The 230,686-nt window shown below is 42.9% G+C and carries 204 protein-coding genes, 1 tRNA gene, 1 other RNA gene and 2 pseudogenes (2 of these 208 running past the window's edge); 97 read left to right on the top strand and 111 right to left on the bottom strand.

Going from position 1 to position 230,686, the window contains the following annotated elements:
• Positions 1-3,012, bottom strand: partial view of a SusC/RagA family TonB-linked outer membrane protein gene (locus tag DEO27_RS08100; protein ID WP_112570331.1) — the 5' portion only. The gene continues 105 nt to the left of window position 1, outside the view; the window shows 3,012 of its 3,117 coding nt (coding positions 1-3,012); the start codon lies at positions 3,010-3,012; its stop codon lies off the left edge, out of view.
• Positions 3,013-3,754: 742 nt separating this feature from the next.
• Here DEO27_RS08100 and DEO27_RS08095 point away from each other — a divergent pair.
• Entirely contained in the window at positions 3,755-4,372 is a 618-nt protein-coding gene (locus tag DEO27_RS08095) for a hypothetical protein (RefSeq protein WP_112570329.1), read from the top strand.
• A gap of 212 nt (positions 4,373-4,584) precedes the next feature.
• On the opposite strand, the gene DEO27_RS08090 is transcribed toward DEO27_RS08095, so the two are convergent.
• The 10 genes from DEO27_RS08090 to DEO27_RS08050 form a co-directional block, all read right to left on the bottom strand.
• Positions 4,585-4,971 carry a hypothetical protein gene (locus tag DEO27_RS08090; RefSeq protein WP_112570327.1) on the bottom strand — a complete coding sequence of 129 codons (387 nt, stop codon included), beginning with the start codon at positions 4,969-4,971 and terminating at the stop codon, positions 4,585-4,587.
• A 15-nt stretch (positions 4,972-4,986) separates the two neighbouring features.
• The gene (locus DEO27_RS08085) at positions 4,987-5,493 is read right to left on the bottom strand and encodes a cupin domain-containing protein (RefSeq protein WP_112570325.1); all 507 of its coding nucleotides are present in this window, start codon (positions 5,491-5,493) and stop codon (positions 4,987-4,989) included.
• An 8-nt stretch (positions 5,494-5,501) separates the two neighbouring features.
• On the bottom strand, positions 5,502-6,167 hold the full coding sequence (locus DEO27_RS08080) for a flavodoxin family protein (RefSeq protein ID WP_112570323.1): 666 nt from the start codon (positions 6,165-6,167) through the stop codon (positions 5,502-5,504).
• A gap of 73 nt (positions 6,168-6,240) precedes the next feature.
• Positions 6,241-7,239 carry an SDR family oxidoreductase gene (locus tag DEO27_RS08075; RefSeq protein ID WP_112570321.1) on the bottom strand — a complete coding sequence of 333 codons (999 nt, stop codon included), beginning with the start codon at positions 7,237-7,239 and terminating at the stop codon, positions 6,241-6,243.
• Position 7,240: 1 nt separating this feature from the next.
• A complete protein-coding gene (locus tag DEO27_RS31370) occupies positions 7,241-7,417 on the bottom strand; it encodes a DUF6496 domain-containing protein (protein WP_190295350.1) in 177 nt (58 codons plus the stop codon).
• 84 nt (positions 7,418-7,501) lie between these two features.
• Complete coding sequence (locus DEO27_RS08070; protein WP_112570319.1) at positions 7,502-7,951, bottom strand: ferritin-like domain-containing protein; 450 nt, start codon at positions 7,949-7,951, stop codon at positions 7,502-7,504.
• 88 nt (positions 7,952-8,039) lie between these two features.
• A complete protein-coding gene (locus DEO27_RS08065; protein WP_112570317.1) occupies positions 8,040-8,771 on the bottom strand; it encodes a DUF72 domain-containing protein in 732 nt (243 codons plus the stop codon).
• On the bottom strand, positions 8,768-9,049 hold the full coding sequence (locus DEO27_RS08060; RefSeq protein WP_112570315.1) for a DUF3175 domain-containing protein: 282 nt from the start codon (positions 9,047-9,049) through the stop codon (positions 8,768-8,770). Before DEO27_RS08060 ends, DEO27_RS08065 begins: the two co-directional genes overlap by 4 nt.
• A gap of 29 nt (positions 9,050-9,078) precedes the next feature.
• The gene (locus DEO27_RS08055; protein ID WP_112570313.1) at positions 9,079-9,933 is read right to left on the bottom strand and encodes an SDR family oxidoreductase; all 855 of its coding nucleotides are present in this window, start codon (positions 9,931-9,933) and stop codon (positions 9,079-9,081) included.
• Positions 9,934-9,988: 55 nt separating this feature from the next.
• Positions 9,989-10,480 (bottom strand): DUF421 domain-containing protein, encoded by a 492-nt coding sequence (locus DEO27_RS08050; protein ID WP_112570311.1) that lies wholly within the window; start codon positions 10,478-10,480, stop codon positions 9,989-9,991.
• 252 nt (positions 10,481-10,732) lie between these two features.
• On the opposite strand from DEO27_RS08050, the gene DEO27_RS08045 reads away from it, so the two are divergent.
• Positions 10,733-14,209, top strand: a complete 3,477-nt coding sequence (locus tag DEO27_RS08045; RefSeq protein WP_112570309.1) for a PAS domain S-box protein — start codon at positions 10,733-10,735, stop codon at positions 14,207-14,209.
• A gap of 401 nt (positions 14,210-14,610) precedes the next feature.
• Here the strand turns inward: DEO27_RS08045 and DEO27_RS08040 are convergent, their stop codons facing one another.
• The 12 genes and pseudogenes from DEO27_RS08040 to DEO27_RS07990 all read right to left on the bottom strand — a co-directional run bounded on the left by DEO27_RS08040 (position 14,611) and on the right by DEO27_RS07990 (position 24,801).
• On the bottom strand, positions 14,611-15,162 hold the full coding sequence (locus DEO27_RS08040) for a hypothetical protein (protein ID WP_146750021.1): 552 nt from the start codon (positions 15,160-15,162) through the stop codon (positions 14,611-14,613).
• 63 nt (positions 15,163-15,225) lie between these two features.
• Positions 15,226-15,783, bottom strand: coding sequence for a DUF1543 domain-containing protein (locus tag DEO27_RS08035; protein ID WP_112570305.1), 558 nt, complete (start codon positions 15,781-15,783; stop codon positions 15,226-15,228).
• Entirely contained in the window at positions 15,780-17,453 is a 1,674-nt protein-coding gene (locus DEO27_RS08030) for an FAD/NAD(P)-binding protein (RefSeq protein ID WP_112570303.1), read from the bottom strand. Before DEO27_RS08030 ends, DEO27_RS08035 begins: the two co-directional genes overlap by 4 nt.
• Positions 17,454-17,537: 84 nt before the next feature.
• Positions 17,538-18,002 (bottom strand): DUF1003 domain-containing protein, encoded by a 465-nt coding sequence (locus tag DEO27_RS08025; protein ID WP_190295349.1) that lies wholly within the window; start codon positions 18,000-18,002, stop codon positions 17,538-17,540.
• 35 nt (positions 18,003-18,037) lie between these two features.
• Positions 18,038-19,852, bottom strand: coding sequence for an alpha-amylase family glycosyl hydrolase (locus tag DEO27_RS08020; protein ID WP_112570299.1), 1,815 nt, complete (start codon positions 19,850-19,852; stop codon positions 18,038-18,040).
• Between the two features lie 125 nt (positions 19,853-19,977).
• Entirely contained in the window at positions 19,978-20,445 is a 468-nt protein-coding gene (locus DEO27_RS08015) for a low affinity iron permease family protein (protein WP_112570297.1), read from the bottom strand.
• Positions 20,446-20,529: 84 nt separating this feature from the next.
• The gene (locus DEO27_RS08010) at positions 20,530-21,006 is read right to left on the bottom strand and encodes an ankyrin repeat domain-containing protein (protein ID WP_112570295.1); all 477 of its coding nucleotides are present in this window, start codon (positions 21,004-21,006) and stop codon (positions 20,530-20,532) included.
• Position 21,007: 1 nt separating this feature from the next.
• Positions 21,008-23,164 carry a catalase gene (locus tag DEO27_RS08005; protein WP_112570293.1) on the bottom strand — a complete coding sequence of 719 codons (2,157 nt, stop codon included), beginning with the start codon at positions 23,162-23,164 and terminating at the stop codon, positions 21,008-21,010.
• Between the two features lie 541 nt (positions 23,165-23,705).
• Complete coding sequence (locus tag DEO27_RS08000; protein ID WP_262714176.1) at positions 23,706-24,143, bottom strand: 2'-5' RNA ligase family protein; 438 nt, start codon at positions 24,141-24,143, stop codon at positions 23,706-23,708.
• 47 nt (positions 24,144-24,190) lie between these two features.
• Positions 24,191-24,274: a DUF2256 domain-containing protein gene (locus DEO27_RS31845; RefSeq protein ID WP_262714175.1), complete on the bottom strand. Its 84-nt coding sequence runs from the start codon at positions 24,272-24,274 to the stop codon at positions 24,191-24,193.
• A gap of 16 nt (positions 24,275-24,290) precedes the next feature.
• A pseudogene (locus DEO27_RS31840) lies at positions 24,291-24,335 on the bottom strand (hypothetical protein); the annotation flags it as partial.
• Entirely contained in the window at positions 24,322-24,801 is a 480-nt protein-coding gene (locus DEO27_RS07990; RefSeq protein WP_112570289.1) for a DUF4385 domain-containing protein, read from the bottom strand. The gene DEO27_RS07990 and the pseudogene DEO27_RS31840, both read right to left, overlap by 14 nt.
• A 235-nt stretch (positions 24,802-25,036) precedes the next feature.
• Here DEO27_RS07990 and DEO27_RS07985 point away from each other — a divergent pair, with 235 nt between their 5' ends.
• Positions 25,037-25,375 (top strand): helix-turn-helix domain-containing protein, encoded by a 339-nt coding sequence (locus tag DEO27_RS07985; RefSeq protein WP_112570288.1) that lies wholly within the window; start codon positions 25,037-25,039, stop codon positions 25,373-25,375.
• A gap of 169 nt (positions 25,376-25,544) precedes the next feature.
• Here DEO27_RS07985 and DEO27_RS07980 read toward each other — a convergent pair whose 3' ends face one another.
• The 4 genes from DEO27_RS07980 to DEO27_RS07965 form a co-directional block, all read right to left on the bottom strand.
• Positions 25,545-26,153, bottom strand: coding sequence for an SOS response-associated peptidase family protein (locus tag DEO27_RS07980; RefSeq protein ID WP_112570286.1), 609 nt, complete (start codon positions 26,151-26,153; stop codon positions 25,545-25,547).
• Between the two features lie 141 nt (positions 26,154-26,294).
• Positions 26,295-26,729 carry a hypothetical protein gene (locus tag DEO27_RS07975; RefSeq protein ID WP_112570284.1) on the bottom strand — a complete coding sequence of 145 codons (435 nt, stop codon included), beginning with the start codon at positions 26,727-26,729 and terminating at the stop codon, positions 26,295-26,297.
• Between the two features lie 7 nt (positions 26,730-26,736).
• The gene (locus DEO27_RS07970) at positions 26,737-27,990 is read right to left on the bottom strand and encodes a Y-family DNA polymerase (RefSeq protein ID WP_112570282.1); all 1,254 of its coding nucleotides are present in this window, start codon (positions 27,988-27,990) and stop codon (positions 26,737-26,739) included.
• Positions 27,974-28,408, bottom strand: coding sequence for a LexA family protein (locus DEO27_RS07965; protein ID WP_112570280.1), 435 nt, complete (start codon positions 28,406-28,408; stop codon positions 27,974-27,976). Before DEO27_RS07965 ends, DEO27_RS07970 begins: the two co-directional genes overlap by 17 nt.
• A 97-nt stretch (positions 28,409-28,505) precedes the next feature.
• Between DEO27_RS07965 and DEO27_RS07960 the strand changes: the two genes are divergently transcribed.
• The 3 genes from DEO27_RS07960 to DEO27_RS07950 are packed head-to-tail and all read left to right on the top strand — an operon-like array spanning position 28,506 to position 29,710.
• Positions 28,506-28,880: a hypothetical protein gene (locus tag DEO27_RS07960; RefSeq protein WP_112570278.1), complete on the top strand. Its 375-nt coding sequence runs from the start codon at positions 28,506-28,508 to the stop codon at positions 28,878-28,880.
• Positions 28,840-29,448 (top strand): alpha-ketoglutarate-dependent dioxygenase AlkB family protein, encoded by a 609-nt coding sequence (locus DEO27_RS07955; protein WP_112570276.1) that lies wholly within the window; start codon positions 28,840-28,842, stop codon positions 29,446-29,448. Before DEO27_RS07960 ends, DEO27_RS07955 begins: the two co-directional genes overlap by 41 nt.
• 10 nt (positions 29,449-29,458) lie before the next feature.
• Positions 29,459-29,710, top strand: a complete 252-nt coding sequence (locus tag DEO27_RS07950) for a hypothetical protein (protein WP_112570274.1) — start codon at positions 29,459-29,461, stop codon at positions 29,708-29,710.
• Here DEO27_RS07950 and DEO27_RS07945 read toward each other — a convergent pair.
• Positions 29,691-30,026: a hypothetical protein gene (locus DEO27_RS07945; protein ID WP_146750020.1), complete on the bottom strand. Its 336-nt coding sequence runs from the start codon at positions 30,024-30,026 to the stop codon at positions 29,691-29,693. The genes DEO27_RS07950 and DEO27_RS07945 overlap by 20 nt on opposite strands.
• 131 nt (positions 30,027-30,157) lie before the next feature.
• Between DEO27_RS07945 and DEO27_RS07940 the strand changes: the two genes are divergently transcribed.
• From DEO27_RS07940 to DEO27_RS07910, 7 genes and pseudogenes are all read left to right on the top strand, one after another.
• The gene (locus DEO27_RS07940; protein ID WP_112570270.1) at positions 30,158-30,424 is read left to right on the top strand and encodes a hypothetical protein; all 267 of its coding nucleotides are present in this window, start codon (positions 30,158-30,160) and stop codon (positions 30,422-30,424) included.
• A gap of 14 nt (positions 30,425-30,438) precedes the next feature.
• The gene (locus DEO27_RS07935) at positions 30,439-30,711 is read left to right on the top strand and encodes a hypothetical protein (protein ID WP_112570268.1); all 273 of its coding nucleotides are present in this window, start codon (positions 30,439-30,441) and stop codon (positions 30,709-30,711) included.
• Positions 30,708-31,478, top strand: a complete 771-nt coding sequence (locus tag DEO27_RS07930; protein ID WP_112570266.1) for a Ku protein — start codon at positions 30,708-30,710, stop codon at positions 31,476-31,478. The genes DEO27_RS07935 and DEO27_RS07930 overlap by 4 nt, the downstream gene beginning before the upstream one ends.
• 1 nt (position 31,479) lies before the next feature.
• Positions 31,480-31,905: a hypothetical protein gene (locus tag DEO27_RS07925; protein WP_112570264.1), complete on the top strand. Its 426-nt coding sequence runs from the start codon at positions 31,480-31,482 to the stop codon at positions 31,903-31,905.
• Between the two features lie 4 nt (positions 31,906-31,909).
• Positions 31,910-32,035, top strand: a pseudogene (locus DEO27_RS07920) (endonuclease/exonuclease/phosphatase family protein); the annotation flags it as partial.
• A 100-nt stretch (positions 32,036-32,135) separates the two neighbouring features.
• Positions 32,136-33,044, top strand: coding sequence for a MerR family transcriptional regulator (locus tag DEO27_RS07915; RefSeq protein WP_112570262.1), 909 nt, complete (start codon positions 32,136-32,138; stop codon positions 33,042-33,044).
• A complete protein-coding gene (locus DEO27_RS07910; RefSeq protein WP_112570261.1) occupies positions 33,041-33,877 on the top strand; it encodes a phytoene/squalene synthase family protein in 837 nt (278 codons plus the stop codon). Before DEO27_RS07915 ends, DEO27_RS07910 begins: the two co-directional genes overlap by 4 nt.
• Here DEO27_RS07910 and DEO27_RS07905 read toward each other — a convergent pair.
• Complete coding sequence (locus tag DEO27_RS07905; protein WP_112570259.1) at positions 33,874-34,611, bottom strand: siderophore-interacting protein; 738 nt, start codon at positions 34,609-34,611, stop codon at positions 33,874-33,876. The genes DEO27_RS07910 and DEO27_RS07905 overlap by 4 nt on opposite strands.
• 196 nt (positions 34,612-34,807) lie before the next feature.
• Entirely contained in the window at positions 34,808-35,029 is a 222-nt protein-coding gene (locus DEO27_RS07900) for a hypothetical protein (RefSeq protein WP_112570257.1), read from the bottom strand.
• A gap of 115 nt (positions 35,030-35,144) precedes the next feature.
• On the opposite strand from DEO27_RS07900, the gene DEO27_RS07895 reads away from it, so the two are divergent.
• Both DEO27_RS07895 and DEO27_RS07890 read left to right on the top strand, forming a co-directional pair.
• A complete protein-coding gene (locus DEO27_RS07895; RefSeq protein WP_112570255.1) occupies positions 35,145-35,546 on the top strand; it encodes a DUF5655 domain-containing protein in 402 nt (133 codons plus the stop codon).
• A 134-nt stretch (positions 35,547-35,680) separates the two neighbouring features.
• Entirely contained in the window at positions 35,681-36,352 is a 672-nt protein-coding gene (locus tag DEO27_RS07890) for a DUF1579 family protein (protein ID WP_112570253.1), read from the top strand.
• 37 nt (positions 36,353-36,389) lie between these two features.
• Here the strand turns inward: DEO27_RS07890 and DEO27_RS07885 are convergent, their stop codons facing one another.
• Positions 36,390-36,716 carry a TraR/DksA family transcriptional regulator gene (locus DEO27_RS07885; RefSeq protein WP_410505371.1) on the bottom strand — a complete coding sequence of 109 codons (327 nt, stop codon included), beginning with the start codon at positions 36,714-36,716 and terminating at the stop codon, positions 36,390-36,392.
• 452 nt (positions 36,717-37,168) lie between these two features.
• Between DEO27_RS07885 and DEO27_RS07880 the strand changes: the two genes are divergently transcribed.
• Positions 37,169-37,552 (top strand): PleD family two-component system response regulator, encoded by a 384-nt coding sequence (locus tag DEO27_RS07880; RefSeq protein WP_112570249.1) that lies wholly within the window; start codon positions 37,169-37,171, stop codon positions 37,550-37,552.
• A gap of 146 nt (positions 37,553-37,698) precedes the next feature.
• Here the strand turns inward: DEO27_RS07880 and DEO27_RS07875 are convergent, their stop codons facing one another.
• The 3 genes from DEO27_RS07875 to DEO27_RS07870 form a co-directional block, all read right to left on the bottom strand.
• Entirely contained in the window at positions 37,699-38,016 is a 318-nt protein-coding gene (locus tag DEO27_RS07875) for a hypothetical protein (RefSeq protein ID WP_146750019.1), read from the bottom strand.
• Entirely contained in the window at positions 38,013-38,150 is a 138-nt protein-coding gene (locus DEO27_RS31365) for a hypothetical protein (protein WP_190295347.1), read from the bottom strand. The genes DEO27_RS07875 and DEO27_RS31365 overlap by 4 nt, the downstream gene beginning before the upstream one ends.
• Before the next feature lie 136 nt (positions 38,151-38,286).
• Positions 38,287-38,481: a cold-shock protein gene (locus DEO27_RS07870; protein ID WP_091211783.1), complete on the bottom strand. Its 195-nt coding sequence runs from the start codon at positions 38,479-38,481 to the stop codon at positions 38,287-38,289.
• Between the two features lie 207 nt (positions 38,482-38,688).
• Between DEO27_RS07870 and DEO27_RS07865 the strand changes: the two genes are divergently transcribed.
• Positions 38,689-39,339 carry an alpha/beta fold hydrolase gene (locus DEO27_RS07865; RefSeq protein WP_223818188.1) on the top strand — a complete coding sequence of 217 codons (651 nt, stop codon included), beginning with the start codon at positions 38,689-38,691 and terminating at the stop codon, positions 39,337-39,339.
• Positions 39,340-39,394: 55 nt separating this feature from the next.
• Here DEO27_RS07865 and DEO27_RS07860 read toward each other — a convergent pair whose 3' ends face one another.
• From DEO27_RS07860 to DEO27_RS07845, 4 genes are all read right to left on the bottom strand, one after another.
• Positions 39,395-40,702 carry a paraquat-inducible protein A gene (locus DEO27_RS07860; protein ID WP_112570245.1) on the bottom strand — a complete coding sequence of 436 codons (1,308 nt, stop codon included), beginning with the start codon at positions 40,700-40,702 and terminating at the stop codon, positions 39,395-39,397.
• Positions 40,689-41,990, bottom strand: a complete 1,302-nt coding sequence (locus DEO27_RS07855) for a paraquat-inducible protein A (RefSeq protein ID WP_223818187.1) — start codon at positions 41,988-41,990, stop codon at positions 40,689-40,691. The genes DEO27_RS07860 and DEO27_RS07855 overlap by 14 nt, the downstream gene beginning before the upstream one ends.
• A 590-nt stretch (positions 41,991-42,580) precedes the next feature.
• On the bottom strand, positions 42,581-43,156 hold the full coding sequence (locus DEO27_RS07850; RefSeq protein ID WP_112570243.1) for a sensor histidine kinase: 576 nt from the start codon (positions 43,154-43,156) through the stop codon (positions 42,581-42,583).
• Positions 43,081-43,341, bottom strand: coding sequence for a histidine kinase dimerization/phospho-acceptor domain-containing protein (locus DEO27_RS07845; RefSeq protein ID WP_112570241.1), 261 nt, complete (start codon positions 43,339-43,341; stop codon positions 43,081-43,083). The genes DEO27_RS07850 and DEO27_RS07845 overlap by 76 nt, the downstream gene beginning before the upstream one ends.
• Positions 43,342-44,204: 863 nt before the next feature.
• On the opposite strand from DEO27_RS07845, the gene DEO27_RS07835 reads away from it, so the two are divergent.
• The gene (locus DEO27_RS07835; protein WP_112570660.1) at positions 44,205-45,776 is read left to right on the top strand and encodes a recombinase family protein; all 1,572 of its coding nucleotides are present in this window, start codon (positions 44,205-44,207) and stop codon (positions 45,774-45,776) included.
• Here the strand turns inward: DEO27_RS07835 and DEO27_RS07830 are convergent.
• The 4 genes from DEO27_RS07830 to DEO27_RS07815 form a co-directional block, all read right to left on the bottom strand.
• Positions 45,730-45,809, bottom strand: a tRNA-Leu gene (locus DEO27_RS07830). The two genes, DEO27_RS07835 and DEO27_RS07830, sit on opposite strands and share 47 nt — an antisense overlap.
• A 20-nt stretch (positions 45,810-45,829) precedes the next feature.
• Complete coding sequence (gene hscB / locus DEO27_RS07825) at positions 45,830-46,354, bottom strand: Fe-S protein assembly co-chaperone HscB (protein ID WP_112570237.1); 525 nt, start codon at positions 46,352-46,354, stop codon at positions 45,830-45,832.
• Between the two features lie 68 nt (positions 46,355-46,422).
• Positions 46,423-46,611 (bottom strand): hypothetical protein, encoded by a 189-nt coding sequence (locus DEO27_RS07820; RefSeq protein WP_112570235.1) that lies wholly within the window; start codon positions 46,609-46,611, stop codon positions 46,423-46,425.
• Positions 46,612-47,179: 568 nt separating this feature from the next.
• Complete coding sequence (locus tag DEO27_RS07815) at positions 47,180-48,811, bottom strand: carboxylesterase/lipase family protein (protein WP_112570231.1); 1,632 nt, start codon at positions 48,809-48,811, stop codon at positions 47,180-47,182.
• A gap of 146 nt (positions 48,812-48,957) precedes the next feature.
• Here DEO27_RS07815 and DEO27_RS07810 point away from each other — a divergent pair, with 146 nt between their 5' ends.
• The 16 genes from DEO27_RS07810 to DEO27_RS07740 all read left to right on the top strand — a co-directional run bounded on the left by DEO27_RS07810 (position 48,958) and on the right by DEO27_RS07740 (position 65,924).
• The gene (locus DEO27_RS07810; RefSeq protein ID WP_112570229.1) at positions 48,958-49,707 is read left to right on the top strand and encodes an NUDIX hydrolase; all 750 of its coding nucleotides are present in this window, start codon (positions 48,958-48,960) and stop codon (positions 49,705-49,707) included.
• A gap of 136 nt (positions 49,708-49,843) precedes the next feature.
• On the top strand, positions 49,844-50,281 hold the full coding sequence (locus tag DEO27_RS07805) for a VOC family protein (RefSeq protein ID WP_112570227.1): 438 nt from the start codon (positions 49,844-49,846) through the stop codon (positions 50,279-50,281).
• 91 nt (positions 50,282-50,372) lie between these two features.
• Positions 50,373-50,594, top strand: a complete 222-nt coding sequence (locus DEO27_RS07800) for a hypothetical protein (RefSeq protein WP_112570225.1) — start codon at positions 50,373-50,375, stop codon at positions 50,592-50,594.
• A gap of 65 nt (positions 50,595-50,659) precedes the next feature.
• Positions 50,660-51,043: a VOC family protein gene (locus DEO27_RS07795; RefSeq protein ID WP_112570223.1), complete on the top strand. Its 384-nt coding sequence runs from the start codon at positions 50,660-50,662 to the stop codon at positions 51,041-51,043.
• Between the two features lie 426 nt (positions 51,044-51,469).
• On the top strand, positions 51,470-51,856 hold the full coding sequence (locus tag DEO27_RS07790; RefSeq protein WP_112570221.1) for a PleD family two-component system response regulator: 387 nt from the start codon (positions 51,470-51,472) through the stop codon (positions 51,854-51,856).
• The gene (locus DEO27_RS07785; protein WP_112570219.1) at positions 51,837-52,925 is read left to right on the top strand and encodes a sugar transferase; all 1,089 of its coding nucleotides are present in this window, start codon (positions 51,837-51,839) and stop codon (positions 52,923-52,925) included. The genes DEO27_RS07790 and DEO27_RS07785 overlap by 20 nt, the downstream gene beginning before the upstream one ends.
• Positions 52,926-52,929: 4 nt before the next feature.
• A complete protein-coding gene (locus tag DEO27_RS07780; RefSeq protein WP_112570217.1) occupies positions 52,930-53,613 on the top strand; it encodes a TolC family protein in 684 nt (227 codons plus the stop codon).
• Positions 53,614-53,616: 3 nt separating this feature from the next.
• A complete protein-coding gene (locus tag DEO27_RS07775) occupies positions 53,617-55,782 on the top strand; it encodes an exopolysaccharide transport family protein (protein ID WP_112570215.1) in 2,166 nt (721 codons plus the stop codon).
• Between the two features lie 47 nt (positions 55,783-55,829).
• Entirely contained in the window at positions 55,830-55,967 is a 138-nt protein-coding gene (locus DEO27_RS31360) for a hypothetical protein (RefSeq protein WP_162996890.1), read from the top strand.
• 29 nt (positions 55,968-55,996) lie between these two features.
• Positions 55,997-57,508: an O-antigen ligase family protein gene (locus DEO27_RS07770; RefSeq protein ID WP_112570213.1), complete on the top strand. Its 1,512-nt coding sequence runs from the start codon at positions 55,997-55,999 to the stop codon at positions 57,506-57,508.
• A 4-nt stretch (positions 57,509-57,512) separates the two neighbouring features.
• Positions 57,513-58,127, top strand: coding sequence for an acyltransferase (locus tag DEO27_RS31925; RefSeq protein ID WP_112570211.1), 615 nt, complete (start codon positions 57,513-57,515; stop codon positions 58,125-58,127).
• 10 nt (positions 58,128-58,137) lie between these two features.
• Positions 58,138-59,481 carry a lipopolysaccharide biosynthesis protein gene (locus tag DEO27_RS07760; RefSeq protein WP_112570209.1) on the top strand — a complete coding sequence of 448 codons (1,344 nt, stop codon included), beginning with the start codon at positions 58,138-58,140 and terminating at the stop codon, positions 59,479-59,481.
• 12 nt (positions 59,482-59,493) lie between these two features.
• Entirely contained in the window at positions 59,494-60,711 is a 1,218-nt protein-coding gene (locus DEO27_RS07755; protein ID WP_112570207.1) for a glycosyltransferase, read from the top strand.
• A 63-nt stretch (positions 60,712-60,774) separates the two neighbouring features.
• Positions 60,775-61,992: a glycosyltransferase gene (locus tag DEO27_RS07750; protein WP_112570206.1), complete on the top strand. Its 1,218-nt coding sequence runs from the start codon at positions 60,775-60,777 to the stop codon at positions 61,990-61,992.
• Between the two features lie 55 nt (positions 61,993-62,047).
• Positions 62,048-64,699 (top strand): non-ribosomal peptide synthetase, encoded by a 2,652-nt coding sequence (locus DEO27_RS07745; protein ID WP_112570204.1) that lies wholly within the window; start codon positions 62,048-62,050, stop codon positions 64,697-64,699.
• Between the two features lie 79 nt (positions 64,700-64,778).
• Complete coding sequence (locus DEO27_RS07740) at positions 64,779-65,924, top strand: acyltransferase family protein (RefSeq protein WP_112570202.1); 1,146 nt, start codon at positions 64,779-64,781, stop codon at positions 65,922-65,924.
• A gap of 3 nt (positions 65,925-65,927) precedes the next feature.
• Here the strand turns inward: DEO27_RS07740 and DEO27_RS07735 are convergent, their stop codons facing one another.
• From DEO27_RS07735 to DEO27_RS07720, 4 genes are read right to left on the bottom strand one after another with little or no spacing between them, the layout of a single operon-like run.
• Positions 65,928-66,479 (bottom strand): hypothetical protein, encoded by a 552-nt coding sequence (locus DEO27_RS07735; protein ID WP_112570200.1) that lies wholly within the window; start codon positions 66,477-66,479, stop codon positions 65,928-65,930.
• A gap of 14 nt (positions 66,480-66,493) precedes the next feature.
• Complete coding sequence (locus tag DEO27_RS07730; RefSeq protein WP_112570198.1) at positions 66,494-66,829, bottom strand: STAS domain-containing protein; 336 nt, start codon at positions 66,827-66,829, stop codon at positions 66,494-66,496.
• Positions 66,830-67,969, bottom strand: a complete 1,140-nt coding sequence (locus DEO27_RS07725; RefSeq protein ID WP_223818186.1) for a fused response regulator/phosphatase — start codon at positions 67,967-67,969, stop codon at positions 66,830-66,832.
• An 11-nt stretch (positions 67,970-67,980) separates the two neighbouring features.
• Positions 67,981-68,481, bottom strand: coding sequence for a hypothetical protein (locus tag DEO27_RS07720; protein WP_112570194.1), 501 nt, complete (start codon positions 68,479-68,481; stop codon positions 67,981-67,983).
• Between the two features lie 78 nt (positions 68,482-68,559).
• Here DEO27_RS07720 and DEO27_RS07715 point away from each other — a divergent pair, with 78 nt between their 5' ends.
• The 5 genes from DEO27_RS07715 (at position 68,560) to DEO27_RS07695 (ending at position 82,313) form a co-directional block, all read left to right on the top strand.
• On the top strand, positions 68,560-69,483 hold the full coding sequence (locus DEO27_RS07715) for a glycosyltransferase family 2 protein (RefSeq protein WP_112570192.1): 924 nt from the start codon (positions 68,560-68,562) through the stop codon (positions 69,481-69,483).
• A complete protein-coding gene (locus tag DEO27_RS07710) occupies positions 69,480-70,655 on the top strand; it encodes a glycosyltransferase family 2 protein (RefSeq protein ID WP_112570190.1) in 1,176 nt (391 codons plus the stop codon). The genes DEO27_RS07715 and DEO27_RS07710 overlap by 4 nt, the downstream gene beginning before the upstream one ends.
• 197 nt (positions 70,656-70,852) lie before the next feature.
• Entirely contained in the window at positions 70,853-77,542 is a 6,690-nt protein-coding gene (locus tag DEO27_RS07705; RefSeq protein ID WP_112570188.1) for a polyketide synthase, read from the top strand.
• A gap of 1 nt (position 77,543) precedes the next feature.
• Positions 77,544-81,563, top strand: coding sequence for a non-ribosomal peptide synthetase (locus DEO27_RS07700; protein WP_112570186.1), 4,020 nt, complete (start codon positions 77,544-77,546; stop codon positions 81,561-81,563).
• Positions 81,564-81,566: 3 nt separating this feature from the next.
• Entirely contained in the window at positions 81,567-82,313 is a 747-nt protein-coding gene (locus DEO27_RS07695) for a 4'-phosphopantetheinyl transferase family protein (RefSeq protein ID WP_112570184.1), read from the top strand.
• Here the strand turns inward: DEO27_RS07695 and DEO27_RS07690 are convergent.
• Positions 82,300-83,025 (bottom strand): glycosyltransferase family 2 protein, encoded by a 726-nt coding sequence (locus tag DEO27_RS07690; RefSeq protein WP_112570182.1) that lies wholly within the window; start codon positions 83,023-83,025, stop codon positions 82,300-82,302. The genes DEO27_RS07695 and DEO27_RS07690 overlap by 14 nt on opposite strands.
• A 184-nt stretch (positions 83,026-83,209) precedes the next feature.
• Here DEO27_RS07690 and pbpC point away from each other — a divergent pair, with 184 nt between their 5' ends.
• The 10 genes from pbpC to DEO27_RS07640 all read left to right on the top strand — a co-directional run bounded on the left by pbpC (position 83,210) and on the right by DEO27_RS07640 (position 96,386).
• The gene (gene pbpC, locus DEO27_RS07685; RefSeq protein WP_317132980.1) at positions 83,210-85,498 is read left to right on the top strand and encodes a penicillin-binding protein 1C; all 2,289 of its coding nucleotides are present in this window, start codon (positions 83,210-83,212) and stop codon (positions 85,496-85,498) included.
• A 76-nt stretch (positions 85,499-85,574) separates the two neighbouring features.
• Entirely contained in the window at positions 85,575-86,144 is a 570-nt protein-coding gene (locus DEO27_RS07680; RefSeq protein WP_112570178.1) for a hypothetical protein, read from the top strand.
• Positions 86,145-86,322: 178 nt separating this feature from the next.
• Positions 86,323-86,901: an RNA polymerase sigma factor gene (locus DEO27_RS07675; RefSeq protein WP_112570176.1), complete on the top strand. Its 579-nt coding sequence runs from the start codon at positions 86,323-86,325 to the stop codon at positions 86,899-86,901.
• The gene (locus DEO27_RS07670; protein ID WP_112570174.1) at positions 86,898-88,538 is read left to right on the top strand and encodes an outer membrane beta-barrel protein; all 1,641 of its coding nucleotides are present in this window, start codon (positions 86,898-86,900) and stop codon (positions 88,536-88,538) included. The genes DEO27_RS07675 and DEO27_RS07670 overlap by 4 nt, the downstream gene beginning before the upstream one ends.
• A gap of 93 nt (positions 88,539-88,631) precedes the next feature.
• Positions 88,632-89,339: a 3'-5' exonuclease gene (locus tag DEO27_RS07665; RefSeq protein WP_112570172.1), complete on the top strand. Its 708-nt coding sequence runs from the start codon at positions 88,632-88,634 to the stop codon at positions 89,337-89,339.
• Positions 89,339-91,036: an ABC transporter ATP-binding protein gene (locus DEO27_RS07660; RefSeq protein ID WP_112570170.1), complete on the top strand. Its 1,698-nt coding sequence runs from the start codon at positions 89,339-89,341 to the stop codon at positions 91,034-91,036. Before DEO27_RS07665 ends, DEO27_RS07660 begins: the two co-directional genes overlap by 1 nt.
• Before the next feature lie 78 nt (positions 91,037-91,114).
• On the top strand, positions 91,115-93,253 hold the full coding sequence (rnr, locus tag DEO27_RS07655; RefSeq protein ID WP_112570168.1) for a ribonuclease R: 2,139 nt from the start codon (positions 91,115-91,117) through the stop codon (positions 93,251-93,253).
• Positions 93,254-93,348: 95 nt separating this feature from the next.
• Positions 93,349-94,323 carry a polyprenyl synthetase family protein gene (locus DEO27_RS07650; protein WP_112570166.1) on the top strand — a complete coding sequence of 325 codons (975 nt, stop codon included), beginning with the start codon at positions 93,349-93,351 and terminating at the stop codon, positions 94,321-94,323.
• 13 nt (positions 94,324-94,336) lie between these two features.
• Positions 94,337-94,726, top strand: a complete 390-nt coding sequence (locus tag DEO27_RS07645) for an energy transducer TonB (protein WP_112570164.1) — start codon at positions 94,337-94,339, stop codon at positions 94,724-94,726.
• Positions 94,727-94,790: 64 nt separating this feature from the next.
• Positions 94,791-96,386 (top strand): M1 family metallopeptidase, encoded by a 1,596-nt coding sequence (locus tag DEO27_RS07640; RefSeq protein WP_112570162.1) that lies wholly within the window; start codon positions 94,791-94,793, stop codon positions 96,384-96,386.
• Between the two features lie 319 nt (positions 96,387-96,705).
• Here DEO27_RS07640 and rpmA read toward each other — a convergent pair whose 3' ends face one another.
• From rpmA to DEO27_RS07620, 4 genes are all read right to left on the bottom strand, one after another.
• Complete coding sequence (gene rpmA / locus DEO27_RS07635) at positions 96,706-97,125, bottom strand: 50S ribosomal protein L27 (RefSeq protein ID WP_112570160.1); 420 nt, start codon at positions 97,123-97,125, stop codon at positions 96,706-96,708.
• Between the two features lie 49 nt (positions 97,126-97,174).
• Positions 97,175-97,483, bottom strand: a complete 309-nt coding sequence (gene rplU / locus DEO27_RS07630; protein ID WP_090467954.1) for a 50S ribosomal protein L21 — start codon at positions 97,481-97,483, stop codon at positions 97,175-97,177.
• Positions 97,484-97,558: 75 nt separating this feature from the next.
• A complete protein-coding gene (locus DEO27_RS07625; protein ID WP_223818185.1) occupies positions 97,559-98,032 on the bottom strand; it encodes a hypothetical protein in 474 nt (157 codons plus the stop codon).
• A gap of 446 nt (positions 98,033-98,478) precedes the next feature.
• Entirely contained in the window at positions 98,479-99,870 is a 1,392-nt protein-coding gene (locus tag DEO27_RS07620; RefSeq protein ID WP_112570156.1) for a dicarboxylate/amino acid:cation symporter, read from the bottom strand.
• A gap of 166 nt (positions 99,871-100,036) precedes the next feature.
• Here DEO27_RS07620 and DEO27_RS07615 point away from each other — a divergent pair, with 166 nt between their 5' ends.
• Genes DEO27_RS07615 through DEO27_RS07605 form a run of 3 tightly spaced genes read left to right on the top strand, consistent with a single transcriptional unit; the run spans position 100,037 to position 101,680 of the window.
• Positions 100,037-100,564 (top strand): hypothetical protein, encoded by a 528-nt coding sequence (locus DEO27_RS07615; RefSeq protein ID WP_112570154.1) that lies wholly within the window; start codon positions 100,037-100,039, stop codon positions 100,562-100,564.
• Between the two features lie 41 nt (positions 100,565-100,605).
• A complete protein-coding gene (locus DEO27_RS07610) occupies positions 100,606-101,103 on the top strand; it encodes an RNA polymerase sigma factor (protein ID WP_112570152.1) in 498 nt (165 codons plus the stop codon).
• Positions 101,090-101,680 carry a hypothetical protein gene (locus DEO27_RS07605; protein ID WP_112570150.1) on the top strand — a complete coding sequence of 197 codons (591 nt, stop codon included), beginning with the start codon at positions 101,090-101,092 and terminating at the stop codon, positions 101,678-101,680. Before DEO27_RS07610 ends, DEO27_RS07605 begins: the two co-directional genes overlap by 14 nt.
• A 59-nt stretch (positions 101,681-101,739) precedes the next feature.
• Here DEO27_RS07605 and DEO27_RS07600 read toward each other — a convergent pair whose 3' ends face one another.
• The 4 genes from DEO27_RS07600 to dinB all read right to left on the bottom strand — a co-directional run bounded on the left by DEO27_RS07600 (position 101,740) and on the right by dinB (position 106,368).
• Positions 101,740-102,438 carry a LytR/AlgR family response regulator transcription factor gene (locus DEO27_RS07600; protein WP_112570148.1) on the bottom strand — a complete coding sequence of 233 codons (699 nt, stop codon included), beginning with the start codon at positions 102,436-102,438 and terminating at the stop codon, positions 101,740-101,742.
• 3 nt (positions 102,439-102,441) lie between these two features.
• Positions 102,442-103,485, bottom strand: a complete 1,044-nt coding sequence (locus DEO27_RS07595; protein ID WP_112570146.1) for a sensor histidine kinase — start codon at positions 103,483-103,485, stop codon at positions 102,442-102,444.
• An 18-nt stretch (positions 103,486-103,503) separates the two neighbouring features.
• Entirely contained in the window at positions 103,504-104,718 is a 1,215-nt protein-coding gene (locus DEO27_RS07590; RefSeq protein WP_112570658.1) for an acyltransferase family protein, read from the bottom strand.
• Between the two features lie 465 nt (positions 104,719-105,183).
• Positions 105,184-106,368, bottom strand: coding sequence for a DNA polymerase IV (dinB, locus tag DEO27_RS07585; RefSeq protein ID WP_112570144.1), 1,185 nt, complete (start codon positions 106,366-106,368; stop codon positions 105,184-105,186).
• Positions 106,369-106,443: 75 nt separating this feature from the next.
• Here dinB and DEO27_RS07580 point away from each other — a divergent pair, with 75 nt between their 5' ends.
• The 12 genes from DEO27_RS07580 (at position 106,444) to DEO27_RS07525 (ending at position 115,911) form a co-directional block, all read left to right on the top strand.
• A complete protein-coding gene (locus tag DEO27_RS07580) occupies positions 106,444-107,064 on the top strand; it encodes a 2'-5' RNA ligase family protein (protein WP_112570142.1) in 621 nt (206 codons plus the stop codon).
• A 12-nt stretch (positions 107,065-107,076) separates the two neighbouring features.
• Positions 107,077-107,706 carry a hypothetical protein gene (locus DEO27_RS07575; protein WP_112570140.1) on the top strand — a complete coding sequence of 210 codons (630 nt, stop codon included), beginning with the start codon at positions 107,077-107,079 and terminating at the stop codon, positions 107,704-107,706.
• Positions 107,707-107,750: 44 nt separating this feature from the next.
• An RNA gene (ffs, locus tag DEO27_RS07570) (signal recognition particle sRNA small type) lies at positions 107,751-107,849 on the top strand.
• Positions 107,850-107,933: 84 nt separating this feature from the next.
• Positions 107,934-108,890: a YpdA family putative bacillithiol disulfide reductase gene (locus tag DEO27_RS07565; protein WP_112570138.1), complete on the top strand. Its 957-nt coding sequence runs from the start codon at positions 107,934-107,936 to the stop codon at positions 108,888-108,890.
• Positions 108,891-109,324: 434 nt separating this feature from the next.
• Complete coding sequence (locus DEO27_RS07560; RefSeq protein WP_112571573.1) at positions 109,325-109,969, top strand: GNAT family N-acetyltransferase; 645 nt, start codon at positions 109,325-109,327, stop codon at positions 109,967-109,969.
• Between the two features lie 49 nt (positions 109,970-110,018).
• Complete coding sequence (locus DEO27_RS07555) at positions 110,019-110,381, top strand: four helix bundle protein (protein ID WP_112571575.1); 363 nt, start codon at positions 110,019-110,021, stop codon at positions 110,379-110,381.
• Between the two features lie 58 nt (positions 110,382-110,439).
• Entirely contained in the window at positions 110,440-111,633 is a 1,194-nt protein-coding gene (argG, locus tag DEO27_RS07550) for an argininosuccinate synthase (protein WP_112571577.1), read from the top strand.
• Entirely contained in the window at positions 111,617-112,000 is a 384-nt protein-coding gene (locus tag DEO27_RS07545; protein WP_112571579.1) for a cupin domain-containing protein, read from the top strand. The genes argG and DEO27_RS07545 overlap by 17 nt, the downstream gene beginning before the upstream one ends.
• Before the next feature lie 125 nt (positions 112,001-112,125).
• On the top strand, positions 112,126-113,055 hold the full coding sequence (argC, locus tag DEO27_RS07540) for an N-acetyl-gamma-glutamyl-phosphate reductase (RefSeq protein WP_262714174.1): 930 nt from the start codon (positions 112,126-112,128) through the stop codon (positions 113,053-113,055).
• A 68-nt stretch (positions 113,056-113,123) separates the two neighbouring features.
• A complete protein-coding gene (locus DEO27_RS07535) occupies positions 113,124-114,251 on the top strand; it encodes an aspartate aminotransferase family protein (protein WP_112571583.1) in 1,128 nt (375 codons plus the stop codon).
• A gap of 21 nt (positions 114,252-114,272) precedes the next feature.
• Entirely contained in the window at positions 114,273-115,220 is a 948-nt protein-coding gene (locus DEO27_RS07530) for an N-acetylornithine carbamoyltransferase (RefSeq protein WP_112571585.1), read from the top strand.
• 82 nt (positions 115,221-115,302) lie between these two features.
• The gene (locus DEO27_RS07525) at positions 115,303-115,911 is read left to right on the top strand and encodes an FMN-binding negative transcriptional regulator (RefSeq protein WP_112571587.1); all 609 of its coding nucleotides are present in this window, start codon (positions 115,303-115,305) and stop codon (positions 115,909-115,911) included.
• Positions 115,912-115,914: 3 nt separating this feature from the next.
• On the opposite strand, the gene DEO27_RS07520 is transcribed toward DEO27_RS07525, so the two are convergent.
• Together DEO27_RS07520 and DEO27_RS07515 are read right to left on the bottom strand one after the other, a co-directional pair.
• Positions 115,915-117,162: a cation:proton antiporter gene (locus DEO27_RS07520; RefSeq protein ID WP_112571589.1), complete on the bottom strand. Its 1,248-nt coding sequence runs from the start codon at positions 117,160-117,162 to the stop codon at positions 115,915-115,917.
• A 42-nt stretch (positions 117,163-117,204) separates the two neighbouring features.
• A complete protein-coding gene (locus DEO27_RS07515) occupies positions 117,205-118,503 on the bottom strand; it encodes an NAD(P)/FAD-dependent oxidoreductase (protein WP_112571591.1) in 1,299 nt (432 codons plus the stop codon).
• Between the two features lie 204 nt (positions 118,504-118,707).
• Between DEO27_RS07515 and argB the strand changes: the two genes are divergently transcribed.
• The 6 genes from argB (at position 118,708) to DEO27_RS07485 (ending at position 129,244) form a co-directional block, all read left to right on the top strand.
• Positions 118,708-119,553, top strand: coding sequence for an acetylglutamate kinase (gene argB / locus DEO27_RS07510; protein WP_112571593.1), 846 nt, complete (start codon positions 118,708-118,710; stop codon positions 119,551-119,553).
• On the top strand, positions 119,550-120,368 hold the full coding sequence (gene proC / locus DEO27_RS07505) for a pyrroline-5-carboxylate reductase (protein ID WP_112571595.1): 819 nt from the start codon (positions 119,550-119,552) through the stop codon (positions 120,366-120,368). The genes argB and proC overlap by 4 nt, the downstream gene beginning before the upstream one ends.
• Positions 120,369-120,564: 196 nt before the next feature.
• Positions 120,565-121,941: an aspartate kinase gene (locus DEO27_RS07500; protein WP_112571597.1), complete on the top strand. Its 1,377-nt coding sequence runs from the start codon at positions 120,565-120,567 to the stop codon at positions 121,939-121,941.
• Positions 121,942-122,041: 100 nt separating this feature from the next.
• On the top strand, positions 122,042-123,382 hold the full coding sequence (locus DEO27_RS07495) for an SWIM zinc finger family protein (RefSeq protein WP_112571599.1): 1,341 nt from the start codon (positions 122,042-122,044) through the stop codon (positions 123,380-123,382).
• A gap of 12 nt (positions 123,383-123,394) precedes the next feature.
• A complete protein-coding gene (locus DEO27_RS07490) occupies positions 123,395-126,316 on the top strand; it encodes a DUF6493 family protein (protein ID WP_112571601.1) in 2,922 nt (973 codons plus the stop codon).
• Between the two features lie 117 nt (positions 126,317-126,433).
• Positions 126,434-129,244 carry a prolyl oligopeptidase family serine peptidase gene (locus DEO27_RS07485; RefSeq protein ID WP_112571603.1) on the top strand — a complete coding sequence of 937 codons (2,811 nt, stop codon included), beginning with the start codon at positions 126,434-126,436 and terminating at the stop codon, positions 129,242-129,244.
• Positions 129,245-129,369: 125 nt separating this feature from the next.
• Here the strand turns inward: DEO27_RS07485 and priA are convergent, their stop codons facing one another.
• Both priA and DEO27_RS07475 read right to left on the bottom strand, forming a co-directional pair.
• Positions 129,370-131,859, bottom strand: coding sequence for a primosomal protein N' (gene priA, locus DEO27_RS07480; protein ID WP_112571605.1), 2,490 nt, complete (start codon positions 131,857-131,859; stop codon positions 129,370-129,372).
• Positions 131,860-131,864: 5 nt separating this feature from the next.
• Positions 131,865-132,254 carry a DUF423 domain-containing protein gene (locus tag DEO27_RS07475; protein ID WP_112571607.1) on the bottom strand — a complete coding sequence of 130 codons (390 nt, stop codon included), beginning with the start codon at positions 132,252-132,254 and terminating at the stop codon, positions 131,865-131,867.
• Between the two features lie 86 nt (positions 132,255-132,340).
• Here DEO27_RS07475 and DEO27_RS07470 point away from each other — a divergent pair, with 86 nt between their 5' ends.
• Positions 132,341-133,930: a hypothetical protein gene (locus DEO27_RS07470; protein ID WP_112571609.1), complete on the top strand. Its 1,590-nt coding sequence runs from the start codon at positions 132,341-132,343 to the stop codon at positions 133,928-133,930.
• 136 nt (positions 133,931-134,066) lie between these two features.
• Complete coding sequence (locus tag DEO27_RS07465) at positions 134,067-135,518, top strand: DUF5723 family protein (protein ID WP_146750038.1); 1,452 nt, start codon at positions 134,067-134,069, stop codon at positions 135,516-135,518.
• On the opposite strand, the gene tsaB is transcribed toward DEO27_RS07465, so the two are convergent.
• The 5 genes from tsaB to DEO27_RS07440 all read right to left on the bottom strand — a co-directional run bounded on the left by tsaB (position 135,515) and on the right by DEO27_RS07440 (position 137,973).
• A complete protein-coding gene (gene tsaB, locus DEO27_RS07460; protein ID WP_112571613.1) occupies positions 135,515-136,207 on the bottom strand; it encodes a tRNA (adenosine(37)-N6)-threonylcarbamoyltransferase complex dimerization subunit type 1 TsaB in 693 nt (230 codons plus the stop codon). The two genes, DEO27_RS07465 and tsaB, sit on opposite strands and share 4 nt — an antisense overlap.
• 9 nt (positions 136,208-136,216) lie before the next feature.
• Positions 136,217-136,459, bottom strand: a complete 243-nt coding sequence (yidD, locus tag DEO27_RS07455) for a membrane protein insertion efficiency factor YidD (RefSeq protein WP_112571615.1) — start codon at positions 136,457-136,459, stop codon at positions 136,217-136,219.
• A gap of 12 nt (positions 136,460-136,471) precedes the next feature.
• Positions 136,472-136,885 (bottom strand): ribonuclease P protein component, encoded by a 414-nt coding sequence (gene rnpA, locus DEO27_RS07450; RefSeq protein ID WP_317132979.1) that lies wholly within the window; start codon positions 136,883-136,885, stop codon positions 136,472-136,474.
• Between the two features lie 68 nt (positions 136,886-136,953).
• A complete protein-coding gene (gene rpmH / locus DEO27_RS07445) occupies positions 136,954-137,112 on the bottom strand; it encodes a 50S ribosomal protein L34 (protein ID WP_083878950.1) in 159 nt (52 codons plus the stop codon).
• A 285-nt stretch (positions 137,113-137,397) separates the two neighbouring features.
• On the bottom strand, positions 137,398-137,973 hold the full coding sequence (locus DEO27_RS07440) for an ankyrin repeat domain-containing protein (protein WP_112571617.1): 576 nt from the start codon (positions 137,971-137,973) through the stop codon (positions 137,398-137,400).
• Positions 137,974-138,344: 371 nt separating this feature from the next.
• On the opposite strand from DEO27_RS07440, the gene DEO27_RS07435 reads away from it, so the two are divergent.
• Positions 138,345-139,223, top strand: a complete 879-nt coding sequence (locus tag DEO27_RS07435; protein ID WP_112571619.1) for a ChaN family lipoprotein — start codon at positions 138,345-138,347, stop codon at positions 139,221-139,223.
• A gap of 107 nt (positions 139,224-139,330) precedes the next feature.
• On the opposite strand, the gene mscL is transcribed toward DEO27_RS07435, so the two are convergent.
• The gene (gene mscL, locus DEO27_RS07430) at positions 139,331-139,735 is read right to left on the bottom strand and encodes a large-conductance mechanosensitive channel protein MscL (protein WP_112571621.1); all 405 of its coding nucleotides are present in this window, start codon (positions 139,733-139,735) and stop codon (positions 139,331-139,333) included.
• Between the two features lie 176 nt (positions 139,736-139,911).
• Between mscL and rpoN the strand changes: the two genes are divergently transcribed.
• Positions 139,912-141,387, top strand: coding sequence for an RNA polymerase factor sigma-54 (gene rpoN, locus DEO27_RS07425; RefSeq protein WP_112571623.1), 1,476 nt, complete (start codon positions 139,912-139,914; stop codon positions 141,385-141,387).
• A gap of 174 nt (positions 141,388-141,561) precedes the next feature.
• On the opposite strand, the gene DEO27_RS07420 is transcribed toward rpoN, so the two are convergent.
• Positions 141,562-142,698, bottom strand: a complete 1,137-nt coding sequence (locus DEO27_RS07420) for a cysteine desulfurase family protein (protein ID WP_112571625.1) — start codon at positions 142,696-142,698, stop codon at positions 141,562-141,564.
• A 123-nt stretch (positions 142,699-142,821) separates the two neighbouring features.
• Positions 142,822-144,213: a phosphoglucosamine mutase gene (gene glmM / locus DEO27_RS07415; protein WP_112571627.1), complete on the bottom strand. Its 1,392-nt coding sequence runs from the start codon at positions 144,211-144,213 to the stop codon at positions 142,822-142,824.
• Between the two features lie 253 nt (positions 144,214-144,466).
• On the opposite strand from glmM, the gene DEO27_RS07410 reads away from it, so the two are divergent.
• Complete coding sequence (locus DEO27_RS07410; protein WP_112571629.1) at positions 144,467-145,030, top strand: phosphatase PAP2 family protein; 564 nt, start codon at positions 144,467-144,469, stop codon at positions 145,028-145,030.
• Complete coding sequence (locus DEO27_RS07405) at positions 145,030-145,746, top strand: ZIP family metal transporter (protein WP_112571631.1); 717 nt, start codon at positions 145,030-145,032, stop codon at positions 145,744-145,746. The genes DEO27_RS07410 and DEO27_RS07405 overlap by 1 nt, the downstream gene beginning before the upstream one ends.
• A 407-nt stretch (positions 145,747-146,153) precedes the next feature.
• Here DEO27_RS07405 and DEO27_RS07400 read toward each other — a convergent pair whose 3' ends face one another.
• The 6 genes from DEO27_RS07400 to DEO27_RS07375 form a co-directional block, all read right to left on the bottom strand.
• On the bottom strand, positions 146,154-148,415 hold the full coding sequence (locus DEO27_RS07400) for a glycoside hydrolase family 3 N-terminal domain-containing protein (protein WP_112571633.1): 2,262 nt from the start codon (positions 148,413-148,415) through the stop codon (positions 146,154-146,156).
• 188 nt (positions 148,416-148,603) lie between these two features.
• Complete coding sequence (locus tag DEO27_RS07395; protein WP_112571635.1) at positions 148,604-149,863, bottom strand: glycoside hydrolase family 71/99-like protein; 1,260 nt, start codon at positions 149,861-149,863, stop codon at positions 148,604-148,606.
• Positions 149,864-149,902: 39 nt separating this feature from the next.
• Positions 149,903-152,161, bottom strand: coding sequence for a GH92 family glycosyl hydrolase (locus DEO27_RS07390; protein ID WP_112572259.1), 2,259 nt, complete (start codon positions 152,159-152,161; stop codon positions 149,903-149,905).
• A gap of 196 nt (positions 152,162-152,357) precedes the next feature.
• Positions 152,358-154,922, bottom strand: a complete 2,565-nt coding sequence (locus DEO27_RS07385; RefSeq protein WP_146750039.1) for a galactose oxidase — start codon at positions 154,920-154,922, stop codon at positions 152,358-152,360.
• 218 nt (positions 154,923-155,140) lie between these two features.
• Positions 155,141-156,535 carry a GDSL-type esterase/lipase family protein gene (locus DEO27_RS07380; RefSeq protein WP_112571639.1) on the bottom strand — a complete coding sequence of 465 codons (1,395 nt, stop codon included), beginning with the start codon at positions 156,533-156,535 and terminating at the stop codon, positions 155,141-155,143.
• 4 nt (positions 156,536-156,539) lie between these two features.
• A complete protein-coding gene (locus DEO27_RS07375) occupies positions 156,540-158,681 on the bottom strand; it encodes a DUF5703 domain-containing protein (RefSeq protein WP_112571641.1) in 2,142 nt (713 codons plus the stop codon).
• 162 nt (positions 158,682-158,843) lie between these two features.
• Here DEO27_RS07375 and DEO27_RS07370 point away from each other — a divergent pair, with 162 nt between their 5' ends.
• On the top strand, positions 158,844-159,617 hold the full coding sequence (locus tag DEO27_RS07370) for a helix-turn-helix domain-containing protein (protein WP_112571643.1): 774 nt from the start codon (positions 158,844-158,846) through the stop codon (positions 159,615-159,617).
• Between the two features lie 66 nt (positions 159,618-159,683).
• On the top strand, positions 159,684-159,998 hold the full coding sequence (locus tag DEO27_RS07365) for an antibiotic biosynthesis monooxygenase (protein WP_112571645.1): 315 nt from the start codon (positions 159,684-159,686) through the stop codon (positions 159,996-159,998).
• Here DEO27_RS07365 and DEO27_RS07360 read toward each other — a convergent pair.
• Positions 159,988-162,798 (bottom strand): carboxypeptidase-like regulatory domain-containing protein, encoded by a 2,811-nt coding sequence (locus DEO27_RS07360; RefSeq protein ID WP_112571647.1) that lies wholly within the window; start codon positions 162,796-162,798, stop codon positions 159,988-159,990. The genes DEO27_RS07365 and DEO27_RS07360 overlap by 11 nt on opposite strands.
• Before the next feature lie 203 nt (positions 162,799-163,001).
• Between DEO27_RS07360 and DEO27_RS07355 the strand changes: the two genes are divergently transcribed.
• Positions 163,002-164,447 (top strand): arginine deiminase family protein, encoded by a 1,446-nt coding sequence (locus DEO27_RS07355; RefSeq protein WP_112571649.1) that lies wholly within the window; start codon positions 163,002-163,004, stop codon positions 164,445-164,447.
• A 96-nt stretch (positions 164,448-164,543) separates the two neighbouring features.
• Positions 164,544-165,461: a citrulline utilization hydrolase CtlX gene (gene ctlX, locus DEO27_RS07350; protein ID WP_112571651.1), complete on the top strand. Its 918-nt coding sequence runs from the start codon at positions 164,544-164,546 to the stop codon at positions 165,459-165,461.
• Positions 165,462-165,785: 324 nt separating this feature from the next.
• Here ctlX and DEO27_RS07345 read toward each other — a convergent pair whose 3' ends face one another.
• The 7 genes from DEO27_RS07345 to DEO27_RS07315 form a co-directional block, all read right to left on the bottom strand.
• On the bottom strand, positions 165,786-166,307 hold the full coding sequence (locus DEO27_RS07345) for a tetratricopeptide repeat protein (RefSeq protein ID WP_112571653.1): 522 nt from the start codon (positions 166,305-166,307) through the stop codon (positions 165,786-165,788).
• Between the two features lie 348 nt (positions 166,308-166,655).
• Positions 166,656-166,901 (bottom strand): hypothetical protein, encoded by a 246-nt coding sequence (locus tag DEO27_RS07340; RefSeq protein ID WP_121810428.1) that lies wholly within the window; start codon positions 166,899-166,901, stop codon positions 166,656-166,658.
• A 34-nt stretch (positions 166,902-166,935) separates the two neighbouring features.
• Positions 166,936-167,685, bottom strand: a complete 750-nt coding sequence (locus DEO27_RS07335) for an ABC transporter ATP-binding protein (protein WP_112571657.1) — start codon at positions 167,683-167,685, stop codon at positions 166,936-166,938.
• Complete coding sequence (locus tag DEO27_RS07330) at positions 167,682-168,551, bottom strand: ABC transporter permease (protein ID WP_112571659.1); 870 nt, start codon at positions 168,549-168,551, stop codon at positions 167,682-167,684. The genes DEO27_RS07335 and DEO27_RS07330 overlap by 4 nt, the downstream gene beginning before the upstream one ends.
• Positions 168,552-169,526: an ABC transporter substrate-binding protein gene (locus tag DEO27_RS07325; RefSeq protein ID WP_112571661.1), complete on the bottom strand. Its 975-nt coding sequence runs from the start codon at positions 169,524-169,526 to the stop codon at positions 168,552-168,554.
• A gap of 154 nt (positions 169,527-169,680) precedes the next feature.
• Entirely contained in the window at positions 169,681-170,325 is a 645-nt protein-coding gene (locus DEO27_RS07320; protein ID WP_112571662.1) for an HAD family hydrolase, read from the bottom strand.
• A gap of 82 nt (positions 170,326-170,407) precedes the next feature.
• Positions 170,408-171,481, bottom strand: a complete 1,074-nt coding sequence (locus tag DEO27_RS07315) for a hypothetical protein (RefSeq protein WP_112571664.1) — start codon at positions 171,479-171,481, stop codon at positions 170,408-170,410.
• Positions 171,482-171,875: 394 nt separating this feature from the next.
• Here DEO27_RS07315 and DEO27_RS07310 point away from each other — a divergent pair, with 394 nt between their 5' ends.
• Positions 171,876-172,160 carry a hypothetical protein gene (locus DEO27_RS07310; RefSeq protein WP_112571666.1) on the top strand — a complete coding sequence of 95 codons (285 nt, stop codon included), beginning with the start codon at positions 171,876-171,878 and terminating at the stop codon, positions 172,158-172,160.
• Positions 172,161-172,263: 103 nt separating this feature from the next.
• Here the strand turns inward: DEO27_RS07310 and DEO27_RS31355 are convergent, their stop codons facing one another.
• From DEO27_RS31355 to DEO27_RS07290, 5 genes are all read right to left on the bottom strand, one after another.
• Positions 172,264-172,416, bottom strand: a complete 153-nt coding sequence (locus DEO27_RS31355) for a hypothetical protein (RefSeq protein WP_158603985.1) — start codon at positions 172,414-172,416, stop codon at positions 172,264-172,266.
• Between the two features lie 165 nt (positions 172,417-172,581).
• Complete coding sequence (locus tag DEO27_RS07305) at positions 172,582-172,989, bottom strand: DUF983 domain-containing protein (RefSeq protein ID WP_112571668.1); 408 nt, start codon at positions 172,987-172,989, stop codon at positions 172,582-172,584.
• Positions 172,990-172,993: 4 nt separating this feature from the next.
• Entirely contained in the window at positions 172,994-173,878 is an 885-nt protein-coding gene (locus DEO27_RS07300; RefSeq protein ID WP_112571670.1) for an AraC family transcriptional regulator, read from the bottom strand.
• A gap of 92 nt (positions 173,879-173,970) precedes the next feature.
• Positions 173,971-175,728 (bottom strand): ATP-binding protein, encoded by a 1,758-nt coding sequence (locus DEO27_RS07295; protein ID WP_112571672.1) that lies wholly within the window; start codon positions 175,726-175,728, stop codon positions 173,971-173,973.
• A gap of 269 nt (positions 175,729-175,997) precedes the next feature.
• Entirely contained in the window at positions 175,998-176,948 is a 951-nt protein-coding gene (locus tag DEO27_RS07290; protein ID WP_112571674.1) for an aldo/keto reductase, read from the bottom strand.
• A gap of 151 nt (positions 176,949-177,099) precedes the next feature.
• Between DEO27_RS07290 and hscA the strand changes: the two genes are divergently transcribed.
• Genes hscA through DEO27_RS07275 form a run of 3 tightly spaced genes read left to right on the top strand, consistent with a single transcriptional unit; the run spans position 177,100 to position 180,733 of the window.
• Entirely contained in the window at positions 177,100-178,956 is a 1,857-nt protein-coding gene (gene hscA / locus DEO27_RS07285) for a Fe-S protein assembly chaperone HscA (protein ID WP_112571676.1), read from the top strand.
• A 37-nt stretch (positions 178,957-178,993) separates the two neighbouring features.
• The gene (locus DEO27_RS07280; protein ID WP_112571678.1) at positions 178,994-179,986 is read left to right on the top strand and encodes a hypothetical protein; all 993 of its coding nucleotides are present in this window, start codon (positions 178,994-178,996) and stop codon (positions 179,984-179,986) included.
• A 57-nt stretch (positions 179,987-180,043) separates the two neighbouring features.
• Positions 180,044-180,733: a hypothetical protein gene (locus DEO27_RS07275; protein ID WP_112571680.1), complete on the top strand. Its 690-nt coding sequence runs from the start codon at positions 180,044-180,046 to the stop codon at positions 180,731-180,733.
• 57 nt (positions 180,734-180,790) lie between these two features.
• Here DEO27_RS07275 and DEO27_RS07270 read toward each other — a convergent pair whose 3' ends face one another.
• Complete coding sequence (locus DEO27_RS07270) at positions 180,791-181,078, bottom strand: hypothetical protein (RefSeq protein ID WP_112571682.1); 288 nt, start codon at positions 181,076-181,078, stop codon at positions 180,791-180,793.
• Positions 181,079-181,190: 112 nt separating this feature from the next.
• Between DEO27_RS07270 and DEO27_RS07265 the strand changes: the two genes are divergently transcribed.
• Positions 181,191-182,333, top strand: a complete 1,143-nt coding sequence (locus tag DEO27_RS07265) for a tetratricopeptide repeat protein (protein ID WP_112571684.1) — start codon at positions 181,191-181,193, stop codon at positions 182,331-182,333.
• On the opposite strand, the gene DEO27_RS07260 is transcribed toward DEO27_RS07265, so the two are convergent.
• Together DEO27_RS07260 and DEO27_RS07255 are read right to left on the bottom strand one after the other, a co-directional pair.
• Complete coding sequence (locus DEO27_RS07260; RefSeq protein ID WP_112571686.1) at positions 182,330-182,914, bottom strand: riboflavin synthase; 585 nt, start codon at positions 182,912-182,914, stop codon at positions 182,330-182,332. The genes DEO27_RS07265 and DEO27_RS07260 overlap by 4 nt on opposite strands.
• Before the next feature lie 83 nt (positions 182,915-182,997).
• A complete protein-coding gene (locus tag DEO27_RS07255) occupies positions 182,998-183,495 on the bottom strand; it encodes an SRPBCC domain-containing protein (protein ID WP_112571688.1) in 498 nt (165 codons plus the stop codon).
• An 87-nt stretch (positions 183,496-183,582) separates the two neighbouring features.
• On the opposite strand from DEO27_RS07255, the gene DEO27_RS07250 reads away from it, so the two are divergent.
• A complete protein-coding gene (locus DEO27_RS07250; protein WP_112571690.1) occupies positions 183,583-184,038 on the top strand; it encodes an NUDIX domain-containing protein in 456 nt (151 codons plus the stop codon).
• Between the two features lie 581 nt (positions 184,039-184,619).
• Here the strand turns inward: DEO27_RS07250 and DEO27_RS07245 are convergent.
• The 5 genes from DEO27_RS07245 to DEO27_RS07225 form a co-directional block, all read right to left on the bottom strand.
• Positions 184,620-185,132, bottom strand: coding sequence for a c-type cytochrome (locus tag DEO27_RS07245; RefSeq protein ID WP_112571692.1), 513 nt, complete (start codon positions 185,130-185,132; stop codon positions 184,620-184,622).
• Positions 185,133-185,247: 115 nt separating this feature from the next.
• The gene (locus DEO27_RS07240; protein ID WP_112571694.1) at positions 185,248-186,090 is read right to left on the bottom strand and encodes an SDR family oxidoreductase; all 843 of its coding nucleotides are present in this window, start codon (positions 186,088-186,090) and stop codon (positions 185,248-185,250) included.
• 164 nt (positions 186,091-186,254) lie between these two features.
• Positions 186,255-187,247: a Hint domain-containing protein gene (locus DEO27_RS07235; protein WP_146750040.1), complete on the bottom strand. Its 993-nt coding sequence runs from the start codon at positions 187,245-187,247 to the stop codon at positions 186,255-186,257.
• 119 nt (positions 187,248-187,366) lie between these two features.
• A complete protein-coding gene (locus DEO27_RS07230) occupies positions 187,367-188,533 on the bottom strand; it encodes a pyridoxal phosphate-dependent aminotransferase (RefSeq protein ID WP_190295346.1) in 1,167 nt (388 codons plus the stop codon).
• A gap of 34 nt (positions 188,534-188,567) precedes the next feature.
• Positions 188,568-190,151 (bottom strand): flavin monoamine oxidase family protein, encoded by a 1,584-nt coding sequence (locus DEO27_RS07225; RefSeq protein ID WP_223818184.1) that lies wholly within the window; start codon positions 190,149-190,151, stop codon positions 188,568-188,570.
• Positions 190,152-190,841: 690 nt separating this feature from the next.
• On the opposite strand from DEO27_RS07225, the gene DEO27_RS07220 reads away from it, so the two are divergent.
• On the top strand, positions 190,842-191,198 hold the full coding sequence (locus DEO27_RS07220; RefSeq protein ID WP_112571700.1) for a BlaI/MecI/CopY family transcriptional regulator: 357 nt from the start codon (positions 190,842-190,844) through the stop codon (positions 191,196-191,198).
• An 11-nt stretch (positions 191,199-191,209) separates the two neighbouring features.
• Positions 191,210-193,075 (top strand): M56 family metallopeptidase, encoded by a 1,866-nt coding sequence (locus DEO27_RS07215; RefSeq protein WP_112571702.1) that lies wholly within the window; start codon positions 191,210-191,212, stop codon positions 193,073-193,075.
• 97 nt (positions 193,076-193,172) lie between these two features.
• On the opposite strand, the gene DEO27_RS07210 is transcribed toward DEO27_RS07215, so the two are convergent.
• The 6 genes from DEO27_RS07210 to DEO27_RS07185 form a co-directional block, all read right to left on the bottom strand.
• A complete protein-coding gene (locus tag DEO27_RS07210; protein ID WP_112571705.1) occupies positions 193,173-194,258 on the bottom strand; it encodes a DNA topoisomerase IB in 1,086 nt (361 codons plus the stop codon).
• Between the two features lie 262 nt (positions 194,259-194,520).
• Positions 194,521-196,797: a GH92 family glycosyl hydrolase gene (locus tag DEO27_RS07205; RefSeq protein ID WP_112571707.1), complete on the bottom strand. Its 2,277-nt coding sequence runs from the start codon at positions 196,795-196,797 to the stop codon at positions 194,521-194,523.
• A 69-nt stretch (positions 196,798-196,866) separates the two neighbouring features.
• Positions 196,867-198,984: an alpha-L-fucosidase gene (locus tag DEO27_RS07200; protein WP_112571709.1), complete on the bottom strand. Its 2,118-nt coding sequence runs from the start codon at positions 198,982-198,984 to the stop codon at positions 196,867-196,869.
• Between the two features lie 9 nt (positions 198,985-198,993).
• Positions 198,994-201,288 (bottom strand): family 20 glycosylhydrolase, encoded by a 2,295-nt coding sequence (locus tag DEO27_RS07195; protein WP_112571711.1) that lies wholly within the window; start codon positions 201,286-201,288, stop codon positions 198,994-198,996.
• Between the two features lie 16 nt (positions 201,289-201,304).
• On the bottom strand, positions 201,305-203,977 hold the full coding sequence (locus tag DEO27_RS07190; protein ID WP_112571713.1) for a glycoside hydrolase family 2 protein: 2,673 nt from the start codon (positions 203,975-203,977) through the stop codon (positions 201,305-201,307).
• Between the two features lie 198 nt (positions 203,978-204,175).
• Entirely contained in the window at positions 204,176-205,615 is a 1,440-nt protein-coding gene (locus tag DEO27_RS07185) for an alpha-L-fucosidase (RefSeq protein ID WP_112571715.1), read from the bottom strand.
• Between the two features lie 181 nt (positions 205,616-205,796).
• On the opposite strand from DEO27_RS07185, the gene DEO27_RS07180 reads away from it, so the two are divergent.
• The 4 genes from DEO27_RS07180 to DEO27_RS07165 all read left to right on the top strand — a co-directional run bounded on the left by DEO27_RS07180 (position 205,797) and on the right by DEO27_RS07165 (position 213,288).
• Positions 205,797-206,441, top strand: coding sequence for an RNA polymerase sigma-70 factor (locus tag DEO27_RS07180; RefSeq protein WP_112571717.1), 645 nt, complete (start codon positions 205,797-205,799; stop codon positions 206,439-206,441).
• Positions 206,442-206,492: 51 nt separating this feature from the next.
• Positions 206,493-207,590, top strand: a complete 1,098-nt coding sequence (locus DEO27_RS07175) for a FecR family protein (protein WP_112571719.1) — start codon at positions 206,493-206,495, stop codon at positions 207,588-207,590.
• 189 nt (positions 207,591-207,779) lie between these two features.
• The gene (locus DEO27_RS07170) at positions 207,780-211,100 is read left to right on the top strand and encodes a SusC/RagA family TonB-linked outer membrane protein (RefSeq protein WP_112571721.1); all 3,321 of its coding nucleotides are present in this window, start codon (positions 207,780-207,782) and stop codon (positions 211,098-211,100) included.
• Positions 211,101-211,110: 10 nt separating this feature from the next.
• Positions 211,111-213,288, top strand: a complete 2,178-nt coding sequence (locus DEO27_RS07165; protein WP_112571723.1) for a glycoside hydrolase family 3 protein — start codon at positions 211,111-211,113, stop codon at positions 213,286-213,288.
• 139 nt (positions 213,289-213,427) lie between these two features.
• Here the strand turns inward: DEO27_RS07165 and DEO27_RS07160 are convergent, their stop codons facing one another.
• Positions 213,428-214,651: an RNA polymerase sigma factor gene (locus DEO27_RS07160; protein WP_112571725.1), complete on the bottom strand. Its 1,224-nt coding sequence runs from the start codon at positions 214,649-214,651 to the stop codon at positions 213,428-213,430.
• Positions 214,652-214,691: 40 nt separating this feature from the next.
• Positions 214,692-215,042: a YciI family protein gene (locus DEO27_RS07155; RefSeq protein WP_112571727.1), complete on the bottom strand. Its 351-nt coding sequence runs from the start codon at positions 215,040-215,042 to the stop codon at positions 214,692-214,694.
• Between the two features lie 214 nt (positions 215,043-215,256).
• Between DEO27_RS07155 and DEO27_RS07150 the strand changes: the two genes are divergently transcribed.
• Positions 215,257-216,243 carry an aldo/keto reductase gene (locus DEO27_RS07150; RefSeq protein ID WP_112571729.1) on the top strand — a complete coding sequence of 329 codons (987 nt, stop codon included), beginning with the start codon at positions 215,257-215,259 and terminating at the stop codon, positions 216,241-216,243.
• Positions 216,244-216,321: 78 nt separating this feature from the next.
• Positions 216,322-216,672 carry a TfoX/Sxy family protein gene (locus tag DEO27_RS07145; RefSeq protein ID WP_112571732.1) on the top strand — a complete coding sequence of 117 codons (351 nt, stop codon included), beginning with the start codon at positions 216,322-216,324 and terminating at the stop codon, positions 216,670-216,672.
• Between the two features lie 66 nt (positions 216,673-216,738).
• Here DEO27_RS07145 and DEO27_RS07140 read toward each other — a convergent pair whose 3' ends face one another.
• The 3 genes from DEO27_RS07140 to fbaA all read right to left on the bottom strand — a co-directional run bounded on the left by DEO27_RS07140 (position 216,739) and on the right by fbaA (position 218,820).
• On the bottom strand, positions 216,739-217,164 hold the full coding sequence (locus DEO27_RS07140) for a GNAT family N-acetyltransferase (RefSeq protein ID WP_112571734.1): 426 nt from the start codon (positions 217,162-217,164) through the stop codon (positions 216,739-216,741).
• Positions 217,115-217,639, bottom strand: a complete 525-nt coding sequence (locus DEO27_RS07135) for a low affinity iron permease family protein (RefSeq protein ID WP_112572263.1) — start codon at positions 217,637-217,639, stop codon at positions 217,115-217,117. The genes DEO27_RS07140 and DEO27_RS07135 overlap by 50 nt, the downstream gene beginning before the upstream one ends.
• A gap of 101 nt (positions 217,640-217,740) precedes the next feature.
• Complete coding sequence (fbaA, locus tag DEO27_RS07130) at positions 217,741-218,820, bottom strand: class II fructose-bisphosphate aldolase (RefSeq protein ID WP_112571736.1); 1,080 nt, start codon at positions 218,818-218,820, stop codon at positions 217,741-217,743.
• 269 nt (positions 218,821-219,089) lie between these two features.
• Between fbaA and accD the strand changes: the two genes are divergently transcribed.
• The 3 genes from accD (at position 219,090) to DEO27_RS07115 (ending at position 222,865) form a co-directional block, all read left to right on the top strand.
• Positions 219,090-219,935, top strand: a complete 846-nt coding sequence (gene accD, locus DEO27_RS07125; RefSeq protein WP_112571738.1) for an acetyl-CoA carboxylase, carboxyltransferase subunit beta — start codon at positions 219,090-219,092, stop codon at positions 219,933-219,935.
• Positions 219,936-220,236: 301 nt separating this feature from the next.
• A complete protein-coding gene (gene htpG / locus DEO27_RS07120) occupies positions 220,237-222,120 on the top strand; it encodes a molecular chaperone HtpG (RefSeq protein WP_112571742.1) in 1,884 nt (627 codons plus the stop codon).
• 226 nt (positions 222,121-222,346) lie between these two features.
• Positions 222,347-222,865, top strand: a complete 519-nt coding sequence (locus DEO27_RS07115; protein WP_112571744.1) for a DUF4251 domain-containing protein — start codon at positions 222,347-222,349, stop codon at positions 222,863-222,865.
• 168 nt (positions 222,866-223,033) lie between these two features.
• Here DEO27_RS07115 and eutC read toward each other — a convergent pair whose 3' ends face one another.
• The 6 genes from eutC to DEO27_RS07085 form a co-directional block, all read right to left on the bottom strand.
• Positions 223,034-223,789, bottom strand: a complete 756-nt coding sequence (gene eutC / locus DEO27_RS07110) for an ethanolamine ammonia-lyase subunit EutC (RefSeq protein ID WP_112571746.1) — start codon at positions 223,787-223,789, stop codon at positions 223,034-223,036.
• A gap of 142 nt (positions 223,790-223,931) precedes the next feature.
• Positions 223,932-225,299: an ethanolamine ammonia-lyase subunit EutB gene (locus DEO27_RS07105; RefSeq protein WP_112571748.1), complete on the bottom strand. Its 1,368-nt coding sequence runs from the start codon at positions 225,297-225,299 to the stop codon at positions 223,932-223,934.
• A gap of 116 nt (positions 225,300-225,415) precedes the next feature.
• Positions 225,416-226,765, bottom strand: a complete 1,350-nt coding sequence (gene eat, locus DEO27_RS07100; RefSeq protein WP_112571750.1) for an ethanolamine permease — start codon at positions 226,763-226,765, stop codon at positions 225,416-225,418.
• Between the two features lie 270 nt (positions 226,766-227,035).
• Positions 227,036-227,965 (bottom strand): sugar phosphate isomerase/epimerase family protein, encoded by a 930-nt coding sequence (locus tag DEO27_RS07095; RefSeq protein WP_112571752.1) that lies wholly within the window; start codon positions 227,963-227,965, stop codon positions 227,036-227,038.
• A 451-nt stretch (positions 227,966-228,416) separates the two neighbouring features.
• On the bottom strand, positions 228,417-229,019 hold the full coding sequence (locus DEO27_RS07090; RefSeq protein WP_112571754.1) for a Pycsar system effector family protein: 603 nt from the start codon (positions 229,017-229,019) through the stop codon (positions 228,417-228,419).
• Positions 229,020-229,093: 74 nt separating this feature from the next.
• A protein-coding gene (locus DEO27_RS07085) for an MGH1-like glycoside hydrolase domain-containing protein (RefSeq protein WP_112571756.1) crosses the window boundary here: on the bottom strand, positions 229,094-230,686 show its 3' portion. 1,008 nt of this gene lie beyond the right edge of the window; the window shows 1,593 of its 2,601 coding nt (coding positions 1,009-2,601); the start codon falls outside the window, past its right edge; the stop codon is at positions 229,094-229,096.

The raw sequence follows: 230,686 nt of genomic DNA, 5'->3' as shown, positions 1-230,686 counted from the left end.
GTCATAACCAGAATACTTTGTCCACAAGGCAAGATTTTGGCCGCTCAGAAATACTTTCGCCGACTGGATCCGCATCCTTTTTAAAAATGATGAGGGGAGATTATAGTTCAGCGTAATGTTTTTCAGCCTGAGGAACGAGCCGTTCTCTACCCATCGCGAAGACATTTCACCATTAGTAAGGCTATTGGTAACAACCGGGTCATTAAAAATTGCTTTAGGTACATTGGTGTTGGTATTAGATGGTGTCCATCGGCCCAAAACAGTAGTGTTACCGTTGTTGTAACCCGCCATGCGCTCAAGAATTGCCCGGGTTTGGTTATATACCTGGTTACCATAGGAGAAATAAAGGAAAACACTAAGATCAAACCCTTTATAACTGAATGTATTGGTAAAGCCACCTGTGAATTTTGGCAGCGCATTCCCAATAATAACCCTGTCGGCAGCATTGATCTTTCCATCGCCATTGGTATCCTGGTAGATCATATTCCCGGTAGCAGGATCTACACCTAAACTTTTGTAGCCAAAAAACGACCCAACAGCTTCCCCCACGCGGTAGATACTTGTTGGCAGTGTTGTGCCATAAAGACCTGGCAAACTCTCTGTAAAATCCGAGCTGCTGGGATCTCCTACAACCAACTGAGGAAGTTCAGTGATCTTGTTCCGGTTAAAGGACATGTTATAGTTTGTGCTCCAGCGAAATTTACCCCTTATATTATCAGTGCTCACGTTGATGTCAATACCTTTATTCTGCAGTTTGCCGATATTAGCGCCATTTGTCCGGGCGAAGCCTGACGTATAAGGCAGATCGAGTTTAAAGATCAAACGGTTGGTTTGCTTCAGATAAGCATCAACAGTGATGTTAACACGGCTATTGAAAAGCGAGAGGTCAATCCCCAGGTTGGTTTGCGTGGTTGCTTCCCAGCTTAAATCTTTATTTGATAGCGTTGAAGCTGCAATACCTGGCTCGGTGCCGTAATTAACTGCGGTTGCGTAAGTAGCCAATGACGGAAAATCGTTCCCTAAGCCTTCCTGGCTGCCCGAAACACCAATACTTGCACGCAGTTTCAGGTCATCAATAAAGTGCTGATCCTTCATGAACGACTCATTGCTGATGCGCCAGCCACCGGAGATTGTCGGGAAAAACCCATACTTCTGGTTGTTACCAAAGCGCGAGGAACCGTCGATACGCGCGGCCACCTGTACAAGGTACCTGTCCTGGTAATTATAATTAACACGGCCGAAGTAAGAAAGCAAGCCAGATTTTGAACGGTAATCGCTTGCTTCGGTGCGATTGGTAAAACCGGTTATGGCCTCAATCAGATCAGTAGCGCTGGTGTTTCCGGCCGCGCCGATGCGGCGAATACTGGTTACCTGTGTACTTTCTCCTATCACTCCGGAAAGTGAATGCCCCTTAGGTAAACTAACTGTATAGGTTAATGTGTTCTCGTTCAGCCAAAGCATCTGCGTAAAAAAATCGGCCGCACCGGTAGCCGCACTCCTGTTGTTGATTTCTGTGGATTGATAGCGATCGTCCTGGATACCCTGATTGTCCATGCCGAAACTTGTGCGGAACTTCAGATTGGGCAGGATGGCATATTCGCCAAAAACATTTCCCACGTAGCGGTCAACGATAGATACAAAACGAAGGTTGTTGGCCAGCATTACCGGGTTGGTAGCCCTGCGGTTAACGTCATAATAGTAACTTCCATCGGCATTATAAATGGGATAATTAGGATTGTATATCAATGCATTGGCAAGTACCGATTGCCCGGAGAAACTATTGTCGATACGATTATTGAGGGAGTGCATACCGTTAACGCTGATACCTATTTTCAGGTTATCAGTAGCTTTATATTCCAGGTTTATGCGGCCATTAAAGCGCTTGAAATGCTGCTGCCCTACAACCGTACCTGTTTGATCCAGGTAGCCGAATGATAAATAATGGGTAATATTTTTATCCCCTCCGGAAACTGATAGGTTGTACTCCGAAATAGGCGCATTTCTGAAAATTGCATCCTGCCAGTTGGTATTGGTACCCGTTTTAACAATTGCCGGGTCAACAGGCAGGTTAGCATTGGCACGTTCTTCCGTTATCAGATCAACATACTGATCGCCGTTTAGCAGCGGAAGCCTTTTGGTTACAGTTGCAACACCTGTGTAAGCATTAAAGTTAAAGCGGGCCCTTCCGCTCTTGCCTTTTTTAGTGGTTATCAGGATTACACCGGCTGCTGCACGGGAACCATAAATAGCAGTAGCCGCAGCATCTTTTAGCACCTCTATAGATTCTACGTCATTCGGGTTAATATCATTGGTAGCCGTTATACGCTGCCCATCGCCGCCAAGCGGAGATACACCCGCAGGAATATTGTTCATCGGAACACCATCAATTACGTACAAAGGCCTGTTTTCACCAAATAAAGAGCCGTTACCACGGATACGGATATAGGTTTCATCGCCGGGTGCACCCGAGTTTTGAACTACCTGCACGCCGGCGACTTTTCCCTGTACGGCAGCATCAAGATTTGTTACCGGTACCCTTGCAATGTCCTCCCCTTTGATGGAGGATACGGATGATGTCAGGTCTTTTCGGGTTTGGGTGCCGTAGCCAACAACCACAACTTCATTAAGCGAGGTTGATTCTTCAACAAGTTCGACGGAGATGTTGGTCTTTGCACCAACAGGGACTTCCTGTTTCACAAAGCCTACCATACTGAATACCAGGATGGCATTATCACTTGCTTTAATGGTAAAACGTCCGTTAGCATCGGTGGTTGTTCCGCCTTTTTGTCCCTTTACAGCCACCGTTACACCAGCCATTGGCTGCCCTTTTGTGGTTACCGTCCCGGTGATAACATTATCCGGAACAACGTGAAATGTGCTACTTTTAATAACTGAATGTACATTTGCAAGGGCTGCTGTATTACTAAGGGAAATACAGCTTACAATTGCAGGTATAGCGCAAAGACTTAATGCTTTGTGCCTATACTTCCATTGAAGTAAAGATAATTTCATAATTGATTATTAATTGTCAAATTGGTTGATTGCCAGATGACGCTAAACCATTGGATGCTCGTCTTTATGATTTGTTCAACTAATCACTCATACCCGGTAGCATGCACACCGGACAATCGTTATCAGTTTAACAGAATGAGAAAAACATCCGGTTCACGAAAAGCGCCGTCATTATAATTGGTTTACATCATCTCAAATTCAGGGGCAGCATTTGCAACTGATGCCGGATAAATCAGAGACTATTGTCAAGGCAAACATATTATTACTACGATCAAAACACATCAGGCAGATTCAGGCATTTACATGCAGAGTCAAGAAAGCGCATTAACTGTGGTGGGTATGAAATTGCGAGCTATTGTAAATATCAATTAGGCAGAGAAAAACCGGTATGTTCAAATCATCACGCTGCCTGTTCATATAATACCTAACGGACGAGCAGAATAGTTGCAGGAAATCTTCGATCCCGGAGGTAGTTAAATCCCGGATCGACATTTCACGTTCGTATCAGAAAGGATAAGCGCCAAATGCCGGGCAATGGTATGTGCGATCTGATCTTTTCCCAAGTTAAATAAACTCTCCAGACAAGCCATTAGCGTAATAAATCGAAGCTGGCCATCTGGTATATCGTATACGGTGCTAAAATTTTTGATGGCCAATTCGGTAAGACCATTATCCTCATATTTGCTCATTAGCTGCGTGGACAACATTTCGACATCCTCGTCAGTTAGTTTGAAATCGCCATATGAGTTCCGGTGGTTTACCGGGGTTTGGCAGTGATTGGGTTATTATACCGAGCTACGGAATCGGGGTTGTTACCTTTGCCATTTTAACCTATGCAGATTGGGGTGACATGAATGGTCGCGTATTGGATACCCTGCTAACTATTTCAGCTGCTCCACTTCGCGTGCTGCCACCGTCGGCCATTTTAATGCAGCGGAAAAATGAGTTGTTAAAAGTCATGGATGATTGGACGGCCGCCAAAACAAGTAATATTTTTGCTATAAACTTTTTTATGGATTATTTCCCAGAGAAGTTAAAAACCGAGTTGGCGGATGCTTATAAGAATGCTGGTAAAATCAAAAAGATCGGCGATCTCACGGCAATCAACCAAATGCGAGGTTATTTTAAAATTGAAGGCAAAAACGCCAATTTTTTGGTATTCTTTACGCTTATCATGCATTATTTGCTAAGAGTCCTACATAGTTTAATTAAGCTGAGAATTAGACGAAACACATTATTTAATGATTTAATGAATAAAAGTCTTGACGGCCGCATGCTCAAACTTCCGTTTGAAGACGACGATTGTTATTGCGATCAGCAAATAGAGCAGCGGGAGACAGCCAAAACCCGCCCATCCTGATCCGAGCAGCCAGCAAGAACCCCACTGTGATGCTTACCGTTAAATGTCAGGAGATAACAAAACACAAGCGCTAACCCGGCTATGACATCAGCGGCCACAGCTGAAACTTTGATCGCCGGCTGGTACCTGATCTGTTTGAACCGGGTATTCATATAATCTTTAAGCTGGTCGATACGTTCGGTAACTCATTTTTTTATCAGCCATTGTCTGTTCTACTTAGAAGTGCTTTTTAAGGCCCATAAAATCAAGAGCGGCTGGAAGAATAAACGGGCCAGTCTTTTGTGATCCGTATCCAATCCAAAAGCATCATGGTGATTGGTATATTGTGCGATATTGCCCGGAAATACTGCTGCAAAAAACCCTGCAGCCACTTTACCTGTACTTTCCGCATATTTCTCAGGTCTAGAGATCAGTGCGCTGCCAAGTGCAATCTCCGCAAAACCTGAATACAAGACGGTGTCGTCTTTTTTTAATGGAACCCAGTTGGGCACCTGGGCCTGAAAAGCTTTACGGGCAAAAGTGAGGTGACTGATTCCTGCGATCACCAGATTGGCTCCCAGGACAATTCTGGCTATTTTTTTGATCTTTTGTTTTTCCATGAGGTATAATGATAGTTATTGCTTTACCGACCATATCCTGGTCAGCTCGCCAAAACGTCCACCCAGCGGGTCGTGGTCCGGCATAGGGACCTGCGCAATGCGCCGGTCAACACCAGGCCGTTCACCGGACCTGCCGTAATTCATATCGTAATCCCTGGCATCCGGGTAAGCACCGACTACCGCAATGTCGTTTTCTTTACTGAGATTCCTGTGCGCCACTCCTGCGGGAATCACGAGTACATCGCCCTTTTCAAGGTCCAGTACGGGGCCATGATCTCCTCCCAGCTGCACCTGTGCTTTCCCGGAATATACGCCCAACACTTCATGCGTAATGCTGTGATAGTGGTGAAAGGTAAAAATCCCGGCGTCCCAGCTGTTTGTCCAATTACGTTCCGCAAATTTTTCCCGGACGCATCCTGCCGGAAAAATCAAGGGAATATCCAATGCTTGTTTATACAGCAGTGCCGGCAACCTGTTCCCGGGAAAAATCCCGTCGTCACGGATATAAATTTCCTGTACCATATTTTAACTTATGCTTCTTCCTGATCGCTTTCTGCTTCGGCTTTTTTTGCTGCATCATTCAGGTCAGTCGTAATCGGATTTTCATGCAGCAGTTTGGCCATAAAAGCTAAATTTCCGGTCATATAACGCAGGCTTTTATTCGTGTACAGGAACCGCTCCCCTCCCGCTTCCACGTAATCTTTCTCGCCACCGGCCTTGCCCACCCAATACGCATTAACATTTGGCGGGATCGTGAAACCTACTTCCTGTAAAGACCAGAGTACCTGGGCCGCGCAACTGTGCGCACCATCTTCATTCCCCGTAACCAGGCAACCGCCAACTTTATTATAGGGCATATACTGACCGGTGGTTTTATCCGCCAGGTTCTCATCCCTGAAAATGGCATCGAGCCGTTCGATCACTTTTTGAGCGGTAGAGGCTAAATGGCCCATCCATATCGGGGTGGCGATGATGAATATGTTACAGGCTTTGATCTTTTCCAGGACCTGCGGCCATTCGTCACCGTCCCCTTCGTCGGAGCTGTTTCCGGTCAATACCTGGTAATCATTAAGACGGATGATTTCCGTTTGCACCCCGAGTTCCGCAAATTGCCCGGCTGCTTTTTCTGCGAGCGCCCCGGTGTTTGAAAAACTTGGGCTCCGTTTTAGTGTACAGTTGATAATGAATGCTTTCATAGGTAGATGGGTCTGTATAGGTTGAATAAGGTTAATGCGGGGCTTGCGTTATACCCACACCCCGCCTGACTGATCAGGGTTGTCCTGCTCCCCCGGATGATCCGTAAACCTGGCCGGTCGCGTAGCTGGCATCGCTGGCCGCCAGTTGTACATAGATCGAGGCCAGCTCCGCAGGCTGCCCCGGCCTTCCCAGCGGTGTCTGACCGCCGAACTGCTTGAGTTTTTCCATGGTCGCGCCACCGCTCACCTGTAAGGGTGTCCAGATCGGCCCGGGGGCCACGCCGTTGACACGGATCCCTTTTGGGCCCAATTGTTTGGCGAGCGATTTTACATAGTTCATGGTCGCTGCCTTGGTCTGGGCATAGTCGTACAGGTCGGGTGAAGGGTCGTAAGCCTGCTCTGAAGTTGTACCGATGATTACTGAACCCGGCAATAAATGTGGCAGTGCCGCTTTGATGGTCCAGAAGGGCGCGTAAATATTGGTCTTCATCGTCCAGTCAAATTGATCTGAAGAGATATCCAATATGGACTGGTGCGATTGCTGACGGCCTGCATTATTGATCAGGATATCCAGTCCGCCCAATTGACGGACTGCTTCTTCGACCATTTTCCTGCAAAAATTTTCGTCCCGCAGGTCGCCCGGTATGGCGATCGCTTTCACGCCTTCTTTTTTCATCAGTTCGATCACGTCCCTCGCATCCGGTTCTTCCGTGGGATAATAGTTGATCGCCACATCTGCTCCTTCACGCGCGTAGGCGATTGCAGCAGCGCGGCCCATTCCGGAATCCCCGCCGGTGATCAGCGCTTTCCTTCCCTTTAACCTTCCGGATCCCTTATAGCTCGTTTCTCCGTGATCCGGCCTTGGGTTCATTTTACTCACAAGTCCGGGCCATTCCTGTGATTGTTCCGTAAAGGGAGGCTTGGGATACTTATTGGTCGGATCTTCCAATTTTGTATTTTCCATAGTTTCGTTTTTAATGGCCCCTAAGGCCGGTGCTGCCGCAGCAGCAGCCAACGTAGTTCCTAAACCGGCAACCATTTGCCGCCGGGTCATTTTATTTTCACCGTCCATGTCAGTCTTTCTTTTTAGGTGCTTTGGCACCCTCTTTCCGGGCTTCGGACAGACCGATTGCAATGGCCTGTTTACGGGTGGTCACCTTTTTACCATTACCGCTTTTCAGTGTACCTTCCTTTTCCTCGTGTAAAGCTTTATGGACCTTGTCCTGCGCTTTCTCTGAATATTTTGCCATAATAGAAAATTGTTAGAATGATCTTAAGTTCTTACAAACAAAAGGAGCTGCCTTTGGCAGCTCCTTGAGTGAGTTATATCCGAATTATTTTGACGCGTCCCGCAAAGTTTTCACTTCGTCATGCGCAGCATTGATCCCGCTTTGCTGACGAGTAATGGTTTCACGTACAGTGGCGCTCAGTTCCGTGTCCTCCAATGCTTCACGGTAAGCCTTTTTGATCGCATCCTCGCCACGTTCGGCTTCTGAAAGAATGCTTTCGCGTGTGCTTCCATCAAAAACAGATTTTACATCGATCCAGGCACGGTGCAGGCTGCCGCTTACGCTGGTACCGGTCTCCACATCATCACCTTCCGCACCTACCAGAGCAGCTAATTCCTGGCTGTTCTCCCGGCTTTGTGCGGCGTAACGCTGAAAAAGTCCTTTCAGATCGATGTTTTCATCTTTGATATCCGCGATTGCTTTTTCAAAACCGGCTACGCGGTCGTTGTTGATTTCGATCAGTTCATTCAGAACTGAAGTTGTTTTGGTTTCCATAGGTTAGATCTTTTTAATGTCTTTAAATAACAGCTTGAGATTAGCTTTGTTTTTAAATAAATTAATTAAAAGGAAACTATTCAATTTATTAATAGTTCACTGACACCAGATGGTTCAGGCTTTGCAGATTCTGCACAGCCGCTCCCAGGGTATTGTTAAAATAAGCATATACTGACTTACCTTTACCCAGCCATCCCTGTATATAATTGGCATATTCTGCTAGATGATCAGCAGCATAACTTCCACGATAACCATCCTCAGGTCCATGAAAGCGGATATAGATATGACTGGCTGTCAATACCTGCGGTGTTGCCGACCTGCGCATGTCGTGCAATACGACAGCAGCATCAAAACTGCTCAACAACTCAAACACATCATCTGTGTACCAATCCGGCTGACGAAATTCGACCGCAATACGCCAGCCATATGGTTTCAGCACCGTTAATAATGCGGTTAACTGAAACAGGTCAGGCCTGAATTTCGGCGGCAATTGAATTAGCAGGCATCCGCGCTTGGTCGTGGCACCTATGGCACCCATAAATGCCGGGACCGGAGCCAGGTCAAATGCTCCTTGTAATGTATGGGTTATCGTTTTGTTCAGTTTAAAAGAAAAGACAAAATCATCCGGAACTTCACCTGACCATTTCAAGACCGTTTTCGCCCCCGGCATTTTGTAAAAACTGGCATTAATCTCTACGGAATTGAATAGTGAAGCATAATAACTCAATCTTGTCCGGTCGCGAAATGCTTCCGGAAAGAATGTTTTATTGGGCACCGGCAGTACCAGGTTGCTGGTTCCGGAATGAAAATTCTGTATCATTGATTTGGCTTGCCGAACAATTCCCTCAATTTGTCTTTAGCCTTTTCCAATACTTTTTTATCCTCTTCACTCAGGTTTTTGCCTGCGCGGTTCTCATAAAAAGTAAGCATCGACATCGCGCTGCGAAAAGGTGAAGATTTTCGGCGCTCACTGTGCTCGGCGGAATGCTTCAATGATGCAGCGATCTTATCCGGGTCGCCTGATTTAAAAATATCCTTTTCCAGATCCAGCGCATCGCTGTGTTCGGTGACTTCGCCCGACCATTTTTTCTGTGCCATAATGTTCAGTTATCTGATTTTGCTATACATTAGCCATTAACTACTTCGCCTCCGTTGACATGGATTACCTGTCCGGTGATAAAAGAGGCATCATCCGAAGCCAGGAAAACATAAGCAGGTCCAAGTTCCGACGGTTGCCCGGCCCTTTTCATCGCTGTTTCACTGCCAAACTTTTTGATCTTTTCCTTGTCGAAAGTTGAAACGATCAGTGGTGTCCAGACAGGTCCGGGCGCTACTGCATTTACGCGTATATGTTTATCAGTCAGATTGGTGGCTAACGAACGGGTAAACGTCGTTATTGCCCCTTTGGTGGAAGAGTAATCAATTAGCGAGGGCGAAGAGCGATAAGCAGTAACCGAGGTGGTATTAATGATGCAATCCCCGGCTTCCAAATATTCCAGCGCAGCTTCCGCGAAATAAAAATACGCGAAGATATTAGTACGGAAAGTAACATCCAGTTGCGCTTCATCGATGGCCTTAACGTCTTTTTGCGGGAATTGCATACCTGCATTGTTCACCAGGACATTCAGCCGGCCAAATTCTTTTACCGTATCCTTAACTGCTTTTTTACAAAAAGCAGCGTCTTTTACATCGCCTTTGATCAGCAGGCATTTTTTTCCCGCGGCTGCTACCAGGTTTTGGGTTTCTTTAGCATCGACATCTTCGTTCAGGTACACGATGGCGATGTCGGCACCCTCTTCTGCGAAATGCACCGCAACCGATCTTCCGATACCACTATCCCCTCCGGTGATCAGGGCAACTTTACCGATCAGTTTTCCGGCTGGTTTGTAGGTTTCTTTAATATATTCGGGAGCCGGATGCATACGTGCTTCAATTCCCGGCTGTTTGTTTTGCTTTTGAGGCTTTTGGGTTGCGGTTGTCATCTGATTGCATTTAATTACTAATTAAATAATTCAACCAATAACATTTCTTTAAGTTTTAGTCTTTTTTGCGAATTACGCTAACTTCACCGTTGCGCTCCATATATACTTTGTCGATCGTATCCATCTCTGTGGTTAACGCGGAGCGGCGAACGCCCTGCATCACATCTTCTTTGCAAACTAAAGCGCGGCACATTTCTTCATGATCAAATTTGCCATCATGAAAAAGCAGGAACTTATGACCTTCTGTCCAATAACTGAATTTCCCCGATCTTGCCACAAACCAGCCGAAAAGCCGGTGCAACAGAACTATAACAAGACAAGAGACAACTACCGGGATAAAGGGCGAAGCGCCCACCACTGCGCGGCTCATCACAGCGCCCAGCAAAATGATGACGATATTATCCAGCGGCATTCTCAAGCCAAAAGAACGGCGGCCGGAAATGCGGATGAGTATAAGGGCAATCAGAAAGAAAACAACTCCCCTGCAACTCATTTGCAGGGCGTTAAGCTGATCACCTGCCCCAAATAAAAACAACAATGCTTCCATTGATCGATAACAGCAGAATTAAGGCTTAGTTTTAGATGTAGTAAGCCTACCATTCACCATTGAACATGGTTGGTATTTTTCATTGAGAAATATCATTCAAACGAGCACGAAATAAAATGATTAATAGTGTGTATTTTTAGGTCTATCACTATCATTAACCTGTCGAAAACAATTCCAGTTTAACGATGTTTATGAATACAATTTTAAAATGCAACCATCTTTTGCTGTTTAAAAAACCTCAACTTTTTCCTAATGAATTTAAAGGACGACGAGCACTTAAAATTTTTTATTGAGAGCGCCCCTATCGGAATCGCTGTGTTAGACGCATCGGTTCTTGAATTCGAAATCGTTAACGAAAAATTCCTTGAAATAACGGGCAATGTTAAATCCGAGATTCTTGGAAAGTCTTTCTGGACACCTTTTCCGGAAACCCGAAAGTCTTATGAGGAAGAATTAATCAGAATCTCAAAAACCGGAAGACCTTATCAAGCAGAAGACTTAGAACTGAAGATTACAAAAAACGGAAGAGAAGATTCGGTATTTTTGAATTTCGTTTTTGTGCCGGTTTCAAATGTATCTGACAAAATCACCAAAATTGCGGTTTGGGTTATTGAACACAAAACCAGGCAACCTAAAGTTCAAACAATTATCGAGACCAACGAAAAACGACTTAAGGCTTTGGTTAATGCTACGTCGGACGTTGTTTATAGTTTGAGTGCGGATTGGGAGATCATGCAGCCACTGGACGGCCGTGGCTTTCTGCAAGATACGAGCAGGCCGATAAAAGGCTGGCGCACCCAGAATATCCATCCGGACCATATGGAACTGGTTAATAAAACTATCGCCGGGGCCATTCATGAAAAAAAAATCTTTCAGCTTGAACACAAAGTAATCAGGGCAGACGGTTCGGCCGGATGGACATTTTCACGGGCCGTCCCTATCCTGAATGTCGATGGGGAGATAATTGAGTGGTTCGGTACAGCAAGCGATATCACGGAGCGCAAGCATATGGAACTCGAACTCCAGCGCTCCAGAGAATCCTCCGATCGGCAAAAAAGAATATATGAAACGATAACCTCCAGTTCGCCTGACCTGATGTATGTGTTCGGGCTGGACTACCGGTTCACCTACGCGAACAAAGCACTACTGACGATGTGGGGAAAATCCTATGAAGACGCAGTAGGGAAAAGTTTGTTGGAAAACGGCTACGAACCCTGGCACGCCGAAATGCATGAAAGAGAAATAGATCTTGTGGTTGCTACAGGAAAACCAATTCGCGGAGAAGTTTCCTTTCCCCACGCTATACTGGGGAAGCGGATCTATGATTACATTTTTACGCCAGTCTTTAATGAGGTTGGGGAAGTGACCTCCATTGCAGGCACAACACGTGATGTTACAGAGCGTAAACTGGAAGAACAGCAATTACAATTGCTGATCAATATGTTACCGGCTTCGGTCGTCGTGATCCGGGGGAACGAACTGATCGTTGAGATGATCAATCAGTCAAACCTCGATTACTGGCATAAAACTGCGGCAGAGGTGGTAGGTAAACCATTCCTTGAAATACTTCCGGATTTGGCGGGACAGCCTTTTGCCGGGCAGTTAAGGCATGTGATGGCTACAGGTGACATCATTGATGTAAAAGAAAGTCCCGTACTGTTCGAAAATCCGGATGGCAGTATTCGTGAAACATTTGTGGATTATACTTACCAGCCGCTTACCGATTTAAACGGCAAACGTACGGGGGTATTGGTGATGTCATCAGAAATTACCGACCGGGTGATCGCAAGGAGACAGATAGAACAAAGCGAAAAAAACCTTAAAGCAATGATCGCCCAGGCCCCGGTGGCGATGTGTATTCTGATGGGAACTGATCATGTCATTACCGTCGCCAACGATATGATGATTGAGTTGTGGGGAAAACCACTGGCGGACGTCATGAACAGACCTGTTTTCGAAGCTTTGCCTGACGCCCGCGGGCAGGGTTTGGAAGAGGTCATGAAAAAGGTGTATGAAACCGGCGAGCCATTTTATGCCAGTGAATTGCCGGTGTCATTGATCCGCCACGGAAGGCAGGAAGTAGTCTACCAGAACTTTGTTTACCAGGCATACAGGGATGCTGCCGGCGAAATCGTCGGCGTTTTCGCCATTACGATCGATGTTACCTCCCAGGTAGAGGCCCGTGTGGAGCTCCAGCAAATTAACGAGGAAATGGCTGCAGCCAACGAAGAGCTGGCGACAACTAACGAAGAACTCACCGAGATACAAAAACGATATGAAGCTACCAACCGCGAGCTGGAGGCCAGTTCATCGCGGCTGCGCATGGCGATAGAATCAACAAGCCTCGGCACCTGGGAATACTACCCGCAAAGCGGGGGATTGTACTGGTCTAAAGAATGCCGTGATGTCTATGGCATTCCGGATAATCTGGTACCGGATTACCAGGCATTTGCTGACCATATACATGCCGATGACCGGCAATGGGTAGAGGTTGCCATCAACGAAGTATTGAACCCGGCAGGCAATGGCCATTATGATATCAGCTATCGCATCATCCGTTTTGACAACGGGGAAACACGTTGGATCAAAGCACAGGGAACAGTTTACTTTGAAGTCGAAAAACCAATACTTTTTATTGGCACAGTGGTGGATATCAGTGACATGAAGGAAGCGGACGAGAAAAGTGCGAAGCTGGCAGCAATCATCGAAAATTCACACGATGCAATTGTGAGTAAAACACTTGAAGGGATTATAACCAGTTGGAATGCATCTGCTCAGCGTGTTTTTGGTTATACAGCCGAGGAAATGATCGGAGACAGTATTTACAAGGTAATACCACCGGATCGTCATTCCGAGGAGCCGCACATATTGGCCACCATCGCCTCGGGTAAAAGCATCAATCATTTCGAAACCAAGCGGTTGACCAAGGAAGGCATACTGATCGACGTTTCTGTTACCGTCTCGCCGATCCGTGATAAAGCCGGCAGGATCATAGGTGTTTCAAAAATTGCCAGGGACATCACGGAGAAAAAACAAGCTGAAACGCGAAAAAGTGATTTCATCGGAATGGTAAGTCATGAATTAAAAACCCCGTTAACATCCCTTGGGGCCATTATTCAGGTAGCGAACCTGAAATTAAAAAACAGCGAAGATAAGTTTCTTTCCGGCGCAATGCAGAAAGGTGCATTGCAGATCAAGCGGATGACAAATATGATCAATGGTTTTTTAAACATATCCCGTCTTGAGTCAGGTAAGATCCATATTGATAAACAAGAGTTTGACCTTTGTGAGTTGATTCTGGAGGCCATCGAAGAAACTCAACTCATCTTTGGTAGCCACGAGATCCACTTCGATGGATGCCCCTTGATCCGTTTGAATGCAGATCGCGATAAAATAGCATCTGTTATATCGAACTTCATTAGCAATGCCATTAAATATTCACCAAAGGCAAAGGATGTTTACGTCATGTGTAAAACACAGGATGAAGAAGTAGTGGTCAGCGTCAAAGACGAAGGAATGGGTATAGAGCCCGGTGATCTTGAACGCATATTTGACCGTTATTACCGCGTGGAATCGAACCATACCCGGCATATCTCGGGTTTTGGCATCGGCCTTTATCTGAGCTCGGAGATCATTGAACGTCATGGGGGCAAAGTCTGGGCTGAAAGCCAAAGTGGAATCGGCTCTGTGTTTCATTTTAGCCTGCCGCTGGATACCCGACACACTTAAACTCTTGTCTATAAAAAAAAATAAACAACCAAACACGATAGGCTAACAAAACTATGCGCATTAACCGGACGAAACATTCGAGCACCAATAAAAGAGCTCCATCAAATGTTTACAGCCTGGTCGGGTTAGCCATACTCGTTTTCTGCAATTTCAGGAGACCAGTTACTTCGGAACATAAGGAAAAGCCAGCTACTGCAGCCTTGCCGGTTATTGTGATTTAAGCCAGCAATGATGGAAAATCAATAGCGATGGACGCGGGGGCTAGTGATCTTATCGCTAAGCCATTCGATTTAGCTGTGCTAATAAAAAAGGTCAATCCATATATTAAGGCTGCTTGAAAAAGCTCACCGCCCTTGATTTATGCATGACTATACAGCTGCCTTACAGTATTAATAGTGTAATTAGTGCACATTGTTTGGATTAAGACTATACGCATGGTCCAGTACTTTTTGATGCAAGGTTGTGCTCCCTTTATCCAGGCGCTCCAGCAAGCGGATTTTTCGTTTTAGGTACCGTTGCACTTTTTCAGGTTCGTAGCGTAGCTTCCAATCCATATTGTATAAGAGATCGGCATATTTAACCGTTTGTGCTGCGGCGCTGACCTTCCGCAGACGCTTGCTTTCTTTTCGCCTCCGCTCCTTTTTGCTGAGTTCGGGGTAAGCCTCGCAAGTATAATGATCTGTTAATTCAAGTACCAATGCTAAAATAGCTTTTCTTTCTCCCAGGCTGTATGAACAGGAAGACAAAGCAGAAATCAGCTCATCGTTGCTGCAAATCCCATCTTCAAGCATATCATGGCACAGCCCTGCTTCGTAACCGAACGCAGTATAATGCGCAGCTATTTCCGCAACTGCCGAAACATGTTGAATGTAAGGCACATTACTCAGCGGAATAATTTTTCCCTCATAGCGTTTTTTTACCCATTCCAATAAACATGCTGATTTTATGGCCATAACTGTCATTAAAAAATAAGATGAGGCGTTTGTTGTAAAAATTGATCTTTTTTCGGGAGCAGTTTAGCCCAGCTGCCCCATTTTTAAATACCCCAGGTGGACTTCGTCTACGGAAGCATTTTCCACCGCAGTTAAGTGAATATGCCAGCGCGCCTTTGTTTCCGGTGATAACAAGTCTTCGATCCGGTAGATCTCGTCCACATCAATACCATATTTTTCGTCGATGTGTGCATCCGCTCCTTTCAGACCTTTGATAGTCGCGGTTCTGAAAAAAACCGTCAGTTTGCTCGCTTTCAGGGCAGACATCCGGTCATCCTGAACCGTCAGCAAGGTGTAATGCTGTTCTTCCAGTTTCCCGGAGGTATAACCGCCCAGGTTGATAAAAAAAATGCGTTTATTATTTCCATGATTCTCTCCGGGCATAATGTCGACGCGGTAACCATCCACAAAGTTGATCTCCCGCCAGCCATCGATATGCAGGCTGTTCCCCGCTTCCGGCCAAAACCCGACAAATTGCTGTTTGAGGTCACCAAGTTTTTCAGCAATCCCGAAAAAGAAATCGTGCTGCTCGACATTCCTTTTCGGCGCCTTCGAGCCCAGTAAGACCATAAATAATTTCATAAGCTATCGATAATGGCTTTAGAGGCCGCTTCACAAAAATCCAGGCCGGAATAATCCGGATTAAATCCCCCGATGAACGGCACGGCCATGATGTAGATCCGTTCGTTCAGTGCATTGAACTCATCAACCGCCTGAAAGCTGTCATTGATACTTACGCCCGGCACCGTCAGGTAATAGTTCTCCTGATCATCAACTATCACCTTTTGCTGGTCATCGCTCATCATTTGCCTGCCTTTTTCCGGATCCCTGAACCGTAAGCGCGCCGGACTCAACGTACGGTTTTGCAACAGGCCCGGATAAGGCAATTCTTCATATTTCAAATGGGGCTGACCAATGCAATCCACAAAGGTTTGGTAATGCGTGCCATCGATAAGCACGCCCCCGTCCTCGCCTGGCTCGAAGGAGCCGTCTTCTCCCACAGCAAGCAGCTCCAATTTACCGGCCTGATGCATCGCCAGCAGAGTTTCAGCCGAGCTTTGTGGTACAAAAGCGATCACAACGGAAATGAGTGGCATCAACTTTTTCTGCATCCGCAGCCAATCTTCCGCCGAAAAATACTTGGCTGGATAATTCATGGCAAAGCTCAGGATGGCCAGCATTTCTTTCCAGTAAATTGACTCGCGTTTTTTTATAGACTGTTCCGCCTCCGCGTATTCCTCTTTTAACAATTCAAAGGGATCCGCCTGTGCTCGTTGCTCCATGATCCAGTCCACAAAGGATTCCATGTTCATTTCTTTGATCTGCTGATAGAATCCCGGATCCTGCCTTAAAATTCCGGCTTTGAAATTCTTTTCAAAAACATAGTCCAGGGGCAAAAAACCTTCATGCTGTGCGCGCAACGCTTCTACCTCTTCAGCAGGCAATACCGTTTCTTTGCCTAAATGTGAATCTTCCAGATGAAACCGTACTGCAGGCAGCAGTCCATTGCGGGAATACATGACGATTCTGAAATTTGGATCATCGGCCGTAAAACACAGTTTCCCATCTATTTTCTTAAAAGTGCCGTTATGCCTGCCCAAAGTCCGGATCGCGTCGATGGCTGTTAGCGACGAACCACGTATGGCGACTGCGTGATTTACCTTTACACTGATCTTGGCCGGCGGATAAGGAGAATCAAACCAGCCTTTGACTTTCCCTTCATACCTGAGCGGCCAAAGGTGACCGGTACAGATGATGATGCGGTCGAAATCAAAGCTGCGGTCATCCTCCAGCAAAACTTTTACTTTTCTTTTAACGGGGTCATCGATGACATCAGCCACTATGCTCTTATAACAGACCGTTGTTTCGATTCCTTTTTCCCTGGCTTGTTTAAGGAGCAGGTTAAACTGATCGTTCAGATACTGTCCGAATAGCAAACGCGGCAGGACTTTATAGTCATTAAAGTTCCCCGGGGCAATATGATACTTGTCCAGCGTATCTTTAGGAACTTTTTTGATCCAGTCAGCCAGATCGTTCATCAATTCCGGGATTTCGTTGCCGGAAACATTGGTGACATGTTCATCCGCCGCGCCATTGTGCCCATAAGGCATGCCGTAACCGAGGCGGTCATTTTTTTCAAAAATGGTAATGTTCAGACCCGGCAGTCTGCGGGCAACCAAACGTTTGAATATGAACAGTGCAGCGGGCCCGCCGCCTAAAATAGCCATTTCTTGAGAATTACCTTTTTTCATTGTTATCAATACCTCCAAAGAAAATGTCGCTTACGAAAAATGTGCATCAACCGAATAATTGCGCATAATGGGCATCATCATGTGTTAACTGTTCTTCCTGATCTTTTCGTGAATGTCAGCGATATCCGTTTTTTTTTTCATTTCTTCCAGTTCCTGATCATTATTGGTTATACCTAGCTTTTGCTGAATTGTGTGCAGCATTTCCAGTATCTTGGTGATCTCATGCTCAGCGCGTACGTTTACTTCGAATTCTACCTGCTCGCGGATCTTTTCCAGACGGCGCTGCCGCTTTTGACTAATCAAAACCGCAACAGAAAGCACGATAGCAAATATCGACAGTATCGTGTCAAGCACATTAAACGGAGCCTCGTCAAATGGTTGCAGTCCTTTAATCAGTCCGAAGTTCCAAAGCAGGTAAAACCCAATAAGAGCGAGGAATGCAATCAAAAGCCACACACTACCCAATATATCCGACAGCAGGATTGCTGCCCGGTCATCTGGCCCTCCTTTAGGATCAGGTACAGAACGCGAAACAGATTTTCCCTTCATTCTTTCAATCGTTAAGTTCATTCCCCACACCAAGATCATTTATCCTGCGAAAGTATAATGGCCGAGTAGGGTCCTGCCGAGATACTGGCTGAATGCGGATATCCATCGCATTCCTGTTCTTCAGCATTGGTATCCAATACGGTATAATCGCCGAACTCCTGGTCATAGCCTTCCCAATCGCTGTTGAAACGAATCTTCCACAGTCCCGCGCCCGGCATGCCTATCCGATAATCGGAGTAGGCTTGTCCTGAGAAGTTCAGCACGACGACTGTGGTATCTCCCGCCACTCCCTCCTGCCAGCGCTGAAACACCAGCATTTTCTTCTCATTATCTACCCTGATGACTTCGGTGTTTCGCCCGGTTAATCCCTCGCTGATACCGCCTTTATTCAAGCGTAGACGGATCAGGTCGCGGTGCAAGTGTACGAATCCGTTGAATTCCTTCTCCCGGTTCCAGTCAATGGGGTCCGTATCGGAAAACCAGCGGTCTTCCAGAAGCTCATGTCCCTGAAAGATCATCGGGATCCCGGGCGAAGTGAGCACCATCGCCATTCCCAGCGATGCGCGTTTTTTGGAATACCAGTTATTCACGTCACCGTCGGAAATTTCTTCGGCCACCCGGGCTTTCCCATTGGCCACTTCGTCATGACTTTCAGTATAAACGATCCTATGAAAGGGATTGCCGCTGTATTGTCGCATCAGCGCCGCTTCCATCGCGTACATATCCCTTTCTGCATCGTCCGGAGCTATGATTGCGTAGCGCACCGGGTGCACGAAATCACCATCCCATTGAGCACCGAAGCCTAAGCCATCACCATCGGTCGGGTTAGTGATGCTATCCAGGCCGTGCAGGTCTTCTGCGATGGTCAGTTTCCAGGGAAATTTTTCAGCGATCTCGCCGTTGATCCAGCGGAGCAGGCTAAGCCCGTCTTCCAGCATGCTGCCCGGACTCTCATCAGCGTGTACATTCCTGATGTAGGGGATCATATCCATACGCAGTCCGTCCACCCGGTATTCTTCCAGCCACATCAGGGCATTATCACGCAAGTATTGCCTGACCTCTCCCCTGCCGTAATCAGGGCGGGTATCCCCCCACGGTGTCTCCGACTTCCAGTCATTATAAAAATAGATACCGCCTTTGCCGTTCTCTGACCAGCCATCAAACTGCCAGAGATCGAGGTCGCCTGGGCCGAAATGATTGTAGACCACATCCAGGATGACAGCGATGCCCTGCTCGTGTGCTGCTTTTACCAGACTTTTGAACGCGTCTGGGCCGCCGTATTCCGATTCGATTGCGAAGGGCTGGGCAGGGTTATATCCCCAGGAAAAGCCACCGGGAAATTCGAAAGGAGGCATTACCTCTATGGCATTGATCCCCAGCTCTTTCAAATAAGGCAGCTTTTGGATCACACCATACAGATCCCCGGGCTTTCCTTCTTCTTTAACATTAAAGGTGCCGGTATGAAGCTCGTAGATCACCAGTTTATTCCAGGAGGGCATTTGGTATTCAGTTTCGCCCCAGTCAAACCGGTTACCGTCATATATAACGCCATTGCCTGCAGAGTTGGTCATCTGTTTGGCATATGGATCATTCCGGAAAAACTCACCATAAGGTGTTTGGAGGAAATACTTATATTCATCGCCGGTTTTGGCCTCCGCTGCCGTGCCTGCCCAGTAACCATTACCTTCGCTTTCCAGCGGGTCAGATGTTTTATCAAAATTATTAAAACTGCCGCTTACAAAGACAGCATCTGCGTTCGGTGCCCAAACACGGAAGTGGACACCTTGTTCAAGAGGCACGGCACCCATACCGGCCACCGTTGTATCAGAGGGTAAAGATGTATTTTTCATAGATCGCTTAATAAACAATCAGTGTAAAAAACGTTTGCGGCATTTGAGCAGTAATGTGGCAAAGCTGACTTTCAATCAATAAAATCGCCGCGGGCCATTTCATCTGCTTCAGGCATTTTCCTTTCTTATTTGCTATAAGACTTCCGTTTTTTAAGGTTTTCAGTTTTGTCACGGTTATTCTCTTCGGCAGCATCGATAGAATGCGTACAAGTCAGGTCGTCTTCCTTTTCTGCCAGTTCAGCGATCTGCACATAGAACTTATGCAACTGATCAAGTTCCTTTTCGGTCAGGTTTTCTATATCCACCATCCGGTTGCTGGTTCCTTCATGGGAAGCGATAAGTTCATTCAGTTTCAAATGGATCGCTTTGGAATCTTTGTTTTGTGATTTCTGGATCAGAAAAACCATCAGAAATGTAATAATGGTCGTCCCGGTATTGATGATCAACTGCCAGGTCTGGGAATATTTGGCGATCGGGCCAGTGGCAGCCCAAATAACCACCACTGACACTGCGAGAATAAAGGCGGCAGAACTGCCGGTAGCTTTGGTGGCCCATTCAGAAAAGCATTCAAAAAGGTTTTTCTTTCGTTTCATACAGTGTACCAGGAAGCCCCGCAGAAAACCTGCAGGGCCATATAATTAATTTTAAGAATGTTTTGTTTTGGTTACATGATGTGTTTATTGACTTTCTAAAACTTCAATGGCTTCTTCATTGCCTTGTTGCGCAGCCAGGTCGAATGCGCTAAGCCCACGGTTATCCGTTAGATTCCGGTTTGCACCGTTCGCCAACAATAACCGGATCATGTCGTTGCGTCCAAACATGGCGGCGAACATCAGCGCTGTACCGCCGTTACCATGCTGAAGATCAAGGTTTGCCCCGTACCGAATCAACAAGTCGGCAATAAGCGGGTAACCCTTAAAGCAAACCCCCATCAGCGCGGTATTACCGCCTGCGTCCCCGGTGTTGACATCTGCGCCCGCCTCCAGCAGCAGCTTTGCGGCGTCCTGCTGGTTGTTGTAACAGGCAATGATCAATGGCGTATAACCTTTCTCGTCACGGTTGTTAACTGCCATCCCTTCACGAAGCAGCCGGTTTAGGATATCCAGGTCACCGGTTCGGGCTGCCTGGAAGAATAAGGTATTGTTGACATCCATTTTATGCGGGTATTAACCTTGATTTTTCGCGTTCCCAAACCCTGTGCCCTTTAATGGCGGTAATAAAGTTTTTGATCAGATCCTTTCCTGTTATGACGCCCGGATCATCTTTCACTTTTTGCGAGAAAATGGTAGCGGCCAATATCGCCTCCGTTCCATCTTCAAACGCGATAGCCTTACAATGTTTGAACGCTTCGTTCAGAAAATGTAAAGCATTAGCCTCGGCATCCAAACCCTTCCCACCAGCCACATAAACCGCATCGAACAATACGGAAGCGGCACCAAGAAAGCTCTGGTCTGCCTCTATGCCATCATCGATCAATCCCAATTTCGGAGCGATAATCTCCGCAACAGCGCCTTCGGCTTCCAAAGCAGCTTTGACGGTGTTAAGGGATTGTGCTTTTACGCCCTCTGCTGCCAGGATCGCGATCTTACGGCTTTTGATAGTGTCCTTGATGGTATTGGCCATACTTAAGGCAGGTGAAATTTTTACGGCGCTTTTACCTTTAACAGGTGCATAATTTGCAGGATCGCCATCTGCCGGAATATTTTGGTTAAGAACAGGTCCTTCAGGTACCTGCAGCCCAAGGCCGTCAGCCACCATTTTGGCCAGTGTCGCATCAACCTGCAGGAGCATTCCCAGCATCCGTTCACGGACCGCGAGGGTTTTCACCTTCCCAAGTTCAAAAGTTAATGCGTCGATAATGTGGTTCTTTTCCGGCTGCGACTGGCTGTTGAAGAATAAATTTGCCTGGCTGAAATGATCAAAGAAACTTTTGTTCCTCGCCCTGATTTTGCGCGCCTCTATCCGCTCCTGGTAACTTACAAAACCGCCATTTGCTTCTTTCACCTGTTGCGGGTCATTGTTCGCTAAAGAATTTGGCCCGTAACTCGTTTTTCCCTTATTGATCATTTGGCGCATATGCCCATCGCGCTGGTTATTATGGACGCCGTTGAGCGGACGATTGATCGGGATCTCTTGGAAGTTAGGACCTCCCAGGCGGCTCAGCTGGGTATCCGTATAAGAGAACAGACGGCCCTGCAGCAAGGGGTCGTTGCTGAAATCTATCCCGGGTACGATGTGTCCCAGGTGAAACGCGACCTGTTCGGTCTCCGCAAAAAAATTGTCCGGGTTCCTGTTCAAAGTCATTTTACCGATACGTTCAACGGGCACCAGTTCCTCCGGCACCAGCTTGGTCGGATCAAGCAGATCGAAATCGAACTTGAATTCGTCTTCTTCCGGTATGATCTGCACGCCCAGCTCCCATTCCGGGAAGGAACCGCTTTCGATAGCATCCCAAAGATCACGGCGATGAAAATCCGGGTCTTTACCGGAAATATTCTGCGCCTCGTCCCATGCCACGGCATGAACGCCTAACAAGGGCTTCCAGTGAAATTTAACAAAACTGGCCTTACCTGCTTCGTTGATGAAACGGAAGGTATGTACCCCGAACCCTTCCATCATCCGGAGGCTGCGCGGAATCGCACGGTCGCTCATTGCCCACATGATCATATGAGCAGATTCCGGCGTTAATGAAATAAAATCCCAAAAAGTATCGTGAGCAGAAGCCGCCTGCGGGATCTCATTATCCGGCTCTGGCTTAACGGCATGGATAAGGTCAGGGAATTTCATCGCATCCTGTATGAAAAATACGGGCATGTTATTGCCTACCAGGTCAAAGTTTCCTTCTTCGGTATAAAACCGCACGGCAAAGCCCCGGACATCCCTGGCCAGATCGGTAGAGCCTTTCGAGCCGGCCACCGTTGAGAACCTGACGAACAACGGAGTTTCCCTTTCAGTGTCCAGTAAAAATTTTGCTTTGGTAGCTTTCGAAACATTTCCATAGGCCTTGAAAATGCCATGCGCCCCAGAACCGCGGGCATGTACCACCCGCTCCGGAATGCGTTCATGATCAAAATGCGTGATCTTTTCCCGCAATATAAAATCTTCCAGCAGGCTTGGGCCCCGGTCTCCGGCCTTTAAAGAATTTTGGTCATCGTTGATGGCAAGGCCAGTATTCGTGGTCATTGATTCCCCGGTGGCGTCGGCAGTATGAGCTTTCAAACTTTCCGTTTTCGCGTTCTCTGGCTGCGTTACCAGCTTTTTATCTATAGCACTTTCAGTGCCTTTTTTGGGTGGCGTATTTTTCTTTTCCATATTTTCCGGTTAAACAATACCCCATGAGGCTATTTGGGTATCCTGGTCCATAAATCTTGTTTAACAAAAAACGGAGCTATTCTTAAATTGTTTGAAAATATTTATATTAGAACGAAAGTTTAAATACATAAAATAGCCAAGGTATCAAATACACAAAAATGAAATAAAAGCAGCTGGGTATGGTATACAGATGATCAGGACTTGGGTTCCTATAATTTCATTTTGAAAAAACAACCGTTAGTATTTAACTTTGAATACCTGATTAAACCAAATGATGAGCGGACATAATATCCCCTATCATGATCGTTGACTTATACCCTACGCCACCCAAAGTAAGCCCAAGCTGTTCGTGTGGGAAAAATACCCGTTCATCACTCAAGTGTGTGCCACGAACCCTGCTCATGAAAACTTTGCTATTCTGGCTTCCCCTAAAGCGATATCGTTGCATGTCTTGTAAGAAGACGAGATGGGAATTAAATTAGCGATAGGATTGCAGTATTCTTTTACGTTTCCTTTCTATGTTTTACCTCGGACCCGTCCCCTATTGTTCATTTAAAAAATCATAACTTGAACTGTGACGCCATGGACCGCCAAGATACTCCCATAAGTCAAGTCCGGTGGCCGTGACCGTAAATGGCTTGAAATTCCCCATTAGCTCAGTCAGCAAATCTTTGGATGCCGCCGGCGTCACTTTATTTTGAATGGTAATGTGGGGTTTGAATGGTTGCCGGTCCTGTGGAATTAACACCTTGTGAAAATATTGGCTTAATTTCCGATGAAACTCCTGCAATTCTCCCGAATCAATTTCGTAGGCCACACCTGCGCCGAGGTGACGCAAGCCGGTAACCTTCATTGCAAAGGTGCGACATTGCAAACTCCTGAAATATTCCCTGGTCACCACTTCACTGGGCAACCGGTGGAATAAAGTCAAATGTGCTTTAAGAAAATTACGGCCCGGTGGGAAATGACGCTTACGCATTTTATTAAAGAATGCCTGGCTTTTCTCATCCAGCCTAAGTGTCAATATCAGTGGGTTTTGCTCCGTTTGCATTTCTTCGAACAGTATTTGACCTCTTCCCAAACTTTTTCCCACTTTTTTGCGCCAAACAATCGGTTTTCCGCATGTAACGCATATCTTTTGTGGTAAGTTTTCCTTTTTAACCCCTCGCATGCTTCCAGTCCTTTTTCATGGCGGCGTAAACTTCATTTGCCTCCGCTGCTTTCCATCTGGCATAAAATACTTTAGCCGCATCTGCTTTTTCCGGATCCCCTGTACCCCGTTCCAACAAGGCGTGATCCTGCGCCGCATCATATTTCCTGCCTCCCCTGTAATTCGCGTAGCGACGTGCGCGCGTGTACCCCATCTGCAAGTATTTCCGGGCCATATCTGCACCCACAAAATCGCCGGCCGCTAAATATTCATTAAATAATTCATAGATTTTCTGGCTGCTTTCCTCCGCTAGTGATTTTGTTTTAAAGCGCCAATATTTCCCGATCTCACTTTTGTAAGGTTCACAGATCAGGACTCCCTGTTCACCTTTACCCACCATGTATCGTTCAGGATATTTCTTATAGTCAATATCGGGTTTCCAGGCATATTTCGCCGCATCGAAATTCAGGTAGCTGGGTTGTTGCATTAACTAACCAACAAAAGAACAGGCCTAATGTTGCGCATCCTTTAAAAAGGGCAAACCCTTGGGATATAGCTTGCATAAAACTGAAAGCCAATATGATCAGATTACGAATACAAGGAAATTAAAGATCAAAATGATGACCTGGAGTTATTGGTCAAATTTTCTAAATGCTTTTATTGTTACTAATATATCCATCTAAACACAAATTGGTATGTTTGAATAATATAACTTTTATTTAATGAAAAATCTCGGGAAAAACATTCGCCTGCTACGGCACCAAAAAGGCTGGAGCCAGGAAGAAACAGCGAGGCAGTTAGCTATATCAATTCCCGCATTCTCCAAAATTGAAACTGGTGTTACGGATATCAATTTATCCAGGCTGGAACAAATCGCCAAGCTATTTGAACTGCCGGTTACCGAATTATTGAGCTTAGGCACAGCACGATCTGATACTGATTCAGAAACACTTGGGAAACTAAATGCCAAAGTTCGGAACCGTGAACTGGAATTGGCGGACCTTCAGAAAAAAGTGATCGAATTATATGAGGAGCTACGCCACGTCAAAGTCACCATCTGAACATAGCTGTAAACGCCGAACTTGCAAAGTAATAAAACAAGGCATTTATTTACCGTCAATCTGAACTAATCATCCATTGCAGCATACATCGGATTTGGCCGACCGCATGAAAACTACGGCCTGGAATTAATGCTGTCACGTCGTAGTATTTAATTATATCAGATTTTGGCTATTTATGATCTTTATGAACAGTAATGAGCATGTTTTGCGGCGGGCAGGGCTTCATACGCAATTCCTTCACCCGCTCCTGGCCGCTTAGACTGCCGTTAATCCAGTCTTTAACATCTGCTCGTTCCATGATCGCGGGCATCCGGTCGTGTATGCCGGCTATAGCCGAATTCGGAGGAACGGTGATCATGACAAATGTAGGGATCAGGATATTGGTTTTGATATCGATCCAGATATCCCAAAGCCCGGCGATATACATAGGTTGGCCGTCTGCCCTTTCAACTTTATAGGTAACCTGCTGCCCAGGATTATATTCGAAATAGGCCTGGACACGAACAACGCAATGTTTTTTACCGACAAGCTCGCTCCAAAGCGGCACGAGGAAAAGCGATTCGACGCGCGCATGTTTGTTTTTACTATGGATACGGTCATCGTCCAGCGAGAGCAGCCCCCAACGGAATTGCTGCACTTTGCCTGGCATAGTGTCGGTAACCACCGGCAGCATTGATCCCGGGTTACCTGCGGTATTGCTTTTTGCTGTATAAGCGCCACCGTCACGTGTGATGATCTTCAGATCTTTTTGTTCCCCTATTTCTACATGCCCACACATATTGCTAAAAATATTAGAAATACAAAACTAATCAATTTAGTAAATAAGAAAAAAATTAATTTAGAAATTAAATGCCATGTCACACTGACCTTCAGGCTGACCTTATGTTACCTAAAGCCTGTTGCTAAACGGGGCGGGCTGTTAATCGTGATCGAACCTGTAATGCCAGTCCGTTTCCTTTTTTTTCAGTTCAGCCGTTTTTTTTCCGTTATAACGTTCATCAATGAAAAAGGTATGCCAATGGCTGACCTCTGAGATCATATGTCGAACGGTAACCGTGATCGTCAGGTCTGTTTTGCCGGCACGGGCCAGTTGCTGGCTAATGACCAGGCAGCATTTGCGGACGAATTCATCAATATGTTGTTTCTTTTCCTCAGGCGGATAAAAAACTGTTTTGTAGTATTCATGATCGAAGCGCCGCAGGTCTATGGACAAACCGCGTTGCGGATCGAACTCAAAAAGAAATTCCAGGTTAAAGCGGGTGATCTTATGAAGCAGCCGGGGATTATTCCATACCCATGCCATAAGTTCTTTCTTCAATATTTCATACAACCTGCTGTTTGAATAAGGCGTCATAACGGGTTTATTGGGTAACGATAATATCCTTCCAGTCCGTGGTATACTGATGGCTTAGAAATTCCTGTTTCATGATCCATTTACGCTCAAAGCTATCCGCTCCGAGGCGTACTGTACCGCGGCCATAGCGGCTATTCAGGCCATCCATCAGTTCGGATAGCTTTTGCTCTTTGCTGTGCTCATAGACGGAAAACATATGGTATTGTACTTCCCCGGCGGGAATAATGCCCGTCGCCCTTACCCCTGTTTTCAGGTAATTGTAACCGGGCTGGTAAATAGCACGGATGGCCTGTACCGCTACCCGCGTGAGCTGGTAGGTAGTGTTTGCAGCAAAAGGTACTTTAACCGTGATGCTGGGATAGTGCTGGTCATGTTTAACATTATGCTTGTTGGTCCGAAGGTAAATGGTCAGCGTGAGCGCCATGCTTTGCTGCTGACGCAGCTTCAGTGCCACTGTCGCGGCATGCATGGCCACGGCCTCCTCTAAGGGTTCCAATTCAGTCTGGTAACTATTGAAACTCTGGCTGCTTTCAATTCCTTTGGAACGTTCCGCGACATCTTTAATGATATTACAGGGCTTGCCCCAGAGTTCCTGGTGTAGTCTCCAGCCCTGCACGGTCATATGCTGACGCACAAAATCGGCTTTCAATTCACGGAAATCATGGGCGGTCTTTACGCCGAATTCTGTGAGTTTATGATAGTATTGATGGCCGACTCCCCAAACATCTTCAATCGGAAAATCACGAACTGTAGCATCTACCTTTTCATCCGTGTCCAGCACAAGAAAGTTTCGCTTTTGTTTTTTGGCGGCTTTATTGGCCAGCTTGGCCAGCGCCATCGTTGGCCCGACACCAACCGTGATCGGTAAACCGGTATGTCGCATCACATTCTCACTGATCGCGGCGGTATGTTTTTCAAGGTCCAGATCACTGATATTACCCAGTGCCATAAATGCCTCATCGATGCTATACACCATCAATGTATAGGTATAACGCGCCAGGTTATTCATCAAACGGGCGCTCATGTCGGCATACAGCGCGTAGTTGCTGCTGAAAATGGCGGCATTGTTTTCCTTCAGGTTTTGCCTGACCATGAATTCCGCGTCAGCCATTTTAATACCGATGGCCTTGGCCTCGATGCTGCGGGCGATCACGCAGCCGTCATTGTTCGACAGGACGACCACTACCCTGCCTTCGAGCGCCGGGTTAAATAACCGCTCGCAGCTCACATAACAGTTATTAATATCAACATGTGCAAACACGTGCGTACCTCCCTGTTCTGTGTTGCGGCTGCAAGACCGGATTAAGTGTCAGTGTAACCACTCCCCAGCAAACCCAGGTCTCACTGTTTTCAATGGAGATCGAATCTTTAGGTTCGTCGGCTTTCAGGATCAATTTTGTTCCCTGCGGCTGATATTCGCGGGTGTAAAAGCCGCCCTCATGGAAAAAAACGACAATACTGCCAGGAACTGGTTGCAGCGTACGGTCGATGACCAGCACATGATCTTTGAGGATGCAGTGCCCCCGCATCGAGTCGCTGCCCATACGCATAAAAAAAGTATTATCGGGATCCATGACAATGATCTCCGATATGTCCAGTTCCGGTTCCTCATGCGTCAGCATCGGAAGCCGGAACCCCAGTACATCTCTTTTCTCCCGATGTTGCTTCAATCTCAGCATTTGCGCTCCTCCCCTTTTTGAGACATCAAAATTATCATCTTGTTTTTGTATTTGCTAATATTTTTAGCATAAATTTGTAAACGAAAAAAGGATAGCTATGGGATACGAAGTAATTAACAAGGGAACGGAAACCCTGATTAAGGGAACTGAACTGGTAGTCCGTGTGCATACCGGCCCCGCAAATGACGGCTTAGCCTATGGTTTAGGGCATCTTTACATGGTGAAAGGGGGATTCGTCCCGGTCAGGACCTATGTATTCGAGATGACAGATCTGGCGGACGTTACCGTTGAAGCTGTTAAGAAAATCATGGATTTCTTTTTTTCGGTTTTGCTGGATACGGAGTGGTACGTTAAGGAAATTCCGCCCGGTTCACTTCTGTTTCCACAGGAAGCGAGGCGTTTATACGGTGAGGTGATTATGGAGGAGCAATATGGAGCAATTGACATTATTCGCAGCGGCTGGTCAAAGTAAGGGCCTGCCTACTCATTTGCTGGATTACCGGCCGGGACTTTTCTGCACAGCGGAAAGCGACGAATATTTAAGAAAATTCATAGCAGAAGCACCGTGGAAACAAACGGCGCTGAAGATCAAAGATAAAGAGATCGCCACGCCGCGGCTGACTGCATGGTACGGCGACCTGGGAACTGATTATTCACATCCGGGCAGGATCTCCAACCCTGCGCCCTGGACGCCCGAATTGTTAAAGATCAAAGCGATAGTCGAACCTTTGTCGGGCGTAAAGTTCAACAGCGTGCTGCTGAACTATTACCGGGACGGCAATGACTCCGTAGCCTGGCACAGCGATAAGGAAAGTATTTTGGGCAAACATCCCGTTATAGCTTCCATTAGCTTTGGCGAGGTACGCAGTTTTGATATCCGCAACAAAGCCGACCATTTGGAAAAGTATTCCGTCCGCCTGGAACATGGTTCTCTTCTCTTAATGAAATCCGGTTTACAGGAACATTGGGAACACCGGATAGCCAAGTCCGTTCAGCCGATGAAGGCAAGGGTCAACCTGACTTTCCGGGTAGTTATTTGATTTCAAACTGATGAATACAGATTATTTAAACAGGGTGGCGCTTTTTTTGAAGCGGGAAATGCCGGATACAGGCGAACTCATCATAGTTAAAGACGATAAAGTGTTTTTCATGGTGCCGGAAGGGCAGGCTTTCCAGCCTTTTTACGAAGCCGTTTTCAAAAGTGTGACCAAACATACCAAGAAAAGAAAGCGGGAGGCCGATATCCATTGCTGCGTGTGGTCACCTACGCAGGAAAGAGATTTTATGATCCCGAAGAAATGAATATTTCTTCTATATAGGGAGAAAGCTGCTTCGTATCGGTAAACGCTTTGATGAACTCTATGATATCGGTACCGGCGTCATAAAATACTTCAACATACAATTCCCGTACATTATACAGGTAAATATAATACGGCCCGGAATGCCGCATTGCAAGCCTGGTTCCTTTTAACACCAATTCCATCTGCTGAAAAAAGCACAAATTATTAAACGTTAATGCCTTCATTATCGGTAAGCGACTATTGATCACCGTAATAGCATCATAACAATTGCCGTGCCCGTGCACCAATAGAAGATCTTTAGAAATGGGATTGATCACTCGTGTAGGCAAATGTGGGCGGCCTGACCAATTATGATGTCATTAAATTTCAAATATTTAAGCAGTACACCCGGCCCAAAAACTATGGCACATTATTAGTATGTTTTTGATTCACACCAATCATCATCACTATGTTATTACAGGCCACATTCCAGCATCAGAAGCATGAGTTCGAGGTAACCACGCTTGTCGATCACAATGAGTTGTATTTTTTAATCCGGGAAGGCAGTGAAATTATTCTTGCCCGGAGGGAGAACAGCCATACCTGGTCTTACACGGGATCCTCCAATATAACCGATCCGGTTGTCCGCGCTGTTTTAGAAAAGATCGAACATACCAGCGCCTATATGCTTTTAGACCGGGTCACCGATATTGAACAGCTGAAAACAGCCGCTTAAGAAGATAATTCTTTATGGAAAACTATCAGATCACCATCGGTAAGAATAAAGAAGTACGGCATTTCGAAGTGGGCGAATACCTGCACCATGACGGGGAGAACTGCAAATTCAAAGTTTTCGAGGACGGCAAATTTGTGGCCAGCTTCGAGGCGGACGAACACCAGTTCCTTCATATTTGTCAGAACCCAAACGGTCTGGACGAAGCGATGCTTCACCTGCTGGCAGAAGAGATCGAGTCGCACCACCCTTACGGCATTAATGATAACATTAAAAAACTAAAGTCATGAGATCAATCTGGACAGGCTCGATAGGTTTCGGGCTGGTGAGCATTCCCATTAAATTGTTTTCAGCGGTGCAGGCTTCCTCGCTCGACCTGGACATGCTGGACAGCCGCGATCATGCCAACATCAAGTTCATGCGGGTAAACGAGCATACTAAAAAAGAAGTACCTTACGATAAGATCGTAAAAGGTTATAAATATGACGATGATTACGTGATCGTTGAAGATGCCGACTTCCAGGCGGCGGCGCCTGAAAAAAGCAAGGTGATCGAGATCGAAAGCTTTGTCGATATTGATTCGGTTAACCCGATGTATTATGAATCGTCCTATTACACGGAACCTGCTACCAAAAAGAACAAAGCGTATGCACTGTTACTGGAGGCACTGAAAAAATCCAAGAAGGCGGGACTGGCCCGTTTTGTACTGCGCAGCACCGAGAGTTTGTGCATCGTGCACCCGGTAGAAAAAGATATCGTGATCACACGTATCCGTTTCCAGCAGCAGATCCGAGATCAGAGCGAATTAAACCTGGATGATAAGATCGAGGTGACCAAGAAAGAACTGGACATGGGGCTGGCGCTGATCAACCAGTATGCCGAAAAGCTCGACCTTTCGAAATATAAAGATGAGTACCATACCGAGTTATTGAAGATCATCGAAGCCAAAGCAAAAGGCAAGCGTCCTACGATCAAGAAACTGAAACCGAAAGCTTCCAAAAACGACGATCTTTACGAACAACTGATGAACAGTTTGCAAAGTAAAAAACAAGCTTAACATGATTAACCCAGTACAAACCCATATTCCCCTCGCAGACGGGACTGACCGTTATGTGATCATTGAGCCCGCGCTGCATAAGGACGCCCAGGGAAAGCTGCATCCTACCGGCCTTTTCAAAATTTACAAAGACGCTTTTGGGGACGAAACGCATCTATTCACCGAGCCCGCGGAAAGCGAAGCACAGGCCGATGACCTTCCTGATGACCGGAACCCGGATTATCTCGGGAAAATAAATCTTTCTGCGACTGAATGGAAGTATGAAGGCAGCCTCCTGTCCTATTACGAACAGGTAGCATTAGTAGAATTTATTTCGAATTACCGGTCGCCGGAAGAACAACAAAAGCAACAGGCTTTACAGGATGATTTCCCTGAAAATGCCAATCCACCCGAAGACCTGCCCTTAAACCCCGGAAGCTTAAGCTGAACCTTTGAAGATCGCCACGTATAATATCAACGGCATCAACGGACGTTTACCGAACCTGCTGCACTGGCTTTCGGAGGCGAAGCCCGACGTGGTCTGCCTGCAGGAGTTGAAGGCTCCGGACGACTGCTTCTCGTCAAAGGTGTGCGGATAGAATATATTTTTTTTCGTTAAAACAATTTGGGATCAAATGATTTATTTGTCTAAATTTATATATAAAATATTTAGACAAAATGAAATATTCGATATCCGACCTGGCACAGCTTTCCGGGATATCCGTTCATAATATCCGGATCTGGGAGCGGCGTTACGGGGCCTTGAAGCCCTCCCGTACGGAAGGCAACACACGGTACTATGATGATGAGCAGCTTAAACGGCTCTTATGTATTGCGGGCCTTTACCATGCCGGGCATAAAATATCGCGGGCCTGCGCGCTGAACAAGGATGATATGTCAGCCCTGTTGTTGGAGCAGATGGGAAGCGCCTTGCTGGAAGAACACCGCTTTGAATATTTCATCCTGCAGATCGTTAACCAAAGCCTGGTTTATAACGAAGTCGGGATCAATGAACTGATCTCTGACTCCTTCCAGGTCAATGGGGTGCAGGGAACCTATAAACACGTGATCTACCCTATCCTGGTGCGCATGGGGCTGATGTGGCTGAACGAATCGCTTTGCCCCTCACAGGAGCATTTCCTGTCAGCGATCATCCGGCAAAAGCTGCTTGCGGCCATAGATAGCTTAAACCCCGTTGTCGGTGAAGCCGGCCCAGGATGGTTACTCTTTCTACCCGAAGATGAAGACCATGACATTGGCTTGCTGCTGGCCAGTTATTTGTTACGCGCGGCGGGGCGACCCGTGGTATACCTGGGGCCGAAAGTACCATTGTTCGCCCTGGTGAACACCGCGGATGTTACGAAGCCACAAAACCTGCTTTTTTTCATGACCCGGGCCAGGCCTGTAGCCGACGCCCAGGATTATGTCGATCTGTTATCGGCACAATTCCCGGCCGCCAATATCCTGTTGTCGGGGAATATAAAAGTGTTGGGCAGTTTGGATTATCCTCCGGGCGTTACCTGGCTGCGCAGCCTGGCGGATTTTGAGTCCCTTATTGCCAACCCAACTGAAATGCCGAAACCATGAAGGAGAAATTTGACCAGCTCTCAGCAGCATGCAGTAAGCTGACCACCCGCAGGTACAGTACCAGTTTTGCCCTGGGGATCCGCTTCCTGGACAAGGAACTACATGAGCCGATCTACGCCATTTACGGTTTTGTCCGGCTGGCTGATGAGATCGTGGACAGCTTTCATGATTATAACAAACAACAGTTGCTGGAACAGTTCAGCAAGGACTGTTTTCAGGCGATCAGCGATAAAATAAGCCTGAACCCGATCCTCAATGCCTTTCAGCGGACGGTGGCTGACTACCGGATCGATCACCGGTTGATCCGCCAGTTCCTGGATAGCATGGAAATGGATTTGGAAAAGCAAACCTACGATCAGGGCCAATACGAAACCTATATCCTGGGTTCGGCTGAAGTCGTGGGACTAATGTGTCTGCATGTGTTCACCGGGGGCGACGCTCAGGCTTTTGAGCGGCTGAAGCCCCGCGCGATGAAACTAGGCGCGGCCTTTCAGAAGATCAATTTCCTGCGGGACATCGGAGCGGATTACCGGCAATTGAACAGGTCATACTTCCCGGGCATCGATCTGGACAATTTCACAGAGCAAGACAAGAAAAGGATCGAACAGGATATAGAAGCAGACTTTAAAGAAGCCTTGAAAGGTATCCGCGACCTCCCCGGATCTTCCAGGCGCGGCGTGTTCCTGGCTTACCGGTATTACCTGCAGCTGTTCAGCAAGATCCGTCGGGCCGGTGCCAGGGCTATTTTCTCCAAACGCTTCAGGATTTCTAATGGCCGCAAATTATTGTTGCTTTGCAGCACCATCCTTAAACACCGCCTGAACTGGATCTAAACGGCCTCTTGTCGTTCTTCCCTCCGCTTTGCCGAAGACTGATCTTCAGACTCGTCTCGCTTCCAGTAGGAAACAACGGAAAACGTGTCTGACGCCCAGCCCAGCTCATGTTTAAAATAGGCTTTCAGGTCCTTCGCCGTATCGTATTCAGCTGCTGCGAACACGAACCCTTTATTTTCGGGAAGAGCCGCTTCGCGGGCTATTTCAGCAAGGCCACTGCCTTCTTCCGGCTTTGCGTTGTAGAGCCAGCGGATATCAAGATCAGCCGGGCTGGACAATTTTAGCTCATCATTCTTCCCGAAAACCTCTATGATCACCTGGGCTTTGACACCCGCGGGCAGCTGTTCCAGCATAGCGCCGATCACCGGCAAGGCGGTGCTGTCACCGATGAACAGGAATTCCTCGGCTTCAGGAAAAAGCGGCCTTCGCCCCTCTTTCATCGCGATAGCAAGATGATCGCCCGGGCGCGCACCATTAGCCCAGGCCGATGCAGGCCCGTTATCACCATGCGCCACAAAATCCACCCACAATTCCTTTTCCACAAAGTCAATGTGCCGGGTAGTATAAGTGCGTCGGGTATCGTCATCGAACAAAAGTTTGTTGTGACCTCCGGCCTGTACATTGCTGAATAATTCCAGCTGCTCATCCGTCATGACAAATTTAACACGGATATAATGCGGCGTCAGGAAAACCTTTTCCCTGACGGTAAAAACAGACTTAACCGCTTTTCTCATAAACCCATCCCTCCCGAAACTTCTATCCGCTGTATCGTGACCCACCTGGAGGCCGCTAACGCAATTTTATTTCCTGACATTTTTTTCTCTATTAATACGATCACAAAAGTCGGAAGCTATTGCCGCTCAAATAATAGCACCAATCCGGTGATCATAGGACAATTCACGGTATTACCGGCGCTTTCAGGGCAAATACTTAGTCGAAAACTACCTGCCACTGCTGGTCGTCATTGATCATATAGCCCAGGCCGTCGCTCATTTCGTGTACTTCCTTTTGAAATCGTTCATGAATATGGGTATGCAGCTCGCGTACGGGCCCGCCGTTTTCTCTTTTAAGAAATAACAATAAAGAGGCCATATTAGGTGCGATATCTTTTAACTGTTCAGAATCGCCCTCTTTGACGAATGCGCTGCTCATAAAGAATGTATTTTTGTTGTCTTAAGAAATAACAAATATTACTGCAACAAGTTTTGCGAACCGAAACAGCCGTACTTTACTGCTGTTGTATTGTTATGCTGACTGAACCACAACCATGAGCTGGACCTGCCCGAAATGCGAACGTGAATTACCCTGGAAAGATTACCGGCATTACTGCGCAAGGGTAAACCTGGATAGTCTTTTTGAAGGACGGCCCCCTGAACTACTTTTGGCCTTTGATAAAATACTGGCTGAGGTAGCCGATTGGCCGAAAGTTTTAGTGGGCGTCACGCCCAATTGTATCGTTTTTACACGCCGGGTTGGATTCCTGATCATCCGGCCCATGAAAAAAGAACTTGACCTCAAGTTTTATTCCGCCGTTGCACACCAGGAAAGACCGGTCTTCAAAAGCAAGGCCTGGGGAAAGAAATTTGAGCATCATATCCGCATAACTTCGGTAGCGGATATTCAGCCCGCTTTGTTTGTCTACCTGCGGGAATCTTACAATCTTATATGATACGGGTTAAGCCAGATTTTTGATGGTATGACCGGCTCACGCAACAAATAAGAATGTATTTGCAACGTATGCTAAAGTCAGGTTGGATAAAATAGCCTTTTTTTGACAGGCATTAGGATCATTAAAACATCAGCGTGAAAAAATTTTATCAGCTCAGCTTTATTATTATCGTGTTATTTGCAGCTTTGTCCTTTACTGCTGACAATATTAATCCCCTCGTGGGCAAATGGGGATATTCCAGCACACAGGCCGAAGGCCTGATGGGCCTGAGTGCTCCGTCCATGGCGCAGGCAACTAAGCCTGATACAATGGACAAACTGCTTGATTATTCAAGGCCCGGGCAGGCGCACGAAGTACTGGGAAAGCTTGCGGGTACCTGGTCATTTCAGGATGCCAAACTGACTTTTGTTAAAGGCACTCTGGTACGCAAGGCGATCTATAACGGCCGGTTTTACAGTGTTGAAATGACCGGGGGAAAACTGCCAGTTCCGGTTGCGGACGGAAAAATGAAAGAAGATTTTTACCAGAGCATGCAGATCGAAGGCTTTGACAACCCCAAAATGAAATATATCACTATATCAGTCAATAACCATATCGGCAGTGACATTCAAATGCAAACCGGCACATTCGATCCTGTAAAACAAGCTTTCACCTACGAATGGGACGACGAACTGATCCCGGGGCAGATTAATAAAAATCGCAGGGTTTTGACAATCAACGATGCCACTCATTATGCCGAAGTATTCTATGAACTGAATAATAATGAATGGGTCAAAGTCAGAGAACTGGATTACACACGAAAATGAACGCTGGCAGCCCAGTCATCCGCCCATGTAAACGGGCTCATTGCTGCTTGAGTTTAGCTTCCATGCTTTGGGTAGTATGCGGAACAGCCATCAAACGTTCTTTAGGGATCAGTTTACCAGTAGAACGGCAGATCCCGTAAGTTTTATTCTCGATACGCGTCAGTGCTGCTTCAAGCTGCTCGATAAACTTTTTCTGACGCCCTGCCAGTTGGTTGGTCTGTTCTTTTTCGAAAGTAGCAGATCCGTCTTCCAGCGTTTTCCCGGCGATTGCTGCATCATCGCCATTGGAATTGGAAGAACTGAGCGTTCCAACCAGGTCCTGCAATTCTTCGCGCGCCATATTGATCTTGCTTTTGATCAACATTTTGAATTCATTTAATTCTGTATCGTTGTACTTTGTTTTAATAATTTCTGATTGCATGATTCGCTTAACAATGATTTGAGAAAATGGTTGTGTAAAAGAACATAAATATAGATTTTCCCAATCAGGTTAAAGGTTTGAGGCTGTTAGCCGGCAACCACGGTTCGGTATCCAAAGTACAAATGCTGAAATCAGAATGATGGGAATGATTGCTGATCGTCAGTGGTAGGATTATGCAGGTGCGGTATAACGTTCTCTGATCAGTTGTAGATTTATGTAACCGGGCCAGGCACCTGCCATTGGCCTGAACCGTTTTTAAAAGTTACAATGAGGGAGATTTTAATTAAATTTTAATTTATATTTTTTATTATCGAGAAATAATTACTAATTTCATTCCTGTAAGGTGTAACCAATATCTGAATCTAAAATCGCTATAAACATCTTATTCGAGGTAAATGCAAAAGAGAGTAATTGTAGTCGATAACGATGACGATATCCTGCAGATCATCCGCTTTATACTTGAAGAACAAGGCTACCTCGTTGAGGCCGTCAGCGATATATTGTCATTCAATAAATTGGGTGATATTCAACCTGACCTGATCCTGCTCGATGACTGGCTTAGTGATGGCTATGGCCACCTGCTTTGCAGGGCATTGAAGCAGAATAGCCAGACCAAAACAATCCCGGTGTTGCTGATCTCTGCAAAAAATGATATCGAAACGCTCGCTGCAAAAAGCCATGCAGATGATTACATTGCCAAACCCTTCGATCTCGACTTCTTTATGAATAAAGTCCGGTCCTGGCTGTCACCGCATAAAAATCCGATGCGGCCGGATTGAGTCCGCTGCGTTACGTAGGCATGAATAAACTATACATCAACCCATGCCTGGCAGTTCCTTCAATGGTTCATGACGCTTCATTGCTTTAAATCAGGTTATGAACGATGTAGCTTACGCTCTGACAGTGTTTGGGCGTCAACGGCCTCTTAACGCCACTCTTGCAAAGGGTTATAAGCGATCAGATACTGTAACTCATTGACCTGGATAGTTTTCAGACTGATTGGTTCGGTAAGTGGTAACATGAGCCCGGCCTCAACCATATTCAGCATAGACGCAATCTGGTCAGCTGGTGCCTCAACTGATATGCTTGCGCGGTATTGTTTTTCAATCGCAATCTTATCAGCTTTGTTAACTAATTTCAGCTGCCATGGCTTATCAGGTTTAAAACCATTCTCTATCGCTGTGTTTCGCAAATCGAACAGATATTCCTTTACCTGAACATTGATCATCCTGTATGTCTTCAATCTTTTTTCTTCTTGTTAATCGCTAAATTTTCGTTTGACGTCGTTTTTTTACCGGCCTGGTAATCTGAAACCGACTTGTTACCGCCAGTGCCGGGTGCTTTTTTGACATTTTTAATGCCTTTGTCTTTGCTCATAGGTTTGTTTTTTTATTTTGCAACACCGGGAAAACCCTGACAGGAGCTGTTCTGCACCCACACTATTGTCAGGACTTAACAAAAAAAGCACCCGCTATTATTGACGGATGCTTCTGCGAATTTGATATGGTGATAGTTAGATTACTTTAACATTAATCGCATTAAGGCCTTTACGGCCTTCCTCTACATCGTAAGCGACTTGATCGTTATCACGGATCTCATCGATTAAACCTGTAGCGTGAACGAAAATTTCATTCCTGTTGTCATTTTGTGAAATAAATCCAAAGCCTTTTGCGGCATTAAAAAATTTCACGGTTCCTTCTTTTTGCATTATATCTTTTTTAATAAGTACGCAATATACAAATTAAATACTGAAATTTATTTTTAATTTAAATTATTTAACAAAAAATTAAATTATCAGATCTTAGTCGCATTTTCCATTATAAACAACGGGCGAAGAGCTTTGTTACCCCTATGCTCAACTTGTGAGCGATTCTTGCAGTTTTTTTAACTTTAACAAATTTCGATCTTGAATTTAATGGTGAATGATGTTTTAAATCGCAACAACGTAAATGTAGTTGGTAACGGAGCCCAGGTTATGCTGTTTGCGCATGGTTTTGGCCGCGACCAAAATGCCTGGAAGTTTGTAACTGAAGCCTTCACCGATGTTTATAAAGTGGAACTGTTTGATAATACAGGTTCAGGCAAGTCCGATATCAGCCTGCATAATTCGGATAAATACAGTAAACTCGACGGTTATGCTCAGGGTATCATCGAAATCTGTCAGGCTTTAAATCTTGATAATGTCTTTTTTGTTGGTCACTCTGTAAGCAGTATGATTGGCTTGCTTGCTGCCATTGAGAAACCGGAATACTTTTCCAAACTGATTCTTTTAGGACCTTCACCCCTTTATCTGAATGCCGAAAATTATAATGGAGGTTTTGCGCAAAAAGACCTGGAAGGATTGTTCGAATTTATGGAAAACAATTACCTGGGCTGGTCAAGCGCGATGGCGCCGGCTATAATGGGTAACCCTGGGCGACCCGAACTGGGCGAATTTCTGACAGATAGTTTCTGTTCTACCGATCCGAACGCCGCCCGAGATTTTGCGCGCGTAACTTTCTTTTCAGACAACCGCGCCCTTCGGGATCAGCAGAGGTTGCCGTTGATCCAGTTTTCGATGTCGTAACCTTCCGCATGGCCTGCTTACGATCATCACAAAAGTTGGAATACATATTTATCAATTATAACCTGTCATCTGGCGATACGCGTTTTAAAATATAGGATAGCAGGGCGGCGAAGAGCACATAGCCCGCGAAAATAAAATAACCAGGCTGCAGTGAGGTGCCATTGACGGTGACAACGTTCAATGAATCAGTGTGGATATTCAAATCCTTGAGCTGGCTTTTCAGGATGCCGTTCAGACCGATATAGGTCATCAGCATACCGACGATCATCACATCGGACATGTCCCATTTACCCAGCTCGAACGTGAGGTACCGGACGATGCCCTTACGGCCTGTCTTTTGGGGGCTGAGTACGTATATGCCTTTGGCGATCAGGCGCAATAAGGGCAGAACCAGTATGAACAACAAAATGAGCACCCCAACCAGGATGGCATCAGGTTTGGATTGCGCGATGAGGGTTTCGACGATCCCTGTGATACTTTTGCTTTGATAAAAAAGCACCTGATTTTTAAATTCTACCCTCCCGTTCAGGAGTTCGAGGTCCAGCGACTGGATACGTGCATCCACCTCGATGACCGGTAACAGGCCACCGGTAACGAGCATCACGAACGCGAACAATAATGCGAAAATGAATAAGGGTGTTTGCAGGTGCACCTGCCTGCGCAGGGTAAACCACAATACCAGCGCCGCCAGTACGCAGCCAAGCATCACGCAAACGTATTGGATGAGTTGTATTTTCAGGACAGCGAGCCTTTGATCAATACGCTGGTTAAAGGTAGCCGGATCAGACACCTTGTATTTTTTATAGACATATTTGGTGACCGTGTAATTGGCCACACTCACACTGTCATAGATCTGGCTCGTCAACTGATCGACCTTGCTCCCGGCGATGTTTTTCAGGCGTTTTTCGCTCTCCGGGCTGCTGATTTTGGCCACAATGGTTTTGGCAAAAGGCCTGACCTGGGCCTGTAGTTCGGCAGAGTCCACCAATGTATTAAAAGCCAGTTTTTTCAACTTGCCACCCAGTCCTTTCTGCGGCTGGTTGATCCCGGCTACCGTTTTACTCACCAGTTCATGGATTTCCTTTTCAACCATCAGCAGGAGATCTTTTTGCTGCGTTTTCGTGATATGATAGTCCTGGATCTGGTTGCTCAGCACATCGGTGATCCGGTCACGCCACTGGTCGATGGAGAATAAACCGAAGGTCACACTGTTGGACAGGCTGTAATCCTCTTTAACCTGCTCGCGTTCGGCGGAAATACCAGCCAGCCGGTAACCTGAATAAGCGGCCCCGCCCAGCAACATACCAAGCCCGGCAAGCAGGATGACATTTAAAACGGTATATTTCTTTTTAATGGCTGTCATGAGGGGTAATGTATTTCAGGATAGTAGATAGGATCAGTCCATACAAGACGAAACTAATAAAGATAATATAGCCAGGTTGCAAAGCCGTGTTATTGGTGGTGATCAGCGTCAGTTCCTGGCCGCGGATATTGAGCATGGCGAGCTGTTTGTCCAAAAGGCCGTTCAATCCGATATAGGTCATCAGTATGGCGATCACGATCACGTCGGCCATACTCCATTTCCCTGACTGGAAAGCGAAGTATTTGATCACCTTATTTTCCGCTATTTGCCGCTTGCTTAATAAATGAATACCTGTAGATGTAAGTTTCATAACCGGAAAAAGGATACTGAAGCAAAGTATTAGTATACCGACCGCGATAGAGTCGGCAGCGGGCTGCTTCATTAAGACCTCGACAACGCCCAGGATGCTTTTACTTTCATAAAAAAGCACCTGGTCTTTAAAAGAAACATGTTCGCCCAGCAGCATAAAATCCAGCGTTTTGATTCGGCAGTCCACCTCGATCATCGAAGCGCTCAATCCCACCGCCAGTAATACAAAAGCGAATAACAACGACAGGATGAATAGCGTCCCATGCAGTTCGGTTCGCTTGCGCAAAACCCACCATAAAGCCAATACAGCGAGGATACAGCCGAGCATCAGGAAACAGTAATGATACATAGCCACACGGATCTCTTCCAGCATCCGGTCCAGTTTTTCATTTAATTGTTCTTTGGAATGAACCTGGTATTTGCGGTACATCCGGTCAAAGAGGGCGTGATTAACCCGCAAAGTACTGTCTATGCTTTCAGTGTGCTGCAGCTGGGTAAATTTACCCATCGCCAGGTTGCTCAGCTTATTCTTTTGATTCGGGTTGTCAGCCTTGGCGATGATCTTCCTGGCGAAATCCGGAACCTGCGCCTTGATCTTATCGGTTTTTACAAAAGTTTTGATAGCCAGTTTGCGGATCTTTCCGGCCAGGCTTTGCGGCTTCTTTTCCACCATGACTTCGGCTTTGTTGATCAGCGCATAAAGTACAGACTCCACTTCTGCTTGTAGTTCTTTTTTTTGTTTGGGCGTCAGTTTGAAATGTTTCACCTGCCTGTTCACGATCCCCGCGACCTCGTCCCGCCATTGATCCACCGACAATAGTCCGTAGGATATATTATTGATCGTGGAATGATCCAACTTGATCATTTCCTGCCTGGCCGATAGGTCGTGTAACCGGTAACTGAAAAACCCCTCAAAGCCGAGCAGAATGGAGAGCCCGAGGATCAGTAGTAACTGGGGTAAGTATTTTCGAATAGCCAAAGTAAATTGTAAAAAATTCGCGTGATCATTGGATCGCTATTCATACATATAATATCATGCCATATCTTTATACAGGATAGAGGCGGAAGGTTTCCCTTGTTTCTGTACTTTTTTCCGAACAAACTTTCAGATCAAACGGTTCCCCAAAATCTCCGCCCGCTCTCTGGTTTATCAATATTGATCAGTCAGTGACACTGCTGTTAAATCCAGCCACAAATTGCTCAAGCCCAACTTGCTGATCAGCCACTCCTGTCCCGGCGACTAAGAATTAGCTATAATAACACAGGTTCGTATAGACCGTCATGAGATCTGTTTATCCTGCGGCAGGCAAACCGACAGCATGTTTTGTCTGTATAGTTCATGCAAAATACTTGTTCATCCAAATTTAGGCCATTCGAAGTCAGAGCGAAAATGCCATGGCGTCTTTTTCTGCCAGGGAAGTCTCAAACGATAGCGTTTACATCGAAGTCATGTTATTATTCCTGAACAGGCGCCTGCTTTTGATCAGCGAGCCGAGCCCTATCTTAAGACATAATATTCCGGGATGCAAACCGGTAATATTAACGCCGGCTTTATAAACAGCTGAACTATTAAATTTGAACGGGTACACTAAACCAGAACGTTGAGCCTTTCCCCTCCTGACTTTCGACTCCTATCTTACCGTGATGCCGCTTGACGATTTCTGAACAAATGTACAATCCGAGTCCTAAACCCGCAAAGTGCGTGGATGATTCCTGAACACGATAAAAGCGGTCAAACAGAAATTCACGTTTATTCTCAGGTATACCTATTCCGAAATCGTTGACCTTTACGCAGAATTGCCCACCGGCTATTCCGCATTGAATTTCAACCCGATCATTATTGGGCGAATATTTGATGGCATTGGTCAGAAAATTATTGATCACCTGTTCCAGGCGGGCCCGGTCGGCAGTAATCTCGGCCCCCTCCGCGTATTCAAAGACCAAGTTATGGGCACCACCCTGTACCCGAACCTCCTCAATACTCTCGCGCACCATAGCTATTGCATCAAATCGCCCGTAGTTCAATTGCAGCTTGCCTTCCTGAATCTTGGTTACGTCCAGCAGATCATTCAGCAATACAGTAAGTTTACCGGTTTGTTTTTCAGCTTTGTCGATGAAAGATACCATTGGATCTTTCCTATCCATCCGGCAGTCATGCGCTGTAGAATTTGCAACGAACCTTTCAGACTGGTAACCGGAGTTTTCAATTCGTGGCTCGCAACGCTCATAAACTCATCCTTTTTACGCATTAGTTCCTCCGTCACTGCCTGGGCATTGATGAGGTTATTTTCGGTTTCCTTTTGTTTGGTGATATCAATGATTGATCCCACCAGGCGATAAGGTGTACGAAATTCATCTTCGAGTATACTCCCCCGGTCAAGGATATAAGCATAATCAACCCACCTTGCGTTTAATCAGCAACGTTGCATTTGCTTTCAAAAAGCTTGATAGCTTGAATTCAGCAAGGAGAGCTAATAGGGAAGGATCACCCTTTGCTTTCCTGAGCTGCGGCCTGATCGCCTGCCGCTATTTCAAAAGGCTGCAATTCAGTAAAACAGCGTTGTAGCCCAGTCAATATCCACTCATAGTCTCATCCGGCATTGGCTCGTGTAGGATGACCCAAGGACTATATCGTAGAAAAGTTAAACATAGTTCAACCCTCGTTTCGCCGGGCTTCCAGAACTGCAATCAAAGTTCACTTGAACATTGAAGTTTACTCTTATAGCTCCAGCTACTTCTTTTGTATAAGTAAGATAGAGTAAAAAATTCAAAGCAATAAAATACTGATTATTCAGGATTGGTCAGTTGTAAATATTTAATAGATTTATTGATCCTCGATGTCATTTTTGTATTAATTCCTATGTCTTTCACAAATCTCAGCTGGTTAAAATAAACGAAATGAGTCACTTAAGGACTAATTCTCCATCCTACAAACGCTATAGTTGCGTCCAGATAAATTCATCTTTCGATTTGATGATTAAATGTTGTAATAACCAATGTCAAAAAATGATTACCAACTAGTAAGAAAGCAAAAAATCACTCCAGAAACAGCCGTGAATTTGCTTAAATCCTACGGCACTGAAATAACGCTCGATGAGGCTCGAATCATTTTGGTTATCATGTACAAATTCGCTAAATTGTCAATAGAACAGCAAAAAAAGCTGATAACCGGCAATAAGCAAGATTTAGAGATATGAAAACAGCAATTCTATATATACGTGTTAGTACCGATGAACAGGCCGACAAAGGTTTTTCACAAAGGGACCAGGATGAGCGACTTAGGCAATATTGCGAACGTAATAATATAATAGTCGGACAAGTTATTTTTGAAGACCATTCTGCCAAAACATTTGATCGACCCGCCTGGAATAAAATGCTGTCCAATCTCAAGCAAACTAAAGGCAAAGCACATGACAAATTGATATTTACCAAATGGGACCGCTTTAGCCGGAACACAGCAGACGCTTATGGAATGATTAGCGTATTGATAAAATTGGGATTGCAACCCATTGCAATCGAACAACCCCTCGATCTCTCCATACCAGAAAGCAAGATCATGCTTGCAGTTTACCTTTCAATGCCCGAAGTAGAAAATGACAGAAGAGCGTTAAATGTCAAATATGGCATGAGACGAGGAAAAAAAGAAGGACGTTGGATGGGCAGGGCGTTGCCTGGTTATATCAATAAAACAAGGGAAAACGGTACAAAATATATCGCATTTAACGAACCAGAATCTGCCCACATGAAATGGGCATTTGAACAAATTGCCGAGAACATCTTCGCTATTGAGAACATATGGGCCATGGCGCGACGTCGAGGGCTGAAGTGTTCCAGAAATAGTTTCTGGGAGGCGATAAGAAATCCATGTTACTGTGGCAAAGTCATAGTTCCCGCATTTAATGATGAACCTATGACCATAGTACAAGGTGTACACGAGGCATTAATTTCCGAAAGTCTATACCACGAAGTCCAGGATGTTTTAATTGGCCGGAAAAGAGATTTGGCTATTAAAGCGGTTTGTCCGAAAAATTTACCATTACGAGGCTTTCTGTTATGTCCTGAATGCTCCCGAACATTGACAGGCAGCGCGTCAAAAGGCCGGACTGGATACTATTATTATTATCATTGTAAAGCGCCTTGTAAAGTCAGACTTAAGGCCGAAGAAGTAAATAAATCATTAGAGCATGAATTAATGAAATTCGTGCCCAAACCAGGTGTAGCAGAATTATACACTGCGATTGTTCGCGGCGAATACGGCGATACCCAGGCAATCTATATTACTGAGCGAAAAAAAATTATAGAACAGATTACCGAACAAAACCATCGGATGACGAGGCTGCGAGAAATGCTGTTGTCGGATACAATTGATAGTGCCGATTACAAATTAATGAAAGCAGAGTGCGAAACTAAAACATCATCGTTAGAAGCTAACCTTGCTGATTTATCAAGTTTCTATGAACTGGATATCGATATTGAAAATCTAATAGAGAATGCAGTAAATAAATTAAAGGATCTCATTTATTTATATCGGTCAGCTGATATAAAAGGTAAACAATTTATAATTGGTTCGATCTTCTCAAAAAAATGGCGTTTTTCAGAAATTAAAGGTCGAACCGTCGAAGTAAACGAAGCAGCAGCACTTATCTACCACATTAACAAGACATTACAACAAAAAAAAACCGGAGTAAAAACGAATTATCGTGATTACTCCGGCAAAGTACCCAGAGCCGGAGTCGAACCGGCACGGTTTCCCACAGGTGTTTGAGACCAGCGCGTCTACCAATTCCGCCATCTGGGCATTTTTGTAAGTGTATTCCCTTACAAGCGGGCTGCAAATGTAGACAAACTCTCTTTAATTCGCAACAAATATTTTTGTTTATAGTAAATATTTGCAATTTCTATCAGGCGGCTTTCTTTGGCTGTATCATCCAATTGCTCATAGTCACCGGTCAGTTTTGCTAACTCTTCATTCATATCCCCTTCAATAGCAAGCGTTTCTGAAGTTATTGATGCTAATTCCGTCGCGTCCTCCACTTCCATGAGGCGTTCGTTGATATCCATCATTTCCATTAAAAAATCTGCAGGTAATTGTGGCTTTGCCCCCTCAGATACCAGGTCGTGCAGCTTTAAAATGTATTCTAAACGCTTGGCCGGGTCGCCAAGTGCATGGTAAGCCTTGTTATTTATGGTAGATAGCTCCAGGATTTCCTGTTGTTTTGCTTCATCCTCATTTGCATAAAAATCGGGATGATATAGCTTGCTTAGCTCATAAAACTTTTTCTTCAGCAAAGCCTGGTCAACCTTAAAAGATTCCGGGATGCCGTAAAATTCAAAATAGTTCATAGCGGCAAAGATAACTATTAACAAATTATCTGTACCGCTATGAATTTCATGTTAAGGTAAGTTATCGGCTATTCATCGGGCCTTTGAGGTTCGCTTTCGTTGTTTTCCTTTATTATCGTTTTAGAATATTCGTCAGCAAACAGTTTCCTGTCTTTAGTTAAAGTGGGGGCTACTCCCAATATACCTATACCGGCAACTGCCAATATCATAAACACAACAAGCCCGCAAAGCCTTATGAGCTTTTTAATTTTTTTCATTTTGATAGCATAATAAATAACAGGCGCAGTCCTTATAAAGGCTAACACCCTGAATAATTAATAAGGAAAGGGATTACCAACTGGCAATCAATAAGGAAAGATTATGCTATAAAAGAATGACCGTCATCAGCGCTGGAATGGTAAGTCCTGATGAAAAAAAGGTTTTTGACTGGCTTATTTGACATGAACAGTATAAATAACTGTTTAATGTCAATATCTATTTCCCTGCTATGCAAAAGACTTAAAGATTGCAGATTGTTAAATTGGGAGTTTAATTGGCTATCTCTGCGGGCTACTTTTAAAGCCGCTTTGTATGAAATTGATTTGGAGCTCTGGTTTCGTGAAACAGCAACCAAGGTTGTATCTGCTTTATTAAACCGGTTAGCTATTTGAATGTTAAGCCCCGAAAAGGTAAAAAAGCCGAGTATTAAAATGGCCGTCAACAACCATTTAGATAAGAAGCTTTTTTCCGGGTTAAATTTCATTTAATAAAGATAGCGATATCGTTCCATAAAAAAGGCCCCTGCGAAAAATCACAGGAGCCAGCCCATACATCTGAAAAAAAATCTTATTTCATGTAATCTTTGTCCAAAAACAAATAACGCGCACGGTTAACTTCTGGCTTTTCTTCGCTCTTTACATCAATATTCATGAATTTAACATGGTTGTTATCAGTAATAGCCGACCATTTAGGTAATCCTGCACCATTAGGGTTTGCCTTTTTAATAAAGTTGGCAAAATAGTTTTCCATGGTTTCAGATACCTTAAAATCATCGGGAGTCCATGCGTAAGTTTTATTACCCGCAAGGTTGCCCATGGCGTACTCAATTTCTGAAGCGTGCGCGGCCCCAACAGCCGACGGCATTTTAGGAGCAGGTTTTGCGGCATCGCCTTTAACTACACCACCTGCAAGCCCAGGAGTCGCGTTACCCATTGAGGCTACCATGGCCGGGCGTACACGTGAAAACAGGTAACGGTAAACAGGCTTCCCTCCTGTTTGCACCTGCAGATCGGCCCATTTCCAGGTGCTGTACACAATAAAACGATCGCTTGACAAATCGGTTGCCACTTTAATTACTTCCTCATCATTAGCTGCCGGATATAGTTTCAATGCTTCTTCTGCCCTATCTCCATATAGTTGCTTCAATGTTTTAGTATAATTTTCAAGCGTTGGCGCATCGCCGCGCATCATAAATTGAAATGGCACTTCGGCCGAATTCCAGCCTACCAGCAAAGGCACTTTAGCCTGCTCGCCGGCCATAAATATTTCGGGCAGTGATTTTGGCAGCAGGTAATTATCAATAGTTGCCGACATTGGCGGGGTGCCGGGTTTAAAAGCATCATTTAACAATTGCTCGGCAGGTATAGCTCTCAAATCAGCCAATGTATTGGCTTTTTCATTTGTGGCAAACTTTACACCGTTCTGCTCGGCATCAGCCAACGGGATAGGGAAAAGTGTTGGTTTAATGCCTGCGCCACTTTCACCAATAGCGCCGGCAATCAGGTCTTTTGACAAAGGTGAAGCCATTTGCACCGACACGGAAATTGATCCTGCGGATTCGCCTGCAATGGTAACCCGTGTAGGATCGCCGCCAAAGGCCGCGATATTTTTTTGTACCCAAAGTAAAGCCTGGTGCTGGTCAAGGTAGCCATAATTACCCGACGAGTGATTTGGCGATTCTTTCGTTAATTCAGGATGCGAAAAGAAACCGAAAACACCAAGCCTGTAATTTACAGTTAAAGCAACAATTCCTTTTTTGGCCATGCTCTCGCCGTCATAACGCGACTCTGATCCATCACCAGCCATTAAACCACCACCATAAAAGTAAACCAGCACAGGCAGCTTTTCTTTAGATGATTTTGCAGGTGTCCATACGTTAAGATATAAACAATCTTCACTCATACCTGATGTCCGGAAACCCATATCGCCAAAAATTGGCTTTTGCATAGGATTATGGCCAAAATGGTCGGCTTTTAATGTGCCTTCCCAGTTTTTGACAGGTTGAGGTTCTTTCCAGCGTAAATCGCCAACAGGTGGCTGCGCAAATGGAATCCCTTTAAAACTTAACACGTTCGATGCTTCGCGGGTACCTTCAAGCGCGCCATTCTCAACGGTGGTTTTGTTTGCAGATAGCTGCGCCATTACCCTCACCGAGGCAACCTGTGCAAGCAACAGCATTACTAAAATTGGTTTCTTCATTATTGGTTATTTGGTTTGTAGCGTGCGGATAACAATACAAAAGGAACCACAATCCTTATTGTAACATAATGATACAATAATAAATTATTTAATCTCACATTTCAAATTTTTTTGTTACTTGTGCAATTATTTTTTTCAGGACCTGCATGAATAAAGAGTTTGAACAACAGGAAAGTAATATTAGTGGCGAAGGTTTTTTACCCGGTTTGGCTATTGATACCGTTATATTTGGGTTTCATGATAACCAGTTAAAGGTATTGCTGCTGTCATACAAAAACTCTTCATTATATGCGCTGCCCGGCGGTTTTATTCATGACAATGAGGATGTAAACCAGGCAGCGCGCAGGGTATTGGAAAGCCGCACGGCTTTAACCAACATTTACCTGGAACAATTTTATGTATTTGGCGACTACAGTCGTTATGACCCTACACCACTTAAAGCAATTATGCATGCCAGGGGCTACATCGCGCCCGATAATCACTGGCTCCTGAAACGTTTTGTATCAATTGGCTATTACGCGCTCGTTGACTTCACTAAAGCGGTACCGTCTCCTGATGATATATCTGACAGTTGTGATTGGTATAGCCTTGATGATTTGCCGGTTTTGATGCAGGACCATCGGCAAATTATTGAAAAAGCCCTGCAAACGCTGCAAAACAACTTGGATCAAAAACTGATAGGCTTTAACCTGCTTACAGACGAATTTACAATGGGCGATCTGCAGTCGCTTTATGAAACCATCCTGAATAAAAAACTGCTCCGGGCGGCATTTCAGCGTAAAATGCTGGGGCTGGGTATTTTGGAGCGGATAGCCAAAAAGTGGACCGGCGGGGCTCATAAAGCCCCTTACCTGTACAGGTTTATATCAAACAAGGTTACGGCAGATACCATGTAATACTACAATTACGTGTAAAATTACATGTCGCAATTTACCCCTTAATATGTCTTAATAGCCCCTCCTATATTAAGTTACATCCTGTAACTTTACTTTACAAAATCACTCAATTATAAAACAAAAACAATCAAGCAACATGTTAGTCGTAAATCCTTATTTAAACTTTAACGGTAATACCGAAGAGGCGTTTAACTTTTACAAATCAGTTTTTGGAGGCGAGTTTGCCGTGGTTATGCGTTTTAAAGATGGACCTGAAGCATCAAAACTTGCCGAAAAAGACCAGAACAAACTTATGCACATTGCTTTGCCCCTTGGCCCGGGCAATATGCTGATGGGTACCGATGCCTTGGGTGTTGAAGAAGGAGGTATGGGTTTGGTAACCATGGGCACTAACTTCTCGCTTACCATCAGCTGCGAATCAAAAGAAGAAGCAGATAGGTTTCATGCAGGTTTATCAGCAGGCCAGGAAGGTGGCGGCCCAATGCGCGAAGAGTTCTGGGGCGATTACTTTGGTTGGGTTAAAGATAAATTCGGGATTAGCTGGATGATCTCATTCAATCCAAACCGTCCGTAATTATTTTAATAAAATAAGGGAATGGCAATATTATTCCATTCCCTTACTTACATTCTTTTATCTCCATTAAAAGTACACAAAACCAAAACTGATGATGGTAGAAGTTTTTAAAACCAACGTAAACAAACGGCGCCAGGCCAGCAGGCTTTTGGATGCCATTCACAAAGCATTTGGAAACCATAAAGCCAATTTTGACCTGGATGATTGCGACAAGATATTGCGGGTGCAATGCGATAGCGGCACTTTATGCGCAAAATCGTTAATCAGCTTTTTGAATGATTTAGGTTGTCGTGCCGAAGTTTTGACGGACTAATCTCCTGTTTTGAAAAACAAAATATTTAAAAGTAAGGTAGTATCATTAATATAAAACCAATTGTTATGTTAGAAGAAAGCAAAGCATTCAGCGGATTTTCGGTAGATGACCCGGCAAAAGCAAAGGCGTTTTATGCTGGTGTGCTTGGTTTAAATGTAACTGAGATACCCGAAATGGAGGGCCTGCTTAACCTTAATATCAACGGTAGTACGCCGATACTGATATATACCAAACCCAACCACACCCCTGCTACTTTTACCATTCTGAACTTCCCGGTTCTTGATGTAGAAAAAACAGTTGATGAACTCAGTGCCCGCGGAGTTAAATTTGAAATTTACGATCAGGAAAATTTTAAGACAAACGAAAAAGGAATATTTCTTAGCGGCGGCCCAAAAATAGCCTGGTTTAAAGATCCAGCCGGGAACTTCTTATCAGTAATAGAAAAATAACTTCTCATTTACCTGTAAGCAGGTATAATTTAATCCCACTTTGGGGAATAACAGCTACCCGCCGTGGGAATAAATTCCTCGGCATTACTATTAACTTTCCGTTAATTTCTCATTTTTTTCACAACTATTCTTCACAAAACCCGTATAAAAGCCCATCAAGGCCATAATTACGATGGTTTTTTATTTGAGGAATGTTTTTTGCCTATAATTACAATGTAAAACAAATGGCAAAAATTGCTGAGCTGTTTATTTTTATACTTAGCTATCATTTAAAACAGCTTACAATTTCGTTTCTTTAACATTAATAATATTTATTAATTTATATTTTTTAATATTATCTAATTTTTACGATAAAAAAAACAAACACGACACATCAACAATAAATTAACTGCTTACTATTATAAATTAAACCCCAATTAATTAAGCATGAAAAGAACGCTACTTATAGTGGATGATGATTTGAGTATATTAAAATTGCTTAACTTCATTCTTTCAAAAGAATATGATATTGTAGTTAAAAATAATGGTATCGAAGCTTTTAGCTGGCTTGAAGACGGCAACATGCCCGAATTGATTATATCAGATCTTCAGATGCCTTATTTTGACGGGCAATCATTCGTAAAAAATGTTAAGATCAGTGGCTTTTATCGCGATATCCCGGTAATACTGCTTTCTGCAGCCCACGATCTTGATGCACAGGTAAGCGCCATGCCTTTTAAGGTTGATGCTTTCATACACAAACCTTTTAACCCAACCGCATTAAAAACAGCCATTAACCAAGTTTTACAAGTTTATGAATCATCAAACATCTGATTGGAACGAAAGTTCAGGTTCTAACATCAGGATAGCATACGCCGGTAGCGAGTTCAAAGAGAAAATCTCTAATGGCTTAAATGAGGGCTTCAAAATCGCGTATAACAATAGTATTGATCAGCTTAATGATTATTTAGGCGAGCAATCTATCTTATCCGTTCCGGATATTTTGTTGGTTGAGGTTGATGCCGAAGGTAAGTGGATTAAACTTGTTGAAGAGGTTAAGAAAAGTTTCCTTTTAAATGGTTTGATCATTGTATTACTTTCAACAAAAAATGATAAAGCCCTGAAGCAACAAGCTATTAAATTAAAAGTGCATGACTTTTACGGTGAGCCATTTTCAATCAGTGATCTGCGCGAAAGGCTTAACTTTTTGGTACGCTTTAAACTGATAAAACCTAAATTGGTTGAGCTGTCAAAAGTAGTTGACACTACTTATAAAATGCCCGCTGGCAAACGCCTTATTGATTTGGTAATTTCAGGTGGTATGATGCTGGTATTGTCTCCGGTTATGCTGGTTGTGGCTATCCTGATCAAACTGGATTCAAAAGGCCCGGTATTTTACAAAAGCAAACGTGTAGGTACAGGTTATAAAGTATTTGATTTTTATAAATTCAGATCGATGCGTACTGATGCTGATCAGTTACTTGCTAAATTATCGGCAGAAAATAACCAATATGCGTCTGAAGCTGGCGATAATAAAGTGGCTTTCGTAAAAATCAAGAATGATCCGCGTATCACTAAATTGGGGAATTTCCTGCGCAACTCAAGTCTGGACGAATTGCCTCAATTGTTTAATATTTTACGTGGCGATATGTCTGTAGTTGGTAACAGGCCGCTGCCACTGTATGAGGCTGAGATGCTTACGTCAAACGAATGGTCAATGCGTTTCCTGGGCCCTGCCGGTTTAACAGGCTTATGGCAAATCAGTAAGCGAGGTAAAGAAGACATGTCTGAACGCGAAAGGAAAAAATTAGATAACTTTTATGCTCAGAAATATTCAATTTGGTTAGATTTAAAAATTATTGTGGGTACCGTTCCCGCACTATTCCAAAAAGAAAAAGTATAACTCTATGCCTGTGAAACTAAAGCTCACTTATCTTTCTATAATCGTTCTTTTTTTTACCAGCCGTGTTCAAGCGCAGCAAAGTTCATTTATAAACGACGTTAACTATCCATATCTTGAAAAATTGGTAGCAACTGCCAAAAAGAACTATCCTGAAGTTAAAGCAAGACAAAGCCAGGTAAATGCAGCTAAAGGCCTTTACAATTCAACCGTATTTTCATGGCTTGAAGGTGTAACGGCATCTTACATTTATAGCCCGCAAAACTCGATCAATCTTTCGCAGCCCACAATATTTAAAGGCTACCAGATAGCCATATCATTAAATATTGGCCAAATGTTTTCAAGACCCGGAGCTATTCGTCAGGCAAAAGAAACCTATAAAGCAGCTGAATATCAGCAGGCAGCATATTTATTAACCCTTGAGGCGCAGGTTAAGCGCTATTACTTTGCTTATCTTGAAGCACAGGCCGAACTAAGGCTACGTGCCAATGCCGTAATAGATGCCGAAACTGCGGTTAAGCAATTAAAATATGCATTCCAAAAAGGTGAAACAACTTTTCAGATTTATAACGAACAACTTAACAGTTTATACAACCAAAACTCCTTTAAAGTACAAGCTGAATTAGCGACATTTACAGCCAAGACCAATCTTGAAGAATTATTGGGTACTAAATTAGAAGACGTTAAGTAAACGATGGAGATAGGCAATTTTTTCACTCTACTAAAGAAATACAGAACTACGCTGATCATAATACCGCTTGTAGCGGTTATAGCATCGTTTTTTCTCGTAAAAAATCTACCCGATAGTTACCAGTCGCATGCCGAAATTGCTACCGGTATTATTGATGCTTCCAGGCATCTTCTTGATAAAGATAACACTGCCAACGTGCAGGAGCAGCAGGTTTACCGCGAATTCAGCAACCTGATTGCCATCATGAAACTAAAGAAACTTATAGACCAGGTTTCTTATTCGCTCATGATCCATGATCTGACTGATCCTTATCCTTTTCGCAAGCCAAGTAAGGAATTACTCGAACTGCACTCCTATGAAAAGGACAATGTATTAGCCATTTTAAAAAAGAAATTTGCTACCCTCGAGCCATTATCTGTTTATGATAAAACTGAAAACTACGTTGTAGGACTGCTCAGGTCAATGAAATACGATGAGCGCAACATCATGAAAGACATCGTGATTATGCGTAACGAAGACAGTGATTTTATATCAGTGAGCTTTGATTCAGAAAACCCTCAGCTTTCTGCTTTTGTCGTAAATACATTGTGTAAACAGTTTATTGATTACTACACCCAGAGTGTAAAGCAAAACGAATCAAACGCGGTAACATTTTTATCAAACCTGTTAGATGCTAAACGTAAAGCACTTAGCGATCAAACCGGCAAATTGCAGCAATATAAAATTGAAAACGGTGTACTGAACCTCGATGAGCAGTCAAAAGCTATTTTTGGCCAGATCATGGTTTACAACGACAAAAAGTTGCAGGCCGATAAAGATATGATAGCCAACCAGGGTGCTATCGACGCTATCAACCAAAAGTTTACGCCGGATGACCGCAAATATGTTGAAGCTGTAACCAACAAATACAACCAGGCAATTATTTCTACCCAGGAGCAGCTGCATACTCTTGAAGATCAGTATGTGCGAAGCGGGTTTAATAACAAGTATAAAGAATCAATTGACTCCTTACAGCGACAACTGTCAAATCAGATTAATTTAACATCTGATAAATACATTACCAATCCACTTATAGCTAAAGATGATCAGATCAAACAAAAGCTTACACTTGAGGTTTCCCGTGATTTGGCCAAGTATAGCATCAAATCAATAGAAAATGAATTAGCAAATCTGAACGCTAAGTTTTCAAAATTGGTTCCGTTTGATGCCAAAGTAAAAACCTATGATTTTGATATTGACATTGCAGGTAAAGAATATCTTGATGTATTAAACAAATACAACGAAACCAACCTGCGTTCAAGCGTTTCGATAAAACTTATCCAGGTTGAAATGGCCCAGCCAGATGTGGCCCAGCCATCCAAAAAAATGCTGCTTATTATTCTGAGTGGTATAGGCAGTTTATTTGCCTGTGTTTTTTGGCTGTTTGTGTTATTTTATATTGACGATACCATTAAGCACCCTACCGAACTGGTTAATAAAACCCAACTGCCATTATTGGGTTACTTAAACAAGATAAGCGGGGAAAACCTGGATTTGCGCAAACTTTGGGATGTTGAACACCGGGATAAGATGAAAACTTTTAAAGAGCTGTTACGCTCTATAAGGTTTGAAATTGACCAGGAGTTAAGGGGCGAAAAAGTGTTAGCCATAACAAGTATTGAACCTTCTGAAGGTAAAACCCTGCTTGCCATAAGTTTGGCTTACTCTTATTCAATGATTAACAAAAGGGTATTGTTAATTGACGGTAATTTCAATAATGCTACCATAAGCAACACAGCTCAACCCCAGATTTATCTGGAAGATTATTTTAAAAATAATCCAAACGCGCAGCAGGAAATAAGCAGTGCAAGCACTACTGTTTTAGGTAATCGCGGTGGCGATGTAACCCTGCTTGAAATTGGTAGCGAAGCATTTGTAAAAAACAGGTTTGACGATTTGCGCTCTAAATACGATGTTGTGATCATTGATACAGCCCCGCTTACGGCGCTTAATAAATCAAAAGAGTGGTTGTTATTTGCTAATAAAACCATAGCGGTATTTGAGGCTAATAAAAAGATCACTAATCCTCAAAAGCAATACATAACCTATTTGAAAGGGCTCGAAAACAAGTTTGCGGGTTGGGTACTCAATAAAACTGAATACAATCAGAAAAAAGAGAAGAGTTCTTAATTGGTTGCTTGCTGCAAGGCATTGTTTAACTATTAATACTACTTAAAATGAGAATAGACCCTCCTAAACGAGAAAAGGATCCATTTGAAGATTTAAGTCCGCTTCAAAAAAAAACACGTAAGGCGGCTATAGTATTTGCATTTATAGGTGTGTTTGTATGGGCTGTAAAAATCCTGTTCCTGTAATTTTTTAAAAAGCATTTCTATTCTACTGCATGCGTAATGAACAAACAGGCAATACTGGAGTTAAGCAAAGCTTTTGGAAAAACCTTATGGTTCAAAAGTTTTCGCATCCCTTTGCGCTGCTTTTTCTGCTGATCACTTCACTTGCTATAAGCTTTTTAACTTACAAGCTCGAATTTATAGGTGTGGGCGCTGTTTTGGCATTAACCATAGGTTTGCCTATCGTATTCGCAATTACCGTTTACCCCGAATTCGGGATTTGTGCATTGATCATAGCGGCATTTTTTATCAGTTACGTTTCTGAATTTTTACCCGATCAGGTACCCATTGGTACGCTGATGGACGTAACAACTTACCTGCTTATCCTCGGTTTTTTTATTAAACAACGTACCGAACGGAACTGGACTTATTTTAAAAATCCAATCAGTTACATGATATTGGTGTGGTTGGCGTACAATATGCTCGAATTTGTAAATCCATCTGCCGAGTCAAGGCTGGCCTGGATTTATACAGTGCGTACAGTAGGCTTTATCATGCTCATGTACTACGTTTTTGTTTACCAGATCCGCACGGTAAAGTTTATTAAAACCCTACTGAAGCTTTGGATCTTCCTGGATATACTGGCCGGAATCTCTGCTTTCCAACAAGAAAACATTGGCTTTTTCCCATTCGAACACAAGTATCTGTACGCCGATCCGTTGCGTGTAAGCCTGTTATTTATTAACGGGCACATGCGTAAGTTTGGCATCTTTTCGGATCCGGTTACGTTTTCGTATAACATGGTTATTGGCGCGCTGCTTTGCGTTGTGTTGCTTATGGGTGATCTTCCGCTTAGGCGTAAGGTAACCCTGGGTTGTATCGCCGGTTTCTTTTTGTATGTGATGCTTTACTCTGGTACCAGAGCTGCTTACGTATTAGTGCCGGGAGCACTTTCAATGCTGGCTGTATTAAACTTTAACCGGCGGGTTTTAACCTTTACGCTCGTGGCAGGTGCCTTATTGGGTATTTTGATTGTGATGCCAACATCAAACCCTTTGATCAAACGTTTTCAAACAGCTTTCAATCCTTCTGATGACCCATCCTATAATGTACGCGCCGAAAATCAGAAGAAGATCAAACCATTTATCCTCTCCCATCCTATCGGCGGTGGCCTGGGCTCTGTAGGTGTTTGGGGCAGGAAGTTTTCGCCAAATTCGATGCTGGCTAAATTCCCACCGGATAGCGGTTACGTGCGTGTTTCGGTTGAAATGGGCTGGGTGGGCCTCATACTATTTTGCACGCTCTTCTTCGTGGTACTCAAAACGGGGATCAACTTTTATTTCAGTATTAAAAACCCGGAGCTCAAAAATTATTGTTTAGCTATGCTGCTAATTCTTTTTGCGTTTAACATAGGTAACTTTCCGCAGCAGGCACTCGTTCAATACCCTTCAAACATCCTGTTTTATCTGGCCATATCCATCCTTGTAGTATGTAAGCGCATTGATGACCAGGAGCAGGATGCATTAAAAAAGAAAAATAGTACAGAGACAATACTAATTAACTAAGCAGATGTCATTTGTATCATCCATAAAATCAAATCCGAAATTAAAAAAATTAGTCCACTGGATGCTGATCCCTCCCGGTCAATCAAGGCCGAGGCTTTGGGTAAGGCTAATACTTAACCGTTTTTTTCATGAGCGAGGTAAAGGCAGCGTTGTACGACGTAACGCGCGGATGGACCTTTTTCCATTCAATAAATTCGCTCTCGGCGCTAAAAGTATTGTAGAAGATTTCGCGGTGATCAACAACGGAGTTGGCGATGTTTTCATAGGCGAAGGATCGGGCGTTGGCATCAGCACCGTAATCATCGGCCCGGTTAAAATAGGTAATTTCAGCATGACTGCTCAGCACGTTGTTATCTCCGGTCTTAATCACGGATACCAGGATGTAAGTATTCCGCCACGTCATCAAAAGGTAACCACCAAACAAATTACTATCGACGATAACGTATGGATAGGCGCTAACTGCGTGGTAACAGCGGGGGTAACTATTGGTAAGCATTCGGTTATTGGGGCTGGCAGTGTAGTAACACGTGATATCCCGCCATATTCGGTAGCTGTAGGCAACCCTGCCAAAGTAATAAAACAGTATAATTTCACAACTCAAACGTGGGAGAAAGCGTAAAACGATATACATGGGTTTATTTAAAAAGTTAATAAACAAACACACGCTTTCACTGGCAACTAATGCGGTTTTGCCGGTTTTAGGAATGGTGATATTATCATTGCTGGCCCGCAGGTTGAGCAAGCCTGATTTTGGTAATTACGTATTTTTCCTGATCGTATTTACGCTGGCAGATACCTTCCGCACAGGCTTCCTTCAAACTTCGCTCATTAAATTTTATTCGGGCTCAACAGTTGAACGGATGAAAAATATCTCTGGGTCAACCTGGTTTCTTGGCTTCAGCATCACTTTGGTATTTGCCGTTGTCAACCTGTTGATCTATCTCATTTATAGAAACCCGGATGCGGATATAGCCATTACGCTCAAATGGTTTAGTTTAATCTATTTTTGTACGCTGCCATCGGCGGTTAGCCTTTGGATCCTGCAGGCCGAAGAACGCTTTGATAAAATGTTCATTCTGCAATTAATGAACCAGGGAGGTTTCCTTGTTTTGGTGGTTGCATTAGCTATTGCAGGTAAATCAAACTTTGAAACCACTATCTATTCTTACTTTGCGGCTAACCTGTTAAGCAGTATCATTTGCATTATTATAGGTTGGGCCAAGGTAAAAACCATAGCTCACAGAAGCTGGGATACCATAAAAGAAATGGCCCATTTCGGAAAATTCAGTGTAGGCACATCTATAAGTTCATATCTGCTCCGGAGTTCAGATACACTGATTGTAAAGCCAATGTTCAGCCCGGATTTGCTGGCGGTTTACTATATTCCGCAAAGGCTCATGGAAATATTTGAGATCCCATTAAGGGCTTTCATTTCTACCGCCCTGCCTGCAATGTCGGCTGCTGTACAGCGTGGCGATAAAAAGCACGTAACTTATATCATGAAAAAATACGCGGGCATGCTTACTATGGCGCTCACCCCTATCGCTATAGTTTGTTTCGCTGCTGCCGATCTCATTATCGGGCTAATATTTGGTGCTAAATATCAGCACTCTGATGCCGGCAATATCTTCAGGATTTTTATGTGCTATGTGATGCTCCTACCTATCGACAGGTTTTTCGGAATCACGCTTGATATCATTAATAAGCCGCACCTTAACATGATCAAAGTATTCCTGATGCTAACGGTTAACGTTATTGGCGATTTTACAGGTATCCTGGTATTCCACAGCCTTTATGCCGTTGCCATTGCATCTATTTTTACATTTTTTACAGGCGCCATATTTGGTTACTGGGCATTAAAGAAAAACCTGCAATTTAAAATATCTGACATCTTTGTTTTAGGTTACATCGAACTAAAAGAACTTATTGGTGTCGTGATGGACAAAATCAAAGGAAAACAACTAACTGAATAGCAAGCTATATTTATGGAGCTAAAAAACCGGCATATCGTTATATTCTCGCAGATGCAGTTTGATAGCCGACTGGAATCAACTAACTATACCATGGCCAAACATTTGGCTAAGGATAATTTCGTATACTACGTTGACCGGCCATACACCTGGAAAGATTATATCCAGTTTAAAAATACGCCCGGATACAATGCCCGCAAACCGCATTTTTTTTCGCCCAAGGATAGTTTCATCCAAACGGAGATCCCGAATTTAAAGATCATCATAACGCCTCCTGTACCATCTATAAATTCGTTGCCTGAAGGTGTCATTTACCGGTTGGCCCTTAAAGTGAATGAAAAGATAGTTGCAGGCAGGCTTAACAAGGTTATTAAAAACCTTGGCATCAAAGATTATATCTTTATTAACTCCTACGCTTTTTACTACCCAACCATGCACCGGTTGCTAAAGCAGAAACCACTGCTTAAAGTTTATCATTGCGTTGACCCGCTAATTGAAGAATACCAAACGCGTCATGGCCTTATATCCGAAGATATTTTGGTGAAAGATATGGATATGGTGATCAGCACCAGCAAAGAGTTGAGTAATATCAAGGGAAAACTTAACCCTAACTCCTATTTTGTACCTAATGCAGCCAATATCAGCCACAGCCAAAAAGCTCTTGATCCGGCTTTGCCCATTGCAGAGATCCTGTCGGATGTTAAAAAGCCCATCATTGGCTATTTCGGCAATATTGAACGCCGCATCGACTATGATCTGCTCTCACAACTAACGGCGCAAAACCCGGATAAAAGTTTTGTTTTTGTTGGGCCTGTTGATATAGATTACGAAAACAATCCAGCTTTTAATGCTCCTAATGTTTTCAAAAAAGGCGCGGTGCCTTATGAACTGTTACCTGCCGTGCTCAAAGGCTTTGACGTTGCTATTATTCCTTTTAAAAAGGATGATGTAAGCAGTTCTATTTTTCCGCTTAAATTATTCGAATATCTTGGCTCTGGTCGCCCTGTAGTGATCACCGATTTTAACGGTGACCTGGAAGAATTTACCGGAGATACAGTGTACATCTGCAAAAATGCTGACGAATTTACTGCCGCAATTAACCTATCGTTAAACGATACTCCTTTTTTACAGCAAAAAAGATTAAAAGTAGCAGCACAAAATACCTGGGAGCACCGTATAACAGAGATCAAAAGCCTACTGGCAACAAATTTGAATAATAAGCAGAAAGGTTAAAATTTAGAGAAACATACCTGTTACTTATAAATTAATATAAAACAGGGATTATCATCAAAACACATGGAAATCATCAAATTCATTGCATCTGTTGTCGCCATTTTGCTGTTTATATACCTTGGGGTATATAGCTTGTACTTGTTTGTGTTCTCTGTACTGGGGAAATTAATCCCCATTAAACAGCCAGTTACGGCAACTAAGCTCAGCAAATTCATTGTTTATATCTGCGCTTATAAAGAAGATGAAATTATTTTAAACTCGGCAGCAGCAGCCTTAACTATCGATTATCCGAAAGATATGTTTACGATTTGCGTGATTGCCGATTCCATGAAACCTGAAACTATTGTTAAATTAAAGCAAATGCCGTTGCAGGTGGTTGAGGTGGTTTTTGAAACCAGTACCAAATCAAAAGCGTTAAATAAAGCCATTGAAAATACAGCAGCGGGTTACGATGCCGCAGTTGTTTTTGATATTGATAACATCGCGGCTCCTGATTATTTATACCAGATCAATAATTATTTACAGGCGGGGCATCTTGTAGTGCAAGGCCATCGCGTTGCAAAAAACTCAAACACCCAGGTAGCTATACTTGATGCCGTAAGCGAAGAAGTTAACAACCACATTTTCAGGAAGTCGCAGCAGTTATTTAAGTTTTCGGCTGCAATTATCGGCTCAGGGATGGCTTTAGAATACAAGCTTTTTGTGAATGTAATGTCGCGTATTGATGCTGTAGGCGGATTTGATAAAGAAATGGGGTTACTACTCACCCGCGATAAGATCCACGTTGCCTATGCCGAAAAAGCGTACATCTATGACGAAAAAGTAAGTAACCCGGCAGTATTTGAAAAGCAGCGTAAACGCTGGCTTTCGGCTCAATTTAACCTGCTTAAAAAATATGGCGCTACCGCTCCTGCTCAGTTTTTCCGCGGCAATTTTGATTATGTGAACGAGATTTACCAGATGGCAATCCTGCCGCGCGTACTGATGCTTGGCCTGATGCCGTTGATGTTACTGATCTCATTTTTCACTCCGGGCATCGGTCCGCACTGGCATTTATGGCTTGGCGCAACTGTGGCCTGTTACCTTGGTATCATAGTTGCCATACCGACATCGTTCTACAACGGAAAACTTTTAACGGCTATGCTTAAACTACCACTTATATTTTTCACCATGTTCCTGCTGTTGTTTAAACTTAAAGGAGCAAACAAAAAGTTTATTCATACGCCGCATGATCACGCTCCTACAGAACCCGTAAACAACGAAGCAACTGCAGTTAAATAACGGAAACAAGATTGATAATTAATTGAACCAGGAATAATATAGCATATAAACAATTATGGATGCCCCTCTGAATACCGACGTTATAAGCATGTTAAACAATACTGCTGTAGATTATCCAAAAGAAAAGGCTCTTATCCATTTAACCGCGGCTGCTGCAAATCAGTATCCGGATAAAGTGGCGCTGAAGTTTCATGAACGTATACTAACCTATAAGGCACTAAACGAAGCCGCTAACAAGCTGGCCGGCTACCTGATTGATCAGGGCCTTAAAAGAGGTGATGTTGCCGGCGTTGCGCTTGACCGCTCGCCCGAAATGGTGATATCGCTGTTAGCCGTTATGAAAGCCGGTGCCGCATACGTACCACTTGACCCTGAATATCCGAAAGACCGTATCGAATTTATGCTGGAAGATTCATCAGCTAAAATTCTTATCACTTCCGAAAAATATCATAATCACTTTGCTGCAAACTCAATTGAGGTTTTGATTGAGGCTGCATTAGAAAAATTCCCATCATATCCTGTTACCGAACCTGAAACCGGCGTAAGCGGCGAAGACCTTGCTTATATCCTGTACACATCAGGCTCAACCGGTAAACCTAAAGGTGTACAGATTCGGCACTTTAACCTGATTAATTTTTTATTAAGTTGCCAAAAGGTACCAGGCATGACTACTGCCGATAAGGTACTGGCTGTAACTACTATTTCTTTCGACATTGCCGGTTTGGATTTATACCTACCGCTGATAACCGGTGCCGAGCTTTTATTAGCCGATTCGGCTACGGCAAAAGACGGCCGTGCTTTGGTTGACCTGGTTAAAGCAGAAGATGTCACTGTAATGCAGGCTACTCCTTTCACGTGGCGCATGATGCTGGTATCCGGTTGGGACAGCAAATTACCTTTAAAGGTATATTGTGGTGGCGAGGCGTTTCCAAAGGATTTAGTTACACAACTTTTGCCTAAATGTGAGGAGATCTGGAACCTTTACGGTCCAACCGAAACAACCATTTACTCCACCATAAAACAGATTACCAGCGATGAGGATATCACTATCGGTAAACCTGTTGCCAACACCCAGATCTATATTTTAGACGAGGCGCTTAATAACCTTACCGATGGTTCAATCGGTGAGATTTATATCGGCGGTGATGGTGTTGCTGTTGGTTACCTTAACCGTGCAGAATTATCGGCCGAGCGTTTTGTGAAAGACATCTTCTCAACCGTTGAAGGTGCCCGCATGTACCGTACCGGCGATCTGGGTAAGATCAGGCAGGATGGCGAAATTGTTTGCCTTGGCCGTATTGACCACCAGGTTAAGGTGCGTGGTTACCGCATTGAGCTGGAAGAAATTGAACAAAACCTGTTAAAGCAGGATAATATTAAACAGGCCGTAGTTATAGCCCGTGAGGATACTCCGGGAATGCCACGCCTGGTAGCTTATGTAATTACGCCTGAGCCTAAAGAAGGCCTCGACCTTAAAAACCAGTTTGATGCATGGCAAAAAGGCTTGCTGGAAGTTTTACCTGAATACATGGTTCCGGATGATTTTGTGGTGATGGACGCGATACCTATTACTCCAAACGGTAAAATAGATCGTAAGGCATTACCTAAGCCCGATTATAACATCATATATCGTGAAGGTGAATTTGTTGCCCCACGTACCGATAACGAAAAGTTAGTTGCCAAAATATGGCAGCAAAACATGGGTATTGAGCAGATCAGTATCCTGGATAATTTCTTTGAATTGGGTGGTCGTTCATTAGTTGCGGTGAAAATCATGGCCGCTATTGAGCAGGAAACCGGCAAGCGTTTACCGCTGGCCACCCTGTTTGAGCACGCAACAATCGAAAAACTTGCTGCACGACTTGAAGGCAACGAGGTGATCAGTTGGGAATCGTTAGTGCCTATTAAGCCAACTGGCAGTAAAATGCCATTGTATATTGTTCATGGTGCAGGCTTAAATGTATTGTTATTTAATGCCCTTGCCATGAATATGGATGCCGAGCAACCGGTTTATGGCCTGCAGGCCCGCGGCTTGAACGGCATTGATGAGCCTTTGGACGTAATGGAGGAGATAGCAGCAAACTATATTGCCGAGATCGTAGCTAAAAACCCCGAAGGACCGTATGCATTGGCGGGTTATTCATTAGGTGGTATTATCGCCTACGAAATGGCTAATCAACTTATAGCGGCAGGCAAAGAGGTTAAAATGGTTGCTATGTTTGATACGTATGCGGATCGCTCAGATATAAACGACAGCAAGGCTAAAAAGATAGTTGATAAAACAACGCTTCGTGCTAAGCAATTTGCCCATAGCTTTGTGTTACTGGCCGAAGACCCTAAACGTACCATTGAGTACAAAGGTTTAATGCTTAAACGCCAGATGATTAAACTTTATTGGAAGGTATTTAGGCCTAACCAAAAACGCGAAGGCTTTTTTGCTTATGATAACGAGATTGATGAGGCAAGCGAAAAAGCATTACGCAACTATGTATTGAAACCGTTAAACATAACCCTTGATTTATTCAGGGCAAAAAAACGGACTTTTTATATGGAAGATTTTGAGTTTTTAGGCTGGAAACCGTTTGCGATCAAAGGGGTGAATGTACACGAGATTCCGGGTGAGCACAACACCATTTTTGCTCCGCCAAATGACAAGGAATTTGCAGAAGTACTGCAGAAGTGTCTGGACAGGGTGGCAAAAAACTAAGCCACCCAACTCATACTTGCTAATAAACCAACCGTGTTAAAACTTTTAGTTACAGTGAGCTTTACCGGCGGTGTTACTTATGAATACTACTACTACCGAAAAGAATTTAAAATCAACAGGCAAAGCAAGGGTTTATTTCTCCAATTTAAATGGAGTAAGGGCTCTTGCTGCGCTTATGGTAGTGATATCCCATATCGAGCTGCATAAAGTAGACTTTCATGTAGCCCGGATCCCCCATCTTAACATACTTAATTTTGGTAAAACGGGCGTTACCATCTTCTTCGCGTTAAGCGGGTTCCTGATAACCTACTTATTGTTAGAAGAAAAGCGCAACTTTTCGGCAGTAAACTTTAAGGCCTTTTATGTAAGGCGTATGCTCCGGATCTGGCCCTTGTATTTTTTATTGGTAGTTGTAGGCTTTTTTATTTATCCGGGAACAGGAGCAACAACAGGACTTTGGTTATCTGTATTTTTTATGCCTAACCTGGCATTCTGCCTGCAAATGCTGCCGGAAATTTTCAACCCCATCTGGTCGATAGGTACTGAAGAACAATTTTATATTTTTCACCCGCATTTCTTTAGGATAAAAAAACCTAAAGATATCCTTTATGCCTTCCTGATTTTCATTGCATTGATTTGGGCATTGCAGTTAAGTATTAACAACCTTAACCATGAAAACCCCATTTGGAAAATCTTCAGCCAGTTTTTTTATTACGCTCGTTTTGATAATATGATGATTGGCGCGGCAGTAGCGGTTATATTTCACAACACCAGGCACCCATCGTTTAAGTTTAAATTGCAACCGCTGTTTGATCTGATGTTTAAGCCTTATATGCAGGTGATACTTTCGGTTATTTTCCTGGCGTATGTTTACCTGTATTTAATCCATGATATCCCACATGGCGATGTTCCGCTGGCTGTCATTTCCTCGCTGCTTATTGTTAACCTTTGCCAGGCCGAAACCAGTATTTATACCATAAATAGTAAAGTGCTTGATTATATAGGGCAGATCTCGTATGGTATTTACCTGCTGCATAAATACCCCTTGTTTTTAACCCTGTACCTTGTACATAAATATATCCCAAGCATGAATATGGTAACGCAAAACATTATCATATATACCATTACAGTTGGCTGTACTATAGGGTTGGCGTCACTGTCGTACTTCGGATATGAGAAACCTTTCCTCAACATAAAAAAACGTTTTCAAAAAATAACGCAGTAATATTTACCGCTGCTTAAGTTCAATTACCGAAGTAAAGGTATTTATCCCGGTACCAGGTTTATGCTTGTAATCAAAGGCGTCGCTGGCGCGCGCGATGATCATGAGGCCGTAATGTTCGTTTAGCCCCATTACAGTTTCTTTACTAACGTATTGCACATCAAAATCCTCGGTAAAAAACTCCAGGTGATTGCTGTTTTTCACCCGTCCCTTCAATGTACCAAAGTCATCCCCATAAATGGCAATTTCGTTTTGGGCCAGTTTGTTGGTTAACAGCGGCCAGGTCAGTATCGCCTGGCGGGTATTAATTTGCAGCGGTTTTCCCTTATCCTGTTTACTGATATATAGTTTGTTGCTTTTCAGATCAATCCCGATATTGGTTACGTCGGTCCCCATGTGCTTAAGCGAGTTGGTAAGCAATTCAATCAGGATAGTTTTTATCCTGAAATCCGCATCGTCATCAACTATATCTTTCGCAATATTTTTTATATAGCCGATGATCTGCACTGTTAAAGGATAAATACCTTCGGTTTCATTATTAAAAACAAACTTTTTCAAGGTGGTAAATTAATTTATGCCCCGGTTAAAGCCTCCTGTGTATTTGTATATATCTTGAACACTTTGTCAAGTCGCACCAATTGAAACAATGATCTGATATCACTATTTAAACCAACCACGGCAATATCCCCTCCGTTGTTCATAGCCAGTTTAAGTGCCGATACCAGCGCACCTAAAAAAGAACTATCCACGTATATCACCTGCTCAAAGTTTACTATAACATACTTATTTCCACTATTAATGAGACTGTGCAATTCTGTCTTAAACTGCTCGGCATTTGATAAATTGGCCTCTTTAAGCTGTATGTCCGCTATTAGTGCATTATCAAGCAAATGTGTACGTAGTATCATTTAACTGTTTTTTTGAATAAATATTAAACTGCAATCGTCGATTTGTTCATTGGCCTTTTCATTTAAAAAGCCATCATTTTTTAAGGTCATGAATGAATCAGGTTTACCAAGATATATCTCAACTTCGCTGGTAAAGCTATTCAAATCGGTTTTCTTACCTGCAGGCGTTTCTTTATCAATTAACCCATCAGTTATCATCATTAACTGATCGCCGGGCCGCATGGTAAACAGATGCTCATCAAAACCACCTTGCTTACTAACTCCAAGCAGTAGCCCAGCTGAAGAGATCCGGTCAAGCCTATTTTCGGCCTTGCAGAAATACAAGAGCGGTAAATCGCCTGCACCGGTATAACTCAATTCTTCACTTTCAGCATCAATCATGATAAGCGACAGTGTAGATAGCACTTCGCTCACAACCGGATCATGATAAATAACCGAGTTGATCTTTTGCATGATGCTTTTGGTCGACACATCGCCCTCCGAAACACATAGCCTCACCGCGGCCCTTATATAACTCAGATATCCAAAGGAAAAAAACCATGCTCCCCACTTTTTCCCCATCACGTCGCCCAGGATTATAAAAGTGTACCTGTTATTAATAGATATCACATCAATAAAATCTCCGCCTGGATAGTTTTCGAATGATTTGTGCCAGAAATCAATTTCAAAACCATTTATACGGGGCGTTTCCTTCGGAACTGAATACAGATTGAGCGCCATCGCGGCACTACTTAGTTCACGTATAGTATGCTCATGCCTTTCACGAATGCTGTTCAGGAAATTATTGATCTTTGAAATAACAAAGGCTATCGGCGTATCCTTATCAATATAATCAATAACATCGAGACTCATCCCGGCTATCATATGATCATGATCGGTAACTGATGTTAAAAACATAAAAGGAATGTTCTTAAACTCCGGCACCGCCATTAAGCTTTGCCTAAACTCGAAGCCATTAATACCTGGCATCTGGTAATCGGACAGGATCAAGTCGGGAATATCATTTTTAAGCCATGCTAAGGCTTCCTCCCCATTATTCGCTTTATGGCAAACAAAACCCTCTTTTTCCAAAGCCCGGCCAATAACCTTTAAAACAAGCGGGCTATCATCAACCAGTAATATTTGGGGCTGCTTCGGCATAATTCAGGTATTCAGGAATTGCTTTTCCGCAGTAAAGCGTTTATAAACAAATATACGCCTGTTAATATGATTAATACCGATATAACATCCATTAAAGTTATACCATCATCCTTTGTAAAATAAAAAATGGTAAACATTTCAAAGTACGGCGGTGCAGGCATGATGATCATGGCTAAACCAAGTACAATCATCGTAATGGCTATCCCTATCAAAACAGCATGCTTTAACTTTTCCTGCAGCCGGTACTTTTTTGCCTGGCGGCTATCAACCGGGTGCTGGGCCAGCAAAAACTCAAGGTTATTTACCATGTCCAAACGGCTCTGATCCTCATCTATTTCGCCAAAGACATCAAATTTTTGAGGCGAAATATCAGGCTCAATGGCATTATTTATTTTTTGCTGTATTGCCCTAATATATTCTTTATCAATATTTCCTTTTTTTAGCAGTAGAACCAGCTCATCAACTTTGGTATCAAGCAGCACTTCATCATTATTTGGCAGTTTATTCTTCAAAGGAATATCGTAGTATAATTTGGTTAACTTTTACTGATATTAGCCGTAAAAAGCTTTATTGATAATAACCCCTCTCAGATGAAAAAAGTTTCCGTTGTTACCGTAAATTTCAATCAGCCTACTGTTACAGAAGAAATGTTATTATCGATTAAAAATACGAGTACTTACAGCAATATGGAAATAATTGTTGTAGATAATGCGAGTAAAATAAATCCTGTACCCGATTGGAAAATAAAATATCCGGAAATAATATTTATCCGTTCGGACGTTAACCTGGGTTTTGCAGGCGGTAATAACCTCGGACTTACCGTTGCCACAGGCGATTACATTTTCATGGTAAACAACGATACCGAGTTTACCCCAGGCCTGGTTGAAAAACTTACAGAGGTGATGGATGGCAATGCGGCCGTTGGCATGATATCGCCCAAGATCAAATATTTTAGCGATAAAAATCTGATCCAATATGCCGGCTACACACCCATGAATTATTATACCTGCCGTAATAGTGTTATTGGTTTAAAGCAAAAGGACGAGGGCCAGTTTGATCATATAACCGCCCCTACCGCTTATTGCCACGGGGCAGCAATGATGATCAGGAAAGAAGCTATTGAAAAGGCAGGTATGATGTGCGAAAACTTCTTTTTATACTATGAAGAGGTTGACTGGTGCGAACATATCATAAAAGCAGGTTTTAACGCCTGGGTTTGTACTGATGCACTTATTTACCATAAAGAATCGGTTTCTGTAGGTAAAAAAAGCAAGCTTAAAGAGTACTTCATGAACCGCAACCGCATTCTTTTTACCCGTAGGAATGCGCCTTTGTTTAAAAAGATCTTCTTTTATTTTTATTTCCTGTTTTTAGTAGTGCCCCGAAATCTGGTCAATTATATTAAAGAGAAACAATACGGATTTATACCAATGCTTTTTAAAGCAGTTTGGTGGAACTTTACTCATTCAAAAAACAGCAGCAATTTAGGATACCCCATTAATACCATAGCATGAAAATAATTTTAGCCATAAGCCTGTTCATTGTTTTTTACACTTTTGTTGGATACGGAATTTTCCTGTACATCATTATCAGGATCAAAAGAGTTTTTAAGGGAACCAAAGCACTCCCCGCAGAAAATTCCGATACACTTCCTTCGTGCACCCTGATTATAGCGGCCTACAATGAGGAATATTTTATTGAGGAGAAGATCAAAAACAGCCTACAGTTAAATTATCCGGAAGGAAAACTGAAACTACTTTTTGTTACCGACGGCTCATCAGACAAAACACCTGATATTATTGCCGGGTACCCCCAGATACAATTATTGCACAAGCCCGAACGCGCGGGAAAAATTGCTGCCGTACACCGCGCTATGGAATATGTTGATACCGACGCCGTAGTATTTACCGATGCCAATACTTTTTTAAATAAAGATGCATTGATCAAGATCTGCAGGCATTACAGCGACGCAACAGTTGGAGCCGTTGCCGGTGAAAAACGTGTACACATTGACGAAAACGCAGATGCCAGCGCAGCCGGTGAAGGCTTTTACTGGAAGTACGAATCGGCATTGAAGAAATGGGACTCAGAGCTATATTCGGTTGTGGGTGCTGCCGGTGAACTGTTTAGTGTACGCCGCTCATTATACCAACCCGTTGAGCCGGATACTGTGCTTGATGATTTTATGATATCGATGCTGATAGCTGCCAAGGGCTACCGCATTGTTTATGAACCTGAGGCATATGCAACAGAAACCGCATCCGAAAATGTTTCGGAAGAGTTAAAACGGAAAGTGAGAATAGCAGCGGGCGGAATTCAATCTATACTACGACTTAAAAAACTATTTAACCCGTTCCCCTACCCGGTTTTATCGTTCCAGTATGTTAGTCACCGGGTTTTGAGGTGGACAATCACTCCCTTCCTGCTCATCCTGTCATTTATTTTAACCGTTGTATTAGCGCTTAAACCAAACGAAACCGATATGCAATTGTTACTATTGGCACAGGTATTGTTTTATATATTGGCCTTGCTGGGGCTGCTTATGGAAAAGCGGCAACTGCGCATTAAAGTTCTTTTTATTCCCTATTACTTCTGCGTTATGAATTATGCAGTACTGGCAGGCATCATTCGCTATTTCAGTACGAAACAAAGCGCGGTTTGGGAAAAAGTACAACGGAAGCAGTAAATAATTGATTATAAGTTAACAGGATAATTATTTTATAGTTTAATACATTGAATAGATAAAAGGGTTGCATTAAAATAATTAATGATAAAGAAGATCAAATTAAGAGAATTTGTCTTCTGCTGCTTTTTGAATTACCTGTCAACTAATTTATAAAGTATATTCTGACCGCTATACGTGGTCAAACCTTATTGAACCTGATGAGTATTGAGCCGGGGATTGTTTTAAAAAGTGGGGAATCTATTGCCCCAACTGTATACGACCTATTTGAACAACAGCGGATAAAATTACCCGATGCCGTTGCTGTTGTACATAACACTGATAGTGTTACCTATCATCAGCTTTACAAAAAAGCCGATGAACTTGCCGCCGCTATCTTAACTTTTTATCCGGATTCGGAGATAATTGGAGTTAGCGCAAACCGGAGCATTCATACTATAATTGGTGTACTGGCCATACTAAAAGCCGGCAAAGGTTACTTACCTCTTGACCCGGAATATCCAAAAGATCGCCTTGAAACCATTATTACCGATTCGGGTATAAAGGCATGTATCGCGGCCGCGGATAAAAAGCATCTGTTTGAGGGCTTGCCTGTCGATATCCTGCTTGCCGACGGAACTTTTGAGCTTACAACTAAATCATTCCAGCAAACTCATTTAGCGGATATAGCCTATGTGTTATATACCTCGGGCTCAACCGGAACCCCAAAAGGAGTATCGATGGGCAACGCGGCTTTGGTAAACTTGTTGTTATGGCAGCAGGAAAACTCAATCTCCGCCGCGGGTATCAATACACTGCAATTTGCGCCCTTAACATTTGATGTCTCTTTTCAGGAGATCTTCGCTACGTTAGGCACCGGCGGCACTTTATTCCTGGTAAATGAAGAGTTACGGATTGATCCGGTTGAACTGTTGCAATTTATTGATAAGCATGCCATCAATCGCATCTTTTTGCCGTTTGTTGTGCTGCAATACCTTACCGAAGCGGCCATAGCAAATGATCATATCCCTGCTTCGTTAAAAGAGATCATGACAGCTGGGGAACAGCTAAAGATCACCCCACAAATAGTAAACTTTTTTAATGCACTGCCAGGATGTGTACTTTTTAACCAATATGGCCCTACAGAAACTCACGTGGTTACTGAACTAAGATTGGACGGCGATGCATCTTTATGGCCCACACTCCCATCCATAGGCATTCCTATTAGTAACACGGAGATCATATTGCTTGATGAAAGCCTCAAAAGGGTGGCCGACGGCGAAACCGGCGAATTGTGCGTTTCGGGTATAAGCCTGGCAAACGGCTATCTGAACAGGCCCGAAATGACAGCCGAAAAGTTTATCGACTGGAAAGAAGGTAATAAAATCATCCGGATCTATCGCACCGGCGACCTTGCCCGTTTTATGAACGATGGCAATATCGAATATCTTGGCCGCAGAGATACACAAGTTAAGATCCGCGGTAACCGGGTAGAAATTGGTGAAATTGAAGTGCTGATCAATCAGCTTGAAAATATAAAACAAGCAGTGGTAACCGCCCCCGCAGATGCAGCAGGGCAAAAACGGTTGGTAGCTTACCTTGTATCATCGGTCGATAAAGAAGATACTGAAGCTGTGCGCAAATCTCTCGAAGAACAACTTCCTGATTTTATGCTGCCTTCGGCTTACGTTTGGTTAAAAGAGTTACCCAAAACAACCAGCGGGAAGGTTGATAGAAAAGCACTCCCCAAGCCAGACATCAAACGCCCCGAACTTGATGTGCTTTACAAAGCCCCATCAAACCAAACTGAAAAAAATATAGCTGCTGTTTTAATTGAGCTGCTGCAGTTTGATAAGGTAGGTATTGATGATAATTTCTTTCAGTTGGGTGGCAATTCGCTGCTGGCTTTAAAAACGGTTGCACTATTAAAGCAGCGTTTTAATTACGAAGTTCCAATCACCAAACTATACCAATATCCAACTATTGCCGGTATCGCAAAGCTGATCAGCGGCGCAAGCAAACAAACCGCCCTTCTTTCGACACAAAAAAAGAGGGCGAAAGATGCCAATACAGATGTCGCCATCATTGGCATGGCGGGCCGCTTCCCGGGTGCTGATACCATTGATGAATTTTGGCAAATGCTTGCCGATGGCCGCGAAGGCACCAGCTTTTTTACCCAGGAAGAATTAGACAAATACGTTCCGCTTTACGAAAAAAATAACCCTGCCTATGTTAGGGCAAGAGGCATCATCAACGGCGCAGATGAGTTCGATGCCGGATTTTTCGGCTTTAATCCTCGTGCTGCCGAACTGATGGACCCGCAACAGCGCATATTCTTAGAACTTGCATGGGAAGTATTAGAGAAAACAGGCCATCTGCCACAAAAATATGACGGACTAACCGGTGTATTCGCAGGCTGTGGGTACAACACCTATTATAACAACAATGTATTAACCAACCCGGAAATAGTTGAAACCGTTGGCCATTTCCAGGTACGTACTTTAAATGAAAAGGACTACATAGCAACCCGTACGGCCTACCAATTAAATCTGAAAGGGCCGGCCGTTGCGGTATATTCGGCTTGTTCAACATCACTTTTAGCCGTTACGCAGGCTGTAAACAGCATCCGTAGCGGGCAATGCCAGGTTGCTATTGCTGGTGCGGCGTCTGTTACATCGCCTATAAAAAGCGGCCACATTTACGAGGAAGGTGCAATGATGAGCATCGATGGGCATTGCCGCCCTTTTGATGCCGAAGCTTCGGGTACTACTTTCAGCGATGGTGCTGGCGTTGTTCTATTAAAAAGCCTTGAATACGCGCAGCGCGATGGCGATACCATTTACGCCGTAATAAAAGGCGTTGGCGTAAATAATGATGGCGCCGAAAAAGGTAGTTTCGGCGGACCCAATGCCTATGGACAGGCTGGCGCTATAGCCGCGTCCATTGCCGATGCTGGTGTAGATGCCTCGACCATAAGTTATGTAGAAGCACACGGCACCGCTACCCCATTGGGTGATCCTATAGAAATTGAAGGACTTAATCTTGCTTTCGGCGAGCAGGGGCAAAAGCAGTTTTGCGCTATAGGCTCTGTTAAAAGCAACTTTGGCCACCTTACAGCAGCATCGGGCGTTGCCGGGCTGATCAAAACGGTGCTTGCTATGAGGAATGGTCAAATTCCCCCATCGCTGTTTTTCAAAAAGATCAATCCGAATATCGATATAGAGCATACGCCGTTTTTTGTTAATGCTAAACTTAAACCATGGGATGCTGAGCTCAAACGAGCCGGAGTCAGTTCATTCGGCGTTGGCGGTACCAATGTGCACGTTGTTTTGGAGGAATATAAAACCACAGAACCTGTTGAACCTGGCGCAAACAAACCTTTAAAGTTGATCAGTTGGTCGGCCAAAAACGAAGAAAGCTTAGCTAAATACGCCGGGAAACTTGCCGCATTTGTACAGAAAAATAAAAGTATTGACCTTAACGATGTAGCTTACACGCTGCAAACAACACGTGCCGATTTTAACTATCGCCGTTTTATAGTGGCAACAGATGCTGACGACCTGATAGTAAAACTGAATGCTTCAAATACCGATCCGTCATCTGTTAAAAAACTAAGTACCATTCCCGCCGAGGTAGTCTTTATGTTCCCGGGACAAGGTTCGCAATATGTAAATATGGGTCATGACCTGTATCAGAACGAACCTGTTTTTAAAGATGCGGTTGATGAATGTATTAATCTGTTGCAGGGAACTATACACACCAATCTTCTTGAGATAATCTTTGCTGATGCTGTAAACCCGCAATCGGCAGAAAGAATAAAAAACACATTATACACCCAGCCGGCACTATTCATTTTAGAATATGCTATGGCCCGCTTATGGATAAGCAAAGGTATTGAACCCGCTATATTAATGGGACACAGCATAGGCGAGTTTGTAGCCGCACATCTGGCCGGAGTGTTCAGTCTGCCGGATGCCTTAAAACTGATATCAGAACGGGCACGATTGGTAAGCAGCGCTCCGCACGGACAAATGCTTTCGGTACGCATTGAAGAAGAACGACTAAAAGACATCTTACCTGCCGGGCTTTCTGTAGCAGCAGTAAACAGTAAAAAGCTTTGCGTAGTGGCAGGCCATGAGAGTGCAATTACAGCATTTGCGGCAGAGCTATCTGAAAAAGGAATTCCGGCAAGGCTGCTTTTAACAAGTCACGCTTTCCATTCATTAATGATGGATGATATTGTTGGGCCATTTAAAGAAGTAGTTAAATCCGTAAAGTTGAACAAGCCGGTTAAACCTCTTGTATCCACTGTAACCGGCACCTGGTTAAGTGAAGCGCAAGCAACGGATCCTGATTACTGGGCACAACACCTGCGTAACACCGTTCGTTTTGCCGATGCCCTTGATACCATTGCGGAAGATGATAGCCGCTTGCTGCTTGAATGTGGCCCGGGAAACATATTAGCTACGCTTGCCCGTCAGCATAACGCAGGTAAAAATATTCCTGTAATAGCTGGCTTTGAACAAACGGATACCTTAACAGAATACCAAAGCTTATTAAAAGCTTTAGGTCAGTTATGGCTTAACGGTATCCAACCTAATTGGGAGGCAACTTATTTAGCGCAAAATCGTAAAAAAATTGACATCCCAACCTATGCTTTTGATCATAAACGGTATTGGCTTGAACCAGCCGTAACGATAAATATTGTCCCTGAAACCTTAACCCAACAACAAACAAATACAAAACCTACGCAACCTGTACTGATGAGGAAGGATATTTTAATTGATAAACTTAAAGAGATCTTTGAAGATGCTGCCGGTATTGAAATAGATATGGCAGCAACGGGCATGAGCTTTATTGAAATAGGCTTCGACTCGCTTTCGCTTACACAAATAGCTACCAATCTAAAAAAGATCTTCAACGTACCTATTACGTTCAGAAAACTGTTTGAAGAATATAGTAGCCTCGAACTGCTTGCAATTTACCTGGATAACAATTTACCAGCCGATGCATTTCAGCCGCAGGTTGCTCCTGCTGTAAACCCCGCGTTTCAACATGGCGAAACTAACCAAGGTGCACAACCCGCAATTCAGCACCATGTGCAGACCGTTAGTACCAACGGAGCTCCGGCCTTTCCTATCGCAAATCAGGGAAGCAACGACATCGCCATCAGTTTAATATCTCAACAGTTGCAATTGCTGGCCAATCAGCTATCCTATATACAAAGCAATGCACCCGCCGCACAGGCGCCGCCTCAGCAAACTTATAATGCTTCAGCCCCTGCCGTTACGCCGGCTAAATCCTTACTTTCACTTGCTGCTGATTTTACTCCTGAAGAGCAAGTTGAATTAAAAAAACCTTTCGGCGCAACAGCACGTATCGAAAAACAGGTACAGGGTTTAACCGATAAGCAACAGGCATTTTTAAAAGATCTTACAGAAAAATATAACGCCAAAACAAAAGGCAGTAAAGCCCAAACACAAAAGGACAGACCATACATGGCCGATCCGCGCGTGGTAAGTGGTTTCCGCCCTTTAACCAAAGAGATTGTTTACCCGCTTGTAGTTAACCGCTCAAAAGGCAATCGTGTTTGGGATATTGACGGCAACGAGTACATAGACGCGTTAAACGGCTTTGGCTCAAACTTTCTTGGTTACCAAACCGATGTATTAAAGCAGGCTGTATTGGATCAGGTTGAAAAAGGATACGAAATAGGTCCTCAGCATGAACTTGCGGGCGAGGTTAGCAAACTGATATGTGAGTTTACTAATTTTGACCGTGCTGCTTTGTGTAATACCGGCTCCGAAGCTGTGTTGGGTGCAATGCGTATAGCGCGTACCGTAACCGGCCGTTCACTTATTGTTGCATTTAATGGCTCATACCATGGCATTAACGACGAAGTTATTGTTCGTGGCACTAAAAAATTAAAAACCGTACCTGCTGCGCCGGGCATCATGCCCGATGTGGTGCAGAATATGCTGATCCTGGACTATGGTACCGAAGAATCGTTAAAGATAATAGCGGAGCGAGCGCATGAGTTGGCAGCAGTACTGGTTGAGCCGGCCCAGAGCCGTCGACCAGATTTCCGTCCTATTGAATTTTTAAAACGTGTGAGGGAGATTACCCGGCAGTCGGAAACCGTTTTAATATTTGATGAGGTGATCACCGGTTTCAGGATGCACCCGGGTGGTGCACAGGCCATGTTTGGCATTAAAGCCGATCTGGGTACTTACGGTAAAGTAATTGGCGGTGGTATGCCTATTGGCGCTATTGCGGGTATCAGCAAATACATGGATGCGCTTGACGGAGGCAACTGGCAATTTGGTGACGACTCATCGCCTCAAGCCGGTGTAACCTATTTTGCAGGTACATTTGTACGCCATCCTTTGGCTTTAGCCACCGCAAAAGCATCATTGAACTACATGAAGGAAAAAGGCCCGGCCCTGCAGGAAGGTCTTAATGCCTTGACCAAACGTTTGGCAGATGCCCTAAACGAAATTTGCGAAAAAGAAGGTTTGCCGTTGCATATCCCATCATTCGGTTCATTATGGAAAATTAAATTTGACTACGAACTGCCTTACGGCGAACTGCTGTTTACGCTGATGCGCCTTAAAGGCATCCATATCTGGGATCTGTTCCCTTGCTTTATTACAGCAGCGCATACCAATGAAGAGGTTGATCAGATCATCAAAGCTTTCAGCGATAGCGTTTATGAGCTAATTGAGGCTGGTTTTATGCCGACTAACAAACCGGAACCGGTAAAAACAGAACCAGCTAAAAATGGCCTGCCTGCAGAACCTCCTGTACCGGGTGCAAAATTAGGTCGCGATAAAGATGGTAACCCTGGCTGGTTTGTAACCGATGCAAATAATCCAGGAAAATATTTACAGGTAACGATCAGCAATAACTAACTTGACTACAAATACCTTATACGATATTATACCGGTTGAATTTGATCCTTTTGCGGGGCCTGAACTTATCGCAATAGCGCCATCAACCGAACCTCAGTTAGAGATCTGGGCGTCCTGCATTATTGGCGGCAATGAAGCCAACTGTGCATATAACGAATCTTTTTCGTTACAGCTCTCCGGTCAGCTTGACCAGGAGGCAATGTTGGAAGCTTTACAGGAAATCACTATTATGCATGAGGCATTACGCTCTGCTTTTAGTGCCGATGGTAAATCAATATGTATTTATAAAGAATTACCGCTTGATTTTAAGTTCGCCGACATGTCGGGAAAGAGTGCTGAGGAACAGCAATCCTTTATTACCGAGCAAAATAACCAAAACGCGTTTACCGCTTTTGACCTGGTTGCCGGCCCCTTGTTTAAAGTTCAGTTAATTAAATTGGATGAAAACGAGCATCGGTTAACTTTTATAGCGCATCACATTATTTGCGATGGCTGGTCAATAGGTATCATGATGCAGGATTTAAGCAAGCTTTATTCTGCTTATGCCCAGGGTGAATATATTGAATTACCGGAAGCGTCTTCATTCAGTAATTATTCAAACGAACAATCTTTATTCACTGATAGTCAGGAATATAAAAACAACGAGCAATACTGGTTAGACGAATTTAAAGGAAGCAATTATCAGCTTGATTTGCCTGCCGACCTGCCTCGCCCGGCGGTACGTACTTATAAAAGCAATCGCCTTGATTTTGATCTTGATAAAGATCTTGCTTCGGCGCTGAAGCAATTGGGCAAGACAAACGGAAGTAGCTTTGTGACCACCCTATTAGCTGCTTTTGAAGTTTTTCTGCAAAGAATAACCGGGCAGGACGAGATCATATTGGGTTTACCCGCCGCAGGCCAATCAGCCACGGGTAATTACCGCTTGGTAGGGCATTGTGTCAATCTGCTTCCGTTAAGAAGCTATCCAAAAGGCGATCAATCATTCCGCAGTTATCTTAAACAACGCAATTCCTCTATTCTTGACGCGTATGATCACCAGTTGTACACGTTCGGCGAATTACTTAAAAAGCTAAGTATTCCCCGCGATGCTTCACGGGTTCCGTTGGTGCCGGTGATGTTCAACATTGATATGGGGATGGATGACGATGTTGATTTTTATGGATTGAAGCATCATCTGATAAGTAATCCGCGTGAGTATGAAAACTTTGAGATCTTTGTCAATATCTCGGGCCGTGATGAAGCTTTAGTTTTAGAATGGTCATATAACACACAGTTATTCAGCGAAAAAGCTATCCGCACCATGATGGATGAATTTAGCTTTTTGCTCCATGAACTGGTAGCCGCGCCAGATACATTAATAGGTGCCATACCCGCTTCTAACAGGGAAGAGCTGATAGAAAAGCTCAAGGTTTGGAACAATACGGCAATAGCTTACCCTAAAGATAAAGCCTTATATCAGCTCATCAACTGGCAAAGTGATTCGGTTGCAGTAAAATCTGGCACACAATCATTTACTTACAGGCAACTAAATGATATCAGCAATCAGTTAGCCGCTTTATTGATTGATAAGGGAGTTAAAAAAGGTGATAAGGTTGCCTTTGCTATTGATCGTTCGGTAGAAATGCTGGCGGTTATACTGGGTATTATGAAAGCCGGCGGTATCTACATTCCGCTTGATCCCCAGTTCCCACTCGAGCGGATCAATTATATGCTCGGCGACTCTAAAGCAGTGGTACTGCTAACTTCTGAAAAATACAAAGGCCGTTACCAATCAAACGCTACCGAACTTACCTTAGAAACTGAGTGGGCCAAACTTTCAAACTACAGTACCGATACTCCGAAAGTTACGGTTACAGGTGATGATCTTGCCTATATCCTGTATACTTCAGGCTCAACAGGTATGCCTAAAGGCGTTCAGATCAGTCAGCACAGCCTGGTGAACTTCCTGTACAGCATGCAAAAGGAACCTGGAATGACCGCCGGAGATAAATTGCTTGCTGTAACGACAATAAGTTTTGATATTGCCGGACTCGAACTCTTTTTGCCGTTATTAAGTGGAGCCCAGGTAATTATTGCCGATACTGCAACTGCTAAAGACGGTCGCGCGTTGCTTGATATTATACGTGCGGAAGGGATAACTACCATGCAGGCCACCCCATATACCTGGCGAATTATGCTTGAAGCAGGTTGGGATACAAATACCCCGGTAAAGGTAATTTGCGGCGGCGAGGCTTTACCTAAGGAACTGGCCGAAAGGATCCTCGGAAAAGCATCATCTTTATGGAACGTTTACGGCCCTACCGAAACTACCATTTGGTCAACCATTAAAGAGATCAAGACCGAAGATCCGGCGATTACGATTGGTCGCCCTATCGACAATACTTCAATTTACATTTTAGATAAGAACCTTAACCCACTGGATACCGGCACCATAGGCGAAATATTTATTGGTGGTGACGGCCTGGCAGCCGGTTATTTAAACCAGCCAGAACTTACAGCCGAAAAATTCATAGCCGACCCATTTTCTGATCAACTGGATGCTAAGATGTACCGTACCGGCGATTTAGGCAGGTTTATGGATAATGGTGAAATTGAATGCCTTGGCCGTGCTGATGCGCAGATCAAAATCCGTGGGTATCGGATTGAAACCGGGGAAATAGAGTATCACCTGATCAACAAAGCCGATGTAAAACAGGCGGTAGTTGTAGCCCAGCCTGATAGAAGTGGCGTGAATAAACTTGTTGCTTATATTGTTATAAACGACAACTACATTACCGAAGAGGAATCCACATTGATAAAAAACTGGCGGACTTCGTTAAAAAACTCCCTGCCTGATTACATGGTTCCGGATGATTTTATCATTATTGCTTCCATCCCGCTTACACCCAATGGCAAGGTTGATAAAAAAACGTTGATCCAAAATAATGCTGTTCTCGTTGCCGAAAATGTCAATTTATATGTAGCCCCACGCACAGACGTCGAAAAAATGATCGCCGATATCTGGAGTGAGTTTTTGGGCATTGAGAATATTGGCGTTTACGATAACTTCTTTGAACTGGGAGGCCATTCGCTTATCGCGGTACAGGTAATGACCCGCATTGAAAAACTAACGGACAAACGCTTGCCCCTGGCCGCGCTTTTTGAAAACTCTACGGTTGAGAAGTTGTCCCTTATGCTTGAAATGGATGGTAAATCCATAGTATGGGATTCGCTTGTGCCTATAAAGCCAAGCGGCAGTAAAACACCTTTGTATATTGTGCATGGGGCTGGCCTTAACGTTTTATTATTTAATGCGCTGGCTATCAACATGCACCCAGATCAACCGGTTTATGGCTTACAGGCTAAGGGACTTAACGGTATTGATGAACCGCTTACCGAGATTAAAGACATTGCAGCTCATTACATCTCTGCTATCCAGGCACAAAATCCCGACGGACCGTATGCACTTGCCGGGTATTCATTTGGCGGTATCATAGCTTATGAAATGGCCATACAACTGGAGGCACAAGGCAAAAAGGTAAAAATGCTTGCCATGTTTGATACCTATGCATACCGTTCGCCATTTTTTGACCCGTGGCTTACCATGCAAACCAAACGGGCTAAGTTCTTTTTACGTAAGCTGAAGTATAATCTTTTAACACCGGAGGGTCTTTCGCAAAATATAGCCGACAAAACAAAAAACATTAAACGCCATGCTACGAGGCTTTTATGGCGATTTAAGAACGATGAAAAGCAGGAAGGCTTTTTTGGCTATTCAAACAAGATAGATGAGATGAACCAGCAAGCCGAACGAAATTATCAGCTGAAGCCCTACAACATCTCCATTGAACTGTTCAAGGCTGATAATCATACCTTTTACATGGATGATTTTGAATACCTTGGCTGGCAACCTTATGCTTTAAAGGGCATCAACGTACATCCTATTCCCGGCGAGCATAATTCAATTTTTAAAGCGCCTAACGACAAGATCTTTGCAAAAATTTTGCAAAATTGCCTCGATGAAGCTGCTAAAAAATAAGTTATGGATACAGTAAAGGTAGCAATACACTATCTCGATGCTGTTGACTGGCAGCAAAATGCCAACCCCAACCTGGCTGTTGGCGTTAATATTGATGTGTGGCGAATTAAAATTACCGATCATCTTTCATTTATCGGGCAGCTTAAAACATTGCTGCTGCCCGATGAAATAACCCGTGCAGGGAGATATTACCAGGAAAAAGACAGGCAGCGCTTTATCGTAAGCCGTGCCGCGCTAAGGATCATTTTAGGCAAGTATTTGGTTCAAAAACCCGAAGATATCCGTTTTGAGATAGGCCCAAATAAAAAGCCATTCGTAAAAACAACAGGAATTACCATTAATTACAATATATCTCACTCGGATGAGTGGGTGACCATTGCCATATCCCAAACAAAAGTTGGTATCGATACAGAGAAAATCGACCAGTCATTTGCCTTTAAAGAAATCCTTGCTGACAACTTCAGTTCCGATGAAATCCGCTTTATCAACCAAACCGAGTCGATAGAAAAGTTCGTCCTCCTCTGGACGCGCAAAGAAGCTACAACAAAACTCACGAGTCAAGGACTGGACGAGAGAATTAAAAATATCCCTTCCCTAGATGGCGACCACATAACCAATAGTGGCCTTGTAAATTCATCCGAAGCAATAAAGCTGATGAGTTTTAAACTTGATAGCGATAATATGGCCACAGTAGCCTACGAAAGTGAGTCTCAGCCCGTTCTAAGGTTTTACGATCTTACTTCGATTTAAACAAACCGTATTTCAGGATACAGTAAATAGCCCTTACGCCATCCTTCCATCCTATCTTTTTGCCTTCTTCGTACGTACGGCCATAATACGAAATACCTACCTCATAAATCCTTATCCGCGGCACACGGGCAATTTTTTGAGTTACTTCAGGCTCAAAGCCAAAACGCTTTTCGGTAAGTTTAATAGATTGGATCATCCTGGTATTAAACAATTTATAACATGTTTCCATATCTGTAAGGTTAAGATTGGAAAACCAGTTTGACGCAAACGTCAGCCACCTGTTACCTATAGTATGCCAGAAAAACAGGATGCGGTGAGGATTGCTCCCCATAAAGCGCGAACCGTAAACCACATCGGCAAAGCCGGCTACCACCGGTTTTAACAGGTCGTTATATTCAGCAGGATCATATTCAAGGTCGGCATCCTGGATAATAAGGTAATCGCCGGTTGCTTTGGAGATACCGGTATGCAAGGCAGCCCCCTTGCCTTTATTTACCTCATGTTTAAAGTATTGGATATTAATTTCGGGGTTACCAAGCTTGTATTTATAAATGGCGGCTTCAGTATCATCTTTTGAGCAATCATTCACAATGATCACTTCTTTTTCGATATCATTGATAAGGTTTACCGTTTTAATTTTATCCAAAATTAAATGTATGGTGTTACCTTCGTTATAAGCCGGAATAATAATTGATAATTTTTGTATCGTCATTTATTGTATTATTGCCTGGTAGATTTTTGCCACAATTATAGTTGTATAAACCTGAACTGGCTTAATATTTTTATATTTAGTAATGCAATTTGTGCTAAAACGAGCTAAAAGTTATTTAAAAAAGCCTAAAGTCATAGTCTCGCTTTTCTTTTTGTTTGTTTTAACCCTCATATTTTGGTTTTGTTTGCCCAAACCATTATTTAATAGCCCAACTTCATACGTAATTGACGATGATCAGGGCCAATTACTTGGCGCATCTATTGCTAACGATGGGCAGTGGCGCTTTCCTTATAATGCAGATGTTCCCGAAAAATTCAAGCAATGTATTATCACTTTTGAGGATAAGCGTTTTGAACACCACCCCGGCTTTGACCTTATTGCCTTTAGCCGCGCGATAAAACAAAACCTGAGCTCAAAGAAAGTAAGCAGTGGAGGCAGTACCCTTACCATGCAGGTGATCAGGCTGGCAACCAAACACAAGCGCAACATCTGGAATAAATTGAAAGAGATTTTCATGGCCATGCGCCTTGAAATAACCTACAGTAAAGATGAAATATTGGCCTTATATGCCAGTAACGCACCCTTCGGCACCAACGTAATAGGCCTGGACGCAGCCTCATGGAGATATTTTGGCCGAAACCCGGATAAACTTTCCTGGGGAGAAATGGCGGCCATGGCGGTTTTACCAAATTCCCCGTCACTGGTACACCCTGGCCGGAACCGGGAAATTCTCCTCCGCAAACGCAATTCCCTGTTAGATAAATTGCATAAAGCAGGTATTATAGACAGCACAACCGCCGCCCTTGCCCGGCTTGAACCCGTGCCCGACAGGCCGATGCCTTTACCACAACTCGCCCCGCACCTGCTGCAACGCTTTAAAACCGATTACCAGGCAAAGCCCGATGGTGATACCCGCATTACAAGCAGCATTAAATCATCATTGCAACAGCAGGTAAATGATATCCTGGAGCAACATCACAGTTTGTTAAAGGCAAATGATATCAACAACATAGCAGCTATTGTACTTGACGTTGAAACGGGCGCCACACTGGCCTATGCAGGCAACATAGCCCATCGTGAAGACCCACAGATGGAAAGCGACGTTGATGTAATTGATGCGCCCAGAAGCCCCGGAAGTACCTTAAAGCCGCTGCTTTACGCCGCTATGCTGCACGATGGCTTGATATTACCCAATAGCCTGATGCCCGATGTGCCAACCATGATAGCCGGCTATCACCCCGAAAATTTTGATTTGGGTTACGATGGTGCTGTACCAGCATCACGCGCTTTGTCCCGATCATTGAACGTACCCGCGGTTAAAATGCTGCAACAGTATAAATACGAGCGCTTTTATGACTTTTTGCACAAAGCCGGTATCACCACTTTAACCAAACCCGCCGATCATTATGGTCTGTCTTTAATTTTAGGCGGTGGCGAAAATACGCTTTGGGAACTAAGCGGTGCTTATGCCGACATGGCCCGTGTGCTCAATCATTACAACAAAAATAATGGCAGGTACGATCCTGTCGATTTTCACAATCCTGTTTATGAAAAAAAGGCCGGTGCCAAACCAGAACTTCAAAAATCAGGATTGTTGGATGCCGCTTCCATTTATTACACATTTCAGGCTATGGAAGAAGTGATGCGCCCGGGCGAAGAGATGCTTTGGCAGCAGTTTAGCTCAAGCCAGCGCGTCGCCTGGAAAACCGGAACAAGCTTCGGCTTTCGGGATGGTTGGGCTATCGGCGTTACACCCAAATATGTAGTTGGTGTTTGGGTTGGCAATACCGATGGTGAAGGGCGACCGGGATTAACCGGTATTAATACCGCTGCCCCTGCCCTGTTCGAGATCTTCAGGTTGCTGCCGGTATCGCGCGATTGGTTTGAGATGCCTATGGGCGAAATGGTAAAAATAAACGTGTGCAGGCAAAGTGGTTACCGAGCAGGACAATACTGCCAGGATGTCGACGAGCAATACGTACCCAAAAGCGGCTTGAAAGCACCGGTTTGTCCGTATCATCAATTGGTTCACTTATCTGCCGACGCCAAATGGCAGGTAAACGGTAACTGCGAGCCCCCGGATAACATCCTGAATAAAAGCTGGTTTGTGCTGCCACCATCTATGGAGTATTATTACAAGGCCAGGAACTATCAATACCACGTACTGCCTCCTTTTCGCGCGGATTGTACCCAGGCCGAAAACGGAAACGCCATGGAAGTGATATACCCTAAAAACGGCGCTAAAATATATGTACCCCTTGAGGCAGATGGCACCCGCGGCCGCATGATCTGCAATGCTGCCCATCGCCAGCCTGGTATGAAGATCTTCTGGCATTTGGATGATCAATACGTTGGCGAAACAAGAGACTTCCATCAGATGGCTTTAAATCCGCCTCCCGGGAAACACATCCTTACTTTGGTTGATGGCAATGGCAACACCATAAGCATAGGGTTTGAGGTATTAAAAAAATAATTTAATAAAAACCAGGCCTCACCCAACGTTTTCACTGATTGATTCGATGATGTAATAAAATCATAAATCAATTAAAATGAAAAAACTAACCTATTCTATTGTAACCTTCTTGCTGGCTTTTTTTATTGTTTCAGGATGTACTAAAAAGAATGACGTAATCAGTAATCCAAAAATTGCGACCAGCAATAATGCCCTAAAAAACTCCGGTGATACTACCGTGAAAACACCTCCGGCGGATACAAGCCAACTTGTTGCCCTAACCGGCGACAAGATTACGTTGGCTCCCGGGTATCATCAAAATGTGGCAGGTGATAGCGTGGCTATTTCGTTCAACGCGGTAACAACTAACCGGTATTGTTCAAACGGCCTGTTGAAATTCCACAACACGCTTGACGCAAACAACAACTTCTTCATTGATTTTCTTAATGTACAAGAGCCCTTGGTTTGCCATGGTACTGGCGATATCCCTATGGTGGCGGCGGTAAACTTTCAAAAAAGCTACCAGGTAAACGGCAGTCACCCATTAAAGGTAACACTTAATGGTACTACTTATACCGGTAACATCATCGTTTCGGCAACCAGCATCACTTTCGACTGGAATTATTCCACAGGCATTGTAATTTCACCTAAAACCTTAACACGATAATTAATTCAATCACAGGACATCGATCATATTAGTTTGTTGCAGCAGGCCGATATTGATCGATTTTCCTGTAAAATCATATAGTCGGAAAATAATTTGAAAAAAAATCTACATTTTACCCAACGTTTGATGAATTGTATCCGAAGAGGTAGTTACAATCATTTAAACGTGATTTTTTTGAATGAACCTAAGCAAGAAGCAAACAGAGAGGCTGGTAAAAGGGTGTATCAATAACGACCGAACGGCGCAGGAAGCCTTGTACAAATTATTTTATGCAGAGATGCTTCGCGTTTGTAATAGTTATGTCCCTGATAAAGAACTGGCTAAAGAGGCCTTCAATAACGGGTTCCTGAAAGTTTTCCAGTCTGTAAATAATTTCGATATCGAAAAAGGCGAGTTGGGTGGATGGATCAGGAAAATCATGATCTATACCTCAATTGACCTGTGCAGGAAGGAGTTGAAATTTAACACCGTAAGTTTTGATATCCATGAGCATGATGATTATTTCATCTCCCCCTCGGCCCTGGAGAAACTTTATTTTGAAGATATTCTGCAAAGCATCCGTACCCTGCCCCTTGCTACCCAAACTGTTTTCAACCTATCAGTACTTGATGGGTTTACACACAAAGAAATAGGCGAACAACTTAGTATCAGCGAAGGTACATCCCGCTGGCATTTGGCCGAGGCGAAGAAAAAATTAAGAGAGCTGCTTGAACCAGGCAGCATCCAGTCGAAAGAAAGGAGTGAAATAAAACGATGAAAGATTTATTTAAAGACCCCGATCTTTGGCGGCAGAAACGCGATCAGCTACCGGTTGATGCTGAAGCTCAAAGCGGATGGCAGGAAATGCAATCTATCCTTGATAAGCATTTGCCCCTGTTGCCTTTAACATCCGCTCCACATGTTTCAAAAATAGCAAAAGCCATAAAAGCTATTAAGGCGATGAAAGCCACATCGATATTAATAGCCTCGCTAACTGTGGCCACAGTTACCGGTACTGTCATTTACATTATTAAAACCAGGCAACATCAAAATACATCTCACCATCAGCCCCAAAAACACAGGCAAGCAATAGGCAAAGACAGTTTAAATACCGCTATGACTGTTGACTCAGTAGATCCCGACACCAAAGTTGATAGCTTATACGCTTTACAGAAATTGACATCATCCATTAATAAAACAGACAGCATTAATAACATAACAATTGCGGGCCAGGTTAATAGCAACAATAATCAGGGGAAACTGGCTTTAAAAAACAATAAATCGGCAACAAACCAGCAAGTAATTAACGGCGGTAACGCACAGGCAAATTCAACCTTATCGCCAAATCATAATAGTACTGGTTATCTAACTTCGGGAAATTACCGAAGTAATCACCTACAAGTATCCACAGGAAACCTAACCAAACAACAAGGTACAGTTTCAGGCTCGAACACTTTGGCTGAAGAAAGCTCGTCAGATAGTGCAACGCAAAATAGCAATTCAACTGATAACAATATTATGCTGCTTTCGGCTACCCAAATCAGCATGGCCCAATTATTCGGGATGAACAATAATTCGTTCATTAAGCCTCAAATATTCTCTAATCAGTCTTTATCAAAGTTTATAATAACCGGTTCTGATTACGCAGCACGCGGCAACGTTAGGCAAATCAAAAACTCAAACAATAAAAACAAAGCAAATAAAAATCCATCAACAAAAAACGGCAAAGCAAAAGGTGGTAAAATCTCATCGTCAAGGCCGCTATCCACCGTATTCGCTAATATGGACTGGGGATTTTTATTAGGCGCCAATACTTCAGGAAGCTTTACACCCGGTTCGCAAAACAGGAATATCTATGGTAGTTTCCCTATTGATATTTATCCCGGGCTATTTGGCACCTATCATTTAAACGATAAATGGGCCATAAACGCGCAGGTACGATTTTTAACGCCACTTAACCTGGGTGGCTCATATGACAATAAGAGTTTCAGCCAAGTTGATTCTGCACAATTTGTCAAAGTAACCGATTCACGAAAAGCTTATTTTGTAAATGTGCCCATCCATGTGATGTACAAGATCAACAACAATATCAGCATAAAAGGCGGACCAGTTATTAATCTCCCTGTTAAACAAATCAATAGCAACACCAATTTACAGCGGCTGGATATGAATCTTGACACTATATACTTTGCTAATGCCCAAAATAAAATAAAGACAACCCGGTATGATCAAAAAATAAACTTCGGCTTATCGGGCGGCGTAAGCGTTCAGTTTAACAGGTTAATATTTGAGGCTGTGTACCAAAAAAACCTTAGTGGCTACCAGGTCATTTCTGATTTTGGCAACTATAAAACCAATCCCGGAACATTGCAGATTAGTGTTGGCTTTAAGTTAAATGGTTCAAAGCATCATTAAAATACCATTTTTAAAAATTGATTCAGCATGCAAAGCCGTATCCATACTTAAGATAAAAACTATCATTATCTTGCCTCCATAATTCTTAACCGGATGCTTGAACAGTACGATCTGCATAATTTACTGGTAATTGATATTGAAACTGTACCACAGTACAGCAGTCACGAACAGCTACCCGAAAATCTGCAGGTTTTATGGGAACTAAAAACCCGGCATCAACGCAAAGACGAACCTGCCGATGTTCATTACGAGCGTGCCGGGATCTGGGCCGAGTTTGGTAAAATAGTTTGTATTTCGGCCGGGATTTTTACAGCGGGAAAAAACGTAGGATTGCGGGTAAAGTCGTTTGCATCGCACGATGAAAAAGAATTGCTAACCAAGTTTTCAAACCTGTTGTTCAGTCAGCCCGCTAATCTTGTTTTGTGTGCCCATAACGGTAAGGAGTTTGACTTCCCATATATCTGCCGAAGGCTGTTGGTGAACGGCATGCCTTTTCCGCAGCAACTGCAAATAGCGGGTAAAAAGCCCTGGGAGATTGCCCATTTAGATACCATGGAGTTGTGGAAATTTGGCGATCACAAACATTATACCTCCTTAAACCTGCTCACTACTATTTTTAATATTCCGACCTCCAAGGATGATATTGATGGCAGCGATGTTGGTCGTGTTTACTGGCATGAAAACCAGTTGGAACGTATTTGCACGTATTGCCAAAAGGATGTGGTTGCAACAGCACAATTGCTAAGGCGTTATCGGGGCGAAGAATTGATTCCTGACGAATTTATAACCGTTGTAGGCTGATGCTTAAAGTAAACGATCTGTCGGTTAGTTTTAAGAATGGCAAAAGCCAGTTCGAGGCCGTAAAGGGAATTTCCTTTACGCTTGATAAGGGCGAAACCATTGGCATTGTAGGCGAATCCGGATCCGGCAAATCTGTAACTTCTCTTGCGTTGATGCGCTTACTAAATGAAGATCAGGCTGTAATAAACGGCTCGGTGCTTTTAAATGGAGTCTGTCTGTGCAGGCTATCTGAAGATGAGATGCAGCAGGTGCGTGGTAACCAGGTGGCCATGATCTTCCAGGAACCGATGACATCGCTTAACCCTGTGCTTACCTGCGGTTTTCAGCTAACTGAAGCTATCCGGCTGCATCTGGGCGTAACTAAAGCTGAGGCAAAGCAAAGAACTATTGATCTGTTCAAGGAAGTTCAATTGCCCCGGCCGGAAGCCATATTCGACAGCTATCCCCACCAAATTTCAGGCGGCCAAAAACAACGGGTAATGATTGCTATGGCCCTGGCCTGCAACCCGGAGATACTGATTGCCGACGAGCCTACCACCGCCCTTGACGTTACGGTACAAAAAACCATTATCGAGCTCCTGCACAAGCTTAAGGCTGAAAGGCATATGAGCCTCATCTTTATATCGCATGATTTGGGGGTGATCAGGGAAATCGCCGACAGGGTATTGGTCATGTACAAAGGCGAAATTGTGGAAGAAGCTACCGTAGATGAGCTTTTTGCCAGCGCTAAACATCCATACACTAAAGGCTTACTGGCCTGCCGCCCTACCCCTCAGCAGCATTTGAAAAAGCTGCCTGTTGTGGCCGATTTCCTGGACGAAGGCAAACCCGCAGTGACTATTGAAAGCATCAGGGAATTATATCATTATCCGGACACCGAAATTGCTGCAAGAAGACACAGACTATATGAGCAACGGCCGCTGCTAAAGGCCGAAAAACTAAATACGTGGTTTCCTACAGATACAGGCTTGTTTAAACGGAAGGACCATGTTGTAAAAGCGGTAAACAATGTAAGCTTTGATGTATATCCGGGAGAAACGTTAGGGCTGGTCGGCGAATCTGGATGTGGCAAAACTACCTTAGGCCGAAGTATTTTAAGATTGATAGAACCTACGTCGGGCAAGGTTTCTTTTGAAGGAACCGATCTTCGCGGGCTTAAAAAGAATGAGTTGAGACAGATCAGGAAAGATATCCAGATTATTTTTCAGGATCCTTATTCGTCATTAAACCCTAAGCTTACCGTTGGGCAATCGCTTATGGAACCTTTACAGGTGCACCAGTTTTACAGCAATGATGCCACCCGTAAACGTAAAGTGCTTGAGTTGCTTGAACGGGTTAACCTGCAACCAGCGCACTTTAACCGTTATCCACATGAATTTTCGGGCGGGCAACGGCAGCGGATTGTGATAGCACGGGCCCTGGCACTTCAGCCCAAGTTCATCATTTGTGACGAATCTGTTTCGGCGCTTGATGTATCGGTGCAGGCCCAGGTGCTCAACCTGATTCGTGAACTACAAGACGAACTTAAACTTACTTACATTTTCATCTCCCACGACCTGGCTGTGATCAAGCATATTTCCGACCGCATGATGGTCATGAACAAGGGCGAAATAGTTGAAACAGGCTATCCTGATGATATTTATTACCGTCCTAAAGAAGAGTACACCAAAAGGCTGATAGCCTCGATACCGGGTTGATAAAACGGTGTGTACTCGCCGCTAATTGAATCAATCCGGCACTTCAAAATTCAGTATCTTTGATGCAAATACTATCCTATGTCTAAACGTAAGAAAAACAACTCTTCTATACACCAGGTACTTACCCAAATGGTACTTGATATATTTGAACAAAACGGCAATACACCACTCAACTATAAACAGGTTTCCGCTAAACTAAACGTTCGTGATTCCGAAGCGCGTGAGATCATCTATGAAATCTTAAAAGATGAGGTTAAAAAATCAGTACTCAAAGAAATTTCCCCAGGCAAATTTCAGCTACTTGAACTTAAAACCTTTATCGAGGGTGTGGTAGACCTTACCAACGACGGTTCGGCTTTCATAGTTACCGACGATGAATTTGAGAGCGATATCTTCATCGCCCCTCGCAAACTCCGCACCGCGCTTAACGGCGACCGTGTTAAGGTTTACGTATACGCCAAAAGTAAAGGCAAGCATAAAGAGGGCGAGGTTATCGAGATCATCCATCGTGCTAAAATGGAGTTTACCGGCGTAGTTAAACTTTCTGAACGATATGCCTTTTTTATTCCAGACGATCGCAAGATGATGCACGATATTTTTATCCCCATCACCGAGTTAAACGGGGCTAAAAATGGCATCAAAGCGGTAGCCGAAATTACTGACTGGCCAACAGAGGCTAAAAACCCTATAGGCCGTATCAAACATGTGTTAGGCGCACAGGGCGAAAACGATACGGAAATGAATGCAATCCTGGCCGAATATGGATTTCCGTTATCATTCCCTGCCGAAGTAGAGCATGACGCCGAGGAAATTTCAGACGTGATCACACCCGAAGAAATTGCCAAACGCCGCGATTTCCGTAACATTACCACCTTCACCATCGATCCATTTGACGCCAAAGACTTTGATGATGCCCTATCCTATCGTGTACTGGAAAACGGCAATTTTGAAGTTGGCGTTCACATTGCCGATGTATCGCACTATATTATCCCCGACTCGGCTTTAGATAAAGAAGCTTTGGACAGGGCAACCTCAGTTTACCTTGTTGACCGGGTGATACCAATGCTTCCCGAAAGATTATCAAATGGTCTTTGCTCCCTTCGCCCTAAAGAAGAAAAGCTTTGCTTTTCGGCGGTGTTCGAGCTGGATGAGAACGCCAACATCGTTACCGAATGGTATGGTAAAACCGTCATTTACTCTGACAGGCGTTTCACTTATGAAGAGGTCCAAGAGGTAATAGAAAGCGGCGAAGGCGACTTTAAGGAAGAAATATTTAAGTTAAACGCGTTAGCTTATAAACTTCGCGAGCGTAAGTTTAAAAACGGTGCTATTAGCTTTGAAACTACCGAGGTTAAATTCAAACTTGATGAAACCGGTAAACCAATTGGAGTATACGTAAAAGAACGTAAAGATGCCCATAAACTCATTGAAGACTTCATGTTGCTGGCCAACCGTAAGGTTGCCGAGCATGTAAGTAAAATGGGGAAAGGCAAACATAAATATACCTTTGTTTATCGCGTACACGATTCGCCTAAGCCCGACGCTCTGGCTAATTTTGCGCAGTTTGCCGCAAGGTTCGGGTATAAGATCAACACCAAATCTGACAAGGAAACGGCTAAATCGCTTAATTTCCTGATGGAAGATGTTGAGGGAAAAAAAGAGCAGAACGTATTAACGCACCTTGCCATACGTTCAATGGCCAAAGCTGTATACACTACCAAAAGCAGCAGCCACTATGGTTTGGCCTTTGATCATTACACACACTTTACTTCACCAATTCGCCGTTACCCGGATGTGATGGTACACAGGTTGCTGTTCCATTATTTAAACGGCGGACAATCGGCCAATGCCGATTTTTATGAAAAACTGTGTTCGCACAGCTCGTTAATGGAGAAAAAGGCTGCCGATGCGGAACGTTCTTCAGTAAAATACAAACAAGCTGAGTATCTTCGCGACCAGGTTGGCAATACCTTTATGGGCATCATATCGGGTGTTACAGAATGGGGCATGTATGTAGAAATTATCGAAAACAAGTGTGAGGGCATGATCCGCCTGCGCGATATATCCGACGATTTTTATACTTTGGACGAGAAGAACTACGCCATCATTGGCCAGCGTAAAAAGAAGATCTATCAATTAGGCGATGAAGTCAAGATCAAAGTAAAACAGGTTGATCTGACCAAGAAGCAGATAGATTTTATATTGGTACAGGATTGATAATTGGTGAATGGTTGATTGAGTGAGCAGTTGATTAAGTTAAAAAAAGCAGAAACTACTCACCTAATCAACTTGATGAACCACTCACTTAAAAAATGAAACAACTTACAGAGTTACAGTTACTGATAAATGATGCAGTTGGCAAACTAAGCTACCCGGCTTATCCTGCCGATTTGTACGAACCGATAAGCTATATTTTATCTATTGGCGGCAAACGCATGCGCCCGGCCCTGCTCCTGCTGGCTTGTGACCTTTTTGGCGGCGACGTTGAAAAGGCTATTGAACCCGCGTTGGCCATTGAGGTATTCCATAATTTCACGCTGATGCATGATGATATTATGGACAAAGCCCCCTTACGCCGCGGTAAGGCCACCGTACATGAAAAATGGAACGCCAACGTGGCTATCCTCTCGGGCGATGCCATGATGGTAGAGGCTAACCGCATGATGATGAAGGTTGACGACACCATTTTACGTAAGGTGCTTGACGTTTTTAACGATACTGCCACCGGCGTTTGTGAAGGCCAGCAGATTGATATGAGCTTTGAACAACGTAACGATGTGAGTATTGAAGAGTACATCAACATGATTCGCCTTAAAACGGCGGTATTATTGGGAGGCACGTTAAAAATTGGTTCCATTGTTGGCGGGGCTGCTTCAACCGATGCAGATCTGATTGATGCGTTTGGCGCAAACCTGGGTATCGCGTTTCAGCTACAGGACGACATATTAGATGTTTACGGTGATCCCGAAAAGTTCGGCAAACAGGTTGGCGGAGATATCATCTCCAATAAAAAAACCTTTTTGCTGATCCGTGCGCTTGAACTGGCTAAAGGAGCTCAGGCACAAACGTTAAACCACTGGCTAAATGCCACCGAGTTTGATAATGCAGAAAAGGTTAAGGCCATAACAGAGATTTACAACCAGCTTGATATCAGGCAACATGCGGAAGAAGCCATGCAAACCTATGCCGAAAAATCTTTTGCTGCCCTTGATGCCATTAATTTACCCGAAGACCATAAACAATACCTTCGCGATTTTGCGGATGGTTTGCTGGTGAGGGAGAATTGATTTATATTTAAGGATGAAGAAACTTTTACCCATCCTTATCATCCTGATCTGTTCAATAAGCGTGAATGCCCAAAAACTTACGCCGCCTCACTTTCGTGGTGGCGATAATGCTTTTCATGATTTTTTGAATAAAAACTTAAAATGGCCTAAAAACGTAAGCGGCGGAGAAGGTATTGTTACCATAAGTTTTTTTGTTGAAAACGACGGTCGTTTAACCGACCTGAAAGTGGTTAAAGGCATGACTGAGCCTTTCAATAAAGAAGCCTTAAGGGTTATTGCTTTATCAGAAAGATGGGTGCCGGCTATGCGCGATGGTCATTTTATTAAATCAAAATATTCAGTTCCTATACAGTTTTATACAATGGAGGCAGTGCAGGTTTTAGATAGCGCAAAAGCTAACTGAATCATGGCTGAAACCTCCAAGTAAACACACCATTGGCATAAATTTCACGAAGGACCAAAATTAAATGAAGAAATCGCTGCTAACCCTCTTTACTATTATTACACAGGCTGCAATTTTACAGGCCCAAACGCTAACATCAGGAGGAAAACTGAAACCAGAGCAAGCCATAATGGATGTGCGGCATTATACCATTTCGCTTGCTGTTAATCCGGAGCAAAAAACCATTGATGGTTTTACTACAATTGATGTGATCATGGCAAAACCTACCAGGGTTTTACTTTTTGATCTGTTGGATTCTTTGTCAATCAACAAGGTCTTGGTAAACGGCAAACAGGAACCGTTTGAATACAAGAACAACCTGATAACCATTAATACTGCTAAAGAACTGCCTGCCGGTAAAGCAAGTGTAAAAGTAATTTATGGCGGCAAACCCCATGTTGCACGTCGACCGCCTTGGGACGATGGTTTTATCTGGACACGAGACTCAACCGGGCATCAATGGATGGCCATTACAGCCGAAGGCACTGGTGGTAAATTGTATTTCCCTTGTAAAGATCACCCTTCAGATGAACCCAATGAAGGTGTGGATATGTTCATTACCGTTCCTAAATATCTGGTGGTTGCAGGCCCGGGCCTATTAAAAGGTGTAAGCAAACAAAAGGGAACAGCAACATATCACTGGCAAACCAAATACACCATTAACAATTACAGCATACTGTTTAATGCAGGCGACTATACCGTTGTGACCCGTCCGTACACTACAGTAGACGGTCATAATGTACCTATCAAATTTTATGTATTAAAGGAACATGCAGCTAAAGCAGAGCACCATCTTGATATTTTTGTAAAGACCATCAAAGAACAGGAAAAATACTTTGGCGAATATCCCTGGGCGAAGGAAAAAATAGGCATAGTTGAAACGCCTCACCTGGGTATGGAACACCAAACCATGAATGCCTATGGCGCTAAGTTCAGGTACACCAAAGTTGGCGGTGAAGATTACGATGGCCTGATGCACCATGAATTTGGCCACGAGTGGTGGGGAAACAAAGTTACAGCCAAGGATTGGGCCGACTACTGGATCCACGAAGGAATATGTACTTACGGCGACGCGCTTTATGTTAGAGAGTTTGAAGGTGAGAAAGCGTATATCAAATTCTTCCAGAATTCCGCTTTATCATTCGGTAATAAAATACCTCTTGTTATCGGGAAAGATATCGATGAGGAATCGGCTTATAACGGTGATATCTATGGCAAAGGCGCGTTCTTTATGCATACGCTGAGATATATTATGGGCGATAGTACCTTCTTCCCTACCCTTAAAGGTTTCGTTACCGATCCGCGATACACCTACAGTAATTTGGCCAGTACCGATGATGTGATCCAATATTTCAGCAAAGCCGCAGGCCAGGATCTAAAGCCGTTATTCGATCTGTATATTTATTCCATCAATAAACTGGAAGTACACGTAAAAGCCCAACGTGGCGATAAATACCAGGTTCAACTATTAAATATCGACATGCCATTGCCGGTTGATATTACCGCGGATGGCGTTACAAAAAGATATACGCTTGATAAAAAAGGTATCACCATAACCAGCAAAACCATGCCGGTTATTGACCCGGATACTTATTATCTGAAGAAATTGATTATTGAATAGAAGCAGGCCTGCTTCGTAAAGCAATATTATAAACAAAAACGCATTGCGAACGAAGCAATCCCCGATAGCCAGAGCCACTCTGTATAGTTTGGGATTGCTTCGTACCTACCCATGACATGTTTTAAAATGGGTGTCATGCATCGACAAGCTCAGACTGATAGCCCTTTTTTCATTTCTCCTTCACAGGCCAACGGATTTAAATCACTCACAATGACGCTCTTTTAACTCTTTCAGGTCTTCTTGTTGAAAATAATCACCAAACAAAAAATCCCGATCAAAACTGACCGGGATTTTTTATATCCTAATACTTGTTAACTGATTACTCAGCTACTTCTTCAGCGGCATCAGCAGCTTCTTCTTTTTTAGCTTTTGGTGCAGCAGCTTTCTTTGCTTTTGGAGCTTCTTCAGCAGCAGGAGCTTCAACAGCTTTAGCTTCTTTTTTAGCTTTTGGTGCAGGTGCAGCTACTTCTTCAACGTCAGCAGCTTCAAACGGAAGTACTGAAACGTATGAACGGTTATCAGCTTTCTTTTTGAAAACTACGATACCTTCAGCCAGTGCAAATAAAGTATGATCTTTACCAAGACCTACGTTTAAACCTGGATTGTGTTTGGTACCACGCTGACGAACGATGATATTACCTGCAATTGCTGGTTGACCACCGAAAATTTTGATACCTAAGCGTTTGCTATGCGACTCACGACCGTTTCTTGAACTACCGGCCCCTTTCTTATGTGCCATTTTTTATTTCTTTTATGGAATTGCAGAACAACTCCGGTTCAACCTTTAATTATAATGTAATACCGGTGATCTCGATCTTGGTAAATTGCTGACGGTGACCGTTTTTCTTTTTGTAACCTTTTCTTCTTTTCTTTTTGAAGATAATTACTTTATCACCTTTTAAATGTGACACGATCTTAGCCGATACTTTAGCACCTTTCAAATCAGAACCTAATTTGAATTTACCTTCGTTTTCTGCTAACAATACACTGTCAAATTCAATACTAGCGCCTTCATCGCCTTGTAACCTGTGTACAAAGATCTGCTGGTCTTTGGCAACTTTAAATTGCTGTCCTGCTATACTTACTATTGCGTACATGTTTGTTAAATATTGTTTTAAATTTCGAGGTGCAAATATAGGGATTGATTATTTAATAAACAACATCCCAATATTTTATTTTTTACCACGATTCTCTACGTCAGTCAATTTTTTCTGAATCTCGGCAATCAAACGCTGGTTGGCATCAATCAATTTAGGATTGCCAAAATAGTCTGTGTCAAAAATCACACGTTTGGTTTTCTCTTTATATTTAAACTCAATGATATACCTAACCGCTTTGCTATCGGCAACTTTCGACGTATCTCCGATTTCTTTCGACGGAAAATCCCAAAAACCTAAATCGGCAGCTTTACGGTGCAGGTATAACAAATCATCTTTAGTCAAGCGCAAATGCTCTTTCACCAGCGAATCGCGCCTGTCGAGGTACTGAAACATGCCGGTATGCGAATCATATTTATTTACCAGGCTATCCTTATGGCCATATTGAAAACTGATCGATTGAAAATCAACGAAACGGTATGGCGCATTCTTGATCATCATACCATAATAATACACGCAGTATAGTATAAAAGGTACTACTACGGTCATGATTAAAAACACCTTTTTTAAACGGGGAGACATATATAATTATTGAGTTATTGAATTTGTAAAATTAATCTTCATTATGTCATTGTGAGGTACGAAGCAATCGCGAACTATACAGAGTAGCTCCGCTTGTTAAAGCTTATTAATAGCTATATTTAATTTACAGTTATTAACGCGCTCCATTGAGTCGGTTAGTTATATTCGTTCTCTATGATGACGTAATTATAAGTTATTGCTTATTAAATTATTAATAAACATGAGCGTTGCCTGCGGCCCGGGCTTTTCGTTACAAGTCCTCGCTTTTCCTACCCGCAACCCCAACCCGCGCTGTGGGCTTTTCACTGCAATCCCTAACGCGGCCTGTGCTCACCGGCCCTAAACTATATTTTTCACATCATCAATGCCTTTTCCATCGTTTTACTGATGATTCTTCGCCACGATGGTATGCTTTATTCTTTTATTATTTGAGTACCTACCTCTTCTCCTTCCCATTTACTCACTACAGCCGTGGCCATAGCATTACCAAGTACGTTAGTTGCCGAACGTCCCATATCTAACAATGGATCAATACCTATCAGCAAAAATAAACCTGCTTCAGGGATATTGAACATAGCCAACGTACCGGCAATTACAACCAGCGAAGCCCTTGGCACGCCTGCCACGCCTTTACTGGTAAGCATCAATACCAGCAACATGGATAACTGATGCCCGAATGAAAGGTGAATATCATATGATTGCGCCAGAAACAACGACGCAAAGGTCATGTACATCATAGAGCCATCCAAATTAAATGAATAGCCTAATGGCAATACAAAGCTCACTATTTTATTACTGCAACCGAACTTCTCCAGCTCTTCCAACACTTTTGGATAGGCTGCCTCGCTTGTTGAAGTACTAAAAGCTATCAGCATGGCATCCTTAATACTGTTCAACAGCCTGAATACCGGCTTCCTTAATACAATGTATCCCGCCAATATAATCACCGACCACAATACGATCAGCGAAAAATAAAACTCACTGATAAAAATACCATAAGTTGAAAGTACGCCTATCCCTTGTTTGGCAACAACTGCGGTTATAGCACCAAACACCGCTAAAGGTGCCATTTTCATCACATAACCGGTAATCTTCATGATCACATGGGCAAAAGCGTCCATAGCTTTGATCACTATTTTGCCCTGCTCGCCTATTGCTGCCGTAGCAACGCCAAAAAACAAAGAGAACACCACAATCTGCAGGATCTCGTTATTGGCCATAGCCTCAATAAAACTCTTAGGAAAAACGTGACCAACAAATTCGGTTAATGATAAGGCCGTTTTTTTGATACCTGTACTCAAATGACTATCAGGAAGCGGAAGATGCATGGTTTTACCTGGCTCAAACAGGTTAACCAACAGCATTCCTAATAACAGGGATACCAGCGTTGCACTGATGAACCAGAGCATCGTTTTACCCCCTATCCGGCCAACGGCTTTAATATCTCCTACCTTGGCAACACCTACCACCAATGTGGTGAACACCAACGGAGCCACAATCATTTTTATCAGGTTAAGGAAAATCTTGCTCAGGATATTGTATAGCTCAAGCTTGTCTTCGCGGGCATCGGTTGCCTGACTTTGAAGTTTTACCTGGGCAATTCTTTGTAGTTTAAGATCTTTATAGGCTGATACGGTAGTATCGGATAATGCTTCTATATTTTTGTCGATACTTTTAATAGTTGTACTGGCGGTACTAAGCTGTTTATTGAGATCGGCAAAAACGTAAGTGTTATAAATATAACCGGCTACCACACCCAAAACCAGTGCGATAAAAATGAAGAGCGTCAGTCTGCTTTTTTTCATTTAATTTAATAAGCCTGCAAAACTACAAAATTTACGGTCGGTTTAAACAGGCTTCGGAATATTCTATTTTACACTAACTCACGTTAGGCAAATAAAACATCTTACCACGTTTTAGCATTATCATACTTTATAAAAACAATTAGTATTTTGCCCGCTTATTTACAATATGACTACTACAGCCTACGGACTACAGCATATAAAAAAGGAAATTCAGCACCTGCCCAACGAGCAGCTGGCCGAATTAATGCTCAGTTTAGCGCGCTATAAAAAGGAAAACAAAGAGCTTCTCGCCTACCTGCTCTTTGAAGCTCATGATGAAGCCGCCTTTATTGAAAAGGTAAAGGCCGAAGCCGGATTTATGTTCAGCCAGCTGTCGTCATTAAGTTATAACGCCGCAAAAGGCATGCGTAAAATATTGAGGTTGCTAAGTAAGTACACTAAGTTCATGACTTCAAAAGGTGCCGAAATTGAATTATTGATCAATTTTTGCGAAAACTACGTTGAATATGCCGACAGGCGCACCTCATACAAACCTTTAAGGCTAATACTAACACGTCAGGTAGAAAAAATCCGTGGATTAATTGGTAAACTACATGAGGACCTTCAGTTTGATTACCAGGACAGTTACAACAATTTAATAAGTGATGCTGAAACTAAGCTGGGCTGGTTTAAAAAGAATGATCATTTGTTGTAACATACAAAGCTTAACATCGTCTAAATATAAAATTAACTGAAGTGGCCAACAAAGAAGCAGCATTCAAGCAGATATATGAAGCTAATTCTAAAAAGATATTCCATCTGTGCTATGGTTATACCGGCGATGACGATGCTGCCAACGACCTGCTACAGGAAACCTTTTTAAAGGTTTGGCAAAATTTAGACAAATTCCGTAACCAGGCCATGATATCAACCTGGATTTACCGGATTGCTGTAAATACCTGTTTAACCTATTTGCGCTCGGAAAAACGCCAGGCCAAAGACGAGCTTACTCCACAATTAGCAGAAACAAAGCGCGAAGAACTATCGGATAAAAACGAGCAGGTTGCTTTACTATATAAGTGTATTTCAAAACTGGAAGAATCAGAAAGGATTATTATAACCATGGTACTTGATGAGGTGCCATACCCCGAAATTGCCGAAATTTCGGGTATATCAGAAGGGAACTTGAGGGTGAAAATTTATCGTATTAAACAAAAATTAACAGAGTTATATAACCAGTATGAAAGACTTTGATCATTTGATGTCGGTTTGGCAGGGACAGCCAAAGCCAGATCAGCTTTCGGTGGATGAGGTGCTGAAGCAGGTAAAGAAGGGGATTCGCAGCATAACTACTAAGTTGTACTGGACTATAGTGGCCATGGTGGTCATCGCGGCATTCGCGTTTATTGTTACATTTTTCCTGGCATTTAAATCAACCGTAACCACTGTAGGTATATTAATAGTATTGGTTACAATGCTCATGTACCTCTCTTTAATTTTACGGCATTATCATATCCTGAGCAAACAGGACGCAACTTTAAACCCAACCGAATACTTACACAGCCTTAAAGAATACCAAAAAAGCCGTTCGAAGGTGATAGGTTGGTTTTATTATATCTATATACTCATGATAAGCGCAGGGTTGGCTATGTACTTTGTTGAAGTACTTGAACACTCATCTTTAGCTTTCAAAATAGTGACTTATAGTTCGATTGCAATCTGGTTTTTGTTTACCACCTTTTACCTTAAACCACGTATGTTTAAAAACGAAGAGGAGAAACTAAACCTGATGATTGACAGATTAGTACGCCTGCAGGAGCAATTTGATTAGAAAGATTTAGGTTTTACAATCTGACTTAGAACTTTCGACTCAAGACTTTCGACTTAAGATCATCTGTTTTGATTAATCAGCGCATGCAACACCTGATCTTTTAACTGCCTGCTAATTGGCACTTCAAATTCGCCAATATTCAGCATGTTCCCTTCTATAGAGGTAATTTTATTACTGGCGATTATGTACGACTTATGCGTTTGCATAAATTTACGGGCCGGCAGCTTATCGGCGAAAGCCCGCAGGGTACTATGAGTTATTATTTTACGGGCAGATGTATAGATCTCAACATAATTCTCCATTCCTTTGATAAATAACACATCGTCGAAAATTATCTTTTCGAGCTTGCCATTGCTTTTAACAAAGATGTAATCAACTGTGCCCGCGTTATTTCTCAAATCAAAATAGTCTTTAGCTTTAAAAGCTGCCTTCATAAAGCGCTCAAACGGTATAGGTTTAAGCAGGTAGTCGAGCACATCCAGATCAAAACCATCGGTAGCGTATTCTTTAAACGCGGTAGTAAATATCACTTTTGGCGGATTTGGCATCGAACGGATAAACTCAACACCTGTTAAATGCGGCATCTGGATATCAAGAAACAACAGATCAACAGATTGTTGTGTCAGCAAAGCGCCCAATTCCATAGCATCTTCACATTGAGCTTTCAGATCAAAAAATCCGGCTTTTGTAACGTAGCCCTCCAGCCCTTTACGGGCAAAGGGCTCATCGTCGGTAATAATGCAGCTAATTAATGCCATAATTTATATATTCAATTCAAGTACTGCGGTATAATGATCATTCTCACGACCTGTGTTGAGCTGATGTTTGCCCGGATAAAGTAGTTGCAACCTCCGGCTCAGGTTTTCTAAACCAATGCCGCTGTAATTATCCGGCGCTTTCATATTTACCGGTACATCGTTATAAACTTTAAATACAAACTTACCATCGATAATGCTTCCATCAATGGTTATTTTGTACGCTCCGCCAATGTATTTAAAGGCGTTTTCAACCAGCGGCAATAAAAGCAACGGATAAATTAATTGATCGCTTAAGCGTTCATCAAAATGAACATTCAACTGCATTCTGCTGCTCGCCCGTATCTGTTGCAGCCTGATATAATTTTCCAGGTACTCCAGCTCCTGTTTTACAGTTACCTGTTGTTGCTGATCATAAAGCTGATAACGCAACAAACTTGACAGTAGTTCTGTACTTTTTTTTGCGCCGGGCACATCTTCATCCATCTGAAAATAGATGGTGTTTAAGGCGTTAAACAAAAAATGCGGATGGTATTGCGCCTTTAAAAACTTCAGTTCGGTTTCCAGCTGATCATTGGTTAATTTTTCCAGTTGCATCTTATTATTTACGTAGGCCTTCAGCCAGGTGCTGCTACGCGCAACGCCGTAATAAATAATAGCGTACAAAGTGGGTATCATATTAATATCGGCCACATCTGCCCAGGGCATTAGTTCATCAATACCCTGGGTTACGTGCAGGGCCATATCCATCGGGACAAATACAACGTTTACCAATATTAGGTTTACACCTACCAAGATGATCAGTTCCCGTACAACGTCCCGGTAAGATAATGGCGCACCCCAATGACTGTCATAGTACCTAAAAAGCCACTCAAAAAGATAGATTGCCAGATAGCCCACCAATATCGAACAGGCCATTTCAATGCCATTGACATAGAAATCCCTTTTCCAAAAATGCTGGCCAAGGTCTGTATCATGTAACAGCCTGATGGTAAAATATACCAACAGGCCATACAATGCCGGAAAAATGTATTTCCTGAAAAATTTCATATCAGCAAATTACAAATTTCAAACAGAAAGGACAGGTTGTGGCTTAAGTTCAGTTACCGTATTGGCCGACAACGCTTCCGGCTTATCCTTGGGTTTCATGCCAAACAAAAAGCGGGCTAAATTATAAGGCCTTATCAGCAAATGATAAATAAGTACAGATACAAAAAAGGTAATACCCACAGTATAAATGTATTTGGAAAGGATACTTTCATTTTGAACCTGTACAATATAATAAGCCACTAAAACAATAACGGTTTGGTGCAATATGTAAAATGGATATACCGCCTGGTTTAAATAACCGAGCACTTTGTGACTGCGGTTAAAATAATGTTTACCATAGCCAACCAAAGCAAGCACCCATCCCCAGGCGATAATTGGCCTTAATGCAGTAAAGGCATAAGAGAATGCAATATTTTGAAAAGGCCAGTTGGCATGCAATGGTTCAACGCCGTTCCAACGCATGACTTCCCACATCATCAAACTTAAAAAGCCAATGGTTAATGCAAAACGACGGTTGCGTTCAAGGCTATCCATCAGTTTGGGCTGCAGGATACAAATAAAACCCGCCAGCAGAAAAAACAACCAGTAAACAAAGTAACTGCCATCATGTATCAGGTCGTTAGTTTCGGGGAGGTCCCAACTGGTAAAAGTAAACCAGAGGATTCCGGGAAGCATCAATAAATAAACCCATTTTCCGGTAGCCAACACAGTTAGTTTTTGTTTAAATCCGTCACTTTTTGGCGAGATCATCCAGGCGAACAATGGTGCGAATATCAGATCGTAAATAAAAAGGTAGGCGATAAACCAAAGGTGGTGCCAACTAAAATTTCCTTTGGGATAAGGCTGAAAACTAAATGTACTGGGGTAGAAATCCAGGAACGATCCTTTGTAACCATTGACTAAGCGTTCCATATAAATTTGCGGCGGTACAATGATGAACATGCCCACCAAAAGCGGAATAAAAAGCCGGCGGAAGCGCAAGCCGATAAAACTGAGCGTAGAACGCCGCTGCATCATGTAGTAACTCACGGTACCTGAAATAAAAAAGAGCAGCGGCATGCGAAAAAGGTGCAAAAAATGATTTGACTCCATCATGAGGTTGCTGGTTTCGTGGTTTTTAATATGCCAGCCATCTTCAGCAACAAAAGGCATTGCCGAGTGAAAAAATAACACCCCTAATATTGACAGAATCCTCAACCAATCGAGGTAAGTTTGACGTTGTGTGGTTTCCATAATTTCTTCTTTTTTATCAAAAGAAACCACTCCCTTCCACCCCATAAAATTACTTTGACCAACGGTAAAAAACCTTTGACCATTGGTTGAAAACCTCACCCAACCCTCCCCTTGGGGAGGGCTTAAGAAAAAATTCGATTACCTAATTCCCGCTGTCATTTCGACGAACACGCGAGGGACAGTGCGATAGCGTGAGGAGAAATCTTATACGCTATACTCAGCGGCTTGCTTGGCGTATAAGATTTCTCTTTCGCCCCTACGCTAAAGCCCCACCAGCTCATTCGAAATGACAAGTTTTTTTTGCCCTCTCCAAGAGACACTGAGCAGACAAAAAATATTTCCCACGGCGGCCAGAAGCCGCTTGATAATTGCCACTCGGCTGGAGCCAAGCGGCGGCTGAAGAATTTTAGTTTTTATACACACATAAGTATCAGCGTAATCAACGCAATCAAAAATAATCAACGGTCAGCCTCGCATAAACGGATTAAAATTCCTTGTGCCGATTTCCATTCCTGCGGCACGACAGATGGTCTTATCCCCGAATTTAAAATTGATCTGATCCATGGCCTGGTAAAGTTTAATGCGTTCCTCATTATCTTCAAACAGATTGATTTGGTAGCTTCCTGTGCAGAGATCGCTTAAGCGCACGCCTATCAGCCTGATTGGCCGGTGCTGGTCCCAGGCCATTTTCAGCAAATTCTTAACGCCGGGAATCAGGATATGCTCTGCTGCAGTAAGCGCTATTTTTTGTTGCTGGGTATGTGTTTCAAAATTGCCATAACGTAGTTTGATAGCCAGGCAAGACGAAAGCTTATTTTCCCGCCGTAATTTGGACGACAGCTCCTCAGTCATGGACACCAGCGTGGTTTCAAGCGTACGGGGATCAGATACATTGGTATGAAAAGTATGTTCTGTGCTAATGGATTTCCTATCGGAATGAGATACGATTTCGCTATGGTCTATACCGTTAGCTTTTTCCCAAAGCGAATGACCATACCTGCCAAAAATTGTTTCCAAAAAACGAATATTCGTACGCTGCAGATCGCCAATTTTCTCAATGCCATATTGATATAACTTATTACGGGTGCTCTCGCCCAGGCCGGGAATCTTACCTATATTAAGCGGAGCTAAAAACTTCAGCTCATCGCCATGCTTTACAAACATTTGCCCGTTGGGCTTGGCCTGATTGGTAGCCATTTTAGCAATGGTTTTGCCCGATGCCATGCCGAAGGAGATTGGCAACCCGGTGTCTTTAATGATCTTCTGTCTCAGCTTAGTAGCTTCGTGGTAGCAGTCAAAAAAGCGGTCCATCCCGGTATAATCGATGTAAAACTCATCAACCGATGTTTTTTGATACAAAGGAACAGTATCATGAATGATCTGTGTAACCTCGCGCGAAGCTTCGCCATAGCGTCCGTGTGAACCTCTGATGAGGATGGCATGCGGACAAAGCTTAAGCGCCTGCTTGGTTGGCATAGCCGAGTGCACACCAAATGCCCTCGCCTCGTAACTACATGACGCCACTACTCCCCTTTCGGGCGAACCACCTATGATCACCGGCTTACCGATCAGTTCGGGATGAAACTTCCGCTCCACCGAAACGAAGAATGAATCAAGGTCGATATGAACGATATGACGTTTAGCTTCCACACAACAAAAATGAAAATAAATTTGATATCTTGCTAATTTTTTTAGCAATTTTGAATTAAAGAAATTGTTAGCCAGATGAGTATATATGAAGACTACCTGATGTTATTGTCGCCGCCCGAAACGGTGAAACATGAGATTGCACGCTACAAAAAAGCATCAGCGAGACTTATCGGCAATTATAAAAGTATGGATTCGCCGGCTCATATATCTATCCAGCATCTGGAAAGACAAAAGCCTTTTATGGCCGATAAAAACCTGGAATTAATGGAACAAGCATTGAATATTTTGCCACCAGTATTGTTGCACCTTGATGGATTTTATCACTTCTCCCATCTGCACAACCGCATGACTATTTATGCCAGTATCCGCGCCACCCCTGCTACTGATGAATGGTTTAACACCTTAAAAAAGAAGCTGCGCATCAAAAAGAATCTTATCCCACACATAACGGTAGTGCGCGACATCCCTGAAAAAGATTTTGATGCGCTTTGGCCCCATTTCAGGCATAAAAAGCTGCTTGAACCATTTTGGGTAAAAGAGCTTACCATATTAAAACGCGATACGCTTGACGCTTTTGCCAAATGGGATAAGTTTAAAGTTTTTGAGTTTAAAAACATGGCCGGCCCGGGCTATACCCGCGATGAACTGGAACTACTTAAAGTCGGCGATCCCGATCAAATCAATTTGTTTAATTAAAATTTAATAATCATGGACTACGCATTTTATCATTTTATCCTTCCGATACCAGATCATGTCGATTTCATGATCCGTAAATTAAAAAGCGAATCAAAACGCCTAATTGGCAACTACCCAAGCATGCATGCCAGGGCGCATATCACCATAAATAATTATCCACGCAAACCGCTGGATGTGGACGTTCAGGGTTTCTCTTTCCTGGGCCGGAAACTTGGCCTGCTACCATCCGTTGTTTTTGAGATAGACGGGTTTGATTGTTTCAATGAAGGTAACAATTACAATAAAACCATTTTTGCAAAGCTCAAACTGTCGGAACAAAACCAATATTGGCTTAAATTACTCAAGGATATAGTTGGTGATAGCAGTACTATACCTCATATCACCGTGGCAAGGGCTATAACGCCAGAACAATTTGAAAGGCTTTGGCCCTATTTTCAAAAGAGAGAAATGAAGGTAAAATTTGTTGTCGACCGGCTTACTATTTTGAAAAATTTACTGTTGGATATCGATCAGCATGCCAAAACTTACCGAGAGTTTGAGTTTCGGGGTGGCGAAAATGAGCTAACAATGCTTGATAATCTTGCTTCAACAAGGCAATTTAAAAATTATCCCTCTATAAATCAACAGATAAGCCTTTTTTAACATTTTCTTAATCATAAACGCTACCTTTTTCTATATTTGCGCCGGGGTAAGTCTTTTACGGCCAGCTCCTCTTGAACTCCCCCAGGGTGGGAACACAGCAAGGGTAGAGAGTTGAGCGGCGCGATAAAAGTAGCTTACCCTTTTTTATTTTCTTATTTTTGCCGCACCGGCAAAATGCCAGAACCTACACCGGTTCATGATTTCTTTAATTTCTTAATTGTACATAAATGCTCGATATACTCATTATTGGCGGCGGTCCTATTGGTTTGGCTTGCGGACTTGCAGCACAAAAAGCCGGTTTAAGTTTTGTTATCATTGAAAAAGGCACGCTGGTAAACTCGTTGTACAACTACCCTTCAACCATGACTTTTTTTTCCACCTCAGAGAAACTGGAAATTGGCGGGGTGCCATTTGTTACAACTCATACCAAACCAAACCGCGCTGATGCGCTTGAATATTACCGCCGCGTAGCCTTATCCAACAACTTGCCCATTCATCTTTTTGAGGAAGTTACTGAGGTAAAGCCCGAAGATGGCCACTATATGATCACCACAAAAAAGGATACCTATCGTGCTAAAAAAGTGATCCTATCAACTGGGTTTTATGACATAGCAGTTAACCTTGATATCCCCGGCGAAGAGTTGCCTAAAGTAAAACACTACTACCAGGATCCACATTATTACACCCTGCAAAAGGTAGTTGTAGTGGGTTCAAGCAATTCGGCTATCGACGTCGCACTCGAAACTTACCGTAAAGGAGCCGATGTTACGCTGGTGATCCGCGACAGCGAAGTAAGCCACAGGGTTAAATATTGGGTAAGGCCCGATATCATTAACCGTATTAAAGAAGGCAGCATCAAAGTTTATTTCAATTCCAATTTGGAAGCCGTTCGTGAAACCGAGGTAGATATCAAAACTCCCGATGGACTCATTACTATACCCAATGATTTTGTGATGGCGATGACCGGCTACAAACCCAATTTTGAGTTTTTGAAAAAGCTTGGCATCATCCTTTCCGAAGATAAATTTATCCCTCAGTACAACCCCGAAACCATGGAAACAAATATGCCCGGTTTATACCTTGCAGGAGTTGTTTGCGGCGGCCTGGATACGCACCTTTGGTTCATTGAAAACTCACGCATCCACGCGGATATGATTATTGCGGATATTATGGCTGGTAGGTGAATGGTTGATTAAGTTGATTGAGTGAATAGTTATTGCTGTAAATCTGCAAGTTATCACAATAAACCAACCACTCACTCAATCAACTTAATCAACCATTTAACCAACATCAAATAATCGCATTTTTTTCTTGTATAAATAAAATTTTATAGTCTATTTTGCAGCGAAATTAAAAACACAGTAATTCAATAAAAAAATGAATATACCAAGCTTAAATAAGCCCGCTACAAGAGCAAGTTTTGCTCCGGTTGCTGCTGCCTTGGGTTCAACTGTTTTTTTAAACTGCCCTCTCCGACGAAGGACCTACATGCCGCGGGCTTGAATTAATTTCTCCTCTGCCCACACAAAAAGAGTTTTTTAAACTTCTTTTTAAGAAAACCATCTAATTATTTAAGGCTTTAAAAAGCCGATTAATTTCACGGTAATTATCTATTTAAATGACAATACAAGATTTTGATATTCAGGTTGCTACTGCACAGCATGTAGACTATGCTACCATGATATGCGATGAAATGGCCGAATCGGCCAAAGCTCGCGGAACCGGTATAGCTACACGCTCGCCCGAATATGTTGCTAATAAAATGCTGGAAGGCAAAGCTGTTATAGCTCTTCATAAAGATGGCACCTGGGCCGGTTTCTGCTATATTGAAACCTGGAGCCATGGCGACTTTGTTGCCAACTCGGGCCTTATAGTTAATCCACAGTTTCGTAAAGCGGGATTAGCTAAAGCTATTAAACACCGCATTTTTCAGTTATCGCGCACCAAATATCCTGATGCCAAAATATTCGGCTTAACAACCGGTTTAGCGGTAATGAAAATCAACTCGGAGCTTGGCTACGAACCGGTAACCTACTCTGAACTTACCCAGGACGAAAACTTTTGGGCAGGCTGCAAAAGCTGCGTAAACTTTGACATTTTAACCAGCAAAGGCCGCAAAAACTGCATGTGTACCGCCATGCTTTTTGATCCAGCCGAAAAACAAAAAGAGTACGAAGAAAAGATGCAGCGGATCACGCATAAGGCAACATTGCTTGAGCGCATTGAGAACGCAATTAAAAAACGTATAAAACACGATGTTTAGGATTTAGGCAAAAGGTTAAGGGCGAAAGGTTAAAGGTAGCTGCATCATAATGAGAGATTATAAAAAACTTGATGTTTGGAAAAAGGTACACTTGCTCACAAAGCAAGTGTATGCTGAAATATTGCCCATAATGCCTCGTGAAGAACAATTTGCCTTAACCAATCAACTACGTAGATCCACTTATTCTATCCCTTTAAATATAGTTGAGGGATGCGGTAAAAATACTGATAAAGATTTCACTCATTACCTGGATAATGCGTTGGGGTCTGCACACGAAGTAGAATATACCGTTTATCTGATTTATGATCTGGGATTTATTCCAACTGAAATTTACGACAAAACAAACACCTCGATTAACGAAGTGAAAGCGATGTTAATTGGGTTTATTAAATTTTTGAGAAGCGATAATTAATATAAAACGTACAAGGCGAAACCTTTTACCTTTAACCTTTCGCCTTTAACCTTAAAAAATGAAAAAAGTAGTATTAGCTTATAGCGGAGGTTTAGATACCTCATTTTGCTGTATTTATTTAACACAGGATCTTGGTTATGAGGTTCATTCGGTTATTGTAAATACCGGCGGTTTTAGCGAGGAAGAGTTAAAAGGCGTTGAAGAACGTGCCTATAAAATGGGCGTAACTTCGCACCATGTGGTTGACGAAACCGAAAACTTTTATAATACTTGTGTACGCTTTTTAATTTACGGTAACGTATTAAAAAACAACACCTATCCTCTATCAGTAAGTGCCGAACGTGTAAGCCAGGCTACCGCTATTGCTAACTACGCTAAAGAAATTGGTGCCGAGTTTGTTGCCCACGGCAGTACAGGTGCCGGTAACGATCAGGTGCGTTTTGATATGATCTTCAATATCCTTGTACCGGATATCAAGATCATCACCCCTATCCGCGACCTGAAACTGAGCCGCGAAGAAGAGATCGAATACCTGAAAAAACACGGTGTTGATATGAACTTCGAGAAAGCTAAATACTCTATCAACAAAGGTATCTGGGGTACATCTGTAGGTGGTAAGGAAACTTTAACATCAAACCTTGGCCTACCAGAAGAAGCATGGCCTACACAGGTAACTGCATCTGAAGTAAAAGACCTTGTGCTTACTTTTGAAAAAGGTGAATTAGTAGCCATCGGTGATGAAAAATATGATCACCCAACCAAAGCTATCCAGGCATTGCAAGCCATCGCACAGCCCTACGGCATCGGCCGCGATATTCACGTTGGCGATACTATCATTGGTATTAAAGGTCGTGTAGGCTTTGAAGCCGCAGCTCCAATGATCATCATTAAAGCTCACCATACTTTAGAGAAACACGTATTGACCAAATGGCAGCTTACATGGAAAGATCAATTATCATCATTCTACGGTAACTGGCTGCATGAAGGTCAGTTCCATGACCCTATCATGCGCAACATGGAAGCTTTTTTAACTGATACACAGAAAAATGTTACCGGTAAAGTATTTGTTCAGCTTCACCCTTATCGCTTCCAGGTAATTGGTATCGAATCACCTTATGATTTGATGTCGAACAAATTTGGCAGCTACGGTGAAATGAACAATGCATGGAGTGGCGAAGACGTTAAAGGTTTCTCAAAAATATTTGGCAACCAGGTAATGATCTACCACAAGGTTAATGGCCAAAATGATTAATACAGCGTTTTCAAAAAGTGAATGCTTAAAGCATTATAACTGGGGCGACGATTGTCACGGATGGACCTTCATTGATACCGAAGCTTTGTCCGTTAAGCAGGAGTTAATGCCACCAGATACTGCCGAACAATTGCATTATCACGAGAAAGCTACACAGGTATTTTTCATTTTAAAAGGACGTGCTACATTTTCGATAGACGGCGAGGTTACAGTGTTGAAGCCAGAACAGGGCATCGAGATCCATCCGGGTCAAAAGCATTTTATCAGCAATAACGACCGGAGCGATCTTGAGTTTATTTTATATTCATATCCATCTACAAACAATGATCGGATAAATTTAGCCCCTAACCCCCTAAAGGGGGAATAATTGTTAAAATTATGACTGAATTTAAAGATAATAATGACGCTACTCTTGCTCCTCCGCCAACTGGCGGAGGCCGGGGGGCGATACGTGCAGGTATAGTTGGCAGTGCGGGATACACCGGGGGCGAAATGCTTCGGATCCTGATTAACCATCCCAACGTGGAGATAGCTTTTGTTCACAGCAACAGCAACGCTGGTAACTATGTTTACGAAGTACATACCGACCTTTTTGGCGATACCGATCTGAAATTTGCGGCAGAACTATCTACCGATATTGATGTACTCTTTCTTTGTGTTGGCCATGGTGATGCCAAAAAGTTTCTGGAAGCAAACGCTATTCCCGATTCGGTTAAGATCATTGACCTAAGCCAGGATTTCAGGCTTAACCAAAACTCAACTTTAAACGGTAAAAACTTTGTTTATGGCTTGCCTGAGTTAAATCGTGAGGCCATTAAAACGGCTGCTAATATTGCTAACCCGGGATGCTTTGCTACCTGTTTGCAATTGGGCCTGCTTCCCTTAGCTTCAAAAGGTTTGCTTAATAATGAAGTGCACGTTACTGCTACAACAGGCTCTACAGGTGCGGGGCAAAGCTTATCGCCTACCTCCCACTTTACCTGGCGTAATGATAACCTTTCTGTTTACAAAGCATTCAGTCACCAGCATTTGAATGAGATTGGACAGTCGTTAAGGCAGTTACAAGCTGGCTTTGATAAGGCCATCAATTTTATACCTTACCGTGGCGACTTTACCCGCGGCATTATCGCTTCAATTTACACTGAAAGTGATTTAAGCGAAGAAGAGGCTTTAGCACTTTACCAAAGCTATTACGACGGTCACCCGTTTACGCATGTAACCAACCGCAATATCGATTTAAAGCAGATTGTAAATACCAATAAATGCTTTATCCAGGTAAAAAAACACGATAACAAAATATTCATTATCAGCATAATGGATAACTTACTTAAAGGCGCATCCGGCCAGGCAGTACAGAACATGAACTTATTGTTCGGACTGGACGAGCGCGCAGGCTTACGACTTAAGGCGATCGGCTTTTAAAAGAGCTGCTCGCCGAATTCTGAAAGTTCTGTTATTAATTAAGTACTAATTTTTATCCCATTTAAGCAATGAATCTATTCGACGTATATCCTATAAATCCCATCAACATAGTAAGAGGCCAAGGAAGTTTAGTGTATGATAATCACGACACTGAATACCTTGACATGTACGGTGGTCATGCTGTAATCTCAATTGGTCACACGCACCCTCATTATGTAAAAAGATTAGAAGATCAATTACATAAGCTTGGCTTTTATTCTAACTCTATTGAGATTCCGATTCAGAAAGAATTGGCCGAAAAGTTAGGTAAGGTTTCAGGCAAGGAAGATTACCAGTTATTCCTGTGTAATTCTGGCGCTGAAGCAAATGAGAATGCTTTAAAACTGGCTTCCTTTTACAACGGTAAAAAGAAAGTTATCGCTTTCAGCAAATCATTTCATGGCCGTACTTCGTTAGCTGTTGCTGTAACTGATAACCCTAAGATCGTTGCCCCTATCAACGAAACTGACAATGTGATCTTTTTGCCATGGGCAGATGAAGCAGCTTTAGAAGAAGCCTTTAAAAACAACGAAATTTCTTCGGTAATTATTGAAGGTATTCAGGGCGTAGGCGGCATCCAGGTTGCCCCTGAAAGCTTCCTGCAAAAAATCCGTTCATTGTGCGACCAGTACAATGCAGTATTTATTGCCGATTCTGTGCAATGCGGTTACGGTCGTACAGGTAAATTCTTCTCACATGATTTTGCCGGTGTCGATGCCGATATCTACAGCATGGCTAAAGGTATGGGTAATGGTTTTCCTGTTGGAGGTATCATTATTTCGCCAAAAATACAGCCTGCTTACGGCATGTTAGGTACTACTTTTGGTGGTAATCATCTGGCTTGCGCCGCTGGTTTAGCTGTTCTTGAAACCATTGAACAAGATAACCTATTGCAAAATGCTGCTGAAGTTGGAGGTTACCTAATAAAAGAGCTTAACAAGCTGGAACAGGTTAAAGAAGTTCGTGGTCGCGGTTTAATGATTGGTATCGAATTACCTGAGGAATTAGCCCATGCCCGTAAAGAATTGTTAAACAAGCACCACATATTTACCGGCGAAGCCAAACCCAACGTGATCAGGCTGTTACCTGCGTTAAACTTAACCAAGGCCCATGCCGATAGGTTCCTGGAAGCTTTTGTAAATGTATTGAATCAATAATCCGCTATAATATTCAAACCAATGAAATTATTTTCTTCTGTTAATGACGTAACTGACGTTAACGCACTTGTAAAAGAGGCATTGGCGCTTAAGCAGGATCCATTTGCCCATCAGCAACTTGGTAAAAATAAAACGCTTGCCCTGGTATTTTTAAACCCGAGTCTGCGTACCCGTATGAGTACACAAAAGGCAGCCATGAACCTTGGTATGAACGTCATGGTGCTTAATATAGACAAGGAAGGTTGGGCATTGGAACTGCGCGACGGTGTAATTATGGATGGCACTACAGTTGAGCATATCCGTGAAGCTGCAGGTGTTATGGGCCAATATGCTGATATTATTGGTGTACGTTCGTTCCCCGGCTTAAGAAATCGTGAGGAAGATTACAGCGAGATGATTTTCAATAAGTTTGTGGAGTTTTGCAAAGTACCGGTTGTGAGCCTGGAATCGGCAACCCGTCACCCGCTGCAAAGCCTGGCCGATTTAATTACCATTGAAGAGCTAAAGAAAACCGCTCGTCCTAAAGTGGTATTAACCTGGGCTCCACATATTAAACCTCTGCCGCAAGCTGTTCCAAACTCATTTTCGGAATGGATGTGCAAAGCTGATGTTGATTTTACCATTGTACAGCCTAAAGGTTATGAACTTTGTACTGATTTTACGCAAGGTGCAAACATCAGCTATAACCAGGACGAGGCTTTAGCCGGGGCAGATTTCATCTACGTAAAAAACTGGTCGGCTTATGAGCCTTATGGAAACATATTAGGTAAACATGAAGAGTGGATGCTTACCAACAAAAAGCTGGAGCAAACCAATGATGCCAAAGTAATGCATTGTTTACCGGTACGCCGTAACCTGGAGCTTTCTGACGAAATATTAGACGGCCCAAGCTCGATTGTGGTACACGAAGCAGGCAACCGCGTTTGGGCAGCACAGGCCGTGCTAAAACAGATGCTGGAAAGCCTGTAAGTAAAATACTTTTATATAAAGCAAGAGTCAAGCTGCCTCTGTCTTGACTTTTGCTTCTTCCCTTCTTTAATCTTTTCTCAAGATGTATACTCCTAAACACTTCCAGTTAACGGATGAGCAGGAAGCTATCAGTTTTATGCAACGCTATAGTTTTGCTACTATCGTTACGGCTACCGATAATGTTCCCTTTGCAACCCATATTCCCTTTTTGGTAAGCAAACGCGATGATAAAATTGTGTTGTCATCTCATTTCGCTAAAGCTAATCCTCAGGCAAATGAAATTATTGGGAAAGATATTTTGGTGATATTTACCGAGCCTCACGCCTACATATCACCTAAACATTACGAAAAGGAAACCAACGTACCTACCTGGAATTATATAGCGGTGCATGCCTATGGCAAAGCCAATATTTTATCAGAGGGCGAACAAACAGCCAATCTTTTAGCGCAAATGATCAGTAATTATGAGGCTGATTATCTAACCCAATGGAATAACCTGCCCGACGAGTACAAGCAACGGATAATGAAAGGTATTGTAGCTTTTGAAATCATAGTTGACGACCTTCAGGGTAAACAAAAGCTTAGTCAAAACCGTAGCGAAGTAGAGCGGGAAAATATCACCAAAGCATTAAGTAATAGTAGTGATACGGTTGAAGCAGAGATCGGCAAATACATGTCGCGTATTAAGTAAGCGCTATCCTTCCACCTTTCTTGACGCCCGGTTAATCATAGCATTGAGCGTTAATCCCTGTACTATTACCGAGAATATCACAATAAAATAACTTCCCGATAAAATCAGGTGCCGATAAGGCGTATTAGGCAGCGACAAAGCCAAAGCTATGGAAATGCCCCCGCGCAAACCCGCCCAGGTCATGATATTGACATTGCTATAATTTACCTTAAGGGTTTGCTTTAAAAACGTGAGCGGTAACGCGATACTAAGCCAACGCGCTATTAATACAGTAATAATGGAAATACTCCCCGTAACCCAATAATTATTCACAAAGGGCAGGTTAACCAATTGCAGACCGATCATCACAAATAGAATAGTATTCAGGATCTCATCAACCAATTTCCAGAATTTTTCGAGCGCCTCGTGCGATTTTTCTTTATTATCCTGGTTAATGGATTGCCCTCCTGCAAATAATCCGGCTACAACAACCGATAGCGGTAACGAGAAACCAAGTAATACAGCTAATACCGACAAGCCCATTACCAGTGCCAGCGAGATCAATACAATGGTCTGAAAATCTTTAACGGCGTGCATCAGCTTATGGGCTATGTAGCCTAAAATAGCTCCGGCTACCGCCCCTCCAATAATTTCTTTAATAATAAGCACCGTCACTTTGGCCAGCTCAATTTTCTCTTCGCCTACACGGGCTATTTCCAGGATAATTACAAACAAAATAAGCCCTATCCCATCATTAAACAGGGATTCGCCCGAAATAATGGTTTCAAGGTTGGCCGGTAATTTCGAGTTCCGGATAATGGCCGATACCGCTACCGGATCAGTTGGTGAGATCAAAGCACCGAACAACAAACAATAGATCAATGGCATGTGGATATGAAAAACCGGGGCTGCATAAAACAACAGGAACCCAAATGCGGCTGTTGAAATAATTACGCCCAAGGTGCTCAGTACAAATACCGGTCGCATTTCTTTCTTCAGCTTCCGGCCATCCAGGTTAAATGAGCTTGAAAAAAGCAGAAAACCAAGCAGGATATTCAACACCGCTTTTGAAAAATTGATACTTTTAGCCAGCGCACCAAGATAATCGGCAATTGACGAATCAACCTTATCGACAATAAGTATGGTTATAGATGTGATGGTTGCCAGCAGCACAATGCCAATTGTACCCGGCAGCTTAATAAAGCGCGCGTTTAGATATGAGAAAATCGCGCTGACAATAACCAGTAAAGCAATTACAACAAACAGATCCATAAATACTTACAAGTAAGGATTTAAAAGGACTATTGTTTGTAACTATCTTGATTCAGGATCGGTCATCCGGGTTTCGTTGTCAAAAAAGCGCACAATCAGTCGGTTATCGCTGTTTTTGGTGAAATAGTTAATGGCCCAGCTAAAAAATATGATCCCCTTATTGGTGAAGCCTGCAAGCGACATAATGTGCACAAAACCCCATACCAGCCAGGCAAAAAATCCCTGGAAATGAATTTTTCCTAAATCAGCCACAGCTTTATTCCGGCCAATAGTTGCCAATGAACCTTTATCGCGATATTTGAAAGGCTTCAGCGGCTGACGCTCAAACATGCGGTAAACATTTTCTCCAAGGTTTTGCCCCTGCTGAATAGCTACCGGTGCTACACCGGGATGTCCGTTTGGATATTCATCACTGATCATAGCGGCAACATCGCCTATGGCATAAATATTTTCGTAGCCCTTTACCTTGTTAAACTCGTCAACCAGGATTCGATTTCCCCGCGCTATATTATCAGCAGAAATCCCCTCCGGCACCTCGCCCTTTACCCCTGCAGCCCAAAGTACATTACGGGTCAAAAGCGATGTACCATTATCTATCTTGAGTTCGTAGCCATTATAACTTTGCACATGCGCGCTATTGTAAATGGTTACATCCATGTCTTCCAAAAACTTTTTAGCTTTTGCCCTTGCACCAACCGAAAAGGAAGCGAGTAATTCGGCTTTGCCTTCAACAAGATAAACCCTCATGCTGTGTTTGCGTAAGCCATGATAATCTTTCATGAGTATCAACTCGCGCATTTCAGCAAGTGCTCCAGATAATTCCACACCGGTTGGGCCTCCGCCAACAACAACAAAAGTCATCAAGGCAGCTTTTTCTTCGGGATCTTTAGATACCAGTGAGGTTTCAAGATTTTGAAGGATCAGGCTCCTTAAGTTTAAAGCCTCCGGGATATTCTTCATCGGCATTGCAAAATGTTCTATCTCTTTGTTGCCGAAAAAGTTGGTATTTGAGCCGGTAGCAATAGCCAGGTAATCGTAATAAATAGTACCGATATCGGTATCGAGTGTATTACTTTCGGGATTGATCTTTTTTACCTCAGCAAGCGCGAAGCGGAAATTATTTTGCCTGGTAAAAATCCGCCTTAAAGGGAAACCGATTGAGTCTGCAGCTATGGAGCCTCCTGCAACCTGGTACAATAAGGGCTGGAAGGTGTGATAATTGTGCTTGTCGATCATCAGCACATCAACAGGCGCGTTTTTTAATTTTTTAGCTAATTGTATCCCTCCAAATCCTCCCCCAATAATTGCCACCCGTGGCCTGGTATTCTTTTTTTGCTCCATAGATAGATATAAGCAAGGATGATGCCTTAAAGTTTTCCAATAATACTAAATCTTTCATAATCAAATTGTAAACTTAAACCGCAAATTCAATCATTCATTTTTAAATCACTTTTTGAAAAAACACACTATATTTTCGTAATTTTAACAACTTTCTGCTCAAAAAAGTGGAAATTTGGCACTAAAAGAGTTACATTGACAGCTGGAATGAATAAAATTGATACAGATCATATCAAAACGGGCAAATTATCATCAAATAAGAGCCTTTATATAATCAAAATAGGTGGAAACGTCATCGATAACTCCGAAAACCTGTATCATTTTTTAAAGGACTTTGAAGCCCTTGATGGCCTCAAAATCCTGGTACACGGAGGTGGAAAAGTGGCCACGCAAATGGCCGAAGATTTAGGTATCGAATCTAAAATGGTTGATGGCAGGCGCATCACCGATATCGAAACATTAAGGGTGGTTACCATGGTTTATGGCGGCCTCATCAATAAAAATATAGTAGCGCAACTGCAACGCTTCGGCAATAATGCCATAGGCTTAACCGGTGCCGATGGTAACTTTATTAAAGCAGTTAAACGACCGGTAAAAACAATAGACTATGGCTTTGTGGGCGATATTGTTAAAGACTCTATCAATCCCGAAAACATTAGTCGCTTGCTGGAAGCAGGCTTTACCCCTGTTTTTTGCGCCATAACCCACGATGGTGAAGGGCAATTGCTAAACACCAACGCTGATACCATAGCTTCGGCCCTGGCGGTATCGTTATCGGGATTGTATGACACCACACTGATATACTGTTTTGAGAAAAAAGGTGTGTTAAAAGATATTAATGACGAAGAATCGTTGATAAGGGAAATTAACCCTCAGCATTATGAGGATTTAAAAGTGGAAAAGATAATACATAGCGGAATGCTGCCTAAACTTGATAATGCTTTTACCGCGATTGCTTGCGGTGTAAAAGCGGTAATTATCGGCAAATCAGATGATCTTGGTCAATTGAAGGATAACAAACCATTTGGAACACGTTTAACTAAAAACGCATGAACTCACAACAGCACATTTCAATATTAGGCTCCGGTAATATAGGCCTGTCATTAGCCAAAGGTTTAGTTAAATCGGGGATTTGTAAACCTCAGCAAATATCGTTGACCCGCCGTAACGTAGCCGCGCTGTCTCAATATGCCGACCAGGGATACCTTGTGTCAGATAACAACCTGCGTGCCGTACGTAAGGCTGATATTATTGTACTGGCTGTATTACCGCAGCAACTCAATAAACTATTAGATGAAATCAAGCCATCGTTAAAACCGGATAAACAATTATTGATATCTGTTATCTCCGGCGTTAGCTGCGCCGATATTCGCCAGCATCTTGACCTTAACGTACAGATAGTTCGTGCTATGCCTAATACAGCCATTGCTATCGGCCATTCCATGACCTGTATCGCTACCGATACCGGCACAAACAAAAATATCAACCTGGCCAAATCGCTTTTTGATACGGTAGGTGTTACCATACAAATCAACGAGGAGTTGATGACATCCGCCACTGCTCTTTGCGCTTGCGGTATCGCGTTCTTCCTGAGGTCTATCCGCGCTGCTTCACAAGGCGGAACGGAGATCGGCTTTCATGCCCATGATGCGCTAAAAATGGCGGCACAAACCGCTAAAGGAGCAGCGGACCTGCTATTACAACTTGCATCGCACCCTGAACAGGAAATTGATAAGGTAACTTCCCCAAGCGGTTGTACCATTGCGGGCCTCAACGAGATGGAACACCATGGCTTCAGCTCGGCCATGATCAAAGGGATCCGCCTGTCTGCCGAAAAAGCCGGCGACCTATATAAAAAGGATAGTTAATTTAAGTGGAAAGCCTGCGGCCAACGGCTTAAAGCTTTTTAATCATTATATTTCGATCGTTTTGATAGGGCTTATCAAAATGAGTTATTTTTAAAAAAGCAGTTCAGATACAAGCTATTTACATTCAATTAATTATAAATAGCTACAACACTTTGGTATAGTTATGGTATTTGGCTGTTGATCTTTTCAATATAAAATGTTAACAGTAGAAAAAATTGGCGGTACATCTATGACCGCTTTGGGTGATGTGATCAAAAACATTATCCTGTTTGAACGCAGCGGCGACCAGCTTTACAACCGCATATTTGTAGTATCAGCATTCTCGGGAGTAACTAACCTCCTGCTCGAAAACAAAAAGACAGGCGCTCCGGGTGTATATCACAAGCTTGCCAACTACAAGGATTTCCATACACCGCTAAAACAACTTATTACCCGTTTAAAGCAGATCAATAAAACTTATGAAAGCCTTGGCCTGAACATAGCCGAAGCTGATAAGTACATTGAAACAAGAATTAAGGACGCGCAAACTTACCTTGAAAACCTGGCCAATATATTGGCATCCGGTTATGTAGGCAAGGAAGGTATATTGCAGGCGGCCCGTGAAATCCTGGCTTCGATAGGCGAAAGTCACTCGGCTTTTAACTTTACCAATATCCTGCAAAATATGGGTATTAACGCGACTTTAGTTGACCTGAGCGGATTTCATGATCATCGCGCGTTAACCATCGATCAGCGTATAAAAAAAGACCTTACCCATATCGATTTTACAAAAACCATCACCATTGTTACCGGCTATGCTAAAGGTACCGAGGGCATTATGCGCGAATTTGACCGTGGCTACTCTGAGGTTACTTTCAGCAAAATTGCCGTTGCAGTAGAACCACAGGAAGCTATCATTCACAAGGAGTACCACCTTTGTACTGCCGACCCTCAATTGGTTGGCGTTGAAAACTGTTTCCCGGTTGGTAACACCAACTATGACGTTGCCGATCAGCTGGCCGATGTAGGCATGGAAGCTATTCACCCTAAGGCTTCAAAACCGCTGGAAATAAACGACATCGACCTGAGGATCAAAAACACCTTCCAGCCAGAGCACCCCGGAACATTGATAACCCGCGAATACATTTGCGATAAAAAACGTGTGGAAGTTATTACCGGTACCGAAAAGGTAGTAATGATTGATATTTACGACCCTTCAATGGTTGGCAACGTAGGTACCGATTTCCACATCATGCAGTTGTTTTACAAGTTTGGCGTTAGCTACAGCTTTAAAGCTACCAGTGCCAATAGCATTTCTATTGTGATATGGGAAAAAGACCTCAATAAAAAATTGATCAGCGAACTGGAAGATAATTATGAAAAAGTAACCGTCGAAAAAATGGCTATGGTTTGCCTGATAGGTTCCAACATGGATCAGCCTGGCTTGCTGGCCAAGGCAGCTACAGCTCTTGCTCAAAAAGGCATCAATATCAAAAGCGGCGGCTTTGCATTAAGAATGGTAAACATCCAGTTTTTAGTAGCCCGCGAAGATTTTAACGAAGCTATCCGCGCTTTAAACAAAGCAATGTGCTAAGTTTTTAAGGCGGAAGAATAAAGGTAAAAGACGAAGGTTAGTTGCTATGGCAGCTAACCTTTATTTTTTTAATTTAGCGATTGCATCCTAAACTATCTCCATGTCCGATACCTTAACATACCAATACAACCAACTTTCGTCATTAAGCAAGGTAAACAACAGCGACGAGCTTTTTCTGGCGCAATACAGCGAAGTTCAGAAAAAAGATGCCTCCTGCTTTTTCTGGGGTAAACTAACCGATCCTTATGTTGTTTCCCGCTGCCTCCTCACCTTATCAAACGTAGTTAAATCAAACTTTAGCTTATCTCCCTACGATTTGATGATGCTGAAAGACCCGATTGTAACAGCGGGCAATGAAAAGATCAGGTTTGAAGGTTTTTCCCATTGTGCGGGTGTTTATGCCCGGGTTGATGTATTAGGCGACGGACACGACGGAGAATTTCTGGAAAACGGTACCACCAATGTTGATTTTAATCAACCGATGCTATCCGCGCTAAGTAGCGTCCGGAAAAATGAGGAGGTATTGCTATCCATAGGCAAGAAAGAAGTAGCATTGCACCGCGAGGAGGGCAAAGTGATTGAACGAAAAGTCCCACTGCCAACCAAATGGATCAAGGGTTTAACCAGTGTACAGGTGTTTTTATCAGAATCTGAACCGGCTTACAAATTCAACCGGCTGCAGGCCATACAATTATTTAAAAGTATCCCGACAGGGAAACCCAAATCAGATTACTATTTATTGGTGCGGAGCGGGAAGCCGGTATTTTCGCCGGTGCAGGCGGGTAATGCTGTAATCGTTGGCGGTGTTCATCGCTTAAAACTTATTGAACCGCTATTGCTTATTGCCGATCAGTTACAGGTCTTCGTTCATAAAGACCAGCAATCAACCACATGGCAGGTTTATATTGGCCCGGTACGGTTCAGTTTATCTATATCCAGAGATAGTTGGCGCGGATTTTCAGGTGAGGGTGCCGCCTTAGAATCGCTGATAGAAGATGTGCCTCAAAACTGGATCGAGCTCATGGACAGCTATAGCTATGCCAACCAGGAATTTAACCCTACCCTGCTTGCTGTAAATGAAGGGCTCGACATAAAAAAGGTGGAGAACTTAACAGGCCGTCTCTCTGCTATAGGTTTATTAGGCTTCGATTTGGATGAGAACAATTTCTTTTATCGTCGTTTGCCATTTAAAACCAGTCGCATCCTAACTTTAAACCCACGCTTAAAAGATGCCGAAAAGTTAATTGCCGAAGGCAAAGTGCTCATCAAATCAAACACCGGCAACCGGGTAGAAGCCGAAGTGGAAGGAAGCGGCGTACACCACATGGTATTATTAGAGAACGACGAAGAACGTTGTACCTGCATGTGGTTCAGTAAAAACCAGGGCGAGCGTGGTATTTGCAAACATATCCTGGCTGTAAAAAAATTATTGGCTAAATAAGTACATACGGCTATGAGCGACTTTGTAGAGCAATACGTAAAACTTTTAAAAAAAGAACGAGAGCAAGACCTTCTCCCCTTACTGCAATCATTGACCGACGCTGATAAAAAGAAATTTGTTCCCGAACTTAAGAAGCTCGATGCCGAACATTTTAAATTCGGGCCAATACGAAAAACAATAACCGGCGAAGAGTATGGATATCTTTCTACCGATCTTCAACGCCATATACTGAGCGTTACACATTTTGTAGTTTATAATCGAAAAGATTTTGAGAAGACAAACTCGGGTAGCGTGATCAAAAAGAAGGTACTTGATTCCATATTACCCTGGTACTGCCCCAGCTGGTTCAGCGATTATATCAACCGTTTTGGCGATACGGATTTTATCCCGCATTTTATCGACTATACATGGTATATGGAATTGGTAGATGGTGGATATATTACAGAATCGGCTCAGATGATTGCCCGGCTTTTACCGCGTGCTATTTTTAGTCCTCTTCAAACAGGAAAAAATTACGAACCGCAAGTACTTCTTGAACAGCCAGTCACTTTGCAAAAGCACATCTGGTACCTGTTTGAATATAGTAACGAGATTCATTGGTCTGATGGAAACGAGCAGTTCTGGATAAAAACCATACTTGATTTTATAGGGAAGGGACTTTTACCGCGTAACGAAATATTAAACGCCACTGCCGCTGCCATTAATCGCAACTTTAATCAAAGCCTGTGTGGCTGGTTTGTAGACCTGCTCATTCAACTCGAACCTACAAAGTCGGAGCTAATTGATTTGCAGCTGCATTTGTTAAATACATTTAACTCACCACATTCCAAGCCGATAAATGCAGCATTAAAGTATTTTAAAGATATAGCCGGCGACGACGGATTTGATGAGATCGCATTTTTTGAGCACTGTCCATTGGTGCTCTCTTCCGAATCAAAAACAACGGTAACCAATACCTTGATGATTTTGGAAAAACTGGCCAAAAAACATACGGATAAACGAAACGAAATAAGCATACTGGCAAGCCAGGCACTCCTTCACCAGGATGATAAATTGCAGGTACGTACCGCAAAGCTTATTTCAAAATATGCCGATAGCTCTTCGTTAGAGGTTTGGGAAGCGGTTTCCGCTTATCAGCAAGGCCTGTTGTTTGAGGCTAAAACTATCCTCGAACCTTTTCTGATGCCAGAGGAACCGGCCGATGATGAAGCCGCCAATTTCATTGAAATAACTGAACCTGCATACCGGCAGCCTATAGCCTTCCCGCAAAACTTTGATGAGCTTGTGTACCTGGCCAGCCAGGCGTTTGATCAAAATGAGGCTTATCATTTTGATCTTTTACCTGCGGCGCTTCTTCAATTTCAGGATCAAATGAGCGAAGAGAATATCAGGAAATTGCTGCCGGCCTTTCAACGAGCATTTAAAACCATTACTGATGATTGGGTGAGCACCAGGGGCTACCTGGATAATATGCTTGCCAAATTCCTCACAAGCTATGGTTTACTACTTATTGAATTTCATCCCGCTGCTGCACGCTCAATCAAGGAGCTTCACAACGCGCATCGTGATAAATTAAAAGAAAAGAACCGGGATACAAAGTGGTTTGACAGCGGGATTAAGGCATGGGATGTGTTTACCCATTCAAAGGGCTACAAACCACATAAGTATGTTTTGCTTAATGCTTTATGGATCCTGGAGCATAAAGTTCAAGTTCCCTTGCTCTCAACGCCAACCCATGAGCCTTGTCTTGTTTCAATTGAAGAGTTAATCCGCAGGATCAGCATATATCAAAACCAAAGGACAAGACCGGGGATGATGGATTACCAGGCAGCTGTAATGCGTTGTTTTTTTGATAAACATACTGATGCACTTTCACTTGCAAACGCGCTTTTACAAGGAGAAGCACGTGACCTGATAGGATTTATATTAGGCGAAGAGCATCAGCCCAAACCTACATATCAGCTTAAACCAGTTTGGCTTGCAGCCGCATTAACACACCGACGCGATGATGCACATCAATGGTTACAGTACAGTAAGTGGAATCAGGCATACCTTTTAGCCAACTTTTCGTGGTCATCTTATATCGAGCATTACGAACAAGAACAATATAACTATCAAAAACGAGTGTATGAAAAAGTACCTGCTACCCGGAGCACCGTAACCGTGTCTATTGATAAAACAGGTGTAAGCCCTGCCATTTCTGGCATCAAAAGCTTGTGGGGTAAACTCACCGGCAATAAAACCCCGATTGCGGATGACGAAGGTTATTTTGACTTTCTGGAATTGAAATACAAACACCTCTCTGCCGAACACAATGATATCAAACGATTTATATACCTGAATCCAAACTGGCCCGAGCATTGGCTTGCCTATATTAACAAAGAAGCATTTCGCTATTTTGATTTAGCAGGAGAAAATGAAAAGCGGCTGGTTATCAGCAGCCTCGAAACTTTAATGACCTTAAATTATGTATATGGTTTGATGGGGCATTTGTTTATTGCAACATGTATGCTGCTTAACGATAAAACCGTTCGGTTATATGCAGCCGAATTGTGGATAAAAGGAGTTCGTGAGAAAACCATAGATAGCCAGCAGTTGGGGGAAATAATCGGTAAACACGAACAGAACGGGCTTGCACCACTTAAGCGTTTTACAGACCTTATTCTTTCCGGCATGCTTCATATTTCGTCCGCCCATGACGTTGAGCTGGAAAAATTACTCGCGGCCTGTGTTGGTAACATGGCCGAAAAACCTTTAACCAATTCAAAAAAACTACTCGACATTTATGTAGAAGTATTGGCCGCGAATAAACAATCAGTCAACAATCCGGCGGTATTAAACACTTTAGATATATGGGCACAATCAGCCACCGGTTTAACGTCAGTTGTTGAGCGCCTTAAACAAGGCTTTTCGGGTAACAAAAAGATTATTTAGCAAACCTCCCAACGCATAATACCACACATAGCTATCCAACATCAATTGTAACTTTACCATGGTTAATTTCTTTTAACCATAAGTTTTAAGCATATTTAGGTTTGACATCTATCCTGTATGCGGAAACTTTTACTTTCAACCAGCCTGTTATTGGCTCTTGGCTTTCATGGTTTTGCCCAAAAGACAAGCAAAAAGCCCTTAGACCATAGTGTTTTTGATGGATGGCAAAGTATAGCCGGTCAGCGTATCAGTAATGATGGTAAATGGATAGGCTATGTAATAAAACCACAACAGGGGGATGCCGAGCTTATCATCAAAACAGCTAAAAATACAGGGACACTAACGATACCACGCGCTGACACAGTTAAACTAACCAGCGATTCGAAATTTGCCGTATGCCTGATCCGCCCATTTTACAAGGATACCAGGCAGGCCAAAATCAAGAAAAAAAAGCAGGCCGATTTCCCAAAAGATACCTTAGGCATAGTTGCGTTGGGATCTTCAGCTGTTACTAAAGTGCCGGCTATCCGTTCATTTAAAGTAGCGGAGGATGCACCCGTTATCGCCTATCTGGCAACAGCCGATACACTCAGGAAAGCAGCAACCGGCGATACATCAAAGAAAGCGGTAGCAGCAACCGTAGCCCCACCTACCCATGAAGGTGCAGACCTTACGGTTAGAAAACTAAAAACAGGCACCGAACGCAGCTTTAAATATGTTACCGAATACCAGGTAAGCAAAAACGGCAAATGGATAGCCTTTGCCGTTACAGCAGCAGCCAAACAAAAAGAAATTACATCCGGCCTGTATCTGTTCGACTCAGAAAAAAACACAGTCAAAAGACTGAGTACCGGCCGTGGCAATTACCATAACATCAGCATTGACGATGCCGGCAGGCAAATAGCTTTTACTGCTGAAAAGAACCCGGAAAAGGCCTTAGTGAAACCTTTCAAGCTTTATTATTATAATACAACAAAAGATAGCGCGGATGTTATTGCGGCCGCCGGGTTTGCCGGTATACCCAACAATTGGGCGGTAAGCGGCGATGGTAAGGTAAGTTTCAGTAAAAGTGGCAATAACCTTTTCTTTGGCACCGCCCCTATTCCTAAACCTGCCGATACAACCCTTGTTGATTTTGAAGTGGCCAAACTTGATATCTGGAACTACAAAGACGACTATTTACAGCCCCAGCAGCTTAAAAACCTGCAAACTGAATTAAAACGAAGCTATCTGGCAGTGATTAAACCCGAAGAAACCGGCAGCAAAACTGTTCAGTTAGGCAGCAAGGCCATTCCCGAAATATTAACCGCCGAAAATAAGGATGCCCGTTATGTTTTAGGTGTCACCGATACCGGCGCCCGTGTATCTGCGCAGTGGGAAGGCAGCACCAAACAACAGGCTATTTTAATTGATACCAAAAGTGGTAATCATAGGCTCGTTAATACATCTATGGGCCGTTACTATATCTCTCCTCATGGCAATTATGTGCTTTGGTTTGATGTTAAAGATCAGGCCTGGTATTGCTATACCATTGCGACGGGGCAAAAAATAAACCTGAGCAAAGCGACAGGCACTAAAATGGGCGACGAGCTAAATGACGTACCAGGCTACGCTTCGGCTTATGGATTAGCGGGGTGGCTGGCTGGAGATAAGGCTGTGTTTATTTATGACAGATATGATATCTGGCGCTTTGATCCGGCAACAGGCGACGCGTTTAACTTCACCAAAGGTATCGGTCGCAAAAACAAGTTCATCATCAGGTACGATCAAACCGATCCCGAGCAAAAATTCATCCCGGTAAAAGCACCGATGTGGCTTTTGACACAGAACGAAGAAACCAAGCAGTGGGGGTATTTCTGGAAATACCCGGAGGCTAATAACCAGCCTGAAAAAGCTGGCATGGCCCCGATGAGTTATGATAACCTGTTGAAAGCAAAAAATTCCGAAGTATATATCTATACCAAGGCAAACTATAAGCAGTCGCCGGACCTCTATGTATCATCCGATCTGAAGAGGGAAATCAAACTAAGCAGCATTAACCCGCAACAAAACGAGTACAATTGGGGTACTGCCGAACTTGTTAAATGGACTACACCAAAAGGCTATCAATCAAACGGAATATTATATAAACCTGAAGATTTTGATCCGACTAAAAAGTACCCGATGGTTGTTTATTTTTATGAAAAACTTTCGGACGGGCTTTTCAATTATATAGCTCCGGCCCCTACGCCATCCCGTTTGCCTATTTCCTTCTTTGTGAGCAATGGTTACCTGGTTTTCGCACCTGATATCAGCTATCAAACCGGTCACCCGGGTGCTTCAGCGGTTGATTTTATCAATTCGGGGGTTGAGGCGTTGAAGAAAAATAGTTGGGTTGATGGAGCACATATTGGCATTCAGGGCCAGAGTTGGGGTGGTTACCAGGTAGCCTATCTCATTACGCAAACCAATATGTATGCGGCTGCATGGGCAGGCGCACCGGTAGCCAACATGACTTCGGCCTATGGCGGCATCAGGTGGGAATCGGGACTGAACAGGCAATTCCAATATGAAAAATCGCAAAGTCGCATAGGTGCTACACTTTGGGAAAAGCCGGAGTTATATATCGAAAACTCGCCCCTGTTTCAGTTACCTAAAGTTAAAACGCCGGTAATGATCATGAGTAACGATGCTGATGGAGCCGTGCCCTGGTATCAGGGCATTGAAATGTTTACAGCCCTGCGCCGGTTAGGTAAACCTGTTTGGCTGCTGCAGTATAATGGCGAAGCTCACAACCTTGTTCTGCGCCAAAATAAAAAAGATATCACAATACGTGAGCAGCAATTTTTCGATCACTTTTTAAAAGGTGCGCCGTTACCTGTTTGGATGGACAAAGGTGTTCCAGCAGTGGATAAAGGAAAAGACTGGGGATTGGAGTTGGAAAAATAATTACAACTCTCCTACACGTCATTGCGAGGTACGAAGCAATCGCGAACTATACATGGCGGCCATGCTTATGTGCGATTGCTTCGCACCTCGCAATGACGTATTTTTTACAATTCCGATTAAACGCTTCAATACGGATCAACATCGGGTTGTACAATGCTTCCGGTGCTGAGTTTGGTAGTATAATACTGGGTGATTATATCCCGTAAAACAGATTTCGCTTTTACGATAGAGATACCATCTTTCTCAAACTTAAGCATAATGCTTTTAATGTAGTAATTGCGGATCCTGCTGATAAGTGGTTGCTCCGGCCCTATCACACGTTCGCCAAAGTGTTCACGGAGGCGTGCACCTAAATACTCGGCCTGGTTATAAAGCACATCCGGGTTTTTATGTTTGATATCAAGATTAATGATGCGATAGAACGGCGGATACTTAAAGTTTTTCCGCTCTTCCATTTCCGTAAAATACAGATCGGTATAGTCATTATCAATTACCTGCTTCAACACCCGGTGGTAAATATCATAGGTTTGTACCACTACCTTGCCTTGCTTACCACGCCGGCCTGCTCTGCCACTTACTTGCGCAAGCAACTGGAACCCACGTTCATTAGCCCGATAGTCGGGAAACTTCAACAAACTATCGGCATTGACGATGCCGATGAGTGTTACGTCCGAAAAGTCGAGCCCCTTGGCTACCATTTGCGTACCCACCAATATATCTATCTTTTTTTCTTCCAGATCATTGAGGATGGTTTGCAGGGAGTTTCTTGAGCGGGTAGTGTCCAGATCCATACGGGCAATCCGGGCTTCGGGTAATAAAACGCTAAGCTCATCTTCAATTTTTTCGGTACCGAATCCTTTATACTCCAAATGGGTAGATCCGCAGGCCGGACAAATAGATGGCGTATCTTCCTTATATCCGCAATAATGACAATGCAGCTTGCCACTGCTTTTATGGTAGGTAAGGCTTACATCGCAATTGATACATTTTGGTGTATAGGCACAAACTTTACACATCAGGATGGGTGCATACCCGCGCCGATTTTGGAACAGAATTACCTGCTCCTTATTTTCAAGCGCCTGTTTTATACCCTCCATCAATACACTGGTAAAGTGCGATTGGATGGTTTTTTGCTTGGTTTCCTGCGCAATGCTTACCACCTGAACATCAGGAAGTTCAACACCGCCAAAACGCTCTGTTAGTTCGGCAAAACCATATTTATGTGTACGCGCATTGTAATAGCTTTCAAACGATGGTGTTGCCGACCCCAAAAGCACTTTACCCTGGTGCATATTAGCTAAAAAGATAGCCGCATCACGTGCGTTGTATCGTGGTGCAGGATCAAATTGTTTGTAAGAGGTTTCGTGTTCCTCATCAACAATGATCAAACCCAGATCTGCAAAAGGCAAAAATACCGATGAACGTGCGCCAAGTACAATTTTATATTCGCCGCTTAATACTTTCTGCCAAACCTCTACCCGCTCATTATCATTAAAGCGCGAATGATACACACCTATATCGACACCAAAATACATCCGTAATCGCTCAATAATATGGGTTGTGAGTGCTATTTCCGGTAACAGGTAAAGCACCTGCTTACCATTATGGATCATCTCCTCTATCAGCCTTACATATAATTGTGTTTTGCCGGATGACGTTACACCATGCAATAGCGTAACATCTTTTTCTTCGAACTGCTCACGGATACTTTGCAGCACAGCGGTTTGTTGCTCGCTTAATTCAAAGCTGTCACCTGCTTCGTCCTCTTCTTCAAAATGCAGACGACTGACACTTCTATCTTCCGATAAAAATATTTCCTTTTCTATAAGCGATTTAATGCTCGATTCCCCTGCCCCGCTTTCTTCAATGAGTTCGCTTTTGGTTACGTTTTTCTGATGACGGGATAGCTTGATATAAGCCAGTAAAGCATCGGCCTGTTTAGGCGCACGTTTTTCCAGTATCGGGAACAACTCACGTAAATTGTCCTGGTTACTATAAACAGGGTTAAGCGTAATGAAAGTACGCCTGCGGGGTTTGTAACGCTCACTTACTTCTTCTGATATATTGATGATGTTTTTCTCAAACATCAGCTTCAATATCGGCATTACAGTTTTTTGTCCCAACAGTTTAGTGATATCACTAATGGTAAGCTCGGGCTGAATTTCAAGCGCCTCAACAATCAAAAACTCTTTATCGTGAAGTGTGGCCTTATCTATCTCATACTCGCGGTTGAGTACTATACGGGTTTCGCTGGCCAATTTCAAAGCAGCCGGCAATGCCGCGTTCATAACCTCCCCTATATTACACATGTAATAATCTGCCAGCCATTGCCAAAACTCAAGCTGTTTAGGGGTTACAACCGGGCGATCGTCCAGTATTTCGATGATATACTTGGCCTCATACTTTTCCGGGGCGAGTTTGCCTATTTCCTTAACAATAGCTGTATAAAGCTTGCTTTTACCAAACTGTACCACCACCCTTTTGCCTATGGCAATAGCATTGTTTTGATCGTACGGAACCCGGTAAGTGTAGTTTTTTAAAATAGCCAGGGGCAAAATCACTTCAGCAAAAAGTGTTTCACGATCGGTATGTTCAATTTCGGCAAGCTCTAACATGTTTATTATTTGTTGCGGATAGCAGCCAGCGCCAACATAAGCCAGCCTAAAATGAACAATAAACCGCCAATAGGTGTAATTGGCCCCATGTATACCAGCCAGTTCCAGCCTAACAAATCACGGCAGGAAAGCAGGTATAATGAGCCCGAAAACAGAATGATACCAAAAGTAAAAAGGTAATGCGCTGCAGATATTAAACCGCCATCCCTTTTACCTGCAAACGCAGCCAGAAACAGCAATGCAAATACATGGTAAAAATTGTATTGAACCGCAGTATGCCAAACCTCAAGTTGTGACGGTGTTAAAACAGCTTTTAATCCGTGTGCACCAAAAGCGCCGGTTATAACGGCCAGCATACCCAAAAACGAAGCAGTAATAATTATTTGTTTGTTCATGCAGATATAAAAAGCTAAGTTAACCAATTGAAAGTATTACTTTAACGCCGTGGGGTAAAATTCTATATTTGCTGCACACCCCTGCTATGAAACGACTGATAGTAACCACTATATTTTTAATTATAGCTACCGTGCTTGTAACGGTATTATATTTTAAAAATTTGAGTCCGCCGGGAGTGCGTACCGGGCAGGTTATGCACGCTATACCTGATAATGCAGTAGCCATATTTGAGTTTAACAATGAAAAAGGCTTCTATGAAATTTTCGCCGGCAACCAACTTCTAAATGCTTTTGTAGGCCACGAAAAACTGCAGGAACTTGATACCTTGCGCAAAATATTAGTTGCTGCTCCCCCGTTGAACCAGTTTTTTAACGGCCAAAACATGTTCATTTCGCTACACCCAGCTAATAATGATGATGTTAACTTATTAGTGACCATATCAGCTTCAAAAAACTTTTCGCCTGCGTTATTTAATAACTTAAACAGCTCCACAAAAAATGCGCTGCAGGTATCCCCAATGCAGATAGCAGGCAGCCAGGGTTTTAATATTTTCCTGAAAACAATCGATAAACATTTTTATATCATCCAGAGGGGAGATAATATTTTTTCGGGAAGCTTTTCAAAAGACCTTATCGATCATAGCGCCATTTATCAACAGGATAAAGGTCACAACAACTTTGTACCACTCCCCGAGCAGCAAAACACAAACTCGCTTGCTAACCTTTATATTAATTACAATCAGCTTAACCCGCTTTTTGATCAGCTGTTCGCGAATAAAACCACAGACATTTTCAAGAGCTTCAGATTGCTGCCCGCCTATGCCGCGTTAAACTTAAATTATAAAAGTGATGCGTTGATGTTCAACGGGTTTACTACAAAGCAAAATAATGCTACCAGTTATTTGAACATCTTTTCGGCACAGCAACCGGTAGAAAACCATTTGAAAGATATATTCCCGGCAACAACAGCTTACAGCACAAGCTTCGCTGTTTCGGATTCCAAAAAATTTGAGGCCGATCTTTCAGAATGGCATGAGAAGGCTGGAGTAAGCAAAGAAAAAAACGAACTGCTGAATAAAGTAAAATCAGAAGCGGGTTTATTTATAAAACCAGAGTTTGAAAAATTGCTCGGCAATGAATTCGCGATAGTGACTACACGCTATTTCGAAAAGTTTGCTATTATTTCGGTTAAAGATGGTTCAAAGCTTTTTCCGTTGATGATGAATATCAGCAATATGGTTACCGATAAAGTTGGCCAGTTTAATTATGACAAGCTACCGTTCTTTTTATTGGGCGACGCGTTCAGCGTGTTCAGGAAACCTTACTTCATGATTATTGATAACTACCTTATACTTTCCACATCAGTATCGGAGCTGGAGAGTTACAGCGACACCTATTTCAACCGCAAGTTCATCGGCAAAACGGATCAGTATACACAATTTGATAATCTACTGGCCGAAAGAAGCAATGTAGCGTTCTTTGTCAACTTTAAAAATATGCAACCGGTATTAAAACGCGACCTAAAAAAGCCGTTTTATGATGCCTTTGAAAACAACAATCCTGGTTGGAAAAACTACTATGGAGCAGCTTTTCAGCTCACCGCATCGGATAAAAATTTTTATACTAATTTCTGCATGCGTTTAAATGCACCGGATACAAGTGCAGTAAAAAATTAAATTTATGTTGTGTTTACACAACAATACCCGGTCATTTTCGTAAAAGAAATTCAAATTGAAACTTGTAATAAATTTTACCGGCAATCAACTTTGAACTATCTTTAAGAAAATTCAAAGTAAAGGTATGAGCTATAATATGAATAAGATCTTTACTATTCTTTTTTTAACACTTTGTTCTTTATCCGTATCGGCTCAACAGTTTTCGCAATATAATACGGGCACGCTATACGATTCTTTTGAAAATCCGTCGCAAAGGTCTTTTATTCCAGATTCGAGCAGAGCGGTTGCTTTCAATTTTTTCGTTCCCAATTTCGACGCTAACCTCTTTTTAACCGGCAACATACAACGGCCACTTAAGAGCCGCGCATTTGGAGATCCTCCATACTATAATACCTCGTCATTAAAAATTGGCAGGAATGCATTAAACCATTTTAATGCTAACGGCAACGCTTACTTAATAATGCTTAAGCTTTTTACCAGCCTGAACGGTAACGTGGAAATGGGTTTTTCGTTCCAATCAAGGCTGGAAAGCAAGGGATTGGCAACAGACGAATCAGTTGCATTTCTTGACGGGCCATCAAATTTTGCGTACAATAGTTACGACAATATATTTAACAATCATTACAAGATACAAATGTATGATCAGTTAAGCTATACTTATCGCGAACAGGTTACTAAACAATTGTCATTAGGCTTTAAATTAAGCTACCTTTCAGGTGTTCAGTATGATAAAATTGATGTTAATGAATCCAGCCTGCAAATTAACCGGGACCCGGTAGATCCCAGCAATGACAACGCGGATGTTTACATGCAGGGGCGGTTCTACAGAAGTTACGTACCCGGCCGCTTAGATAGTCGTGATTTTTTACCTACATTTCGTAATCCGGGAGCTTCGATATCAATGGGTGCTACTTACCGTACAGAAGATGGAGTGCTGATACAAGGTAATATCAAAGACCTTGGCTTTATTCACTGGAATAAACGCTCAACCATTACTGATTTTAACAATACTACTAATATTGCCGACATCACATCAACGCACCGCGAAGAAAATATTTACAATGCGGTTTATGACCTGGTAAACGGCAACGGTGCTGTTACATCCTTTAACACAAAAACCAACGCCAAAGCTGAATTAAGCGTATCTAAAAGCTATTGGCTTGATGACGAAAAAACTTTCAGGTACTTCCCAACTTTGATAGCCCAAAAAGAAGTTTTTGATACCGGTTTTACCGGCGCTCTGGTTAACTCTGTGCAAAAAAACAACCTGATAGCTACCTTGTCGGCCACTTATGATGATTATAAATTCTTTAATCTTGGGGCACAGATCATGGTAAAATCAGCTAATGCCGAATTCTTCGTAGGTTCCGAACGTTTGTTGAACACAGGTAGGTTCGCATTCGCGGCTTTAGGTAATAATCAACAGATAAATCACATCGGCAACTATACCGGCGCAGATGTTTTCCTGGGTTTTTCACTTAAAATTGGCCGCGTAATTGAGCATCCAATGAACTCAAGCTATATCCCGATGGGTGAAAAAGGTTTCTTCGGGCGTTTATTTGGCCGAATCTTCAAAACCAATAATTAAAGGGCTTTTTTCCCGGCTATAAAATCTTTGAGGTAGTATGGCTCATAATAAGCCACATCTTCAAAAGCGCCGTCTGCAAACTTTTGAGCAGCTTTTTGAGTAAGATAGGTTGCAGAGTTTACAAAATCATCCAAAAATCTTGCATTAGGATTATGGCTTAAAACGCTCTTGCATTTTTCGGCGCCATCGCCAAAAAAGATGATCTTTTTATCTTTTAAATAATCGGCAAAGCTGTTCTCATCAATAATATCAGCGGCGGTTTCACGTACCCTGATACCCTCGCTATCAAACAGGGCGGTGTAAACTTCCATTCGTCGCGCATCAATCATTGGGCACAACAGCGTGTTGCTGTCTTCAAAAAATCCGGGATTATTAATAACGCCAAACGCCATCGCTTCAAGCGTTTCAATGGCGATCAATGGCTTGTCAAGTGCAAAACATAGTCCTTTGGCGGTTGATACACCTATCCGCAAGCCTGTATACGAGCCGGGGCCACTGCTTACTGCAATGGCATCAATATCACTGTACTGTATCCCCGAGTTATTCAGCAGCTCATCAATATATAAAGTAATAACCTCCGCGTGGATATTGCGCGCGTTTATTTCTTTAAAATCCAAAACCTCGCCATAACGGGCAAGGGCTACCGAACAAGATGTTGTTGCTGTTTCTATTTGAAGTATCAGGCTCATATTACAAATTTAAGGTACAGGATCATGCCCATGACCGCCCCATGGGTTACAACTGGCTATACGTTTAATAGTTAACCAGCCGCCTTTAAAAGCACCATGCTTTTTGATAGCCTCTACGCCATATTGTGAACATGTGGGCGTATAACGGCATGACGCGGCTGAAAGCGGCGATATGAAATATTGGTAAAATTTAATCAGGATAATGAAGAGCCCCCCGACTATTGCTTTTAAAAACCTGACAATTGCTTCCATATGCTTTTCATATTAATTGGCCGCGACCGGTACAGCAGCAGCTAATTCATTACTAAGTTGAGCAAGCAACTTCAGCATTTTTTTTTCGATGAAAAGGAATGGTTCAATTTCTTTACCCACATATCCAACCGAAACAATTATTCTTTTATCCGTTTGTTGCAGAATATCATAAAGATGCTGTTGTTTATGCAACCTGTAGGCCTCCCGCATTAGTCTTTTCACTAAGTTACGGTCAACAGCGTGCTTGTAACGCTTTTTGGGTACAGAAAAAAGAATTTGTGCAGGATGAAGCTGAGGCTCAGGATTAACAAGCCAGGAAACACGGAAGGGATAACATAAAAAAGAAGAACCACTATGAAAAAGCTTATCAATAAGCCTCTTGTTACATAACCGTTCTTCTTTTTTAAAAGTATACATAGTTGCCATTTTTGAACCGAAGGATAAAGCAGATAAGCGGTTCCAAACCCTTATAAATAAGGGCAGGGCAACCTCAATTATGCTTTGTGCCTGCCTTCGTCAGAAACAGTTAATCTTTTTCTGCCTTTAGCTCTTCTGGCTGCTAATACTCTCCTACCGTTAGCAGTTGACATGCGTTCACGGAAACCGTGTTTATTTCTTCTTTTTCTTTGAGAAGGCTGAAACGTTCTTTTCATGGCTATATTTTATTCTATTCGTCTTTTTTAAACAAGAGCGCAAATGTAGTTATTTTATTCAATAGTTCAAATACTATTTTTCTTATTTATAATAAAATACATACAACTGCTCAATAGCAGCAAATTAGGTGTTTTTTATTGAGAATAACTAATTGATCTGCTATGTTTTTGATTGCTTACAATCATAAGGGTAAATAAAAATCCCGGAACGGGCATCCAATGACTTTCCTTCCGGGATTTTTGTTTTTACAGATCGCGCCGCATTAACAAATGCTTCTGTTTGTATTATTGAAAAGGGATGGCGTATGATCCTGTATTTTTAAGGCTGGCAGTAACCGGGGTAGTGTTGTTCAGCAATGATACCATCTCAGCTTTGCCGGCATCCTTAGCATAGTCAGCCGCGGTTTTATTTTGTTTATCCTTGATTTTAGCATTTGCACCATGTTCAAGCAAGCTTTTTACTATACCGGCATTTCCTTCATTAACTGCTAACATTAAAGCAGTGGCGCCATTGCTGTTACGGGTATTAATATTAGGATAGTAATGCAACAGCTGATCAATAATTTCGGTGTTGCCGTTTTTACCAGCAAGCATTAAAGCGGTGTTACCCTCTTTGTCTTTATAATCTACTTTAACATCGGCCTGCAGTATCAGGTTAACTATTCTGCTTTGGTTATTTTTAACTGCAACGATCAACGGGCTATCGCCATTTTCGTCTTTCACATTTACATTAGCACTCTTGTTCAGCAAAAATTTAACCCCGGGGATATCATTGGTCTGGATAGCTGTAAAAATGTTTTGAGCGAAGATTGGCAACGAACACACGAGCATCAGGCACAACAGGGTAAGTTTCTTTTTCATTAATAATCAATCGTTTAGTGGCCGAAGCCGGTTAATAAATTATCGCAATTAACGAAAAAAACATTACCATGATTTTAACCGAGACGGCCCAATTGGGACGAAGACACAATTAAGAAAAACAGAGATTTTCTTAGCATTTAAATTTATAATATCATAATTTTCAGAAAAAATGAACAGAATGAACTAAAACAAACAACGGATAATTACCATGGATAAACAACCAGTTAAAGCACGTGTTAATTATTAGTTTATAGCCGCAAATCTTTAAAGAATATTAGCTGACATTCCCGTGACATTTTCCATTAAAAAACCTTAAACAAAACAGCTCTAAAGCATTAACAAAGTGTAAATTCAGCGCTTTATCTTAACAAATGAAATTCATCATATCTATACTATTAGCATTCTTATCGACAGTGGCCTTAGCACAGGAGTTGCCTGCAAGCCATTATAAAATATATAGTGTATCTGCTCAGAAACTTATCACACCTGATGATATTATTAACGACATGACCAATGCCGATGTCATTTTCTTTGGAGAAGAGCACAACGACTCAACAGCCCATTATCTTGAATTTAGTTTGTTTAAAAAACTCGCTGAGAAATATCAGCAGAAAACGGCACTATCCATGGAGATGTTTCAAACAGATTGCCAGCTGGTATTAAACGAATATCTTGCAGGGTTCATCCGCGAAAAAAACCTCATCACCGATGCGCGTACCTGGCCAAACTATAAGGATTACAAACCACTGATTGAACTGGCGAAAACCAATCACCTGCCTGTAATAGCAGCTAACGCCCCTACCCGCTATACCAATATGGTTACACGGGGCGGACTTGATATTTTAAAACAACTCGATACACAAGCAAAAAGCTACCTCGCTCCCTTACCTATTGATACCGCTACAGGGGCCTACTATGATAAATTTGCGAAAATTATGGGAGGTCACGCGTCGATGCCGGGTATGCAGATCTATCAATCGCAAAATTTATGGGATGCCACGATGGGCTGGTCGATAGCGAAATTTTTAAAAAGTCATCCGGGTTTTAAAATACTACAACTGAACGGAGGCTTTCATAGCGAAGAGAAATTGGGCGCGGTAGCCCAATTAAAAAGATATGCGCCAAAGGTACGCATACTAAACATAGCCACCTATGCCGATGACAATTTCGACACCCCCGACTGGAGTAAATTTGCAGGCATGGCCGATTATATTATCCTAACCGATCCGAAACTACCGAAAACTTTCTGATAGTTCATAGTTGATAGTTCATGGATCATAGCCATTAACAAATGGTTGATAGTTCGTAGGTTATAGCCATATAAGGCAAAAAACTATGATCCATGAACTAAATCGCTTTAAGCTTTTTTAGCCAGCAAATCGCGGATCTCGGTAAGTAAAACTTCCTCCTTAGTTGGTTCGGGAGGTGCCGCAGGAGCTTCTTCCTCTTTTTTCTTCAGCGAATTGATACCTTTTACAATTAAAAAGATACAGAATGCCACAATGATAAAATCAATTATGTTATTGATAAATAAACCATAATTGATAGCCGTTTCCGGAGTTTTATCAACCGCGGGCTTAAGCACATACTTAAGGTCTTTAAAATCGATACCACCGGTTAACATCCCTATTGGTGGCATAATGATATCATTCACTAACGATGTAACAATTTTGCCAAAGGCAGCGCCAATGATAACACCCACTGCGAGATCAACCACGTTGCCCCGCATTGCAAATTCTTTAAACTCTTTTACAATTGCCATAAATTAAAGTTTGGTTACTTAAAGTTAATAATATTACACAAACAATCTATTTATAGTGTTTTTTTGTTGATGACAAAACAATTGGTGTATTTAAAACATTTAACAACTTTACGGCAGATACACCAAGTAATTTTTAGTTAATATTAATTTGATGTATTTTTGGCTACATCTTAAATATGCTTAAACAGAACCTTCAACAAAAACTTTTACAAAAACTTTCACCGCAGCAAATACAATTTATAAAATTGCTGCAGGTGCCTACCGTTTCGCTTGATACCCGGATAAAAGAAGAGCTTGAGGAAAATCCGGCGCTTGAAGATCTGAGCCTTACCAACCTAAACGAACCCGAAGAACAATATCCTGACCGCGATCCCGACGATGATAATTTCAACAGCGACGAGGAAAAAGGCGAGATGGATGAATTTAATATTGACGACTACCTGCAGGAAGATAACTTAAACGATTATGGCTCACGCTATGATCAAAATGGCGATGATGAGGACGAACGAAAAGAAATTCCTATTGCTGTACAAAGTTCATTTTTTGAAAGCCTGCAAGCCCAGTTAGATTTGCTGCCTTTAAGTGATAAAGATTTCATGATTGGCAAGCAGATCATAGGTAGCCTGGATGACGATGGCTACTTACGCCGCCCTATCATGTCGCTTACCGATGATCTTGCATTTTCACAAAACGTACTGGCCGAAGACGAGGAAGTTGAGGACATGCTAAAGGTGATACAGGGTTTTGACCCTGCCGGTGTAGGCGCCCGCAGTTTGCAGGAATGCCTGCTGATCCAGCTTCGTAAAAAGGACGTTAACGATCCTATCATCAAAAAAGCGATACAGGTTGTTGAGCACTACCTGGATGAGTTTACCCGTAAACATTACGATAAGCTTGAAAAATCGCTGAACATGAACTCGATTGAGTTACGCGGTGTTGTGAATGAAATTTTAAAACTTAACCCCAAACCCGGCGACTCGAACGAGATCAATACCAAGCAGATGCAGGTGATCCCTGATTTTCATATCACTAACAATGATGGTACACTCATACTTACACTTAACTCCAAAAACGCACCCGAGCTTAGGGTAAGCCGCTCATACCAGGAAATGTTCCAGCACTATGACAAGGCTTCGCAAAAAGATAAAAAACTGAAAGAGGCCGTTCAGTTTGTAAAGCAAAAACTTGATTCGGCAAAATGGTTTATTGATGCTATTAAACAGCGCCAGCAAACGCTGCTTAAAACTATGAATGCCATAATGCAGTATCAATACGAGTTTTTCCTGACCGGCGATGACAAAAACCTGAAGCCAATGATCCTGAAAGATATCGCCGACCGTATCGGTATGGATATCTCAACAGTATCGCGCGTGGCCAACTCCAAATATGTACAAACAGAGTTCGGCACCTTCTTGCTAAAATCATTCTTCTCCGAGGCTATCCAAACCGAAAGTGGCGAAGAAGTATCTAACAAAGAGGTTAAAAAAATACTGGAAGAGCACATTGGCAAAGAAGATAAACGTCATCCGCTGGCTGATGAAAAACTGACCGAAATTCTTAAAGATGCCGGCTATAATATAGCCCGCCGCACCGTAGCTAAATACCGTGAGCAAATGAATATCCCGGTAGCAAGGTTGAGAAAGGAATTGTAGCTTTTTTAAAGACATCTATAAAACGTCATTGCGAGGTACGAAGCAATCCCCAATAAGCAGGTCTACCTTGTATAGTTCGCGATTGCTTCGTACCTCGCAATGACGAGTTTTAACACCAAAGAAAAAGCCTTAAGAAATCAATTCTTAAGGCTTTTTTATAAATTACTTTTAAGCTTACACATTCACAGCACAAAGTTCACGAACTTTGGCTACTACAAAATCAACCTCTTCTTTAGTGTTATATTTTGAAAATGAGAAACGTACCGATGGCCTTGATGAGCTGGCACCGATAGCTGTTAACACATGCGAACCGATATCGCTACCTGAACTGCATGCACTTCCGCCCGAAGCAGAAATACCGGCGATATCAAGGTTAAATAACAACATATCGCTCATTTCCATTTCGGGGAATGAAACGTTCAATACTGTATATAAACTTTTTTCAGCATCAGTTTCCCCATTAAAGCTTACACCCGGAACATGGGCAATCAATTGTTCCATCATATACGATTTTAAACCCTGGATATGATTTTGGTGCTGCTCCATTTCGCTGTAAGCCAATTCAAGCGATTTAGCTAAACCAACTATGCCGTAAATATTTTCGGTACCGCCGCGCATGTTGCGTTCCTGCGCTCCGCCATAAATAAATGGTTTTATCTTTATTTTATGGTTGATGTGCAGAAAACCCACACCTTTAGGACCATGTAACTTGTGAGCTGCGCACACCAGGAAATGAGCTTTAAGCTTGCTCAGGTCATGCTGATAATGTCCCATGGTTTGCACAGTATCGCAATGGTAAATGGCGTTATAAGTTTCGCACAGATCACCAATGCGTTCCATATCCGATAATGTACCTATTTCATTGTTGGCATGCATTAATGAAACAAAACTGCGTTCATTTTCTTTCAATAATGTTTCCAGGTGATCATAATCAATAACACCCTTGCTGTCGATGTTTACCAGGCTCAATTTAATAACACCCGACTTTTCCATGGCTTCCAGCGTATGGAGCACTGCGTGATGCTCGGTTGGGCTGGTGATGGCGTGGGTAATTTTGTGATCAATGATACCGCACCTGATGGCTGTATTATCAGCCTCGGTACCGCTTGATGTAAAAAAGATTTCGGCTGGCGAAGTATGCAGTAAACCGGCAATCGTTTTACGCGAACGCTCAATCAAAGTACGGGCTTCCCTGCCGTGGGCATGTATTGATGAGGGATTACCAAATTGGCTCTCCATCACCTTGTACATCTCCTTCATCACGTCAGGGTCAAGCGGTGTAGTGGCGGCATTATCAAAATAAACGCGCATTCTTTTAAAATTTATAAATTAATGGATCAGTAACTTTAAAACACATGCCCGATATTATTATATAGGCAAGCAACCAACGGAAAATACCGCCGGTTGCCTGTTATTTTTTAATACCAGTAAAAATTAACCTTTCAGTTGTAAGATCTCCTTAATATCAGCGATGATCTTATTGGCCAAACCGTTCGCCACGGTTTCAGAATTGCCTTCGGAGTATATCCTGATAATGGGCTCGGTGTTTGACCTCCGCAAATGTACCCATTCTTTATCAAATTCTATTTTCAAGCCGTCTATTGTTGAATGAGGCTGCTTGATATATTTTTCTTCCACCCTGCTCAAAAGGGCATCTATGTCCATTTCGGGCGTTAAAGTGATCTTATTTTTTGAAATAAAATAACCCGGGTATGACGCACGCAGGCTTGAAACCGACTTGCCATACTTAGCCAGGTGGGTTAAAAACAAGGCTATGCCAACTAAAGCGTCACGACCGTAATGCGATTCGGGATAAATAACCCCGCCGTTACCCTCGCCACCAATAACCGCGTTAACCGCCTTCATCTGGTTCACCACATTTACCTCTCCTACTGCCGCGGCATGGTATTCGCCACCTGCTTTTTCAGTAACATCGCGCAAGGCACGGGTTGATGAAAGATTGGAAACGGTGTTACCAACATTGTTTTTCAAAACATAGTCAGCCACGGCAACCAGTGTATATTCTTCGCCAAACATATTACCATCTTCGCAAACGAAGCAAAGGCGGTCAACATCCGGGTCAACTGCTATACCTAAATCTGCCCTTTTGCTTACAACTTCTTTTGATAGCGCTATCAGGTTTTCGGGAAGCGGCTCTGGGTTGTGCGGGAAATTGCCATCAGGCTCACAGTATAATTCGTGAACAGTTTCAACGCCTAAAGCTTTCAGCAAGGCAGGCACAAAGATGCCACCCGTAGAGTTCACGCAATCTATTACTACTTTAAAGTCGGCTTTTTTGATAGCCTCAACATCAACCAATGGCAAAGCCAATACCTGGTCAACGTGTTTTTGCAGCCAGGTATCATCATGGGTAACTTTACCCAGATCATTTACATCGGCATATATAAAATCGCTATACTCTGCAATGGTCAATACTTCTTTACCATCGGCATCACTAATGAACTCGCCATCGGCATTAAGCAGCTTAAGCGCGTTCCATTGTTTAGGATTATGGCTTGCAGTAAGAATGATACCACCGGCTGCCTTTTCGCCGGTAACGGCAACCTCAACAGTAGGCGTAGTTGATAAACCAAGATCAATAACGTCAATGCCTAAGCCTTGTAGCGTACCAATAACCAGGTTATTCACCATTTCACCCGATAAACGGGCGTCACGGCCTACTACAATCTTTTTAATTCCTGATTTTTTCACAGCCCATGAACCATAGGCCGAAGTAAATTTTACAATATCAAGCGGTGTTAAACCGTCGCCAACAGCGCCACCTATAGTGCCGCGTATACCTGAAATAGATTTAATTAAAGTCAAAATGCGATGTTTTTGGTGTGGTAAAAGTAAAAAATATAAGATACAAATGATATTGTTTTAAGTAATTGCGCAAACGCTTGCACACTAATTTACTGTTTATTAATACGGCATAGCGTTAGTTCAATTGTCATTCCTGCGCATTATTTTATGCTTAACGGGATAATACGCGACCTAAGTATTAAAAGTCTGAAGGTTTTTTTAACTGATTTGATAACTTTGAAAATTAAGCAAACAAGCATCTATAGTAAAAACAATGCCCGACTATCTTTTAAATCTCGACCGGCATTTATTTTATTTCATTAACCACGACCTGTCCAATTCGTTTTTCGATTGGATCATGCCATTGTTGCGCAATCCGAAATTCTGGATCCCGCTGTATATTTTCATTATCGCTTTTTGTTTATGGCGATACAGAAAAATCGGCGCTATCATTATCGTATTACTGGCCGCATCGGCAGGTATAGCTGATTTTACCAGCGGAGTGCTTATAAAACATACCGTACAACGCCTTCGCCCCTGCCGCGACCCTATTGTATCGGTTACCGATGTTAGCCGCGTGCCTTGTGGTACAGGCTACAGCTTTCCCTCAACACATGCCACCGACCATTTTGCCATGGCCATATTTTTATGTTTTGTATTAGGCCGTAAATGGAAAAGGATTTGGCTTTGGGCCGTTTTATGGGCAGGGAGCATCTGCTTTGCCCAAGTATACGTGGGTGTGCACTTCCCGATAGATGTGCTGTGTGGTGCCCTTTACGGCGCCCTTGTTGGATGGCTACTTTCATTATTGTTTAAAAAATTACAACCTGCCTTTTAATGGGATATTGGAAAATTCTGCTGCTATTTTTTGCTGCCTTTTTTGGCGGTACTTCTGTATTTTTATTTAAAGGCGATAACCACAAAACGCTGAAACTGGTATTATCATTCAGCGGGGCTTATTTGTTTGGGATTACCGTATTACACCTGATCCCCGACGCCTATCATGGCAATGACAACTATGTAGGAGTATTTATTCTTGTAGGCTTTCTGTTCCAGATTGTGCTTGAGCAATTTTCAGACGGGATAGAGCACGGCCACATGCATAAACATCCGCATGATCTGGCTGTTTTTCCAATAGGTATTATGATCAGCCTTTGCCTGCATGCATTTTTAGAAGGAATGCCGCTTGCGCAAGGCAACCAGGACCAATTGGTTTATGGTATTGCCTTACATCATATCCCGGCCGCGTTTGCCTTAGCTACCGTGCTGCTTACCAACAAACAAGGTAAAAACAAAACGATATTTTTTGTGGCAGTATTTGCGGTTATGGCACCAGCCGGATATTTTTTCAGCGATGCCTTAAGCACCGGGAACATCGGCAACCTGCAACATTATTTTAACCGGATCATGGGTGTGGTTATCGGGATCTTCCTGCATATTTCAACTACAATACTTTTTGAATCAAGTGCCGATCATCGTTTTAATATGCGCAAGATGATAGCCGTATTGGCCGGCGTTGCTATAGCCTTGCTTGGTTTTTTGAAGGAGTTGTAATAGGCTCCCGGATGCCCCTCAAAGCGAAGTTTATTATCAAACTAAGTGCTTAAATATTAATATTTTTCCAATCCCCTCTTGAGAGGGGGCGCGGTGGGACACGAGTGATTGCAGGGGTGTGTTTCATCAGCATTCATTACAAGTGGTTAAACACACCCCTCCACCCCTCTCAAGAGGGGAATCGCACTTTCCCACACTTTTGGTTACACTTTTGTTTTTCTTTAACAACTTATAAAATAAAAAGGTGCGTCTGTATCTCACCTCAGACGCACCGGTTACCAAAATATCATGGTAATCATCAACTAAACCCGGATTCATGTTTGGAATGCTCCGGGATATCTTTGATCAGAATTTTCAGTGATTTATATTCTGAAAATTCTAAAATCCTGAAAATTCAGATTCTGACATTATTTCACATAAAAACTCCTTCTCAGCCTGATATCCTCAGATGAGCTGCCAACCATCACTTTAAATTCGCCTGGTTCAACAACCTGTTTCATCTGGCGGTTCCAAAGCATCAGTTCCTTGTTGTCTATTTTAAATTGAACAGTACCACTTTCACCCGGTTTAAGGCTGATCCTTTTAAAACCTTTGAGTGATTTTACCGGGGTAGTTACACTGGCTATAACATCGCGTAGATAAAGCTGCACTACTTCTTCACCTTCAACCTTACCGGTATTTTTAACAGTAACGCTAACGTTTGCGGAACCATTAAGCGGGATTTGTGACTGGGCGATTTTCAAGTTTGAATACTCAAATGAGGTATAGCTTAAGCCATGCCCGAATGGAAACAGCGCCGAAGTATCCTGATCAACATACACGTGCCTTGAGGTTGGCTTATGATCGTAATAAAAAGGCACTTGCCCTACCGATCTTGGGAAAGTCATTGGTAATTTGCCTGACGGATTTACTTTACCCAATAACACATCGGCTATGGCCAACCCACCGGTTTCACCCAGAAACCAGGATTCAACAATGGCGGGGATCTTTTTGGCAACCCAATTAATGCACAATGGCCTGCCATTAAACAAAACCACTACAGTTGGTTTCCCGGTTTTATAAATCTCTTCAATAAGATGGCTTTGTTGTTTGTTAAGATCGAGGTTAGCCCGGTCTTTCCCCTCGCCTACCTCGTTGATATCCTCGCCCAAAACAACTACGGCTACATCCGATTGCTTAACCGTATTGGTTGCTTTCTGAAGATATTCATTTTGCTTTGCGGCAGAGGTATCAGCTGTATAGCCCGTTTCAAATTTAATATCCAGGTTATTACCGGCCTTTTGCTTCAAAGCATCTAATATGGCTACACCTTTGCCCATCTTATTGGCGTAACCGCCCAGGTATGTGCTTTCGGCCAGCGGCCCGACAACCGCCACCGAATGCACATTAGGCCCAAGCGGCAATATATTATTATCATTCTTAAGCAGACTGATCCCTTCCTGTGCAAGTTTAAGGGCGACGGCGCGGCTTTCTTCTGTATGGTTTACTTTTTTGAGCAGATCGGTGTCGATATAAGGATGATCAAACAAACCCAGCATAAACTTTACCCGCAGCACGTTTGATACAGCGCGGTTCAGATCTGCCAAGGACAGTTTTTTGCTTACCAGCGCCTTGTTCATAGCCTCATGGAAAGGCACATGCGGAAAATCATAAAACTGCATATCCATCCCGGCAGTAAAAGTTTGTGCCAGGGCATCGGCCGCGTCGGTTGCTATCTGGTGATTGTTAAGCGACATCTTAATAGCCCCGAGGTCCGACAGCACAAAACCCTTAAAACCCCATTCGCCACGCAGCACATCTTTCAACAACCATTTGTTATCTACACATGGGATACCGTCTATTTCACTATAAGCTGCCATCATACCCATCGCGCCGCCTTCACTTACAGCCTTTTCAAATACATATAAAAAAGATGAGCGGGCTTCACGTTCGCCCATATTAACCGGAGCTGTATTGCTGCCAGCTTCCGGAATGCCGTGTACAGCAAAATGCTTTGGCTCTGATAGCACCGCATTATGATCGCTCAATTTATTGCCTTGCAAACCTTTCACCATAGCTACGCCATTGGCTGCCGATAAAAATGGATCTTCGCCATAGGTTTCTTCAACACGGCCCCAACGTGGATCGCGCGGAAGACAAAGTACCGGGCCTAACACCATCGCCACACCATGGGCACGCATTTCTGTTGCTATGATACGGCCGGCCTTATGCACATTGGTAGTATCCCAGGCACCGGCCAGTGCCAGCGGACTCGGGAAAGTTGTACTGCCCAGCCCCTCATAACCGTGCAGACCTTCTTCAATAAAAAGCACTGGAATGCCAAGTCGCGTTTTCTCCACAGCATATCGTTGGATCTGATTGCTTACGTCGGCAGTTAAAGGATACAGGTCATGAACCGAACCGATGCCTTCTGTGCCAATATTGATGCGGGCACTATCCGACATGGAAACCGCGTCATGTCCTTGCATATTTGCAACCTCGTGGCCCCAGTACATATCCAACTGGCGGATCTTTTCGGCGGTTGTCATTCGGCCAAGTAAATCGGCTACACGCTTTTCAACCGGCAGCGACGCGTCTTTATACGGAAGCTTGGCAGTAGGTTTAGGGGTATTAAATGAACAAAAAATCGTTACTAAAAGAACCGATATATAGGCGTTCTTTTGCTTCATAAATAAGTTATAATTGGTTGGGTTATTACTTGCCGCACAATCGATTGTTTATTTTAACAAACAAATCCAGTCCGGCTTATCGAAGGCTAAAACTATACCTGGAAACTAATAAGTGATTAATAAAACATTAACGGCAGGGCTTATCCGCCATTAATGTCAATTAAATTTGATGAAAGAGCTTTATAACGCTATTTTTTTACCGGCGGTGGCACGTCGGCTGTTAAAGGCACTTGCTTCCGGAGCATTTTAGCGGCATAACCTGTTAAGTACAAGTAATAATCATTAGGGATATCGTCCTCAAACGTTACGAATGTACTTAAGCCTACCGGCGGATTTTTTGATACTTTGAGGATAGCCGTGCCCTCATCAACTTCATCAAACATGGCTACGTACAGCATTTCGGCGCCGCTGTTGATGGCACCGTTTATCTGTTTCCAATAAAAATGGCCACGGTTGCGCGGAATCTGGTTTTGCTTAGCACGAGGGTTCATGTTGTGCCAGCTAAAGCCTGGAAACACGGTAGGTACATAATCAACTTTATTTTCCTTACACCAGGCAATATCCTCGGCAATACGGTGCTGAAAGGCTGGATAAGCTTCTTCATTAAAGCGGCCCACAAACCAGGGGTGAACAATATCAACCTTACGCAGCAGATCATGCAGATGCGGATCATTCTCAGTGTCGTTGCCAAAGTCGCGCCAATAGGTAGGCACACCAAGCAAAATGGCACAGCCTCCATATACAGGGTCATTCTTTAAAAAATCGATGATCTTTTCACCTTCAGTTAAACCATAACGGCGGTGGTCATTAAAACCTATCCCCCATACAGCTACCAGGGGTTTGCCATTGTGATACAACCATGTTTGGTTATTGCCCCGGTTAGTTACTTTCATACTGTCGACAAGGTGTTTCCAATCCTTGATCACCAGCGAATCGCCGCCTGCGTTCATACCCGACAGATCATACATTACCGTAATAGCCCTATGGTATTTCTGTGCATATTTCAGGGCGTTGCCCAAAACCACATCATTATGATGCTTACCGGCTCCACGCTGCACATCACCAATAAAGCGCTGTACAAAAACGCCATCGACGCCATATTGTTGCATCCATTTAAAATGTGTTTCGGTTGATGAAGCATCGTACGAGCTGTACAGGTAAGCGTCGCTGCCATCGGCCAGTTTAAGTGGCGATTTATAGGTTTTGGGATATTCACTTACATCGGGCCACAGGTCGATATTGGTATAACCGGGCTCAAACTTGCCATGCGAAACATAATGGTTCCACCAACGATTGCCGCCGTCGCCGGGCGCGTTGAACCATCCCTGGTAACCGGCCATCACCAAACCTTTATAACTTTTAAATGCCGATGTTTTACTGTGCCTCAACTGCGCGTTGGCAACAGCGCATAGCAGTAGCAGCAAGATGCTAAAAACGTATTTTTTCATCAGGATAGAATTTTAATATGTGTTGATTTTTTACTTAGATCAGATGCCCCAGTTTTTATTTGGTTTTGGTCCCATTTCCAGTTCAAGCGTACCGCCTGCCATCAGTTGCTCATGGGTAAAGAGCGGCTTGTTAAGCACCTGGCCGTTAAACTTAGCGCTTTGGATATATTTGTTTACTACCGAGCAATTGTTAGCTACCAGTTTAAACTGCTTACGATTTTGCAGGTTGATGGTAACCTTGCTGAAAACCGGGCTGCCGATGGTATATACTGGCTTTCCTGGTGTAATCGGGTAAAAGCCCATTGACGAGAATACCACAAAGGCCGACATACCGCCACCATCTTCATCACCGGGAATACCGAAAATATTATCCTTATACCAAACATCAAGCAGGAACCTTACACGCTTTTGCGTTTTCCACGGCGCGCCTGCAAAGTTGTACAGGTACGGGATATGGAAACTTGGCTCATTACCCATCGAATACTGGCCAACTAAACCCGTTGCATCAGGAAATTTTGCCCAGAACTGGTATTTGCTTCTATCGAGGCTTTCGCGGAACAACTGATCCAAACGGGCCTGGAATTTGTCTTGTCCGCCCATGAGGTTTGCCAATCCAGGAATATCATGCTGTACCTGCCACAGGTAAGTCCAGCCATTGTTTTCGTCGTAAAACTCGCGACCGCCTAAACCGCCGTCAAACTTAGGATCGATATCAATCCAGTTGCCATCCTTGTCTTTAGGGATAAACATTTGCTTATCATTATTCCAAAGGTTTTTGTAGTTGAGCGCGCGTTTAGCAAAGGTTTGCTCGTCGGCTGTTTTTTTCAATTCACCCGCTAACTGGCCAACCGCCCAATCGTCATAACTGCCGCCAAGGGTTACGGCCACGGCCTGCCGTTTTTCAAAACCATGCACCAGGCTTACAGTTTCCTTTTCTCCTTTTTTCAAAGCTGGGAAATATCCGTTGGTATGATAAAAGTCATCCAGCTCGCATTTAGGGCCGTTTTCCCATGGCAGCATGGTGGCTTCGTTTGCATTTTTAAGGATACCTTCATAAGCCTTATCAACATCAAAACCACGGATACCTTTGCGGTAATCATCCAGAAACATTACTGTAGAATGGAAGCCATTCATACAAGGGTTATCACCAAACAATACAGGGAAGGTTGGCATCCAGCCGCTTTGCTCATACTGGTTAACATACGAGTTCAACATATCCGATTCCAGCTTTGGGTTCAGGATAGTGCGAAGCGGGTGCAGGGCCAGATAAGTATCCCAAACCCAGTCATCCACATAAAACGGACGGTTGCTGTCGTGGACTTTTTTATCGTATCCGCTATAGTAATGACCATCTTCGTTAATATCAACCATACGCTCATTACAACGATACAAAGCGGTATAAAATGAGCGACGCTGTGCCACAGTCCCCCCTTCAGTTTCAATCTGGCCAACTACTTTTGCCCATGTAGCTTTAGCTGCCTGCTTGAGCGTTTCAAAGTCGGCACTGCCAAATTCATCGTTAAAGTTTTGTTTAGCCTGCTGAGGGCTCACGTACGATATGGCGTACTTAAATTCTATTACATCCGGAGTACCGGCGGCAAATGTAATGTATGATTTAAGGTCTTTCCCATCGGCTGTGCTTTGTTTAACCAGGGCGTTATCCTTCACTATACCAGCGGCACCTTTAGCATTAAACTTACCGTATACATAAACTTTAATATCGTCATGATAGGTTTCAAAACCGGTTAGCTCATTACCGCCTGTGAACGTGAGATTGGCTAACCCATCGTTATACAATCCAAACAAAATGCTTTTAGCAGCACTTTTAGCCGGAAAAGTAAATTTATAATCTCCAACCTTTTTACCCGGCGCGAACTCTACGGTGATGTCCTTATCAATCAGGAAAGTTGAATAATACCACGGACGGGTAACTTCCAGATCATGATCATAGGTCATTCTTTCATTCCACGAAGCAGGGGTAATCGCGCTATTATCCGGTTTAACCGAAAACACCTCCCCTAACCTATGCGATACCACATTAAGCGGAAAGCTGGAAATCTGATCATCAATATAGTCGTGACGTACAGGCAGCATCCTGATCATCTGGTTAGGCAAATGTGCTGTAGGCCGCGTAGGCTCAAGAAGCGCTCCTACATTACCTATATGCGGATCAATGTATTGAAGATTGCCTTCGTCTTTTGTTTGAGCAGATACGGTTACACCGCCGCACAAGCTGCTGATGCTAATTATTGCAGATAAAAACGCCGGCTTTAACAACCGAGGGAAAGGGGTTAGCATGGGTAATAATTTATATAATGACATTTAAAGTTAAACAATAACAACATCAAAGGCATTATCCGTTTGATGGACTGTTCGCACACAACATACAAGCAGTCGGGCTTATTAATTGGTAATAGCCTCAAAATTGCTCGCACAACTTAATTAATCATTAAAAATTGATTAATTAATCCAATAAATATCAATTGTAACAGATTTATTCAAGAATTGAATGAAAATCGCGTTCAAAAGCTTCGCCGTAAATTGCTTTGTACTCCTTGTTAAAATTCTCGAACGTGTTTTTAGCTAATGAGTGCTTACCAATATGCGAGAGTGCTTTACACTTCAGGATCATGGCTTCCTCATTCACAGGGTCGAAATAGAAGATATCATTAGCCAGCTTGATCAAAAACTCAGGATCATCGGTAACCTTTATCGAATTTGCAAACTGAATGTATGAATCGGTGATTTCATTTGATACTTCCGACTTAAAAACATCGAGCCATTCGTATTCTATATTCGATAGGAAATTACCGCGCTGGGTGATATGTGTAAGCTGGATTATCTTCTGCTTATTAAGTTTGCTTTTGTTAGATACAATATTAAGGTAATTATGATAATCAACCTGAATTTCGTTATAATCTATCTCAATTTTCCAATAGCCCGTATCTTTAGATAGATGGCAATAGCCCATCTTATCCAACAGGGATTTCAATTTGGCGATGTTCACTGAACGGTTATTACGCGCGCTTTTTTCCGATTTATCAAACCAAAGGATCTCATTTAGTTTTTCCGAGCTTACCCCCCTGTCAAATTTCACCGAATACATCAGGATCACCAAAAACAGCTCTTTCAATAAAGGCGTAAAGTACTTCGTGATCTCGTTGCCATCGGGCGTAAACAATTGCAGGTCGCCAAATAAAAATATGGCATTCTTATTGGCATGCAGGCGGCTTTCATTTTCCTCTTTAATTTCAGGCACACTCTGTTCCTGCGTTTCAATAACAGTCGTTGTTTCAGCTACAGCTTTTTGAGGCTCCGGCAATACTTGTAGGATTACCTTTTTACGGTGGTTAATAACAACAACGGCTCCTATTCCTAAGCATACAACACAGCCACCAACTATCCACAGTAAGTATCCGATATGGCTCTCCGACAAAATATTAGTAACAACCGGCTCTGGCGGACTAAGCAGTGAATAAACTTTAACCCTGGTGTGGTCGTTTTCTTTAAACAAGGTTACCGATAAAAATTTTGCGCTATGTGGCAGATAATACAAATCAGCATAGGCACTTACATCGTGGAATTGAAACGGAATGGTATCGCCAACCATTTCATAGGCTGGTTTATCCAACGAGCCTTTTATAAGTTGCAGGTTTGAATTGAATTTATGCTGCGGGAAAATTAACCCATAATAGCTTTTATCTTTTGAGTTGATGACAAGCGAGTTGGCGAAAACAAAATCCTCGTTTTTAACGTCGATATTGAAAAGCTTTTTAAACGTCCTGTCCTTAACCGTGTAGCGCACCATATCATACAAGTTACGCGGATTCACAATCTGCTGCCCCGATGCACTGCCATAACCACCAATTACATAAACCGTATCGCCGGTGGTATTAGCACCTAACCCGGCCAAATAACGCGGGGTAAAAGTATCTCCCTTAAATTTAACCTTCTCCCACTGTTTAGTATTAAGACTAAACCTGCGGACACTGTCTTTGTAAATCAGCTGCCCATATCCGCCTATAGTATAAATAGCCGTATCTGTTTTGCTGAAAAACTTATTGAGATGACCGTTATTGGTTGCAAAATTACTATAGCCCTTATCCCACTTGCCGGTAACAAAATCAAATGTGCCGACAGCGGTTTGATCCATAAACAGGTAATAAAGCTTGTTATTGGCATACAGGGCCTGGTCGCCCGGTACCAGCATTTGACGGCCGGAACTATATGCCCTGCTTTTTAACTGCGGCGTTTTGTTGATGGAATATGTAACCAATGAATCGGCAGTGACAACAAACACCTCCTCGTTTGCAGCATCAAAAGCCAAACTGGCATCTCCGGGCACCGTAAATTCCCTTTCCAGTTGCCAGTTACGGTGCCGTGCTTTGATCCAGAGCGGGTTATTAACTGTACCATTATTTTTGTTTTCAGTTTCGTTGGCTACGCTACCCTCCCACTCATTAAGCGGCCAGTTGGCTATTTGCTCCGTATTTTGCTGTACGCGTACATCGCGCAATTTAAACGGCGGCAAATCAGTGGTTTGAAACTGCTTATAAGCGTTAGCGCCAAAAAGCAGCTTATAGTTTGAACTTGCTTTTAGATGAATACCTGTTTCACTTAATGACTGATTACCGGAAACAACGGTGATCTTATCGTTTCTATAATCTATTTGGATCTTTAAATTGTTCCAGTGTTCAAAAAGCAGTTTATCATCAATATTGAAAGATATCTTAGAAAGGCGTTCGCCAATAATGATCTTGAAGTGCTTGGTATTGGCCTGGTTATCGTACACTAAGTCGACATTTTGATTATCGTCACCTATCAGACGTAAAATATAACCGAAGTAAATAACCCTGTTTGGCAGGAAAGACAGATCAAACGAAACCTCAAATTTATCTTTAGGAGATAGATTTTTCAAGCCAAGGTCCAGCCCGGTGCGCTTATCCTGTACAACTTCATGACTATAGAACCCCAGCCCATAAGATTGCGCACGGACAGGTGACATGAACAGAAAATTCAATAAAACAGTAACAATTATCCCCGGTAAAAAAAATCTCATGTTGATAAGTACACCTTAGGCATTACAACTCATGTACCCTGCTCGGTATTTATAATTTAGGCCCAAATTCAGTGCTTTTTAATTGGCTCGATTGGCTAAAATTACAATAATTACAGTTTAATTTCAAGGATTATAACATTATAATCCCCCGATACAACAAGCCGTTTAAGCTTCAATAAGTTAGTGAACTTATACTTAGTGTACAATATAATTTAACATTAATTTGGAAAGGGAATTTCGTAACCTGTCGCCTTCAAAATAAACTCAACTATAGGTGCCGGATTTGGCAAACTATGTGGATGATGTTTAAAGCCCGGCTTATGAATTACAGCAATTGAACCTCCGAGCGCTTTAACCTTTTGCTCAAATAGCAGGGTATTTTTTGAAGGATCGACTGCCTCGTCATCATCGGCAGAAAGATGCAGCATCGGGAACTTACCTTTTACAATTTGTTGCACCTTATCAATAGGGCTTACTTTCAATGAACCTATCTGATTTGCCGAAGTTAAATTGAAATCCTTTTTTAAAATTGCCGAATCGGGCCAATATTTCAAATCGAGCAAGGCATTGTCGGCGTAGGTGCAGGCTACCTTATCAGGATTGGCTGCAGCCCAGTTGTATATGTAAATGCCTCCCCTGCTCATGCCTTCAAGCACGGCTTTTTTACCCAGGCCCGCGTTAGTCAGCATTTTATAAAAATCATTCCAGTAGCCAATTGCCTCATTATTACCCAATAGCTCGGCAACATCACAATAAACAATATGAAAACCCCGCTCTAAAAGCGCTATATCAGTCTGCGGCTCATGCCCCCAAAAGCGTGCGCGCCATACCCATGGATGGCCTTTAGCCGCCCATTTTGGTTTTACAATTTTGCAATCGCGGTTATCAAAAGTAAATTCGGCACAAGGGTAGCCGTAAAAATTGCTTTCCTTAACCTGCTGATTCATGTTGTTAAAAATATCATAGTTTTTATCACGGGACTGCACAACCACATCATATAGCCTTTTGGCAGTCATGGCTGTGCCTTCCAAATTGGGGTGAATTTTATCGGGCATCCAGCTTTCGTGGTTAACAAACATGGAGTGCATATCAATTACCTCTAAATGTTCATCATTGGCCACATTCCTGAGTTTGGGGATGATGCTGTTGACAATTACTTTATCATAAATCTGATTAGTATCAACCTGAAAGGACGGAATAGGCAATAACAACACAATACGCGGATGCGAAGGCAATTGAGCAAATGACCGGATCAAGTCATGATAATCTTTTTCGTACTCATCCAGGTGAACCCGGTTAACGAGCTTGGCATCGTTACCTCCCAGATCAATAAATACCACATCGGGTTTGCTTTGCAGTGCCTCCTGATAGGCTTTTGTACTCCAATACGACAGATCGCCTTTGCGCAAAAGTGTAGCACTGCTTACCCCAAAGTTGCTAACCGAATAGTTTTTACCCAAAAGCTTTTGCAGCTGTGCCGGGTACGATTGCGCAGCCGGATCGGGCAAGGTAGCTCCATACGTGATACTTGCGCCTATGCAGGTTATTCTTGTTGTTGCGCTCGCGATGTTGATCAGGCAAAAAGCAATCAACATAATCAATATTCTCTTCATGATTTTAGCGTTTTTTAGTCATATCGATAACATCTGCAAGGCGACTGGCCGGCGTAACTTTCAGATTGGTAAGTTTCCCGTCGACTACTTTACCCTCAACAGTAGTTTTGTAAGGCGCATTCAATTTAAAATCGGCATTCCAACCTGCGGGCCAGGCGGGCAGCAGCATGATCTTTTTGTCGTTAACCTGCATCAGCATTAATTGCAGGCCATTCTCGCCATTACCGCCGTTGTCTTCGTCGGGCATGTAATCGTTACCCTTATCCCAAAACGCAGGAAACTTCAAAACAGGGTCTTTGCGGGTTAGGGCAAAACTGGTATAATCCTTAGCTACTTCCGCATCGCCAATCATTGCCGCTTGTATCGGATCCTGCACCCAGCAACCTTTAGAACGTTGTTTACGGGCGTTGAAGGTGTTAACCGCCACGTCCAAACCGGGCTTGCCCAAACCATACAGCCTGAATGGATATATGGCATATAATTCGGGATTTTCACTATTGAAAGATTTGGCCGTTTGCGGACCTGTATACGGCAACAATACCGTTTTGCCATCATGATTGGCAGTTGGTAAAGGCGGCAATTCGTCGTAGAATTTACGCCAGTGTTGTTTTGTCTGCTCATCCACAATGGTCGACGGCAGTGCTATCACCCTGCTTAGTACGGCATGTAATCCGGCAATATCCGGCGCGGGGTTATGAACCTTCCAAAACATTTCTATCGAGTTATCAGGATCAAGCAACAGCTTACCTGTACTATCCCGCTTAAAATGTTCATCAAAAAACTGTAACCCGGCCTTTGCAACCGGCAACAGCGTTGTTTTGGCAAAACCGGTATCGCCGGTATATTCGTAGTAATCAAGCATCATCATGCTTAATTCCAGTATAGGGGTAAAATAATGATTGGTGTAATTAGCCTTCACTTCGGGGCCCATATAGTTTAAACCACCCCAAAAAGGCGCAGTTTCGGCGAAGTAAGCACCGCCATGTTTGTAAAACTCGTTAACCTGCTTGGCATTGGCGGGCAAAATATTGGCATACATCCTGAACAGCGGCAGCATCATGTCAAAGTCGCCGGCCATAAGGCGTGGCCAGTACATTGGCCGGGTATTTTGAAACCAGTATTGTCCGCCCCAGGCCCGGTAATCGGCGTTGGCATTTTTCGCCTGATTATCTATTACGAAAATGGAGCCATTGAACTTAATGGGATAAGCGCCCCTTCCCGCACAAGCGGTCACAAAGCGTTGCAGGATATATCCCTGTGTAACTTTTTCAGCCAGTTCATCGCCGGTTACAAATACATTGCTCCGGTTCCAAAACTGCTGCCACCATTTTTGATGCGCCAAACGGGTTTGCTCGAGGTTTAACTGATCAACAGCGTTTACTTTGGGTTCCAGTTTACCAAGCCATTGCTTACCGCTCCCGGCAACTACGGTTAAAGGATAAATAGAAATTACCTGCGATGTTACTTTACCCGACTTTAAGGTAACATCATCCTGGTTTAATAAACCTGCTCCCTTAATTATTGCGCCAAAAGTAAGATTAGCTAAATGCGGATCGGTAGTTGGCGAATTATGATGGTACCAGGCTATCCGGTTCTTTTGTCCGCTAATCACGGTATCTGTTTTACCGGCACGCCAGTTCTCCAGCTTTACGTTAACAGCAGCGGTGGTAGCGCTTTTAGTTTCTACCCGGATAACCGGATGATTGGCATCAACCCAGATCCTGTACTGAACGGATGATTTTCCTTCACCGGCCTGCGCCCAGATCTCGCCGTTACGGAGCTTTAAAATCTGTTTAAACGGCGCGTTGTTTTTTAAAGGATTAGGATTTACCGATACCCTTACAGCACCCAGTTTCATTAATACCCCACCCTGCTTCATCCAATCATCTTTTTCGGCATCAAGCTCGCCGCCCCAGGCATCGGTTTTACTGATATAAAAAACCAGGTCGCCATTTTTTTCAAACCATACGTTGAGGCCTATATCTCCATTACCTAATGGCATTGACTGTGCCGACGTTGGGCCGGGCTCATCCCACTCAACATTGTAATGATCCAATTGCGGGTTAACTGCTGATTGTGCATAGCAAAATGTAGTAAAAGCAATGATGAGCGTTGTAAGTATCAGCCCAACTTTTTTTGTATTCATAGGTTTATATTAACGGGATATATGTGCCCGTACTTATCGGTTAATTGATGATGCAAATAAATTACTGCAACTTAATAAAAGATTAAAAAAGCATTAACTGCAAAAAATTATTACAATCGATTGTGAAAGTATTAGACAAACAAATTCCTGTATCTTAGTTAAATGCATATTGAACGCTTTGCACCGGGCGAAATTTTAAAGCCATTTATAAGGCAATACGTGTTTGTTGAAACAACCGGCAACGTTATCAACCGCATTTTGCCGGATACATCTTTAGTTATGGCGATCAGGTACAGCGGAAATATCAATGATGTAACCGGATTAAACACCAATCAACTTCCCTCCTCACTAATTACAGGGTTAAAGAAATCGCCCCGGTTAATCAACTACGGTTCTGCCACAGGTAACATGCTTATTTTATTTAAAGCAGCCGGGGCAGCAGCATTTTTTAAACACCCCCTTCACGAATTATTTGAGGCGAGTGTGCCGCTCGATAATTTCATTACTCCGGATAAATTAAACTTACTTGAGGAACAACTTGCCGAAGCAGATGGGAACCAACAACGGGCTATTATAGCCGATCAATTCCTAATTCAACAGATCCAAAACCACAAGCAAGATCAACTGGTTATATCCGCCCTTCAAAAAATTCGTTTGTCAAAGGGGCAGATAAGGATCAGGGAACTCGCTGATGCGCATTATATCAGCCAGGACGCATTTGAAAAACGGTTCAGGCGGGTAGTAGGAACCTCGCCAAAACAGTTTGCCAGTATTATTAAAATCAAATCAATAGTTGACAGCAAGGTGCCGGATGCTTCACTTACACAAATAGCGTTGGATGCAGGATATTTTGACCAGCCCCATTTTAACAAAGAATTTAAACTGTTTACCGGCTTAAGCCCTGCCGATTTTTTTAAAGTGCCGAGGGCCTGGTAAATCAATGATTTTTTACAAGTATTAAGCCCCAATTGTCCGGATTTTTGAAGAAAAATAAGGATAATCATGAAACAGATATTCATCGATCAATTTATTGTTCCGGCAACAGCACAGCATGAATTTAAGGAACGGATGAAGATTAACCGCGACTTTATAAAAACGCTCGACGGCTTTATTGAAGACAGGGTCTATGAACGTCATGACGAGCAAGGTAACCTCATCTGCATCACAACAGCCATCTGGCAAAACGAGGATGTTTTACAAAAAGCCAAAGAAGCGGTTCAGCAGTTATATCAACAGCGGGGTTTTGACATGAAGGCTATGCTTCAAAGGTTAAACATCAGCATGGAAAGGAACACATACCAGGCAATTACTGATTAAGGTTACTCTTCTTTACAGTCAGGGTACCTCGCTTAACACCAAAACTGCCCTCCAGGTCGGTTCCTTCAATAATATAGGTATAATCCCCAGGATTATCGGCAGTATAAAAGCTTACCCTGGCTTTACCCTCTTTATCAGTAACGATGTGCGGCGCCCAGTGCACTGTAGAACGGATATCGGTCATATCCGCGGTTGAGGCAGGCTTATATTTAGGAGCATAAAACTGCACAGGCATAGAAAAAGACATGGGACGATAAACATAAGTACCCACAGCTTTCTTAACAAAAGGCCCGCGACCACCGCGTGTTGTTATCTCAATAAAAGCATTTTCGTCTGGCTCTGCCATAGGATTCTTAATGTACCGACGAGTGTAGCTAAAAGTATTTCTCATACTTTTCATCACCTCTATGCCCTTAATTTCCTCCGCATCGTAATAGTCAAGGTACTCTTTAAAATATAAATACGGAGAAAGAGTTTCGGGCTTAAAAAACTCAATATCCATACCATCAATAATCAAATGCAAGGCCATGGTATTTAGCCTATAATAGGATAAACCGGTTTTATCGGTATACAAATTAAAGCCTTTTACATTTTTAGTAATCAGATCGCCAAGCGATGTGCGGCTTGCTTTCTGAAGCGTTTCTTCATCAATAATCAAATCCGCTTCACCCGGACCATTCAGGTTTTTGGAATCTTTAATGATGCGTTTATCTTTTACCACCACTTCCTTTAATACATTGCCTCCGGTAATTTTAGTCATCTCATCTTTTAAACTCAATTGCTTTTTAACCCTTAGCATACTATTCGTATCAATGTTAAGGAACCAGGGCGTTGCGCGGTCATTCACTGCGGCAAATACGGGTGGTTTAAACTCATCCATCTCGATACCCACATTAAAACTTTTGCCTTTTTTGTTTCGTGCCTGGATAAAAAATACGGCCGTATCTGCCGGAAAAATATCCTTAAATATAAATTCGCCCTGCTTATTGGTCACGGTGTCGGTAACAATCATTGGCTTTTTTGAAAACAAGGTTACTCCCGAATTGGCAACCGGCTTATTAAACATATTGGTTACATGGCCGGTTATTAAAAATTGCTTCTCTGCAGTATAAACGGGCGATGTCGCGGGTGCCCTGAGTTCCTTCCAATCATATCCAACCCAGCCTTGGGTTAAGAGTAACTGATCTAAATGTTGCCATTTTCGCGCGTCCTTTCCGGCTGCATCATAATACCCAGGTTCTTCAATGGTACCTTTCAGATCAGATGTTAGCAGCATATAACTCTTTATTGTACCGTTAGCAACGCTATCTGTTTTTACCTGCGCGTTGTCTGTTACCGCCATTGAAAAACTTCCCTGCACCGGGTTACCACTAACACCCTTAACTTCAATATCAACGATAACACTATCACGCTGGGCATAAATTGTATTATTACTGCTAACACCAATCTTAAGATTATCATTATGGTCAATAAATACCTTCCGTTCGTTGAGTAGCTTTTTATCGGCGCCAATCAATAAAAAACGAAGAATACCATTGGGGAAAAGATTTCTACCTGCCTGTAACCTAACTCCCCCGTTTTTAAAATGCAATGAAGCCCCGTATGCAACTAAACCATGAGTTTGTCCTAACAGGTAATAAACATTACCTGCGGCAATAACATCAGGAGTCGCATTCAACAAAACCTCTACCGAATCGGTATTTAAGGGACTATTAACCTGTAATGTAATGCCCGAGCTTTTTACAGCAGGTAAAGCGAATGTCTTAAATGAGCCGTCAGGCAATTTAATTTTTGCCGTATAAATTTCATCCTGTTGCGGTAGCAGGTTAAATACCCCCATGCCTTTGTGTGCAGCGATAAAAGCAGCCATTTCCTGTTGCTTACTGTTATAAATCTTCCCCGAGATATTAACTCCGTAACCATCTTCATTTAGGGCTTTAAAAGCAATCCGCGCAGGCAATCCCGCTACAAGTTCGCCACCTTCGGGCATAAATTGCAGGTCGATATGATCGGGACGATTGAGGATCAGCGGCATTACCAGCCGCCGGTTATCTTCTCCTTTCCGGAGGTCCTGCATTGTTATCGATAAATTTGCAGCGTTGGCTTTTTCGGGCAGATCAAAATTCGCGGCGATAATGCCGTCAAGATCTGTGCTGACGTTGTTTTTAAGCAAAGTCCGTTTGCCGTCTGTTAAACGCAGCTGCATTTCACGAACGCCAACAGGAAAAGTGTCAAATTTAGTAACGCGTAAATTGAGCTGCACTTTTTCCTTATCGGCACTTTTTTGTGTTGATGCCATATAATTTACCAGCCAGGCGTTGCTGACCGCGTTACCTATGTAAAAATGCTTTTTGAAAACGTATGATTCGCCAAAGTTGCGCATCCAGTTAGTATACGCGCGTAAAAAATAGCCGCCCTGCAGTATTTCCTTTTCGCTTAATGCTATATTGCCAAAAGCCAGCCCTCCAAAAAGCGGCATCATAACACGTTTTATAACCCGGTTACTGTCGTTGGACAATTCAACATATAAAATACCGCTTTTAGCCGCGGCATGCAGGGTTGGTTCTTCAAGTAAATAGCCTTTAAACCATAGCGTATCACCAACTTCGTAGTTAGGCTTATTAGTTTGCAGGTATATTTTTTCGATAGCCTTGCCCCTTGCAAAAGTATCGGCTGTTGACATGACCTTATTGATAAATGCCCTCGGCGACTCCTGGGCAAAAAGCTGCACTGAGCTCAGAAGCCCTAACACAAAGCACAATAAATAGTTAAAAACATGCAGGAAAAGAGACTTTGGCATAGGCAGGTAATAACAGGTTAGGTGATAGAAATAAAATTAAGACTATTTAGGTTACTTTCATAGGTTGATTTTATAATGGATCAGATAACATCGCTATTAGCTATGACAACTTTTATGCTCATTTAAGCGTTACCTAAATTTACTGCCGGTTCCCCGTTTTGTAATTTAATTTCTGATAGATTTGTGTACGATTATAGTGCTTTATGACAATAACCAACTCCGATTTTAAAATAGATGTAACTTCCGAAATTGGCACGCTTCGCACACTGCTTATTCATAGCCCGGATAGCGGCTTGGGCAAAGTTGTACCCTCAAAAGCACAGGACTGGCTTTTTGAAGATATAATTCATCTGGATACGGTACGCAGGAACGAGTACGATTACTATGTAAAACTGCTGCTCTATTTTCTCGATCCTGAAAAGATAAAAGGTAAACTGCAGCAAATTGACGACGAAAACGCTCACCGTTCGTTTTTTAAACCGGATAACGCAGGCTTCCACTCTTCAGATAAAGTTATCGAAATTCAAACGCTATTGGCTGATATTTTACAGCAGTCAGACATCCGCAAAAAGCTGGTGGCTTCTGTATGCGCAGTTGAAAGCTGCAACTACCGGTTACAGCAACAGCTTACGAATACCGATCCGGTTGAACTGGCCAAGATCTTTATCTCAGGCTCGTTAACAACCGAGGAAATGATCTTTGCCCCTATTCCTAACCTCATTTTCTCGCGGGATTTGGGGATAGCCGTAAACAACCACATGCTGCTTAACAAACCGGCAAAAAAAGCCCGCTTCCGCGAAACCTTGCTAATGCGGTATATATTTTTCAATCACCCGCTTTTTGAAGCTTACCGTGATAATATTTTAGAGATCCCGGAAACAGCCCAGCATTTTTTACGCCCTGGCGAAGACGCTGAAGGTCGCACCACTTTAGAGGGCGGCGACGTGATGATGGTAAGCCCGGACCACTTGGTGATTGGATGCAGCGAACGCACTTCTGTAAGCGGGGCCAATGAAGCTATCAGGCTGCTTTTTGAACACGATGTGGTAAAAAAGGTAACCATCGTAAAAATCCCGAACAAGCGCGATTACATGCATATCGACACCGTTTTTACGCAAGTTAAACGCGATACCTGGGTACTGCTTCGTTCGCTTGCCATAGCCGAAGCCCCTATTGAAGAAAGAGAACCGATATCATGGTTCGCCGATAAAAAACAGAAAGAGCGGCCGGAAATTGTTCAGTTTGCAAAAGATGAAAAACCAAAACTGTTTAGCTGTATTGAAGACCTGCTTGCCGATATCAGCGAAAACGACCTTAAAAGCGGCGTAAAAACTAAATTCATTTACTCTGGCAATAATACTTTCCCCTTTGACGCCCGCGAGCAGTGGACAGACTCCTGTAATCTGCTGGCACTAAAAGAAGGCGTAGTTGTAGGCTACGATCGTAACGATAAAACAGTAGAAGCATTTAAAGAAGGCGGCTTTGACGTAATCAGGGTAGCCGAATTGATCCAGAAATTTGAGAACAACGAACTGGATCCGCAAAGCCTGACCAATACGTTAATTTTAATGCCTTCGGCCGAACTTTCCCGTGCCCGCGGTGGTTTCCATTGCATGAGCATGCCAATATTAAGAGATAAAGTTCTTTAGAATATCATTGAGTCATTTGGTCATTGAGTCATCATTTAGCATGATTTATTGTAATTAAAAATGACTCAATGAACAATGAAATAATGACAAAATACAATGAGTCAATCAACATCACATATATTAATGATTCGCCCGGTTAATTTCGGGTTTAATGAAGAAACCGCTGCAAGCAATGCTTTCCAGAACCCTAATGCCGAAAAAAATGGGGTACAGGAAAAGGCATTGACTGAATTTAACGGTATGGTTAATATTTTGCGCCATAACGGAGTGGATGTTACCGTAATAGATGATACGCCGCAACCCTATACGCCCGACTCTATATTTCCGAACAACTGGGTATCTTTTCATAGTGATGGTGGCATTTTCCTATACCCTATGCAGGCCGAAAACCGGAGGCTTGAACGCAGGGAGGATATCATAACCGATCTGGAAGACAAGTTTAAAGTTGCTCATGTAATTGATCTGAGCCGCTTTGAACATGAACATCGTTTTTTAGAAGGCACCGGCAGTATGGTGCTTGACAGAGATAATAAAATATCCTACGCCTGCCTGTCGCCCCGAACGGATAAAGAAGTGCTTAACTATTTTTGTGAGCAGTCCGGTTATCAGTCCGTAAGCTTTGAAGCGGTGGATGAAAAAGGCAAGGCTATCTACCACACTAATGTGCTGATGTGCATTGGTAGCCAATTTGCCGTGATCTGCTTAAACAGTATCCCTAACCCTCATGAAAGGATAACGGTTGCCGAATCATTAAGATCATCGCATAAAGAAATTATTGAAATCAGCTTTGAGCAAATGAACCAATTTGCGGGTAATATGCTTGAGGTACAAAACAAAGCCGGCGAAACGCTGATCGTGATGTCGCAAAATGCATATAACGCATTAAACGATACTCAGCGTTCGACCTTACAGCAATATGGCAAATTGGTTTATGCGGATATTAACACCATAGAAACTAACGGAGGTGGCAGTGCACGCTGTATGATGGCTGAAGTGCATTTACCCGGTATTTAAATTCATCTGTTAACAGCATACAACGCTATCAGATACTTGAAGAGGAAAACAATTACAGCTATAATTACAAGTAATAACAATTGTTTCACTAAATATTTAGGCATGGCTAATCATGATCAATATACAAAGACGACAATTTAGTTATTAAAATACAATTTACAGTCCTTACACATTTTTCACAAAAATTGTATCGATACTGTATAACAACAACTTACGATAATAGCGTATCTTTAATCATACGTTATTAATTAGGATTTTTTATTAAAGAATAAGCCCCTTCGTCAGGGGCCTATTCTTTGATTATCCGGTTAACAACTAACCAGTTTACTCGGTGATGAAATAGGTATAAGCCTGTTTCTGTTTCATTTTTGAGCGTACCCTTTTAAAGCTATCCTCAATATCTTTACGCTCATCTTTTTCAGTCACTTCCATAAAAGCTTCCTGATAATAACCTAAGGCTTTATTCCAGTCTTTTTGCTTTTCGTAAAACAAACCAAGCAAATCAAAAATGCGGGCTTTATTTACGCCTGGCGTGGTTAGCGCCTGGGTCGAAATAGTTGAAACCGATTTTTCCATACCCAGAAACACCACCAGATCAAGATAATGCGTGTAATTATCCGGGAACGATGGCTCCAGCTCCATACAGGTTTTAAAATGATAACCTGCGGTTTGGTAATCCTGGATCTTGTAATAATGGATCATGCCTAACTGGTAATGCGCCCTTGCAAAAAATGGCTCATCGGCAATAATCTGGTTTAATATATTAAGGCCCTTTGGCGTTTCGCCGAACGAAAGTTCGTCGACAGCCTGCAGGTACTTTTCTTCAATTGAATAATAATTGTCCATATAAAATTTCAAATTCAGTTAAGCTTACAATTAAGTAATGCTTAATGTTATACTAACTAATAGTGGTAAATGTAGGATCGGTTTGGGTACTTCGAAACCGCTATACCGGAGTTGAGAAGAGAATTATCGATGCAAAACCCTTCTGCCGCGGCACCAAGGGCCACATTACAATTGAGCAGAATGATTTATTATATAACATCGGTTTGTACTTTATATGTGCAAACCTACAATTATTGAATGAGAAAAGCAAGAAATGAGGCTCATGCACAAAGCCAATTGCACTGTGCATGAGGTTTATGGCCTTTTCATGACCAGGAAAAGTACGGGCAAAAAAATAGCAGCTTGTTATTAAGCTGCTATTGAATTTTGTTTAACGGCCTCAATCAGGAAGTTATTTTTTAACTCTTTTTCAGATATCATTACACTGAAATCATCAAACTTAACACCGTGTTCAAGCGGATAAAGTACATAGCCGCGTTTCAGGGCATCATAGGTACCAAGTTCAAATACTTCGTCGTGTTTTTTTCCTTTTATTTTCGCGCCGCTCACTAACTGGTAAGCGTCGAATATGGTTTCAAAATTATTGTTTTTCATGGTATAGATGCCTATGCAATTACTCTGCCAATTTTTAAGCAAACCAGTCAAACAAGTCGTTTTGCTTTAAAGATGCTTTATCATTTCCGGATAAATCATTAATAATCACCCCCTCACCCATTTGTATTATTCGTGTACCGTAATTGAAAGCGTCCTTTAAATTGTGCGTAATGAATACAGCAGTCAACTTAAATTCCTTAATCAGTGTATCAGCTGTCCGCATCACCACGTCGGCCGAACGGGGATCGAGTGCCGCGGTAGGTTCGTCGAGCAATAAAACTTTACAACTATCCATAACGCTCATCAGCAAGGTAAGCGCTTGACGCTGCCCACCTGACAGTGTGCCCATAGGCTGCTCTATTTTATCCTGAAGACCCATGCCAAGGCTGGCTACCTTTTCCTGAACCTGTTTTTTAAAGGCATCATTTACCCCAACAGACAAACCTTTTGTTTTTGTACGGAGTGATGCAAGGCGGAAATTATCTAATATACTAAGATCGGGCGCGGTACCACTTAAGGGGTTTTGGAATACCCTTGCAATCCACTGGCTGCGTTTATAATCGGGCAGTTTGGTTACATCGGTACCATCAATACTTATAGCCCCTTTATCAGGTAGTATGCTACCTGCAATTAGGTTAAGCATGGTAGTTTTACCTGAGCCGTTTGAGCCGACGACTACCAAAAACTCGCCATCTTTTATTTCCAGCGTAACGCCATTTACCGCAATTACCTGGTTGGCTTTACCCTTGTTGAATATTTTATGTACGTCGGCTATCGTTATCATGATGATTTTAATAAGGATAAACGTGGCAGACTTACAATAACCAGCACAAAACCGGCAGTAATTATTTTAAGCAATTTAGGATCTACACCTACCGATAGCGTAAACGCCAGTACCAGCTGAAATATCACAGCGCCTGCCAACACCAATATGAGGCTTAACCATACCGAGGTGAGTTTAAACCAGTTGATCAATGTTTCGGCAATGATTACCGAACCCAGGCCAACTATCACAATACCTATCCCCATGCTGATATCTGCGAAGCCTTGAAACTGGGCCACCAGGTAACCGCTCAAAGCGGTAAGCGCGTTAGCCAAAGCCAGGCCCGTGATCTTCATCCTGTCGGTATTTACCCCTAACGAGCGAATCATAGATTCGCTATTGCCTGTGGCACGCATAGCAATACCAAAATCGGTTTTAAGCAGGTACCCTATCAGGAACGTGATTAATACCACAAAAATAGCCAGGATTAAAAATGTATTTTGATTAGGATCACTTACCACATTGACTATCGTGAACAACGATGGCAAATTGATGAGCGGCAAATTCGAGCGGCCCAAAATAGTCAGATTAACCGAATACAATGCCGTCATGACCAGGATCCCGGCCAGCAGCGCGTTGATCTTTAATTTAGTATGGATAATACCTGTAAGCGCCCCAGCCGTAGCCCCGGCCAAAATCACAGCCGGCAAAATAATATATGTTGGCTGATGATTGGTTAATAATACCGCCGTAACTACCCCACCCAGTGTATAACTGCCATCGGTGGTGATATCAGGAATATTAAAGATCTTCATGGATATATAAATCCCCAGCGCTATGGCCGAAAAGCACAGGCCCTGTAGTAAAGCGGTAAGGTAAAAATCCATTTATTTTACTGGCTCAAAATTGGGCGGAATGGTGATATTGTATTTTTTTGCTGCCGCAGGGTTATATACCCTCTTCCTGATCTTCACCATTTCCGGCTGCAAGCCTTCAGTTTTATGGGTTTTAAGATATTGGGCAGCCTGTTCACCAGCCTGGTAACCCCACTGATAAATATCAGCACCAAATGCAGCTACAGCGCCACGTTGTACCAAACCAGCTTCGCTGGTAAAAATGGGGATGTTTTTTTGATTGCAATTTTTCAGGATAGTTTCAAAAGACGCGAAAACAGTATTATCCGGATTAGCGAAAAAGGCATCAATGTTTTTGCTTAACAGCGATTGTGTTACCAGCTGCGCATCCGCGGAGGTGTTTAACGGAAGCGCAACAATATCAACATTTAAACCTGCTGCTAATGTTTTGATACGGCTTAAAGCATCAGCCGATTGCGGCTCCGATTGGTTATAGATCATCCCAATAACAAGCTTTGAACCTTTAGGTTTAAGCAGTTTAGGAATAATGCTGAAGGAAGTGTCGATATAATTAAGATCTTCAACTGTGCCAAAAAGGTTCTGCGGAGCTTTACCGTTTGCGTCAACTACCTTCATACGTTCGGCCGTTGGAGATACCATGGCAAAAACGGGAATGTTTTTAGTTTTTTGGAGCGCCGTTACGGTTGATAGTGTTGTACAAGTAGCCAATAGGTTAACGCTATCGGTAACAAAGTGATTAACAATTTGAGTAAGCGTTGGGATATCGCCCTGGGCATTGCTGTATTCAATCTGCACGGTCTTTTTTTCTTCACTGAAACCATTCTTAGCCAGCGCGTCGGTAAAACCTTTACGGGCTTGAGAGATAGTGGCATCTTCAAAAGCATCAACAAAACCAACTACAGGCACCTGCATTGATTTGGTTTTAGGCTTACATGATACCAGCGAAATAAAAACTAAGGCTATGGGCAGATATTTGATGAACTTCATGTTACTAAATTAAATTTTTAGCTGTAAAGCTGAAAGTACAATAGCAAAAGCTACAAATTGTTTTACAATACAATTATAACTATACAGCAAGCCGCGCCGTATTCCCCACAGCAAACTTATCTGCTATCCTGAGCAAACTCAAAAAAATATAAGCTTATAACAGCTCTTTAAGCTCTGCGAAATTACTGATGGTAGCTACCATGCCATCGGGCACAACGCCAAAACCGTAATTGGCAAATATGAAAGGTACCCCGGCTTGTTTAGCAGCGTTATAATCGCCCATGGTATCACCAACATAAACAGGGGCTTTTAACTGATGATCATTAACTACATCTTTAATATTATCGGCCTTAGGGTTTCCTTTTGTACCAAAACACTGGTGGCCCAGGAAATGCGCGTGTAATTGGTTCAGATCCAAAAACAGTTCAATATATCCATTCTGGCAGTTGCTTACAATGTAAAGCTTGTAATTTGCAGCAAGGTATTTAAGTGTTTCTTCCAGTTGAGGATAAAGCTCCCCTCCTTTGGTGTGTAATATTTCCAGTTCGCTGATGCCGCAAAGGGCTTGAACTTCCTTACGTTGTTCACCGTTAAGCTCAGGGAATAGCTTATCAAAAATGGCGTCATAGGTCATGCCGGTGATAGAACGTACACGTTCCTGCGTCATTTCCTCTTTAATATAATCAACTTTGCTTATAGCTGCCTGCCATGCAAGGGCTACGTTAGCAGTGCTATCCCAAAGTGTACCGTCAAGGTCAAAAATTATGCTGTCGTATGTGTTTTTGAGCGAGTCATTCATATCGCCGGCAAAAGTAAGATTTTTTACTCCTGCCGACGATTAGATCAATGTTAATTTCTGAAAGAATCAGAACTGATAATACTTACTGAGCGGTAATCACCCTTATCATGTTATTGAATGTATCTGCAACATAAACTTTCCCAACACCTACAGACATGCCATAAGGAGTTGAGAAACTTGCCTTTGAACCTTCACCATTTGCCAATCCCGAAAAACCGGTACCTGCAACTGTGGTAACCTTTCCAAAAACGTCAACAGCCCTGATAAGGTGGGCAGAATCGCTGACATAAATATTACCCTGGTTATCGGCAGTTAAGCTTATCGGCGTCGTAAAAGTGGCCGTATTACCAGTTCCATCGGTCGACCCTGACGTTCCATTACCAGCCAATGTAGAAACAACTCCATCAGAGGTAATCTTTCTGATCATGTTATTGCCCGAATCCGTTACATACAAATTACCTGAATAGCCAACTATTATGCTGGTAAGCTGTGAAAAACTTGCCGCGGTTCCTGTTCCGTTTGCAGAGCCGCTTACACCCGAGCCTGCAAAAGTAGTTACCACGCCTGCTGAGGTTACTTTCCGAATCTTATAAACATCGGCTACATATAAAATTCCGTTGGCATCTACTGCTATTCCGGTTGGAGAAGTAAAACCGGCAGCAGTACCTGTACCGTCGGCCCCGTTTGCGCCCCCTCCTGCCAAAGTTGTAACCGCGCCTGCAGAAGTTATCTTCCTGATCACTTTTCCTGTGCTTTCGGCAACATATAAATTACCGCTTCCGTCAAGCGTTATACTCACTGGATTATTAAAAGTAGCTGCGGTGCCAATCCCATCGGCATCCCCTTTTTCACCGCTGCCGGCGAAGGTGGTTACTTTACCATCTGAGGTTACTTTACGGATCAGGTTATTGCCGGCATCGGCTAAATAAATATTACCCGCAGCATCATTGATCATGCCACTTGGCCGGTTAAAGGAAGCAGCGGTACCGGTACCATCAGCATTGCCCGGATTTATATCACCGGCCAATGTAGTTACAATAACACTCAACGGTTGAGAAACATCATTAGTGTTCTTTTTTGAACATGAACCTGCAACAAGCAATATTAAAACGCACGGCACAACAGCCTTAAAAACAGATATTCTTTTTTGTTTCATAATATAATTTCAGATCGAGGATCTTTTAATTGGTTTTATAGATGTGTGCAGGTGGCCTAATTTAATTAAAATTGAGAAAAGCCAACTTAATTAAATGCGGATAGTTTGAAAGAAAGTTTCCCAATTCATTCAATACTACCTTTTAAAGATGATTACGATGCTAAATGACCGTTTGTAACAGCTTAAAAAAGTTTTATTTTTTTACTGATCTTATAACGTTTTATCAAATTTTATTTCTACATTTAATTATTCACCCATATCTATTAAAAATTGCGTAAAACTACGTACGCAAAACGGTGAAATCCCTGATTACTTTTTATACAGCGTTGGCTATTTTTGGAGTATAATTTGTATCTGACCACTCAGATGCACTTTTTAAACTTATACCTTGCTTATGAAATTATTTTACCATTTTCTTGTTTTGGTTGCGGCATCACTCATTTTAATAGCATGTGCCAATATGTTTGCCTCAACTCCCGAAAAAAGAGTTAACAGACCTGCAGAACGCAGCGGGATCAATTTAGATAAGGATTCGTTATTTAATTCGGGAACAAATACCAGGGCGGCATTTCCCGATTTTCATTATTACAATATTTTAAGCAAGTATGCTGATGGCAGCAATGAGGCCGGTTATAAAATGCGACCGGTAAACAATTTGTTTGCAGCAGCAAATTATTAGAACCTAAGCCCAATTCAAAGATAATTTAGTTTAATAGTTAGTTAATTAGTTAGGAACAGTTGTAAACAGTCGCTACAGAGATGTACCGACTGTTTTTTTATGATCAGAATTTTGGGAACGAACCCAGGCCAAAAAATATCGCAAACAAAGGAATAGCTAATAAAAAATATGCTTTTGCCAATTGCCTGTCATCGGCGTTACCAGCAACAAATACATTATATAGATCGGCTTTCAGTGATTGAAGTTTTGCTTTCATGATAATAGAATTTAAGTAATTATAAACAGCTTAATTCCAAATACTTATTTAATTTATATAAATCAAGCTTGTTATTATTATGACTGCAGCCGACGGGTTTGGTTTAAAAGAAAATGCCCTTAATTTTTCAATCAAGGGCATCGTTATGTATTTCAGCCAATTATATTATTGGGGTTTATCTTCACTCATTTCAGGATGATAGTGCAAACCTGGGGTAAGCCAGTGTAAAAGCATCACCCTTGAATATCTGTAATTAAACGGAGCAAGGATTACCGCCACCCCTAAAATAATAGTTACGTACAACCACGGATTACTGCTACCTGTTAAAACGCTGATGGCAACTGCCAGCGTAACCATTTCGGCAACGTTGAGCGCATAGCTGGCAAACATGGCCACGTAAAAATAGCCTGGCTCGCGTTCATACACCAGGCCACAGTGCGAGCATGTTTTATGCATCTCCTGCCCTTTAAATTCGTACATGCCGGTAATAAACAAGTCGCCGCGCCTGCAACGCGGACATTTGGCGTTTGCAAAGGCAGACCATGCTGATAATTTATATTTAGGGGTTTCCATATTACTATGATTTATTGTTTAAGGTTTTCTTTCTGAACTCTTCGGGGGTAATTCCCTCTATTTTTTTAAAGAACTTGGTAAAATATGAGTTATCACTAAAATTGAGGTTAAAAGCTATCTCGCTGATGTTAAGCCTTGGATTGGTCAATAACCTTTTGGCTTCAAGCAACGTACGGTTACGGATCACCTCTCCTGCCGAAAGGCCAAGCACATCTTTACAAACCGCGTTTAAATGATTTGGCGTGATGTAAAGCAATTCGGCATAATCTTTAGGAAGCTTCACATCCACATAGTGTTGCTCAATCAGTTTTTGAAAATTGCGAATGAGGGTTTGATTATAGCCTTGCTTTCCAAAATTATCCCCCTTGCCCTGGCAACGGTTAATCAGGATAAACATCTGCAGCATCAGCAGTTTTACCATATCGCTGCCTAATACAGCTGGCTTTTCAACCTCCGCTACAATCTTTTCAAACAGAGAGATTATCTCTGGCAGCTGCTCCGCAGGCAAATCAACTACCTCATCTTTAGGGTTACCGTTCAAAAAATTAAAATTATCGAAGTAGCCCGACCGTAATAAAAACGACTGGATAAACGAGCTTGAAAAGTTGATGATATAACCGTCCACAAAACCCTCAAACTCCCATGAATGTACCTGGCCGGGAACCATAAAGTAGATTTGCCCGGGTTTTACGTCGAAGCTCTCAAAATCAATGGTATGTGAGCCTCCGCCATCGGTAAAGAATACCAGGTGATAAAAAGAGTGGCGATGCGGGAAGAAAAGATTTTTGTGGGCATCCAGGTAAGGCGCAAACCTGCTGATGAGGATTTCGTCCTGCTTTATATCATCGGCAAGTGTGCAAATATCAATTGTTGGAATGCTTTGTAACATGACACAAAACTACACACAATAGCTCTGCCCTTAATGGTACTATTTTTATTTTGTATGGTACTATTCAACGATTAGTAGTTTTTGCTGACAAATCAGGTCCATTTCTGGATGATATCTTCCAAACGCTCAAAAGTAAAAGGCTTGCTCACAAAATCCTTCATTCCTGCCTGGGCGCACTCGCGTTCATTTTCGCTTAGTACATTAGCCGTCATGGCAATAATTGGTGGCGCACCCTCTCCATGTTTTCTCAAAATATGACGTGTTGCCTGTAAACCATCCATTTCGGGCATCTGGATGTCCATAAATATCAGGTCATAATTACATTGCTCAACCATATTAACGGCAGCCAGCCCGTTCTCGGCAATATCAATATTGTATCCTACCTTTTTAAATATCTTACTGGCTATCAATTGGTTCATCTTATTATCCTCGGCAAGTAAAATACGCAGTGGCCTGTATTGAAAAGCCTCCTTTTCATCTGGTTGTATATCAAATTCGGTAGTGCTGTAGGTAACCGGTAAAGGCAGTGTAAAACTAAACAATGAACCTTCCGCTTCTTTACTTTCTACCCAGATGCGGCCATGCATCATTTCAACAAGCTTTTTGCAGATAGATAATCCAAGCCCCGTACCACCATATTTACGCAATGCGGTGGTATTTACTTGAGTAAATGGTTTAAACAATTGTGCCAGCGCCTCCTCGCTTATCCCAATTCCATCGTCTTTTACGCTGAAAGTAATTTCCTGTATATTATTCCTCGCCTCAGATGCCGTGACCTTTAGCTTTACCGAACCCTCATCTGTAAACTTAATGGCATTCCCGATTAAATTAACCAGGATCTGTTGGAGCCTGCCATGATCTACTATCACATAATTAGCTACATTGTCATCAACCAGGTAAGTTAACTTTAAAGGTTTATGCAGCGAGGTAATGGCTGGTTCGGTAATTTCAATAACTGTTTTTATACAGTTACGAAGGTTTGTAGAAACCGGGTGAAGTATCAACTTGTCGGCTTCTATTTTTGAAATATCAAGAATATCGCTGATGATATTGATGAGCAGGTTACTGCTTGATTGCAAAGTTTGAAGTAACTCCTGTTGCTCGGGCTGCAAATTGGTACGGGACAGCAGTTGGGCGGTACCAATAATACCATTAAGCGGCGTACGAATCTCGTGGCTCATATTGGCCAGAAAGTTTGACTTGGCAAAGGTAGCCGCCTCGGCCTGGTCACGCGAGGCCGAAAGTTCAATTTGTGAGGCCTGTAACTCTTCGCTTTTATGTATCAGGTCGCGCTTGTCGGTTTCATGGCTTTTTTTGATGAAGCCTACCAGTAAGCCAACTATTAAAACATTGGTTACTGCAGATGTTAACAGATCGGATTCTCTTGATGCCGAACTATCATATGGTTGTACTAAACCGGGGATGTGTTTCTCAATGTAGTAACATCCCAGGAAGATAGCGATCAACGCCCCGATAAAAATATAATGGTAGCGCTTTTTAACCAACAGGGTTATCAGCACGATAAAGAAAACTCCTGAAAGTGTTGTGGATCCGCCGATGCCGCCATTATAAAACCAGCCGGGAATAATTGCAGCGAGGCCAAAACAAATATAAATTACAGCAACATCTTCTTTATATTTTACACACCGGCTCCTGTAAAAAGCCCAGCCCGACATCAGGATAACAAAAAGCTGAACAAGCTCAAGTTTATAGCTTAACCCCAAAAACAAATTGCAGATCAGCGAAAAAACACTGCTTACGCAAATGAATAATGAGAGTGCATTAAACAGCTTATTCTCCAGCGACAAATCAGGCTTACCATAGCCAATAATCTGCTTCAGCTTTTCCATTTAAAATAAAAAATTAATTAGAGAGGAACCCTTTATACTCAAAAACGGAGAGTTCTGTTTAGTAAATAAAGTATTTTTCGGGAAATCTTTAAAACTTTAACGAGTAAAAAAGCAAAAAATAGGGCATTATTGTCTAATAATTAATTAAAAAAAACCTTGTAATTATTAAGCAATGCCAAACCATTATTTTAACGAAAAACAGGGTGGCCAAAAACAAACAACACACCCATCAAGCGAGGGGTGTGCTGCTGATTTCCACAGAAAATTCTTTAGTAAGCGCTGGCGACAGTCAATGCTTCTATAGTTTCACCGCTCAGCTTCAAACTGGCAGCTTTGGCAAACTCATTAAGCTGATCAAGATTGGTAGCGCTTACAATAGGTGCTGTTACACTTGGCCTTGCTATTAACCAGGCCAAAGCAATTGCCGATTGGCTGGTATTATACTGCGCTGCAGCCTCGTCAAGCGCTTTCAAAATCCTGAAGCCACGCTCGTTTAAATATTTTTTTACCATACCGGCGCGGCTACTTCCCTGCAAATCTTTCTCCGAGCGGTATTTACCGCTTAAAAAACCGCTTGCCAACGAAAAGTAGCTAATAACGCCAATATTTTGATCCTTAAGAAAAGGCTCGTAAGTGGTTTCGTACTTTTCCCTGTCAAACAGGTTATATTCGGGTTGTATCGTTTGGTATGAAATTAATCCTTTCTCAACGCTCACCTTTAATGATTCATGCAGGCGCTCTACCGACATATTTGAGGTACCGATAGCTCGAACCTTACCATCCTGTACCAACTGGTCATAAGCGCGCAGCGTTTCCTCTACAGGGGTAGATGGGTCATCATAATGAGTTTGATATAAGTCGATATAATCTGTTTGCAGCCTTTTCAATGAATCTTCGGCGGCTTTGATGATGTAGTCCTTTTTCAAACCCTTTCTTTCCGAATCCATTTCCGAACCTACCTTTGTGGCAATGATCACTTGATCGCGTTTTCCGCTTTGCTTTAACCAGTTGCCAATTTCAGTTTCTGATTCTCCGCCTTTATTGCCTTCTACCCATCGGGAGTATACATCGGCAGTATCAATAGTATTAAAACCGGCATCTAAAAACGCATCTAATAAAATGGCTGTATCATTACCTTTTACAGTCCAGCCAAAAACGTTACCGCCAAAAACCAATGGCGCGGTATATAGTTCGGATTTGCCTAATTCACGCTTTTCCATATTATGTTATTTTTTATAAAAAGATGAATTAAGTAGCATTTGTTTGTCAGCAAAATGAAATAAGAGTATGCTTATTTGTAATAAAACTGAATTAAAAACGACAATGCATCGCCTAAAACTAAGTACATTTGCCCCTTGTTAATTTAATATAATGGCTAAAGTTTCTATCAACCTGGCAACAGGCTCATTGCAAAAAGAAGAGATCATTGTAGGAATCGATCTGGGTACCACCAACTCGCTGGTAGCATTCATCAACCCGGATAAAAATCCGCAGGTAATTAATGATGCTGGTAAAGGCGTTCTGGTACCTTCTGTAGTGCATTTTGGCAATACCGGCGATGTATTGGTAGGAAACGAAGCAAAAGAGTTTTTAATAACAGATCCGCAGAATACCATATTTTCGGTTAAACGCTTATTGGGTCGCAGCTACCACGATATTGAAAACTACAAAGACTTTTTTAGCTATAAAGTAATTGATGACGATTCTGAAAGCCTGGTAAAGATCAAAGTTGGCGATAAATTTTATACGCCTATAGAACTATCGGCCCAGATATTAAAAGAGCTTAAGGCCCGTGCCGAGCATGCCCTTAAAACCCCTGTTAACCGTGCGGTAATTACTGTACCTGCTTATTTTAACGATTCGCAGCGCCAAGCTACCCGCGATGCTGGTAAGCTTGCCGGCCTTGATGTTTTACGTATAGTAAATGAGCCTACAGCCGCAAGCTTGGCTTATGGCATAGGCTTAAATCCCGAAGAAACAAAAACCATTGCCGTTTATGACCTTGGTGGCGGTACGTTTGACGTATCAATATTGCAAATACAGAACGGCATTTTTGAAGTGCTTTCAACCAATGGCGATACCTTTTTAGGTGGCGACGATTTTGACCGCATTATTGTTGACTACTGGATTGAAAAAAATCAGCTTAACAAAGCCGAAGTGCTTGCCAATACCGAACTGGCACAGCAACTCCGTTTAAAAGCAGAAGAGGCGAAAAAAGCTTTTGCTCACCAAAGCATGGTCAACGATAAAATTGGCGATATCTGGTGTACGCTTGACCGTACTACTTTTGAGCAACTGATATTACCCAAAGTACAACAAACTATAACCAGTTGCCAAAACGCGCTTAGTGATGCTAAACTAACTATCGATCAGATTGATGAGGTAGTTATGGTTGGTGGTTCAACCCGTACAGCATTGGTTAAACGGATGGTTGCCGAGTTTTTCGGTCGCCCGGTGCATGACGATGTAAACCCCGACGAGGTCGTTGCTTTGGGAGCTGCTATTCAGGCCGATATTTTGGCCGGAAACCGTAAGGATATTTTACTGCTTGACGTTACCCCTCTTTCTTTGGGTATTGAAACTATGGGAGGCCTGATGGATGTGATCATCCCCCGAAACTCTAAAGTACCAACCAAAGGTGGCAGGCAATACACCACTTCTATTGACGGACAGGTGAACATGAAAATTGCTGTTTACCAGGGCGAGCGTGATCTGATCAAAGAAAACCGTAAATTGGCCGAATTTGATTTAAAAGGCATTCCTTCGATGCCTGCAGGTTTCCCTAAAGTTGATATTAACTTTTTATTGAATGCAGATGGGATCCTTACCATTCAGGCTATTGAACTTCGCTCGGGCGTAAAACAAGAAGTTGAAGTAAAACCAACTTACGGTATTACTGATGAACAGGTAGAGCAAATGTTAATGGACAGCATTACCCACGCTAAAGATGATGTAAGCCAGCGTATGCTGATTGAGGCACGTACCGAAGGCGAACAAATGGTTTATACCGTTGAACGCTTCCTGCAGAAAAATGCCGACTATGTTTCCATCACTGAAATTGCAGATACAACAAAATTAGTTGAGAAACTCAAAGAAGCCTTAACCAGCGGCGATAAAGACCTGATTTTAAAGACCATCGACGAGGTTAACGAATTCACCCGTCCGTTTGCTGAACGATTGATGGATCAGGCTATAAGCACGGCTATGAGAGGCAAAAGTATTGAATAGGCACAAATATTGCTGATCAACCCAAAAATCTTAAAATTTGAAAAGGACAATATCTGCTTTAGCCCTGTTTATTTTTATTGCCGTAACCAATACGGCCTGTGCCACAACCCGTAAACATTTCCGGGATACTTCTGATAAAGCGTCAATGCTGGATACTTTAAAGTACGATTCGTTGATGAAAAAACTGGCCAATGGCGATAAAAGCGGACGCTGGCCGGTAAAAACTAAAGAATACCCTTTGCAAGGTGCCATTTTACCGTTTAACCGCATTATAGCTTTCTACGGCAACCTTTATTCAAAAAACATGGGCGTGCTGGGCCAATACCCACGTAAAACCATGCTCAATAAATTAAAAGAAGAGGTAAAAAACTGGGAGAAAGCCGACACTTCAACCAACGTGGTGCCTGCCTTGCACTATATATGTGTAACAGCCCAGGCCGATGCCGGTCGTAATGGCCTGCATAACCTACGGATGCCCTTTAGCCAGATAGATACTGTGATTAGCTGGGCAAAAAGTATTAACGCCCTTGTATTTTTAGATATACAGGTTGGCTTCAGCACAGTACAAACCGAATTGCCTTTGCTGGAGAAATACATGAAGATGCCTAATGTTCATTTAGGTATCGACCCGGAATTTTCTATGAAAGAAGGCAGTGTACCCGGCAAGCGCATAGGTACATTTGATGCCGATGATATTAACTATGTGACCGGCTATTTAGCCAAACTGGTAAAAAAGAACGACCTGCCACCCAAAATATTTGTGGTTCACCGCTTTACCAAACGGATGGTGACCAATTACAAGGATATTAAACTAAGACCTGAAGTGCAGGTGGTTATGGATATGGATGGTTGGGGTGGCCCTGAACTAAAAAAGGGAACTTACAAATATTTCATTTCTGAAGAGCCTGTTCAGTTTACCGGCTTTAAGCTTTTTTATAAAAACGACTTAAAGAACGAGCCTCACAGAATGCTAACCCCTAAAGAAATATTGAGCCTGAAGCCCGCTCCTATTTACATCCAATACCAGTAGGCATTTAACATTGAGATAAAATAAGTTTCATAGATTTAGCCAGACTAAGCTTTATTTATGAAACTTGTATTTAAAAGCGCCTCTTTCTTTTTCTTCATTTTATCGGCAAATTTCGCTTTTGCTCAAAGCGGGGCACCCGCCGTTAACAGTACACTTAACAGGCAAAACATGGATTTGCAGACGGGCCAGCAAACAGCCTTTTCTATGTGGACGTATTGGAACAAGGATGATAAAGGCACTAACAATCCAGAGTATACTTTTCTGGTAACCTTGCTTAACGGAACAAAGAAAGAAGTTAAATCCAGAATTTATGTAGATGACTATGCCCACAAAAGTTATCTCGTGTATATCGATCAATCATTATCAAAAGCGGATACAAACCGGGAGCAAACAATTTATCCGAAACAAACCATCGAAATAGCGCGTGATATTACACCTCCATCAACTAAGAAATCATCTCAGGTTGCTGCTGTACCTAATTATTATAAAGGCATTGCTAAAGATAGCTGCTGGATGTTCAAGTTCATAAGTGGCCCTATCAGCGCGTACTCGCTTTTAAGTGAGCCGGAAGGAAAAATATTCAATCCCAAATCAATAGTTGCTATTCAGCTTAACAATGGGCCAATTATTGAATATAACCAAGAAAATTTAAGAGGGATGGTTGGCGACGATCCTGATGCTATTGAAAGCATCCAATGGAAAAATTATCTCCAGGCAATAAAGAGGTATAACCGGAATCATAAATAAAAAAAAGCAAGCTACAAGCATAAAAAGAAAATCCCCGGTTGCCCGGGGATTTTCTTTTTATTTTCCTAAAGCTTCCTGTTCTTTCAGGGCGGCTATATTATTGCTGTCGCTGTAGTTTGCGGTTTGATTGGCAAAATCTTCGAGGATGGCCGCTATAGTATCCAGATTATCAGATACCCGCTGGTGCATATCAGGCAGATCTTTTTCAAGGCGTTTATCACCCAGGTCAATATTATCAACTTCTATCTTAGCTAACTTAGTGATGATAGCCTGCTGGCTATTTTTCAAGTCTTCCAGTTCATGGACAATTTTTTCCATCAGTCCAAACTTCTTTAACTTATCCATAATGTGTGGTTTTTAATTATTACTTTATAAATCAACCACCCTATTAAAAAATTGTTTCAGATTTGGAATTGCAATCTATAACTAATAATTTAGTTAAACTAAATGCTTAGTTATGAAAAACCTGCTTATAACCCTATTCCTTACCTTATCAATATTGCAAATACGTGCCCAGCAAACGGCCAATGATTCGCTCCTGCTCGATTATTATCAAAACCAGCGCTTCGCCGATGCCGCCGACTATCTCAAAAAAACATACCCCGAGCCTGTAACCGACCTTAAAGTATTAGCTAAACTTGCCTATACTTCAAAAATGGCCTCTCGCCTACCCGATGCCGAAAACTACTACCAGCGCATTTATGATGCTGATACTGCCAGTCTGCCCAACCTTTATAACATGAGCGAGATCATTAAAAGGCGCGGCAATAATAAAAAGGCCATAATATATGTAAAGAAAATCCTGCTGAAGGATACAACCAACTTTGATGTTTACAAACAACTGGCTGACCTATCGCAAAATTTAGGCGATGTAGAAGGGAGCCTCATTTATCTGCAAAAAGCAAACAAGATCAACCCGCTTAATCCTGATGTTGCTTATGACCTGTCATCCTTTTACATCAACCTTAAACTATATGTCAATGCCGAAATTATAATTGATAAAGCCTTAGTGGCAGATACAGCCAATTTGTTGCTACTGAAAGGTAAAGCACAGGCTTCCTACGCGTTAAAAAAATACCCGGTAACTATTGAAATTACTAAGAAACTAATAGATGCCGGAGAATTGGCCGGCAGCATTGTATCCATGCGGGGCACCTCCTATTACATGACCGCCAACTATCCCGATTGCATTAAAACGTTTAAAATACTGGAAGACAACCAAACCGGCACCGAGGCTTCCTTTTACTACACGGCCATGAGCTATAAGGCTTTGCATAACAACACAAAAGCGATCATATATTTAGACAAGGCCATTGAAGAAGCCACATCTACGGGCATAGGCTCCTATTACAGCGAAAAAGGCGATTCGTACGACCGCCTGCACCAATTGAAAAATGCCGTTGAGGCATACCAGAAAAGTTTGCTTTATAAACCAGACCCGATTACTTATTACGCTCTCGCTACCCTGTATGATACCGAACTAAAAAACAGAGCAACGGCTATTAAATATTACAAAAAGTACCTGGCAAGCAAACCGAAAGATTCTCAGAAAACCTATATAGCTTATTCCAGAGAGCGCATTAAATCATTAGGGATTTAACGTTGCATTAAGCGGGCAACGTATTTGCCTATGATATCAAACTCAAGGTTAACCTGGCTGCCAACCTTCACATTGTGCAGGTTGGTATGCTCAAATGTATAAGGGATAATAGCTACAGAAAAACTATTGGCATGTGAATTAACCACGGTTAAGCTTATACCATTAACACAAATAGAGCCTTTCTCTACCGTAACATTGCCGCTGGAGGCGTCATATTCAAAAGTGTATTCCCAGCTGCCGTCAAGTTCTTTAAAGGCGGTGCAAACAGCTACCTGATCAACATGGCCTTGAACTATATGGCCATCAAGGCGAGCATTCATTTGCATGCAGCGCTCCAGGTTTACAGGGTCACCGACTTTAAGCTGGGAAAGATTGGTCTTGTTTAAAGTTTCTTCAATAGCAGTCACTACGTGTAAACCATCTGCTAATGCTACCACAGTAAGGCAAACACCATTGTGGGCAACAGATTGATCAATCTTAAGCTCATGTGATATTGCCGACTCGACAGTAATATTGAGATTACCTTTTTCCTGTTGCAGATCAGTGATCTTACCTAAAGTTTCTATAATTCCTGTAAACATATGCCTCCCGGCCCAAAAGGGCTATTTTGATTGGCATCAAAGCTAAACTATTTTGCAGTATGGTTTGTCAGCAGCAAATGAAATTATTTGAAACTTGAGAACAGGTCCTTCCGCTTATTACGGAGGTCTTTACCGCCTTCCAATACCGATTTCAAGTTGGCGAGATAAAATGTCCAGCCAAGCTGGCATTGCACATAAAGGTTTTTCTCGGGGTCGGTTTCTTCAGGAATATTTTCTTGTACCAACTCAACAATAACAACACCTAATTTGCAGGTTATGGAAACACTCACAACTGTTCCCCCGGTAAAGGTAAACTTGACAAAATCGGCTCCGTTAGCTTCCAATATCTGGCCATTTTCAACAGTGGTATCATCATAACCATGCCAATACCAGGTATAAGTATCCTCTTTTTTAATAAACTCCTGCGGTTCGCGCTGACGACCGGCTATCGCAAAAAAATCGGCCTTACGTAAAAACCAGGTTTCAAGGCCTTCAGGAGTGGCCCAGGCTTCATACATACTGCGTACATCTGTGTCCACATCAGCAGTTACTTTAAATTTGCTCCATCTGTCGTCTGCCATGATAAATTGTATATAGGTTCGGGGTGTTTATATCAAAAATAACAATTTAAATTAAGGCTTTCATTAACTTGCCTTTAAATCTTAAACATGCCCAAACAAAGCGCCGGAATTTTATTGTACCGCAAAACCGCACAAGGACTACAAGTATTTCTTGTACATCCGGGCGGACCATTCTTTAAAAACAAGGATGTCGGTTCATGGTCGATACCCAAAGGGGAATATCTGCCCGATGAAGATCCGCTCGCAGCAGCAAAGCGCGAGTTTCAGGAAGAAACCGGTCAGGAAATATCAGGCGATTTTATCGCGTTAAGCCCTATTAAACAAAAAGGTGGCAAAACAGTACAAGCCTGGGCTATTGAAGGAAATATCGATCCAGAAAAGATTAAGAGCAATACGTTTGAAATAGAATGGCCTCCCCGCTCGGGCAGGAAACAAGCTTTCGATGAAATTGATCGTGCAGAGTGGTTCAATATCCCAACTGCAAAAATAAAGATCAACCCTGCCCAGGCAGCATTTATAAATGAATTAGAAGCGACTATTTAATTAACAGCCCCAGCTATCATCGAATTGTAACCAATAATAAACTCTTAACTCTTATTTAGCAGCCCACCTGTAGGTTTTCCTGGAGCATTTATAACACATGTATTTTTTGAAAGGTAAACCAAACAGAAAAAATTTAGCAAAGGCACTCCTCTTAATACGGCTTAGCGGGGACTTGCATTTACGACAAGTTAATTCAGTTGAACTTGTTGACGTATTAGCTGTAGCCTGGGGTTTTATATGAAACTCAGCAGTCATGTGTTAATTATGATAATTATTAAAGGTTGTAACAATTAACCAATCAACTTAAAAAACAATGCTGCCAAGCCGATGCAATTCGACAAACATTTTTATACCAAGTCAACTAATTATTGTTGTGTATAAAAATAGTTACAAAGCATGAATTTTTCATGAACACAGCTTAAAATTATTCCCAAAAAGAATATCCAATAAATGGTCAAAAGATAACTCATTACGTAAACTTTACAAATAACTCGGAATATGAACGATAATAAGCAGCTATAAAACAAAAATACCCCTGGTTTTACCAAAGGCATTTTATACTATAAATATAAGCTTATCAATTATGGCTTGGTTGGTGCTGGTGCACCTGGAGCAGGACCTCCCGGCGGCGGACCTGGTTGACCACCTGGACCAGGACCCATTCCCGGGCCACCCGGACCTTTTCCGTCTGGTACCATCACTTCCGGATGAGCTGTACCACGGTGGCAGGTATTGCAATTAACACCGCTCTGCATGATCATGCCTAACGAATCTTTTTTAGCATGAAAATACTTCTGGTTAATTTTGTTCATCATTTTAAACATGTCGCGGGCCATTTCCTTTTCAGGTTTTGCATCGCTTGTCCAATCCATCTTTTTAGTTTCTTCATTACGGGCGTGGCAAAAGTTGCAATGTACCCCTAATGAATGCGACCAATCTTCCATAACCTTGTGCAGGTTCTCGCCAGAAATGTTTTTCGGCAATACTTTAAGATTTTTAAAACCTTCGTCCTGTGGTTTAGTAGTGGTCATAGCACCAAATACTATTATGGATAACAGGCCGAGCGTAACTAATAGTTTTTTGTTCACAGGCATAATTGTCATGTTTAAGTCATCTAAATTAACTTATTGATTTTAATGTTGCAACATTTTCAGGCAAATGATTGAATTATTCACGGTAAATTCATAATTCCTGAATGGCGGCTAAAGCCTAAGCAACTGATTTACTGATAAGTTTTTCGCTTATCTGCCACAGTTTTTCCTGTGCAGCCCAATCCTGCGCTATGGGCGATGTTTTAGCAAGCTTCTTCTTTTTAAAATAACGACCATTAAATTTATCCAACCCGGGTTCCGTTGCAAGGTATATTGAAGTTTCGGCCCCTTGTTGAGAAGTGATCATAAACGGCCGGGCCATCTTCATCAATACTTTATCAAAACCTTTGAGTCCTTCAATAAAACTACTGTTCACAACACCCGGATGGAGGGAAAATGCCAGAACGCCCTTATCAGCAAATTTTTGCGCAAGCGATTGGGTAAAATAAATATTAAACAGCTTAGCCATGCCGTAAGCTTTAAAAGAGGAATAATTTTGTGCCGATTGAAGATCGTCAAAATTGGGCTTGCCTATTTTGTGCCCTTCAGAACTTACATTGATAATACGAGCTTGCCCCCGCTCAAGCAGTGGCATCAGACTTGTAGTTAGCAAAAAATGGCCGAGATGATTGGTTGTGAAAGTCATTTCAAAGCCGTCTTTGCTAACCCGTCTTTCGCTAAAACCAGCTCCGGCATTATTGATAAGGATATTAATAGTTGTCAGCTTCTGAGAAAGCTCAATCGCGGCTTCACGAACACTCTGCAGGTCAGCCAGATCACATTTAATCACGGAGACGTGCTTGTTACCCGTTTTCGCAATAATTTCCTGTTTAACAGCCTCGCCTTTAATAATATTACGAACCAGCAGGTAAACCTCATGATCCTGCGCGGCAAGCGCCATGGCGGTTGCCTTTCCGATGCCGGAAGTAGCCCCGGTAATTACTGTTGTTTTTATTGGCATAAGCCTTTCAAGATCGGTTGATGCTGATTGACAAGACAGCTTTTTCTGTTATTGAAATGCCCGGATAATGGAGTTTTTACTCAGTTGTCCTCTATCCTTCCGAAACTTACGAAGTTTTTGAAACTTCGTAAGTTTTATCATAGCTGGTGTGTAATGCAGGCGGCCTACTTTTGCATCACCATTACACCATTCATAAGCAGGGTGCTGCCGCCATCGGCAACAATGTTATATACTTTTTGTACACCGCCTGCATGCTCAGTTTTTTGTAATACAGTAAAAGCCTCGTATTTGCCGGTTTGCTCATTCAGGCAAAGTACTTCCTGCCCGGTTGCCACCTCGCCTATTTTCACATTGCCTTGTTTGGTTAACATAGGATGATTAGGAGTGGCTTGTAATACTTTGCTGTTTAGTTTCACCTGTGTACCTGCCGTTGTATTTTTTGTTTGTGCCGATACTAAAACCAGTTGGGTGATGGCGTAGTTTTTAGCTTCATGAGTGGTTAACTCTTTCACCTTAACCACCATATTCTTTTTAGTAGCCGGATCAACCGAAATCACTTCATCACCGCTCTTTACCGCCTTTAGCATTTTTTTATCGCCATTGGCCATGGTAACCAACTCTTCACCCGGAAAACAAATATCATTGCCATAAGTAGCAGCTTCCTCTTTCATGTCCTTGCCACCGTTAAGCACCTTGTACTGCTGGAAGCTTACTTCCTTTGACAGCACGTAAGATAGTTTCAGGATAAAATTTTGCTCCACTTTATTAATGTTATCAATATCCTGAAAATACTGCTCCCAAACTTTGGCATCGGCAGTAAAGTCCGGTACTAAAGCTTTGTAAAGCTTACCCTTTTCGTTGGTATAAAACACCATCAGGCCAATTTCCTGCATCCCCTCTTTGGCAATTAGCTTATAGAGGTCTATACGTTTTTTCAATCCATCCGATCCCGTAATGAAATAAGGCTTGCGGCTTTCATACCGGTCAAGCACGTACGTATTTTCGAACTTAACGTAGGTATCATTGTCGAGGTTAGCTATAGTGAAAGTTTGCGCCTTTTTATACTCATCCATAGTAAGCGGACGAGGGTTTACAGTTTGCGCCTGAGCAAAATAAAGAGATGAGCTTAGTAATAGTGTTAATGTTAGTTTACGCACTTTGTTTTAGAGATTAGAGGTTGGAGATTAGTGATTAGGAGTATGGTTAGAGATTAAAAGTTAGGAGCATTTGTATAAAATAATTGGAACCTAACCTCTGATCTCTAACCTCCAATCACTTAAGATAATTGTTTAAACGCATCGGCGAAGGCTTCCATTTCGTCCATACGGCCGATGCTTACGCGGCACCAGTCTTTGCCGTTAAATTGCCAGTTACGTACGCCTACGCCGCGCTTCATCATTTCACCAACAAATTTTTTGCCGTCCATTTTTAGCGGGAACATCACAAAGTTTGCCGATGAGGGGATGTATTCATAACCTTCTTTTTTAAGTACCGAATACAGATATTCCTTGGAAGCATTTGTTTTTTGAAGAGCATCCTTTAAAAAATCTTCTTCGCGATACGCCGCAATTGCGCCTGCGATGGTAGTGGCCGCCAGCGAAAAACCCGTTGTATACATCGATAGGGTTTTAATGGTATCAGGCTGGGCAATTACATAACCGCAGCGTAAACCGGCAAAGCCATACAATTTTGAAAAAGTACGAGCAACAATTACATTATTTCCGGCTTTCACAGTGCTGATCATGGTACTGGCTTGTGGGTCGGGCAGGTAATCGATATAGGCCTCGTCAACAAAAACTGTCGTTTTTTTAGATACACGCTCACAAAAGGCTTTCAATTTGGCTGTATCCAATATGGTAGCCGTTGGATTGTTTGGATTGCAGATATATACCAGACCGGTGTTGCTGTCAACCTTGGCTTCCATCGCGTCAAGGTCAAGCTTATAATCGGCAGTAAGTGGTACTTTTATCCACTTGCCTTCCAGTTGCTGCGCGTGTGATGGCAGATCATCATAAGACGGGTCGCCGGTAATGATGCTTTTACCGCCCTTACTGTAATGTATGGCAGCGGCCAGCAACAGTGGCGACGAGCCCGATTCCATCAGGATATTGTTATAGTTAATCCCCTCATACTGGGCTATTTTATTATAAAGGGTACCCTGGGTCATGAAAGGATATTGATAGCTTTTATCAATAGCATCCTGAATAGCCTTTTTAGCAGCCGCTGAGGGGCCAAAAGGGTTTTCGTTGGCCAGCAATCTTGCTTTCAATTCAAAGCCGGCATTCGTTACGGCTTCCTGATCGGTTAAACTGCGGCTCAATGGTTTAAATACTCTGGCCGGCATGGCTGCCAGCTTACCAATTGTTCCTGAAAAAAAGGCCAGCCCTCCGGCCATAAATGCGCTGGATTTGATCCAGTTTCTGCGGTTAATTGTGCTTGACATGGTGTGGTGGTATTTAATGTTTTGTAACGTCGTTTTATTTTTGAACCGGGTACTGGGTACGCTGGTCGGTAACTCTGGCGTGTATAGCGGCAACCGTACTTCTGGCCGATTCAAAAGCCCCGGCCATCCAGGCATTAAGGTATGTCAAATGCTCGCCTGCAAAATAAACCTGCTTATCGGGTTTTAACAGTACCGGGTATTGTGTTTTACGGGTTTCGGTAGTATAAACCGCCCATCCGCCTAAATTGTATTTGGTTTTATGCCAGCTAACCGAAAACGAGTTTTCAAACTCCTGATCATATTGCGGGTGGATTAGCCTGCCTTTTTCAAGCGCGAACTTCTCCCTTTCGGTATAGCCCAAAGCGCCAATCTTCTGCGCTTTTTCATTAAAGTTGTAATATCCAATCAAGATACCTTTTTTTCCTAAATAATCATAGGATGGGTAAAATATCTGCGTTAAATCATTGTTAGTGTGTGTTATACCACCGTAGATATGCTCATCCTCTTCCCAAAACCGACGCTTAAACTGCAACCCTATTTTCCCGGTTTGGTTATAGCTGATATAATCAATAGCACGACTAACATCGCCGCTAAAGTTATTGCTGATATTACTCAAAACCGGCAGCGGAATGGTACAGATACACAGGTCGCCATTTAATATATGTTCACCCATTGCATCTTTGTAAGTGATCTTAACACCATTCGCCACGTTATTGATAGCTGTAACCTCCGCTCCCATTTTTATAGATGGCACTACCTTCTTTTCTAACGCCTTAGCAATCTGATCCATACCGCCAATGGCTTGAAACATGGTCATCTGCAGCTCGTAGGTATACTCGGCCACATTATAAAAATCCGGATCCATTAAACCGGAATGCAGCAGATCAGCCAATTTATGCGGATCGGCAATTTTACCCGGCTTATCCCCTGCTCCAGGCGATTCCGTATAACCACGGCGTGCAGATGCTTTGTATAGCTTATCAATATCCAGTCCGCCTTCGGCTTGCAGGTATTCGATTATCTTTTCGCCGTCTTCTTTGGTAAAGCTACTATCAAGGCCTCCGTGATCAATGCTTTTAGCCATCATTTCGGTCATGTAACCGCGGATATCGTTATGTACCTCCCTTACCTTAATTTTTTTGTTGGATAAAGGCCCCTTGCCCTCAGCAAAGTAATAAGCGCCTTCGTTCACGTTATTATAAACCTGGATAGGCACACCCAATTCTTTGCAATAGTGCAGGCTAAGTTCATGATTATGCGGTATGCGTGACGGACCGGCATTAAAGTATTGCCCTGTATCAAAACGGGCGGTAGCTGTAGGCTTATCAATTTCGGTATTGGTACTGCCATTACGAATGCTGAAACAGCGCCCACCGGTACGCTGCCGCGCTTCCAGGATGGTACATTGATAGCCCAGCTTGCCTAATTCATAGGCACAGGTCATGCCAGCTAATCCGGCCCCTAAAATGATAATGTGTTTTCCTTTGCCGCTGCCCTCGAGATTAAAAGCATGGGCAGGCGCGGATTTTAATAAACCAAGCGCAAGCATGGCCGGGTAAGCTCCGCCAGCCAGCATGGCACCTTTTCCTAAAAAGTCCCGGCGGGTAATAGTTTTCAATAAGCGCGTATTTATGTTTTACAATCAACTCTGCTTTAAATATAGTTTTTTGTTTGCTTTTATATTAAGCGCAGATCAACTTTTGTTAAGGTTTTGATGAAATTAACCAGGTTATTTAAGTGGTTGCCGAATTAATGTTAAGATATGATTGCCGGTAGTGTTTAGTTAAAATTATCAATTTAATTAAGGGTATTTGCGTTAGGGATAGTAGCGGATACCGTCCGTCAGCTGACGGATAATGCCTGTGTAGTATGAGCGGATAGCCCGGCCGGAGGCAACGCCTTCATAAAAATTAGAGGTTGGAAATTAGACCTTAGTTGATCTGTCATGTGCGTTAGTTTTAATATAGATTACGAATGTCTCTGCCTTTCGATTTGAGAATAAATAATTTTAAATAAAAAATCCTGAAATCATAAAAATCCGTTTAATCCCCGGTTCAGAATTATGGGCGTTGCCTCCGGCCGGGCTATCCGCTCATACGCCTGCAGGCCTTACGCTCATTGGCCGGTATCCGCTACTATCCCTAACGCGGGTTTGAAGATGAGTAGTAAATAATTGGCGGAGAATGGATACCTCACCTCTCCTCAATCCCCTAACCTCTCCACCCAAACGTTAAAATCTGTTAAAAAGTAAAAATAAATTTGCTTTACTACGATTAGTTCGTAGATTTACGAAACAATCGTAAATATAATGGAAAAATTATCGCAACAAGAGGAAGAAGCAATGCAGGCAGTGTGGCAATCGGGCCAGGGATTTATCAAGGATTTTTTAGATCAACTGGCCGAACCTAAGCCACCCTACACTACTCTCGCTTCAACCGTAAAAAACCTGGAACGCAAAGGATTTTTAAAAAGCGAAAAAATGGGCAACTCTTTTCGTTACCTGCCCCTAATACAGGAAGAGGAATATAAAAAACGCTTTATGAGCGGCTTTGTGAGCAATTACTTCCAAAACTCTTATAAAGACCTGGTTACGTTTTTCGCCAACGAAAAAAAGATCAGCGCTACCGACCTGAAAGAGATCATTAAACTCATTGAAAAACAATAAACCTTACAACCATGCCGGCAACATTTGTTTTTTTATTAAAAGTGAACATAGCCCTGCTATTGTTTTGTGCGGGCTATTACCTGGTGCTAAGGCCCCTCACCTTTTATACGCTTAACCGTATTTATTTGCTTGCGGCCATCCTGTTTGCAAGTATTTACCCGCAAATCAACTTTTCGGCCTTTGTGCAGCGGCACGAAGAATTGGCCAAACCGATTGAGCAGATAGTCATCAACTGGCAGTCGCCGGCCCAACTGGTAAACCAGCCGGTGCAAACATTTGATTACTGGTATTGGTTGAGCGTAATTTTCTGGGCGGGCGCAGGCTTGCTCTTCATCCGCCTGGCCCTGCAGCTGCTATCCTTATTACGATTGTATAAAAATTCCAAACCTCAATACATAGGCGAACATTTGGTTAGGGTGATGGACAAAGACGCGGCGCCATTTTCTTTTTGGCGGAGCATTTATGTAAACCCTGCTAAACATGAACCCGCCGACCTGAAATCGATCCTGCTGCATGAGCAGGTGCACGTAAACCAGTGGCATACTGCTGATATTTTGCTGGCAGAGCTTAGCAGTATCTTCTACTGGTTTAACCCGGGCATCTGGCTTATAAAAAGGGCTGTACGCGAAAACATCGAATTTATTACCGACCGCAAGATCCTGAAAAATGGGATCGACAGTAAAGCGTACCAGTACAGTTTGGTGAATGTGAGTTTCAATAACAGCCAACCCAGCATTGTAAACCATTTCAATATTTCAACCATAAAAAAACGGATAATCATGATGAACGCGAAGAGATCGTCGAAACTTAACCTCACCCGCTACGCTTTTGTAGTGCCGGCCGTTATGGCCTTGTTACTGGTATTCAGCATTTCAAAAGCTGATTTTGCCAAACCTGTGAGGATCACCCTTGCCAATGCGGTACAGCCCCTGGCCAGGATCATTAATATTAACCCCGACGAGGTTGTTAACACTGATATTAAACCCGCCAAAGCTTCCAAACCTGCGTCAAAAACAAAAACTCCAAAAGCTGCGGCCGCTCCTACGCCGGCAGCGCTACCCAAAGTTGCGCTAAGTCCGTCGACCGCTGTAGCGCCATTGGCGCAAGCCGACACCAACAAAAGGGCAAAAATAATGGTAGATGCGGTTAGAAAAGACTCGTTGATATTTGTGGTAAACGGCGCGGTATCGACCGGCAAAAACCTCGACCCAACAAAAATCGACAACGTGTATATACTTACCGGTGATAGGGCCCGGAAATTTGCAAAAATTGAGGATGACAAGCCTGTTAAAGTGGCCTATGTAATCACCAAGGACGCGCCCAATAAAGAAGAGCTCGAAAAAGAAGTAGCAAAAACCAGGGTGATTAGCAAAATTGTTACTACCAATGTAAGCGGCGATGCAGTTATAGCCGACGACAATGTTAATGCAATAACCATTGTTCCGGATGATAAAAAAGTTGATGTAAAAAATCTTAAAAATGTGGTAATAGTAAAAGGTATCTCCAGTTCGGCAAATGCGAGCAGCATTAGTACTGTAACCGTAAATGGGGTAAAAGCAAAACCTTCTACATTATCGTACAGTGTAAGGTCTGGCGATGCTGCTATGGTGGCCAGTGGCGGAGATGTGGTTGTTACCGGTTATGGCAAAAAAGCAAACATCAAGGCGCTAAATGTAAACGGGATGAGCATTGTAACCAATGGCGATAAAGATCCACTAATATTGATAGACGGCAAAACCAGCACCATGGAGGCATTTAAAAAGCTTGACCCGAATAAAGTGGAAAGCATTTCGATACTTAAAAGTGATGATACCGCCAAAAAGTACGGCGATAAAGCCAAAGACGGCGTCGTAATAATCACTACCCACAAAAAGTAAATGATTGATTTGAGCCTGGGTTTTTCGGAGATCAGTTTATAGTTAATCTCGTTCTTTATACCGCTCTATAATCAACCAGGTAAACATACTCAACCAGCTAACTGGCTTCGGCCAGTTTTTCCGTTTCCAGCAGGTTGAGTAATGCTTTCTCGGCAATATTAAGTTCGGCAGCTTTTACATCTTCGCGTTCATCAAGCTGGCCGATGTATTTAAAAATGGTTCCCTCCTCATAACTTTTAATAACCGATGGGTGCACGTAGTACTTTTTACAAACAGTACGCGTGTTCCCAAGGTTTATAGCCACCTCGTCCAGCACACTTACTATCTTCTTTTTGCACTCAGTTATGCTATCAAACTCGCCTGCTTCCTTAAAGGCATATAATGCGCTCACACTGCCCGCCCAGGTACGGAAATCTTTTGCCGTAAAATCTTCGCCGGTTATTTCATGCAGATAACTATTGATATCGCCGGAGCCAACACTACACCGCGTTCCATCCGCATTATAATATTGAAAAAGCTCTTTTCCGGGGATATCGCGGCATTGTTTAACTAACCGGGCCAGCTTACGGCTTTGTAATGATACTTTATGAAATACACCTTTCTTGCCTTTAAACTCAAACAGCAGGTTAGAACCGTCAACCTTCACATGCCTGTTTTGTAAGGTAGTTAAGCCAAATGAACCATAAAGCTTTTTGTACGACTCATTCCCTACCCTGATGCTGGTTAATTCCATTAATCTTACCACCAAGGCCACTACCTTTTCATGACCGAGGTTATGCCTTGCCAGGTCCTTATCTACCTGCTCCCTGATTGCAGGCAAATGAGCCGCGAAAGTTTGCATGCGGTGATATTTGGATTGATTACGGATCTGGTTCCAATGCGTGTGATAACGATATTGCTTACGCCCGGCGGCATCAGTGCCGGTAAATTGCAAGTGACCGTTTTCATATGGTGAAATCCAGACATGGGTATAAGCCGGGGGAATCACCAGTTTATTGAACCTTGTTATCAGCTCCTTATCTTTTACAAGAGCACCATCCGCATCATAATAGCTCCAGCCTTTGCCTGATTTTTTGCGGGTATAACCCGGCGATGAATCAGATACATAACGCAGGCCAACTGCCTTTGCCGTGATCTTAGGATCGCGGCCAATTTTTTCGAGCTTTTTAAGGAGACGGTTCATGTAGGGATAACATGCCGAGTGGGGATTAAGTTTTAATTAGAGATTTATCATATGGAGATATTTCGGAACATCTTTCCAAAACCTGCAAACGGAAAAGGGATGCACAAAGTGCATCCCTTTTCCGTTTAATAAAATCGTGTCATTGAGAGGTACGAAGCAATCGCATGCTATACAGGGCGACCGTACAGAGCGGCTATGCTTCCGTGCGATTGCCACGCTGCGCTCGCAATGACATGGTTAGACTTTGATAATCGGTGGTTTACTACTTCAACACCGAAACTGCTCTATTAGCCTCGCCAACGCCCCAAACGGTGCCGGGCTTATCCCCCATGGTAATTACCAATTCGCCGCCTTGCATAACATCAGTATGTTGGATGTACGTTTTAGTGTAATTAGCGCCATTTAGCGTCATGGCCTGGATGTATTTATTTTTAGGGCCATTGTTTTTTACTACTACATGGAATTTCTTATTTCCCTGCAATTTTAGCGTAGCTTCATTTACTACCGGACTACCAAACACATATAAACCATTGGCCGGGTTAACCGGGTAAAAGCCAACTGCCGATAATACATACCAGGCCGACATCTGGCCGACATCCTCGTTCCCAATAATACCATCCGGTTTATCTGTATAAAAGTCATCAAGGATAAATCTTACTTTCTCGGCCGTTTTCCATGGTTTGCCTGAATAAGCATAATAATAGCTCATTGGGTGACTTGGTTCGTTACCGTGTGCATACTGACCAATCAAACCTGAAACATCCGGCGATTTAAATTTGCCCATATCGCCCTGAGCGATAAACAATGAATCCAACTTAGTATTAAACTTATCAACGCCGCCCAGCATATCAATCAAACCTTCCACATCCTGCGGAACAAGGAAAGTGTACTGCCAGCCGTTGCCTTCGGTAAAATCGCCGGTTTCGTGGATAGAAATGAATGGACTATAAGGTGTACGCCATGCATCCTGCGATAAACGGCCACGCATGAAACCAGCTTTGGCATCATAGTAGTTTTTGTAGTAGGCGCCACGTTTGCTGAAATAAGTATAGTCTTCAGTTTTGCCTAATTTTTTGGCTACCTGTGCAAGGCTCCAATCGTCAATAGCATATTCAAGCCCCATCGAAACCGATTCGCGACTGCTATCTGCCGGGATATAGCCATATTTTTTCACGTATTTGATACCACGATCATCGCCCATAGCGGTGGTTTTCATGGCTTCGTAAGCTAAGTTAGCATCAAAACCCTTGTAACCTTTCAATAACGCATCAGCAACCACCGGTACAGCGCTGTAACCTACCATACAGTTGGTTTCGTTGGCCATCAAATGCCAAACAGGTAAGCTGCCCTGCTGCTGGTAAATAGCCAGCATAGAGTTAATCATATCATTCACATGCTCCGGGTGAATAATGGTTGACAGCGGGTTGTTTGAACGATAAGTATCCCATAACGAAAACGTGGTTACATTATTGAAACCTTCATTCTTGTGTACCTTTTTATCAGTTCCCCAGTATTCGCCGTTTACATCATTAAAAATAGACGGCGCAATCATGGTATGATAAAAAGCAGTATAAAACTTCTTCATTTGCGACAATGAATCAGCTTTGATAGTAATTTTTTCTAATTGCTTATTCCAGGCAGCATCCGCATCGGTAACAACTTTATTGAAATCCCAGCCTGGTATCTCGGCTTTGATGTTCAGCATAGCGTTCTCAGCGCTTACCGGCGAGATACCTACTTTAGCATAAACAACCTCGCCTTTGGTTGTAGCAAAGCTGATAACACCTTTTACTTTTACGCCTTTCAGTTCGGTACCTTTTACGTTGGCAGTGCTGTCATAAACCGCGAATGTTTTGATAGGCTTAGAGAAAACCGCCGTAAAATAAATACGCTGATCATTTGCCCAGCCTTTTGAAAAACGATACCCGCAAATGGTATTCTTATCAACCTGTTTAATGAAGGTTTCCATTGGCCTGTCCCAGCCGATACCTTCCTGCAGATCGATCAGGATATGTGCATCCTTTGATGCCGGGAAGGTGTATTTGTGCATCCCAACGCGGGTACTGGCGGTAAGCTCAACGCCGATATCATATTTTTTAAGCTTTACTTTGTAGTAGCCAGGTTTTACAACCTCATCCTTATGGCTAAACAACGATACATAACCGCTTTTTAAATTTTTATTGCTGCCTTTGTACACATTGATTGGCCCGGTTGTAGGCATGAAGGAGATATCACCCAGATCACCAATGCCCGTACCGCTTAAGTGCGTATGCTGAAAGCCGATGATAGTAGAATCGGAAATATGATAGCCAGAACACCAGTCCCAGCCCTCAGAAATATTGGTTGGGCCTAACTGCACTGCACCAAAGGGAACGCTTGCGCCCACAAAAACGTGCCCATGGAAACCCGTACCGATGTACGGATCGACATATTGCGTTAAACCGCCGGCCTTTTTCATTGGCTGCGATTGATGCCTTTGTGCGTGGGAACTTAAATTAACCAGGGCCAGCAAGCCGGCAAAAACGAGTTGTTTTTTCATTCTTTATTTTAGATGATGGTATTGAGGTTTATATTGCCTGCAAAGTAAACCCCAATACTTAATAGATTATTAATAAACGCTTAATTCGGCTACGGCCATGCCATTACCTGCAATTACATGCGCGGCTTCAAATTTAAAATATCTCGCCGTCACTTCCTGCTTCAATACTACAGGCTGCTCAATCGGGTTCGATTTGATATTTGAAAATTCGCCCGAAGCCACCTTTTCCCAGGTTTTGCCATCATTGCTGATGTAGAAAACGTAACTGTCAACAATGCCGGTCGCCTGTTTATCCTGCCTTGGCAAATAGCCAAATGCCTTTATCTTTTGCTCCTTACCCAGATCAACGCTGATTTGCTGCGGGAATTGCGCATCTTCTTTTTTCAGGGTAGCGTAAAGGCTGCGTGTATTTTCATCAAAAGCGTTTTCTGCTTTGCTCCACTCGTCACCGGCAGCAGTGGCATCCAACACCTTCCAATCGCCTTTGGCATAGCCGAATGATACATAAGTACTCTCGCTTTGCTGATCTTTACCTTCAAAACTGCGGGCCTTTACAGTACCACCTTCATTAAGCGTAAAAGGCTTGCTATAAACCGGCGAACTTGACGTTGGCTCATGCCCATCAAGCGTATACCGAATGGTGCTTACCGGCGCTTCTGTGGTGATGCTTATTTCGCCTTTTTTATTACGCGATATTTTTGGCGCGGTCAAGTGAACCGGCTCTTTATAAATTCCGAAATCGCTCAAGGCAATAGCTACCGGCGATGCGGTAACGCGCAGCCTTAACTTGCTTGCTGTTATGTTCTGAGTTAAACGAATCAGCCTGTTACCACCAATGCTGGTAGCCTCTCCTATCTGCTCCCATTTGCCATTCAAATACGCATCTACAGCAACTGCCTCAATACGCTGACCAAGCTTGATATTCTCACGCAAGCGGATCACATTAAATGTTTTTGGAGAATGCAGATCGATGGTTAAAGTTGGCGTGGTTACTTTATCATCCGTAGCCCAATAACTGTAACGGCTATCATCCAACAAAAACTGCGGACCAAACTTAGCTTTGTTACCTCCACGCACATTACTTGCAGTCAGTGTCGCGCCCTTGGCCAGGTTAACCGCAAATGTTTGCTTAAGCAGGTTGCCAAACTCGGTTAACGATTTCACATCAATCTCGTTAATAATACCACGCGGATCAGGCGATAAACCCAGATCAAGCGCCGCGCCACGGCCTACGCTTTTGTAATACAGATCAAGCAAGGTGTAAGGTGATTTCACACCTTCATCCTGCGTTTTGTGATAAAACCATCCGGGACGTAATGACACGTCACATTCGGCAGGCATCCAGTACTTACCGTTGCGGGTGCCTTCCGTTCCTTCATAATCTTTCACATAACCATTAGCCGGAACCTTACCTTCATCCGGCGCATGAGGTGTATAGGTAGCCCAGCAGGTTTCCCCTGCATGGCCTTCCTCATTACCTACCCAGCGCACATCCGGGCCAACATCACCAAACAGCACCGCGTTTGGTTGCAGTTTGCGTGTAATGCCCCAGGTTGTATCCCAGCCGTAGTAAGTTGAGCGGTCAATTTTTCGTACTTCACGCTTGCCTCCATAGTAGCCGTCACCACCATTGGCGCCGTCATGCCATGAAATAAACAACGGGCCATAGTTAGTATATAACTCTTTCAACTGCTCACGATAGATCTTTACATATTCCGGCGTACCATAATATGGATTGTTTCTGTCCCATGGCGAGCAGTATACCCCAAGCTTCATGCCCAGTTTATCGCACGCTTCGCGATATTCTTTCAGCATATCGCCCTTGCCATTTTTATAGGGGCTTTTGGTGATATTATGTTCAGTAGTTTTAGTTGGCCAGATACAAAAACCATCGTGATGTTTAGCCACGACCACCACCCCCTTAAAACCGCCGGCTTTTGCAGCAGCTACGATCTGCATAGCACTAAACTGCGACGGGTTAAAAATCTTCGGATCCTCATCACCAAAACCCCATTCTTTGTTGGTATAAGTATCCACCCCATAATGGATAATGCAATACATTCCGGTTTCCTGCCAGTTGAGTTGTCCCTGCGTAGGCAATACACCATAAGGTTTCGGGGCCGTTTGGCTAAAGCCATTTAAACCGGCTGTAAGTAACAACAAGGCAATGCCTGTAAACTTCTTCATAATTGGTTATTAGTTTTTGAACCATGATGCTGGCACATCCTGTGGGGCCGAGCCATTAACACTATATTTTAGCAGCAACTTAAAGCCGCCGCCACCTTCAATAAAATCAAGCTTAAATGGATGCGCACCCATTTTAAGGGCAACCTGTCCGCTGCGTTCCTGTGCCGAGTGGTTACCGTCGTTATCTACAACGGTTTTATCGCCAATGTAAAGCACCCCACCGTCATCGCAGGTTAAATAGAAACTGTAAATGCCATCGGTTGGCACATCAATGTAACCTTTATAAGTAATACCAAACGATGGGGCTTTAACCGTAGCAGGTACTTCTATCTTATCGGTACTGAACGTGCTATCAACTTTTGCATTTTGCATCAAAGCTGTTTTTTTGAAGAACGCTTTGTAATAAGTAGCGGTAAGTCCGGGTTTTGGTGGAGCAATTTTTACCGGGCCAAGCATTTGCTGCTGGGTATAGTTCAGGTTATATACGTCGCCACGGGTTCCGGTTGGTGTAAACGCGGCAACCCTTACCAATTCTGATTTGGAGATAGTTAAAGGCGATGGTAATACCGGCGATTTTGTATCGGGCAAAGTACCGTCAGTAGTATAACGGATAGTAAGGCCTGGCAATGGAGATGTAATGCTTAGCTTACCTTCCTTAGTGAAAACATACTGATTAAGCAGATTTGGCAGGTCCGGCAAACGATAGTTAATTTTCAGGGCATCCATCCTCTTGTATTGCTCTGTCAAACGCTGCAAATACGAATCATATTCACTTTCCTGGTGTGTCCACAGCATTTCAGACAAAGCAGTCATGCGCGGCATATACATATAATCGGCACGCTTTTCTGACGGGATCATCTCCGACCAGAGATTTGCCTGTGCACCAATAATTGATTTGGCTTCCTCAGCATTCAGCACTTTAGGTACCGGGTTAAAATGATAAACCCTGCTAACAGAATACTGATCGGGCTGATTGTCAAAGTAAAGTGGTTCACCGGGCGTCATGATCACCGTGTTGCCGTTCTTTACCGCTTTAACAGGGGCGTCTGGCACCCAAGTACGCCAATACATGATAATAGCCGTTGGACTAATACCACCTTCAATTACCTCATCCCAGCCAATTAATTTGCGCCCTTTAGAGTTAAAAAACTTCTCCATGCGGTTAATGAAATAGCTATGCAAGCCAGCCAAATCTTTAATACCCTCTTTAGCCATTAAAGCTTTACAGGCCTCTGATTTACCCCAGTTGGTACGGTCAACCTCATCACCGCCGATGTGGATATATTTAGACGGGAAAATCTGCATGATCTCGGTAAATACATTCTCAGCAAACTCAAAAGTGGTTTCGTTACAAGGGCAAATTGGTTTGGTAAACAGTTCGCCCCATTTATTTTCGCCATCGCAGGTTAAAAACGGATATGAGTTAATAGCCGCCATCATGTGCCCTGGCATATCAATTTCCGGAACAATATCAATATGGCGTGCAGCAGCATAAGCTACTACGCCTTTCATTTCATCCTGTGTGTAAAAACCACCGTACAAGGTTTTACCATCTTTTTGGATGATATGTTCCTTATCGATCACAAAATCAGGATTATCCTTAGCCTTTTTTATACAGGCAGAATCCTGGTTATTGAACGTGCGCCAAGCACCGGCTTGGGTAAGCAATGGATATTTTTTTATTTCGATACGCCAGCCCTGATCGTCAGTTAAATGCAGGTGCAGCTTATTCATTTTGTACAAAGCCATCCTGTCGATAAACTTTTTCAGGTAGCTTACCGAGAAAAAGTGCCTTGATACATCCAGGTGCATCCCGCGCCATTCGTAAACAGGTGCATCTTCAATAGCCACAACCGGCAACGACAATTGCTTTTGTACCACACCCGCTTCAACACCAACAGGCAATAATTGACGGATGGTTTCTACTGCGTGAAATACGCCGGCCGGGTCTTTCGCCCTAATAACTACCTGCTCTTTAGTTACACTCATGCGGTAGGCTTCGGGAGTAGTTATGCTTGCGTCGTAAACCAGGTTGATAGCATGGGCTTTCTTTACCTTACTTACCTCAATTGGCTTACCCAAACCCTTACGCAACAGGTCTTTTAACGCATAAGCTTCGGTATTAAAAGCGTTGGAAGTAACAATGCTGGTTTTAGCTGTAATGGTAAAAGAACCTTCGCCTGCGGTTAGTTGTGCAGGATAAGGTATCAACGGGAATTTTGCCGTTGTTTCCTGGGCACTAACACTGCCTGTACAGGCAAGCATTAAAGCCGCTAATGACAAATATTTTGTGATAACTTTCATTTTCTTCTGTCTGTTATTATTTGTCGATAGATATGGTTCTTTCCGCGATATTCCAGCCGCCAATGGTTACAGCAAGATTTTTGTCTGCTCCCGGGTTGTGATCGATCACAACCTTTTTGGTTTGGCCAGGCAACACAGTCACATAGTTATCGCTGTAAAACGCCGGAAGGATACGTTGCTTAGTATCAGCATTAACTAACGATAAACGGTTAAAGAATGCAAGCGCACCGTTACCTTCATTAGTCAGGGTAACTTCAACCTTACCATTTTTCAGGTATTTTGCGGTAGCACCTAAATTGCCTTTAGGCATTTTTTGCAAGCCCGAAAAATCGCCGTTTGCATCAGGTAGCCAGTAAATATTTTCGCTGATCACCTCTTTATCTGATTTAAGCAGCTGCAGGCAAAGGAATACGCCTTTATCCTTCGCTTCTTTCTCGATCTCATGCTTAAGCGACAGGTACCTTTTAGTGGTGGTTGGCGTTACATCGGCAAAAACCTGGGTTAATACCTTCTCCTTGCCATCCATATCATAGGTTTTGGCAACCAGCAGCATGTTACTGTGTGTTTTAAAAGTATTATTAGCCACCATCACCATACCGTCTGTTTGGTTATACATAATGTGCAATGGCTCGCTACCGCTATGTAAACCGTACAAACAAGCGTTAGGGTCAAGGTAATAATCATACATTTGACCGCGCATGGCCGTCCATGGGTTTTGGGTTTTCCAGATGATGGTACCGGTATACCAATCCCACATATGTGAGCTAAAGCCTTCCATCAGGGCACGGTACTGATCATAGTTTACCAATTGGGCTTTAGTGGCAAAATCCTCAACATCTTTGGCTTTGCCATATTTATCAATAAAGCCATCGTAGCCAATGTATTTGTGATACTCCCAAACCGGATCTGTTTTGGTTTTGCCGGTTGATGCATCAAATTCAGGTACAACCATATTTTCGGCGGGAATAAAACGCTTTAATGATTCATAGTCGCTTACACCAACCGAACCCACTTCTGAATTGAACGGATAGGTTTGATGATCCCAGAAAGTTGTAAGGCTTTGGACACCATAAGGCCCATCACCATTGCCGCCCTGTACATTGCGCGACATTTCTTCGGAGTTTGAATACGGGATAAACCACCGGGTATTATCCAATTTAGGCATAATGGTATCACGCAGTGCCGCGAAGATATCCTCTGGCGGAGTGATCTCATTACCACCACACCAAATGGCCAGCGACGGGAAGTTACGCACCAGTTTCACCTGATCGGCTACTGATTTTAAATACAGATCATGATCATCAGGATATTTACGGCGGGTCCATTGGTCATCGAGTTTCATCGGATCAGTCCAACGGCCGTTGCAATCGCCCGAGCCCCACATATCCTGGAAAACCAGCATACCATATTTATCGCAGGCCTCATAAAATTCAGGGCGTTCAATTAGCGCGCCGCCCCAAACACGAATCAGGTTCAGGTTCATATCACGGTGAAAACGAACCTCGGCATCATAACGGGCATCACTAAAGCGCAACATCTGATCGGATATGATCCAGTTTCCGCCTTTAATAAATATTTTTTGACCGTTTATGTTAACCTGGCGGCTTTGAGTTTTGTTATTCCATTCGGTAGTGATCTGGCGTACACCAACTTCAATGCTTTTTTGGTCGGATACTTTACCACCAGCTACAAACTGCAGGTTAAGTTTATACAAATTTTGCGGACCATATCCATTTGGCCACCAAAGCTTAGGGTTTTTCAGGCTGTAATCGGTCAGTTTAACTTCCTGCTTTGAATTGGCTTTTAAAGTAACCTGTTGCGATACCAGTTTACCATCTAAATTATATTGCAAAGCGCCGCTAACTGGTGCGCCGGTAGCGTTCTCAACCTCGGCAGATACCTGTACAATAGCTGGCTGCTGCACACCCTCCGGCTGACGAACACCCGGCACAAGCGTAACCACATGAGGATCTTTGATAACTACCGCGCCGGTGTGCTCAATAGTTACTTTATCCCAGATGCCGGTATTGCGGTCGCGGATAGGCTGGATCCAGTCCCAGCCTGCGGTATATTGAATACCTACACCACGTGCAATAGTGCCATCGCCACCCTGGCCACCGTTGGGGTTACCCACAACATCCGGAGGATACACGATAACCGCCAAACGATTGTTTCCGTTTTTGCTCAGCCATTTTGTAATGTTATAGCTCTGGCGTAAAAACATACCTTTATGCAGCTTGCTGTTCAGTTTATGTCCGTTCAGGAAAACATCACAGCTATAATTTACACCACGAAAGTTGAGGTAAGTTTGGTTGCTGCCTGTTGGCGCTGTTTCTTTAAAGTCTTTGGCAAACCAATAGGTATAATAATCGCGGCCTACTTTATAAATGTCGGGGATCTTTTCGTTATTCATCCCATAAAAAGGATCCGGGACCTGCTTATTGGCAAGCTGAGTGGTTAACACGGTACCGGGAACAACTGCCGGGTTCCATGCAGCCAGATCATAATTAGTTTGAGATATAACAGTGCCATTATCCTTAACACTATTCATTGAGGTTGATTTCCAGCCGCTGTTTAGCTCATAGCTGGTTTGCGCCTCCGCGTTTTGATAAACGCCTGAAGCAAGGATAGATAATGCTACCGAAAATTTAAACAATGCAGATCTGCCTGCAGAACGGGTTGTTGTCATTTATTTAGATTGGATGAATGATCAAAATTAAAAACTGCCAAATCATTTTAGCTGTAAAAACTTGGCTATATTATGTGGTATTTTGTCGGGTTGCTTCCTCGTCATTGCGAGGAACGAAGCAATCGCGAACTATACAGAGCGACTCTGCTCATAGGGGATTGCTTCGTTCCTTGCAATGACGAGGGGATTGTTTTTTACTTAATAAACTATTTTAAAACCTGCCGCTTCGGTAAGCCCGCTGGCTTGTTGTAATTTTGTTGGGATGCTGATATCAATACCATCGGATACCTGTTTCCATTTAAGGCTTTGCGTACTGCCAAGCAAGGTCACTTTCTTTACTTTCTTGATATCCTTTAGTTTTACTGATACAGTTGCAGGTAAAACTACCTTTTCCTCATCGCTCAGGGCAAAGGCATAAATAGTATTGCTGCTTTTAGCTTTAGTATAGTATATATTACCTGTTGAATACGGCGCTACCGACTGGCTGGCGTAAATACCTTCGCCATTGATCTTCATCCAACGGCTGATGCCTTGCAGGCGCTCATAAGCAACGGGGTCCCAATCACCATCAGGGCCTGGGCCGATATTCATAAGCAAGTTACCACCGCGTGATACGATCTTCACCAATAGCTGTACTATTTTTTGCACGGATTTATAATGATCGCCGGGAACATAGCTCCATGAGTTGCCCATGGTTATACAGCTTTCCCATGGATGATCAAGAGGCACTTCCGGCACTTCCTGCTCGGGCGTAGTGTAGTTTTCGTATTTACCGGCTACGGTACGATCGACCACAATTAAACCGGGTTGCTTTTGCCTGCCCATTGCAGCTATCTTTGGCATATCAATATCCTGATCAAATTTAATCCCCCGCTGCCAGTCAATACTTGTATCAACGCTGGTTTTAGGGCGTACCCATCCTCCATCAAGCCATAAAATATCAACCTTACCATAATCGCTCATCAGCTCACTGATCTGGTTATAGGTAAAATCTTTAAACTTTTGCCAGCGCTCAGGGTATTTTTTAGGGTCGTAGTTTACGTTGCGGTCTTTAGGTGGAAAGTACGGCCACCAGTAATTTTCTGTATGCCAGTCGGGCTTTGAAAAATAAGCCCCTATCATAAAGTTGTCTTTACGGAAAGCGTTGAAAATTTCCTTAGTTACGTTGCTCCTTGGGTTGCTTGAAAATGGCGTTTTACTGCTCGTAATTTTATAATCGGTTTCTTTAGTATCAAACATACAAAAACCGTCATGATGCTTGGTTGTGAAGATCACATATTTCATACCAGCATCTTTAGCCGCCTTCACCCATTTTTCGGGGTTGAATTTGGTTGGGTTAAAGGTGGTTTGCAAATTTTCATACGCTGCCTTATAACCATTATAGGTAGCGCCATAAGGGCCGCGGCGTTGGGTCCATCCTTCATCTTCCGGACAAATGCTCCAACTTTCTACTACGCCCCACTGGCTGTAAGTACCCCAGTGCATGAACAAACCAAACTTCAGATCCTGCCAATTGGCAATTTTTTGCTCAACCACGGGGTCGCCGGCAGGTACATACTGCTTTGACATATTGTGCTGTTGCCCAAATGCTTTAACACAGCCAAAAACCAAAAGAAATGCTGTAAATAATCGTTTCATCAAGCTTTTATTTTATAAATTACTGACAATTTTATATGGTGTATTGCCTACACACTTTTTAAAATATTTTAAAAAACATCGCAACTTACGTTAATAAATTTCATTTTTTAGTTTTAATATGTTATTATTGTTACACCATTATTAAGTTTAAATTTAGTTGATTAATTAAAATCCTTCAGTTTTGAGAGACAGAAAAGTTGATACGCTAAAATTGTGGAAACTCATTTGTAACAATGACGATGAGAATGCCTTTGAGCTGTTTTTCCATGTCCTTAACAACTCGCTCATTAAATTTTGCGTGTTGTATGTGCATCAACGGGAAATTGCCGAAGAAATAGTTTCGGACGTGTTTGTGAAATGCTGGCTCAACCGTAAAAACCTGACCGAAATTCAGAACCCCGAAACCTATTTGTTTGTTGCGGTAAAAAACCAATCGCTAAACCACATCAAAAAATATTCAACCATTCATCTTGTACAAATTGAAGAAACCAATTCGGTTGAATTTGTAAATACGTACAACCCTCAAAAAGAAATAGAAAATAAGGAGCTCATCTTCCGGATGGACCAGGCCATTGCGGGACTTCCGCAACAATGTCGTATTGTTTTCAGACTAATAAAGGAGGATGGCATGAAGTACAAAGAGGTGGCCGAAATTCTCAATATTTCGCCGCGCACAGTACAGACACAATTGTTTCGTGCAATCAAGAAACTTAGTGTCGTTTTGACACAATACAATAAGCACAGTGAAAATATACCTAAAGCCAATGTAATCAACATTTTAGGATCAATAGTTGTGATTTTTCAATTATTTTTTCTACACTTGTAGGTAATTAACCTAAATAAGTTGTCCTATCACAAATAAGGATGCAATTTTAAGATGGGCAATGATAAATTTATAGAGCTGGTAGGCAAAAAACTGTCGAACGAGATCAGCTCTGATGAACATAACGAACTTCTGCTTTGCTTAGCCAATGATGCTTCCCTTCGTGAGCAATATGATGCCCTTTCTGCCTATTGGAAACACAATGATGCAGAGTACGCTGACAATGCCCTTGCTTTTCAAAAAATAAAATCAAAAATTAAAGCACAAGAAACTACCGAGCCTATAGTTACGGTAGCGCCTGTAAAAAAAGGTATAATGCGTTATTTATGGCGTGCTGCGGCGGCCATTATTTTAATAGCCGGCGGTGCTTACCTGTTTTATTCAAAGGTAACTACTGCCGGTCGTGAAATTGCAGGCACCGTACCCAGCGCCTGGCAAAACAAAAATACCTTTGTGCGCGAAAAATCAACCATCGTGCTAACAGATGGCACACGCATTACCCTTAATTCAAAAAGCTCATTACGGTACCCGACAAGCTTTACAGGTAAAACCCGCGAGGTTTATTTAAGCGGCGAAGCTTTTTTTGATGTGCATAAAGATCATGAGCACCCGTTCATTATCCATACTGAAAAAATGAACATCAAAGTTTTAGGTACGGCTTTCAACGTAAAATCATACCCGAATGACCCTTCAAGTGAAACAACCTTGATCAGGGGCGCTATTGAAGTTACACTTGACGACCGTCCGTCTGACAGGATCATTTTAAAACCGAGTGAAAAACTGATTGTTAATAAAGGCTCATTTGCTACGGTACATAAAAAAGAAAACAAACTTGCACCCGCAACCGATAGCAGTGCTGGTACTCAATATGTCTTAACAAGCTTTACCCGTCTTCACCAGTACGATAGTGCTGTTCTTGAAACTTCGTGGACCCAAAACAAACTCATTTTCAGGGATGAAAGCTTTGCCGATCTTGCCGCCCGTATGGAGCGCTGGTATGGTGTTGAGATTAAATTTAAAAATGACGACCTTAAAAAATACCGCTTCAACGGTACTTATGAAAAAGAAAGTATTACAGAGGCGCTTGATGCGCTACGCCGTACCGAAGACTTTCATTATAAAATAAAAAAATCAACCATTTTCATTTACTAATGCCGCTTTCAGACAACCGGGCAATAAGCGCTTTCTTAACTCAGTAGCCCCCGATATTATTTACAATATTTATAATTGTTACACAGTTATCTGTTCATTTTGCACTATAGCCTGCCGCTTATTATAAAATTTATGTAAATTTAGGCATCCCTAATGGATGTTGACGATAGGTATAGGTTATCAGAATAAATGAAAATACGGTTTACGTTAATATTGTTCTTCAATTTACTCGCTATATTAACTGTATATTCACAAACCCATGTCACTATTAACTTAAAATCAGCCGATTTTAAAAAGGTTATATCAATCATCGAACATCAGAGCCTTTATCATTTTGTTTACAGCGAAAGAAAAATACCAACGTTAAACAGAGTTGATTTAAACTTTGAGAATGAGGATGTTAAAATCGTTTTAGATAAAATATTAGCCAATTCGGGCTTTTCATATACCGAGCTCGCCAACCACCTGATAGTAATAGCCCCGGTTGACGAAATAGTTAATGTGGTTAAAATAACAGGTACTGTTGTTGACGAAAGTGGGAAACCGCTTGCAGGAGCTACAGTTAGGGTACGGGGCTCAACCATGGGGGCGCCTACCGACCAGCAAGGCTCATTTTCTTTTGAAGCTCCCGACCAATCAATACTAATCATAAGCTTTGTGGGCTATGTTACCCGCGAAGTAAAAGTGTCCGGAACCACTCCGCTTAAAATCACGCTATCGGTAAGTAATATCTTAAGCGAAGTTGTAGTAACTGCCCTCGGTATAAAAAAAGAAGAAAAAAAGGTTGGCTATTCGGTTACAACCATAGGTGGCGAAGTACTGGATAAAGCCAAAGAATCAAACGTGGCCTACTCATTAGAGGGCCGGGTAGCCGGTTTAAGCATTAGCGGCGTTAACGGCGGGCCGGCATCATCCGCACGTATTTTACTTAGAGGTGTTACCAGTTTTGGCGCAAGCGCTCCGCTCTTTATCATTAATGGTGTGCCCATTGATAATACGCAACGGGGGGCCGCAAACGAATGGGGTGGCGCCGATTTTGGCGATGGCATAAGCAATATCAATCCTGATGATGTTGAAAGCATGACCGTACTGAAAGGCCAGGCGGCTTCTGCATTGTACGGAGCGAGGGCCGCTAATGGCGTGATTCTGATCACAACCAAAACAAGTAAAAAGAACTCGGGCTTTGGAATTGAGTTCAATACCAATTATCAAACAGACAAGGCAATCAATACATTTGATTATCAAAAGGTTTACGGACAGGGCCTTTACGGGATCAGGCCGGCAACAGTAAACAATGCCATAACATCCGGAAATTTTGGTTGGGGCGAAAAGCTTGACGGCAAGCCTACCATCCAGTTTGATGGTAAATATTACCCCTACTCGGCAGTTAACGATAATATAGATAAGTTTTACCGCCGCGGTTATACTTATACCAACACCATAGCCTTTAATGGCGGCAATGAAACAGGTGCATTCCGCCTGTCTGTTTCCGATCTCAGGAATGGCTCCATTATCCGCAACAGTGGTCTTAACCGTAAAACGGTAAACTTAACCGCCACCCAGGGGATAAGCGATAAATTTAACGTTAACGTTATTGCTAACTATATTGATGAATCATCAAACCTTAAACCAAACCTGAGCGATGGCCCCCTTAACCCCAATAACATTCAATATCTTGCTGCCAATGAAAACCAGGCAGCCCTGGCACCTGGCTATGACTCAAACGGTGATGAACTGAGGTGGACCGGCGATACTTTTGTGACCAATCCTTATTTCGCTGTAAATAAATTTATCAATAATATAAGCCGGAACCGTTTGATATCAGCAATAACGGCCCGTTATAATTTCGCAGATTGGATGTATGCCCAGGCCCGCTTAGGCGATGATGTGCTGTATGATAAACGTTTAACCATCACGCCTACCGGAACTGCTTACTCGCCGGGAGGCGCCGGTTCTATGGATGAGCAATCATCAACAGAGCGCTCAGAACTGAATGCCGACATTTTGATTGGCGCCAAACGTGATATTATAAAAAACCTGCTTAGCTTTGACTTATCCGCAGGGGCCAATCTGCGTAAAAACAGCTACGAATACACCCGCCTTTTTGGAGGGCCATTTATTGTACCTGATTTTTATAGCTACACTAACCTGGCTACAAAAAACAGCAGCTACGATTTTAAAAGCTCCGAAACACATTCAACTTATTATTCTGTCGATTTTTCGTTAAAAAACTTTCTTACGTTAACCACCACGGGCCGCTATGATACTTACTCGACCCTACCGGTTGACAACCGGAGCATTTTTACTCCGTCGGTGTCGGCAAGCGTTCTATTTTCGGATCTTGTGCACATACCCGGACTTGATTTTGGAAAACTCCGCCTGTCATATGCCCAAACCAGCGGCGAACCCACCGATGTTTACATCACATCACAATATTATACTATCAACAACCCCGTGAATGGGACACCAACAGGTGGTTTTAGCGATAGTTTACCAAATCTATTTTTAAAGCCGTATACACTTACAGAAATGGAAGTTGGTACCGACCTGAAGTTTTTAAACGGACGACTGGGACTTGATGTTGCCTACTTCCATCGCAAAACCAGGAACGAGATTATTAAAGGTGATCTTGACCTGGCAACCGGCTTTGCCCGCCGGTTCATACCAACCGGTTCAACTCAAAATAATGGTATTGAGGTTTCGTTAAGCGGCACACCTTTTAAAACAGCCAATTTTAACTGGTCGCCTTCATTTAACTTCACCTATGTTCAAAACAAGATCCTTCAAACAGATGGCACGCCCGAATCTGCCAATATAAGCTTTGGCACTTATCGCCCGCTAAATGCTGCAACAGCACTGGTGAAAGGCTTACCCGGTCCGCAAATCATGGCGAATGATTACCTCAGAAATGCCAAAGGCCAAATTATTTTTGATGGCAACGGGCTACCTCAAGCCGGTCCCAGGGTACCTATGGGCAGCGCGGTACCCAATATTTATGGTGGGTTTAACAACAATTTTACCTATAAAAAATTCAGCCTATCATTCCTGATCGATTACAGGTTTGGTAACAAAATACTTTCGGCCACTAATTATAACAGCATTTACCGGGGCTTCAATAAACTTACCCTGCCTGGAAGGGAAACCGGTGTTGTTGGCGATGGTGTAAATGCCAATGGCGATAAAAACACGGTTGTTGTGCCAGCGCAAACCTATTACCAGGCACTTGCCCAAAGTGTTTCGGCCCTAAACGTATTGGACGGCAGATTTATTAAACTCAGGCAGGTTACTTTTGGATATACATTTTCAAAAGGCTTTCTTAATAACACCCCTTTTGAGGGTATAACTTTTTCGCTGGTAGGCAGAAATTTATGGACGATATTGAAACGATCAGATAATATCGACCCTGAATCGGGCTTCTCTCCCGACATAAAATATGCAGGAATTGAGGGTGCAAGCCTTCCCCCAACGCATACTTACGGAATAAATATTAACTTTAAACTCAAAAAATAATCACTCTAAAATGGCATCCACCATAAAACAAACTACACTGCGCTGTTTGGTATTACTAACGGTACTGTTTAATTTTTCTACTGTTAAAGCCCAAACACCTTTTTACAAAGACGCTTCGCAATCGATTGACTTAAGAGTAAAAGACCTTTTATCGAAACTAACCCTCGAAGAAAAGATCTCTTTATTAGGTTACCGCAGCCAGGCTGTGCCCCGTTTGGGCATCCCGGCATACAACTGGTGGAACGAGGCATTGCATGGTGTAGCCCGTGCCGGTGAGGCTACTATATTCCCACAGGCTATTGGTATGTCGGCTACTTTTAATGATGACCTATTGAAACAAGTATCAACAGCCATATCTACCGAAGCCCGTGCTAAATATAACCTGGCCATTGCGCAAGACAGGCACCTGCAATACATGGGCCTTACCTTTTGGACCCCTAACATTAACATTTTCCGCGATCCACGCTGGGGACGCGGCCAGGAAACTTATGGGGAAGACCCATTCCTGACCGGCCGCATGGGTTCGGCTTTTGTTAAAGGTTTGCAGGGCGATGATCCTAAATACCTGAAAGCTTCGGCCACAGCTAAACACTTTGCTGTTCACAGCGGCCCGGAAGCTACCCGCGATAAATTTGACGCTAAAGTTGATGAAAAAGACCTTCGCGAAACTTACCTGTATGCTTTTCACGAGTTGGTTAAAAACCACGTTGAATCGGTTATGAGCGCCTACAACCGTGTTAACGGAGTACCCAACTCTATCAACAAAGTACTGCTCACTGATATTTTACGTAAAGAATGGGGCTTTAACGGCCACGTAGTTACCGATTGCGGTGCTTTGGATGATGTTTACCTTACTCACAAAACCTTGCCGACAGCAGTTGAAGTAGCTGCTGCTGCCATCAAAGCCGGTGTCGACCTGGATTGCTCATCTATTTTACAAAATGACGGTATCAAAGCTATCAAACAAGGGTTGCTTACCGAAAAAGACGTTGACCAGGCCTTGAGCGCTATTTTACGCACCGAATTTAAGCTTGGATTTTATGATGATCCTGCAGCTAACCCGTATCATGCTTATGGAGCCGATAGTGTTCACAACGACCAACATTTGGCCTTGGCCCGTAAGGTTGCTCAGCAAAGTATGGTATTATTAAAGAATAACAACAATGTTTTGCCATTCAAAAAAAGCAACTACTCAAGCATTATGGTAGTTGGGCCAAACGCGGCCTCACTTGATGCTATGATAGCTAACTATCATGGTACCAGCAGCAAGGTGATCAATTTTGTTGAAGGTATTACCGGCGCTGTTGATAAAGCTACCCGCGTTGAGTATGACCTTGGCTGTGATTATAAAGATACCACTCACTTTGGTGGTACCTGGGCGGCAGGTAATGCCGACGCCACAATCGCGGTGATAGGCCTCTCCCCTGTTTTAGAAGGCGAAGCCGGTGATGCTTTCCTGTCAGAAAGCGGTGGCGATAAAAAGACTTTAAGTCTGCCGGCCAGCGAAATAGCCTTTATGAAAGAGTTACGCAAAAGCGTAAAAAACAAACCGTTGGTAGCCGTAATTACCGCAGGCAGCGATATTGATGTATCGGCTATTGAGCCTTATGCAGATGCCATCATATTTGCCTGGTATCCCGGCGAACAAGGTGGTAACGCGTTAGCTGATATTATTTTTGGCGAGGTTTCACCTTCCGGCCACCTGCCGCTTACTTTCTATAAAGACATGAGCAACCTGCCCGATTACAGCGATTACAATATGAAAGGCCGTACCTACCGTTACTATACCGGTCCGGTGCAATACCCTTTTGGTTTTGGTTTAAGCTACACCACATTCAACTATACCCTGGGCAGCAAATTAAAAGCCACCTACAAAAAAGCAGATACCGTTGCCGTAACTGTAAATATTAAAAACACCGGTAAATTCAACGGCGATGAGGTAGTACAAGCCTATATCAAATATCCCAACATCGATAGAATGCCGGTTAAGGAACTAAAAAGCTTTAAACGCATCAGTCTTGAACAAGATAAAGAAGGTACGGTTACCCTAAAAATTCCGGTTCAGGATCTGCAGAAGTGGGACCTGGCAACGCATAAATGGAAACTTTATCCGGGCAGCTACAAACTGGTACTGGGCAGCAGCTCGGCCGATGAAAAACTGGTAGCCGATTTTAAAGTGGCTAATTAAGCTCCTGCAAAAAAACAGTTTTATAAAATAATACTATAAGCGTCATTGCGAGGCACGAAGCAATCCCCGATTAGCAGGTTCGCCCTGTATAGTTTGGGATTGCTTCGTGCCTCGCAATGACGCTTTTTTAGTCAAGGCTTTATAACAAGGCCTCTAAATCCTTCATAATTCTACTTTTATCTGCCGGGGTCTTAGCTTGTCTAAGTGCGATTCGCAAATGCCAAGCCGCCCTTTCATTATCTACCGAGGTATATAAATATCCCAGCAACACGTGATACAAGTGATTTGTATCCAGTTTTAATTTCTCCGCCTCAATAATGGCTTTCTCCTTCCCTTTTACCTTAGCTAAAGCGTAAGCCCGGTTCAAAGCCGCCACGGGCGAATAAGCTGCAATAAGTAACCTGTTGTAAAGCATTAATATATTTTCCCATTTTTCGGGCGTCTCTGTTTTAACGGTATGCCAATAGGCAATGGCAGCTTCAATATGATATTTACCGGCTTCATTTCCTTTTGAGGCCAGGTTAAGATAGTATCTTCCCTTTGCTATCAGCTCATCGTTCCAAAGCGATTTGTTCTGATCATCGTAGCGGATCATCTCGCCGGCGTCATCTATCCGGACATCAAACCTCGAGGCATGAAAACACATCAGCGATAATAAGGCGTTTACTTCCGGCAGGTTCGTTTGCTTATTCTCTATAAGGAGGTAATTGAGCCGCATGGCTTCTAAACACAGATCTTTACGTAGTGTAGTGCTCTGGCAACTGGAGTAATAACCTTCATTAAAAAGCAGGTACAAGGTTTTCAATACAATGCCCAAACGGTTAACAATATCGGCAGTCTCCGGAAAAACGATCTTTACTTTCTGTTCGCGCAGTTTTTCCTTAGCCCTGAACAGGCGTTTATTGATCGTTTCCTTATTTGATAAAAAAGCTTCGGCTATTTCGTCAATCCCGAAACCGCAAAGAATACGCAGGGCAAGACCAATCTGTGCCTCGGCCGGGAGTATCGGATGGCAAATGGCAAACATCATCTGCAACTGGCTATCGCTGATATTCTGGTCAGAAAGGTCGATCTCTGCTTCATAATTATCTTCCGTATCAAACCCATCAACTATTTTTTGTTTGAATTTTGCGCTTCGTCTAACATAATCGGTCGCTTTATTGCGGGCCACTGTGTATAACCAAGCCTTAGGATTATCCGGCAAACCTTTAATGCCCCACGTTTCGGCCGCCGTGAGGAATGTATCACTGGCAATATCTTCGGCTGCCTCAATATGCTCAAAGCCGAAATAATGGCACAGTACCGCAATTATCTTTTGATATTCGGAGCGAAAAAGATGCGGTAAAAGCTGATCTTGCTGCATAAAACAAGCCGCCTCCCGTATATGAGAAGCGGCAAATAACTTACACTTCCATTGGGATGATAGGACGGACTTCAACGCTGCCGCCTACCGATAATATCGGGCAGCCCTTTGATAATTCGGTTGCCTCTTCCAGCGACGATGCTTTGATAATGCTATAGCCGCCAATAGCTTCTTTAACTTCAACATAAGGCCCATCGGTTACCACATTATCGGGTTTTATTACACTCCCGTTAGTATCCAGCCTGTTACCAACAGCAACAAGCTTGTTTTGCGCGGCAATGCCGCCAATCCATTCGCGCCAGTAATTCATCATGGTTTGCATTTGCTCTGGCGACCGTTGCACCGCGGTGGCTTCTGCATCTCTTCTGAAGATCAATAAGAACTCGTTCATGTTTTCTTGAATTTAATGGTTAAAAACCAAAAGACGATCAGGTTTTGCTGAATTGGACAAGTGTTTGATTTTTTTTCAAATTAGTCAGAAAAACTTAATCTGCATAACTAATTTACCGGCTTACTGGCCATAACCTTACATAGCGCTTATAAATTGAGGTTGATATGCTTTTGTTATTTCACGTACTTTGATCATATAACAATACTACCAAACCATGAAATACAGAAAATTAGGAAACACCGGGGTCGAGCTTTCGGCCATTGGTCTGGGCTGCATGGGTATGAACCATGCCTACGGTCAACCGGACGATGACGAATCGATAGCTACCCTCGAAAAATCGATAGAAATAGGCATTAACTTTTGGGATACTGCCGATGTTTACGCCAACGGCCGCAACGAAGAGCTGGTATCAAAAGTATTAGTACCTAACCGTGATAAGATCTTCATTGCCACTAAATTTGGTTTCAGGGCCGGTGCCGATGGTAGGCTTACTGAGTTTGATGGCTCGCCTGCATATATCAAAACCGCTGTTGAAAAAAGCCTTAAACGCTTAAAAACGGATGTGATTGACTTGTACTACGCCCACCGCATAGACCCAAATGTACCGGTTGAAGATATGGTTGGCGCTATGGCCGATCTGGTAAAAGAAGGTAAAGTAAAATACCTGGGCTTATCTGAGGCTTCGGCAAATTCTATTCGTCGCGCTCACGCGGTGCATCCCATCAGCGCCCTTCAAAGCGAATATTCATTGTTAACCCGCGACGTAGAAGCTGAGATTTTACCTGTTTGCAAGGAGTTAGGCATTTCATTTGTTCCTTTTAGTCCGCTGGTGCGCGGTTTAGTTACCAATGCTTTGGATGTAACCAAACTGGCCGATAACGATTTCAGAAAAAGCCTGCCACGTTATCAAAGCGAAAACGCCGAAAACAATATAGGACTGGCTCACGAGTTTGCACAGCTTGCGGCTCAAAAGCAATGTACACCCGCCCAATTGGCGCTGGCGTGGGTACTGGCGCAGGGCGATAACATTATCCCTATTCCCGGAACAAAGAGAAGAAAATACCTGTTGGATAACGCCGGCTCGGTTGATGTGGAATTAACTCATGCCGACTTACAAGATATCGAAACTGTTTTAGCCAAATATCCTGATACCGGCGACAGGTACAATGAGGCAAACTATAAATTCGTAGATAAAAATTAACAACATTATTTCGGGCAAAGGCGTTGGCGTATAAAATTGGTACACAACGCTTTCACCTGAAAATTCAACAATTAAAACATGGCTTACAACCAACAAATGGCCGATCGCATCCGTGAAGCGTTAATGGATCTGCCCGTAGTGGAGGAGAAGAAAATGTTTCAGGGAGTTTGTTTTATGGTTGACGATAAGCTATGCGTTTGCGTAGGCAATAATTACATCCTGTGCCGTATAGGTGAACAACAGGCATCAATTGAACTTGAGAAAGGTAATTGCAATCAAATGATGAGTGGCGAGCGGGTGATGAAAGGTTATGTATACGTTGATGATTTCAACCTGCAAACCAATAAAGATTTAAACTACTGGGTCAACTTATGTCTTGAGTTTAATCCGCTTGCTGAAGCATCAAAAAAGAGGAAAAGCAAGAAGTAAACGAGTTTCGGATCTAAACAACAAAATGTCATTTCTTACTCGTTCCTCATTCGAAATGACATTTTGTTACTTTTTCACCATTTTATAATGCTTGATCCCGGCTTCTTCAAATTCCGGCCCCGATGCTTCAAAGCCCAGTTTAGCATAAAAAGGTACAGCCTGAGTTTGCGAGTTAAGGTAAATATAATCGGCATTGGCAGGTAAATCGGCCAATACGGATTTCACCATTTCCCCTCCTAAGCCAAAGCCCCTGAATGCTTTAAGCACGGCAAAACGTTCCAATTTATAACCATTTTCGGTTTTACGCCAGCGGCATGCTCCTGCGGGTTCACTATCAACAGTAGCTAAAAAATGATGTGATACGTCCTCGTTCTCATACTCTAACTCGGGCGGGCAATTTTGCTCAACAACAAATACTTCACGTCTGATGGCATGTACGATATCAAGTTCGGCTTGTTCCGTTACTTTTTTTACTATGATTTTTGCGGGCATTGATGTAATGCGGTTTTGTTTTAAAGCTATTAAGCTTGGTGGTATGGTTTTCCCTTGCTGCATCGATAGAGTGCGTACAGGTGATATCGTCCTCCTCCTCGGCCAAATCTGCCAGTTCTACATAAAACTTATGTAACTGGTCAAGTTCTTTCTCTGTAATATCCTCTATATCAACCATACGGTTGCTGGCACCCTGGTGCGATGCAAGTAGCTCGTTTAGTTTCAAATGTATCGCTTTTGAATCTTTGTTTTGCGATTTCTGGATCAAAAAAACCATCAGGAAGGTTACAATGGTAGTACCGGTATTGATAACCAGTTGCCAGGTATCTGAATAATGAAATAAAGGTCCGGTTATCCCCCAAACAATGATAACTCCAAATGCTATGATAAATGCTCCCGAGCTTCCGGTTGCTATAGTTGCCCAGTTGGCAAAGCGCTCAAATAAATTCTTTTTCTTTTTTTTGTTTGTAACCATGGTAGCAGATTTTATTGTTTTTGGGGAATGCCTGCTGCCATTAAACAACAAAGCGCCTGTACAACAAATGTACAGGCGCTTTTGTTAGTTTTTGATGAATATTATAATTTGCTGTATACGTCGATACAGTTAAGATCTTCGAAAGCAACAGAAAGCCTTTTAACAAAGTTTTCTTCGCCTTTGCGTAACCAAACGCGTGGATCGTAGTATTTTTTGTTTGGAGAATCCTCGCCATCAGGGCTACCGATCTGGCTTTGCAGGTATCCTTCTTTTGATTTGTAGTAATCTTTAATACCTTCCCAGTAAGCCCATTGCATATCGGTATCAATGTTCATTTTGATAGCGCCGTATGAAATAGCTTCGCGGATTTCTTCCTGGCTTGAACCAGAACCACCGTGGAATACAAAGTTGATAGGTTTTTCGGCAGTTAAACCAAATTTTTGTTTAACATACTCTTGTGAGTTATGCAAAATAACCGGTTGTAATTTCACGTTACCCGGTTTGTAAACACCATGTACGTTACCAAAAGCAGCCGCCACGGTAAAACGAGGGCTTACTTTTGAAAGGTGCTCATATGAATAAGAAACCTCTTCTGGCTGAGTATATAAACGTGAGCTGTCAACGTCAGAGTTGTCAACACCATCTTCTTCACCACCGGTAACACCTAATTCAATTTCAAGTGTCATACCCATTTTAGCCATACGCTCAAGGTATTTAGCCGAAATTTCGATGTTCTCTTCAATAGGCTCTTCCGAAAGGTCAAGCATGTGTGATGAGAATAAAGGTTTGCCTGTTTCTGCAAAAAATTTCTCGCCATGATCTAACAAACCGTCAATCCAGGGTAATAATTTTTTAGCGGCATGGTCGGTATGCAGGATTACTGCTACACCATAATGCTCTGCCAAAAGGTGAACGTGCTTTGCAGCAGATACACCACCTAAAATACAGGCCTGAAGTTTTGAATTATCCAATGATTTGCCGGCGTAAAACTGTGCACCGCCATTTGACAGCTGGATGATAACCGGAGAGTTAACAGCTTTAGCTGTTTCCATAACCGCATTGATAGTATTAGTACCAATAACGTTTACCGCCGGTAAAGCAAACTGATGCTTTTTTGCTGCTTCAAATAGTTCCTGCACCTGATCGCCGTGCAGAACACCTCTATAATTTTTTAAATCCATTAGCGTTTATTTGGGGCTCGAAGTTATAAAATTTATTGAAATGAGTTAAGTTTTGTTAAAAGTATATTAAAACGATAGTAAAAATAGGCTTAATTTGAAAATATGATATAAATCATTAATAATCCAATCCTTTTATTACAAAAATAGCATTAAATAAGTATTTTAGATTCGAGCAAACAATTTGCTCCGGTATAACTTTTTATATACCGACACTACATGTTTAATATTTTTTGTTTCTTTGTACCCAATTGAAAGAGTTAGACACAGATATGGCATGGTTTAAACGAGAGTTGAAAGGGATAATTACGACTACTGAGGAAAAGAAAGAAGCCCCCGATGGCATCTGGAATAAATGCCCTAATTGTAAGAAACCTTTACACTATTCAGAACAGGTAGAAAATCAATATGTGTGCCATTACTGTGGCTTCCACCTGCGCATAGGTTCAAAAGAATATTTTTCGGTACTATTTGATAATAACGAGTTTACAGAACTTTTTCCTAACCTTACTTCAGGTGATCCGCTGCATTTTGAGGATACCAAAAAGTATACCGACAGGCTTAAAGAAACTCAAAAGAAAACAGGTTTAAACGACGCTATCAGGGCTGCTGCCGGCAAAATTGACGGCCAGGACATTGTTATTGCCTGTATGGACTTTAATTTCATTGGTGGTTCAATGGGATCTGTTGTTGGTGAAAAAATAGCACGTTCTATCGATTATAGTATCGAGCATAAGGTTCCGTTCCTGATGATCTCAAAATCAGGTGGTGCCCGAATGATGGAAGCCGCGTTTTCATTAATGCAGATGGCTAAAACATCAGCAAAACTGGCTTTGCTTGCACAGGCAAAAATCCCTTACATATCATTACTTACCGACCCTACTACAGGTGGCGTAACAGCTTCATACGCTATGTTAGGCGATATTAACATTGCCGAACCAGGCGCGCTGATTGGTTTTGCCGGTCCGAGGGTAATCAAAGAAACAATCAAAAAAGATCTTCCTAAAGGTTTCCAGACTGCAGAGTTTGTTCAGGAGCACGGTTTCCTTGATTTCATTGTAGACAGAAGGGAAATGAAAGAGAAGTTAGCGTCATTTATCAAGATGATGGCTAATTAAGAGATATGCATCTCCTTGATGCGGTAAGGGATAAACTTAAATGTTTATCCCTTATTTTTTGCACTTGTTTCAATAATCGTCATTGCGAGGTACGAAGCAATCGCAAACTGTGCAGAGGCACTTGTACAGCCGCGCTGTAAAGTTGGGGATTGCTTCGTACCTCGCAATGACGTGGAGAGTTGCGCTTCAAAAATCTGTTTGGCTGAGTCCCCCTGCCATTTTGACAATACAATAACAATTGGAACACACATTGATGTTCCAATTGCGACAAACATTAAATCAATCCTATTAAAATATAGTTATGCAAGAAAAAGGCAGCATTTCGATCCACACCGAGAACATTTTCCCGATTATCAAAAAGTTCTTATATTCTGATAATGAGATATTTTTGCGCGAGCTGGTATCAAACGCGGTAGATGCTACCCAAAAAATTAAACGTTTGGCTTCATTAGGCCAATACAACGGCGAACTTGGCAACCTTCGCGTTGAAGTTGCTTTTGATGCCGACAAAAAGACCATCACCATTAGCGATAATGGTATCGGTATGACCGCCGAAGAGATCAAAAAGTATATTAACCAGATCGCTTTTTCAGGTGCTACCGAATTCATGGAGAAATTCAAGGAAGCTAAAGATGCCAACGAGATCATCGGTCGCTTTGGTTTAGGTTTTTACTCGGCTTTCATGGTAGCTGATAAAGTAGAGATCCAAACCCTATCCTACCAGGAAGGTGCAGAACCTGCTTTCTGGGTATGCGATGGCAGTACCGAATTTGAAATTGGCGAAGGTATTTTAGAAGAGCGCGGTACCGAGATCACTTTGTTTATTAATGATGAATCGGCAGAGTTTTTAAGCCAGTACAAACTACAGGAGATCCTTGATAAGTATTGCAAGTTTTTACCTGTGCCTATTAAATTCGGCACTAAAACTGAGTCTGTTGAAGACGGCGTTGACGAAGAAGGCAAGCCAAAATATACTTCAGTTGAAGTTGATAACATCATCAACACTACCAACCCTATCTGGACAAAAGCACCATCTGAATTAAAAGACGAAGACTATCTTGACTTTTACAAACAGCTTTATCCATTTAGCGAAGATCCTTTATTCTGGATCCACCTTAATGTTGATTATCCTTTCAACCTTACCGGTGTGTTATATTTCCCTAAGCTGAAAAATGATTTCGAATTCCAGAAAAACAAGATCAAATTATTCAGTCGCCAGGTATTCATTACCGATGAGGTAAAAGACATTGTTCCTGAGTTTTTAATGCTACTACACGGTGTTATTGATTCACCGGACATTCCGCTTAACGTATCAAGAAGCTTTTTACAGGCTGATAGCAACGTTAAAAAGATCAACAGCTATATCACTAAAAAAGTAGCTGATAAATTGTCAGACTTGTTCAAAGCTGATCGTAAAGCTTACGAAGAAAAATGGACTGACATTGGCCTGTTTGTTAAATACGGCATGGTGAGTGAAGACAAGTTTTATGAAAAAGCCAAAGACTTTGTTTTAGTTACCAACACCGATAAACAAAATTTCACCCTGCCTGAATACAAAGACAAGGTTGAAGCCAATCAAACAGACAAAGACGGTCAGCTGGTTTACATTTACACCAACGATCCGGCAAAACAGGATTCATTTATCCAATCGGCCAATAAAAAGGGCTATGATGTATTGGTGATGAACTCGCCTATCGACAACCACTTCATTAGCCAGTTAGAGCAGAAGTTAGAAAAAACATCGTTAAAACGTGTTGATGCTGACGTAGCCGACAAGCTGATCAAAAAAGATGATGCGCTTGAAACCGTGCTTACCGAAGAGCAAAGTACCCAGGTGAAGATTATTTTTGATAAAGCTATTAACAGACCTGCCTACAACGTTCAAATTGAAAGCCTTAACCCTGATGAGTTACCGGTTACCGTAACTATGGATGAGTTCATGCGCCGTATGAAAGATATGGCTGCTATGGGCGGAGGCATGAGTTTCTACGGTAACATGCCTGATAACTACAAAGTTATTGTAAACGGCAATCACAAACTTGTAAGCCGCATTTTACAGGAAGAAGACGAAGCCGTTCAAGCCCAGCTTTCAAAACAAGCATTTGACTTAGCGCTATTATCGCAAGGTTTATTGACCGGCGCCGATTTAACTGAATTTGTTAAGCGCAGCGTTAGCTTGATATAATAACCCAAACGTCATGCCGAATTTATTTCGGCATCTCACGTGCAAAATCATCTGATTGCCTTTATGTCGGTAATATTTGATGGGATCCTGAAACAAGTTCAGGATGACTAAATTCATTCAAAAGCCACCCAAAACGGGTGGCTTTTTTATTTAAAAGATTGTTTAAATTTGAGTGTGCTTAAACCTAAGTAACGCTTTATCGTCTAACCACTTAAACATTTATACCATGAAAATATTAAACAAAATAGCCCTTTTGGCTGCATTTATATTTATTGGGGTTAACGTATCCCACGCTCAAACAAAGGCCGAGAAAAAAGCAGCCAAACAGGTAGAGATCAAAAAAATGATAGAAGATCAAAATTTTGTATTCAAAGCAAACTATGCTTTGCCAATGCGGGGTGGAACCAGGCCGCTTACCTCTGATTACGATATCACAATAAGCAAAGATACCATCGTATCATTCTTACCTTATTTTGGCAGGGCTTATGTGGCCCCACCTCCGGGAACAACAGATGGCGGTATTAAAGTGAACACTACAAAGTTTACATACTCGTCGACCCCAAAAGGTAAAGGCTGGAATATCACTATTAAACCCAAAGAAAAAAACATAGCCGACTGGCGCGATGTACAAACATTTAACCTGAGCATTTCGCAGGATGGCTATGGCTCATTACAAGTGATCAGCAGTAACCGCGACCCAATATCATTTAACGGTTACGTTGAAGCGAGGAGAAATAAGTCGTAAGTACTAAGTTTATGAACAAATCGTCATTATAAATGAAAGCGTCATTGCGAGGCACGAAGCAATCCCTAACTATACAGAGCCGACCTGAAAAGTTCCTCTGCTTTTTGGGGATTGCTTCGTGCCTCGCAATGACTCCTCTTTTCTACCCGTTGCTATTTCTTAGAGAACTTAAGACTCTATCAATCCCGCATTATCTTTCAACTCCACCCCGGATAGCTTTCGTTTAAACGCTTCGTTAATTAAATAGAATATCTTTTTCGCGGCTTTTTTATAAGTCAAACCTTTATGGCGGATATTGGAAACGCAATTACGTGACTCGTCGGTTAAACCGGGTTTGGGATTGTAGGTAAGATATGCCCCAAGGCTATCGGCGGCACTCAGGCCGGGGCGTTCACCTATCAATATCAACGAAAGTTTGGCGTTAAGACCGTAACCGATATCATCGCCAATAGCCACCCTACCCTGCTCAACCAGGCTAATAGGAGCAAGTTTTAACCCGTTTGCAAGCAATAGTGGAATCAGCGCGTCCAGCAAACCCACGGCGTTCTCTTTTACCGCTGTGGCCGAAAGTCCATCAACAACAATGATAGCCACGTCACTTTCAACGTTGTAACCATTCAATTCATTTAATGAAACCTCATTAAGCCTGCGACCAAGATCTGGCCGTTGCAGATATTGCCGCCGGTCGGTTACCTTACTTTGTAGATGCAAAACGGGCAGCCCGAAATGTTTAAGGGTATCGGTTAGCTTACCTAAATCCAACTCGGAATATACGGCATCCCGCGCATGTGCATGAGCCAGCTTAAATTCAAGCGATTGCTTTAGCGGGATACTTGTTCCCACGCGGCCAATAGCAATCCTTGCCGAAGTAAACTCCTGCAAAGCTTTTAATGGCTCAATTTCCTGTGGGATGTTTCGTTTCATTTATGTTATTCTACAGTAGTATTTATAAATCATGTCATTGCGAGCGAAGCGTGGCAACCGCACGTAAGCAAAGCCGCTCTGTATAGCGTGCGATTGCTTCGTACCTCGCAATGACCTATTTTCTTCTTCCTTTTACCTTTGATCAAAATCCTCCCAACAAGCCATGCTCGCTCACAGGCAGCATATTCCCCCTTTCATCAACAATTCCCTGCTTTATCAACCAATGCTCAAACTCGGGTGCTGGCTTCAAGCTCAAAACTTTGCGCAGGTATAAAGCATCATGAAATGAAGTAGACTGGTAATTAAGCATAATATCATCCGAGCCGGGAATGCCCATAACAAAGTTGCAGCCCGCTACTCCTAACAGGGTAAGCAGGTTATCCATATCATCCTGATCGGCTTCGGCATGGTTGGTATAGCATACATCGACCCCCATCGGCAAACCTAAAAGCTTGCCGCAAAAATGATCTTCAAGTGCAGCACGGATGATCTGTTTGCCATCATATAAATACTCCGGCCCAATAAAGCCTACCACCGTATTAACCAGTAAAGGATTAAACTTACGGGCAACAGCATAAGCCCTCACCTCGCAAGTTTGCTGATCTACTCCGAAATTGGCATTGGCAGATAAAGCGCTACCCTGCCCCGTTTCAAAATACATCACGTTATTACCCACTGTACCCCGCTTCAATGATAACGTTGCCTGGTATGCTTCCTCAATCAAACTCAAATTTACCCCAAAACTGGCGTTGGCTTTTTCGGTACCAGCTATAGACTGAAAACAGAGATCAACCGGCGCACCTTCGTTAACCAACTGTAATGTTGTGGTAATATGGCTTAGCACGCAGGTTTGAGTCGGAATCTCAAACCGGTGGCGTAACTCATCCATAAGCGTCAACAGATTGCTTACCGCCGCCGGGCTATCAGTTGCAGGGTTAATGCCAATAACAGCGTCACCGCTGCCAAATAACAAACCATCAATAATACTGGCAGCCACTCCCCGTGGATCATCCGTAGGGTGGTTAGGTTGCAAACGGGTACTGAAATGCCCTTTTAAGCCTATGGTATTACGAAAACGGGTAACTACCTGGCACTTATTGGCCATGGCAATCAGATCCTGGTTGCGCATCAGTTTGGATACTGCAGCCACCATCTCCGGTGTTAAGCCGGGAGCTATAGTCGTTAAAGTGGCGCAATCCGTTTCATCACTTAATAGCCAGTCGCGCAGTTCACCAACGGTTAAATGGCTGATATGGCTGAAGGCAATTTCGTCATGATCGTCAATAATGAGTCGGGTAATTTCATCGTCCTCATACGGGATCACTACCTCATTCAAAAAGTTTTTGAGCGGTACATCGGCCAGGGTGATCTGAGCGGCCACACGTTCTTCATATCCACCGGCACAAAGCCCGGCCAGCTCATCGCCCGAGCGATAAGGCGACGCTTTCCCCAACAATGCTTTAAGATCAGGGAACTTATAAACCCGGTGATGTATATTGTGGCGGTACATTCTCTTGTATCATTATGTCATTGGGTCATTAAGTCATTTTATATAACGACTATTCACATTATATAATTAGTCGTCGGTCATTATTCACAAAGCGGATAAGCAAATGACCTAATGACTCAATGATTAATGACTTCTTCTATTGGTGCGCTCATCATATCTTCGGTTAGGGCAACTTTATGTTTGCCCATCGCTACAAAAATTAACAGCACAATTACCAGTCCGCCTCCAAAAATGAGGCTCATATCCGGGTTAAAGTATATGGTTGCTATCAAACAAACCACACAAATCACTAAAGCAATTGCCGGGAAAACCGGGTATGCCGGGGCCAAAAATGGCCGGCTTAAACGAGGCTCCTTTTTACGGAGTATAAACAGGCTCAGCATGCTCATAATGTACATCACTACCGCGCCAAGTACCGACAGCATGATGATCTGATCTGTTTTAAATTTATAAATGAAGATAGAACTTACCACTCCGCTCACCACCAGCGCCCAATGCGGGGTTTGGAACCTGTGGTTAATATCTGACAGCATACTCGGCAAATAACCGCTGCGTGCCATCGCGAAAACCTGCCTTGACGACGCAAGGATGATCCCGTGCAGTGAAGCTATCAGGCCAAACAAACCTATGCTGGCAAATATTTTGGTTAAGCCGTTACCCTTTCCCAATACTATGCCGATGGCTTCGGGTAGCGGATAATCTAAATGACTTAGTTTGCGCCAATCGGTAAGTCCGCCGGTAATAATCATCACACCTAAGGCCAACACTACAAGGGTTATTATAGCCGAAATGTAGCCGCGGGGAATGTTTCTTTTCGGATTCTCTACTTCTTCGGCAACCATGGCAACACCCTCAATGGCCAAATAAAACCAAACAGCAAAAGGTAGCGCCGCAAATACCCCCGCCCATCCAAATGGCATAGGATTAGTAAGGTAATTATCCATTTTAAAATGAGGCGAAACAATGCCCAGGTAAAGAGCCAGCTCCACTACGGCAAGTATGGTGATGAATACGGAAAACGTAGCAGACTCTTTAACCCCCAGCATGTTTAAAAGAATAAAAAACACATTAAACCCCATAGCCGCTTCCGTTATAGGGATGGCCGGGTATAAAAAATGAAGATAACTGCCTAAAGAAACCGCTACGGCAGGCGTGGCTACCAGGAAATCGACAAGGGTAGCGTAACCGGCAATTAAGCCACCAAATGGGCCCATTGCCCGGTAGGCATACGCAAAAGCACCGCCGGCATGAGGAATAGAAGCAGTGAGTTCGGTGTAACTAAAAATAAATGTGATGTACATTAACGTGATAACCAGCGTGGCTATCAACAGGCCTATTGTACCCGATACGGCCCATCCTAAATTCCATCCAAAATATTCGCCAGAGATAACCAAACCCACGGCAATGGCCCATAAATGGATAGGTTTTAAAACCCTTTTTAAATGTTCTGTAGAAGTTTCCGCCATACACTGCCGCTATAAACAATAATTTATCGCCTTAAATTACTCATATGGCAGGTTAAATCAAAATTACGACACGTTATGGAATTGTTAAGCGGCCCTTTTTCATAAAACACAGTAATTTATAACAATATCCCATCACAAATAATTAAAAAAATCAGAAACAGCACAAAAACATAAATAACAAACAACCACACATAATAAAAACAGCCGATAAATCTCATTTACCGGCTGCAGTTCTAATATAAAAACAATCAATAGTTAGCTACAATCCATTTATACCATCAGCTTATCCTTCAAATAGCCCATACTGGCAGTTATACTGGCAAAAGCATCTTTAGGCATATCATGTTCCACGAAAAAGTGTTTCATTCCTGCTGATTTTGCTGCCGCGAAAATTGGTTTAAAATCAATGGTGCCGCCACCTACAGGCTGTATATTTTGCCTGGCAGCATCCAGATCCTTCACATGCCAAAGCGGGAAACGGCCTGGATGTTGTTTAAACATCTCTACCGGATTCTTACCTGCCTTAACTGCCCAGGCCAAATCAAGCTCCATTTTTACATTGTTCGCGTCGGTTTCGCTCAACAGTAAGTCATACGGCACTTTACCATCAACCGCGTGAAATTCCATATCATGATTATGGTAGGCAAACTGGATGCCTGCTTTTTTTGCCGCCTCCCCAGTTTTGTTCAGCACTTCAATAGTTGATTTTATTTCGTCAAGTGTAGCCGTTGGCGAATTGGCGCAAACCAGGTATTTAACGCCACCTTCCGCAACTTCATCCACTACCTGTTGCATATTATCGCGTAGGTTCAATACAGGTGGCAACACCATTGGCTTGCCATCGGCGCCAACAGGCATTTTTGCTCCCGGAGGCAGCTTAAACGGCGCACCCAGCACGTGATGCGAAACCCAATTCATCCCTAAATCGTTCGCAGTAGCTTTAAACTCCTTAGGTTTCATGCCATAATAGCCACCTTTTTTACTAAAGGCCGATTCCAATTCTTTATAGCCTATAGCCGCAATTTTGTTTAGCGTGCCCTTAACATCTTCATCAATAATACCAAAAAAGGTAAATAACTGTAATCCTACAGGGTGGTGCTCCATATTACTTAACAAACTTGCCGCTTTACCCGATAAAGCCATGCCACCAAGCACTAATGCGCCGGTGCCTTTAATAAAATTTCTTCTGCTGTAATTCATGCTTTGATAATGGTTAATAATTAACTGGTACAGTAAAGCTAATTAATTAAAAATGAGCAAAGAAATTTTATTGTGTCTTTTTCACACAATAATTTATTTTTAAGCTAAAAGCAGAATGCTGACAGCTTAAGGCATATAGACGTTATTCCCTCGTATTATATTGGACAATATTGGGGAATAACGTTTAGATTTATTGAATACTGCAAGTGTCGACTGTTGACAGGTTGATAAGCAGCACCAGAGGTGCAAAAGGTTTGTAGAAATCAAATAAATGGCATTTTTTTGTACCATAGGTACACAACTCCAAAAGATAGTTAAAGAATGTGGGCGTTGCCTCCGGCCCGGGCTATACGCTGCAAGTCCTCGCTTTCCCAGCCCGCAAACCCAACACACGCTGCGGGCTTTACGCTCCTATCCCTAACGCGAAAAGAGGTCACTTAATGATTAGTAATCAAACAATCTCCGGCAGACTGTTGTGTACCATTGATGATATGATGAAAGTAATAATAGCTATGATAAGTCCGAACATGAAAACATTATAGGCTGCCCGGAGCAAACGGTATTTACGGCCCAACACGACGCCCTGTGTATGAATATCTTTAATCAGGCTATCGTACAGGTATTCTTTATCATGCAGCACATTCTTCATACCAGCTGCAAAGTCGTCAAGCTTCATACGGTAAAAATTGCCAAAAAACAGCAGGTTAGCCTTTTTATCCTCAAGATCTTTAGCACTGAACTTGCCTCTCGGAATAGACGGGCGGGTTGATAAAATGGCAAGGATCATAGTAGCCAAACTAACCGTAAGCAGCAGATACGATGGCAGTACCAGGAAAGAGTTATCTTTCAATTTCCGCAGAACCAAACTGATAATGGCCGAAATAATGATAGAATTAACGGTGATCAGGATCTGGGCCTTGTTGTCGGCCATATCGCTCAGGCGTTGATCGGTACTGGCTGTAACCTTTAGCAGGGTTTCAATGCCTAAATCTATATCTGCTATCTCCGCAGCCTTTTGCGGCAATGTTTCCGGGTCGTCTGCCATCGCTTTCATTTTATCCCCATAAATTTAGGTTATTTCGTATCAATATTTTAAAGCCTATATGGCGTATGCAGAAGCAGACATGTTTACTCCAAATACAAGCAATTAGCAATCAAACCTGTCCAACCGGTTTGGTGGGCAGCGCCTAAACCCAGACCGGTATCACCGTCAAAAAACTCGTAAAACAGGATATGATCTTTAAAATGCGGATCATTCTGCAGCTTCTGATTTTTACCGTAAACCGGCCGCTCACCGTTTTCGTTTTTCATAAATAGTTTAGAAACGCGGGCATAAAGTTCATTGGCCACTTCCTTCAGGTTCATAAAATTCCCGGATCCGGTTGGACATTCTATTTTAAACTCATCGCCATAAAACATGTAGAAACGGTGCAGACTATCAATAATCAGGTAATTGATCGGCATCCAGATAGGGCCACGCCAGTTGCTGTTACCACCAAAAAGTCCGCTGTCGCTCTCGCCCGGCACATAGGATATTCCAAACTCAACCCCATTTACCGAAACATGATAAGGATGTTTCTGGTGATATTTGGACAATGAACGAATGCCGTAATCGCTCAAAAACTCATTCTCATCGAGCATATACCTCAGCAGCGATTTCATCCTGTAACCACGCAACAAACTAATCAAGTGTTTACCATCGGTTCCTTTCTCGTTCCAGCGTGAAACCAGCGACGCGAGATCGGGCCGGTTCTCGGCAAACCATTTCATGCGGTCTTTAAATACCGGGCTTTCCATGATATCCTTTTCGTCCAGTACTTCGGTAGCAAACAGCGGGATTAAACCAACTATGCTCCTTACCCGCATTTTTACAGAACCATCATCCGGAAAACGGATCTGATCGTAAAAAAAGCCATCTTCATCATCCCATAACCCTTCGTTATTTTCACCCAGGTTTGACATCGCGCCAACGATATAAATGAAGTGCTCAAAAAACTTGGATGCTATATCAGCATAAGCGTTATCATTTTCGGTAAGCTCGGTAGCAATACGCAGCAAGTTAAGCGAGTACATGGCCATCCAGCTGGTGCCATCGGCTTGTTCCAGGTGCTGACCGGAAGGCAAATGCATATTACGGTCAAAAACACCAATGTTATCCATCCCCAGGAAACCACCCTCGAAGATGTTATTACCTGATTGGTCCTTACGATTAACCCACCAGGTAAAATTGAGCATCAGTTTATGAAAAACACGTTCCAGGAAATAGGTATCGCCTTTGCCGTTGTTATTTTCTTTATCCGTTTTATAAACATTCCATACAGCCATCGCGTGTACGGGAGGGTTCACATCGCCAAAGTCCCATTCGTAGGCAGGTAACTGGCCGTTAGGATGCATATACCAGTCGCGCGTAAGCAAAATCAACTGATTTTTGGCAAAAGCCATATCAATGGTTGCCAGCGGCAGGCAATGAAATGCCAGGTCCCATGCGGCAAACCAAGGGTACTCCCATTTATCTGGCATCGAAACGATATCCCTTGTATTAAGGTGGGTCCACTTGCTGTTACGGGCATTTAATCGTTGAGCGGGCGGGCGCGGCATCCCTTTATCGCCACTCAGCCAATGGCGTACATCGGTATAAAAAAATTGCTTGTTCCACAACATTCCAGAGAAAGCCTGCCGTTGAATCAGGCGGCGATCGGGGTTCATGGTAGCGCCATGAAC

Origin of the sequence: Mucilaginibacter rubeus, assembly GCF_003286415.2 — a bacterium.
Classification (GTDB): Bacteria; Bacteroidota; Bacteroidia; order Sphingobacteriales; family Sphingobacteriaceae; genus Mucilaginibacter; species Mucilaginibacter rubeus_A.
Note: the sequence above shows the minus strand (reverse complement) of the source record. Positions and strands in the feature narration are given on the sequence as shown.

Bases quoted from the DNA above. Each gene is read 5' to 3' on its own strand.
- DEO27_RS08015 (WP_112570297.1), bottom strand. From the start codon at position 20,445: ATGAAACGAAAGAAAAACCTTTTTGAATGCTTTTCTGAATGGGCCACC.
- DEO27_RS07375 (WP_112571641.1), bottom strand. From the start codon at position 158,681: ATGAATACAAAAAAAGTTGGGCTGATACTTACAACGCTCATCATTGCT.
- DEO27_RS07975 (WP_112570284.1), bottom strand. From the start codon at position 26,729: ATGACGCCTTATTCAAACAGCAGGTTGTATGAAATATTGAAGAAAGAA.
- argG (WP_112571577.1), top strand. From the start codon at position 110,440: ATGAAAAAAGTAGTATTAGCTTATAGCGGAGGTTTAGATACCTCATTT.
- DEO27_RS07270 (WP_112571682.1), bottom strand. From the start codon at position 181,078: ATGGATAAGTTAAAGAAGTTTGGACTGATGGAAAAAATTGTCCATGAA.
- DEO27_RS07670 (WP_112570174.1), top strand. From the start codon at position 86,898: ATGAAAGATTTATTTAAAGACCCCGATCTTTGGCGGCAGAAACGCGAT.
- DEO27_RS07160 (WP_112571725.1), bottom strand. From the start codon at position 214,651: ATGCAGCAAGATCAGCTTTTACCGCATCTTTTTCGCTCCGAATATCAA.
- DEO27_RS07405 (WP_112571631.1), top strand. From the start codon at position 145,030: ATGGGATATTGGAAAATTCTGCTGCTATTTTTTGCTGCCTTTTTTGGC.
- DEO27_RS31365 (WP_190295347.1), bottom strand. From the start codon at position 38,150: ATGAGCAAAGACAAAGGCATTAAAAATGTCAAAAAAGCACCCGGCACT.
- DEO27_RS07810 (WP_112570229.1), top strand. From the start codon at position 48,958: ATGAATAAAGAGTTTGAACAACAGGAAAGTAATATTAGTGGCGAAGGT.
- mscL (WP_112571621.1), bottom strand. From the start codon at position 139,735: ATGGCAATTGTAAAAGAGTTTAAAGAATTTGCAATGCGGGGCAACGTG.
- yidD (WP_112571615.1), bottom strand. From the start codon at position 136,459: ATGGAAGCAATTGTCAGGTTTTTAAAAGCAATAGTCGGGGGGCTCTTC.
- DEO27_RS07155 (WP_112571727.1), bottom strand. From the start codon at position 215,042: ATGAACGAGTTCTTATTGATCTTCAGAAGAGATGCAGAAGCCACCGCG.
- DEO27_RS07190 (WP_112571713.1), bottom strand. From the start codon at position 203,977: ATGACAACAACCCGTTCTGCAGGCAGATCTGCATTGTTTAAATTTTCG.
- DEO27_RS07755 (WP_112570207.1), top strand. From the start codon at position 59,494: ATGGAGCTAAAAAACCGGCATATCGTTATATTCTCGCAGATGCAGTTT.
- DEO27_RS07240 (WP_112571694.1), bottom strand. From the start codon at position 186,090: ATGCCAATAAAAACAACAGTAATTACCGGGGCTACTTCCGGCATCGGA.
- DEO27_RS07515 (WP_112571591.1), bottom strand. From the start codon at position 118,503: ATGGAGCAAAAAAAGAATACCAGGCCACGGGTGGCAATTATTGGGGGA.
- DEO27_RS07665 (WP_112570172.1), top strand. From the start codon at position 88,632: ATGCTTGAACAGTACGATCTGCATAATTTACTGGTAATTGATATTGAA.
- DEO27_RS07555 (WP_112571575.1), top strand. From the start codon at position 110,019: ATGAGAGATTATAAAAAACTTGATGTTTGGAAAAAGGTACACTTGCTC.
- DEO27_RS07835 (WP_112570660.1), top strand. From the start codon at position 44,205: ATGAAAACAGCAATTCTATATATACGTGTTAGTACCGATGAACAGGCC.
- DEO27_RS07625 (WP_223818185.1), bottom strand. From the start codon at position 98,032: ATGACCGTAGTAGTACCTTTTATACTATACTGCGTGTATTATTATGGT.
- DEO27_RS07650 (WP_112570166.1), top strand. From the start codon at position 93,349: ATGAAACAACTTACAGAGTTACAGTTACTGATAAATGATGCAGTTGGC.
- DEO27_RS07090 (WP_112571754.1), bottom strand. From the start codon at position 229,019: ATGAAAGCGATGGCAGACGACCCGGAAACATTGCCGCAAAAGGCTGCG.
- DEO27_RS07335 (WP_112571657.1), bottom strand. From the start codon at position 167,685: ATGATAACGATAGCCGACGTACATAAAATATTCAACAAGGGTAAAGCC.
- DEO27_RS07815 (WP_112570231.1), bottom strand. From the start codon at position 48,811: ATGAAGAAACCAATTTTAGTAATGCTGTTGCTTGCACAGGTTGCCTCG.
- DEO27_RS07530 (WP_112571585.1), top strand. From the start codon at position 114,273: ATGAAATTATTTTCTTCTGTTAATGACGTAACTGACGTTAACGCACTT.
- DEO27_RS07695 (WP_112570184.1), top strand. From the start codon at position 81,567: ATGGATACAGTAAAGGTAGCAATACACTATCTCGATGCTGTTGACTGG.
- DEO27_RS07485 (WP_112571603.1), top strand. From the start codon at position 126,434: ATGCGGAAACTTTTACTTTCAACCAGCCTGTTATTGGCTCTTGGCTTT.
- DEO27_RS07565 (WP_112570138.1), top strand. From the start codon at position 107,934: ATGCTCGATATACTCATTATTGGCGGCGGTCCTATTGGTTTGGCTTGC.
- hscA (WP_112571676.1), top strand. From the start codon at position 177,100: ATGGCTAAAGTTTCTATCAACCTGGCAACAGGCTCATTGCAAAAAGAA.
- DEO27_RS07535 (WP_112571583.1), top strand. From the start codon at position 113,124: ATGAATCTATTCGACGTATATCCTATAAATCCCATCAACATAGTAAGA.
- DEO27_RS07985 (WP_112570288.1), top strand. From the start codon at position 25,037: ATGAAAAATCTCGGGAAAAACATTCGCCTGCTACGGCACCAAAAAGGC.
- DEO27_RS07805 (WP_112570227.1), top strand. From the start codon at position 49,844: ATGTTAGTCGTAAATCCTTATTTAAACTTTAACGGTAATACCGAAGAG.
- DEO27_RS07560 (WP_112571573.1), top strand. From the start codon at position 109,325: ATGACAATACAAGATTTTGATATTCAGGTTGCTACTGCACAGCATGTA.
- DEO27_RS07305 (WP_112571668.1), bottom strand. From the start codon at position 172,989: ATGGAAACCCCTAAATATAAATTATCAGCATGGTCTGCCTTTGCAAAC.
- DEO27_RS07930 (WP_112570266.1), top strand. From the start codon at position 30,708: ATGAGATCAATCTGGACAGGCTCGATAGGTTTCGGGCTGGTGAGCATT.
- DEO27_RS07205 (WP_112571707.1), bottom strand. From the start codon at position 196,797: ATGAAAAAACAACTCGTTTTTGCCGGCTTGCTGGCCCTGGTTAATTTA.
- DEO27_RS08020 (WP_112570299.1), bottom strand. From the start codon at position 19,852: ATGAAAAATACATCTTTACCCTCTGATACAACGGTGGCCGGTATGGGT.
- DEO27_RS07260 (WP_112571686.1), bottom strand. From the start codon at position 182,914: ATGTTTACAGGAATTATAGAAACTTTAGGTAAGATCACTGATCTGCAA.
- DEO27_RS07210 (WP_112571705.1), bottom strand. From the start codon at position 194,258: ATGAACCGTCTCCTTAAAAAGCTCGAAAAAATTGGCCGCGATCCTAAG.
- DEO27_RS07680 (WP_112570178.1), top strand. From the start codon at position 85,575: ATGAAAAAACTAACCTATTCTATTGTAACCTTCTTGCTGGCTTTTTTT.
- DEO27_RS07785 (WP_112570219.1), top strand. From the start codon at position 51,837: ATGAATCATCAAACATCTGATTGGAACGAAAGTTCAGGTTCTAACATC.
- DEO27_RS07135 (WP_112572263.1), bottom strand. From the start codon at position 217,639: ATGGTTACAAACAAAAAAAAGAAAAAGAATTTATTTGAGCGCTTTGCC.
- DEO27_RS08000 (WP_262714176.1), bottom strand. From the start codon at position 24,143: ATGCGTAAGCGTCATTTCCCACCGGGCCGTAATTTTCTTAAAGCACAT.
- DEO27_RS07545 (WP_112571579.1), top strand. From the start codon at position 111,617: ATGGCCAAAATGATTAATACAGCGTTTTCAAAAAGTGAATGCTTAAAG.
- DEO27_RS07870 (WP_091211783.1), bottom strand. From the start codon at position 38,481: ATGCAAAAAGAAGGAACCGTGAAATTTTTTAATGCCGCAAAAGGCTTT.
- argC (WP_262714174.1), top strand. From the start codon at position 112,126: ATGCTTCGGATCCTGATTAACCATCCCAACGTGGAGATAGCTTTTGTT.
- DEO27_RS07330 (WP_112571659.1), bottom strand. From the start codon at position 168,551: ATGGATTTTTACCTTACCGCTTTACTACAGGGCCTGTGCTTTTCGGCC.
- DEO27_RS07965 (WP_112570280.1), bottom strand. From the start codon at position 28,408: ATGCTGAGATTGAAGCAACATCGGGAGAAAAGAGATGTACTGGGGTTC.
- eutC (WP_112571746.1), bottom strand. From the start codon at position 223,789: ATGAAACGAAACATCCCACAGGAAATTGAGCCATTAAAAGCTTTGCAG.
- DEO27_RS07640 (WP_112570162.1), top strand. From the start codon at position 94,791: ATGAAGAAATCGCTGCTAACCCTCTTTACTATTATTACACAGGCTGCA.
- DEO27_RS07850 (WP_112570243.1), bottom strand. From the start codon at position 43,156: ATGGATAGGAAAGATCCAATGGTATCTTTCATCGACAAAGCTGAAAAA.
- DEO27_RS08010 (WP_112570295.1), bottom strand. From the start codon at position 21,006: ATGGATGTCAACAATACCTTATTCTTCCAGGCAGCCCGAACCGGTGAC.
- DEO27_RS07290 (WP_112571674.1), bottom strand. From the start codon at position 176,948: ATGGAAAAGCGTGAATTAGGCAAATCCGAACTATATACCGCGCCATTG.
- DEO27_RS07360 (WP_112571647.1), bottom strand. From the start codon at position 162,798: ATGCCAAAGTCTCTTTTCCTGCATGTTTTTAACTATTTATTGTGCTTT.
- DEO27_RS07925 (WP_112570264.1), top strand. From the start codon at position 31,480: ATGATTAACCCAGTACAAACCCATATTCCCCTCGCAGACGGGACTGAC.
- DEO27_RS31355 (WP_158603985.1), bottom strand. From the start codon at position 172,416: ATGAAAGCAAAACTTCAATCACTGAAAGCCGATCTATATAATGTATTT.
- DEO27_RS07345 (WP_112571653.1), bottom strand. From the start codon at position 166,307: ATGGACAATTATTATTCAATTGAAGAAAAGTACCTGCAGGCTGTCGAC.
- DEO27_RS07095 (WP_112571752.1), bottom strand. From the start codon at position 227,965: ATGAATTACAGCAGAAGAAATTTTATTAAAGGCACCGGCGCATTAGTG.
- DEO27_RS07645 (WP_112570164.1), top strand. From the start codon at position 94,337: ATGAAGAAACTTTTACCCATCCTTATCATCCTGATCTGTTCAATAAGC.
- DEO27_RS07780 (WP_112570217.1), top strand. From the start codon at position 52,930: ATGCCTGTGAAACTAAAGCTCACTTATCTTTCTATAATCGTTCTTTTT.
- DEO27_RS07770 (WP_112570213.1), top strand. From the start codon at position 55,997: ATGCGTAATGAACAAACAGGCAATACTGGAGTTAAGCAAAGCTTTTGG.
- priA (WP_112571605.1), bottom strand. From the start codon at position 131,859: ATGTTAGAGCTTGCCGAAATTGAACATACCGATCGTGAAACACTTTTT.
- DEO27_RS07230 (WP_190295346.1), bottom strand. From the start codon at position 188,533: ATGTCAAGCACAATTAACCGCAGAAACTGGATCAAATCCAGCGCATTT.
- DEO27_RS07295 (WP_112571672.1), bottom strand. From the start codon at position 175,728: ATGGAAAAGCTGAAGCAGATTATTGGCTATGGTAAGCCTGATTTGTCG.
- rpmA (WP_112570160.1), bottom strand. From the start codon at position 97,125: ATGGCACATAAGAAAGGGGCCGGTAGTTCAAGAAACGGTCGTGAGTCG.
- DEO27_RS07470 (WP_112571609.1), top strand. From the start codon at position 132,341: ATGAAACGACTGATAGTAACCACTATATTTTTAATTATAGCTACCGTG.
- DEO27_RS07905 (WP_112570259.1), bottom strand. From the start codon at position 34,611: ATGAGAAAAGCGGTTAAGTCTGTTTTTACCGTCAGGGAAAAGGTTTTC.
- DEO27_RS08040 (WP_146750021.1), bottom strand. From the start codon at position 15,162: ATGGCCATAAAATCAGCATGTTTATTGGAATGGGTAAAAAAACGCTAT.
- DEO27_RS07490 (WP_112571601.1), top strand. From the start codon at position 123,395: ATGAGCGACTTTGTAGAGCAATACGTAAAACTTTTAAAAAAAGAACGA.
- DEO27_RS08085 (WP_112570325.1), bottom strand. From the start codon at position 5,493: ATGGTACAGGAAATTTATATCCGTGACGACGGGATTTTTCCCGGGAAC.
- DEO27_RS07465 (WP_146750038.1), top strand. From the start codon at position 134,067: ATGAATAAGATCTTTACTATTCTTTTTTTAACACTTTGTTCTTTATCC.
- DEO27_RS07440 (WP_112571617.1), bottom strand. From the start codon at position 137,973: ATGAAAAAGAAACTTACCCTGTTGTGCCTGATGCTCGTGTGTTCGTTG.
- DEO27_RS08030 (WP_112570303.1), bottom strand. From the start codon at position 17,453: ATGAAAAAAGGTAATTCTCAAGAAATGGCTATTTTAGGCGGCGGGCCC.
- DEO27_RS07910 (WP_112570261.1), top strand. From the start codon at position 33,041: ATGAAGGAGAAATTTGACCAGCTCTCAGCAGCATGCAGTAAGCTGACC.
- DEO27_RS07400 (WP_112571633.1), bottom strand. From the start codon at position 148,415: ATGAAGCAAAAGAACGCCTATATATCGGTTCTTTTAGTAACGATTTTT.
- DEO27_RS07185 (WP_112571715.1), bottom strand. From the start codon at position 205,615: ATGAAACGATTATTTACAGCATTTCTTTTGGTTTTTGGCTGTGTTAAA.
- DEO27_RS07955 (WP_112570276.1), top strand. From the start codon at position 28,840: ATGGAGCAATTGACATTATTCGCAGCGGCTGGTCAAAGTAAGGGCCTG.
- DEO27_RS07800 (WP_112570225.1), top strand. From the start codon at position 50,373: ATGATGGTAGAAGTTTTTAAAACCAACGTAAACAAACGGCGCCAGGCC.
- DEO27_RS08035 (WP_112570305.1), bottom strand. From the start codon at position 15,783: ATGAAATTATTTATGGTCTTACTGGGCTCGAAGGCGCCGAAAAGGAAT.
- DEO27_RS07725 (WP_223818186.1), bottom strand. From the start codon at position 67,969: ATGCCGAAGCAGCCCCAAATATTACTGGTTGATGATAGCCCGCTTGTT.
- DEO27_RS07615 (WP_112570154.1), top strand. From the start codon at position 100,037: ATGACTACTACAGCCTACGGACTACAGCATATAAAAAAGGAAATTCAG.
- DEO27_RS07325 (WP_112571661.1), bottom strand. From the start codon at position 169,526: ATGAAGTTCATCAAATATCTGCCCATAGCCTTAGTTTTTATTTCGCTG.
- rnpA (WP_317132979.1), bottom strand. From the start codon at position 136,885: ATGGCAACTATGTATACTTTTAAAAAAGAAGAACGGTTATGTAACAAG.
- DEO27_RS07935 (WP_112570268.1), top strand. From the start codon at position 30,439: ATGGAAAACTATCAGATCACCATCGGTAAGAATAAAGAAGTACGGCAT.
- DEO27_RS07820 (WP_112570235.1), bottom strand. From the start codon at position 46,611: ATGAAAAAAATTAAAAAGCTCATAAGGCTTTGCGGGCTTGTTGTGTTT.
- DEO27_RS07865 (WP_223818188.1), top strand. From the start codon at position 38,689: ATGGTGAATGATGTTTTAAATCGCAACAACGTAAATGTAGTTGGTAAC.
- DEO27_RS07705 (WP_112570188.1), top strand. From the start codon at position 70,853: ATGAGTATTGAGCCGGGGATTGTTTTAAAAAGTGGGGAATCTATTGCC.
- DEO27_RS07145 (WP_112571732.1), top strand. From the start codon at position 216,322: ATGGCTTACAACCAACAAATGGCCGATCGCATCCGTGAAGCGTTAATG.
- DEO27_RS07940 (WP_112570270.1), top strand. From the start codon at position 30,158: ATGTTATTACAGGCCACATTCCAGCATCAGAAGCATGAGTTCGAGGTA.
- DEO27_RS08065 (WP_112570317.1), bottom strand. From the start codon at position 8,771: ATGATACAGAATTTTCATTCCGGAACCAGCAACCTGGTACTGCCGGTG.
- eat (WP_112571750.1), bottom strand. From the start codon at position 226,765: ATGGCGGAAACTTCTACAGAACATTTAAAAAGGGTTTTAAAACCTATC.
- DEO27_RS07520 (WP_112571589.1), bottom strand. From the start codon at position 117,162: ATGGATCTGTTTGTTGTAATTGCTTTACTGGTTATTGTCAGCGCGATT.
- DEO27_RS07255 (WP_112571688.1), bottom strand. From the start codon at position 183,495: ATGGCAGACGACAGATGGAGCAAATTTAAAGTAACTGCTGATGTGGAC.
- DEO27_RS08090 (WP_112570327.1), bottom strand. From the start codon at position 4,971: ATGGAAAAACAAAAGATCAAAAAAATAGCCAGAATTGTCCTGGGAGCC.
- DEO27_RS07250 (WP_112571690.1), top strand. From the start codon at position 183,583: ATGCCCAAACAAAGCGCCGGAATTTTATTGTACCGCAAAACCGCACAA.
- DEO27_RS07380 (WP_112571639.1), bottom strand. From the start codon at position 156,535: ATGAAGAGAATATTGATTATGTTGATTGCTTTTTGCCTGATCAACATC.
- DEO27_RS07775 (WP_112570215.1), top strand. From the start codon at position 53,617: ATGGAGATAGGCAATTTTTTCACTCTACTAAAGAAATACAGAACTACG.
- DEO27_RS07495 (WP_112571599.1), top strand. From the start codon at position 122,042: ATGTCCGATACCTTAACATACCAATACAACCAACTTTCGTCATTAAGC.
- DEO27_RS07385 (WP_146750039.1), bottom strand. From the start codon at position 154,922: ATGAGATTTTTTTTACCGGGGATAATTGTTACTGTTTTATTGAATTTT.
- DEO27_RS07960 (WP_112570278.1), top strand. From the start codon at position 28,506: ATGGGATACGAAGTAATTAACAAGGGAACGGAAACCCTGATTAAGGGA.
- DEO27_RS07165 (WP_112571723.1), top strand. From the start codon at position 211,111: ATGGCATCCACCATAAAACAAACTACACTGCGCTGTTTGGTATTACTA.
- DEO27_RS07750 (WP_112570206.1), top strand. From the start codon at position 60,775: ATGGAAATCATCAAATTCATTGCATCTGTTGTCGCCATTTTGCTGTTT.
- DEO27_RS07595 (WP_112570146.1), bottom strand. From the start codon at position 103,485: ATGAAATTTTTCAGGAAATACATTTTTCCGGCATTGTATGGCCTGTTG.
- DEO27_RS07435 (WP_112571619.1), top strand. From the start codon at position 138,345: ATGAAATTCATCATATCTATACTATTAGCATTCTTATCGACAGTGGCC.
- DEO27_RS07410 (WP_112571629.1), top strand. From the start codon at position 144,467: ATGCCCGACTATCTTTTAAATCTCGACCGGCATTTATTTTATTTCATT.
- DEO27_RS07880 (WP_112570249.1), top strand. From the start codon at position 37,169: ATGCAAAAGAGAGTAATTGTAGTCGATAACGATGACGATATCCTGCAG.
- DEO27_RS07620 (WP_112570156.1), bottom strand. From the start codon at position 99,870: ATGAAAAAAAGCAGACTGACGCTCTTCATTTTTATCGCACTGGTTTTG.
- DEO27_RS07980 (WP_112570286.1), bottom strand. From the start codon at position 26,153: ATGTGTGGGCATGTAGAAATAGGGGAACAAAAAGATCTGAAGATCATC.
- proC (WP_112571595.1), top strand. From the start codon at position 119,550: ATGAACTCACAACAGCACATTTCAATATTAGGCTCCGGTAATATAGGC.
- DEO27_RS08075 (WP_112570321.1), bottom strand. From the start codon at position 7,239: ATGGACGGTGAAAATAAAATGACCCGGCGGCAAATGGTTGCCGGTTTA.
- DEO27_RS08025 (WP_190295349.1), bottom strand. From the start codon at position 18,002: ATGAAGGGAAAATCTGTTTCGCGTTCTGTACCTGATCCTAAAGGAGGG.
- DEO27_RS07525 (WP_112571587.1), top strand. From the start codon at position 115,303: ATGTATACTCCTAAACACTTCCAGTTAACGGATGAGCAGGAAGCTATC.
- DEO27_RS07690 (WP_112570182.1), bottom strand. From the start codon at position 83,025: ATGACGATACAAAAATTATCAATTATTATTCCGGCTTATAACGAAGGT.
- DEO27_RS07605 (WP_112570150.1), top strand. From the start codon at position 101,090: ATGAAAGACTTTGATCATTTGATGTCGGTTTGGCAGGGACAGCCAAAG.
- DEO27_RS08060 (WP_112570315.1), bottom strand. From the start codon at position 9,049: ATGGCACAGAAAAAATGGTCGGGCGAAGTCACCGAACACAGCGATGCG.
- DEO27_RS07675 (WP_112570176.1), top strand. From the start codon at position 86,323: ATGAACCTAAGCAAGAAGCAAACAGAGAGGCTGGTAAAAGGGTGTATC.
- DEO27_RS07590 (WP_112570658.1), bottom strand. From the start codon at position 104,718: ATGGAAACCACACAACGTCAAACTTACCTCGATTGGTTGAGGATTCTG.
- DEO27_RS07170 (WP_112571721.1), top strand. From the start codon at position 207,780: ATGAAAATACGGTTTACGTTAATATTGTTCTTCAATTTACTCGCTATA.
- rpmH (WP_083878950.1), bottom strand. From the start codon at position 137,112: ATGAAAAGAACGTTTCAGCCTTCTCAAAGAAAAAGAAGAAATAAACAC.
- accD (WP_112571738.1), top strand. From the start codon at position 219,090: ATGGCATGGTTTAAACGAGAGTTGAAAGGGATAATTACGACTACTGAG.
- DEO27_RS07175 (WP_112571719.1), top strand. From the start codon at position 206,493: ATGGGCAATGATAAATTTATAGAGCTGGTAGGCAAAAAACTGTCGAAC.
- DEO27_RS07275 (WP_112571680.1), top strand. From the start codon at position 180,044: ATGAAACTTGTATTTAAAAGCGCCTCTTTCTTTTTCTTCATTTTATCG.
- DEO27_RS07895 (WP_112570255.1), top strand. From the start codon at position 35,145: ATGAGCTGGACCTGCCCGAAATGCGAACGTGAATTACCCTGGAAAGAT.
- DEO27_RS07365 (WP_112571645.1), top strand. From the start codon at position 159,684: ATGAAACAGATATTCATCGATCAATTTATTGTTCCGGCAACAGCACAG.
- rplU (WP_090467954.1), bottom strand. From the start codon at position 97,483: ATGTACGCAATAGTAAGTATAGCAGGACAGCAATTTAAAGTTGCCAAA.
- DEO27_RS08005 (WP_112570293.1), bottom strand. From the start codon at position 23,164: ATGGAAAAGAAAAATACGCCACCCAAAAAAGGCACTGAAAGTGCTATA.
- DEO27_RS07340 (WP_121810428.1), bottom strand. From the start codon at position 166,901: ATGAAAAACAATAATTTTGAAACCATATTCGACGCTTACCAGTTAGTG.
- rpoN (WP_112571623.1), top strand. From the start codon at position 139,912: ATGCTTAAACAGAACCTTCAACAAAAACTTTTACAAAAACTTTCACCG.
- DEO27_RS07390 (WP_112572259.1), bottom strand. From the start codon at position 152,161: ATGCTAACCCCTTTCCCTCGGTTGTTAAAGCCGGCGTTTTTATCTGCA.
- DEO27_RS07395 (WP_112571635.1), bottom strand. From the start codon at position 149,863: ATGAAAAAATACGTTTTTAGCATCTTGCTGCTACTGCTATGCGCTGTT.
- DEO27_RS07580 (WP_112570142.1), top strand. From the start codon at position 106,444: ATGAGTATATATGAAGACTACCTGATGTTATTGTCGCCGCCCGAAACG.
- DEO27_RS07355 (WP_112571649.1), top strand. From the start codon at position 163,002: ATGACAATAACCAACTCCGATTTTAAAATAGATGTAACTTCCGAAATT.
- DEO27_RS07860 (WP_112570245.1), bottom strand. From the start codon at position 40,702: ATGACAGCCATTAAAAAGAAATATACCGTTTTAAATGTCATCCTGCTT.
- argB (WP_112571593.1), top strand. From the start codon at position 118,708: ATGAATAAAATTGATACAGATCATATCAAAACGGGCAAATTATCATCA.
- DEO27_RS08050 (WP_112570311.1), bottom strand. From the start codon at position 10,480: ATGGAAGCATTGTTGTTTTTATTTGGGGCAGGTGATCAGCTTAACGCC.
- DEO27_RS07200 (WP_112571709.1), bottom strand. From the start codon at position 198,984: ATGAAGAAGTTTACAGGCATTGCCTTGTTGTTACTTACAGCCGGTTTA.
- DEO27_RS07990 (WP_112570289.1), bottom strand. From the start codon at position 24,801: ATGCAACAACCCAGCTACCTGAATTTCGATGCGGCGAAATATGCCTGG.
- DEO27_RS08080 (WP_112570323.1), bottom strand. From the start codon at position 6,167: ATGAAAGCATTCATTATCAACTGTACACTAAAACGGAGCCCAAGTTTT.
- DEO27_RS07150 (WP_112571729.1), top strand. From the start codon at position 215,257: ATGAAATACAGAAAATTAGGAAACACCGGGGTCGAGCTTTCGGCCATT.
- DEO27_RS08055 (WP_112570313.1), bottom strand. From the start codon at position 9,933: ATGACAACCGCAACCCAAAAGCCTCAAAAGCAAAACAAACAGCCGGGA.
- DEO27_RS31370 (WP_190295350.1), bottom strand. From the start codon at position 7,417: ATGGCAAAATATTCAGAGAAAGCGCAGGACAAGGTCCATAAAGCTTTA.
- DEO27_RS07790 (WP_112570221.1), top strand. From the start codon at position 51,470: ATGAAAAGAACGCTACTTATAGTGGATGATGATTTGAGTATATTAAAA.
- DEO27_RS07115 (WP_112571744.1), top strand. From the start codon at position 222,347: ATGAAAATATTAAACAAAATAGCCCTTTTGGCTGCATTTATATTTATT.
- DEO27_RS08070 (WP_112570319.1), bottom strand. From the start codon at position 7,951: ATGGAAACCAAAACAACTTCAGTTCTGAATGAACTGATCGAAATCAAC.
- DEO27_RS07300 (WP_112571670.1), bottom strand. From the start codon at position 173,878: ATGTTACAAAGCATTCCAACAATTGATATTTGCACACTTGCCGATGAT.
- DEO27_RS07140 (WP_112571734.1), bottom strand. From the start codon at position 217,164: ATGCCCGCAAAAATCATAGTAAAAAAAGTAACGGAACAAGCCGAACTT.
- ctlX (WP_112571651.1), top strand. From the start codon at position 164,544: ATGAGTCAATCAACATCACATATATTAATGATTCGCCCGGTTAATTTC.
- DEO27_RS08045 (WP_112570309.1), top strand. From the start codon at position 10,733: ATGAATTTAAAGGACGACGAGCACTTAAAATTTTTTATTGAGAGCGCC.
- DEO27_RS07740 (WP_112570202.1), top strand. From the start codon at position 64,779: ATGAATACTACTACTACCGAAAAGAATTTAAAATCAACAGGCAAAGCA.
- DEO27_RS31925 (WP_112570211.1), top strand. From the start codon at position 57,513: ATGTCATTTGTATCATCCATAAAATCAAATCCGAAATTAAAAAAATTA.
- fbaA (WP_112571736.1), bottom strand. From the start codon at position 218,820: ATGGATTTAAAAAATTATAGAGGTGTTCTGCACGGCGATCAGGTGCAG.
- DEO27_RS07315 (WP_112571664.1), bottom strand. From the start codon at position 171,481: ATGAAACAAAAAAGAATATCTGTTTTTAAGGCTGTTGTGCCGTGCGTT.
- DEO27_RS07575 (WP_112570140.1), top strand. From the start codon at position 107,077: ATGGACTACGCATTTTATCATTTTATCCTTCCGATACCAGATCATGTC.
- DEO27_RS07215 (WP_112571702.1), top strand. From the start codon at position 191,210: ATGCCGGCAACATTTGTTTTTTTATTAAAAGTGAACATAGCCCTGCTA.
- DEO27_RS07310 (WP_112571666.1), top strand. From the start codon at position 171,876: ATGAAATTATTTTACCATTTTCTTGTTTTGGTTGCGGCATCACTCATT.
- DEO27_RS07730 (WP_112570198.1), bottom strand. From the start codon at position 66,829: ATGATACTACGTACACATTTGCTTGATAATGCACTAATAGCGGACATA.
- DEO27_RS07710 (WP_112570190.1), top strand. From the start codon at position 69,480: ATGAAAATAATTTTAGCCATAAGCCTGTTCATTGTTTTTTACACTTTT.
- DEO27_RS07795 (WP_112570223.1), top strand. From the start codon at position 50,660: ATGTTAGAAGAAAGCAAAGCATTCAGCGGATTTTCGGTAGATGACCCG.
- DEO27_RS07195 (WP_112571711.1), bottom strand. From the start codon at position 201,288: ATGAAAGTTATCACAAAATATTTGTCATTAGCGGCTTTAATGCTTGCC.
- DEO27_RS07715 (WP_112570192.1), top strand. From the start codon at position 68,560: ATGAAAAAAGTTTCCGTTGTTACCGTAAATTTCAATCAGCCTACTGTT.
- DEO27_RS07885 (WP_410505371.1), bottom strand. From the start codon at position 36,716: ATGTTGATCAAAAGCAAGATCAATATGGCGCGCGAAGAATTGCAGGAC.
- DEO27_RS07745 (WP_112570204.1), top strand. From the start codon at position 62,048: ATGGATGCCCCTCTGAATACCGACGTTATAAGCATGTTAAACAATACT.
- DEO27_RS07320 (WP_112571662.1), bottom strand. From the start codon at position 170,325: ATGAATGACTCGCTCAAAAACACATACGACAGCATAATTTTTGACCTT.
- DEO27_RS07245 (WP_112571692.1), bottom strand. From the start codon at position 185,132: ATGCCTGTGAACAAAAAACTATTAGTTACGCTCGGCCTGTTATCCATA.
- DEO27_RS07475 (WP_112571607.1), bottom strand. From the start codon at position 132,254: ATGAACAAACAAATAATTATTACTGCTTCGTTTTTGGGTATGCTGGCC.
- DEO27_RS31360 (WP_162996890.1), top strand. From the start codon at position 55,830: ATGAGAATAGACCCTCCTAAACGAGAAAAGGATCCATTTGAAGATTTA.
- DEO27_RS07220 (WP_112571700.1), top strand. From the start codon at position 190,842: ATGGAAAAATTATCGCAACAAGAGGAAGAAGCAATGCAGGCAGTGTGG.
- DEO27_RS07600 (WP_112570148.1), bottom strand. From the start codon at position 102,438: ATGGCATTAATTAGCTGCATTATTACCGACGATGAGCCCTTTGCCCGT.
- DEO27_RS07900 (WP_112570257.1), bottom strand. From the start codon at position 35,029: ATGAGCAGCGCATTCGTCAAAGAGGGCGATTCTGAACAGTTAAAAGAT.
- htpG (WP_112571742.1), top strand. From the start codon at position 220,237: ATGCAAGAAAAAGGCAGCATTTCGATCCACACCGAGAACATTTTCCCG.
- DEO27_RS07420 (WP_112571625.1), bottom strand. From the start codon at position 142,698: ATGCGCGTTTATTTTGATAATGCCGCCACTACACCGCTTGACCCTGAC.
- rnr (WP_112570168.1), top strand. From the start codon at position 91,115: ATGTCTAAACGTAAGAAAAACAACTCTTCTATACACCAGGTACTTACC.
- DEO27_RS07265 (WP_112571684.1), top strand. From the start codon at position 181,191: ATGAAAAACCTGCTTATAACCCTATTCCTTACCTTATCAATATTGCAA.
- DEO27_RS07760 (WP_112570209.1), top strand. From the start codon at position 58,138: ATGGGTTTATTTAAAAAGTTAATAAACAAACACACGCTTTCACTGGCA.
- DEO27_RS07660 (WP_112570170.1), top strand. From the start codon at position 89,339: ATGCTTAAAGTAAACGATCTGTCGGTTAGTTTTAAGAATGGCAAAAGC.
- tsaB (WP_112571613.1), bottom strand. From the start codon at position 136,207: ATGAGCCTGATACTTCAAATAGAAACAGCAACAACATCTTGTTCGGTA.
- hscB (WP_112570237.1), bottom strand. From the start codon at position 46,354: ATGAACTATTTTGAATTTTACGGCATCCCGGAATCTTTTAAGGTTGAC.
- DEO27_RS08095 (WP_112570329.1), top strand. From the start codon at position 3,755: ATGAGTTCCGGTGGTTTACCGGGGTTTGGCAGTGATTGGGTTATTATA.
- DEO27_RS07915 (WP_112570262.1), top strand. From the start codon at position 32,136: ATGAAATATTCGATATCCGACCTGGCACAGCTTTCCGGGATATCCGTT.
- DEO27_RS07105 (WP_112571748.1), bottom strand. From the start codon at position 225,299: ATGTACCGCCACAATATACATCACCGGGTTTATAAGTTCCCTGATCTT.
- DEO27_RS07950 (WP_112570274.1), top strand. From the start codon at position 29,459: ATGAATACAGATTATTTAAACAGGGTGGCGCTTTTTTTGAAGCGGGAA.
- DEO27_RS07370 (WP_112571643.1), top strand. From the start codon at position 158,844: ATGCATATTGAACGCTTTGCACCGGGCGAAATTTTAAAGCCATTTATA.
- DEO27_RS07500 (WP_112571597.1), top strand. From the start codon at position 120,565: ATGTTAACAGTAGAAAAAATTGGCGGTACATCTATGACCGCTTTGGGT.